The 191,303-nt window shown below is 72.4% G+C and carries 180 protein-coding genes and 1 tRNA gene; 110 read left to right on the top strand and 71 right to left on the bottom strand.

What is annotated here, in order from left to right; genetic code table 11:
• Positions 1–107: 107 nt before the first annotated feature.
• Positions 108–398: a hypothetical protein gene (locus tag ACFW47_RS20180; protein WP_386287270.1), complete on the bottom strand. Its 291-nt coding sequence runs from the start codon at positions 396–398 to the stop codon at positions 108–110.
• Positions 399–474: 76 nt separating this feature from the next.
• The gene (locus ACFW47_RS20175) at positions 475–1,293 is read right to left on the bottom strand and encodes a hypothetical protein (RefSeq protein ID WP_386287271.1); all 819 of its coding nucleotides are present in this window, start codon (positions 1,291–1,293) and stop codon (positions 475–477) included.
• A 391-nt stretch (positions 1,294–1,684) separates the two neighbouring features.
• Between ACFW47_RS20175 and ACFW47_RS20170 the strand changes: the two genes are divergently transcribed.
• The gene (locus ACFW47_RS20170) at positions 1,685–2,503 is read left to right on the top strand and encodes a hypothetical protein (RefSeq protein ID WP_386287273.1); all 819 of its coding nucleotides are present in this window, start codon (positions 1,685–1,687) and stop codon (positions 2,501–2,503) included.
• 331 nt (positions 2,504–2,834) lie between these two features.
• The gene (locus ACFW47_RS20165) at positions 2,835–3,050 is read left to right on the top strand and encodes an I78 family peptidase inhibitor (protein WP_386287275.1); all 216 of its coding nucleotides are present in this window, start codon (positions 2,835–2,837) and stop codon (positions 3,048–3,050) included.
• Between the two features lie 6 nt (positions 3,051–3,056).
• Here ACFW47_RS20165 and ACFW47_RS20160 read toward each other — a convergent pair whose 3' ends face one another.
• Positions 3,057–4,073 (bottom strand): phosphatase PAP2 family protein, encoded by a 1,017-nt coding sequence (locus ACFW47_RS20160; protein WP_386287277.1) that lies wholly within the window; start codon positions 4,071–4,073, stop codon positions 3,057–3,059.
• Between the two features lie 237 nt (positions 4,074–4,310).
• Positions 4,311–5,480, bottom strand: coding sequence for a mannosyltransferase family protein (locus ACFW47_RS20155; RefSeq protein ID WP_386306479.1), 1,170 nt, complete (start codon positions 5,478–5,480; stop codon positions 4,311–4,313).
• Between the two features lie 258 nt (positions 5,481–5,738).
• Here ACFW47_RS20155 and ACFW47_RS20150 point away from each other — a divergent pair, with 258 nt between their 5' ends.
• Together ACFW47_RS20150 and ACFW47_RS20145 are read left to right on the top strand one after the other, a co-directional pair.
• Positions 5,739–7,337 carry an MFS transporter gene (locus tag ACFW47_RS20150; RefSeq protein ID WP_386287281.1) on the top strand — a complete coding sequence of 533 codons (1,599 nt, stop codon included), beginning with the start codon at positions 5,739–5,741 and terminating at the stop codon, positions 7,335–7,337.
• Positions 7,338–7,446: 109 nt separating this feature from the next.
• Positions 7,447–8,640, top strand: a complete 1,194-nt coding sequence (locus tag ACFW47_RS20145; RefSeq protein ID WP_386287283.1) for an acyl-CoA dehydrogenase family protein — start codon at positions 7,447–7,449, stop codon at positions 8,638–8,640.
• A 42-nt stretch (positions 8,641–8,682) separates the two neighbouring features.
• Here the strand turns inward: ACFW47_RS20145 and ACFW47_RS20140 are convergent, their stop codons facing one another.
• Entirely contained in the window at positions 8,683–9,120 is a 438-nt protein-coding gene (locus tag ACFW47_RS20140; RefSeq protein ID WP_043374667.1) for a cell division protein SepF, read from the bottom strand.
• Between the two features lie 289 nt (positions 9,121–9,409).
• Between ACFW47_RS20140 and ACFW47_RS20135 the strand changes: the two genes are divergently transcribed.
• The 3 genes from ACFW47_RS20135 (at position 9,410) to ACFW47_RS20125 (ending at position 13,138) form a co-directional block, all read left to right on the top strand.
• Entirely contained in the window at positions 9,410–10,585 is a 1,176-nt protein-coding gene (locus tag ACFW47_RS20135; RefSeq protein WP_386306477.1) for a DUF5685 family protein, read from the top strand.
• A 205-nt stretch (positions 10,586–10,790) separates the two neighbouring features.
• Positions 10,791–11,699 carry a S1 family peptidase gene (locus ACFW47_RS20130; protein ID WP_386287287.1) on the top strand — a complete coding sequence of 303 codons (909 nt, stop codon included), beginning with the start codon at positions 10,791–10,793 and terminating at the stop codon, positions 11,697–11,699.
• A 356-nt stretch (positions 11,700–12,055) separates the two neighbouring features.
• Positions 12,056–13,138 (top strand): S1 family peptidase, encoded by a 1,083-nt coding sequence (locus ACFW47_RS20125; RefSeq protein WP_386306476.1) that lies wholly within the window; start codon positions 12,056–12,058, stop codon positions 13,136–13,138.
• 90 nt (positions 13,139–13,228) lie between these two features.
• Here ACFW47_RS20125 and ACFW47_RS20120 read toward each other — a convergent pair whose 3' ends face one another.
• On the bottom strand, positions 13,229–14,287 hold the full coding sequence (locus ACFW47_RS20120) for a DUF3533 domain-containing protein (RefSeq protein WP_386287290.1): 1,059 nt from the start codon (positions 14,285–14,287) through the stop codon (positions 13,229–13,231).
• Between the two features lie 152 nt (positions 14,288–14,439).
• On the opposite strand from ACFW47_RS20120, the gene ACFW47_RS20115 reads away from it, so the two are divergent.
• Positions 14,440–17,982, top strand: a complete 3,543-nt coding sequence (locus ACFW47_RS20115; RefSeq protein ID WP_386306475.1) for a DNA polymerase III subunit alpha — start codon at positions 14,440–14,442, stop codon at positions 17,980–17,982.
• On the top strand, positions 17,979–18,947 hold the full coding sequence (locus tag ACFW47_RS20110; RefSeq protein ID WP_386287293.1) for a hypothetical protein: 969 nt from the start codon (positions 17,979–17,981) through the stop codon (positions 18,945–18,947). The genes ACFW47_RS20115 and ACFW47_RS20110 overlap by 4 nt, the downstream gene beginning before the upstream one ends.
• A gap of 15 nt (positions 18,948–18,962) precedes the next feature.
• On the opposite strand, the gene ACFW47_RS20105 is transcribed toward ACFW47_RS20110, so the two are convergent.
• Entirely contained in the window at positions 18,963–19,337 is a 375-nt protein-coding gene (locus ACFW47_RS20105) for a cupin domain-containing protein (protein ID WP_386287294.1), read from the bottom strand.
• Between the two features lie 97 nt (positions 19,338–19,434).
• Between ACFW47_RS20105 and ACFW47_RS20100 the strand changes: the two genes are divergently transcribed.
• Entirely contained in the window at positions 19,435–19,881 is a 447-nt protein-coding gene (locus tag ACFW47_RS20100; protein ID WP_386287296.1) for a MarR family winged helix-turn-helix transcriptional regulator, read from the top strand.
• Positions 19,882–20,037: 156 nt separating this feature from the next.
• Positions 20,038–20,901, top strand: a complete 864-nt coding sequence (locus tag ACFW47_RS20095) for an esterase/lipase family protein (RefSeq protein ID WP_386287298.1) — start codon at positions 20,038–20,040, stop codon at positions 20,899–20,901.
• 77 nt (positions 20,902–20,978) lie between these two features.
• Here ACFW47_RS20095 and ACFW47_RS20090 read toward each other — a convergent pair whose 3' ends face one another.
• Positions 20,979–22,055: a lytic polysaccharide monooxygenase gene (locus ACFW47_RS20090; RefSeq protein WP_386287300.1), complete on the bottom strand. Its 1,077-nt coding sequence runs from the start codon at positions 22,053–22,055 to the stop codon at positions 20,979–20,981.
• Positions 22,056–22,232: 177 nt separating this feature from the next.
• Here ACFW47_RS20090 and ACFW47_RS20085 point away from each other — a divergent pair, with 177 nt between their 5' ends.
• Positions 22,233–22,691: a GNAT family N-acetyltransferase gene (locus ACFW47_RS20085; protein WP_386306474.1), complete on the top strand. Its 459-nt coding sequence runs from the start codon at positions 22,233–22,235 to the stop codon at positions 22,689–22,691.
• Between the two features lie 24 nt (positions 22,692–22,715).
• Here ACFW47_RS20085 and ACFW47_RS20080 read toward each other — a convergent pair whose 3' ends face one another.
• Positions 22,716–22,850, bottom strand: a complete 135-nt coding sequence (locus tag ACFW47_RS20080) for a hypothetical protein (protein WP_386287304.1) — start codon at positions 22,848–22,850, stop codon at positions 22,716–22,718.
• A gap of 151 nt (positions 22,851–23,001) precedes the next feature.
• On the opposite strand from ACFW47_RS20080, the gene ACFW47_RS20075 reads away from it, so the two are divergent.
• On the top strand, positions 23,002–23,631 hold the full coding sequence (locus ACFW47_RS20075; protein ID WP_386287306.1) for a class I SAM-dependent methyltransferase: 630 nt from the start codon (positions 23,002–23,004) through the stop codon (positions 23,629–23,631).
• Between the two features lie 11 nt (positions 23,632–23,642).
• Here ACFW47_RS20075 and ACFW47_RS20070 read toward each other — a convergent pair whose 3' ends face one another.
• Both ACFW47_RS20070 and ACFW47_RS20065 read right to left on the bottom strand, forming a co-directional pair.
• The gene (locus ACFW47_RS20070) at positions 23,643–24,143 is read right to left on the bottom strand and encodes a DUF402 domain-containing protein (RefSeq protein WP_386287308.1); all 501 of its coding nucleotides are present in this window, start codon (positions 24,141–24,143) and stop codon (positions 23,643–23,645) included.
• Positions 24,124–25,053, bottom strand: coding sequence for a GNAT family N-acetyltransferase (locus ACFW47_RS20065; RefSeq protein WP_386306473.1), 930 nt, complete (start codon positions 25,051–25,053; stop codon positions 24,124–24,126). The genes ACFW47_RS20070 and ACFW47_RS20065 overlap by 20 nt, the downstream gene beginning before the upstream one ends.
• A gap of 71 nt (positions 25,054–25,124) precedes the next feature.
• Here ACFW47_RS20065 and ACFW47_RS20060 point away from each other — a divergent pair, with 71 nt between their 5' ends.
• Positions 25,125–25,493: a GntR family transcriptional regulator gene (locus ACFW47_RS20060; RefSeq protein WP_386287311.1), complete on the top strand. Its 369-nt coding sequence runs from the start codon at positions 25,125–25,127 to the stop codon at positions 25,491–25,493.
• 81 nt (positions 25,494–25,574) lie between these two features.
• Here ACFW47_RS20060 and ACFW47_RS20055 read toward each other — a convergent pair whose 3' ends face one another.
• The 5 genes from ACFW47_RS20055 to ACFW47_RS20035 all read right to left on the bottom strand — a co-directional run bounded on the left by ACFW47_RS20055 (position 25,575) and on the right by ACFW47_RS20035 (position 30,238).
• On the bottom strand, positions 25,575–26,339 hold the full coding sequence (locus ACFW47_RS20055; RefSeq protein ID WP_386306471.1) for a DUF72 domain-containing protein: 765 nt from the start codon (positions 26,337–26,339) through the stop codon (positions 25,575–25,577).
• 16 nt (positions 26,340–26,355) lie between these two features.
• Positions 26,356–27,450 carry a DUF5925 domain-containing protein gene (locus ACFW47_RS20050; protein WP_386287315.1) on the bottom strand — a complete coding sequence of 365 codons (1,095 nt, stop codon included), beginning with the start codon at positions 27,448–27,450 and terminating at the stop codon, positions 26,356–26,358.
• A gap of 94 nt (positions 27,451–27,544) precedes the next feature.
• The gene (locus ACFW47_RS20045) at positions 27,545–28,330 is read right to left on the bottom strand and encodes a polysaccharide deacetylase family protein (RefSeq protein ID WP_386306511.1); all 786 of its coding nucleotides are present in this window, start codon (positions 28,328–28,330) and stop codon (positions 27,545–27,547) included.
• A gap of 34 nt (positions 28,331–28,364) precedes the next feature.
• A complete protein-coding gene (locus ACFW47_RS20040) occupies positions 28,365–29,384 on the bottom strand; it encodes a glycosyltransferase family 2 protein (RefSeq protein WP_386306469.1) in 1,020 nt (339 codons plus the stop codon).
• Positions 29,381–30,238, bottom strand: a complete 858-nt coding sequence (locus tag ACFW47_RS20035; RefSeq protein ID WP_386287319.1) for a glycosyltransferase family 2 protein — start codon at positions 30,236–30,238, stop codon at positions 29,381–29,383. The genes ACFW47_RS20040 and ACFW47_RS20035 overlap by 4 nt, the downstream gene beginning before the upstream one ends.
• Before the next feature lie 619 nt (positions 30,239–30,857).
• Here ACFW47_RS20035 and ACFW47_RS20030 point away from each other — a divergent pair.
• Positions 30,858–31,664 carry an SGNH/GDSL hydrolase family protein gene (locus ACFW47_RS20030; RefSeq protein ID WP_386306468.1) on the top strand — a complete coding sequence of 269 codons (807 nt, stop codon included), beginning with the start codon at positions 30,858–30,860 and terminating at the stop codon, positions 31,662–31,664.
• Between the two features lie 12 nt (positions 31,665–31,676).
• On the opposite strand, the gene ACFW47_RS20025 is transcribed toward ACFW47_RS20030, so the two are convergent.
• On the bottom strand, positions 31,677–33,362 hold the full coding sequence (locus tag ACFW47_RS20025; protein WP_386287323.1) for a protein kinase: 1,686 nt from the start codon (positions 33,360–33,362) through the stop codon (positions 31,677–31,679).
• A gap of 235 nt (positions 33,363–33,597) precedes the next feature.
• On the opposite strand from ACFW47_RS20025, the gene ACFW47_RS20020 reads away from it, so the two are divergent.
• From ACFW47_RS20020 to ACFW47_RS20010, 3 genes are all read left to right on the top strand, one after another.
• Complete coding sequence (locus tag ACFW47_RS20020; RefSeq protein ID WP_386287324.1) at positions 33,598–34,140, top strand: sigma-70 family RNA polymerase sigma factor; 543 nt, start codon at positions 33,598–33,600, stop codon at positions 34,138–34,140.
• A complete protein-coding gene (locus ACFW47_RS20015; protein WP_386287326.1) occupies positions 34,137–34,949 on the top strand; it encodes an anti-sigma factor domain-containing protein in 813 nt (270 codons plus the stop codon). The genes ACFW47_RS20020 and ACFW47_RS20015 overlap by 4 nt, the downstream gene beginning before the upstream one ends.
• A gap of 115 nt (positions 34,950–35,064) precedes the next feature.
• Positions 35,065–35,334 carry a hypothetical protein gene (locus tag ACFW47_RS20010; protein WP_052842055.1) on the top strand — a complete coding sequence of 90 codons (270 nt, stop codon included), beginning with the start codon at positions 35,065–35,067 and terminating at the stop codon, positions 35,332–35,334.
• A gap of 251 nt (positions 35,335–35,585) precedes the next feature.
• Here the strand turns inward: ACFW47_RS20010 and ACFW47_RS20005 are convergent, their stop codons facing one another.
• On the bottom strand, positions 35,586–36,380 hold the full coding sequence (locus ACFW47_RS20005; RefSeq protein WP_386287328.1) for an ABC transporter permease: 795 nt from the start codon (positions 36,378–36,380) through the stop codon (positions 35,586–35,588).
• Positions 36,377–37,324: an ATP-binding cassette domain-containing protein gene (locus tag ACFW47_RS20000; RefSeq protein ID WP_386287330.1), complete on the bottom strand. Its 948-nt coding sequence runs from the start codon at positions 37,322–37,324 to the stop codon at positions 36,377–36,379. The genes ACFW47_RS20005 and ACFW47_RS20000 overlap by 4 nt, the downstream gene beginning before the upstream one ends.
• A gap of 63 nt (positions 37,325–37,387) precedes the next feature.
• On the opposite strand from ACFW47_RS20000, the gene ACFW47_RS19995 reads away from it, so the two are divergent.
• Positions 37,388–38,092 carry a TetR/AcrR family transcriptional regulator C-terminal domain-containing protein gene (locus tag ACFW47_RS19995; RefSeq protein ID WP_386287332.1) on the top strand — a complete coding sequence of 235 codons (705 nt, stop codon included), beginning with the start codon at positions 37,388–37,390 and terminating at the stop codon, positions 38,090–38,092.
• A 213-nt stretch (positions 38,093–38,305) separates the two neighbouring features.
• Here the strand turns inward: ACFW47_RS19995 and ACFW47_RS19990 are convergent, their stop codons facing one another.
• Genes ACFW47_RS19990 through hmgA form a run of 3 tightly spaced genes read right to left on the bottom strand, consistent with a single transcriptional unit; the run spans position 38,306 to position 41,608 of the window.
• A complete protein-coding gene (locus ACFW47_RS19990; protein ID WP_386287334.1) occupies positions 38,306–39,493 on the bottom strand; it encodes a type ISP restriction/modification enzyme in 1,188 nt (395 codons plus the stop codon).
• A 22-nt stretch (positions 39,494–39,515) separates the two neighbouring features.
• Positions 39,516–40,265 (bottom strand): GntR family transcriptional regulator, encoded by a 750-nt coding sequence (locus ACFW47_RS19985; RefSeq protein ID WP_386287335.1) that lies wholly within the window; start codon positions 40,263–40,265, stop codon positions 39,516–39,518.
• A gap of 26 nt (positions 40,266–40,291) precedes the next feature.
• Positions 40,292–41,608 carry a homogentisate 1,2-dioxygenase gene (gene hmgA / locus ACFW47_RS19980; RefSeq protein WP_386287339.1) on the bottom strand — a complete coding sequence of 439 codons (1,317 nt, stop codon included), beginning with the start codon at positions 41,606–41,608 and terminating at the stop codon, positions 40,292–40,294.
• A 201-nt stretch (positions 41,609–41,809) separates the two neighbouring features.
• Between hmgA and ACFW47_RS19975 the strand changes: the two genes are divergently transcribed.
• The 10 genes from ACFW47_RS19975 (at position 41,810) to ACFW47_RS19930 (ending at position 54,220) form a co-directional block, all read left to right on the top strand.
• The gene (locus ACFW47_RS19975; protein ID WP_386287341.1) at positions 41,810–42,391 is read left to right on the top strand and encodes a hypothetical protein; all 582 of its coding nucleotides are present in this window, start codon (positions 41,810–41,812) and stop codon (positions 42,389–42,391) included.
• Between the two features lie 64 nt (positions 42,392–42,455).
• Positions 42,456–43,073 carry a TetR family transcriptional regulator gene (locus ACFW47_RS19970; protein ID WP_386287343.1) on the top strand — a complete coding sequence of 206 codons (618 nt, stop codon included), beginning with the start codon at positions 42,456–42,458 and terminating at the stop codon, positions 43,071–43,073.
• A gap of 125 nt (positions 43,074–43,198) precedes the next feature.
• On the top strand, positions 43,199–45,442 hold the full coding sequence (locus ACFW47_RS19965; protein ID WP_386287345.1) for a molybdopterin oxidoreductase family protein: 2,244 nt from the start codon (positions 43,199–43,201) through the stop codon (positions 45,440–45,442).
• Between the two features lie 123 nt (positions 45,443–45,565).
• On the top strand, positions 45,566–46,990 hold the full coding sequence (locus ACFW47_RS19960) for a CitMHS family transporter (RefSeq protein ID WP_386287347.1): 1,425 nt from the start codon (positions 45,566–45,568) through the stop codon (positions 46,988–46,990).
• 92 nt (positions 46,991–47,082) lie between these two features.
• On the top strand, positions 47,083–48,327 hold the full coding sequence (locus ACFW47_RS19955; protein ID WP_386287349.1) for an MFS transporter: 1,245 nt from the start codon (positions 47,083–47,085) through the stop codon (positions 48,325–48,327).
• Positions 48,324–48,515: a hypothetical protein gene (locus tag ACFW47_RS19950; RefSeq protein ID WP_386306466.1), complete on the top strand. Its 192-nt coding sequence runs from the start codon at positions 48,324–48,326 to the stop codon at positions 48,513–48,515. Before ACFW47_RS19955 ends, ACFW47_RS19950 begins: the two co-directional genes overlap by 4 nt.
• A 198-nt stretch (positions 48,516–48,713) precedes the next feature.
• Positions 48,714–50,060 carry an ABC transporter ATP-binding protein gene (locus ACFW47_RS19945; protein WP_386306464.1) on the top strand — a complete coding sequence of 449 codons (1,347 nt, stop codon included), beginning with the start codon at positions 48,714–48,716 and terminating at the stop codon, positions 50,058–50,060.
• A 125-nt stretch (positions 50,061–50,185) separates the two neighbouring features.
• Positions 50,186–51,574, top strand: a complete 1,389-nt coding sequence (locus tag ACFW47_RS19940; RefSeq protein ID WP_386306462.1) for an aldehyde dehydrogenase family protein — start codon at positions 50,186–50,188, stop codon at positions 51,572–51,574.
• A 20-nt stretch (positions 51,575–51,594) separates the two neighbouring features.
• Positions 51,595–52,692, top strand: a complete 1,098-nt coding sequence (locus tag ACFW47_RS19935) for a Zn-dependent alcohol dehydrogenase (RefSeq protein ID WP_386287357.1) — start codon at positions 51,595–51,597, stop codon at positions 52,690–52,692.
• 202 nt (positions 52,693–52,894) lie between these two features.
• Positions 52,895–54,220 (top strand): MFS transporter, encoded by a 1,326-nt coding sequence (locus tag ACFW47_RS19930; RefSeq protein ID WP_386287359.1) that lies wholly within the window; start codon positions 52,895–52,897, stop codon positions 54,218–54,220.
• On the opposite strand, the gene ACFW47_RS19925 is transcribed toward ACFW47_RS19930, so the two are convergent.
• From ACFW47_RS19925 to ACFW47_RS19915, 3 genes are all read right to left on the bottom strand, one after another.
• Entirely contained in the window at positions 54,212–55,159 is a 948-nt protein-coding gene (locus ACFW47_RS19925) for a DMT family transporter (protein ID WP_386306510.1), read from the bottom strand. The genes ACFW47_RS19930 and ACFW47_RS19925 overlap by 9 nt on opposite strands.
• Before the next feature lie 65 nt (positions 55,160–55,224).
• The gene (locus tag ACFW47_RS19920) at positions 55,225–55,932 is read right to left on the bottom strand and encodes an ArsR/SmtB family transcription factor (protein WP_386287361.1); all 708 of its coding nucleotides are present in this window, start codon (positions 55,930–55,932) and stop codon (positions 55,225–55,227) included.
• Between the two features lie 47 nt (positions 55,933–55,979).
• Positions 55,980–56,621, bottom strand: a complete 642-nt coding sequence (locus ACFW47_RS19915) for a TetR/AcrR family transcriptional regulator (RefSeq protein WP_386287363.1) — start codon at positions 56,619–56,621, stop codon at positions 55,980–55,982.
• Between the two features lie 112 nt (positions 56,622–56,733).
• Between ACFW47_RS19915 and ACFW47_RS19910 the strand changes: the two genes are divergently transcribed.
• The 3 genes from ACFW47_RS19910 (at position 56,734) to ACFW47_RS19900 (ending at position 58,992) form a co-directional block, all read left to right on the top strand.
• Positions 56,734–57,885 (top strand): acyl-CoA dehydrogenase family protein, encoded by a 1,152-nt coding sequence (locus ACFW47_RS19910; protein WP_386306460.1) that lies wholly within the window; start codon positions 56,734–56,736, stop codon positions 57,883–57,885.
• Positions 57,886–57,968: 83 nt separating this feature from the next.
• The gene (locus ACFW47_RS19905; protein ID WP_386306459.1) at positions 57,969–58,259 is read left to right on the top strand and encodes a YiaA/YiaB family inner membrane protein; all 291 of its coding nucleotides are present in this window, start codon (positions 57,969–57,971) and stop codon (positions 58,257–58,259) included.
• An 85-nt stretch (positions 58,260–58,344) separates the two neighbouring features.
• On the top strand, positions 58,345–58,992 hold the full coding sequence (locus ACFW47_RS19900; protein WP_386306458.1) for a TetR family transcriptional regulator: 648 nt from the start codon (positions 58,345–58,347) through the stop codon (positions 58,990–58,992).
• A gap of 1 nt (position 58,993) precedes the next feature.
• On the opposite strand, the gene ACFW47_RS19895 is transcribed toward ACFW47_RS19900, so the two are convergent.
• The gene (locus ACFW47_RS19895; RefSeq protein WP_386287371.1) at positions 58,994–59,455 is read right to left on the bottom strand and encodes a MaoC family dehydratase; all 462 of its coding nucleotides are present in this window, start codon (positions 59,453–59,455) and stop codon (positions 58,994–58,996) included.
• Between the two features lie 169 nt (positions 59,456–59,624).
• Between ACFW47_RS19895 and soxR the strand changes: the two genes are divergently transcribed.
• The gene (soxR, locus tag ACFW47_RS19890; RefSeq protein ID WP_386287373.1) at positions 59,625–60,143 is read left to right on the top strand and encodes a redox-sensitive transcriptional activator SoxR; all 519 of its coding nucleotides are present in this window, start codon (positions 59,625–59,627) and stop codon (positions 60,141–60,143) included.
• 75 nt (positions 60,144–60,218) lie between these two features.
• Here soxR and ACFW47_RS19885 read toward each other — a convergent pair whose 3' ends face one another.
• Positions 60,219–60,821, bottom strand: coding sequence for a hypothetical protein (locus ACFW47_RS19885; protein WP_073730985.1), 603 nt, complete (start codon positions 60,819–60,821; stop codon positions 60,219–60,221).
• 221 nt (positions 60,822–61,042) lie between these two features.
• Here ACFW47_RS19885 and ACFW47_RS19880 point away from each other — a divergent pair, with 221 nt between their 5' ends.
• A complete protein-coding gene (locus tag ACFW47_RS19880) occupies positions 61,043–63,850 on the top strand; it encodes a penicillin acylase family protein (protein WP_386306457.1) in 2,808 nt (935 codons plus the stop codon).
• Positions 63,851–63,866: 16 nt separating this feature from the next.
• On the opposite strand, the gene ACFW47_RS19875 is transcribed toward ACFW47_RS19880, so the two are convergent.
• Positions 63,867–65,132: an exo-beta-N-acetylmuramidase NamZ domain-containing protein gene (locus tag ACFW47_RS19875; RefSeq protein WP_386287377.1), complete on the bottom strand. Its 1,266-nt coding sequence runs from the start codon at positions 65,130–65,132 to the stop codon at positions 63,867–63,869.
• Between the two features lie 175 nt (positions 65,133–65,307).
• Here ACFW47_RS19875 and ACFW47_RS19870 point away from each other — a divergent pair, with 175 nt between their 5' ends.
• From ACFW47_RS19870 to ACFW47_RS19860, 3 genes are read left to right on the top strand one after another with little or no spacing between them, the layout of a single operon-like run.
• Positions 65,308–66,078: an SDR family oxidoreductase gene (locus ACFW47_RS19870; RefSeq protein WP_386306456.1), complete on the top strand. Its 771-nt coding sequence runs from the start codon at positions 65,308–65,310 to the stop codon at positions 66,076–66,078.
• The gene (locus tag ACFW47_RS19865) at positions 66,075–67,766 is read left to right on the top strand and encodes a class I adenylate-forming enzyme family protein (protein WP_386306455.1); all 1,692 of its coding nucleotides are present in this window, start codon (positions 66,075–66,077) and stop codon (positions 67,764–67,766) included. Before ACFW47_RS19870 ends, ACFW47_RS19865 begins: the two co-directional genes overlap by 4 nt.
• Before the next feature lie 22 nt (positions 67,767–67,788).
• Complete coding sequence (locus ACFW47_RS19860; protein WP_386287382.1) at positions 67,789–68,382, top strand: TetR/AcrR family transcriptional regulator; 594 nt, start codon at positions 67,789–67,791, stop codon at positions 68,380–68,382.
• On the opposite strand, the gene ACFW47_RS19855 is transcribed toward ACFW47_RS19860, so the two are convergent.
• The 8 genes from ACFW47_RS19855 to ACFW47_RS19820 all read right to left on the bottom strand — a co-directional run bounded on the left by ACFW47_RS19855 (position 68,321) and on the right by ACFW47_RS19820 (position 74,759).
• On the bottom strand, positions 68,321–69,253 hold the full coding sequence (locus ACFW47_RS19855; protein ID WP_386306454.1) for a LysR family transcriptional regulator: 933 nt from the start codon (positions 69,251–69,253) through the stop codon (positions 68,321–68,323). The two genes, ACFW47_RS19860 and ACFW47_RS19855, sit on opposite strands and share 62 nt — an antisense overlap.
• Before the next feature lie 176 nt (positions 69,254–69,429).
• Positions 69,430–70,644, bottom strand: a complete 1,215-nt coding sequence (locus ACFW47_RS19850) for an acyl-CoA dehydrogenase (RefSeq protein WP_386287386.1) — start codon at positions 70,642–70,644, stop codon at positions 69,430–69,432.
• A gap of 6 nt (positions 70,645–70,650) precedes the next feature.
• Positions 70,651–71,676, bottom strand: a complete 1,026-nt coding sequence (locus ACFW47_RS19845) for a phosphotransferase family protein (protein ID WP_386287388.1) — start codon at positions 71,674–71,676, stop codon at positions 70,651–70,653.
• 131 nt (positions 71,677–71,807) lie between these two features.
• Positions 71,808–72,104: a hypothetical protein gene (locus ACFW47_RS19840; RefSeq protein WP_386287389.1), complete on the bottom strand. Its 297-nt coding sequence runs from the start codon at positions 72,102–72,104 to the stop codon at positions 71,808–71,810.
• Between the two features lie 72 nt (positions 72,105–72,176).
• Positions 72,177–72,488 (bottom strand): DUF202 domain-containing protein, encoded by a 312-nt coding sequence (locus ACFW47_RS19835; protein WP_386287391.1) that lies wholly within the window; start codon positions 72,486–72,488, stop codon positions 72,177–72,179.
• Positions 72,489–72,490: 2 nt separating this feature from the next.
• The gene (locus ACFW47_RS19830) at positions 72,491–72,883 is read right to left on the bottom strand and encodes a YidH family protein (protein ID WP_386306453.1); all 393 of its coding nucleotides are present in this window, start codon (positions 72,881–72,883) and stop codon (positions 72,491–72,493) included.
• A 440-nt stretch (positions 72,884–73,323) separates the two neighbouring features.
• A complete protein-coding gene (locus ACFW47_RS19825) occupies positions 73,324–73,836 on the bottom strand; it encodes an NUDIX hydrolase (RefSeq protein ID WP_386287395.1) in 513 nt (170 codons plus the stop codon).
• Between the two features lie 26 nt (positions 73,837–73,862).
• Positions 73,863–74,759, bottom strand: coding sequence for a DMT family transporter (locus ACFW47_RS19820; protein WP_386306451.1), 897 nt, complete (start codon positions 74,757–74,759; stop codon positions 73,863–73,865).
• A gap of 253 nt (positions 74,760–75,012) precedes the next feature.
• Between ACFW47_RS19820 and ACFW47_RS19815 the strand changes: the two genes are divergently transcribed.
• Complete coding sequence (locus ACFW47_RS19815) at positions 75,013–75,963, top strand: hypothetical protein (RefSeq protein WP_386306450.1); 951 nt, start codon at positions 75,013–75,015, stop codon at positions 75,961–75,963.
• A 35-nt stretch (positions 75,964–75,998) separates the two neighbouring features.
• Complete coding sequence (locus tag ACFW47_RS19810; protein ID WP_386306449.1) at positions 75,999–77,543, top strand: APC family permease; 1,545 nt, start codon at positions 75,999–76,001, stop codon at positions 77,541–77,543.
• A 10-nt stretch (positions 77,544–77,553) separates the two neighbouring features.
• Here the strand turns inward: ACFW47_RS19810 and ACFW47_RS19805 are convergent, their stop codons facing one another.
• From ACFW47_RS19805 to ACFW47_RS19785, 5 genes are all read right to left on the bottom strand, one after another.
• Entirely contained in the window at positions 77,554–78,603 is a 1,050-nt protein-coding gene (locus ACFW47_RS19805; protein WP_386306448.1) for a hypothetical protein, read from the bottom strand.
• Positions 78,604–78,684: 81 nt separating this feature from the next.
• A complete protein-coding gene (locus ACFW47_RS19800) occupies positions 78,685–79,713 on the bottom strand; it encodes an L-idonate 5-dehydrogenase (RefSeq protein ID WP_386306447.1) in 1,029 nt (342 codons plus the stop codon).
• A gap of 47 nt (positions 79,714–79,760) precedes the next feature.
• Positions 79,761–80,522: an SDR family oxidoreductase gene (locus ACFW47_RS19795; RefSeq protein ID WP_386306446.1), complete on the bottom strand. Its 762-nt coding sequence runs from the start codon at positions 80,520–80,522 to the stop codon at positions 79,761–79,763.
• Positions 80,523–80,532: 10 nt separating this feature from the next.
• On the bottom strand, positions 80,533–81,930 hold the full coding sequence (locus ACFW47_RS19790; protein WP_073730971.1) for a GntP family permease: 1,398 nt from the start codon (positions 81,928–81,930) through the stop codon (positions 80,533–80,535).
• A gap of 120 nt (positions 81,931–82,050) precedes the next feature.
• On the bottom strand, positions 82,051–82,578 hold the full coding sequence (locus ACFW47_RS19785; protein ID WP_386287408.1) for a gluconokinase: 528 nt from the start codon (positions 82,576–82,578) through the stop codon (positions 82,051–82,053).
• A 137-nt stretch (positions 82,579–82,715) separates the two neighbouring features.
• On the opposite strand from ACFW47_RS19785, the gene ACFW47_RS19780 reads away from it, so the two are divergent.
• Complete coding sequence (locus ACFW47_RS19780) at positions 82,716–83,417, top strand: FadR/GntR family transcriptional regulator (RefSeq protein ID WP_386287410.1); 702 nt, start codon at positions 82,716–82,718, stop codon at positions 83,415–83,417.
• Positions 83,418–83,429: 12 nt separating this feature from the next.
• On the opposite strand, the gene ACFW47_RS19775 is transcribed toward ACFW47_RS19780, so the two are convergent.
• Both ACFW47_RS19775 and ACFW47_RS19770 read right to left on the bottom strand, forming a co-directional pair.
• Positions 83,430–83,804 (bottom strand): YchJ family protein, encoded by a 375-nt coding sequence (locus ACFW47_RS19775; RefSeq protein WP_386306444.1) that lies wholly within the window; start codon positions 83,802–83,804, stop codon positions 83,430–83,432.
• 70 nt (positions 83,805–83,874) lie between these two features.
• Positions 83,875–83,962 (bottom strand) — tRNA-Leu (locus tag ACFW47_RS19770).
• 173 nt (positions 83,963–84,135) lie between these two features.
• Between ACFW47_RS19770 and ACFW47_RS19765 the strand changes: the two genes are divergently transcribed.
• From ACFW47_RS19765 to ACFW47_RS19755, 3 genes are all read left to right on the top strand, one after another.
• A complete protein-coding gene (locus ACFW47_RS19765) occupies positions 84,136–85,461 on the top strand; it encodes a M20/M25/M40 family metallo-hydrolase (RefSeq protein ID WP_386287414.1) in 1,326 nt (441 codons plus the stop codon).
• A 156-nt stretch (positions 85,462–85,617) separates the two neighbouring features.
• A complete protein-coding gene (gene chpH, locus ACFW47_RS19760; RefSeq protein WP_055416097.1) occupies positions 85,618–85,851 on the top strand; it encodes a chaplin ChpH in 234 nt (77 codons plus the stop codon).
• 168 nt (positions 85,852–86,019) lie between these two features.
• Positions 86,020–86,829 (top strand): chaplin, encoded by an 810-nt coding sequence (locus ACFW47_RS19755; protein ID WP_386287416.1) that lies wholly within the window; start codon positions 86,020–86,022, stop codon positions 86,827–86,829.
• A gap of 108 nt (positions 86,830–86,937) precedes the next feature.
• Here ACFW47_RS19755 and ACFW47_RS19750 read toward each other — a convergent pair whose 3' ends face one another.
• The gene (locus tag ACFW47_RS19750; protein ID WP_030244084.1) at positions 86,938–87,126 is read right to left on the bottom strand and encodes a DUF5703 family protein; all 189 of its coding nucleotides are present in this window, start codon (positions 87,124–87,126) and stop codon (positions 86,938–86,940) included.
• Positions 87,127–87,173: 47 nt separating this feature from the next.
• Here ACFW47_RS19750 and ACFW47_RS19745 point away from each other — a divergent pair, with 47 nt between their 5' ends.
• A complete protein-coding gene (locus ACFW47_RS19745; RefSeq protein ID WP_386306442.1) occupies positions 87,174–87,893 on the top strand; it encodes a hypothetical protein in 720 nt (239 codons plus the stop codon).
• Between the two features lie 75 nt (positions 87,894–87,968).
• Here ACFW47_RS19745 and ACFW47_RS19740 read toward each other — a convergent pair whose 3' ends face one another.
• Positions 87,969–90,395, bottom strand: a complete 2,427-nt coding sequence (locus ACFW47_RS19740) for a helix-hairpin-helix domain-containing protein (protein WP_386286127.1) — start codon at positions 90,393–90,395, stop codon at positions 87,969–87,971.
• Complete coding sequence (locus ACFW47_RS19735) at positions 90,392–91,378, bottom strand: aldo/keto reductase (RefSeq protein ID WP_386286128.1); 987 nt, start codon at positions 91,376–91,378, stop codon at positions 90,392–90,394. Before ACFW47_RS19735 ends, ACFW47_RS19740 begins: the two co-directional genes overlap by 4 nt.
• A 112-nt stretch (positions 91,379–91,490) precedes the next feature.
• On the opposite strand from ACFW47_RS19735, the gene ACFW47_RS19730 reads away from it, so the two are divergent.
• Together ACFW47_RS19730 and ACFW47_RS19725 are read left to right on the top strand one after the other, a co-directional pair.
• Positions 91,491–92,546, top strand: a complete 1,056-nt coding sequence (locus ACFW47_RS19730) for an LLM class F420-dependent oxidoreductase (protein WP_386306441.1) — start codon at positions 91,491–91,493, stop codon at positions 92,544–92,546.
• Between the two features lie 237 nt (positions 92,547–92,783).
• Positions 92,784–93,572, top strand: a complete 789-nt coding sequence (locus ACFW47_RS19725) for a ferritin-like domain-containing protein (RefSeq protein WP_386286130.1) — start codon at positions 92,784–92,786, stop codon at positions 93,570–93,572.
• 15 nt (positions 93,573–93,587) lie between these two features.
• On the opposite strand, the gene corA is transcribed toward ACFW47_RS19725, so the two are convergent.
• Entirely contained in the window at positions 93,588–94,583 is a 996-nt protein-coding gene (corA, locus tag ACFW47_RS19720) for a magnesium/cobalt transporter CorA (RefSeq protein ID WP_386306508.1), read from the bottom strand.
• Between the two features lie 61 nt (positions 94,584–94,644).
• Between corA and ACFW47_RS19715 the strand changes: the two genes are divergently transcribed.
• The 4 genes from ACFW47_RS19715 (at position 94,645) to mshC (ending at position 98,314) form a co-directional block, all read left to right on the top strand.
• Positions 94,645–95,331, top strand: coding sequence for a histidine phosphatase family protein (locus ACFW47_RS19715; RefSeq protein ID WP_386306440.1), 687 nt, complete (start codon positions 94,645–94,647; stop codon positions 95,329–95,331).
• Between the two features lie 84 nt (positions 95,332–95,415).
• Positions 95,416–96,006, top strand: coding sequence for a DUF3090 domain-containing protein (locus ACFW47_RS19710; protein ID WP_386286132.1), 591 nt, complete (start codon positions 95,416–95,418; stop codon positions 96,004–96,006).
• On the top strand, positions 95,970–96,800 hold the full coding sequence (locus ACFW47_RS19705) for an SCO1664 family protein (RefSeq protein WP_386306439.1): 831 nt from the start codon (positions 95,970–95,972) through the stop codon (positions 96,798–96,800). The genes ACFW47_RS19710 and ACFW47_RS19705 overlap by 37 nt, the downstream gene beginning before the upstream one ends.
• 284 nt (positions 96,801–97,084) lie before the next feature.
• Complete coding sequence (mshC, locus tag ACFW47_RS19700) at positions 97,085–98,314, top strand: cysteine--1-D-myo-inosityl 2-amino-2-deoxy-alpha-D-glucopyranoside ligase (protein ID WP_386306438.1); 1,230 nt, start codon at positions 97,085–97,087, stop codon at positions 98,312–98,314.
• Positions 98,315–98,375: 61 nt separating this feature from the next.
• Here the strand turns inward: mshC and parJ are convergent, their stop codons facing one another.
• The 5 genes from parJ to ACFW47_RS19675 all read right to left on the bottom strand — a co-directional run bounded on the left by parJ (position 98,376) and on the right by ACFW47_RS19675 (position 104,745).
• Positions 98,376–99,368 carry a filament polymerization regulator ParJ gene (gene parJ, locus ACFW47_RS19695; protein ID WP_386306436.1) on the bottom strand — a complete coding sequence of 331 codons (993 nt, stop codon included), beginning with the start codon at positions 99,366–99,368 and terminating at the stop codon, positions 98,376–98,378.
• Positions 99,369–99,618: 250 nt separating this feature from the next.
• The gene (locus ACFW47_RS19690; RefSeq protein ID WP_386286136.1) at positions 99,619–101,235 is read right to left on the bottom strand and encodes an FAD-dependent oxidoreductase; all 1,617 of its coding nucleotides are present in this window, start codon (positions 101,233–101,235) and stop codon (positions 99,619–99,621) included.
• Positions 101,236–101,243: 8 nt separating this feature from the next.
• Positions 101,244–102,782: a glycerol kinase GlpK gene (gene glpK / locus ACFW47_RS19685; RefSeq protein ID WP_386306434.1), complete on the bottom strand. Its 1,539-nt coding sequence runs from the start codon at positions 102,780–102,782 to the stop codon at positions 101,244–101,246.
• A gap of 85 nt (positions 102,783–102,867) precedes the next feature.
• A complete protein-coding gene (locus ACFW47_RS19680) occupies positions 102,868–103,662 on the bottom strand; it encodes an MIP/aquaporin family protein (protein WP_386286138.1) in 795 nt (264 codons plus the stop codon).
• A 318-nt stretch (positions 103,663–103,980) separates the two neighbouring features.
• Complete coding sequence (locus ACFW47_RS19675; protein ID WP_073730955.1) at positions 103,981–104,745, bottom strand: IclR family transcriptional regulator; 765 nt, start codon at positions 104,743–104,745, stop codon at positions 103,981–103,983.
• 387 nt (positions 104,746–105,132) lie between these two features.
• Between ACFW47_RS19675 and metH the strand changes: the two genes are divergently transcribed.
• From metH to ACFW47_RS19660, 3 genes are all read left to right on the top strand, one after another.
• Positions 105,133–108,645: a methionine synthase gene (gene metH, locus ACFW47_RS19670; RefSeq protein ID WP_386286139.1), complete on the top strand. Its 3,513-nt coding sequence runs from the start codon at positions 105,133–105,135 to the stop codon at positions 108,643–108,645.
• A gap of 138 nt (positions 108,646–108,783) precedes the next feature.
• Positions 108,784–109,485 (top strand): HAD family hydrolase, encoded by a 702-nt coding sequence (locus tag ACFW47_RS19665; protein WP_386286140.1) that lies wholly within the window; start codon positions 108,784–108,786, stop codon positions 109,483–109,485.
• A gap of 376 nt (positions 109,486–109,861) precedes the next feature.
• Positions 109,862–111,466, top strand: a complete 1,605-nt coding sequence (locus ACFW47_RS19660; RefSeq protein ID WP_386286141.1) for an ABC transporter substrate-binding protein — start codon at positions 109,862–109,864, stop codon at positions 111,464–111,466.
• A gap of 106 nt (positions 111,467–111,572) precedes the next feature.
• Here the strand turns inward: ACFW47_RS19660 and ACFW47_RS19655 are convergent, their stop codons facing one another.
• Complete coding sequence (locus tag ACFW47_RS19655) at positions 111,573–112,244, bottom strand: response regulator transcription factor (RefSeq protein WP_019325237.1); 672 nt, start codon at positions 112,242–112,244, stop codon at positions 111,573–111,575.
• Between the two features lie 14 nt (positions 112,245–112,258).
• Positions 112,259–113,239, bottom strand: coding sequence for a RecB family exonuclease (locus ACFW47_RS19650; RefSeq protein ID WP_386286142.1), 981 nt, complete (start codon positions 113,237–113,239; stop codon positions 112,259–112,261).
• Positions 113,240–113,415: 176 nt separating this feature from the next.
• Here ACFW47_RS19650 and ACFW47_RS19645 point away from each other — a divergent pair, with 176 nt between their 5' ends.
• The 3 genes from ACFW47_RS19645 (at position 113,416) to ACFW47_RS19635 (ending at position 117,175) form a co-directional block, all read left to right on the top strand.
• Positions 113,416–115,395, top strand: coding sequence for a site-2 protease family protein (locus ACFW47_RS19645; protein ID WP_386286143.1), 1,980 nt, complete (start codon positions 113,416–113,418; stop codon positions 115,393–115,395).
• Between the two features lie 60 nt (positions 115,396–115,455).
• Positions 115,456–116,358: a tRNA (adenine-N1)-methyltransferase gene (locus tag ACFW47_RS19640; RefSeq protein ID WP_043374834.1), complete on the top strand. Its 903-nt coding sequence runs from the start codon at positions 115,456–115,458 to the stop codon at positions 116,356–116,358.
• Between the two features lie 238 nt (positions 116,359–116,596).
• The gene (locus tag ACFW47_RS19635; protein WP_386286144.1) at positions 116,597–117,175 is read left to right on the top strand and encodes a hypothetical protein; all 579 of its coding nucleotides are present in this window, start codon (positions 116,597–116,599) and stop codon (positions 117,173–117,175) included.
• Positions 117,176–117,258: 83 nt separating this feature from the next.
• Here ACFW47_RS19635 and ACFW47_RS19630 read toward each other — a convergent pair whose 3' ends face one another.
• On the bottom strand, positions 117,259–117,564 hold the full coding sequence (locus ACFW47_RS19630; protein ID WP_386286145.1) for a ferredoxin: 306 nt from the start codon (positions 117,562–117,564) through the stop codon (positions 117,259–117,261).
• A 246-nt stretch (positions 117,565–117,810) separates the two neighbouring features.
• On the opposite strand from ACFW47_RS19630, the gene arc reads away from it, so the two are divergent.
• The 6 genes from arc to prcA all read left to right on the top strand — a co-directional run bounded on the left by arc (position 117,811) and on the right by prcA (position 123,942).
• Entirely contained in the window at positions 117,811–119,577 is a 1,767-nt protein-coding gene (arc, locus tag ACFW47_RS19625) for a proteasome ATPase (RefSeq protein ID WP_386286146.1), read from the top strand.
• Between the two features lie 232 nt (positions 119,578–119,809).
• Positions 119,810–121,321, top strand: coding sequence for a depupylase/deamidase Dop (gene dop / locus ACFW47_RS19620; protein WP_386286147.1), 1,512 nt, complete (start codon positions 119,810–119,812; stop codon positions 121,319–121,321).
• 177 nt (positions 121,322–121,498) lie between these two features.
• Positions 121,499–121,717, top strand: a complete 219-nt coding sequence (locus ACFW47_RS19615; protein WP_043374843.1) for a ubiquitin-like protein Pup — start codon at positions 121,499–121,501, stop codon at positions 121,715–121,717.
• A 6-nt stretch (positions 121,718–121,723) separates the two neighbouring features.
• A complete protein-coding gene (locus ACFW47_RS19610; RefSeq protein ID WP_386306432.1) occupies positions 121,724–122,314 on the top strand; it encodes an endonuclease VII domain-containing protein in 591 nt (196 codons plus the stop codon).
• The gene (gene prcB / locus ACFW47_RS19605; RefSeq protein ID WP_386286148.1) at positions 122,266–123,111 is read left to right on the top strand and encodes a proteasome subunit beta; all 846 of its coding nucleotides are present in this window, start codon (positions 122,266–122,268) and stop codon (positions 123,109–123,111) included. The genes ACFW47_RS19610 and prcB overlap by 49 nt, the downstream gene beginning before the upstream one ends.
• Before the next feature lie 63 nt (positions 123,112–123,174).
• Positions 123,175–123,942 (top strand): proteasome subunit alpha, encoded by a 768-nt coding sequence (gene prcA, locus ACFW47_RS19600; protein ID WP_386286149.1) that lies wholly within the window; start codon positions 123,175–123,177, stop codon positions 123,940–123,942.
• Positions 123,943–124,000: 58 nt separating this feature from the next.
• Here the strand turns inward: prcA and ACFW47_RS19595 are convergent, their stop codons facing one another.
• A complete protein-coding gene (locus ACFW47_RS19595; RefSeq protein WP_386286150.1) occupies positions 124,001–125,017 on the bottom strand; it encodes a LacI family DNA-binding transcriptional regulator in 1,017 nt (338 codons plus the stop codon).
• Positions 125,018–125,131: 114 nt separating this feature from the next.
• Between ACFW47_RS19595 and ACFW47_RS19590 the strand changes: the two genes are divergently transcribed.
• The 16 genes from ACFW47_RS19590 to ACFW47_RS19515 all read left to right on the top strand — a co-directional run bounded on the left by ACFW47_RS19590 (position 125,132) and on the right by ACFW47_RS19515 (position 141,386).
• Positions 125,132–126,391, top strand: a complete 1,260-nt coding sequence (locus tag ACFW47_RS19590; RefSeq protein WP_386306507.1) for an MFS transporter — start codon at positions 125,132–125,134, stop codon at positions 126,389–126,391.
• Between the two features lie 9 nt (positions 126,392–126,400).
• The gene (pafA, locus tag ACFW47_RS19585; protein ID WP_217254760.1) at positions 126,401–127,762 is read left to right on the top strand and encodes a Pup--protein ligase; all 1,362 of its coding nucleotides are present in this window, start codon (positions 126,401–126,403) and stop codon (positions 127,760–127,762) included.
• Positions 127,763–127,919: 157 nt separating this feature from the next.
• The gene (locus ACFW47_RS19580; protein WP_386286338.1) at positions 127,920–128,921 is read left to right on the top strand and encodes an FKBP-type peptidyl-prolyl cis-trans isomerase; all 1,002 of its coding nucleotides are present in this window, start codon (positions 127,920–127,922) and stop codon (positions 128,919–128,921) included.
• A 60-nt stretch (positions 128,922–128,981) separates the two neighbouring features.
• Positions 128,982–129,353 carry an FKBP-type peptidyl-prolyl cis-trans isomerase gene (locus ACFW47_RS19575; RefSeq protein WP_102932332.1) on the top strand — a complete coding sequence of 124 codons (372 nt, stop codon included), beginning with the start codon at positions 128,982–128,984 and terminating at the stop codon, positions 129,351–129,353.
• Between the two features lie 137 nt (positions 129,354–129,490).
• A complete protein-coding gene (locus ACFW47_RS19570; protein WP_382722067.1) occupies positions 129,491–130,444 on the top strand; it encodes a helix-turn-helix transcriptional regulator in 954 nt (317 codons plus the stop codon).
• Positions 130,445–130,462: 18 nt separating this feature from the next.
• Entirely contained in the window at positions 130,463–131,515 is a 1,053-nt protein-coding gene (locus ACFW47_RS19565; RefSeq protein ID WP_386306431.1) for a helix-turn-helix transcriptional regulator, read from the top strand.
• 56 nt (positions 131,516–131,571) lie between these two features.
• Positions 131,572–131,805, top strand: a complete 234-nt coding sequence (locus tag ACFW47_RS19560) for a hypothetical protein (RefSeq protein ID WP_386306505.1) — start codon at positions 131,572–131,574, stop codon at positions 131,803–131,805.
• Between the two features lie 10 nt (positions 131,806–131,815).
• The gene (locus ACFW47_RS19555; RefSeq protein WP_386286154.1) at positions 131,816–132,010 is read left to right on the top strand and encodes a hypothetical protein; all 195 of its coding nucleotides are present in this window, start codon (positions 131,816–131,818) and stop codon (positions 132,008–132,010) included.
• A gap of 226 nt (positions 132,011–132,236) precedes the next feature.
• A complete protein-coding gene (gene tatA, locus ACFW47_RS19550; protein WP_073730934.1) occupies positions 132,237–132,524 on the top strand; it encodes a Sec-independent protein translocase subunit TatA in 288 nt (95 codons plus the stop codon).
• A 47-nt stretch (positions 132,525–132,571) separates the two neighbouring features.
• On the top strand, positions 132,572–133,522 hold the full coding sequence (tatC, locus tag ACFW47_RS19545) for a twin-arginine translocase subunit TatC (RefSeq protein ID WP_386286155.1): 951 nt from the start codon (positions 132,572–132,574) through the stop codon (positions 133,520–133,522).
• 68 nt (positions 133,523–133,590) lie between these two features.
• Positions 133,591–136,443: a DEAD/DEAH box helicase gene (locus tag ACFW47_RS19540; RefSeq protein WP_386286156.1), complete on the top strand. Its 2,853-nt coding sequence runs from the start codon at positions 133,591–133,593 to the stop codon at positions 136,441–136,443.
• Positions 136,444–136,769: 326 nt separating this feature from the next.
• The gene (locus ACFW47_RS19535; protein WP_386286157.1) at positions 136,770–138,389 is read left to right on the top strand and encodes a sensor histidine kinase; all 1,620 of its coding nucleotides are present in this window, start codon (positions 136,770–136,772) and stop codon (positions 138,387–138,389) included.
• Positions 138,390–138,415: 26 nt separating this feature from the next.
• On the top strand, positions 138,416–138,793 hold the full coding sequence (locus ACFW47_RS19530) for a roadblock/LC7 domain-containing protein (protein ID WP_370466402.1): 378 nt from the start codon (positions 138,416–138,418) through the stop codon (positions 138,791–138,793).
• The gene (locus ACFW47_RS19525) at positions 138,790–139,203 is read left to right on the top strand and encodes a DUF742 domain-containing protein (RefSeq protein WP_386286158.1); all 414 of its coding nucleotides are present in this window, start codon (positions 138,790–138,792) and stop codon (positions 139,201–139,203) included. Before ACFW47_RS19530 ends, ACFW47_RS19525 begins: the two co-directional genes overlap by 4 nt.
• Positions 139,184–139,804 carry an ATP/GTP-binding protein gene (locus ACFW47_RS19520; protein ID WP_386286159.1) on the top strand — a complete coding sequence of 207 codons (621 nt, stop codon included), beginning with the start codon at positions 139,184–139,186 and terminating at the stop codon, positions 139,802–139,804. The genes ACFW47_RS19525 and ACFW47_RS19520 overlap by 20 nt, the downstream gene beginning before the upstream one ends.
• A gap of 55 nt (positions 139,805–139,859) precedes the next feature.
• Positions 139,860–141,386, top strand: coding sequence for a cytochrome P450 (locus ACFW47_RS19515; RefSeq protein WP_386286160.1), 1,527 nt, complete (start codon positions 139,860–139,862; stop codon positions 141,384–141,386).
• On the opposite strand, the gene ACFW47_RS19510 is transcribed toward ACFW47_RS19515, so the two are convergent.
• The gene (locus ACFW47_RS19510; protein ID WP_386286161.1) at positions 141,380–142,372 is read right to left on the bottom strand and encodes an RluA family pseudouridine synthase; all 993 of its coding nucleotides are present in this window, start codon (positions 142,370–142,372) and stop codon (positions 141,380–141,382) included. The genes ACFW47_RS19515 and ACFW47_RS19510 overlap by 7 nt on opposite strands.
• Positions 142,373–142,432: 60 nt before the next feature.
• On the opposite strand from ACFW47_RS19510, the gene ACFW47_RS19505 reads away from it, so the two are divergent.
• The gene (locus ACFW47_RS19505) at positions 142,433–143,014 is read left to right on the top strand and encodes a GNAT family N-acetyltransferase (RefSeq protein WP_386306430.1); all 582 of its coding nucleotides are present in this window, start codon (positions 142,433–142,435) and stop codon (positions 143,012–143,014) included.
• A 46-nt stretch (positions 143,015–143,060) separates the two neighbouring features.
• Here the strand turns inward: ACFW47_RS19505 and ACFW47_RS19500 are convergent, their stop codons facing one another.
• Both ACFW47_RS19500 and ACFW47_RS19495 read right to left on the bottom strand, forming a co-directional pair.
• Entirely contained in the window at positions 143,061–143,906 is an 846-nt protein-coding gene (locus tag ACFW47_RS19500; RefSeq protein WP_386286163.1) for a siderophore-interacting protein, read from the bottom strand.
• A gap of 181 nt (positions 143,907–144,087) precedes the next feature.
• Positions 144,088–144,993 carry a 5'-3' exonuclease H3TH domain-containing protein gene (locus ACFW47_RS19495; RefSeq protein ID WP_386286339.1) on the bottom strand — a complete coding sequence of 302 codons (906 nt, stop codon included), beginning with the start codon at positions 144,991–144,993 and terminating at the stop codon, positions 144,088–144,090.
• A gap of 241 nt (positions 144,994–145,234) precedes the next feature.
• Between ACFW47_RS19495 and ACFW47_RS19490 the strand changes: the two genes are divergently transcribed.
• From ACFW47_RS19490 to ACFW47_RS19475, 4 genes are all read left to right on the top strand, one after another.
• Complete coding sequence (locus ACFW47_RS19490; RefSeq protein WP_386286164.1) at positions 145,235–146,323, top strand: glycine betaine/L-proline ABC transporter ATP-binding protein; 1,089 nt, start codon at positions 145,235–145,237, stop codon at positions 146,321–146,323.
• Entirely contained in the window at positions 146,316–148,928 is a 2,613-nt protein-coding gene (locus tag ACFW47_RS19485) for an ABC transporter permease/substrate binding protein (RefSeq protein WP_386306429.1), read from the top strand. Before ACFW47_RS19490 ends, ACFW47_RS19485 begins: the two co-directional genes overlap by 8 nt.
• A 405-nt stretch (positions 148,929–149,333) precedes the next feature.
• Positions 149,334–149,903, top strand: coding sequence for a helix-turn-helix domain-containing protein (locus ACFW47_RS19480; protein WP_386286166.1), 570 nt, complete (start codon positions 149,334–149,336; stop codon positions 149,901–149,903).
• A complete protein-coding gene (locus ACFW47_RS19475; protein ID WP_386286167.1) occupies positions 149,900–150,619 on the top strand; it encodes a helical backbone metal receptor in 720 nt (239 codons plus the stop codon). The genes ACFW47_RS19480 and ACFW47_RS19475 overlap by 4 nt, the downstream gene beginning before the upstream one ends.
• Here ACFW47_RS19475 and ACFW47_RS19470 read toward each other — a convergent pair.
• The gene (locus ACFW47_RS19470) at positions 150,546–151,703 is read right to left on the bottom strand and encodes a TDT family transporter (RefSeq protein ID WP_386306428.1); all 1,158 of its coding nucleotides are present in this window, start codon (positions 151,701–151,703) and stop codon (positions 150,546–150,548) included. The two genes, ACFW47_RS19475 and ACFW47_RS19470, sit on opposite strands and share 74 nt — an antisense overlap.
• Before the next feature lie 70 nt (positions 151,704–151,773).
• On the opposite strand from ACFW47_RS19470, the gene ACFW47_RS19465 reads away from it, so the two are divergent.
• Positions 151,774–152,742 (top strand): LysR family transcriptional regulator, encoded by a 969-nt coding sequence (locus ACFW47_RS19465; RefSeq protein WP_386306427.1) that lies wholly within the window; start codon positions 151,774–151,776, stop codon positions 152,740–152,742.
• Positions 152,743–153,258: 516 nt separating this feature from the next.
• Here ACFW47_RS19465 and ACFW47_RS19460 read toward each other — a convergent pair.
• Positions 153,259–153,951 carry a gamma-glutamyl-gamma-aminobutyrate hydrolase family protein gene (locus tag ACFW47_RS19460; RefSeq protein ID WP_386306426.1) on the bottom strand — a complete coding sequence of 231 codons (693 nt, stop codon included), beginning with the start codon at positions 153,949–153,951 and terminating at the stop codon, positions 153,259–153,261.
• 86 nt (positions 153,952–154,037) lie between these two features.
• Complete coding sequence (locus tag ACFW47_RS19455) at positions 154,038–154,772, bottom strand: FadR/GntR family transcriptional regulator (RefSeq protein WP_386306425.1); 735 nt, start codon at positions 154,770–154,772, stop codon at positions 154,038–154,040.
• A gap of 73 nt (positions 154,773–154,845) precedes the next feature.
• Here ACFW47_RS19455 and glnA4 point away from each other — a divergent pair, with 73 nt between their 5' ends.
• Genes glnA4 through ACFW47_RS19435 form a run of 4 tightly spaced genes read left to right on the top strand, consistent with a single transcriptional unit; the run spans position 154,846 to position 159,417 of the window.
• Positions 154,846–156,213: a gamma-glutamylethanolamide synthetase GlnA4 gene (gene glnA4 / locus ACFW47_RS19450; RefSeq protein ID WP_386286172.1), complete on the top strand. Its 1,368-nt coding sequence runs from the start codon at positions 154,846–154,848 to the stop codon at positions 156,211–156,213.
• Between the two features lie 8 nt (positions 156,214–156,221).
• Entirely contained in the window at positions 156,222–157,616 is a 1,395-nt protein-coding gene (locus tag ACFW47_RS19445) for an aldehyde dehydrogenase family protein (protein ID WP_386306423.1), read from the top strand.
• Between the two features lie 6 nt (positions 157,617–157,622).
• Entirely contained in the window at positions 157,623–158,405 is a 783-nt protein-coding gene (locus ACFW47_RS19440) for a 3-oxoacyl-ACP reductase (protein ID WP_386306421.1), read from the top strand.
• Positions 158,406–158,442: 37 nt separating this feature from the next.
• A complete protein-coding gene (locus ACFW47_RS19435) occupies positions 158,443–159,417 on the top strand; it encodes a DUF2510 domain-containing protein (RefSeq protein WP_386306504.1) in 975 nt (324 codons plus the stop codon).
• Between the two features lie 16 nt (positions 159,418–159,433).
• Here the strand turns inward: ACFW47_RS19435 and ACFW47_RS19430 are convergent, their stop codons facing one another.
• On the bottom strand, positions 159,434–160,636 hold the full coding sequence (locus ACFW47_RS19430; protein WP_386286175.1) for an amino acid deaminase/aldolase: 1,203 nt from the start codon (positions 160,634–160,636) through the stop codon (positions 159,434–159,436).
• Between the two features lie 1,334 nt (positions 160,637–161,970).
• On the opposite strand from ACFW47_RS19430, the gene ACFW47_RS19425 reads away from it, so the two are divergent.
• The 3 genes from ACFW47_RS19425 to ACFW47_RS19415 all read left to right on the top strand — a co-directional run bounded on the left by ACFW47_RS19425 (position 161,971) and on the right by ACFW47_RS19415 (position 165,045).
• Entirely contained in the window at positions 161,971–163,065 is a 1,095-nt protein-coding gene (locus tag ACFW47_RS19425) for a hypothetical protein (RefSeq protein ID WP_386286176.1), read from the top strand.
• Positions 163,062–164,240: a type VII secretion-associated serine protease mycosin gene (mycP, locus tag ACFW47_RS19420; protein ID WP_386286177.1), complete on the top strand. Its 1,179-nt coding sequence runs from the start codon at positions 163,062–163,064 to the stop codon at positions 164,238–164,240. Before ACFW47_RS19425 ends, mycP begins: the two co-directional genes overlap by 4 nt.
• A 73-nt stretch (positions 164,241–164,313) precedes the next feature.
• A complete protein-coding gene (locus ACFW47_RS19415; RefSeq protein WP_386286178.1) occupies positions 164,314–165,045 on the top strand; it encodes an SseB family protein in 732 nt (243 codons plus the stop codon).
• Positions 165,046–165,066: 21 nt separating this feature from the next.
• On the opposite strand, the gene ACFW47_RS19410 is transcribed toward ACFW47_RS19415, so the two are convergent.
• A complete protein-coding gene (locus ACFW47_RS19410) occupies positions 165,067–165,432 on the bottom strand; it encodes a DUF1844 domain-containing protein (protein WP_191887359.1) in 366 nt (121 codons plus the stop codon).
• A 385-nt stretch (positions 165,433–165,817) separates the two neighbouring features.
• On the opposite strand from ACFW47_RS19410, the gene infC reads away from it, so the two are divergent.
• From infC to ACFW47_RS19365, 9 genes are all read left to right on the top strand, one after another.
• Positions 165,818–166,471: a translation initiation factor IF-3 gene (gene infC / locus ACFW47_RS19405; RefSeq protein ID WP_272591494.1), complete on the top strand. Its 654-nt coding sequence runs from the start codon at positions 165,818–165,820 to the stop codon at positions 166,469–166,471.
• A 110-nt stretch (positions 166,472–166,581) separates the two neighbouring features.
• Positions 166,582–166,776 carry a 50S ribosomal protein L35 gene (rpmI, locus tag ACFW47_RS19400; protein WP_003977225.1) on the top strand — a complete coding sequence of 65 codons (195 nt, stop codon included), beginning with the start codon at positions 166,582–166,584 and terminating at the stop codon, positions 166,774–166,776.
• A 97-nt stretch (positions 166,777–166,873) separates the two neighbouring features.
• Positions 166,874–167,257 carry a 50S ribosomal protein L20 gene (rplT, locus tag ACFW47_RS19395; RefSeq protein ID WP_016642495.1) on the top strand — a complete coding sequence of 128 codons (384 nt, stop codon included), beginning with the start codon at positions 166,874–166,876 and terminating at the stop codon, positions 167,255–167,257.
• Positions 167,258–167,435: 178 nt separating this feature from the next.
• A complete protein-coding gene (locus tag ACFW47_RS19390; protein ID WP_386286341.1) occupies positions 167,436–168,284 on the top strand; it encodes a TrmH family RNA methyltransferase in 849 nt (282 codons plus the stop codon).
• Positions 168,285–168,334: 50 nt separating this feature from the next.
• Complete coding sequence (locus tag ACFW47_RS19385) at positions 168,335–169,474, top strand: ATP-binding protein (RefSeq protein ID WP_386286179.1); 1,140 nt, start codon at positions 168,335–168,337, stop codon at positions 169,472–169,474.
• 181 nt (positions 169,475–169,655) lie between these two features.
• Positions 169,656–170,777 (top strand): phenylalanine--tRNA ligase subunit alpha, encoded by a 1,122-nt coding sequence (pheS, locus tag ACFW47_RS19380; RefSeq protein ID WP_073730902.1) that lies wholly within the window; start codon positions 169,656–169,658, stop codon positions 170,775–170,777.
• Positions 170,777–173,299: a phenylalanine--tRNA ligase subunit beta gene (gene pheT, locus ACFW47_RS19375; RefSeq protein ID WP_386306419.1), complete on the top strand. Its 2,523-nt coding sequence runs from the start codon at positions 170,777–170,779 to the stop codon at positions 173,297–173,299. Before pheS ends, pheT begins: the two co-directional genes overlap by 1 nt.
• Positions 173,300–173,726: 427 nt before the next feature.
• Positions 173,727–175,067 carry a transcriptional regulator gene (locus ACFW47_RS19370; RefSeq protein WP_386306418.1) on the top strand — a complete coding sequence of 447 codons (1,341 nt, stop codon included), beginning with the start codon at positions 173,727–173,729 and terminating at the stop codon, positions 175,065–175,067.
• A gap of 116 nt (positions 175,068–175,183) precedes the next feature.
• Positions 175,184–175,723, top strand: a complete 540-nt coding sequence (locus ACFW47_RS19365; RefSeq protein WP_383280179.1) for an NUDIX domain-containing protein — start codon at positions 175,184–175,186, stop codon at positions 175,721–175,723.
• On the opposite strand, the gene ACFW47_RS19360 is transcribed toward ACFW47_RS19365, so the two are convergent.
• Together ACFW47_RS19360 and ACFW47_RS19355 are read right to left on the bottom strand one after the other, a co-directional pair.
• Entirely contained in the window at positions 175,720–175,977 is a 258-nt protein-coding gene (locus ACFW47_RS19360; RefSeq protein ID WP_272590722.1) for a hypothetical protein, read from the bottom strand. The two genes, ACFW47_RS19365 and ACFW47_RS19360, sit on opposite strands and share 4 nt — an antisense overlap.
• Positions 175,978–176,174: 197 nt before the next feature.
• Positions 176,175–177,047, bottom strand: coding sequence for a 3-hydroxybutyryl-CoA dehydrogenase (locus ACFW47_RS19355; protein WP_306432590.1), 873 nt, complete (start codon positions 177,045–177,047; stop codon positions 176,175–176,177).
• 178 nt (positions 177,048–177,225) lie between these two features.
• On the opposite strand from ACFW47_RS19355, the gene ACFW47_RS19350 reads away from it, so the two are divergent.
• On the top strand, positions 177,226–178,500 hold the full coding sequence (locus ACFW47_RS19350) for a glycoside hydrolase family 10 protein (protein WP_386286182.1): 1,275 nt from the start codon (positions 177,226–177,228) through the stop codon (positions 178,498–178,500).
• 9 nt (positions 178,501–178,509) lie between these two features.
• Here the strand turns inward: ACFW47_RS19350 and ACFW47_RS19345 are convergent, their stop codons facing one another.
• Entirely contained in the window at positions 178,510–178,704 is a 195-nt protein-coding gene (locus ACFW47_RS19345; RefSeq protein ID WP_386286183.1) for a DUF1918 domain-containing protein, read from the bottom strand.
• 30 nt (positions 178,705–178,734) lie between these two features.
• A complete protein-coding gene (locus tag ACFW47_RS19340; RefSeq protein ID WP_386306417.1) occupies positions 178,735–179,661 on the bottom strand; it encodes a DMT family transporter in 927 nt (308 codons plus the stop codon).
• On the opposite strand from ACFW47_RS19340, the gene ACFW47_RS19335 reads away from it, so the two are divergent.
• The 3 genes from ACFW47_RS19335 (at position 179,660) to ACFW47_RS19325 (ending at position 182,263) form a co-directional block, all read left to right on the top strand.
• A complete protein-coding gene (locus tag ACFW47_RS19335; protein ID WP_386286185.1) occupies positions 179,660–181,105 on the top strand; it encodes a PLP-dependent aminotransferase family protein in 1,446 nt (481 codons plus the stop codon). The genes ACFW47_RS19340 and ACFW47_RS19335 overlap by 2 nt on opposite strands.
• A 47-nt stretch (positions 181,106–181,152) precedes the next feature.
• On the top strand, positions 181,153–181,593 hold the full coding sequence (locus ACFW47_RS19330; RefSeq protein WP_386306415.1) for a GNAT family N-acetyltransferase: 441 nt from the start codon (positions 181,153–181,155) through the stop codon (positions 181,591–181,593).
• A gap of 73 nt (positions 181,594–181,666) precedes the next feature.
• On the top strand, positions 181,667–182,263 hold the full coding sequence (locus tag ACFW47_RS19325) for a histidine phosphatase family protein (RefSeq protein WP_386286187.1): 597 nt from the start codon (positions 181,667–181,669) through the stop codon (positions 182,261–182,263).
• On the opposite strand, the gene ACFW47_RS19320 is transcribed toward ACFW47_RS19325, so the two are convergent.
• On the bottom strand, positions 182,242–182,688 hold the full coding sequence (locus ACFW47_RS19320; RefSeq protein WP_272590714.1) for a DUF6314 family protein: 447 nt from the start codon (positions 182,686–182,688) through the stop codon (positions 182,242–182,244). The two genes, ACFW47_RS19325 and ACFW47_RS19320, sit on opposite strands and share 22 nt — an antisense overlap.
• Before the next feature lie 135 nt (positions 182,689–182,823).
• Here ACFW47_RS19320 and ACFW47_RS19315 point away from each other — a divergent pair, with 135 nt between their 5' ends.
• Entirely contained in the window at positions 182,824–185,310 is a 2,487-nt protein-coding gene (locus tag ACFW47_RS19315; RefSeq protein WP_386306414.1) for an alpha-L-arabinofuranosidase C-terminal domain-containing protein, read from the top strand.
• On the opposite strand, the gene ACFW47_RS19310 is transcribed toward ACFW47_RS19315, so the two are convergent.
• The gene (locus ACFW47_RS19310) at positions 185,297–185,527 is read right to left on the bottom strand and encodes a hypothetical protein (protein ID WP_386306413.1); all 231 of its coding nucleotides are present in this window, start codon (positions 185,525–185,527) and stop codon (positions 185,297–185,299) included. The two genes, ACFW47_RS19315 and ACFW47_RS19310, sit on opposite strands and share 14 nt — an antisense overlap.
• 48 nt (positions 185,528–185,575) lie before the next feature.
• Here ACFW47_RS19310 and argC point away from each other — a divergent pair, with 48 nt between their 5' ends.
• The 5 genes from argC to ACFW47_RS19285 are packed head-to-tail and all read left to right on the top strand — an operon-like array spanning position 185,576 to position 190,400.
• Positions 185,576–186,604, top strand: coding sequence for an N-acetyl-gamma-glutamyl-phosphate reductase (argC, locus tag ACFW47_RS19305; RefSeq protein ID WP_386286191.1), 1,029 nt, complete (start codon positions 185,576–185,578; stop codon positions 186,602–186,604).
• Complete coding sequence (gene argJ / locus ACFW47_RS19300) at positions 186,601–187,752, top strand: bifunctional glutamate N-acetyltransferase/amino-acid acetyltransferase ArgJ (RefSeq protein ID WP_386286192.1); 1,152 nt, start codon at positions 186,601–186,603, stop codon at positions 187,750–187,752. The genes argC and argJ overlap by 4 nt, the downstream gene beginning before the upstream one ends.
• A complete protein-coding gene (argB, locus tag ACFW47_RS19295; RefSeq protein WP_386306412.1) occupies positions 187,749–188,651 on the top strand; it encodes an acetylglutamate kinase in 903 nt (300 codons plus the stop codon). The genes argJ and argB overlap by 4 nt, the downstream gene beginning before the upstream one ends.
• Entirely contained in the window at positions 188,648–189,853 is a 1,206-nt protein-coding gene (locus tag ACFW47_RS19290) for an acetylornithine transaminase (protein WP_386306411.1), read from the top strand. Before argB ends, ACFW47_RS19290 begins: the two co-directional genes overlap by 4 nt.
• Positions 189,854–189,860: 7 nt before the next feature.
• Positions 189,861–190,400, top strand: a complete 540-nt coding sequence (locus ACFW47_RS19285) for an arginine repressor (protein WP_073730882.1) — start codon at positions 189,861–189,863, stop codon at positions 190,398–190,400.
• A gap of 81 nt (positions 190,401–190,481) precedes the next feature.
• Here the strand turns inward: ACFW47_RS19285 and ACFW47_RS19280 are convergent, their stop codons facing one another.
• On the bottom strand, positions 190,482–191,219 hold the full coding sequence (locus ACFW47_RS19280; RefSeq protein WP_386286342.1) for an FAD:protein FMN transferase: 738 nt from the start codon (positions 191,217–191,219) through the stop codon (positions 190,482–190,484).
• Positions 191,220–191,303: the final 84 nt, after the last annotated feature.

Below are 191,303 nucleotides of genomic sequence, written 5' to 3'. Positions count from 1 at the left end.
GGGTGGCCCTCACGCGGGCCCCAAACAACAACAACCCCCCACAACCGCGCCCTGGGGGGCCCCCCCCCGGGGGGGGCCCCCCTCTCTCGTCGCTGTGGCGGCGGCCGTCAGGCACCCGCGCGCGGGGCCGGCGGCAGCGCGGCCGGGACGTGGTGCGTGCCGACCCGCTGCCACACCGACTGCTGGCCGACGCGGGCGCTCTGCGCCCCCGCGCTGTAGGCGCTGTAGGAGCTCCTGCTGCGCGGGATGCTCCTGAAGGACGTGAATCCCAGTTCCTCCTCGCCGCTGCGGTCACCCGGGAGCGATCGGAAGGACCTGACGTACTCGGCGTAGAGCGCGTCGTAGATCGGCGTGGCCGAGGGGCCGCCCTGGCGGTGGAAGGCGTCGTATGCGTACACGTATGTCCAAACGACACCGCGCTGGAAGGGATGCGGCCGGACGGTGACCGCCTGGTGCCACCCGCGCGGACGGGGATCAGGTTCCCGCCAGCGGCAGGGCCGCCGCGACCAGCTGGCCGCCCGCCGCCGCCTTGTCCAGCGCGTCCCGCAGCAGGTCCTCGCGCGGCTGCCGTCCGATCGAACCGACGGGCGCCGCGAACATCAGCACCTGCTGGTGCTTGTTGGCCGCCGTGCGCCAGCCCTCGGTGACCTGGAGGGGCTGGTGCGCCTGCCACCAGGCCACCGGCCGGCCGCCGTCCGTGCCCGGCTGGAGCACCGCGTGCAGCTGGCCCATCGCGAGCAGCACCGACCAGCCGTGCAGCACGGTCGGCGTGGTGGACAGCTCGGTGACCGGCAAGAAGCCCTGCTCGATGAGGAGCGGCAGGAAGTCGTCGCCGGCGCCGGCCGTGCCGGGGCGGGCGATGGGGGCGGTGGGCTCCACCACGAGGGCCGGGTGCAGCTCCCCGGCGATCAGGATCAGTCCGCTGGTGACGCCGAGCACCGCCTGCTCGGGGGCCACCTTGTCGGGGGCCGCCTGCTCGGGCCGGTGGCCGACTTGCTCCGGCTGGGGGCGGGCCTGGTCGGCGTTGATGGACCGTACGGCCCCCTGGAGCTGCTCCTCGGTGACCTTGACGACCTGCGAGGGCAGGCAGCCGGCGTGGGCGAAGGCGAGGACGGCCGTCTCGTCGCCGATGAAGAGAACGGTGCTGGTGCGCTCCTGTTCGCAGTCGCCCGGGGTGCGGCAGGACGTGCAGTCGTAGCTGCCCGGGGCCGACTCCCCGGCGAGCAGGCGGTCGGCTTCTTCGTCGCCGATCTCGGCGCGTACGTCGTCGCTGACGTCGAGCATGCGCGGCACGGGTGGCTCCCTCGGGATGCGGTACGTGGCTGGACCGGGTGGCTCCCGGGCCGTGATCCGGGCGGTCCCCGGCTCATGCAGAAGACAACGGGCGACCTGCGGCGGGAGTCACGCCCCATGGCCAACGGAATCGGAGCGAGCGACGCGTGTGGCCGACTGTCGGCCCGAAACGCCGGGTGGTGCCCAAGTGGGCGTCCCCGTATCGGTGTTGGGGCGGCCGGAGGGATTCCGGTCGCCGTGCCCGACGGTCGACAAATCGGGAAATCAGCGAATGAACCGGGTGACTGAAAGCGCGGCGGTCGTGACCACATCGCAATCGGACACGGACAACCAGAAGGCGGGGTTCCGGGTCTAACCGGACGATGGGACAGCCAGGGAGGAACCTCACCGCATGACGCCGCAGACCCCGCCGGCCGCCCCGTTGCGCGCCGACTGCATCGGCGACTCCGCGGGCGGTCTGACCTTCGACGTCGCCGCGCACGGGGACTTCGGGACGCCTCTGCTGATCCTGCGCCGCCGCGACGCCGAGTCCGAAGACACGGTGAGCCTCCCGCTCGCCCCGGCCGCCGAGGGCCGGCTGCGCGCCGCGCTGCCCAGCAGCGTCGCCCTGCCCGAGGGCCGCTGGGACGCCTACGCGCGGGTGTCCGACCAGGAACAGCCGCGTCGCCTGGTGCCCGGCGTCACCGACCTGCGCTCCCTGGCCGACCGCACCCCCAGCGGACTGCTCGGCCACGTCGCCGTCCGCATCCCGTACGCCACCCGGCAGGGCAACCTCACCGTCCGCAGCTGGCTGCGCGCCCCGCACGCCGAGTCCCGGGAGCTGCGCCTCGCGGACGACGGACTGACCGTGCGCGGGCGGGTCTACGGCACTCAGCTCGCCCACGGAGCCCACGCCGAGGCACGGGCCCGGCCCGGCACCGGTGAGGGCGGCGTGCGCCGGCTGGAGCTCACGGCCGACCGGACGGAGTTCGGCTTCACCGTGCCCTACGGCGAGCTCGTGCCGGGCGACTGGGACCTGTGGCTGCGGCCCGCCGGCACCCTCGGCCCGGCCGTCCGGGTCGCGCGGCTGCTGGACGACGTCGCCGACAAGCAACCCGTCCTCACCTATCCGCGCACGCGTGTGCGGACGCGGTGCGGCCTCGTGGAGGCCGGGCCGTACTACACCCGGGACAACGACGTCTCGGTGTCCGTCACCGCTCTGGAGCCGTGAACCTGTGAGCGGACGATGTGTCCGCTGTGCGGATACCTGATATCCGCAAGCCAGTTCGGTGATGCTCGAACGCGGAATGCGGCCAGTCTCCCGGGGCTCTTCACGTGCCTTTTCCGACCGCCTTCCGACCGTCTATTCGATGAGTCGGTGAGACGCGCGGTAATTCACCTGACATGCCCGCGGAAGGTGCCGGAAACCATCCGTCCGGGTGTCGGGCCCGAACGAAACGCGGCCCATGATCCTGTGACAGAAATGTGACCGGACGGGCGTTGGTGAGTCCGCTTACCGGCCTGGGCTTCCCCGCTCGGGGAGCAGGGCATAGCGTGACGGCATGGCACCGATTCCGACACCCCCGGCCGAACCCCAGGACAGCCCGGACACCTACGTGGGCCTCGAATCCCAGGCGGCCGAACGGCTCGCCCGGGAACGCGGCTGGTCGACGGTGCGGTCATTGGCGCCGGGGACGGTCATCACCATGGAGTACCGCGTGGGACGCCTCAACTTCGAGGTGAAGGACGGCCGCGTGGCCCGCGCCTGGAAGGGCTGACGCGCGTCAGCTCCCCGACAGGGGGCGCGCGGCCGGGGCCGTGTTGCGCGGGTGGCGGTCGGCGTGCGGTGGCCGGCGGCTGCCGGCCGGGGTCACCGGAGTACGGTCCGAGCGGGTGGTGTGCGGGCCCGGCGCCAGGTGCACGGGCGTCCGGGTCCGGGGAGCGGCGACCGGCTCGAGCACCGGGGCCTCGTCCGGTCCGGGGGCGGCCGGAGCGGGGGCCACGGGCACACTGACCGGCTCCTTCGCCGGCTCCGGTCGGCGGAGGCGGGCGTACCAGCGGTCGCGCAGGCCGAGGATCCGGGCCTCGGCACGGGTGATCAGCGGCTCGAACCAGGGCAGCGCCAGCAGGATCAGCAGCCCCGCCGCCCAGCCGAGCAGCACGTCGCTGAGCCAGTGCGTGCCGAGGTAGACGGTGGACATGCCCACCCCGAGGGAGACGACCGCCGACAGGGCCGACAGCCATCGGCGCGCCCTCGGCGTCGAGGCCAGGTAGGCCAGGATTCCCCAGGTCACGACGGCGTTCGCGGTGTGACCGCTCGGAAATATATCGCCGCCGAGCCACATCTCGTTCGAGCCGATCGTGGTCGCGTAGTGCGGTCCGAGCCGGCCCATGCCGATCTTCGCGGCGCCGACCGTGACGTTCAGCAGGAGGAGGGACACCCCGAGCGCGAGCAGGGGGCGCAGGGTGTGCTGCCGCCAGGAGCGCCAGCCGAGCCAGGCCGCCACCATCACCGCGGTGGGGCCGCGCTGGCCGAGGACCACGTAGTAGTCGACGAACGCGTGGATCTCCGGCCACTGCTGGTACGGCCGGAAGAACATGACCTGCCAGTCGAGCCGGACCAGCCACGAGGTGATGAGCACCGCCCACACGATCGCGAGGTAGAACGCGAGGGTTCCGGCGAACAGCGCGATCCGGTGCCGGCTCATCTCCGGCACATCAAGGTGGACCGGCCGTTCCGGCTCCCGGTCGAGTCTCGCGAACACCCGGTCCAGACGGGTGTGGCTCCGTTCGGTACGCACCCAATCGACGTTACAGCGAGTGAGGAGTGATCCCCGCCGAATCAACGGCTTTGTGATGACGATGTGATGTGGGATTCCTCTCAGGTGGTGGCCTATTTCCGAGGAATCCGCAATCCGGTCCGGCTGCGGACTTCAATTCCTTTGATCGGTCCGGTCGGCGGTTTTATCGTGCTTATGAATTCGTTCACCGAATGCTGGTGCGGAATTGACCCGGTGGTCACCGTGCGTTTCGGCAGGTCAGGGCGGTCCGGAGCCGTTCAGCCAGAATGCCCCGTACACCGCCGACGCCGCCGCCGCACCGCTCACGACCAGCGCCGACCTGGAGGTTCGCAGCCGGGCCAGGGCCAGCGCGAGCGGCAGCAGCAGCGGGAAGGCGGGCAGCAGCAGCCGCGGTTTCGAGCCGAAGTAGCTCGACGCGCACAGGGCGAGGGTGACGACGACGCCCGTGTACACCAGCAGCGGGAGCGGCTGGCGCTGCCGTACGCAGACGACGTACAGCCAGAGCAGGAGCGCGACCCCGGCGACCAGGGCGACGCCCGCCAGGGCCGCCGGGAACGACGTGAACTTGTCGCCGACGAAGCGGGCGAAGGCCGCGCCCCCGTCGAAGCCGTTGCGCCAGCCGGCCTGGACGTCGAGATAGCCGAGGGGGCCCTTGCCGGTGCGGTGGCCCACCCACAGCACGTATCCGGCGGCGCCCAGGGGCGCGAGGGCCATGCCGAGCACCCGCCGCGCGCCGTCGCCGAGGGCGCCTTCCGGGCCGCCGTCGTTCCGGCCGCGCGCGAACGCCACGACCGCGGCCGCCCACACCGCCGCCGCCACCGCGAGCCCCACCGGCCGGGTCAGCCCGGCCAGCGCGGCCAGCAGCCCCGCCGTCACCCAGCGCCCGGTCAGCACCGCGTACAGCGACCAGGCGGCCAGCGCGGTGAACAGCGACTCGCTGTACGCCATCGACTGCACGACCCCGACCGGCAGCACGGCCCACAGCAGCACCGCGCAAGCGGCGGCCCGGCGTCCGTACACGTGCTCCGCGACCGCGAAGATCCCCCAGGCCGCGGCGAGCGAGGCGATGAGGCTCACCACGAAGCCCGCGTCCGCGTACGACAGGGGCGACACCGCCGCGCCGAGCCGCTCCAGCCAGGGCAGCAGCGGGAAGAACGCCAGGTTGGAGTGCACGTCGCCGTTGGGCAGGCGTACCTCGTACCCGTAGCCCAGCTCGGCGACCCTGGTGTACCAGAGGGAGTCCCAGCGGGCGGTCAGCAGCGTGTACGCGCTCTTGTCGCGCGCGGCGCTCCACAGGGCCAGGGCGAGCAGGCCCAGGGCGCGTACGGCCGCGTAGCCGAGGAGCGCCGGGGCGGCCCGGCGCAGGGCACCCGGGCGGCCCGCCGTGCGCGTTTCAAGATCGGTCACGGGCTCGATTATCCGCCGGGCGCCGGAGCGGCCGGACGGCCGGGGCGGACGGGTCCGCGGGCGCAGTGGCGCATGCCACACGGGTCACGCGGAATGTGTGAGGCCCACCACGTGTGCGGTGCTCGCTCTCGCGTACCCTGACGAGTCACTCGCGTTCCGTCGCGCGGCCCGGAGACCCCGCTCCTCTCCGGCCGAGCCGCCGGGGAGTCCCCACCCCGCGGCCCGCCGGACGCGAGGGAAAATCTTGGAGGTACGTACATGTCCGGGACGACCACGGCTGCCGCCGCGCTGCGCCGTCGGGCGGCCGGGGCCGGTGCCAACCGCTGGGTGGTTTTGGTCGTCCTCTGCGCCAGCCTGCTGCTCGTCGCCGTCGACGCCACCGTGCTGCACGTGGCGGTCCCCGCCGTCACCGAGGACCTCAGGCCCGGCGCGATCGAGCTGCTCTGGATCGTCGACGTCTACCCGCTCGTCTGCGCCTCGCTGCTGATCCTCTTCGGCACGCTGGGCGACCGGGTGGGCCGCAGACGGGTTCTCCTCCTCGGCTACGCCCTCTTCGGCGTCGCCTCCGCCCTCGCCGCCCTCGCGGACAACGCCCAGGTCCTCATCCTGGCCCGTGCGCTGCTCGGCGTCGGCGGCGCGATGATCATGCCGGCGACGCTCTCCATCCTGCGGCAGGTCTTCCCCGACCGGCGGGAGCGGGCGCTGGCCATCGGCGTCTGGAGCGCCGTGGCCGCGGTCGGCGCGGCGGTCGGGCCGCTGCTCGGCGGCTTCCTGCTGGAGCACTTCTGGTGGGGCTCGGTCTTCCTCGTCAACATCCCGCTGATGCTGATCAGCCTCCCGGTGGGGCGGCTGCTGCTGCCCGAGTCGAAGGGCGACGGCGCCGGCCCCTGGGACGTGGTCGGCGCGCTGATGGCGGCGGCCGGGCTCTTCGGGCTGGTGCTGGGCGTGAAGCGGCTGGGCGGTGGCGAACCGGTGGCCAGCGCGTTCACCGTGCTGCCACTGGTGGTGGGCGCGGGCCTGCTGGCCGCGTTCGTACGGCGGCAGCGGCGGCGCGCGCATCCGCTGGTGGACCTAGCGATGTTCCGGCGGCCGGCGTTCAGCACGTCGGTGGGGTGCATCGTGCTGGCGATGCTGGCGCTGGTGGGCCTGGAACTGATCGCGGCGCAGTACCTGCAACTGGTGCTCGGGCTGTCCCCGCTGGAGACCGGGCTGAGGCTGCTGCCGCTGACCTTCGCGGCGATGGCGGCGGGGCTGGCGGGCGCGCGGATGCTGCGGCGGTTCGGGCCGCGGCGGATGGTGTGCGCGGGGTTCTGCCTGACGGCCTTCGCGGTGCTGCTGCTGACCGCGATGGGCCGGGCCGACAACTGCGCTCTGCTGGTCTGCGGGTTCGTGCTGCTGGGCTTCGGGCTGGAGACCACTCTCTTCGGGGCGTACGAGTCGATGCTGAGCGAGTCGCCGCAGGAGCAGGCCGGCGGGGCGGCGGCGATCGGCGAGACGTCGTACCAGCTGGGCGCCGGGATCGGGATCGCGCTGCTGGGCAGCGTCATGAACGCGGCGTACGCGCCCGGGCTGACCGGGGGCGTGCCCGGGGTGCCGGCGTCGGCGTCGGCGTCCGCGGGGCATTCGCTGGGGGAGGCGTACGAGGTCGCCGCGCAGCTTGGCGGGCCCGCGGGGGCCGCGCTGCGGCGGGCCGCGGGGGACGCGTTCGTGCACGGGCTGCATGTGACGTTGGTGGTGAGTGCGGGGTTGTTGTTGCTGGGGGCGGTGATGGCGTTGCGGCTGCCGCGGGTGATGCAGTGCGAGGCGGTTGCCGTGCCGGCGCCGCGGGACGCGGTGGAGTCGCGCGTCTCGGTGTGACCGCCGGGTGGGAGACGGGCATGGTGGACGCGCGGCACCGTGCGTCGTAACGTCGGCACGAGAACCGTGACTAGCAGCGCTAGTTTTGAACAGCTCCGGAGGGTGTTCCATGGCCGCGTCCCCCAAGTTGCCCGCCTTCGACCCCGCCGACCCCCTCGGCGTCGACGACCTCCTGGAGCCGGAGGACCTGGCCGTCCGGGACACCGTGCGGGACTGGGCCGCCGACCGCGTGCTGCCGCACATCGCGGACTGGTACGAGAAGGGCGAGTTGCCCGGTATCAGGGAGCTCGCGCGCGAACTCGGCTCCATCGGCGCGCTCGGCATGTCGCTAGACGGCTACGGCTGCGCCGGCGCCAGCGCCGTCCAGTACGGACTGGCCTGCCTGGAGCTGGAGGCGGCCGACTCCGGCATCCGCTCCCTCGTCTCCGTGCAGGGCTCCCTCGCCATGTACGCCATCCACCGCTTCGGCAGCGAGGAGCAGAAGCAGGCGTGGCTGCCGCGCATGGCCGCCGGCGAGGTCATCGGGTGCTTCGGGCTCACCGAGCCCGACCACGGCTCCGACCCCGCCCACATGGGCACCCGCGCCAAGCGCGACGCAGGCGGGGACTGGGTGCTCAACGGGCGCAAGATGTGGATCACCAACGGGTCGGTCGCAGGTGTCGCCGTCGTCTGGGCGCAGACCGAGGAGGGGATCCGCGGTTTCGTCGTGCCCACCGACAGCCCCGGATTCTCCGCGCCCGAGATCAAGCACAAGTGGTCGCTGCGGGCCAGCGTCACCAGCGAGCTGGTCCTGGACGACGTACGGCTGCCCGCCGACGCCGTACTGCCGGAGGTCACCGGACTGCGCGGACCGCTCAGCTGCCTCACGCACGCCCGCTACGGGATCGTGTGGGGGTCCATGGGCGCGGCCCGCAGCTCCTTCGAGGCGGCCGTCGAGTACGCGAAGTCGCGGGAACAGTTCGGGCGGCCCATCGGTGGCTTCCAGCTCACCCAGGCCAAGCTCGCCGACATGGCGGTCGAACTGCACAAGGGGATTCTGCTCGCCCACCACCTGGGGCGGCGCATGGACGCCGGCCGCCTGCGTCCCGAGCAGGTCAGCTTCGGCAAGCTCAACAACGTGCGCGAGGCCATCGACATCTGCCGGACGGCGCGGACGATCCTCGGCGCCAACGGGATCTCCCTGGAGTACCCCGTGATGCGGCACGCGACGAACCTGGAGTCGGTGCTCACCTACGAGGGCACCGTCGAGATGCACCAGCTGGTGCTGGGCAAGGCGCTCACCGGACTCGACGCCTTCCGCTGAGAGCCCGGCCGGGGGGGCGGGGCCGTGGTGTGCGGCCCCGCCTCAGCTCTGGTTGAAGAAGCCGTCGGAACGGTGCGCGGCGGGCTCACCGCTGATGACCTGGGTGTCGGCCGGGCTCAGCAGGAACACCCGGGTGGAGACCCGCTCGATCGAACCGCGCAGGCCGAAGATCAGCCCGGCCGCGAAGTCGACCACGCGCTTGGCGTCGGCCCCCTCCATGGCCGTCAGGTTCATGATGACCGGGACCCCGTCCCGGAACAGCTCGCCGATCGACCGCGCGTCCCGGAAGCTGTCCGGGGTGACGGTCGCGATGCGGCGGCCCCTCTCCTCGGCCACGTCCGAGGCCACCTTGACGCGCGGGTCGGTGACCCAGGCGTCGCCGGGCTCGTTGCCCTCGGAGTAGTCGTCGTCGTAGTAGCGCTCGTCATCGTTGTCGTCGACGAGGCCGAGCCACGCACTCGCCTTGCGTACCGATCCCATGGACGCCTCCTCTCACAGCGGTCTTTCGTGCTTCCGCATCCCTATGGTCATCCATGATGCGGACGTCGCGCCAAGTGGATAGACGCCGCGCGGGGGGTTTGTGACGGTACTGGTGCACAGCGATTCCGTCGAGAGTCCTTGTGTCCCAAGGGTCGTTTCCCAAACGGATGCTGACTGTGAGTGAAATATGATTCTTCTCGGCGTACGGGTGAGAGGGGGTGCGTACGGGTGAACGCGGCGGTCGGTACGATGCCGCAGCTCAGCGTCGTACGCACCACGGGGGAACGTCGTGTTCGGAATCGTCAGGCCGTGCAGGCACCGGCTCGGAGAGAGCCTCACGAGTCAGTGGATGGCGCATTTGTGCGGTCTGTGTCTCGCCCTGCGCAAAGATCATGGGCAGTTCGCGCGGATAGTGACGAACTATGACGGGCTGCTCATATCGGTTTTGACGGAGGCTCAGGCCGAGCGGGGCGGCGCGGGCGCCGGCCGGCGTACGGCGGGCCCCTGCCCGTTGCGCGGGATGCGCACCGCCTCCGTCGCGCACGGCGAGGGCGCCCGGCTGGCGGCGGCCGTCTCCCTGGTGCTGGCCTCGGCCAAGGTCCGCGACCACGTCGCCGACCGGGACGGGATGCTGGCGCGGCGGCCGGTGGCCCTCGCCGCCCGCCGGATCGCCACCGGCTGGGACGCGGCCGGAGCGCGTGGCGGCAGCGCCGTCGGGTTCGACACCGCCCTACTGGTCGACGCCGTGGACCGGCAGGCCGGCATCGAGGCGCTCGCCGGGCCCGGCACGCCCCTGCTCACCGTCACCGAGCCGACCGAGACCGCTACCGCCGCCGCGTTCGCGCACACCGCGCACCTCGCCGGGCGTCCGCACAACGCCGAACCGCTCGCCGAGGCCGGGCGCCTCTTCGGCCGGCTCGCCCACCTCCTCGACGCCGTGGAGGACAAGCAGGCCGACGCCGCGTCGGGTGCCTGGAACCCGCTCACCGCCACCGGCACCCTGCTCACCGAGGCCCGGCGGCTCGCGGACGACGCCGTGCACGGCGTGCGCCTCGCGCTGCGCGAGGCCGAGTTCACCGACGGCCGGCTGGTGCACCGGCTGCTCGTGCACGAGCTGGGCAACTCCGTCGACCGCGCCTTCGGCACCGTCTCCTGCGCGCACGGCAGTCACCCGTACGCCCCTCCCGGGACTCCGGGCGCCCCCCGGGGCCCCGGTGCGCCGGTGCCCCCGGAGCCGCCGCGTGGCAATCGGCGCGGACTGCTCGCCGGGTGCGCGGTGTGGGCGGGGCTGGCCTGTACGTGCCAGCTGTGCTGCGGCACGTACCACGACCCCTGGAGCGGGGAGCGCAAGGAAGGCACGTGCGCCAACTGCGACTGCAGCGGGTGCGGCGACTGCTGCAGTTGCTGCGAGTGCTGCGGCAACTGCTGCGGCTGCGACGGCTGCGACTGCGGCTGCAGTTGCTGAGGCGCCCGGGGAGATCGAAGGTCGTTCAAAGATTGACGGCCGAAAGTGCACTCTTGCGCCGACCGGTCGTTCGGCCGAATACTCCAACCTCAGCGCTTGTCAGGGGCACGACGCGTTCGGAACCCGGACGTCCGTCCCTGACTGCGCCTCACGGGCCCTCAACCCCACGAGAGGGCCCCCGACTTCCTTTGTGGAGGAACGAAAAGTGAGGATCAAGCGCACCACCCCCCGCAGCGGCATCACGAGACGGACTCGGCTGATCGCCGTATCCACCGGCGTCGTGGCCGCAGCCGCGATCGCGATCCCCAGCGCGAACGCGTCCGAGGCTCCCGTCGCCTTCAGCGCCGCCGAGCTGAGCAGCGCCAGCGCCGCGGTGCTCGAGGCCGACGTCCCGGGCACGGCCTGGGCCGTCGACGGCAAGACCGGCCAAGTGCTGCTCACGGTCGACAGCACGGTCTCCCAGGCCGAGATCGCGAAGATCAAGAAGGAGGCCGGAGACAAGGCCGGCGCCCTCAAGATCGAGCGCACCCCCGGCACGTTCAACAAGCTCATCCAGGGCGGCGACGCCATCTACGCGAGCAGCTGGCGCTGCTCCCTCGGCTTCAACGTCCGCAGCAGCAGCGGCGCCGAGTACTTCCTGACCGCCGGTCACTGCACCGACGGTGCCGGTACCTGGTACTCCAACTCCGGACGCTCCACGGTCCTCGGCTCGACGGCCGGGTCCAGCTTCCCGGGCAACGACTACGGCATCGTCCGGTACACCAACAGCTCGGTCAGCAAGCCCGGTACCGCGAACGGCGTGGACATCACCCGCGCGGCCACCCCGAGCGTGGGCACCACCGTCATCCGCGACGGTTCCACCACCGGCACCCACAGCGGCCGGGTCACCGCCCTGAACGCGACCGTCAACTACGGCGGCGGCGACGTCGTCGGCGGGCTGATCCAGACCACGGTCTGCGCCGAGCCCGGCGACTCCGGTGGCCCGCTCTACGGCAGCAACGGCACCGCGTACGGTCTGACCTCCGGCGGCAGCGGCAACTGCCGCACCGGCGGCACGACGTTCTTCCAGCCGGTCACGGAGGCCCTGAACGCCTACGGCGTCAGCGTCTACTAGACCGTCGGTCCGTCGGCGCAAGCGCAGCCAGCAGCACGACGAGTCCCCGCACACCGACCGGTGTGCGGGGACTCGGCCTTTGCGCAAGAGGTGAATTCCGGCCAGCCGTTGGTCTGTTCTGCCGTTCCCCGGTTACTGGCTCGTAGCGTTTGCTGGAGCATTCGTCGCGCGAATCCTGCTGGAAGGGACATGAATGGTGAAGGTCGTGTGTGCGCGCTGGACTTGTCGTGCGCACGTCCTGAAGTCGACCTTGTGTGCCCTCTGTGAGGTTGGAAGAGTTAGCGCTCGTCAACCAGCCTTCCGGCCCGTGAGGTCCCCACAACCTCCCGGGCCGACCCCCCACAGGAGGACGTGAGTTGAAGCACCGACGCATACCCAGGCGGCGGGCCGCCGTGGTTGGTGCGGGTATCACCGCACTGGTCGCCGCGGGAGTCACCTTCCAGAGTGCGAACGCCAGCGAGGCCCCGAAGGCTTCCGCGCCCGAGACCCTGTCGGTCACGGCGGCCGGAAAGCTCGCCTCCACGCTGCTCGGCGACCTCGGCGCCGACGCGGCGGGCACGTACTACGACGCGCAGGCGAAGAGCCTCGTCGTCAACGTGCTCGACGAGGGCGCCGCGCAGACCGTCGAGGAGGCCGGCGCCGAGGCGAGAATCGTCGAGAACTCGCTCGCCGAACTGAAGAGCGCGCGCACCACCCTCGCCGAGGACGCCACCATCCCGGGCACCTCCTGGGCGACCGACCCGACCACCAACAAGGTCGTCGTCACCGCCGACCGCACGGTCTCGAAGGCCGAGTGGGCCAAGCTGGCCAAGGTGGTCGACGGGCTGGGCGCCAAGGCGGAGCTCAAGCGGACGAAGGGCGAGTACAAGCCCTTCGTCGCGGGCGGCGACGCCATCACCGGCAACGGCGGGCGCTGCTCGCTCGGCTTCAACGTGACCAAGGGCGGGGAGCCGTACTTCCTCACCGCGGGTCACTGCACCGAGGGCATCACCACGTGGTCGGACTCCTCCGGGAACGTCATCGGCGAGAACGCGGCCTCCAGCTTCCCGGACGACGACTACGGCCTGGTCAAGTACACCGCCGAGGTGGACCACCCGAGCGAGGTGAACCTCTACGACGGCTCCTCCCAGGCCATCTCCGGTGCCGCCGAGGCCACCGTCGGCATGGAGGTGACCCGCAGCGGCTCCACCACCCAGGTGCACTCCGGCACGGTCACCGGCCTGGACGCCACCGTGAACTACGGCAACGGCGACATCGTCAACGGCCTGATCCAGACCGACGTCTGCGCCGAGCCCGGCGACAGCGGCGGCTCGCTCTTCTCGGGCGACCAGGCCATCGGCCTCACCTCCGGCGGCAGCGGCGACTGCGCCTCGGGCGGCGAGACCTTCTTCCAGCCGGTGACGGAGGCCCTGTCGGCCACCGGTACGCAGATCGGCTGAGCATCACCCGCACCTGAGAAGTACCTCCGAGGCACCGCTGAAGTCCCGTCCCGCGCGCGAGGGGCGGGACTTCCGCGTGCGTACGTGCGGTCAGCCGGCCTGCGTGGGCAGCTCCGGCTCCTGTCGCCGGACGCGCAGCACGGCGGCCAGCAGCGTGATCAACGTCCCCGCGACCGCCCACGCCCACAGCACCAGCAGGGGGACGGTCTCGGCGTTGCCCTTGAAGTAGGCGATCGAGCGGGCCGTCCAGGTGCCCGCGCCCGGCGGCAGCCAGGGGCCGATCTCCTTCCAGAACGGCGGCAGCATCGGCAGCGGGAAGGCGCCGCCCGCGCTCGGGTTGCCCGCGATCACCACCAGCAGGATCGCCAGCCCGATGCCGACGATCCCGAAGACGCCCTGGAGGGCGAGCGTGGCGGCGCCCACCGCGAAGGTGATCAGGGCGCCGAGTCCCCACAGGTCCACCACGCTGCCGGGCAGCGCGCCCAGGATCGGCCCCACGATCACCGCACCGCCCAGCCCGCCGACGATCGCGACCAGCGCCATCACGATCAGCCGGATCGCCGCGCGGAGCGGGTTGGCCGGCCGGGCCCCGGTGCTGATCGCCAGGATCGAGGCGCACAGGTAGCCGCCGACGCACCAGCCCACGACCAGGTAGAAGGACGACAGCCCGTCGAAGTCCCGGGGCGAGGCCGGGGCCACGTCGACGGTCCGCACCGTGCGGCCCTCGGCCCGCTCCACCTTGGAGACCAGTCCCTCCAAGGCGGTGGCGAGGACGGTGCCGCCGCCGGAGGCGACCAGCAGGGTGTCCCTGGTGCCGCCCTGGTTCACGATCAGGGCGCCGTCGATCTCCCGGTCCATGATCTGCCGCCGGGCGCTCTTCTCGTCGGCCACCGTGCGCGGGTCCAGCGGCGACCCGGGCAGCCGCTCCAGCCTGTCCACCGTCCGCTCGGCCGCCGCCCCGGGTGCGACCACCCCGAAGGGCACGTCCTTCGGCTTCGGGTCGTGCAGCGCCCCCACGTAGGAGGCGATGAACAGCAGCTGGAGCGCGAGCACGCCGAGCACGAGCAGGGTGGCCCGCGGGGTGACGGCGTCCTTCACCTCGCTGAGGAAGGAGCCTCTGCGGCGGTCGGCGACCGGGGTGTGCGACATGTCCCCACGGTCCGGGCCTGCGGGCGTTTGCGCAGGTGGGACGGGGCCGAACGGATGTCGCACACGCATTCGAAATTTGGTCTATGGTGGGGGTGAGGTAGTTGGGAACAGGTGTTCGACAGGGCATCGGTTCATGAGATCGGGAGGTGCGTGTGCCGGGTTTCACGCATCTGCACACCGTCTCCGGGTTCTCCGCCCGCTACGGCGCCTCCCACCCGGAGCGGCTGGCCGAGCGTGCCTTCGAACGGGGCATGGACGCCCTCGCCCTCACCGACCGCGACACCCTCGCGGGCACGGTCCGCTTCGCCAAGGCCTGCGCGAAGGCGGGCGTCCGTCCGCTGTTCGGCGCGGAGCTGGCGGTGGCCGCCCCCGAGTCCGGGGCCGCGGGCCGCACGGAGACCTCCGTACGCCGGGACCGGCGCCGCGCCCCCGTGCGCGGAGGCGCCTTCGTCGACGAGTCGACCCCGCGGGTGACCTTTCTCGCCCGCGACGGCGCCCGCGGCTGGGCCGACCTGTGCCGCCTGGTGTCCGCCGCCCACACCACCCCCGACACGCCTCTGCTGACCTGGGCCGACAATCACGCCGACGGCCTGACCGTGCTGCTCGGCCCCGACTCCGACGTCGGCCGCGCCCTTGCCGCCGGCCGTCCCGACCGCGCGGCGAGGCTCCTCGCCCCCTGGCGGGAGGTGTACGGCGACGCCCTGCGCCTGGAAGCCGTCTGGCACGGCCGCAAGGGCACCGGCCCCGGCTCCCTGCGGCTGGCCGCCCGCACCGTCGGTTTCGCTGCCGAGCATGGCGTCCGCCCGGTGCTCTCCAACGCCGTCCGCTATGCCGACCCCGGCCAGGGGGAGGTCGCCGACGTCCTGGACGCCGCCCGCCGCCTGGTCCCCATCGACGCCACCAAGGAACTGGACTCCGGCGAGGCCTGGCTGAAGGACGCCGGTGCTATGCGGCACGCCGCCGAGCGGATCGTCGAGTCCGCCGGCTTCCGGCGCGACACAGCCCACCGCCTGCTGGAACAGACGCAGGCGACGGCCGCCGAGTGCCTGGTCGACCCCGAGGACGACCTCGGCATGGGCGCCGTCCACTTCCCCGAGCCGCACCTCGTGGGTGCCGGCCGCCGCACCGCCCAGCGCGCGCTCGCCTCCCGGGCGGCGGCGGGCATGGTGCTGCGCGGCTACGACCGGCGGCGCGATCACCGGACCTACTGGGAGCGGATGCACCACGAGCTGGACATCATCGCCCACCACGGCTTCGCCTCGTACTTCCTCACCGTCGCCCAGGTCGTGGACGACGTGCGGCACATGGGCATCCGGGTCGCCGCGCGCGGCTCCGGCGCGGGCTCGCTCGTCAACCACCTGCTCGGCATCGCGCACGCCGACCCGGTCGAGCACGGGCTGCTGATGGAGCGCTTCCTGTCCAAGGAGCGGGTGGTGCTGCCCGACATCGACATCGACGTGGAGTCCGCCCGCCGCCTGGAGGTCTACCGCGCGATCATCGGCCGGTTCGGCACCGAGCGGGTCGCCACGGTCGCCATGCCGGAGACGTACCGGGTGCGCCACGCCGTCCGTGACGTCGGTGCCGCCCTGTCCATGGACCCGGCCGAGATCGACCGCGTCGCCAAGTCCTTCCCGCACATCCGCGCCCGCGACGCCCGCGCGGCGCTGGAGGAGCTGCCCGAACTGAGGGAGCTGGCGGGGGAGAAGGAACGGTACGGCAGGCTCTGGGAGCTGGTCGAGGGCCTGGACGCCCTCCCGCGCGGCGTCGCCATGCACCCCTGCGGCGTCCTCCTGTCCGACGCCTCCCTGCTCTCCCGCACGCCGGTCATGCCGACCAGCGGCGAGGGCTTCCCGATGGCCCAGTTCGACAAGGACGACGTGGAGGACCTCGGGCTGCTCAAGCTGGACGTGCTCGGCGTGCGGATGCAGTCGGCGATGGCGCACGCGGTCGCCGAGGTGAAGCGGGCGACCGGTGCCGAGGTCGACCTGGACGCCGTACCCGAGGGCGACCCGGCGACGTACCGGATGATCCGGTCCGCCGAGACGCTGGGCTGCTTCCAGATCGAGTCGCCGGGCCAGCGGGACCTGGTCGGACGGCTCCAGCCGTCGACCTTCCACGACCTCGTGGTCGACATCTCGCTCTTCCGGCCGGGGCCGGTCGCCGCCGACATGGTGCGGCCGTTCATCGAGGCCCGGCACGGGCGGGCACCGGTCCGCTACCCGCACGAGGATCTGGCGGAGCCGCTGGAGGGCACCTACGGGGTCGTCGTCTTCCACGAGCAGATCATCGACATCGTCGACATCATGACCGGCTGCGGACGCGGCGAGGCGGACCGGGTGCGGCGCGGTCTTTCCGACCCGGAGTCGCAGGGGCGGATCAAAGTGTGGTTCGCCCAGCACGCGGCGGCGAACGGATACGACGCGGAAACGATTCAGCGGACGTGGGAGATCGTCGAGGCCTTCGGGTCGTACGGCTTCTGCAAGGCGCACGCCGTCGCCTTCGCCGTGCCGACCTACCAGTCGGCGTGGCTGAAGGCCCACCACCCGGCCGCCTTCTACGCCGGGTTGCTCACGCACGACCCCGGCATGTACCCGAAGCGGCTGCTGCTCGCGGACGCGCGGCGGCGCGGGGTGCCGATCCTGCCGTTGGACGTGAACAAGTCGGGGGTCGCACACAGGATCGAACTGGTGTCTGAATCGCGGTCCCGGAAGGCCGCCGTGTGGGGCCTGCGTCTCGCCCTCTCCGACGTGCACGGCATCAGCGAGGCCGAGGCGGAACGCGTCGCCGAGGGGCAGCCGTACGCCTCCCTGCTCGACTTCTGGGAACGAGCCCGCCCCAGCAGGCCGCTGGCCGGACGGCTCGCCCAGGTCGGCGCGCTGGACGCGTTCGGCGCCAACCGCCGCGACCTGCAACTGCACCTGACCGAGCTGCACCGCGGCGCCCGGGGCGGACGCGGTGACCAGCTCCCCCTGTCGGGCGGCCGCAGGACCGCCTCCGCCGGACTGCCCGACCTCACCTCCGCGGAGAGGCTCAGCGCCGAACTGGGCGTGCTCTCCATGGACGCCTCGCGCAACCTGATGGACGACCACCGCACCTTCCTGCGCGAGCTGGGCGTGGTGCCGGCCAAGCGGCTGCGCGAGGCCCGGCACGGGGAGACGGTGCTGGTCGCGGGCGCCAAGGCGGCCACCCAGACCCCGCCGGTCCGCTCCGGCCGCCGGGTCATCTTCTCCACCCTCGACGACGGCTCCGGCCTGGTCGACCTCGCCTTCTTCGACGACTCGCACGACGCCTGCGCGCACACCGTCTTCCACTCCTGGCTGCTGCTGGTGCGCGGGGTGGTGCAGCGGCGCGGCCCGCGCAGCCTCAGCGTGGTCGGCTCCGCCGCCTGGAACCTCGCCGACCTGCTGGAGGTCCGCCGGGAGGAGGGACTGGAGGGCGTCGCGGCCCGGCTGGCCGGAGCGGACGGAAGCCGGGAGGGCGACGATTCCGAGGGCGGCCCGGCGCGCAGTCGTCTCGCCGGTTCGGACGGGCGGCCCGCGCCGGCCGGGTCCGCGGCCCAGGACCCGATGGAGCAGCGGAGGATCCGCATGTCCACCGGGTACGAGATGCACCCCTGGGCCGATCTGCGCCCCGCGGGCGAAGGGCCCGCGGTCGGAAGGAAGTTGTGGCACCAGAGTCCGGGGAGTGCGGGATGACCATCCTCTGCGTACGTTTCCAGCTGCCGCCGATGTACGAGGCGGCCCTGCCCCGGCTGCTCGGGTTGCTGGAGGAGTTCACGCCGGTCGTCGAGGCGCTGCCCCCCGACGGCGCGCTGGCCGACCTGCGGGGCGCCGAGCGGTACTTCGGGCGGAACGCCGTGGAACTGGCCTCGGTGATCCGCGTCCGCGCCCTCGCGCTGTACGGCGTCGACTGCGTGACCGGCGCCGGTCCGGGCCCGATGCTGGCCCGCATGGCCCTGCGGGACGCCCGGCCGGGACTGACCCGCGCGGTGCCCGAGGGCGCCGAGCGGGAGTTCCTCTCCGGCAAGCCGGTCGCCGCGCTGCCCGGCGTCGGCACCGCGACCGCCCGCACTCTGTGCGAGTACGGCCTCGACACCCTCGGCCGGGTCGCCGCCGCGCCCCTGTCCACGCTCCAGCGGCTGGTCGGCGCGAAGGCCGGCCGCGAGCTGCACGAGAAGGCGCAGGGCGTCGACCGCGGCCGGGTGGTCCCCAACGGCGTCTCCCGGTCGCTGGCCGCGGACCGCCCCTTCGACCGCGACGAACTCGACCCCGGCCGCCACCGCCGCGCCCTGCTGTCGGCCGCCGAGGAACTGGGCGCCCGGCTGCGCGCCGTGGACAAGGTCTGCCGCACCCTGACCCTCACCGTGCGCTACGCCGGCAGGTCGGCCACCACCCGCAGCCGTACCCTGTCCGAACCGACCGCGCACTCGGCGGCCCTGACCCGGACCGCGTACGACATGTACGAGGCGCTCGGCCTCCAGCGCGCCCGGGTCCGCTCGATCGCCCTGCGCGCCGAGGGTCTGGCCCCCGCCGAACAGGCCTCCCACCAGCTCACCTTCGACCCCGTGGACGAGAAGGTCCGCCGGATCGAGGAGGTCGCGGACCGCGCGCGGGCGAAGTTCGGGCCGCGGGCGGTGATGCCGGGGTCGCTGGCGGCGTGAGGCGGCCGGTGCGGGTCAGTTGGCCCACGGGGGAGTGAGCACCGTGCCGTCGGCCAGCTCCGCCGTCAGGCCGACGGAGGTGGTGACCCAGGAGGTCGCGGTCCGGTCGGTGGGGTTCTCGACGGCGAAGGCGGCACCGGCGTTGACGATCACCGTGTCCCCCGCGGTGACGCGCTCGGTGCGGCCGTCGAGGGTGATCAGCAGCTCGCCGGTGAGCAGGTGGAAGACCTCCTCCCGGCTGACGGTGTGCGCGGGTGCCTTCGTGCCCGCCGGGATCTCGCCCCGCCAGGCGCAGAGTTCCTCGCTGCCGGTGCGGGGGCCGGCGTACGAGACGAAGCGGGTGCCGTGGATCTCGTGGGTGACGCCTTCGGACGAGCGGACGACGGGCATGTATGTCCTCCAATATCCATGGTCAAGTAGCTTGACTAAATTTCCCGTCCATAGTCAAGCTGCTTGACCAAAACGTCAAGGGTGTTTCAATGCCACCGTGCAGAACACCGACGCCATGGCCCTGACCGCCGGCCTGCTCGCCGCGGCCGGCGGTCTCACGCAGCGCATCCACGAGGGTGTCGTCGCCCGCGGCTTCGAGGGGGTGCGTCCCGCGCACGGTTTCGCCTTCGCCCGGCTCGCCCCGGACGGTGCGACGGTCACCGATCTCGCCGTGCACCTCGGGATGACCAAGCAGGCCGCGAGTCAGCTGGTCGAGGAGCTGGACCGCAAGGGATACGTCGAACGCCGGCCGCATCCCGCCGACGCGCGCGCCCGGCTGGTCGTGCTGACCGAGGCGGGGTGGGCCTGTACGCGGGCCGCCGGGGAGGCGGCGGCGGAGGCCGTGGGCGCCTGGGTCGACGTGCTCGGCGAGGACGGGGTGCGTGCGCTGGCCGACGGGCTGCTGCGGGTGGCGCCAGGCGGGCCGGTCCGGCCCGCCTGGTGACGCCGTCGGTGCTGGTTAGCGCTGGAAGTTTTTACTGACGCGTAACTTCACACTTGCACTACTCGCCCGTAACTTGACGGGTGAACAGCATCCCGTGATCCGGATCACAGGGCGTCCCGCCATCGAAACTCCCCTGCCCCGCAAGGAGATCACCCGATGCTGCCCTGGAGACGCGCGCTCAGACCCCTGACCGCCCTGCTGCTGACCGCCGCGGCCGCCCTGCTCCCCGCCGCCACCGCCCACGCCGCGGACGCGCGCCCCAGCTCCGGCTGGAACGACTACTCCTGCAAGCCCTCCGCCGCCCATCCCCGCCCCGTCGTCCTGGTCCACGGCACCTTCGGGAACTCCGTCGACAACTGGCTGGGCCTCGCGCCCTACCTGAAGAACCGCGGCTACTGCGTCTTCTCCCTCGACTACGGCCAACTGCCCGGCGTCCCGTTCTTCCACGGACTCGGCCCGGTCGACAAGTCGGCGCAGCAGCTCGCCGCCCACGTCGACAAGGTGCTCGCCGCCACCGGCGCGGCCGAGACCGACATCGTCGGCCACTCGCAGGGCGGCATGATGCCCCGGTACTACCTCAAGTTCCTCGGCGGCGCCGCCGAGGTGAACGCCCTGGTGGGGATCGCGCCCAGCAACCACGGCACCACACTGTCCGGCCTCACCAGCCTGCTGCCGTACTTCCCCGGCGTCGGGGACCTGCTGAACGAGCACACCCCGGCCCTCGCCGACCAGGTCGCCGGCTCCGGCCTCCTCACCAAGCTCAACGAGGGCGGCGACACCGTCCCCGGCGTCCGCTACACCGTCCTCGCCACCCGGTACGACCAGGTGGTCACGCCGTACCGCAGCCAGTTCCTGGACGGGCCGGGGGTCCGCAACGTCCTGCTGCAGGACCTGTGTCCCGTCGACCTGTCCGGGCACCTGGCGATCGGGCTCTTCGACCGGATCGCCTTCCACGAAGTGGCGAACGCCCTGGACCCGGCGCACGCCACGCCCACCACCTGCGCCTCGGTCTTCGACTGACGGCACACCCGGCACACCACGCGGGGCTCGCCCGGCCTGAGCCGCCGGACGAGCCCCGCGTCCCCCGTCGCCCGGGGTCAGCCGCTGTGCCTGCCCCCGGCGGCCCGCCGGCGCACCGACGCGAACATCACGGCCGCGCCGACGGCCAGGGCGGCGGCGCCGCCGACCGCGAGGTAGGGGGTGGTGCTGTCCCCGCCGGTCTCGGCGAGGTTCTCGGTGCCCGCGCCGGCGGCCTTGACCTCATTGGGCGCACCGGCCGCGGCGGCCTCGGGAGCCGCGTCGGAGGCCTCGTCCCCGGGGGCCGGGGAGGCGGGGTCGGCCGGGTCCGTCGTCGTCTCGGCGTCCTGGTCACCGTGGCCGTGGTGCTCGATCGTCGACTTGTCGGCGGCGGCCGCGATCTGTTCCTCGGACGGAGCGGACGCCTCGGGGGCCGGAACGGCGGCGTCCGCGGAGTCACCGGACGCGGAGTCGCCGGCCGCCGTGCCGTTGTCGCCCCCGCTCCCGCCCGCTCCGCCGAAGGAGATGTCGGAGCAGGAGTAGAACGCCTCCGGGCTGTCAGAGCGCTGCCACACCGCGTACAGCAGGTGCTTGCCGGAACGCTCGGGCAGCTTCCCGGCGAAGGTGTAGAAGCCGCCCGAGGCCGCCGGGTCGGTGGCCGTCGCCACCGGTGCGGACAGGTCCAGGTCGCCCCAGCCCAGCGGCTTGGCGGGGTCGTAGCCGGGCTTGGTGATGTACACCTTGAAAGTGCCCTTGTGGGGGGCCGTCACGCGGTACTTGAAGGTGTACGAGCCGCTGCTCACGCTGGTCGCGGGCCAGTCGGCGCGGGCCAGGTCCATGCCCTTGAACGCCGGGTCGTTGGCGCTGCACAGCTTGCCGTCCGGGATCAGTTCCTGGTGCTTGCCGGCGGCGTTGCCGATGCGGATGCCGTTCCAGTCGTACAGCGCCTGGGTGCCGCCGGCCGCGACGGCCGCCTTGCACGCGTCGGACTTCGGGTTCTCAGGTCCCTCGGCGTGGCACTGCGACACCCGGCTGACCGGGTCGCCCATCGAACCGTGCGCGGACGCCGGAGCGGCGGCCAGGGTGGTCAGGGCGAGCGGGGCGAGGCCGGCGACGGCGACGGCGGCGACCCTGCGGGGCGCGGACGGTGCGGGCATGGGGAACTCCTCGAAACGGTCACTGGGGATGCGGAACTCGGGCCGGAACCCGTGGGGTTGATCAGCAAGCTAGCCCCAAGAAACCGTGAATTCGCCTGCTGGAGGCGGGTGACGGAGATCCTTATGGTCGCGTTAAGGGAGTGCTCAGGCTGGGCTGAGGTAGCTACCGTTCGCGGCATGGGAGAAGAGCAGATCCGGCAGGCGGTCGTCGAGGACGTACCGGCGGTGAGGGCCGTGACCGACGCCGCCTACCGCCCCTACATCGAGCGCATCGGCCTGGTGCCGCAGCCCATGGAGGCGGACCACGCGGCGAACGTGGCCGCGGGCAAGGTGTTCGTCATGGGCGGACCCGGCACGGACGTCGCGGGCCTCGTCGTCGTGGAGGCGTACGCGGACCACCTGTTCCTCGACAGCATCGCCGTCCACCCCGACGCGCACGGCAGGGGCGTGGGGCGGCGGCTGCTGCGGTTCGTGGACGCGCACGCGCGTGCGCTGGGCCTGCCCGGGGTCAGGCTCTACACCAACGCCCTGATGTGGGAGAACCAGCAGATCTACCCGAAGTACGGGTACGAGGTCGCGGAGCGCCGGGTGGACGGGCCCTACGACCGCGTCCACTACCGCAAGCGGCTGCTCTGACGCGTCTCATCGCGACCGGCCCGGTCAGCTGTCCGGCCACCAGGTGCGCGCGATGTCCTTGCGGACCTCCGGGCGCCCCGAGGGACGCTCGTCCGCCTCCTCGCGGACACGGCGGGCGTCGGTCTTCTTCAGGGGCTTCTGCACGGTCAGACGGCGCATGGCTGCCTCCTTACGGATCCACCGGGTTCCGCGTTCTCACGGAGGTAGACCCTTTCCCCGAGACTTGCTCATCGATGCGTCCCTGTCAGTGGCGGTTGTCACGTTCCCGCGCCCCGGCCGCGTTGTCAGTGCCGGGTGTCACCCTGGGCGCATGGACAACGACAGTGACGGCGCGAGCGCGTTGAGTAGCACGCGGGACATCGACTGGGACGCACGGGCCGCCGACTTCGACCACGAGCCGGACCACGGCCTGCGGGACCCGGGCGTGCGCCGGGCCTGGGCCGCGCGGTTGAGGTCCTGGCTGCCCGAGCGGCCCGGCGAACTCCTCGACCTGGGCTGCGGGACCGGCAGCCTGTCGCTCCTCGCGGCCGAGCAGGGACACCGCGTCACCGGTGTCGACCTGTCACCGGCCATGGTGGAGCGGGCCAGGGCCAAACTCGCCGGACGTGACGCGGTGTTCCTCACCGGTGACGCCGGGGCGCCCCCGGTGGGCGAGCAGCGCTTCGACGCCGTGCTCGTCCGGCACGTGCTGTGGACGCTGCCCGACCCCGGCCGGGCCCTGCGGCACTGGCGGGAGTTGCTGCGTCCGGGAGGCCGGCTGGTCCTCGTCGAGGGGGTGTGGGGGACCGTCACCCCGGTCGGCATACCCGCCGACCGGCTCACCGCCCTCCTGGCCCCGCTCGGCGGGCGGGTCCGCCTGGAGCGGCTGTCGGACGACCCGGCGCTGTGGGGGAGAGAGGCGGCGGACGAGCGGTACGCGGTGGTGGCGACACCCGGTTGAGCCGACGCAGGTCACGCCAGCAGGCCGGTGAAGTCCTCCCCGCGGGCCAGCCGCTCCAGTTCGTCCAGTGCGGCCACGGCGGCGGCAGCGGACGCGGGGTCGCGCTCCGGCAGGCCGCTCTGAGCGAACTCGTCCTCGTCGAGGCGCCGTACGTCCGTGCCGTCCGCGGAACGCCACAGGTCCAGGTCGAGGTCCTCGACGACCAGTTCGGTGCCGTGGAGCACGGCGGGGCGGGTGATGTCGCAGTACCAGCCCTTCAGCGCCCCGGCCGCCGTCCGGACCTCCTTCACCGAGTACCACCGGTCGCGCCAGTAGTACTCGGTGAAGACGTCGCCGGCCTCGAAGCGCACGAAGCCGAAGTCGCGGACGCCGGCACCGGCCCAGGGGGCGCGGACGGCGAGACGGACGCCGTCGTCGTGCAGCAGCACGCCCGCGTACCGGATCTTCGTACGGCCCGCCTTGACCAGGACGACGTCCACCTCCGCCGGTGCCTCAGCCGAGTTCGCGGACATGGCGCACCTCCGTTCCGCAGACCTCGTACCCGAGCCACTTGTTGACGGCGAGCATCGGGCCGTTGTCCGTGTCGTTTCCGGTGAGCGCCTCCGTGTACCCGGCGGCGCGGGCGCGGCGCAGGGAGTCGGTCTTGGTGAGCTTGGCCAGGCCCCGGCCGCGGTGGGCCCGGACCGTGCCGGTCATGGCGGTCGAATACCGAACGCCGCCGTCCGTGTGGGCCACGCTGAAGGCGACGGGGCGGCCGTCGACGACCGCGACCGTGGTCAGCTCGCGGTTCAGCAGCGGGTGCCGCCAGGTCTCCGCGAGCCACGCCTCGTAGTCCGTGAACTCGACGGCGACGTCGCTCGGCTCGTCCGCCACCAGCTCCGCGTCCAGTTCGAAAATCGGGCGGGGATCGTCGGCGAAGTCGGCGGCGGTGCGGAGTTCGACGCCGGGCGGAGCGGCCGGTGCGTCCGGCAGGGCGGCGTTCGCCAGGTCCAGCCGGAGGAAGTGGGCGGAGCGCCGCCGCTCATAGCCGTGCCGTTCGGCGAAGGCGAGGCTCGCGGGCTCGTCCAGCACCCACGCGAACAGGTTCGTCGCCCCCTCCGTGGCGAGGTACTCCTCGGACGTGCGCACCAGCAGCCCGCCGGCACCGCGGCGGACCCGGTCCGGGCGGACGTAGACGTTGAGGTACGCCTGCCCCGGCTCCGGACTGTCGTGGGCCAGCCCGAGCTGCGCCGTGCCGATCGTCTCCCCGTCCTCCTCCGCGACGAGGGACCGGCTCCGGGCCTTTGGGGGCGTGTGGACGAGGCGGTGGACGACGGCCTCGGGCGTCCACAGGATGTACGGCAGGGCGAGGTGCCGGACATGGGCGAAGGCGCCGACGTCGGCCGGATCGTCGGGACGCAGGTCGCGTACGAGTACGGTCATGTGGGCGCACGCTACGGCGGGAGGGCCGCCGGGTGCCTCTCATTTTTCCGGGGATACGGGACAATCGCCGGGTGACCTTGCAGATCCACATCGATGACGGCACCCCGCCCTACGAGCAGGTGCGGGCGCAGATCTCCGAACAGGCGCGGTCGGGGGCGCTGCCGGTCGGCTACCGGCTGCCGACCGTGCGCGGACTGGCCGAGTCCCTCGGCCTCGCCGCGAACACGGTCGCCAAGGCGTACCGGGCGCTGGAGGGGGACGGGGTGATCGAGACGCGGGGGCGCAACGGAACGTTCGTCGCTGCCGCGGGGGCGGCGGCGGAGCGGGAGTTGGCCTCCGCGGCCCAGGACTATGCCGAGCGGGCCCGGCGGCTCGGAGCGGGGGAGGGGGACGCGGTGGCGGCGGTGCGGGATGCGGTGCGGGCGGTTTACGGGGATTGAGTGCCGTTTTGGCGGGGGGCCGGTGGTCGGCTGCGGGCGCGTTGTGGCTTGTCGCGCGCACGCGGCGGAGCCGCACATGTCTCAGCCCCGCGCCCCCAGCTGTGTTCGGGTGACCGTGAGACCAGAAGTACGCGCCAGCCGGGCGAAAGTCTGCGCGTCGCTCACCGCCGCACCGTTCGGGTCGTTGTTGAAGTACGCGTAGACGTCCTGCCGGGGCCAGGTGTCCTGGACGCGCCGTACCCACGTGGTGAGCGACCGGCGGCCGTAGTGCGGCCAGGCTGCCGCCCGGCCCTGGTGGAAGCGGGCGTAGCCCCAGTCGGTGGTGCGCCACAGGGGGGTGACCGGGCGGGACAGGACGTCCGCCCAGCACAGGGCCGCGCCCCGGGAGACCAGGACCTCCCGGACCTCGGGCGTCCACCAGGAATCGTGCCGGGGTTCCACCGCGACCCGCGTGCCGGGCGGGAAGCAGGCCAGACAGGTTTCCAGGAGGGCCGGGTCGGCCCGCAGGGTCGGGGGCAGTTGCAGCAGGACCGGACCGAGGCGGTCGCCGAGGCCCGCCGCGTGGGTCATCAGGCGGTCGACGGGCTCCTCGGGTTCCCGCAGGCGCTTGATGTGGGTGAGGTAGCGGCTGGCCTTCACCGCGACCGTGAAGTCCGCCGGCAGCCGGTCCCGCCACGCCTCGAACGTCTCCCGGGACGGCAGCCGGTAGAAGGCGTTGTTGATCTCGACCGTGGCGAAAGCCGCCGCGTACCGCTCCAGCCACAGCCGCACGGGCAGACCGGGCGGGTAGAGCACGTCCCGCCAGTCCCGGTACTGCCAGCCCGACGTGCCGACGAACAGGGTCATACCCCTATCAAAGCAGCTACAGGTAGAGCCCGGCCTCCGCGCCGTCCCGCGGCTCCGGCAGCGTCGTCGGCGAGGTGCCCCGGCGCAGCGCGTACAGCTCCGCCAGCGTGGCGCCCTCGCGGCCGATCCCCTCCTCGGTGCCGAGCCAGTTCACCGCCTCCCGGCGGGTCAGCGGACCGACCTCGATGCGGGCCAGGCAGCGGCCCGGGCGGACGACGGCGGGGTGGAGGCGTTCCAGGTCCTCGTTGGTCGTGACGCCGACCAGGACGTTGCGGCCCTGGCCCAGGAGTCCGTCCGTCAGGTTCAGCAGCCGGGAGAGGGCCTGGCCGGCCGTGTGCTTGGCCTCGCCGCGGATCAGCTCGTCGCAGTCCTCCAGCAGCAGCAGCCGCCAGCGGCCCTTGCCGGTCGTGTCGTCCTCACCGATCGCGATGTCCATCAGGTAGCCGACGTCGGAGAAGAGCCGCTCCGGGTCCAGTACGCAGTCGACCTGGCACCAGTCCCGCCAGGAGCGGGCGAGGGTGCGCAGGGCCGAGGTCTTGCCGGTGCCCGGCGGGCCGTGCAGGAGCAGCAGGCGGCCCGCGATGTCCTCCGGCGTCGTCTTCATCAGCCCGTCCATCGCGTCCGCGACCGGCGCCGTGTAGTTGGCCCGGACCTCGTCCCAGGTGCCCGCGGAGATCTGCCGGGTGGTGCGGTGCGGGCCGCGGCGCGGGGAGACGTACCAGAAGCCCATCGTCACGTTCTCCGGCTGCGGTTCGGGTTCGTCCGCCGCGCCGTCCGTCGCGTCGGCGAGCACCTTCTCGGCGAGGCCGGCGGTGGTCGCCGTCACCGTGACGTCGGCGCCCCGGTTCCAGCGTGAGACCAGCAGCGTCCAGCCGTCGCCCTCGGCCAGGGTCGCGCTGCGGTCGTCGTCGCGGGCGATCCGCAGCACGCGCGCACCGGGCGGCAGCAGCGTCGCCCCGGACCGCACGCGGTCGATGTTCGCCGCGTGCGCGAAGGGCTGCTCGCCCGTCGCGAAACGGCCGAGGAACAGCGCGTCGACGACGTCGGACGGGGAGTCGCTGTCGTCGACGTTGAGCCGGATCGGCAGGGCGTCGTGCGGGTTCACGGACATGCCGCCATGATCCGGCACCCGGCCGCCGTGTGCACCCGGTTTCCCGGGCGCACACGGCACGCGGTGCGGTGCGCGGGGCTGGGCGGCCGGCGGTTCAGGCACCGGCCCCCGGCATCCGCTCGCGCAGCCGCCCCCGCACCCGCCGCGCCCGGCGGATTACGGCGTACCCCGTGGTCAGGGCCCGGTCCCGCGCGAACGTGCGGGCGATCGCGCGGCCGTCGAGCAGCCGGGCGAACTCCTCCGTCCCCGTCGAGCGGCGCACGGTGAGCCGGCGCAGGGCGTACGGCCCCTGCGTCCGGCGCGCCAGGCCGTTGCCGACGGCGAGCGCCTGCGCGTACCCCGTCTCGCGCACCGCCCGCCGCACCCGGCGGTCGGAGTAGCCGTACGGGTAGGCGAAGGAGGCGGGCACGGTGCCCAGCTGGTCGGCGACGATCTCCTTGCAGTGGATCAGCTCGAAGCGCAGCCGTTCCTCGTCGAGCTGGTCGAGCTGCGGATGGGTGTGGCTGTGCCCGCCGATCTCCACGCCGGAGGCGGCCAGTTCGCGGACCTGGTCCCAGTCGAGCATGGTGTCCAGGGCGCCCCCGGTGTCGTACGGACCGCGCAGCCAGCCGGTGGAGACGAACAGCGTGGCCGTGAAGTCGTGCTTGGCGAGGGCGGGCAGGGCGTGCCGGTGCACGCCTTCGTAGCCGTCGTCGAAGGTGATGAGGACCGGCCGCTTCGGCAGCGGACGTCCCAGGCGCCAGGCGGCGGCCAGCTCCGCCGTGCCGACCGGGGTGAGGCCCCGCTCGGCGATCGCCGCCATCTGCTCGGCGAACGCCCGCGGGGTCACCGACAGGACGCGGGTCGCCTCGTCCGGGTCGTCCGCGACCGCGTGGTACATGAGGACCGGCACCCGCGCGTCCGCGGCGTACGTGTCAGCCACGCGCGGCCCCCTCGGCCGGCCCGGCCGGCGCCACGGTGAAGGAAGCCCCGCCCCGCCGCGCCCGTACGCTCCCCACCACGTAGCCGCCCGCCGCGGTGAGCACGCCGGCGACGATCGCGCCCGCCCGGCCCGCACCGCCCGGCCGGGCCAGCACGGCGTCGCGCAGCCCGCGCACCACACCGGCGGGCAGCACCCGGGTGGCGTACCGGCGTTCGGACTCCAGGCCCTTGTCCGCGCCGACGCTGCGGGCCACCAGGGCCTTGGACAGACCCTCGGCGTAGGTGCGGGTGCGGAAGTAGGCGAAGTGCTCGCGGACCTCGGGCACCCGGTGGTGGATCACCGCCCGGTCGTCGATCAGCAGCACGGCGTCGGGCCGGGCGCGGGTGAGCCGGATGCACAGCTCGGTCTCCTCGCAGCCCAGCGGGCGTTTGTCGCCGTCGCGCCCGATGCCGGTGGCGAAACCGCCCGCCGCGTCGAACGCCTCCCGCCGGAAGGAGGCGTTGCCGCCGAGGACGTTGCGCACCCGGATCCGGCCGGGCGGCAGACCGCGGTACGTGCAGCCCACCACCCAGTCGAACTCCTCCGGGAACCAGACCGGCCGGCGCCCCGACGCCCAGACCGGCACCGTGCGCCCGCCGACGGCGACGACCGCCGGATCGGCGTAGCCCTCGGCGAAGTGCCGCAGCCAGTCCCGTTCGGCCACGGCGTCGTCGTCGAGGAAGGCGATCACCTCGCCGCGCGAGGCGGCGATCCCGGTGTTGCGGCCGGCGGACAGCCCGCGGGGGCCCGCGTTGGCGAGCACCCGCACGTCCTGCCCGTCCGGGCTCTCCCCGTACTCCTTCAGCAGCCGTTCCCGCAGCGTCTCGTTGTGGTCGACGACCAGCAGCGTCTCCCGCGCCGGGTGGGACTGCGCCCGCACCGAGGAGACCGCCGCGAGGATGTCCTCCCAGCGGTCCTCGGTGTAGACGCAGATCACGACGGAGATGGTGAGGGGGGCGTCGGTACCGCTCAAGACGCCTTCCTCCGGACCGGGACGACCGGGGCGACCGGGGTGGCCGAGGCGAGCGTCGGCGCGTGCGTACGGCCGCGCAGCGCACGCCGGTTGGAACGCTCGTCGAGGATCACTCTGAGCACCCGCAGCCCGTCCCGTACGGCGCGCAGGTTGCTGACTCCGTGGATGCGCAGGTACTCGTGGCTGGGTATCTCCTGCACCTTGAGCCCCGCCTTGACGACCCGGATGTTCATCAGGGTCTCCACCTCGAAGCCGGTGCAGTCGAGGTCGATCTTGTCCAGGCAGTGCCGCCAGAACGCGTTGTAGCCGTAGCAGAGGTCGGTGTAGCGGGCGCCGAACTTCCGGTTGACCACCGCGCACAGGGCGCGGTTGCCGAGCTTGCGGATGAAGGTCATGTCGTCGGTGCCGCCGCCGTTGGCGAAGCGGGAGCCCTTGGCGAAGTCGGCGCCGGAGACCAGCGCGGAGACGTACGACACGATCTCCTGGCCGTCGGCCGAGCCGTCGGCGTCGACCATCACGATGATGTCCCCGGTGCACGCCTTGAATCCGGTGATCAGCGCGTCCCCCTTGCCCTTGCCGCGCTGCTCGACGACCTTGACGTCCGGCCACAGCTCCCGGGCCACCCGCACGGTGTCGTCGGTGGAGTTGCCGTCCACGAGGACCACCTCGTGGATCCAGTCGGGCAGTGTCTTGAAGACGTAGGGGAGGTTCTCCGCCTCGTTCATCGCCGGTATCACCACGCTCACCGGCGGTGCTATCGCAAGGTGCGAGGAGACGGGCCGGTACTTCTCGGCGGGAGACGGATCGGACGACGGATCGTTGCCCGTCGACGCCGGCTGCAGAACTGAGCTCATGAGTCTGGTCCCTCTCGTCCGGCGGACCGCCCGCCCCAGGGACGGTCCGGCTCTGTATCCGGTTCGAAAGGGGGGTTCTCACCCACGGCGCGACGGGACGGATCTCCGTGCGTGCCAGGTGAGCTGGCAAAGCCTGTCGGCGCCGCGATGAAACGGCGGTCGACCGCGCGGCACGGCCCGGTCACCGGTGCGGTCACCGAGCACGGCACCCCCCTACCGCGCGTCCCGTCCCGGTCCGCCGCGGCCTCGAGCCCTCCCCTGGGCCGCTTGCCGACGTACCGATGCGGGAGATGTATGACGGTATTGACGATTGAACCCGTATGGCAAGACCTGGAACCAGGTCTCACGTTTTTGTTGGTTTGCCGTCATCCGTTCTTCTTGCGGGGCGGTTTCCCGCGGCACGGGTCTCCCTGACCGTTCCGCTTTGCCCCCCGAAGCCCAAGATGCCGGGCCTCAATGTGGCCCAGCCCTCGGGAGACCGTCAAGACGGCACTGGTGTTCCCGCCGGTTTTCGTCCGATTTTGAACGACCGTCAGCCATTTTTTGGCATGGACACTTCCTGTCAACACGCGTAGCTGCTACCACGGTTGACGGCAGAGATCCTGCTAAAGGAGGTTCCATGAGACGTTCCCGACTTGTCGGCTTCCTGAGTTCGCTCCTCCTCGCCGCCGGCGCGGCCCTCACCGGGGCCGCGACCGCCGAGGCGGCCCAACACGCCGCAGCCGAGGGCTATGTGGCGCTCGGCGACTCCTACTCCTCCGGTGTCGGAGCGGGCAGCTACATCGGCTCCAGCGGCGACTGCAAGCGCAGCACCAAGGCCCATCCCTACCTCTGGGCGGCCGCCAACTCACCCTCGAGCTTCGACTTCACCGCCTGCTCCGGCGCCCGTACGGGTGATGTTCTCGCCGGACAACTCGGCCCGCTCAGCTCCACCACCGGTCTGGTGTCGATCAGCGTGGGCGGCAACGACGCCGGCTTCGCCGACGTCATGATCGCCTGCGTCCTCCAGTCCGACAGCTCCTGCCTGTCCCGGATCGCCACCGCGAAGGCGTACGTCGACTCGACGCTCCCCGGCAACCTCGACAACGTCTACTCCGCGATCCGCGACCGGGCCCCCAACGCCCGCGTGATCGTCATCGGCTACCCGCGCTTCTACCAGCTCGGTACCTCCTGCATCGGCCTCTCCGAGACCAAGCGGAAGGCGATCAACGACGCCGCGGACCACCTCAACACCGCGATCGCCAAGCGCGCCGCCGACCACGGCTTCACCTTCGGCGACGTACGGTCCACCTTCACCGGACACGAGATCTGCTCCGGCAGCTCCTGGCTGCACAGCGTGAACTGGCTGAACATCGGCGAGTCGTACCACCCGACCGCGGCCGGTCAGTCCGGCGGCTACCTTCCCGTCCTCAACGGCGCCGCCTGATCCGCCGGCCCCTCACGGGCCGTCCTGAGCGGAAGGAGACGGAGAAGAAGGGGAAGAGGAGGAGGCCCCGCCCGTCGGGGTCTCCGTCCCGGGCTCCGTCTCCGCCGCGCACGTCACGGAGAACGCCACCGCGTTCGACGTCACCCCCACCGGCTCCCGCACCTCCACACGGACCGCGCCCTCGAACGCGCCGCTCGCCTCGTCCGTCGTCACGACGACCGTGTCCTGCCGCGAGCGTTCACCGCCCGCCGGGAACGACAGCGTCCGCCACCCGGGATCGGAGACCGACCCGTCCTCGGTCACCCAGCGGTAGCCCACCTGTGCCGGCAGCCGCCCCACCGTGAACGTCGCCGTGAAGGCGGGCGCCCGGTCGTGCGGCGGCGGGCAGGTCCCCTCGTACTCGGTGTGCGCGCCGGCCACGGACACCCGCACCGACTGGGGCGGCGGACTGCCGCGCCGGCTGTGACTCGCGGAGGAGGCAGGCGGAGTCGGCTCCGTACCGCTCTCGGCCGTGCTCGGCGCGAGCGTGCTCGCCCCCGGTTCCGGACTCCCGCCCGAACCCTCGGTTCCGCCACCGCCGCCGGACCGGTCGAGCAGCGCGTACGTCAGTCCGGCCAGCGCCAGCACGAGCACGGCGAGCCCCAGGACCAGCACGGCCCGCGCCCGCCGGTCCCGGCCGCCCGCCCCGGCGGGTACGGCCCCTGCCGCGTCCGGCGTCGTCGAGGACACCGGCGTCCGGGGAGCCGGCGCCGGCCCCGGCTCGGGGAAGGCCGCGACCGTCGGGGCGTACGCGCCGGCCGGCACCGCGCCCGTCCTGGGCGTGCCCGCCCCGTCGACGGCACCCCCGGCGGCCACCAGGCGCAGGTCCCGCTCGGCCCGTTCGGCGGGGAGCCGCTCGGCCGGGTCCTTGCGCAGCAGGCCCTCGATGACGGGCGCGAGCGCCCCGGCCCGGTGCGGCGGCGGCAACTCCTCATCGACGACGGCCCGCAGAGTGCTCAGCGGGGTGTCCTGGCGGAACGGCGAGGCTCCCTCGACCGCCGCGTACAGCAGCACGCCCAGGGACCAGAGGTCGGACTCGGGGCCGGGCGTGCGGCCCAGGGCCCGTTCGGGAGCCAGGAACTCGGGGGAGCCGACGACCTCGCCGGTCATGGTCAGCGCGGAACTGCCCTCGACCATGGCGATCCCGAAGTCGGTGAGCACCACCCGGCCGTCGTTCGCCAGCAGCACGTTGGCCGGCTTCACGTCCCGGTGCAGCACCCCCGCCGCGTGCGCGGTCCGCAGCGCGGCCAGCACCTCGGCCCCGACGGCCGCCGCGCGCCGCGGCTCCAGCGGGCCCTCGGCCTCCAGTTGGTCGGCCAGTGACAGCCCGCGCACCAGCTCCATCACGATCCAGGGACGGCCGCCGTCGGTGGCCACGTCGTACACCGTGACCACGTTGTGGTGGGCCACCCGGGCGGCGGCCCACGCCTCCCGCTCCAGCCGTGCGTACATCCGCCGCACGTCGGATTCGGGCAGCCCGGCCGGGGCGCGCACCTCCTTGACGGCGACCTCGCGGTGCAGCACCTCGTCGCGGGCGCGCCACACCGTGCCCATCCCGCCCTCGCCGAGGGGGGACAGGAGGCGGTAGCGGCCGGCGATCACGCGCTCACTGCCGGGTTCCTGGGACACCGGCGCCCCCTCGAAGTCTCGCGCGGACATTCCGGGAACGGGCCCGTCGTTCTCCCGCGTTCACCCCAAAAGTAGCTCAGCCGAGTGCGGATGCGGCCCCCTGAACACCGATCCGGTCCCCGAGGAGGAGGACGTATCGCTTCGAGTGCGCGGCCGACCCGCGTTTTCGGCCCGCCGATTCGTAACTCCAGCCGTAGGGCGCGCCGTCGCGAGCCCGGTGGTGACGCCGACGGGCCGGTGCGGCCCGCGGAGAGAGGGGGACGGGGTGGAGGCGGACGAGCTGCTGATGCTCGTGGCGGACGGCGACCAGAAGGCCTTCGAGGACCTGTACGGGCTGGTCTCCGGCCCGGTGTTCGGACTCGTACGGCGCGTGGTGCGCGACCCCGCCCAGACCGAGGAGGTGACGCAGGAGGTGCTGCTCGAACTGTGGCGGTCCGCCGCGCGGTTCGACCCGAGCCGGGGGAGCGCCCTGTCCTGGGTCCTCACCGTCGCCCACCGCCGCGCCGTCGACCGGGTGCGCAGCGCCCGCGCGGCCGGCGAACGCGAGCGGCGCGAGGCCCGGCGCGCCCACCACCCCGCCTTCGACCAGGTCGCGGAGGAGGTCGAGGCCGGCCTCGAACGCGAGTGGGTACGCCGCTGCCTGGACCGCCTGACCGCCCTGCAGCGCCAGTCCGTCACCCTCGCCTACTACGACGGCTACACCTACCGGGAGGTCGCCGAGCGCCTCTCCCTCCCCCTGGGCACGGTGAAGACCAGGATGAGGGACGGACTGGGCCGCCTGCGCGACTGCCTGGGAGGCGCCGCATGAGTCTCTTCGGCCGGCGGCCGCGCCGAGGCGGCCTCCACTCGCTCGCCGCCCCCTACGCCCTGGACGCCCTGGAAGGCGCCGAACGGATCCGGTTCGAACGGCACCTGGAGGGCTGCGACCGCTGCGCCGCCGAGGTCAGGGTGCTGTCCGAGGACGCCGTCCGGCTGGCCTGGTCCACGGCCGCACCGGCCCCGGCCGCCCTGCGCGACCGGGTCCTGGCCGCCGTACGCACCACCGCGCAGGAGCCCGCGCCCGGACGCGGGCCCGTCCGCCGGCCGCCGTCCAACGTGCGGGGAGGCGGGCCGTCGCCGGAGCGTTCCCGCACACCCCGGCCGCGTCCCCTGTTGGTGCCCTTCGCCACGGTGACGGCCGCCGCCGCGCTCGTGGTCGCCGCGCTCTTCGCCGTGCAGGCGGACCGGACGCGGGGCGAACTCGACACCGCGCGGGACCGGGCACGTGAGATCGCCCACGTTCTCGCCGCTCCGGACGCCCGCGTGACCGGAGGGGAGGACGGCCGCGGGCGCAGTATCGGAGTGGTCGCTTCCGTGTCCGAGGGGCGCGCGGTCGTCACCCTGAGCGGATACGGCGAGCCGTCCGGCGGTCGCGTGCACCAGCTCTGGCTCGTGCGCCCCGGCGCACAGCCGCGCTCCTTGGGGCTCCTCGACGACGACACGCCCCTGGTCGCCTCCGGCCTGGACCGGTCGGCCACATCACTCGCGGTGACGGTCGAACCAGGCGGGGGCTCGGACCGGCCCACGAGCAGGCAGGTCGCCCAACTCGCCCTGGAACCTGTCGGATTCGGAGAGTAATCGTCAACCCCCTTACGGGGAAGGTGAATCCTGTGACCGCGATACACGCATGCCGTACCGGGGCGATAGGGTTACCCTGCCCGGGCCGGGTGGACTCGTACGGGTGGGGAGTGACATGGAACAGATAACAGTGCGCAGCAGGGCCAGGGTCCCTGCGATCACCTGCGGCAGCAGCGCGACCAGCTCGCGCCTCGACCGCCATCTCGCGGTGCTCGGAGGGCCTGCCCTCCCGCAGCGGGAGACGGTGGAGGCGACGTCGCTGATGCGTGAGCTGACCGCGCGTGAGCCCGCGCACAAGCGCAGCAACCGGGGCGCCAGGGTGCGCCGGGTCTCGCTGTTCGCGCCACTGCGCCGACTGCGCCGTTCGCTGTTCGGCGGCAACTGAGGCCCCGCGCTCCGGCGGTCACACCGTCCCGGCGCGGCGCCGCGCACAAGCCCGTCATCCCCACGGCACGCAGCGGCGCCCCGGTGTGGCCCCGGCGCGGGTGCCATCCGTACGTCCGGCTCCTCGTCGTCACGCCCGTTCCGTACGTCTGTCTCCTCCGTGCGTCCGCGTTGTCGCGGTGTCACCACGTCGGCCGCTTCCGTACTCCGTCCCGCCGTGTCCCCGCCCGGCGGTGACGCCCGTCGGCCCGCTCAGCCCTCCCCGCGCGCGTAGCGGCGTACGGCGAGCGGAACGAAGACCGCCAGCAGGACCGCGCACCAGGCCAGCGACCCGGCGACGGGATGCGCCACCGGCCAGGCGGCTCCCTCCGGCACCGGTGCGTTGCCGAACAGGTCACGCAGCGCCGTGGTCACCGCGCTGATCGGATTCCACTCGGCGACCGTGCGCAGCCAGTCCGGCAGCCCTTCGGTCGGGATGTACGCGTTGGACAGCAGCGGCAGGATGAAGGTCGCGCCGCCCAGCTGGCCGGCGGCCTCCTCGTTGCGGGTGAGCAGGCCCAGGAAGACGCCGATCCACGTCGTCGCGAACCGGAACAGCAGCAACAGCCCCACGGCGCCCGCCGCGCCGAGCGCGCTGCCCTCCATCCGCCAGCCCACCGCCAGCCCGACCAGCAGGAAGGGCACCATGCCGGCGGCGGTGACGAGCAGGTCCGCGACCGCCTGTCCCAGCGGCACCGCCGCCCGGCTCACGGGGAGCGTCCGCAGGCGGTCCGTCACGCCCCGGTGAGTGTCCTGGGCGGCCTGGAACATGCCCGTCATCAGGCCGTTCGCGGCCGTCGCGACCAGCAGGCCGGGCACCAGGAAGGCCCGGTACTCCTCGCCCGGCATCGCCAGCGCGCTGCCGAAGACGTAACCGAAGAACAGCAGCATCGTCACCGGCATGGTCTGGGTGAGGATCAGCAGGCCCGGGTTGTTCCGCAGCCGCCGGAGCTGGCGGCCCAGCATCGCGGTGCCGTCGTGGGCCAGGTCGTACGCCACGGTGCTCATGCCGTCAGCTCCTCGTTCTCGCCGGTGAGGCGGAGGAAGACGTCGTCGAGGGTCGGCGGGCGCAGGCTCGCGTCCAGCAGGGGTACGCCCGCCGCGTCCAGCTCGCGCACCAGGCGCGGCAGGGTCAGCGTCGGGTCGGTGCTGACCGCGCCCACCGTGCGCCGGTCGGGGTCGAGGGCCGGCTCCGCCCCCGTGAGCCGGTCGAGGACCCCGGCCGCCCGCGCCATGGAGTCCGCGTCCGCGACGACGGCCTCCGCGTACGCCCCCACCAGCGCCTTGAGTCCGGCCGGGGACCCGGTGTGGGCGACCCGGCCCCGGTCCACCAGGGCGATGTCGTCGGCGAGGCGGTCGGCCTCCTCCAGGTACTGCGTGGTGAGCAGCACGGTCGTGCCCTCCTCCTTCAGGGCGCGCACGGCGTCCCAGATCTGGTTGCGGCTGGCCGGGTCGAGCCCCGTCGTCGGCTCGTCCAGGAACAGCACCTCCGGGCGGCGCACCAGGCTCGCGGCGAGGTCGAGACGGCGTCGCATGCCGCCGGAGAGGGTGGACGCGGGACGGTCGGCGGCCTCGGTCAGCCGGAAGCGGCCGAGCAGCTCGTCCACCCGCGCCGACGCGTTCCGCAGCCGGTGCAGCCGGGCGAACAGTCGCAGGTTCTGCCGGCCGGTGAGGTCCCCGTCGACCGACGCGTACTGCCCGGTGACGCCGATCCGGCGCCGGACGGCGGCGGACTCGCGCACCAGGTCGTGCCCGGCGATCCGCGCACTGCCCGCGTCCGGCCGCAGCAGCGTGGTCAGCAGGCGCACGGCCGTCGTCTTGCCCGCCCCGTTCGGCCCGAGCAGCCCGCACACGGTCCCCTCGGCCACCGCCAGATCCAGGCCGCGCAACGCGCGCACCTCACCGAATCGCTTCTCCAGTCCCTCACTAAGTACGGCGTACGTAGTAGTCATGGTGTGACCATAGCGCACTACGTACGCCGTACGTAACTAGGATGGTGGCCGAGGTGATGCACCATGGCGGGCCGACCGGCCGTACCCGAAGTGATCTGGGCGCGCCCCGAGCGCACCGGCCGGGGGCCGAGACCGGCCTACACCCGCGCCGACATCGCCGCCGCCGCGGTGCGGATCGCCGACGCGGAGGGGCTCGACGCGGTCTCGATGCGCCGCGTCGCCGCCGAGCTGGGCTGCGGCACCATGTCGCTCTACAACTACGTCCCCCGCAAGGAGGACCTGTACGAGCTGATGATGGACGCCGCCAGCGCCGAGCACGAGCTGTGGGAGCCGAGCGGCGACTGGCGCGCCGACATGCTCCGGGTGGCCCACCAGACCCGGGCGCTGATGCACCGACACACCTGGCTGACCCGCCTGATGTCACCCGTGTACGGCTTCAGCCCCCATGCCCTGCGCTACCTGGAGCACTGCCTCGCCTGCCTCGACCCCCTCGACGCGCCCTGCGGGACGAAGATGGAACTGGTCGCGATGGTGAACGGCGTCGTGACGACGTACGTCACCAACGAGCTCGCCACCGCCGAGCGCACCCGCTCGCTGCCCTGGTCCGAGGAGCAGGAGAACGCGGTGCGCATCGCCTACCTGGGCGCACAGCTGGCGAGCGGCACCTACCCGCGGCTGGCGGCGTCCTTCGGCGAGGACGCCGGGCCCGTCGACCTGGAGGCCGTCTTCGAGCGGGCGCTGACGCGGGTGCTGGACGGGTTCGCCTGAGCGGGGCGGCCCGTGGGCCACGGGGTGGTGCCTGAGCGACTGGGGGCCGGGGCGTCCGAGCGCCGGGGGCCGGGGTCGCCCAGGCGTCGGAGCACCGGGGGCCGCCCGGGTGTCGGCGCGCCTGCGTGTCAGGTGAGCGCCGGGGGCGGGGCGTTCGGCCGCCGGAGGGCCGGGGCGTCCGGGCGTCAGGGGTGCCGCGGGGCGTCCGGCGGTCTACAGCAGGGCCAACTGGCCCTCCGGCCCCTCCTCCTGCCCGTCCAGCACGGACGCGGGTCGACGGGCCGCCGCGGGCACCGGCAGGACGCCCGCCTCACGAAGCTCCGACGCGGTGATGCGGGACGTCACCTCCAGCTCACCGCAGCGCGGGCGCACCTCGGCGAGCAGCGCGAGGACCGTGACCAGTTCCAGCAGCTCCGACGTCCAGGTCTGCGGCCAGGCCGCCGGGCGGACCGCCTCCAGCGTGCCCGGTTCGCCCTCGGCGGTGCGGGCCGCGAACCACTGCTCCACTACCCGGACCCCGCCCGCTTCGAAGTCCCAGGCGCCGGGCGGCACGGGGGAGACGCGCCCCTCGTCCAGGTACAAGGCTTCCTCGTCCCGGTCGTAGCGCAGCGTCAGCGGGCGCGCGGGCAGCGGGGCGCGGACGTACGGGCGGCGGCCGCCGGGCAGCTTGGGTCGTTCGCCGTCGCGGCGCATCAGCCACAGGGCACGCCGGCCCAGCTCCACCCCGCGCTCCCACAGCGCCGGGTCCGCGGTGAGCGGTACGCGGGAGTCCGCCCCCGCCGCCGCCACCGTCCACGCCAGGACGTCCGGCGGTTCGGGGCGCCGGCCGAGGCGGGCGCCCAGGTGGTCGAGGAGGCCGGGCGCCAGGTTCGGTTCCGCCCCGCCGGGGCGACGGTACAGCGGGCGGACGCGGGCGGGGCCGAAAAGCGGCAGCCGGGAGGTCGCCAGGAGCGGAGGGGGGCCCGGGGCGTCGGGGGTGCCGGATGCGCCTGGGGTGCCGGTGGCCGCTACGACGAACACCTGCCGCTCGTCCGCCACCCGCCACAGCTCCGGGCGGGCCGCGTCGATCAGCCGCTGGTCCGGGATCAGCCACTGCTCGTCGAAGGGCGCGCGCAGCACCCGGACCGGTTCCGGACACGGTCCCGAGGCGCGCAGCAGCCTCTCCGTGCCGCCGGACGTGCCCGGCAGCCGCCCGACCGCCGTGTGCAGCGTGCGGGAGCGCGTCGGTTCGAACAGGGCCTCGCGGTCGGGGCCCTCGGCCTTCACCAGGGCCTCCCAGCGGGCCTTCAGGGATGCCGCGTCGGGAGCGGCCGGCCACCCCCGGCCGAGCCGCGGCGGTGCGACGGACCACGGCATGAGGTCCGCCAGCGGCGGGGCGTCGTCGTGCGTCACGCTGGGCATCGTACGACGGGGCACCGCACCCTCACGTGGCGTCCAGGGTGACCGTGAAGGAGAAGCGGTCGCCCCGGTAGTGGATGACCGCCACGTCCAGAACCCGGCCCGCCGTGTCGTACGTGATGCCGGTGTAGTGCAGGATCGGGCTGAGCAGCGGTACTTCGAGCAGCCGCGCCGTCTCCGGGTCGGCGAGCCGGGCCTCCACGGTGTCCGTGATCCGGCTGATGTCCACCCCCACCACGTCCCGCAGCACCTTGGTCATCGGCCAGCGGACCAGGTCGTCGGGGTCGATGCGGGAGGCCAGCTCGGGACGGACGTAGTTGCGGGCGTGGTTGGTGGGCTCTCCCGTCTGCTCGTCGCAGCGCAGCCGGTGGTACGTCCCCACCTGCGCCAACTCCGGGAAGTGCTCCAAGGCTTCGGGCGGCACGGGTCCGGTCCCGTGGTCCAGCAGCTCGGCCTTCATGCCGGACTGCTGGGCCACGATCGCGTCCACCGAGCCCAGCAGCCGCACCGGTGCGCCCCGCCTCACGTCCGGCTCGATGAACGTGCCGCGTCGCCGGTGGCGGGTGATCAGCCCTTCGTCCTCCAGCTCCTTCAGTGCCTGCCGCATGGTCAGCACGCTCACCCCGTAGTGGCCGGCCAGCTGCTCCTCCGTGGGCAGGCGCAGCGGGTCCCGGGGCGAGCGGCCCAGTATCGAGGCGCGCAGCGACTGCGACACCTGGTACCAGAGCGGCAGCTTGCGGTTCAGGACGATGGAGTCCGGGGCGAAGGAGGTCACGGGCCATCCGTACCGGTAGGGAATCCTCAGTGCAAGGGGCGGAAGTGACGCTCCAGGCCCCGCCAGACGTCGTCGTAACCCTGCTGCAGGTGCTCGGCGCGCGCCGCCTGGGGCGTGAGCGTCACGGGCCAGCGCGTCTCGAACATGAACGCCAGCCCGTCGTCGATCCGCTGCGGCTTCAGCTCGGCGGCGCTCGCCCGGTCGAAGGTCTCCCGGTCCGGGCCGTGCGCCGACATCATGTTGTGCAGCGAGCCGCCGCCCGGAACGAAGCCCTCCGCCTTGGCGTCGTAGGCCCCTTCGATCAGGCCCATGTACTCGCTCATCACGTTCCGGTGGAAGTACGGCGGCCGGAAGGTGTCCTCGCCCACCAGCCAGCGCGGCGCGAACACCACGAAGTCGACGCCCGCGAGGCCCGGGGTGTCCGAGGGGGAGGTGAGCACCGTGAAGATCGACGGGTCCGGGTGGTCGTACGAGATGGTGCCGATGACGTTGAAACGGCGCAGGTCGTAGACGTACGGCACGTGGTTGCCGTGCCAGGCGACCACGTCGAGCGGGGAGTGGCCGTAGGTGGCGGTCCAGAGGTTGCCGCAGAACTTGTTGACCACCTCCACCGGACCCTCGACGTCCTCATGAGCGGCGACCGGCGCCATGAAGTCCCGGGCGTTGGCCAGCCCGTTGGCGCCGATCGGGCCGAGGTCGGGGAGCTGGAAGGGGGCGCCGTAGTTCTCGCAGACGTAGCCCCGGGCGTCGGCGTCCAGCAGCTCCACGCGGAAACGGACCCCGCGCGGGATCAGCGCCACGTGACCGGGCTCGGCGTGCAGCAGCCCGAACTCGGTGCGCAGCAGCAGCCCGCCGCGCTCCGGGACGATCAGCAGCTCGCCGTCGGCGTCGCTGAAGACCCGCTCCATGGACGACGTGGCGTGGTAGAGGTGCACGGCCATGCCGGTGCGCTGCGTCGCGTCGCCGTTGCCGCCCAGCGTCCACAGGCCCGCGAGGAAGTCGGTGCCGGCCTCGGGCTCGGGCAGCGGGTTCCACCGCAGCCTGTTCGGGTCCGGCACCGCCTGGGTGAAGGGGGCGGTGCGGATCGCGCCGTTGCCCGTGCGGGTGAACGCCGGGTGGGCGGCCGACGGGCGGATCCGGTACAGCCACGAGCGGCGGTTGTGCGCCCTCGGCTCGGTGAACGCCGTGCCGCTCAGCTGCTCCGCGTAGAGCCCGAGCGGGGCCCGCTGCGGCGAGTTCCGGCCCTCGGGCAGCGCGCCCGGAACCGCCTCCGAGCTGTGCTCGTTGCCGAAGCCGGACAGGTAGGCCAGCCCCTCCGCGGTCTTCCGCGCGTCCCCACTCATCGATCGCTCCCTCGCAACCCTTGTCCCACCCGATTCCTATGGGACACCGTAGGATTGCGGTTTCCCGGGCGCAAGAGGTCGGACGGGCTTCCGGCGCACACCCGCCCTCATGGGTGTCATACCTGTCCCTCCGCAGGATGATGACCGGAACCAGACCTCCGGGCGATTCGCACGGTCGGACCGGTGTTCTAGTCTCTCGTCATGTCGTGGACGCGGAGAGTGCTCGCCGTGCTCGCGGTCTGTGTCCTGCTGCTGACCGGATCCGTGGGCTGCGGCTCCAGTGACGCTGGTGAACCGGAGGGCGGTGATTCGGCCACGCCGGTGGGCAGGCTGCTCGACGCCACCGACGAGGAGGGCCGGCGCTACCGGGAGGTGGACGCCGAGCACGCGCCCAAGGTCGGCATCGAGGTGCAGCCGGCCGGCGACGACAGCTGGGACGTACGGCTGACCGTGCGCGACTTCAGATTCTCGCCGGCGGGCACGGAGAGCAGAGCGGTGCCCGGCCGCGGCCTAGCCCACCTCTTCCTCGACGGCGACCTCATCGCGCGCCTGCGCGGCCCGGACCACCGCCTCGACGCGGCCCTCGTCCCACGCGGCACGCACCAGCTCACGGTCCGTCTCCACGCCGACGACGGCACCGTCTGGGCCGTCGACGGCAAGCCCGTCGAGAGCACGGCGGACGTCACGGCGACGGACGCGGAGCCGACCGAGGCGACGCGGCCGGAGGAGATACCGGAGGGTGCGGAGAGCCGGACGCCGGCCGACCCGGTGGCGGCCCGATGAGTACGGACCCCGCTCCCTTCCGTACGGGAGGCCGCAGTTCACCCGAGCGCGGCGGGAGGGCATCATGAGGACCGTGTCCCAAGCGACCCCGCTCCGCCGTGCCCCCGTGCAGCGGCGCAGCGCCGAACGGCTGACCAGGATCCTCGACGCCTGCGCCGACCTCCTCGACGAGGTCGGCTACGACGCGCTGAGCACCCGGGCCGTGGCGCTGCGCGCGGACGTCCCCATCGGCTCGGTGTACCGCTTCTTCGGCAACAAGCGGCAGATGGCCGACGCGCTGGCCCAGCGCAACCTGGAGCGCTACGCGGAGCGTGTCACCGAACGGCTGACGGAGTCGGCCGACGGCAGCTGGCGCGGGGCGCTCGACGTGGTGCTCGACGAGTACCTGGCGATGAAGCGGACCGCGCCCGGCTTCTCCCTGATCGACTTCGGCAACCAGATCCCGGTCGGCGACCGCCACGCCGTCCCCAACCACCGCGTCGCCGACCGGCTCACCGAGCTGCTCTCCGGCTACGTCGGCCGCCGCCCCGACGACGATCTGCGGCGCGCCTTCCTGGTCGCCGTGGAGACCGCCGACGCCCTCGTGCAGCTCGCCTTCCGGGTCGCGCCGGACGGGGACGAGAAGATCATCGAGGAGGCCAGGGAGCTGCTCCGGGCGTATCTGGGGCGGGTTCTGGACTGACCGTCCGGCGTCCATCGCCTCTCAGCTGTTCACTCGCTGGCCGGTCCAAGCCCTCCCCAACATGCCTACCGGTCGGTATGCTCGCGCCCCAACAGGTCAACGCCGCCGCCCTCCCGGGAGGACCCGTGTCCCGCACCGCCCTGCGTATCTGCCCCCTGTGCGAGGCCACCTGCGGGCTGGCCCTCACCGTCGACGGCACCACCGTCACCGCCGCCCGCGGCGACCGCGACGACGTCTTCAGCCGCGGTTTCATCTGCCCCAAGGGAGCCTCCTTCGGGGCCGTCGACTCCGACCCCGACCGGCTGCGCACGCCCCTGGTGCGCAGGGACGGCGAACTGCGCGAGGCCACCTGGGAGGAGGCGTTCGACGCGGTCGCCGCCGGTGTCCAGCCCGTCGTCGAGAGGTGCGGACCGCACTCGGTCGGCGTGGTCCTCGGCAACCCCAACGTGCACACCATGGCCGGAGCCCTCTACCCGAACCTCCTGCTCGGCGCCCTCGGCACCCGCAGCCTGTTCACCGCCTCCACGCTGGACCAGATGCCCAAGCACGTCTCCAGCGGGCTGCTCTTCGGCGACGCGAACGCCATCCCGGTCCCCGACCTCGACCGCACCGACCACCTGCTCCTCATCGGCGCCAACCCGCTGGAGTCCAACGGCAGCCTGTGCACCGCGCCCGACTTCCCCGGCCGGCTCAAGGCGCTCAGGGCCCGCGGCGGCACCCTCACCGTCGTCGACCCGCGCCGCACCCGGACCGCGAAGCTCGCCGACCGGCACGTGGCGATCCGCCCCGGCACCGACGCGCTGCTGCTGGCCGCGATGGTTCACGTCCTGTACGAGGAGGACCTGGTCGGCCTCGGCGCCCTCGGCCCGCACGTCGAGGGCACCGACGAAGTCAGGGCCGCCGTGAGCGACTTCACGCCGGAGTCCGTCGCCGCCGCCTGCGACGTGGACGCCGGAGTGACCCGCGCCCTCGCCCGCGAACTCGCCGCCGCCCCCACCGCCGCCGTCTACGGCCGCATCGGCAGCTGCACCGTCCCGCACGGCACGCTCGCCAGCTGGCTCGTGGACGTCCTCAACATCCTCACCGGGAACCTCGACCGCCCCGGCGGCGCCCTCTTTCCGCAGTCCGCCACCGACCGGACACCTCGCCCCGCCGGGCCCGGCCGCGGCTTCGCGCTCGGCCGCTGGCACTCCCGGGTGAGCGCTCACCCCGAGGCCAAGGGCGAGCTTCCGCTGTCCGCCCTCGCCGAGGAGATCGACACCGCCACCGACGAGGGTGAGCCGGTCCGCGCGCTGGTCACCATCGCCGCCAACCCCGTCCTGTCCGCACCCGACGGCGACCGCCTCGACAAGGCGCTGGCCTCGCTCGACTTCATGGTGAGCGTCGACCCGTACCTGAACGAGACCTCGCGTCACGCCCACGTCGTCCTGCCCCCGCCCCCGCCGGCGCAGAGCCCGCACCACGACTTCGCCTTCAACACCCTGGCCGTGCGCAACCAGGTCCGCTACACCCGCCCCGCCGTCCCGCTGGAGCCGGGCCGGATGGCCGAGACCGAGATCCTGGCCCGCCTCACCCTGGCCGTCACCGGCGGGCACGGCACCGACCCGGCCGCCGTCGACGCCATGGTCGTCCGGCAGACCCTCGACAAGGCCGCAGGGGACCCGCACTCACCCGTCCACGGCCGCGACCCCGGAGAGCTGGCGGGCCTGCTCACCGGGGAGAACGGCCCCGAGCGGCGGCTCGACCTGATGCTGCGCCTCGGCCCCTACGGCGACGGCTTCGGCGCCCGCCCGGACGGGCTGACCCTCCAGCGGCTGCTCGCCCACCCCCACGGCATCGACCTCGGCCCCCTGCGCCCGCGCCTCCCGCAGCCCCTGAAGACCCGCAGCGGCAGGATCGAACTGCTCCCGGAGCCGGTCGCCGCCGACCTGCCGCGCCTCAGGCTGGCCCTGGCCGAGCGCCCCGCCGGGCTCGTCCTCGTCGGCCGCCGCCACCTGAGGTCCAACAACAGCTGGATGCACAACGTCCCGGCCCTCACCGGCGGCTCCAACCGCTGCACCCTGCACCTCCATCCCGACGACGCCGAACGCCTCGGCGTGGGCGACGGGCAGCCCGTGCGCGTCAGGGGCACCGGGGGAGAGGTGACCGCGCCCGCCGAAGTCACCGACACCGTCCGGCCCGGCGTGGTGAGTCTCCCGCACGGCTGGGGCCACGACCGCCCCGGCACCCGCCTCACCCACGCCGCCACCGACCCCGGCGTCAACGTCAACCAGCTCCTCGACGGCAGCCTGCTCGACCCGCTCTCCGGCAACGCGGTCCTCAACGGCGTACCCGTAACGCTCACACCGCTGACCGGCGCAAAGCTGTGACCTGGAGTTTTGCGCTTATTGCTCGCATGTCAACGTCTTGTTAACGCCACTTCACGGCCCCTAACGTCACTCGCACCGCCTGCCCCGGTGGGATGTTCAAGGGCGAACGTTAGGTACTCACTCATGCTGACCATCCTCGGCTTCGCCATGATCGCGACCTTCCTGGTCCTGATCATGATGAAGAAGATGTCGCCGATCGCGGCGCTCGTGCTGATCCCCGCGCTGTTCTGCGTGTTCGTCGGCAAGGGCGCCCACCTCGGTGACTACGTCATCGACGGCGTGTCCAGCCTCGCCCCCACCGCGGCGATGCTCATGTTCGCGATCGTCTACTTCGGGGTGATGATCGACGTCGGGCTCTTCGACCCGATCGTCCGGGCCATCCTGAGGTTCTGCAAGGCCGACCCGATGCGGATCGTCGTCGGGACCGCCCTGCTCGCCGCCATCGTCTCGCTGGACGGCGACGGCTCCACCACCTTCATGATCACGGTCTCGGCGATGTACCCGCTGTACAAGCGGCTGAAGATGAGCCTGGTCGTGATGACCGGTGTCGCCGCGATGGCCAACGGCGTGATGAACACCCTGCCGTGGGGCGGCCCGACCGCCCGGGCCGCCACCGCGCTGAAGGTCGACGCCACCGACATCTTCGTCCCGATGATCCCGGCCCTGGCCGTCGGTCTGCTGGCGGTCGTCGTCCTGGCGTACGTGCTCGGTCTGCGTGAGCGCAGGCGGCTGGGCACGCTGACGCTGGACGAGGCGCTGGTGCGGGAGCCGGAGAGCGAGACGGTGCTGGTCGGGGCGGGTTCGGGCGCGAAGGCCGGGGCCGGTGCGGGCACGGGTGCCGACGCGGCCTCCGGCCACGACGGGTCCGGTGGCGACGCCGCCGCGGACGCCGAGCCGGACGACGGCTTCCAGGGCCTCGACCCCGACCGCGCCACCCTGCGCCCCAAGCTGTACTGGTTCAACGCGCTGCTCACGGTCGCGCTGCTCAGCGCCATGATCATGGAGCTGCTGCCGATCCCGGTGCTCTTTCTGATCGGCGCCGCGCTCGCGCTCACCGTCAACTTCCCGCACATCCCCGACCAGAAGGCCCGGATCGCGGCCCACGCCGACAACGTCCTCAACGTCTCCGGCATGGTCTTCGCCGCCGCCGTCTTCACCGGAGTCCTCACCGGCACCGGCATGGTCGACCACATGGCCAACTGGCTCGTGGACACCATCCCCGACGGCATGGGCCCGCACATGGGCCTGGTCACCGGCCTGCTCAGCCTGCCGCTGACGTACTTCATGTCGAACGACGGCTTCTACTTCGGCGTCCTCCCGGTGCTCGCCGAGGCCGGTCAGGCGCACGGCGTGTCGACGATCGAGATCGCCCGCGCCTCGATCGTCGGCCAGCCGCTGCACATGTCCAGCCCGCTCGTACCGGCCGTCTACGTCCTGGTCGGCATGGCCAGGGTCGAGTTCGGCGACCACACCAGGTTCGTCGTGAAGTGGGCGGTCCTGACGAGCCTGGTCATTCTCGCGGCGGGCATCCTGTTCGGCATCATCTGATCACTCGTCACCATCTGATCACCGACCCGATTCCCCGGACCGCTCCGTGGCGGAGGCGCCCGGGGAACCGGCGGTCCGGGAAGGGAACGACCATGGCGCCCGGTGCGAACCGCGGCTGGCTGCTCCGCCTCGTCATCGCCTTCGGCTTCGCACAGGGGGCGGTGTCGATGGCCCGGCCCGCCGTCTCCTACCGGGCCCTCGCACTGGGCGCCGACGAGCGGGCGGTCGGCGTCATCGCGGGTGTCTACGCGCTGCTGCCGCTGTTCGCCGCCGTCCCGCTCGGCCGTCGCACCGACCACGGCCGCTGCGCGCCGCTGCTGCCCGTCGGCGTGGTCCTCATCGCCTGCGGCTGCGCGCTGAGCGGCGTCGCCGGCTCCCTGTGGGCGATGGCCCTGTGGAGCGGCGTCATGGGCCTCGGCCACCTGTGCTTCGTCATCGGCGCCCAGTCGCTGGTCGCCCGCCAGTCCGCGCCGCACGAACAGGACCGCAACTTCGGCCACTTCACCATCGGCGCCTCGCTCGGCCAGCTGGTCGGCCCCATCGCCGCGGGCGCGCTGATCGGCGGCCCCGACATGGCGGGCAGCAGCGCGCTGGCCCTGGTGGTGGCGGGCGCGGGTGCGGCGATCGCGTTCACGTCGCTGTGGCGCACAGAGCACCCGGGAGCCGCCAAGTCCCGTACGGAAGCGGGCGCGCGGGTGCCCGTGGGGAGCATCCTGCTCGCCCGTGGCGTACCCGCGGGCATCCTGATCAGCCTGTCCGTGCTCTCCGCCACCGACATCCTCACCGCCTACCTGCCGGTGGTCGGCGAGCACCGGGGCATCTCCCCGGCCGTGATCGGCGTCCTGCTCAGCCTCCGCGCGGCGGCCACCATCGCCTGCCGGCTGGTGCTGACGCCCCTGCTGCGGCTGCTCGGCCGCACGGCGCTGCTCACCGTCACCTGCCTGCTGGCCGCCCTGCTGTGCGCGGGCGTCGCACTGCCGGTGCCGGTGTGGGCGCTCGCGCTGATGCTGGCCGTCCTCGGCTTCTGCCTCGGCGTCGGCCAGCCGCTGTCCATGACAACGGTCGTCCAGGCGGCCCCCGACGGCGCCCGCTCCACCGCCCTCGCCCTGCGCCTGACCGGCAACCGCCTCGGTCAGGTCGCCGCGCCCGCCGCGGCCGGCCTCGTCGCGGGCGTCGCGGGCGTCGCCGCGCCGTTCGTGATGCTGGGCGCCCTGCTGCTCCTGTCCTCGGGCGTCGCCCTGCGCTCCCCGTCCGGCGAGCCGGCCGCCGACACTGACGTCCGGCGGCGGACTGGCAGGATGAAGCGGAACGCGCCGGAAAGCAGGGAGCGAGCATGATCCTGGTCCTCTTGTCCGCAGTACTACTCCTGGCCGTGGGCGGCTGCGTCTGCGTGGTGTGGGCGGCCCGGGGCGGCCCCCGCTGGACACGGGTCGTGGCCAAGGGGACGCTCCTGGCGGGCGAAGTGGTGCGCGCGTCCGGCCGCGGCGGGAACGGCCGGAGGAACGGCGGCGGCTCGGACGACTGAGGCGCCGCCGCCCGCCCCACCCTGAATCCGGGCGTCCGCTTTCTCACCAGCTGGACACCCGCACCGAGATTGGGTCCGGCGTCTTCCCCCGGCCGCGCACATTCCGTTAACTTCCGTGACTCACACGCCCCGTACGACCCGCACGAGGGCGTCCGACCGCGGAGCACCAGCGCTCAGTGAGCCCTCGGGGGACCTCTCATGACACGCGCCATCTCCCTGCACGACGTGAGCAAGACCTACGCGCGAGGCGTCCGCGTGGTGGACCGGCTGTCGCTGGACATCGCGCCCGGCGAGTTCCTCGTCCTGCTGGGCCCCTCCGGCTGCGGCAAGTCCACCGTGCTGCGCATGATCGCCGGTCTGGAGGAGATCACCGAGGGCAGGCTGCTGCTGGACGGGACGTACGCCAACGACCTGCTCCCCTCCGAGCGGAGCATGGCGATGGTCTTCCAGAACTTCGCCCTCTACCCCAACATGACGACCCGCGGGAACATCGGCTTCCCGCTGCGCGTGGAGGATCCGCAGGCCGACCACGGCCCCCGCGTGGACGCCACCGCCCGGATGCTGGGCATCGAGGACCTCCTCGACCGCTTCCCCGCGCAGCTCTCCGGCGGTGAACGCCAGCGCGTCGCCATGGGCCGCGCCATCGCCCGCCACCCCAGCGTCTTCCTGATGGACGAGCCCCTGTCCAACCTCGACGCCAAGCTCCGCAACCACCTGCGCGCCGAGATCACCAAGCTGACCCGGGAACTGGGCGTCACCACCGTCTACGTCACCCACGACCAGTCGGAGGCGATGTCCCTCGGCGACCGCGTCGCCGTCCTGCGCGGGGGAGTGCTGCAGCAGGTGGACAGCCCCCGCGCGGTGTACGCGCTGCCGCGCAACGTCTTCGTCGCCGCCTTCATCGGCACCCCGCGCATCAACCTGCTGCGCGGCCTGGTCCGGGCCCCGCTGGACGGCGCGATGACCATCAGTCTCGGCAAGCAGTACCTGCGCCTGCCCGAACCGCTCTCCCTCGACCACCAGCTGCTCCGGGTGCAGCAGGGCCGCGAGGTCATCGTCGGCCTGCGCTCGGAGGCCGTGCGGATCGCCAAGCCCTCCTCCGCCCGGCCCGGCGAGGTGCTGCTCACCGGCCTCGTGGAGCACGTCGAGTTCCAGGGCCACGAGGTTCTCGTCCACTTCGACACCGGTTCGCACCCGGCCGTCGTTCCCGACCTGGAGGCCCCCCGCCCCGCCGCCCGTCCGGCCCGGCGCCGTCGCGGCGACGGCACGGTCCTGGAGCGGCTGAAGGAACGGGCCGGTGCCCTGCGCGCCGGACCGGTCGTCGTCATGGACGAGCCCCTGCCGGACCCCGGCTCCGAACCTGCGGTCGCCGCCCCGGACGGCCGCCTCCCCGGCGACCTGATCGTCCGCACCACCCCCGACATCGACCTGCGCCACGGCATGCAGGTCCCCCTCCTGGTCGACCTCGCCCACCTGTTCGTCTTCGACCAGCACGGCGACCGGATCTGCCCCGCCCCGGCCCGGCTGCCCGACCTGGAGGAGTGACACCGCCGGGGATACCGGCCCTCCGGGAAGGTGACCCGCGCCACCATGGTGGCCGCCCCTGGTGCCGTAAAACTATCGGCGCTAGTTTGGAGCGCGGACGACGAGGCCCGCCCGGAAGGAACCCGATGAAGGCACACGACGGCATGTACATCGACGGCGCCTGGCGAGACGCCGACGGACGGGACACGATCGACGTCGTGAACCCGGCCGACGAACAGGTCATCGGCCGGGTCCCCGCCGGCACCGCCCTGGACGTCGACACCGCCGTACGGGCCGCCCGCGCCGCCCTGCCCGGCTGGTCCGCCACCCCGCCCGCCGAGCGCGCCGCGCGCCTGGCCGCGCTGCGGGACGTGCTGGTGGCCCGCAAGGACGAGATTGCCGAGACCGTCACCGCCGAGCTGGGCTCGCCCCTGAAGTTCTCGCAGGCCGTGCACGCCGCCGCCCCCATCGCGGTGGCCGGTTCCTACGCCGAGCTGGCGGCGACGTACGCCTTCGAGGAGAAGGTCGGCAACTCCGTCGTCCACCACGAGCCGGTCGGCGTCGTCGGCGCCATCACGCCGTGGAACTACCCCCTCCACCAGATCGTCGCCAAGGTCGCCCCGGCGCTCGCGGCCGGCTGCACGATCGTGCTCAAGCCCGCCGAGGACACACCGCTCACCGCCCAGCTCTTCGCCGAGGCGGTGCACGAGGCCGGCGTCCCCGCCGGCGTCTTCAACCTGGTGACCGGCCGGGGCCCGGTCGCCGGGCAGGCCCTCGCCGAACACCCCGGCGTCGACCTGGTCTCCTTCACCGGCTCGACCGCCGTGGGCCGCCGGATCGGCGCCACCGCGGGCGCCGCGGTCAAGAGGGTCGCCCTGGAACTCGGCGGCAAGTCCGCCAACGTCATCCTCCCCAGCGCCGACCTCGCCAGGGCCGTGGGCGTCGGCGTCGCCAACGTGATGTCCAACTCCGGCCAGACGTGCAGCGCCTGGACCCGGATGCTGGTCCACCGCGACCAGTACGACCAGGCCGTGGAGCTGGCGGCCGAGGCCGCCGCCAAGTACGGCGACCGGATCGGCCCCCTGGTCAACGCCAAGCAGCGGGAACGCGTGCGCGGCTACATCGAGAAGGGCGTCGCCGAGGGCGCGCGCCTGGTGGCCGGCGGCCCCGAAGCGCCGCGCGAGGAGGGCTACTTCGTGAGCCCGACGGTCTTCGCCGACGTGACCGAGGACATGACCATCGCCCAGGAGGAGATCTTCGGCCCCGTCCTGTCCGTCCTCCGCTACGACGACGAGGACGACGCCCTGCGCATCGCCAACGGCACGGTCTACGGACTCGCCGGCGCGGTCTGGGCCGGCGACGAGGCCGAGGCGGTCGCCTTCGCCCGCCGCATGGACACCGGCCAGGTCGACATCAACGGCGGACGCTTCAACCCGCTGGCCCCCTTCGGCGGCTACAAGCAGTCCGGCGTGGGCCGCGAGCTGGGCCTGCACGGCCTGACCGAGTACCTCCAGACCAAGTCCCTCCAGTTCTAGCCACGGGAGCACTCCACGTCATGGCCGTCCGTACCGCTGTCCGTGCCGCCGTCGTCCCCGCCGTGGGCGCCCCCCTGGAGGTCACCGGGATAGAGCTGCCCGAGCCCGGCCCGGGACAGATCCGGGTGAAGCTCGCCGCCGCCGGCGTCTGTCACTCCGACCTGTCCCTGTCCAACGGCACCATGCGCGTGCCGCTGCCCGCCGTCCTCGGTCACGAGGGCGCCGGCACGGTCCTCTCCGTCGGCGAGGGCGTCACCCACGTCGCCCCCGGCGACGACGTGGTCCTCAACTGGGCCCCGTCCTGCGGCGCCTGTCACGCCTGTTCCCTCGGCGAGGTCTGGCTGTGCGCGAACGCCCTGACCGGCGCCGCGAACACGCACGCCCGCCGCGCCGACGACGGCACCGACCTCCACCCCGGCCTCAATGTGGCCGCGTTCGCCGAGGAGACCGTGGTGGACGCCGGGTGCGTGCTGCCCTGCCCCGACGGCATCCCGCTCAACGACGCCGCGCTGCTCGGCTGCGCCGTCCTCACCGGCTACGGTGCCGTCCACCACTCGGCGAAGGTCCGCGAGGGCGAGACGGTCGCCGTGTTCGGCGTCGGGGGAGTGGGCCTCGCGACCCTCCAGGCGGCCCGGATCGCGGGCGCCGCGAAGATCGTCGCCGTCGACGTGTCCCCGGAGAAGGAGGAGCTGGCCCGCGCCGCCGGCGCCACCGACTACCTCGTCGCCTCCGACACCACCGCCCGCGAGATCCGCGCCCTCACCGGCAAGCAGGGCGTCGACGCCGCCGTCGAGTGCGTCGGCCGCGCGGTCACCATCCGCACCGCCTGGGAGTCCACCCGGCGCGGCGGCCGCACCACGGTCGTCGGCATCGGCGGCAAGGACCAGCAGGTGACCTTCAACGCCCTGGAGATCTTCCACTGGGGCCGCACCCTGTCCGGCTGCGTCTACGGCAACGCCGACCCGGCCCGCGACCTCCCGGTGCTGGCCGAGCACGTCCGCGCCGGCCGGCTGGACCTCGGCGCCCTGGTGACCGAACGCATCGCCCTGGACGGCATCCCCGCCGCCTTCGAGAACATGCTGGCGGGCAAGGGCGGGCGGGCGCTGGTGGTGTTCTAGCGACCCGCGCCGACGCACCCGGGGCCAGGGGGGTGCCGGGCAGCCCCGGCACCCCCCGCCCCCCGTGCCCGCGCCCCCCTGACGGCCGCCCTTCGATAAACATCCCGCACAACCGTTGACCACATACCGTCCGGTCAGTACGTTCCCGGGAACGTCCCACACGTCCCCGACGTCCCCCCCCGTACCACCGGAGCGTGCACGTATGGACACCACCCCCTCCGCTCAGCCCCTCCCCACCACCGCCCCGCCCGCGGCCCCCAACCGCCGCCGCGTCGCCACCGCCGCGGCCCTCGCGTCGGCCGTCGAGTGGTACGACTACTTCGTCTTCGGCATCGCCGCCGCCCTCGTCCTCGGCGACCTGTACTTCCCGGCGGGCAGCCCCACCGCCGGGGTCCTGGCCGCCTTCGCCACCTTCGCCGTCGGCTTCCTCGCCCGGCCCATCGGCGGCGTCGTCGCCGGCCAGCTCGGTGACAAGAGGGGCCGCAAGCCGATGCTGGTCCTCGCGCTCACCCTGATGGGCGTGGCCACCACGGGCATCGGCCTGCTGCCCACGTACGAGACCATCGGCGTCGCCGCCCCGATCCTGCTGGTCCTGCTCCGCATCGCGCAGGGCGTCGCCGTAGGTGCCCAGTGGGGCGGCGCGATGCTGCTGGCCACCGAGTACGCCCCCGAGGGCAAGCGCGGCATCTACGGCAGCGTCGTCCAGCTCGGTGTCCCCATCGGGGTGGTCACCGCCAACACCGTCTTCCTGCTGGCCGGTGCGTTCACCTCCGAGTCCGCCTTCGAGGCCTGGGGCTGGCGGGTGCCGTTCGTGGTAGGCCTGCTCGTCCTCGGTCTCGCCTGGTACATCCACACCCGCGTCGAGGAGACCCCCGAGTTCCGCGCGGCCGAGCGGGCGCTGGCCGAGAAGGAGCAGGGCGAGCAGTCCTCGCCGCTGCGCACGATCGTGCGCGAGCACCTCGGCACCGTGCTGCTGGCCGGCGGCTCCTTCGCCGTGAACACCGCGACGTTCTACATCCTCATCACCGGCGTCCTCGACTACACCACCCGCGAACTGGACATGGACCACGGCGCGGTGCTCGCCGTCTCGCTGTGCGTCAGCCTCACCCAGCTCGTGCTGATCCCGGCCGCCGCCGCGCTGTCCGACAGGTTCGGCCGCATCCGGGTCTACACCGCCGGCGCGGTCGGCATCGCCGTGTGGGCCGTCCCGATGTTCCTGCTCATCGACACCGGCTCGCTGGTGTGGCTCGCGGTCGGCACCTTCGTCGCCAGCTGCTTCCTCAGCATCATGTACGGGCCCCAGGCCGCCCTGTTCGCCGAGCTGTTCACGCCGGAGATGCGCTACACCGGCGCCTCGCTCGGCTACCAGATCGCGGCCGTCGGCGGGGGCGGCCTCGCGCCCTTCGTCATGGTGCTGCTCCTGGAGGCCACGGGTACCTCGATGGCCGTCTCCGGCTACATCGTCGCCCTCTCGGTGATCGCCCTGGTGTCCATCAAGGTGCTGGCCGACCGGGCGCGTTCACGCTGACCCAGTGACGTTCTCGGGCCGCGACTCCAGGGCTTCGGCCGGGGCCGCGGCCCGCGGCCGCCTCCGGGACCGCGACACCGCCACGCCCGCCAGGCACAGCACGCCGCCGGCGAGGGTGAGCAGCCCCGGCACCTCGCCGAGGGCCAGCCACGACATCAGGACCACGAGCGCGGGCACGGCGTACGTGGTCGCGCCCATGCGGCCGGCGGTCGTACGGGCCAGGGCGTAGGCCCACGTCGTGAACGCCAGCGCGGTCGGGAACACGCCCAGGTAGACCATGTTCAGCGTCGCGGAGAGCGGCGCGTCGGCCGCCTCCGACACCAGCTGCCCGGTGAACGGCAGGCAGAGAACCGCTCCGACCAGGCATCCGTACGTCGTCACCTGGAGCGCGCCGGCGTGGCCCAGCGCGGGCTTCTGGGTCACCACCCCGCCCGCGTAGGCAACGGCGGCCAGCAGGCACAGCACCACCCCGAACAGCGAGGAACCGCCCTCGCCGGACATCGACAGCCCCACGGTCACCGCACCGGCGAACGACACCGCCATTCCCGCCAGCAGCCTCGGCGGCAGCGCGTCTCCGAGCAGCCGGGCGCCGAGCAGGGCGATGAGGATCGGCCCGACGTTCACCACGAGGGCGGCCGTACCGGCGTCCACCTGCTGCTCGCCCCAGTTCAGGACGACCATGTAGAAGCCGAACCAGAGCAGGCCCGACACCGCGATCCCGCGCCAGGCGGGGCGCGGCGGCAGCCCCTCCCGGCGCAGCAGGCAGATCACGCCGAGCGTCAGAACCCCCGACAGCAGCCGGCCGAGCGCCAGCGCGCCCGGGGAGTAGGCCTCGCCCGCGCTGCGGATGGAGACGAAGGCCGAGGCCCACAGCACGACGGTGACCGCGGCCGCGCAGGCGGCGAGGAGGTCCGGACGGCGGGACGGGGTGGTGCGCATCATGCTCCCGAGGCTAGGAAGGAAGGGCGGAGGCGACCGGCGGAATTCGGACGGGGACGCGCGGCTCAGCGCAGCGAGACCGGATCGATGCCCAGCAAGCCGGACAGTGCCTCCTCGCCCGCCGGCGTCACCTTCACCGCCCGCCCGGAGCCGATGCGCACGCACCAGCCCGAGTCCAGGGCGTGCCGGCACAGGGCCGCACCCGCGACGCCCGCGAGGTGGGGGCGGCGTTCGGTCCAGTCGAGGCAGGCCCGGGCCAGCGGTCGGCGACCGGTGCGCCTCAGGGCGATCCCGGCGGTCTCGAACCAGCCGAGCCCCGCGTCCGTGAGCGCGAAGCCGGTGTCCTGGCGCAGCAGCCCGCGACCGGTCAGCGCGTCGGTGACCGCGATCCCGAGCCGCCCGGCGAGATGGTCGTAGCAGGTGCGTCCCCGGGCCATCGCCGACCCGGCGCTCGACGCCCGCAAGGTGCGCGGACGCCGCGCCTCGGGCGCCACCCGCGCGGCCAGGTCCTCCACCAGCTGCGCGACCCGCTCGTCGGCCAGGCGCACGTACCGGTGCCGCCCCTGCCGCTCCTCGGCCAGCAGCCCGCCCGCGACGAGCTTGCCCAGGTGCTCGCTCAGCGTGGAGGCGGCCACCCCGGCGTGCCGGGCCAGCTCACCGGCGGTCCACGCCCGCCCGTCGAGCAGGGCCAGCAGGCAGGCGGCCCTGGTCTCGTCGGCGATCAGCCCGGCCAGCCGCGCGAGTCCCGGGGCTCCGGCGTCCTTCTCGGTCATGCGTTCCAGGATGAGGGACGCACGGTTCGGCGCCGGCCGAAGTGTCCTCAGGTGCCCCGAGCCACCTGCGCGTACTGCTGTGCCAGCCCGTCCAGCAGCGCGGTCAGCCCGGTCTCGAAGGCCCGCTCGTCGATCTTCTCCTGCTGCTCGGCCAGGAGGTGGGCCTTTCCCAGGTGCGGATAGTCGGCCGGGTCGTAGGCGCTCGCGTCGTCCGGGAAGCCCCGGGCGAAGGAGCCGAGCGCGGAACCCATGACGAAGTACCGCATCAGCGCGCCGATGGAGGTGGCCTGGGCCGGCGGCCAGCCCGCCCGGACCATCGCGCCGTAGACGGCGTCCGCGAGGTGCAGCGCGGCCGGCCGGCGGCCGGGGCCGTGGGCCAGGACCGGGACGATGTTCGGATGGTCGCGCAGGGCCGCCCGGTAGGAGACGGCCCAGTCGTGCAGCGCGGTCCGCCAGTCCCGGCCGTCCTCGAACATCGACAGGTCGACCTGGGCGCTCACCGAGTCGGCGACGGCCTCCAGGATCTCGTCCTTGGTGCGGAAGTGGTTGTACAGCGAGGGGCCGCTGACCCCCAGCTCCGCCGCGAGCCGGCGGGTGGAGACGGCCGCGAGGCCCTCCGCGTCCACCAGCGCGCGGGCCGTCTCGACGATCCGGTCGGTGCTGAGCAGGGGCTTGCGCGGTCGGGCCATGGCGCACATAGTAGGGCTGCGAGCAGAAACTAGCAGTGCTAATTTAAATGTACGGCTTTCAAGAACGATGCAAGCTACGACGCAAGCCTTCTTTCCTGTGGGGTGACTCGGCATGAACCTGGAGCTCAGCGAGGAGCAGGCCGCCGTACGGCAGCTCGCCCGGGACTTCGTGGAGCGCGAGATCGCCCCCAACGTCGTCGCCTGGGACCGGGCCGAGGAGGTCGACCGGGCGATCGTGAAGAAGCTCGGCGAGGTCGGCTTCCTCGGGCTCACCGTCGACGAGGAGTACGGCGGCTCCGGTGGCGACCACCTCGCCTACTGCCTGGTGACGGAGGAGCTGGGCCGCGGCGACAGCTCCGTGCGCGGCATCGTCTCGGTCTCCCTCGGTCTGGTCGCCAAGACCATCGCCGCCTGGGGCGACGAGGAGCAGAAGCGGCGCTGGCTGCCGGGGCTCACCTCCGGCGAGTACGTCGGCTGCTTCGGCCTGACCGAGCCCGGCACGGGGTCGGACGCCGGGAACCTGACCACCCGCGCGGTGCGCGACGGCGACGACTACGTCGTCAACGGCACCAAGATGTTCATCACCAACGGCACCTGGGCCGACGTCGTGCTGCTCTTCGCCCGTTCCACCGACGCGCCCGGCCACAAGGGCGTCTCCGCCTTCCTGGTGCCCACCGACACGCCCGGCCTGTCCCGCCGTACCGTCCACGGCAAGCTCGGACTGCGCGGCCAGGCCACCGCCGAACTCGTCCTGGAGGACGTCCGCGTCCCCGCCTCGGCGATGCTCGCCCCGGAGGGCAAGGGCTTCTCGGTCGCCATGTCGGCCCTGGCCAAGGGGCGGATGTCGGTCGCGGCGGGCTGCGTCGGCATAGCCCAGGCAGCCCTGGACGCGGCCGTGAGGTACGCGGGCGAGCGCGAGCAGTTCGGGAAGACCATCGCCCATCACCAGCTCGTCCAGGAGCTGATCAGCGACATCGCCCTCGACGTGGACGCGGCCCGGCTGCTGACCTGGCGCGTCGCCGACCTGATCGACCGCGGACAGCCCTTCACGGTCGAGTCCTCCAAGGCCAAGCTGTTCGCCTCGGAGGCCGCCGTCCGTGCCGCCAACAACGCCCTCCAGGTCTTCGGCGGGTACGGCTACATCGACGAGTACCCGGCCGGAAAGCTGCTGCGCGACGCGCGCGTGATGACCCTCTACGAGGGCACCAGTCAGATCCAGAAGCTGGTCATCGGGCGGGCGCTGACCGGGGTCTCGGCCTTCTGAGCGCCCGGTGGGAGCTGCCTGAGTACGAGAACTGAGTACGTCGGCGGATGTGGCCCGGACCACATCCGCCGATCCTTTTCCCCATGAGTGACACACCGGTCAAGCAGCAGAGCACGGCGGCCTTCTACGGCCAGGCCGTGGCCTCGTTCGCGGTCGCGATGATCGCCACCGCCGTCGGCATCTACAACCTCCAGGCCGACGCGTGGGTGCGCGCCTTCCTCGCCGTCGCCGTCCTGTACCTCGTCACCTCGGCCTTCACGCTGGCCAAGATCATCCGTGACCGCCAGGAGGCCGTCCAGATCGTCAGCCGGGTCGACCAGGCCCGGCTGGACAAGCTCCTCGCCGAGCACGACCCCTTCGAGAAGCTGAGCTGACGCCCGCCGTACGCCGCCGCGCTAAGCGACCGCTCATACTCGGCGGTATGGTGGTGCTCCTGTCACCGAGAGGGGCGAACAAGCGATGAGTACGGCGGCCGAGACGACGGGCGGCGACATCGAGCCGTGGGAAGAGGTCACCCCGGACGCGGCCCGGCGGCTCCTGGTCGCCGCGGTGGAGGCCTTCGCCGAGCGCGGGTACCACGCGACCACGACCCGCGACATCGCCGGGCGGGCCGGCATGAGCCCGGCCGCGCTCTACATCCACTACAAGACGAAGGAAGAACTGCTCCACCGCATCAGCAGGATCGGTCACGACCGGGCGGTCGCCATCCTGCGGACCGCGGCCCAGGGCGAGGGCAGCGCCACCGAACGGCTCGCCGACGCCGTGAGCTCCTTCGTGCGCTGGCACGCCGGGCGCCGCACGACCGCGCGGGTGGTGCAGTACGAGCTGGACGCGCTCGGCCCCGAGGCCCGCGACGAGATCCTCGCCCTGCGCCGGCAGTGCGACGCCGCGGTGCGCGGCATCATCGAGGACGGCGTGGCGGCGGGCGAGTTCGACGTGCCGGACGTCAAGGGCACGACGCTGGCCGTGCTGTCGCTCTGCATCGACGTCGCCCGCTGGTTCAACGTGAACGGTCCGCGCACGCCCGACGAGGTCGGCGCCCTCTACGCCGACCTCGTGCTGCGCATGGTGGGCGCCGAACCGGCCGGCGCCGCTCAGGGGCGGTAGGTCAGAGGTAGTAGCGGGAGACCGACTCGGCGACGCACACCGGCTTGTCGCCGCCCTCGCGCTCCACGGTGAAGGCGACGGCCACCTGGATGCCGCCCTTGACGTCCTCGACCCCGGTGATCGTCGCCGTGGCGCGCAGGCGCGAGCCGACGGGGACGGGGGAGGGGAAACGGACCTTGTTGGTGCCGTAGTTGACGCCCATCTTCACGCCCTCGACCCTGATCAGCTGCGGCCCGAAGAGCGGGAGGAGCGACAGGGTCAGATAGCCGTGCGCGATGGTGGTGCCGAACGGTCCGGCGGCCGCCTTCTCCGGGTCCACGTGGATCCACTGGTGGTCGCCGGTCGCCTCGGCGAACAGGTCGATCCGCTTCTGGTCGACGTCCAGCCAGTCGGTGTACCCCAGCTGCTCGCCCACCGCCGCCTTCACCTCGTCGGCGGATGTGAAGATCCTCGGCTCTGCCATGTCCCGGCCTCTCTGCTCGCTCGACCTGTGTGATCGACCCGGGTGCTCGACACGTGTGCCCGACCCGTGTGCTCGACTCTAAGCGACTGCTTAGCATGGTCGCCCGCGAAGCCCCTGTCAACGGACCGGGGGCGTCCAGGCGGGTGACCGGGTCGGTAGGGTCTGAGGAGTGCCTCAGATTCCCGAGAAGATCCACGAGCTCACGGTCGGCCAGCTCGCCGCGCGCAGCGGCGCCGCCGTCTCCGCCCTGCACTTCTACGAGTCCAAGGGCCTGATCACCAGTCGCCGCACCTCCGGCAACCAGCGCCGCTTCAGCCGTGACGCGCTGCGCCGGGTCGCCTTCGTGCGCGCGGCCCAGCGTGTGGGCATCCCGCTCGCCACGATCCGCGAGGCGCTCGCCGAACTGCCGGAGGAGCGCACGCCCACCGAGGAGGACTGGGCCCGGCTCTCCGCGTCCTGGCGCTCAGAACTGGACGAACGCATCAAGCAGCTGAACCGCCTGCGCGACCACCTCACCGACTGCATCGGCTGCGGCTGCCTGTCCCTGGACACCTGCGTCCTGTCCAACCCCGACGACGTCTTCGGTGAACGCCTCACCGGGTCCCGTCTGCTGGTGGAGCGGCGGGACACCGCGGCCCCCAAGTCCGCGAGCCGCGCCCGGGAGCGGGAGGCGGAGTGCTGCGACTGACCGCGAGGCGACGTCCGCACGGCCACGGACGCGTCCCGTCGGGGGCGCGGCATCCCCTGCGCGCCCCCGGGCCGGCTACGCCGACATCAGCAACCGTCCCCGCCGGGCGTCCGCCAGCGCGTCGGGGGTGAGGACGGGCCGCGGAACCAGGATTCCGCAGTCCGTGCAGACGGGGCCCGTGGAGGGCTCGTGGTCGAGGTCGTACTTCCAGACGAGGCGCTCCCCGTCGCAGACCGGGCACACCGAGCCCGGTTCGCGCTCCAGCGCGGAGATCAGCCCGCGCAGCACCTCCGCCAGCGGCCCGTCGGGGTGGACCCGGGGGTCGTCGCACCAGGCGACCCCGAAACCGCCCCAGGTCAGCCGGTGCCAGTCGTCCACGCTGCCCGGCCTGCGCAGCCCGTCGTGCTTCTCCTTCCTGCGCCGCTCGGCGAACTCGACCTCGTAGGCCAGCCACACCGACCGCGCCTCCTCCAGCTCCTCCAGTGCGGCCACGAGCCGCGCTGGGTCCGGGGAGCGGTCCTCCGGGCCGAACCCGGCCCGCGAGCACAGATGGTCCCAGGTCGCCCTGTGCCCGTAAGGGGCGAACCGTTCAAGGCACTTGCGCAGCGAGTAGCGCCGTAGCGCCAGGTCGCACCGTGGATCTCGGACCTGTCTCGCGAGACTCCGGAAACCGGCCATCGCCCTGCACCTCCGTCACACCTGCACCTGTACTTCGGTCACTTCGGCGTCGTCCAGCGGACGTCGCCGAATAGACGTATCGACAGGCGATTCGGCTCCATCCGCTTTCCGATGCCCCTCATAAGCCGATCCACCCGCTCCGAAAAGTGACGCATGTTCATCTTCCAACTCGGGGATACCGGCGGTAACGTCCGGCCAACCCCCAGTCGGGAGGAGCTGCCATGCCACGGCGCACCCCACGCAACGCCCTCGACAGACTGAGAACTCCCCGCGGCTTCCACGGGTTCCTGAAGGGCGCGTCCGTATGCGCCCTCGTTGCCGGCCTTTTGTCACCGCTTTCCCCGGCGATGGCCGCCGACGCCGGAATCCCGGCCGCACCCGCCGCACCCGCGGCCGCGAACGACCACTGCGGCGGCCAGTGTTCGGACATCCTGCCGCCCGGCCAGAACGGCAACGCCACCCTCGCCCAGATCCTGCTCAACCAGGCTTTCGGCACCCAGCCCGCCCACGCCGAGGACCAGCTCGGGCCCTACGCGAACCTCGCCACCGGCTACACCGGCCTGACCAACGACAAGATCAACACCTTCTTCAACGACGCCTCCTTCGGCGTCCCCGACGGCCAGGTCGCCTCCACGGTCCGCCCCGCCGGACGCGACGACGTGACGATCGTCCGGGACAAGAGGACCGGTGTGCCGCACATCACCGGCACCACCCGCTACGGCACCGAGTTCGGCGCGGGCTACGCCGCCGCCCAGGACCGGCTGTGGCTGATGGACCTCTTCCGGCACGTCGGGCGCGGCCAGTTGACCCCCTTCGCCGGCGGGGCCCCCGCCAACCAGGGACTGGAGCAGCAGTTCTGGCGCAGCGCCCCCTACACCGAGGCCGACCTGGAGGCGCAGATCGAGAGCGCCGCCGCCAAGGCCGGGGAGCGCGGCAAGCTGGCCCTCGCGGACGTGGATGCCTACCTCGCCGGCATCAACGCCTACATCGACGCCTCCGACAAGGGCCGCTACTTCCCCGGCGAGTACGTCCTGACCGGCCACAAGAACGCCATCACCAACGCCGGTACCATCGAGCACTTCGAGCGCGCCGACCTGGTCGCGCTGGCCTCCGTCATCGGCTCCCTCTTCGGCTCCGGAGGCGGCGGCGAGGTCACCAACGCGCTCTCGCTGCTCGCCGCCCAGGAGAAGTACGGGGTCGAAGAGGGCACGAAGGTCTGGGAGTCCTTCCGGCAGCGCAACGACCCCGAGGCCGTCCTCACCCAGCAGGACGGCAGCTTCCCGTACCTGACCCCGCCCGGGAACCCGCGGGGCCGCGCCCTGCCCGACCCCGGCTCGGTCGAGGCGGAGCCCCTGGTGCACGACCGTACGGGCAGCGCGGCCGCGTCGAGCGCGACCGGTGCCTCCGCCGGCGCGGCGGACGCGGCCCTCTTCTCGGCCCGGCGCGGCATGTCCAACGCGCTCGTCGTCAGCGGCGAGCACACCGCGAGCGGCCACCCGGTCGCCGTCTTCGGCCCGCAGACCGGATACTTCGCGCCCCAGCTCCTCATGCTCCAGGAGATACAGGGCCCCGGCATCAGCGCCCGCGGCGCCTCGTTCGCGGGTCTGAGCATGTACGTCGAACTCGGCCGCGGCCAGGACTACGCGTGGAGCGCGACCACCTCGGGTCAGGACATCATCGACACCTACGCGGTCGAACTGTGCCAGGACGACCACCACTACCTCTACCGCGGCGAATGCACGCCGATGGAGAAGGTCGAGCGGAAGAACGCCTGGAAGCCCACCGTCGCCGACGGCACCAAGGCCGGCTCCTACACGATGCGGGTCTGGCGCACCGAGTACGGCCCGGTCCAGTACCGGGCCACGGTCGACGGCAAGAAGGTCGCCTACACCTCCCTGCGCTCCTCGTTCATGCACGAGGCCGACTCGATCATCGGCTTCCAGATGCTCAACGACCCGGAATACCTGAACAGCCCCGAGCGCTTCCAGAGCGCGGTGCAGCACATCAACTACACCTTCAACTGGTTCTACGCCGACTCCGAGCACACCGCGTACTACAACAGCGGCGACAACCCGGTACGGGCGGACGGCGTCGACGCCGACTTCCCGGTCTGGGCCGGCCCGGCGTACGAATGGCGGGACTGGGACCCGGCCGCCAACACCGCCCGCTACACTCCGCCCTCCGCCCACCCGCAGTCCCTGGACCAGGACTACTACGTCTCCTGGAACAACAAGCAGGCCAGGGACTACACCACCGCACCCTGGGGCAACGGCTCCGTCCACCGCGGCAACCTGCTCGACGACCGCGTCCAGAAGCTGGTCGCCGAGGGCGGCGTCACCCGGGCCGCGCTGGTGAAGGCGATGGCCGAGGCGGGCCTCGCCGACCTGCGGGCCGAGGACGTGGTGCCCGGCCTGCTGAAGGTGATCGAGTCGGCCCCGGTCACCGACCCCGCGGCGAAGACGGCCGTGGACCGGCTCAAGGCGTGGACCGCGGCGGGCTCCCTGCGCACGGAGACGTCGGCCGGCTCGAAGAAGTACGCGCACGCCGACGCCGTCCGCACCCTGGACGCCTGGTGGCCGCTGCTGGTGAAGGCCGAGTTCGAACCGGGCCTCGGCACCGGCCTGTACACCGCCTTCACCCGCAACCTGCCCGTCGACGAGTCACCGTCCGCCGCCCACGGCCCGACCGGCGCCCACGCCGGCAGCGCCTTCCAGTACGGCTGGTGGAGCTATGTCGACAAGGACATCCGGTCCGTGCTCGGTGAACCCGTCAAGGGTCCCCTGGCGCGCGAGTACTGCGGCGGCGGCGACCTGGCCGCCTGCCGGGACACCCTGGTCGCCACCCTGAAGGAGGCGGCGGCCCGGACGCCCGCCCAGGTCTACCCCGGCGACGAGAACTGTTCGGCGGGCGACCAGTGGTGTGCCGACTCGGTGATCCACCGCACCCTCGGCGGCATCAAGCACGGCGGCATCAGCTGGCAGAACCGGCCGACCTACCAGCAGGTCGTGGAGTTCACGTCCCACCGGTGACCGGCCGGTCCGGCGGTCACCTGTAGAGGAGGTACTGGCGGCGCGTCCGGCGGAACGCCGCCAGTTCCTCCTGCCAGGCGCCCACCACCTCGTCGGCGTCCGCGTCCGCGTCGATCATCGTGCGCACCCGGGTGGACCCGGTGAGCTTGTCGATCCAGTTGTCCGGCCGCCAGGCGAAGCCGTCCCAGCTCCGCCTGGCGGTCACCAGGAGCGCGATCCCGGTGCGCACCGGGTCGAAGGCGGCCCGGTCGTGCACGTGGAGCTGCACGCCGCCGACGGTCTTCCCCTGGAACTTGGAGAAGGTGGGCGCGAAGTACGCCTCCCTGAACCGCACACCGGGCAGGCCGAGCTCGTTCGCGGCGGCGGCCCAGCTCCCGTCGATGCCCTCTGCCCCGATCAACTCGAACGGACGGGTGGTGCCGCGCCCCTCCGACAGGTTCGTGCCCTCGAACAGGCACGTCCCCGAGTACACCAGCGCGCACTCCGGCGTCGGCATGTTCGGGCTCGGCGGCACCCAGGGCAGCCCGGAGGTGTCGAAGAACTCCGAGCGCTTCCAGCCGGACATCGTCACGGTCTCCAGCGGCACCGGCGACTGGAGGAACTCGCCGTTGAAGAGCCGGGCCAGCTCGGCGACCGTCATGCCGTGCGCCTGCGCGACGGGTTTGCGGCCGACGAAGGTCGCGAACTCCTCGTGCAGGACCGGACCGAGGGCCGCCCGCCCGGTCACCGGGTTCGGCCGGTCCAGGACCACGAACCGCTTGCCCGCGAGCCGGGCCGCCTCCATGCAGTCGAACAGCGTCCAGATGTACGTGTAGAAGCGCGCGCCCACGTCCTGGATGTCGAAGACGACGGTGTCCACGCCGGACGCCGTGAAGATGTCCGCGAGCGGCTGCCCGCTCTTCAGGTACGTGTCGTAGACCGGCAGGCCGGTCGCCGGGTCGTCGTACCGCCCTTCGGAACCGCCCGCCTGCGCGGTGCCCCGGAAACCGTGCTCGGGGCCGAAGACGGCGATCAGGTCCACGCGGTCGTCGGCGTGCATGACGTCGACGATGTGGCGTACGTCCCTGGTGACGCCGGTCGGGTTGGTCACGACGCCGACCCGCTGCCCGTCGAGCGGGGCGTAGCCGTCGTCGGCGAGGCGCTCGAAGCCGGTGCGCAGCCGGCGGCCGCCGTGGCCCTCCGGCGCCGCCTGTGCCGTGCCGGTCGCGGCGGCCGTGGTGGCCGCCGTGGTGGCCGCGACCGCGGCCGTCGTGGCGAGCAGGGACCGTCTGGACAGCGTCATGCGGTGACCTCCGTGATCGCGGCGGGTGTCATGCGCACGCACGCTAACCCGCGCTCCCGGCCGTACGGAATGGAGTAGACCGCGTTTCGCCCCTTCCGTCGTACATACCGACTGGTTAGTCTGACGTTGCACCGGGCCCACGCAGGTGGCGCCGCAGCCGTGTCGAAGGAGACCGATGGTGGAAGCCGTGCAGGATGCCTCAGTCGTGGTCACCGGAGCGGGGGGCGGCATAGGCGCCGCCCTGGCCCGCCGCTTCGCCGCCGAGGGCGCCCGCGTCGTCGTCAACGACCTGGACGCCGACCGGGCGAAGGCCGTCGCCGAGGAGATCGGCGGCATCGCGGTCCCGGGGGACGCCTCCGCGGTCGTCGGCGAGGCCCGCGAGGCGCTGGGCGGCACGGTCGACGTGTACTGCGCCAACGCGGGCGTCGGCTCCGGAGGTTCACAGGCGGCGGACGAGGCGGTCTGGGCGCTCGCCTGGGACGTCAACGTCATGGCCCACGTGCGCGCGGCCCACGAGCTGATCCCCGACTGGCTGGAGCGCGGCAGCGGCCGCTTCGTCTCCACCGTCTCCGCCGCCGGTCTGCTCACCATGATCGGCGCCGCCCCCTACAGCGTCACCAAGCACGGCGCCTACGCCTTCGCCGAGTGGCTGTCCCTGACGTACCGCCACCGCGGCGTCAAGGTGCACGCCATCTGCCCGCAGGGCGTGCGCACCGACATGCTCACCGCGAGCGGCAGCGCGGGCGAACTGGTCCTCCAGCCCACCGCGATCGAACCCCAGGACGTCGCGGACGCCCTTTTCAAGGGCATCGAGGAGGACCGCTTCCTCATCCTCCCGCACCCCGAGGTCGCCGCGTACTACCAGGCCCGCGCCGCCGAGCCCGACCGGTGGCTGCACGGCATGAACCGGCTCCAGCGGCAGTGGGAGGAGGCGACGGCCCGATGACCGGCTCCCCTTACGCGTCCAGGCCCTGGCTGGACCTGCTGACCGACGCCCAGAAGGCGCCGCTCGACCCGGACGCCTCCCTGGTGCACGCCCTGCGCCGGGCCGCGGCCGAGGCGCCCGACCGCGCCTTCCTCGCCTACTTCGACGGCCGCCTCACCTACCGCGAGGTCGACGACCTCAGCGACTCCGTCGCCGGGCACCTCGCCGCGCGCGGGCTGGAGCGCGGGGACCGGGTCGCGGTCCTGCTGCAGAACTCGCCGCACTTCGTGCTCGCGGTGCTGGGGGCCTGGAAGGCCGGCGCGGTGGTCGTGCCGGTCAACCCGATGTACAAGGCGGGGGAGGTCGGCCACGTCCTGCGGGACGGCGAGGTGGCCGCCCTGATCTGCTCCGACCGGGCCTGGGAGTCGTACCTGCGCGAGACGGCGGCCGAGTCGCCGGTGCGGATCGTGCTCACCGGGTGCGAGCTGGACTTCCAGAGCCGCCAGGACGCGCGCGTGCTCACCTTCGAGCGGCTGCCGGCCGCCCCCGACGCCGAGGACCTCACCGAGGCGGCCCGCGCGGGGCACGAGGCCCCGGCCGGACGCGACCCGGAGCCGGGTGACACCGCGCTGATCAGCTACACCTCCGGCACCAGCGGCACCCCCAAGGGCGCGACCAACACGCACCGCAACATCATGTACAACGCCGAACGCCAGCGCACCGGCCTCGGCCTGCCCGAGGCACCGGTCTACTTCGCGCTGGCGCCGCTGTTCCACATCACCGGCATGGTCTGCGAGCTGGGCGCCTGCCTGAACAGCACGGGCACGCTCGTCCTGGCGTACCGCTTCGAGGCCGGCGTGGTGCTGGACGCGTTCGCCGAGCACCGGCCGCACTACACGGTCGGCCCGTCCACCGCCTTCATGGCGCTGGCCGCCCACCCGTCCGTCACCCGGGAGCACTTCGCCTCCTTCGCGAACATCTCCTCGGGCGGCGCGCCGCTGCCGCCCGCCCTGGTGGAGAAGTTCCGCGCGGGTTTCGGGCCGTACATCCGCAACGGCTACGGGCTCACCGAGTGCACGGCGCCCTGTGCCTCGGTCCCGCCGCACCTGGAGGCGCCCGTCGACCCGGTCTCCGGGACCCTCGCCGTCGGCGTGCCCGGCCCCGACACGGTCGTCCGCGTCGTCGACGACCAGGGCGCGGAAGTGCCCTTCGGGGAGCAGGGCGAGATCGTCGTCAGCGGGCCGCAGGTCGTCCCCGGCTACTGGCGCCGCCCCGACGCCACCGCCGAGACCTTCCCCGGCGGAGAGCTGCGCACCGGCGACATCGGTTTCATGGACGCCCAGGGCTGGCTCTACGTCGTCGACCGCAAGAAGGACATGATCAACGCCTCCGGCTTCAAGGTCTGGCCCCGCGAGGTCGAGGACGTCCTCTACACCCACCCGGCCGTGCGCGAGGCCGCGGTCGTCGGGGTGCCCGACGGGTACCGCGGGGAGACCGTCAAGGCGTACATCAGCCTCCGTCCGGGCGCCGACACGGACCCGGACGCCCTCGCCGCGTACTGCGAGGAGAGACTGGCCGCCTACAAATACCCGCGTCAGGTGGAGATCCTGCCCGAACTGCCGAAGACGGCGAGTGGGAAGATCCTCCGTCGGGAACTGCGTTCCCGTACGCGACAGGACGAACAGGAACGGCCACTGAACGGCCGCTGAACAGGAAAGGCAGGTGACGGCAGTGCCCAGGACCACGGACGGGGACGGCACTCCGGTGCCGCAGCGGCTCCTGGCCGCCGCCACCCGGCTCTTCGCGGAGCAGGGCTACGACCGCACCTCGGTCCAGGAGATCGTGGAGGCGGCCGGCGTCACCAAGGGCGCCCTCTACCACTACTTCGGCTCCAAGGACGACCTCCTGCACGAGGTCTACGCGCGCGTGCTGCGCCTCCAGCAGGAACGCCTGGACGCCTACGCGGACTCCGACGAGCCGGTCGAGAAGCGGGTGCGCGAGGCGGCGGCCGACGTCGTCGTCACCACCATCGACAACCTCGACGACGCGTCGATCTTCTTCCGCTCCATGCACCAGCTGAGTCCGGAGAAGAACAAGCAGGTGCGCGCCGAGCGCCGGCGCTACCACGAACGCTTCCGCGCGCTCATCGAGGAGGGCCAGCGGGCCGGCGTCTTCACCAAGGAGGCCCCGGCCGACCTGGTGGTGGACTACCACTTCGGCTCCGTGCACCACCTGTCCACCTGGTACCGCCCCGACGGCCCGCTCAGCCCGCAGGAGGTCGCCGACCACCTGGCGGACCTGCTGCTGCGGGCGCTGCGTCCGTGAGGCGTCCCGTGAGGTGATCGGCGAGGGCCGCCGCCGCGGGGTTGCGCGGCCGCGGCCCGCGGCCGGCCAGTACGACGGTCCGGCCCGGCTCCGGCTGCCGGATCTCCACGCACGGCAGCCCGGCCCGCTCACCGATCCGGCGCGGCACGAACGCCACACCGATCCCGGCCCGCACCAGGTCGACCAGCAGCCCGATCTGGGTCACGTCACAGGTGATCCGGCGCTCCAGGCCGCAGTGCGCGGCCAGGCGCCGTACCGCCGTCTCCAGACCCGTGCCCGCGCGGAAGTCGACGAACGGCTCGTCGGCCAGATCCTTGATGAGTGTCCGCCCCGCGCCGGCGAGCGGGTGGCCCGGTGCCGTGATCAGTACCAGTTCCTCCTGCCAGGCCGCGTACGGGGAGAGGCCCTCGGGCAACGCGCCCCCGTCCGGTACGAGATAGGCGAGGTCCAGCTCGCCCGCGCGCAGCGCATCGGTCAGCTCACCGACCGGCGCGTCCCGCACCGACACCTGCACGCCGGGGAAGCGGCGGTGGAAGGTGGCCAGTTCGGCCGGGAGGTCCACGCAGGTCAGCGTCTGGATCGTGCCGATCGCCACCCGGCCGGTGGCCAGCCCCGCGACGTCGGCGACCGCGTGCCGCGCCTCCTCCGCGCCGGCCAGCAGCGCGCGGGCCCGCGGCAGCAGGGCCCGGCCGGCCTCCGTGAGCACGACCCGGCGGCCCGTCCGGTCGAACAGGTCGGCGCCCAGCTCCCGTTCCAGGTTGCGGACCGAGGTGCTCAGCGCCGACTGCACGATCAGTTCGCGGCGGGCCGCGGCGGTGAAGCCGCCTTCGGTGACGACCGCCATGAAGTGGCGGAGCTGGCGGATCTCCATCCATCTATTCTAGAGATGGGCGGCAGCGACACGATCTGTTGGACCGCTGCCCGGTCCGCGAGCCAGCCTGAAGACATGACTCGCAGACCGTCACTGTGGCTCCGCCTCGTCTCGTTCGCCCGCGCGCTCGCGCACGCGGACCACCACTACAGCGGCGGCTACTAGCCCGCCGGCCGCTAGAGGTACTTCTTGATCTCCCGCCGCGCCAGCGAGCGCTGGTGCACCTCGTCCGGACCGTCGGCGATCATCAGCGTCCGCGCGCCCGCGTACAGCTCGGCCAGCGGGAAGTCCTGGCTCACGCCGCCCGCGCCGTGCAGCTGGATCGCCCGGTCGATGATGTCCACCACCGCGCGGGGCGTGGCGATCTTGATGGCCTGGATCTCGGTGTGGGCGCCCTTGTTGCCGACCGTGTCCATCAGCCAGGCGGTCTTGAGCACGAGGAGCCGCAGCTGCTCGACGGTGACCCGGGCGTCCGCGATCCAGTTGTGGACCACGCCCTGCTGGGCCAGGGCCTTGCCGAAGGCCTCGCGGGACACCGCGCGGCGGCACATCAGCTCGATCGCGCGCTCGGCCATGCCGATCAGCCGCATGCAGTGGTGGATGCGGCCCGGGCCCAGGCGCGCCTGGGCGATGGCGAAACCGCCGCCCTCCTCGCCGATCAGGTTCGACACCGGCACCCGCGCGTGGTCGAAGGTCACTTCGGCGTGGCCGCCGTGGTAGTGGTCCTCGTAGCCGAAGACCTGCATGGCCCGGTTGACGGTCACGCCGGGCGTGTCGCGCGGAACCAGCACCATGGACTGCTGGCGGCGGATGTCCGCCCCGTCCGGGTCCGTCTTGCCCATCACGATGAAGATCTTGCAGTCCGGGTTCATCGCCCCGGAGATGTACCACTTGCGGCCGGTGATGACGTACTCGTCGCCGTCGCGCTCGATGTGCGTGGTGATGTTCGTGGCGTCGGAGGAGGCCACGTCCGGCTCGGTCATCGCGAAGGCCGAGCGGATCTCACCGGCGAGCAGCGGCTCCAGCCACTGCTTGCGCTGCGCCTCGTCGGCGAACTGGGCCAGCACCTCCATGTTCCCGGTGTCCGGGGCGGCGCAGTTCGTCGCCGTGGGTGCCAGCTGCGGGCTGCGGCCGGTGATCTCGGCGAGCGGGGCGTACTGGAGGTTGGTGAGGCCGGCGCCGTGCTCGGCGTCGGGGAGGAAGAGGTTCCACAGGCCCTGGCGGCGCGCCTCGGCCTTGAGGTCCTCGACGACCTGCGGGGTGTCCCAGGGGGAGGCGAGCCGGGCGCGCTGCTCGTGGGCCACCTGCTCGGCCGGGTAGACGTACTCGTCCATGAAGGCGAGCAGCTTGGCGCGGAGTTCCTCGGTGCGTGCGTCGAACGCGAAGTCCATGGCGGGTCAGCCCTCCTGAAGGGTGGTCAGGCCGTGCTCGATGAAGACGGGGACGAGGTCGCCGATGCGGTCGAAGCCGCGGCCGACCGTCTGGCCCAGCGTGTAGCGGTAGTGGATGCCCTCCAGGATCACGGCGAGCTTGAACCAGGCGAACGCCGTGTACCAGGCGACGGCGGACACGTCGCGTCCCGAGCGCGCGGCGTACCGCTCGATCAGCTCGGCGGGGGCGGGGTGGCCGGGGGCCTGGGCCGTGGTGGAGACGGGGGAGTCGGGCATGCCGAGCGGGCTGCTGTACATCGCCAGCAGGCCGAGGTCGGTGAGCGGGTCGCCGAGGGTGGACATCTCCCAGTCGAGGATCGCCCGGATCTCGTCGTCCTCCCCGCCGATCAGGACGTTGTCGAGGCGGTAGTCGCCGTGCACGACGGTCGGGGCGGGTGAGCGGGGCAGTTCCCGGCCGAGGGTGGCGTGCAGCTCGTCGATGCCGGCCAGGTCGCGGTCGCGGGAGGCGTCCAGCTGCTTGGCCCAGCGTCGGAGCTGGCGGTCCAGGAAGCCCTCGGGGCGGCCGAAGTCCGCGAGGCCCGCCTCGGCGGGGTCCACCGCGTGCAGGCCGACGAGCGTGTCGACGAGGTTCAGCACGGCGGCCCGGGTGCGCTCCGGGCCGAGCGGGGCGAGCTGTTCCGCGGTGCGGTACGGGGTGCCCTCCACGAACTCCATGACGTAGAAGGGCGACCCGAGGACGTCCTCGTCCTCGCAGAGCAGGACCGGACGCGGCACCGGTACGTCGGTGGGGTGCAGGGCGCTGATCACGCGGTGTTCGCGCTTCATGTCGTGGGCGGTGGCCAGGACATGGCCCAGCGGGGGTCGTCTCACGACCCAGCGCGCGGTACCGTCCGTAACCGCGTACGTGAGGTTCGACCGTCCGCCCTCGATCAGCCGGCCGGACAGCGGGCCGGTCACCAGCCCGGGACGCTCGCGGTCGAGCAGGCCGCGCAACCGGTCGAGATCGAGTCCGGGCGGGTGGTCGGGGCTCATGCGTCGCTCCTACTGGCTGGTGACAGTACCCGACTCATGATGCCGACCGGTCGGTATGGCGTCCAGAGGGGGAGCGGAACGTGATCGGGGCCACGGGGGTCCGGGGCCCCGAAGTGCGGGCGCCGGTGCCTCTAGTGGTCGTCCCAGTGGCCCTCGTGGGCGGCGTGGCGGTGACCGTCGTGGAGGTAGTCGACGTGGTCGCCGTGGGCCACGCGCGCGTGCCCGCAGTTCTCGTCGTGCCGGTGCTCGTGGCTCTCGTGCGCGGTGTGGCCGGCGGGCTCGCACTCGTCCCAGTGGCCGCCGTGCGCGCGGTGCAGGTGCCCGTCGTGGGCGTAGTCGACGTGGTCGCCGTGCGGGACCTCGGTGTGTCCGCAGTCCGGGCCGTGGGTGTGGACGTGGGCGGTGTGTTCCTGGTGGAGAGTGGTCATGGAGCTCACCTTAGAGGTTCATATCGGGATATTCCGCTCGTGTTCGTGTCCAGGTACCCCGGGCTGGAGGTACTAGAGGACGAGGAGCGCGCCGCACAGCGCGAGCGCCATGGTGCACAGGGTCGCCGCCGTGGCGTGCGGCGGGGGCAGGGGGCGCGGCCTGGGCGTCGCGGAGAGGGTGCGGATGCGGTTGTGGGCGGTGCGCAGGAATGCCAGCCAGAGGGCGGCGCACAGGGCGGTGGCGACGACCGAGGCGGGGGTCACGCCGCCGTGCAGCGCGGTCTTCGCGGCGAGTACGGCGACGACGGTGGCGGAGAGGGTGGTGCGGCGCCAGGCGAGGCGGGTGCGTTCGGGCTGGAGACCGGGGTCGCGGTCGACGCTCACGGTCAGCCTTCCCAGCCGGCGAGGACCACGACGACCATCGCGACCGCGACGACGGCGACGACCATGCTGAGCAGGGCAGGGAAGCGGGAGACGGGGAGGTCCTCGCCGCGGCGCATGGCGCGTTCGCAGCGCACCCAGTGGTTCACGGCGCGCAGCGAGCACAGGACGCCGGCGGCGAGCAGGGCGAGGGCGAGACTCACGCGCCAGCCCCAGCGCAGGTCGGGCAGGAACTGGTCGACGGCGAACCCGCCGCCGATGAGGGCGAGGGCGGTGCGCAACCAGGCGAGGAAGGTGCGTTCGTTGGCGAGCGAGAACCGGTAGTCGGGGGTGCCGCCGTCCTGCCGGACCTCCCCGGGCGCGAACCAGAGCCGGATGTTCCGCACGAAATCGATCACGCGGGGACCCTATCGGGAGGGTCGCCTCCGGTGATGGGTCGGGGCGCGCCGGGGGGTGTCCGTCCTCGGAACGGCGCGAATCGGCCGGCCACAGAAGTGAACGGCGCGGACGCGCCAACCGCTGCGGGCGGCCCCCCCCGACACGTCCCCTTCCCGCCGTACGCGGCCAACCGCCCGCGCGGGCTGCGCCGCCTCCGCGCCAGCGTGCGCGGCTGCGGGCCGCCGCCGTCCCGCGTAGCTGCGGGCAGACGTGCCTCCCCCAGTGCCTGAACGGCCGGGGAGGTACCCCCCGGGGCGGCACGGGTGGGCGGTGGGGGCACCTCCCGTTCGAGCGAAGCCGAGAGCGGGGGAGGCACCCCGCCGCGCCGGGCTGCGCGACCCACCCCCGACGCCCACACCAACGCCGGGTAAGGAGGAAACGCCGGGCCGAGTCCCCCCGCTCACCCGGTCGGAAGGCCCCGCAGCCGCGAATACGCCGCCAACCCGTCCGGCACCCACTCCCACTCCCCGAGCCGCCCCTCCACCTCCGCCTCCGTGAGGAATCCGTGCCACGCCACCTCCTCCACCTGCGGAGCGACCGGCCCTTCGCAGCGCACCTCGTACACCGCCGACCACCAGGTCCGCCCGGCGCCGTCGTCGTACAGGAACTTGAAGAGGAACGACGGGCGCGGCAACCCGGTCACCCCCAGTTCCTCCTGCGCCTCCCGCAGCGCCGCGTCGTCGTAGGACTCGCCGGCGCCCACCACCCCGCCGACGAACATGTCGTACAGGGAGGGGAAGACCAGCTTCGTCGCCGTGCGGCGGTGGACGAAGACGCGGCCCTGGGGGTCGCGGGCCAGCACGAAGGCGCAGCGGTGGCGCAGCCCCTGCGCGTAGGCGTCGCCCCGGCGGGCTTGTCCCACGATCCGGTCGTTCTCGTCGACGATGTCCAGGATCTCGTCAGCAGCGCTCATGGCGCCCATCCAAGCAGGACGGGCCGTCAGCGCCGTTCCAGGGCGGCCCGTTGGTGGCCGCTCTCGCCCGTGCCCTGCGGCATCGCGGGGTGGAGACCGAGCAGGACGATGCCCGTCACCACCGCCGTGAGGCCACCCGCCTCCCAGGCCAGCGCGGCGGTGTCGGTGCGCAGCCGGTCGCCGAGGAAACCGACGCCGCAGACGATGCCCGCGAGCGGCTGGGCCGCCGTCAGGGCCGGCAACGACCTGCGCAGCGGTGCCGTCTCGAAGGCGCTCTGGACCAGGATCAGGCCGGTGACACCGAGCACCACGACCGCGTACGGCTGCCAGCCGGTCAGCAGTTCCGCCAGGCCGCCCGAGGTGAAGCGCCGGCCGCTGATCCGGGTCAGCGCGTCCTGTACCCCGTAGACCAGGCCGGCGGCCAGCGCGAGCAGGGTCGGGCCCCAGCTCAGGCGGGCGCGTCCGGCGCATGCCGTCAGGAGGACCGCCAGGCCCAGCATGACGCCGATGAGCAGCCAGTGCCGCAGTGGCGAGGTCACCGCGCTGCCGCCCCGCGGCTCCCCCGCGACGATGAATGCCGTGACCCCGCCGGCCAGCAGAGTGAGGCCGGCCCAGCCCTGGCGGCCCAACGGCCGGCGGGTCTGGGCGCGGGACAGGGCGAGGGCGAAGAGCAGGTTCGTCGCCAGGAGGGGTTCGACGAGGGTCAGTTCGCCGCCGCCGAGCGCGACCGCGCCCAGCGCCATGCCGGCCACCATCAGGCCCATGCCGGCCAGCCAGCGGGGAACGCGCACCAGGTCCAGCAGGAGGCGGGGGGAGAGGAAGTCGCCCAGTGGGGCGCGCTGGGCCGCGTTCTGCTGGAGGACGAAACCGAAGCCGAGGCAGCAGGCGGCGCCCACGGCGAGGACGAGAACCAGAACCGACACGCTGCGTACCTCGATCGTCGCCGGGTCACGGGTGCGTCGGGGCCGACTCTAGCGCCGGGGGTCCGGGCGTGCCGGTCGGGTGACGCACATGGGGGGCCGCGCCAATCAAGTTGCTTTTTGTACAAGCGAGTTGACGCGTGTAACGCGGAATCCGGCCTTGACGTCAAGCCTTGGCTGCCGGTTTGCTGTGCGTGATCAGTTCATGGCAAACCGGCTACGACGACCCAGCGCGTCGCGTGAGGAAGATCCCGCGGTGTCCCCACCTCCGCCTCCCCTCGGCCGCGGCCGCAGACGCGCCGCCCAGGCCTTCGACGAGGCTCTCGACGACGCCGAACTCGTCACCGCCCGCGCGGCCCTGGCCCAGGGCCGGTGGCAGTCCGCCCGCTCCCTCCTGGTCCACACGGGTGACGACTGGGACCGGCGAGGGCACCGGGTGACGGTCCTCGCCAAGGAGCCCTACTGCGCCGCCTGGGCCCGCGAGTGGCTGCTCGCCGAACCCGACTCCGCCGACGCCTCGGTGCTGCTCGCCCTGGCCCTGGTCCACCGCGTCCTGCGCGGCAAGGAGAAGCCGGCCCGGGGGCGGGAGGCCTGCCAGGATGCCGCACGGCTGCTGCCGGACGACCCCACGCCCTGGCTCGGGCTCCTCATGCTGGAGCGGTCGCTGGGCGCCGACGACGACGTCGTCCGGGTGTTCGACGCGCTGCGCGGACGGTACGCGGACCACCACCACGCCCACCATCTGGTCGTGGCCCGGCTCGCCGAGCGGGACGGTGGCCGGGGATCCGATCCGCTGCACGAGGTGTACGACTTCGCCGCCTGGGCGGCGGAACAGGCCCCCGCCGACTCCCCGCTCGCCATCCTCCCGGTGGTCGCGCACGCCGAGCGCTACCGCGTGCTCGCCGCGGCCGGGCACGAGTCCGCCGACCCGAACGCCTCCGGGCACTGGGTCGGCCGCCGGGCCCGGCTGGTGATGAAGGCCGCCTTCGACTGGTGGCTGGAGTGGGAGCAGGACGGCCATCCGCGGCGGCTGATCGACCTCAACTTCCTCGCCCACGCCAAGTCCTGCGAGGGCCGGGGAGCCGAGGCCGCCGCCCTGTTCCACCGCATCGGCGAGCACGCCACGCCCGCCCCCTGGTCCTACCCGGACCGCGATCCGTACTCCGCCTTCCGTGCCGCGCGCGCGAACGCGCTCGGCACGGCCTGACATCCGCCACGAAGACGAGAGAAGGTCGGCCCCCGATGACCACGGGCAGTTCGAGGACCACGGGCAGTTCCAGCACGAGCGGCGGCTCCATCAGCACCTTCAAGGGGCAGGAGCGGGCGCTGCGCGCCGACCGGCTGGGCACGGGCGGTCTGCTGCTCTCCGTACTGGCCTCCACCGCGCCGCTGATGGTGGTCGCCGGGGTGATGCCCACGACGTTCGCCGTGATGGGCATCGTCGGGCAGCCGCTGCTCTTCGTGGTGCTGGGCGTGGTGCTCGTCCTCTTCAGCGTCGGGTACGCCGAGATGAGCCGGCACGTGCACAACGCCGGTGCCTTCTACGCGTACATCTCCCGCGGACTCGGCGGCACCGCGGGCGCGGGCGCCGCCCTGGTCGCGCTGGTCGCCTACAACGCCCTCCAGGTCGGCATCTACGGCATCCTCGGCTTCGAGGTGTCCGGCCTCCTCGCCACCTACGCCGACCTGGACGTCGCCTGGTGGATACCGGCGCTGCTGGCCCTGCTCGCGGTGGGCACGCTGGGCTGGCTGAAGATCGACGTCAACGCGCGCGTGCTGGGTGTACTGCTGCTCATCGAGGTCGTGCTGGTCGTCGTCTTCGACATCGCCGCCGTCGCCGACCCCGGCGCGCAGGGGCTGTCCCTGCACGCCTTCGACCCGGACACCCTGACGGGGGCGGGCGTGGGGACCGCGCTGTGCTTCTGCATCGCCGCCTTCCTCGGCTTCGAGCAGGCGCCCGTGTACGCCGAGGAGACCAGCCGGCCGCACGTGCTCGTTCCGCGTGTCATGTTCCTGGCGGTGGGCGGGGTCGCGGTCTTCTTCGCGCTCAGCAGCTGGGCCCTGACCGTCGCCACCGGTCCGGACGAGATCGTCGGGACGGCTCAGGAGCAGAGCGCCGGGCTGCTGTTCTTCCTCACCGAGTCACGGCTCGGCGGTGCCTTCACCGACGTGCTGCACGTGCTGTTCGTCACCGGTATGTTCGCCGCGCTGCTCAGCTTCCACAACGTCGTCGCCCGGTACGCCTTCGCCATGGGGCGCGAAGGGCTGCTGCCCGCCGCCTTCGGGCGTACCAGCGGCTCCAGCGGCGCCCCGGGCACCGGGTCGCTGCTGCAGACCGCCGTGTCCGCCGTCGTCGTCATCGGCTTCGCCGTCGCCGACGACAAGCCGAACGGCGACGCGACCCAGCCCGTGCTGCACCTGTTCACCTGGGGCGGCAACATCGGGGCCCTCGGCGTGATCGTGCTCATGGCCGCCGCCTCGTTCTCCGTCGTCGCCTTCTTCGTCCGGCGCGGCGCAGCCGGCACCCAGGGCGTGCGGATCGCGACGTCCACCGTCGCGGGCGTGGCCCTCCTGGTCATCGCCGGCTACACGGTCAAGGACTTCGACGTCCTCGTCGGCGCCGGCCCCGGCTCCGCGCTGAGCTGGGCGCTGCCCGGCATCATCGCCCTCGCCGCGGCCGGCGGGCTGGTACAGGGCCTGCTGCTGCGCGCGCGGGCACCCGAGCGGCACGCCCGTATCGGCCAGGGCAACGAGGCGTTCCAGCTGGACAAGGCGGCTTCCTCCTGAGCCCCGAGCCTCACGGCGACGCGGAGGGCGTGGGCGGGGCCGGGGCGGCGAACACGAAGGCGTCCGGACGGACCACCTCCGTACCGCCGTACCGGACGCGCACGTCGAGCGGCGTGCCCGGGGCGGCGGACACGGCCGGGACCGTGACGGTCAGGCGGAGACGGTCACCGCCGTCCGCGGCCAGGGCGGTGAGCGGGCCCGGCGCGTCCACCCCGCCGACGGACACCGTGCCGTCGGCCAGCAACTCGGCGTGGTCGAAGTAGGTGCCGCTCAGCTCGACCGCGACCGGTTCGCCGGGGTGTGCGGTCCCGTCGGGCCCCGCGTCCACCGCGGCGATCGCGTAGGAGCAAGCCGGGGCGGAGGCGGGCGCCGGTTCCAGCCGCACGGTGGCTCCGGGATGGCGGCGGTGGAAGTCCAGCAGGCCGGACAGTACGGCGTGGGCGGCCCGGCCCTTGCAGTCGTCCGGCCGTTGCGCGGGCGACGTGGTGCTCAGGACCGCCGCCTCCCAGCTGCCGCCCCGGCCCTGCACCGCCAGGCAGGCGTCGGCGAGCCCCTGCAGCAGGCGCCGCTCCTCGGACGGCGGGAGGGAGGGGAGGGCGCGCTGGACGTCCGCGCAGCCGGTGGCGGGTGTGCGGAGCCGGTCGTAGAGGCTCTCGGGGTCCGGCACCGCGTCCGTGTCGGGGGAGACGGGGCCGGGCGGGAGCCAGGCCGGCGCGGTGAGGGGCGCCGGGCCGGGTTGCTTCGCCGGGGCGTCGGTGCTCCGTGGTACGGGCGTGGGGGAGGGGACGGCACGGGGAGGCGCGGTGGGCGGGCCTGCGGCGGGCGGGCCGCCGACCGGGCCGCCGCTGCCGTCCGGGTGCCATGAAGGGGCGGGCGCGGAGGACCCGCCCGCCGCGTGCGGTGTGCCGTCCCGGCCGTCCTCCGGGAGCCCGCCCGTCGGGCTCACGTCCACGCCGCGGTCCGGCGGTCCGGCCTCACCGGCGGCACAGGAGGCGGCGATCACCGCCACGGTCCCGGCGAGGCACAGCCCCGCGATCCGCGTGCCGAGCGATACCCCCATGCCGCCCCCCGACGTGGCCGCCCCGGACGCGTGCCGGGGAGTCCTCCATCATCCGGGCGCACGCCCCGCCGGGGAAGTGGCTCAGGCTCCGAAGTCCAGCAGCACCTTGCAGGACCGGGCGCGGTCCGCGGCCAGCGCGAACGCCGACTCCGCCTCCCGCACCGGCACCACCGCGCTGACCAGCGCGTCGAACGCGGGCTCGGTGGCGAGCAGGGCCAGCGCACCGTCGAACTCGTCGTCGAAGCGGAACGCCCCGCGCAGTTCGATCTCCCGGCTCACCACCAGGTTCCCGGCGAACGGACTCTGCCCCGGGGGCAGCATCCCGAGCTGGACGACGACCCCGCCGCGCCGGACCAGCCGCAGACAGGTGTCCAGCCCCGCCGCCACTCCGGACGCCTCGATCGCCGCGTCCGCCTCCACCGGCCACCCGGCGTCGTCCGGGTCGTCGGCCCGTACGACGGTGCCGGCGCCGGCGGCACAGGCGTACTCCAGGGCCGCGGGAAGCAGGTCCGTCACGGTCACGTGTGCCGCGCCCGCCGCCTTCGCCGCCGCGACCACCAGACAGCCGATCGGGCCGGCGCCGGTCACCAGGAGGTGCCGGCCGGTCAGGTCCCCGGCCCGGCGCACGGCGTGCAGGGCGACGGAGAGGGGCTCGGCGAGCGCCGCGCGGCGCGGGCCGAGACCGGCGGGCAGGGCGCGCAGCTGGGTGGCGGGGACGACGATCCGGGCCGCGAAACCGCCCTGGACGTGCGGGAAGCGGGCCGCGCTGCCCAGGTAACGGGTGTCCCGGCACACGTTGCGCCGCCCGTCCGCGCACTCCGGGCACACCCCGCACGGGGTCGCCGGGTGCACGGCGACGGCGGTACCGGCGGCGGGGCCCGCGGTGTCCGGGGAACCGTACGCCACAACCGTGCCGACCACCTCGTGCCCGAGCAGCATCGGCTCGCGCAGGCGGAAGTCGCCGACCCCGCCGTGCCGCCAGTAGTGCAGGTCGGAGCCGCAGACGCCGCCGTAGCGGACGGCGACCAGCGCCTCGCCGGGGCCGGGGCGCACGGCGGGCAGTTCCTCGACGCGCAGGTCGCCCGCGCCGTGGATCACACAACCGAGCATCGAAGCCGCCTCCCCGGGGCCGGGTGCGGGGTTCACGAGTACGGGTCTCACAGGACGCTCGTCATGCCGCCGTCGACGTACAGGATCTGTCCGCCGACGAAGTCCGCGGCCGGCGAGGCGAGGAACAGCAGCCCGCCCACCAGGTCCTCCGTACGGCCCCAGCGGCCGGCCGGGGTCCGTCGGCGCACCCAGGCGCTGAACTCCTCGTCCTCGACCAGGGGCCGGGTCAGTTCGGTCTCGATGTACCCCGGGCCGAGGCCGTTGACCTGGACGCCGAGCGGGCCCCAGTCGGCGCACATGCCCTTGGTGAGCATCTTCAGGGCGCCCTTGGTGGCCGCGTAGGGCGCGATGCCCGGGCGGACCACCTCGCTCTGCAGCGAGCAGATGTTGACGATCTTGCCGCGGCCGCGTTCCGTCATCCGGCGTGCCGCCTCCCGGCCCACCAGGAAGGCGCTGGTGAGATTGGTGTCCAGGACGCGTTGCCAGTCGGCGTCGGCGAACTCCAGCAGGGGCGCCCGCAGCTGCATGCCCGCGTTGTTGACCAGGATGTCGAGCGGGCCCACCCGCTCCTCGACGTCCGCGATCCCGGCCGCCACGGACGGACCGTCGGTCACGTCGAACACGGCCGTGTGGACGTCTCCCGGCAGCTCCGCGGCGGCCTTGGCGAGGCGGTCGGCGTCGCGTCCGTTGAGGACCACCCGGCAGCCGGCCTCCGCCAGGCCCCGGGCCAGCGCCAGCCCGATGCCCCGGCTGGAACCGGTCACCAGGGCGGTGCGCCCGCCGATGTCGAAGAGAGGGTGAGCCGTCATCGTCGTGCCCCTAAATGACCAGTGAGAGGAGCAGGACCAGGGCGCCGGCGACCACCGAGATGATCGTCTCCATGACGGACCAGGTCTTGATGGTCTGGCCGACGTTCAGGCCGAAGTACTCCTTCACCAGCCAGAAGCCGGCGTCGTTGACGTGGCTGAAGAACAGCGAGCCGGCGCCGATCGCCAGGACCAGCAGGGCCGCGTGGGTCGTCGACATGTCGGCCGCCAGCGGCGCCACCAGACCGGCCGCCGAGACGGTCGCCACGGTCGCCGAACCGGTCGCCAGCCGGATCGCCACCGCGATCAGCCAGGCCAGCAGGAGCGCCGGGATCGACCAGTCCTCGGAGATCTCCAGGATCATCTGGCCGACGCCGGAGTCGATCAGCGTCTGCTTGAAGCCGCCGCCCGCTCCGACGATCAGCAGGATGCCCGCGATGGGTGCCAGACCCTTCTCGACGAGGCCGGAGAGGCGGTCCTTGCCGAAGCCGGCCGGGCGCAGCAGCGTGAAGATGCCGACGATCACGGCGGCGAGCAGGGCGATCAGCGGGTTGCCGATGACGTCGAAGGTGCGCTGCACCACGTTGTCCGGGTCGTCGATGACGATGTCGACGAGCGCCTTGGCCAGCATCAGCACGACCGGCAGCAGGATCGTCGCCAGGGTGGCGCCGAAGCCGGGACGCTTCTCCAGTTCCTCGGACGCGCGCTGCGGGATCATGCGGTCGGGGGCGGGGACGTCCACCCAGCGGGCCGCGTACTTCGAGAACAGCGGACCGGCGATGATCACCGTCGGGATGGCGATCAGGACGCCCAGCGCGAGCGTCACGCCGAGGTTGGCGCCGAGCGCGTCGATCGCGACCAGCGGACCGGGGTGCGGCGGGACCAGACCGTGCATCACGGACAGACCAGCGAGGGCCGGGATGCCGATGCGCATCAGGGAGTAGTTGCCGCGCTTGGCGACCATCAGGACGACCGGGATCAGCAGCACGATGCCGACCTCGAAGAAGAGCGGCAGACCGATCACGGAGGCGATCAGCACCATCGTCCACGGCATCGACCGGGGGGTCGCCTTGGCGAGGATGGTGTCCACGATCTGGTCGGCGCCGCCGGAGTCGGCGAGCATCTTGCCGAGGATCGCACCGAGGGCGATCAGGACGCCGACGCCCGCGACGGTGGAGCCGAGCCCGGCGGTGAAGCTGGTGATGACCTTGTCGAGCGGCGCTCCGGCGAACGCGCCGAGCGCCAGTGACCCGATGGTCAGCGACAGGAAGGCGTGCAGCTTGAACTTGGTGATGAGCAGAACGATGACGGCGATGCCCAGGAGCACGGCGATGCCCAACTGGGCGTGGCCGGCCGAGGTGATGGGCTCGACGGTGTCCGCTGCCAGCATCTCGACGCTGAGTCTGGTCACGGTGGTTCCCTTGCGGTGATGGGGATTCGGGGGAAGGTTCCGGGGCCGTGTCCGCGGGTGGCGGCACGGCCCCGGGGGAGGGTGGGGGGTTACGCACTGCGGGAGTACGGGAGAACCGGACTACCGGGTCGGCTCGGGGAGGCCCTTCAGGGCGGCGGCCGCCCGCTCGGTGATCTCCTCCGGGGTGCCGGCGACGTCCACGGCGACTCCCGCCTCGTCCGGCTCCAGGGGCTGGAGCGTGGCGAACTGGGAGTCGAGCAGGGCCGTCGGCATGAAGTGCCCCTGCCGGTGCGACATCCGGTCCTCGATCAGCTCGCGGCTGCCCGTGAGGTGCACGAAGACGACACCGGGAGCTGCAGCGCGCAGCCGGTCGCGGTACGACCGCTTCAGCGCCGAACTGCTCACCACCCCGCCGAGGCCCGCCCGCCCGTGCGCCCAGCCGCCGATGGCGTCCAGCCACGGCCACCGGTCCTCGTCGGTGAGCGGGGTGCCGGCCGTCATCTTGGCGATGTTGGCCGGCGGGTGGAAGTCGTCACCCTCGGCGTAGGGAACGCCGAGCCGGGCCGCGAGCAGGGGACCGATGGTGGTCTTCCCGGTGCCCGCCACGCCCATGACCACGACTACGTGGGGGGTGTGCAGTTGCTGCATCGCACTCTCGCTGTCTGCTGTCTTCGTCGACACGTGATGTCGACGTAACTGAAACCCATTAGGTACGACGAATTCAAGAGGCTGTGACATATAAGTCTGACTTTTTGTCCCCGTGACCTGCCCCGTACTCTGAGTGCATGAGCACACCGGGCCGGGGGCTGCACGGCCGCGTACTGGACACCCTCGGCCCCGCGATCACAGCGGGCGAGTACCCTGCGGGCAGCGTTCTGCGCACGGACGAACTCGCACAGCGTTTCGAGGTGTCGCGCTCGGTGATGCGAGAGGCCGTGCGGGTGCTGGAGTCCATGCACCTGGTCGAGTCGCGCCGCCGCGTGGGCGTGACCGTCCTGCCCGAGTGCGAGTGGAACGTCTACGACCCGCAGGTCATCCGCTGGCGCCTGGCCGGCTCCGAGCGCCCGCGGCAGCTGCGCTCCCTGACCGTGCTGCGGTCGGCGGTCGAACCGGTGGCCGCGGGCCTCGCGGCGCGGCTCGCCACGCCGGAGCAGTGCGCCGAGCTGACCGAGTGCGCGCTGGGCATGGTCGCCAACTCACGAGGTCACCGCCTCGAGGAGTACCTCTTCCACGACGTGGCCTTCCACCGCGTCATCCTGACCGCGTCCGGCAACGAGATGTTCGCCCGCCTCGGCGGCGTCGTCGCCGAGGTACTGGCCGGCCGCACGCACCACGACGTGATGTTCGAGGACCCCGACCCCGCCGCCGTCACCCTGCACGTCCAGGTCGCCGAGGCCGTCCGCGCCCGGGACGCCGAGCGTGCCGAGCGGCTGACCCGGGAGATCACGGTGGGGGCGCTGCACGAGCTGGACATCCTGGCGCCCTGACCCGCGAGCCGGTCAGTCGAGGAACTCCCCGTCCACGTACACCCACGCCCCGTCGACGCGCTCGAAGCGGCTCCGCTCGTGCAGCGAGCCGCCGCGGTAGGAGGCGCGGAAGGTGACCGTCCCGGTGGCGTGGAAGGCGGAGCCGCCGGTCGTCTCCCGGATCTCCAGCCCGGTCCAGCGCATCCCCGGGTCGAGGTCCAGGCGGGCCGGCCGGGTCCTCGGGTGCCAGGTCCGCAGGAGGTATCCCGCGTCGCCTTTCACGAAGGCGCTGTAGCGCGAGCGCATCAGGGCCTCGGCGGTCGGCGCGGACGCCGCTCCGGCGTGGAAGCGGCCGCAGCACTTCTCGTAGGGCTCGGACAGCCCGCACGGGCAGGAAGGCGTGGTCATGGCGGCCATTGTGCCGGTTGCGCGCACCGCCGGGAAAAGCAGAAGACCCCTGCTCGGCAGGGGTCTCGCCTGGTGTCCGAGGGGGGACTTGAACCCCCACGCCCGATAAAGGGCACTAGCACCTCAAGCTAGCGCGTCTGCCATTCCGCCACCCGGACAAGGTGTCTGTCGTGCGGGGCGTTGCCCGCGGCGACGACGTAAACATTACCAGGCTTTCCGGGGTGGCCGATCACCCCCTCCTTGGGCGCGGACGGCGTGAGGGGGAGGATGAGGGGGACCGACCAGCACTGACACCAGCAGTGACTTCAGCAGCGACCGCGGGAGGAAGCACGTGAGCGACTCGGGCACGGCCAGGAGCGTCACCGGCGAGGACGAGGTCGTCGACCTCTGCCGCGAGCTGATCCGGATCGACACCAGCAACTACGGCGACCACTCGGGTCCCGGCGAGCGCAAGGCGGCCGAGTACGTCGCCGAGAAGCTCGCCGAGGTGGGGCTCGAACCGCAGATCTTCGAGTCCCACCCGGGGCGCGCCTCGACGGTGGCCCGCATCGAGGGCGAGGACCCGTCCCGGCCCGCGCTGCTCATCCACGGCCACACCGACGTCGTGCCGGCCAACGCGGACGACTGGACCCACCACCCGTTCTCCGGCGAGATCGCCGACGGGTGCGTGTGGGGGCGCGGGGCCGTCGACATGAAGGACATGGACGCGATGACCCTCGCGGTCGTCCGCGACCGGCTGCGCACCGGACGCAAGCCCCCGCGCGACATCGTGCTCGCCTTCCTCGCCGACGAGGAGGCGGGCGGGACCTACGGCGCCAAGCACCTGGTGCGCGAGCACCCGGAGCTGTTCGAGGGCGTCAGCGAGGCGATCGGCGAGGTCGGCGGGTTCTCGTTCACCGTGAACGAGAAGCTGCGGCTCTACCTCGTCGAGACCGCCGAGAAGGGCATGCACTGGATGCGGCTCACCGTCGACGGCACGGCCGGCCACGGCTCGATGACCAACGACGACAACGCGATCACCGAGCTCTGCGAGGCCGTGGCGCGGCTCGGCCGGCACAAGTGGCCGGTCAGGGTGACCAAGACCGTACGGGCCTTCCTCGACGAACTGTCCGACGCGCTCGGCACCGAACTCGACCCCGAGAACATGGAGGAGACCCTCGCCAAGCTCGGCGGCATCGCCCGGATGATCGGCACGACCCTGCGCAACTCGGCGGCGCCCACCCAGCTCGGCGCCGGCTACAAGGTCAACGTCATCCCCGGCCAGGCCACCGCGCACGTCGACGGCCGCTTCCTGCCCGGCTACGAGGAGGAGTTCCTCGCCGACCTCGACCGCATCCTCGGCCCGCGCGTGCGGCGCGAGGACGTGCACGCCGACAAGGCGCTGGAGACCGACTTCGACGGCCGGCTCGTCGACGCCATGCAGACCGCCCTGCGCGCCGAGGACCCGATCGCGCGCGCGGTGCCCTACATGCTCTCCGGCGGTACCGACGCCAAGTCGTTCGACGACCTCGGCATCCGCTGCTTCGGCTTCGCGCCGCTCAGGCTGCCGCCCGAGCTGGACTTCGCCGGCATGTTCCACGGGGTGGACGAGCGGGTGCCGGTGGAGGGACTGCAGTTCGGCGTGCGGGTGCTCGACCGCTTCATCGACGCGTCCTGAACGATGTGCGCGGATGTTCGCGGCCAATTCGGTCGCGCGTGCGGAATGAGACCGGGAAGGGTGAATACGCTCATAGGCTCGTAGCCTCATTACTCCCTCCTCGTTACAGGTGATGCGATCAGCAACCTGGATCGCTTTTGCCAACTAGGAGGAATAATGCTCAAGAAGGTCGTCGCCGCCGCTGCCGCCACCGGTGGTCTGGTTCTCGCGGGTGCCGGCATGGCCGTCGCCGACTCCGGTGCCCAGGGTGCCGCCGTGCACTCGCCCGGCGTCCTCTCCGGCAACGTCGTTCAGGTGCCCGTTCACGTCCCGGTGAACGTCTGCGGCAACACGGTCTCCGTGATCGGCCTGCTGAACCCCGCCTTCGGCAACGTCTGCATCAACAAGTGACGTCGTGCCTCTCCCCATGAGGGTCTGAGTCCGTCGGCCCCGGAGCGCGCGCCATGCGCTCCGGGGCCGACGGACTTTGAGAGATTCTCGGGGACGGGAACCACGGCAACGGCGGAATTCTCGGCATTCTCGGTGTCACGGGACTAGGGCAAGGCAGGGATTCAGGAAATGCGACAGGTCACCCGCAAGGGCCTGATGACTATGGCGGCGGCCACCGGTGTGATCGCCGCCGCGGGCGGCACCGCCCACGCGGACTCGGGGGCGCACGGCTCGAGTTCGGGTTCGCCCGGCGTGCTGTCCGGCAACACGGTGCAGGCACCCGTGCACGTGCCGGTGAACGTGTGCGGCAACACGGTCGACGTCGTCGGCGTCCTCAACCCGGCGATGGGCAACTCGTGCGCCAACCAGGGCGGCGGGGCCTCCGGCGGACACGGCGACTCCAAGGACCAGCCGGGCGCGCACGGAGGCTCGCACGCCGACGGGCACGCCACCGACTCGCCGGGCGTCGGCTCCGGCAACACCGTGCAGGTGCCGGTGCACGTGCCGGTGAACGTGTGCGGCAACAGCGTCGACGTCGTCGGCGCCCTCAACCCGGCCACCGGCAACGACTGCGGCAACGGGGGTGGCGGAGATCACTCCACGCCGCCCGGCGGGGGCGATGAGACACCGCCCGGGGAGCCGGGTGACCCCGGGGAGCCGGGCAACCCGGGCGAACCTGGAGACCCGAGTGACCCCGGGGACCCCGGAGACCCGGGTGATCCCGGAGACCCGGGTGATCCCGGCGGCCCGGGCGATGACGCCCCCGGCGGATCCTCGGACGGCAACCAGCCGGACACCCAGACCGTCACCCAGCCGCAGGGCGGCGCGCAGCTCGCCGAGACCGGCAGTGACCTGCCGCTCGGCCTGGCCCTCCCGGTCGGCGCGGGCGCGCTGCTCGCGGGCACGGTGCTGTACCGCAAGGCGCGCGCCTCGGCGTGACGCGGACCGTGACCGCGGGGCCGGGTGGCCCGCACGCACGGCGGGCCCCGCACGGCGGGGCCCGCTCCGTCTTCGTCACCCGGGACCGGTCGAGCCCGGTCACCCGGCTCACCAGGTGGCGCGTACCTGGCGGATGATCCGCCGCCGCAGCCGCACCCTGCGGCTGCCGTCGCGCAGCAGGCTCAGGCGGTACAACTCCCAGTGTCCGTACTCGGCGTGGTCGGTCAGCAGACGCGCAGTCTCCTTGCGGGAGACCCCGCGCGGCACGTACACGTCGACAAATTCGTATTCCGGCATCGAATCTATTGTGCGGGCTGGGGCCCGGTACGGATAGCGTCTGCACTATGTCTGATGCTGCGCAGCCCACCGCTGCCGAGGTACGCGCCGCCGCCGAGGCGGTCAAGACCGCGCTCGACCGCCACCTGGCCGCGGTCGAACGCCGGTCGGGGGAGGACGACCCGGCCGTCTACGACGCGTTCAACCAACTGGCCGCGGCCGCGGAGGCGTACGACGAACTGCTCTACGACCGTTACGACGAGGTCACCCCCTTCGAGATCCCCGGCGACGACTCCCTGCCGCCGTACGACGGACCCGAGGAACCGAACGCGCTGAGCGTCCTGATCCGCCGTGACTACGCCGTGGCCGAGCCGCAGCGGCTGATGGCCCAGGCACGGCGGGTCGAAGCGGCGGACGAGGAGGGGGAGGGCGTGGCGGCCTCCGGCACGGTGCACGGGGCGCTGGGCCTCCTGTTCGGCGAGTTCGAGCCGGACGAGATCGCCTCCCGGCACAAGGAGTTCGGCTTGGAGGAGGGTGACTCCACGCTCTGGGTGACGGCCTCGGACGAGACGGCGGAACCGGGAGAGTGGCTGGAAGCCCCGTTCGAACAGGTCGACCCGCAACGGGTGGTCTGCCGCTTCGACGTCAGCGCGGTCTTCGACGACGAGTTCGACGACGACCTGGAGGAAGATCTCGACACCGATCTGGACGGGGACCTCGACGGCGGCCTCGACACGGACGAGGACGGGGAGACCGAGCTGCTGGAGGTGGATCGCCGAGGGTCGTGAGCCGCCAGTGGGCGGCCCGGGACGGCGGCGGCCGACGGGGATGTCCGTCGGCCGCCGCCGTCCTGCTCGACCGGGTCAGCCGGCCACCGGAACCTGCGGCGCGAGCAGCACCGGCAGCCGGGTCGTGCGCGGCTTGGCCGGGACCTCGGCCACGGCACGCGGCAGCGCCTGCTCCACGCCCTGCACCACGGACAGATGACGGCCGGCCCGGCCGAAGGCCGTGTAGATCCAGGGCCGGCTGAGTGCCTGCACGGCGTCGCCCGGCAGGACCACGACCACCGCGGGCCACCGCCCGCCCGCCGCCTGGTGCGCGGTCAGCGCCCAACCGTGCCGTACGGACCGCTCCACCCGCTCCTGCGGTACGACCACGGACTCACCCGCGCACGACAGGTGCAGTCCGTCGGTGTCGGCCTTCACCACCCGGCCCGGCAGCGTACGGCCCGGCACGGGGGAGTAGACGACGCGGTCGCCGGGGTCGAAGCCGCCGAAGCGGCCGGGGCCGGGATTCAGCCGCTGTTTCAGTGCCGCGTTGAGCGCCCGGGTGCCCGCCGCGCCGCCGTGGCCCGGCGTGATCACCTGCGTGTCCTCGGCGGGCACGCCGATCGCACGCGGTACGGAGTCCGCGACGAGCTGGACGGTGCGGTGCACGGCCTCGCCCGCGTCCCGCACCGGCACGATCACGACCTCTTTGCCGGGCGCCTCCACCTGGCCCAGTTCACCGATGCCGATGCCGGAGACCAGTTCGCCGAGCGGACCGGGGTCCGGGCGCCGGGAGGCGATCTGCGGGCAGGCCCGCGCCGCCAGCAGGTCCGCGAAGATCCGTCCCGGTCCCACGGACCACAGCACCGCGGGGTCGCCTGCCAGCACCAGCCGCGCCCCGTCCGGCAGGGACTCCACCAGCAGGGCGCCGGCCTCGACGTCCAGCTGCGGGGCGTCGAGCACGACGAGCAGATCGAGGTCCAGCGCGCCGTCGGCGTCCCGCCCCGGTCCCTCGGTGCCGGCCAGCAGCCCGGCGACCGTGACGGCGCGGGCGGGGCCGGTGGGGGCGGAGCTCTCCTGGGCGGGCGCGGCCGGGTCCGGGCCGTGGGGTGCGGACGCGGTGCCGTCGCCCAGGTGGGCGGCGAAGCGGTCGCGGCCGAGCGGACCGGGCGCGGCGGCCCAGGCACGCAGGCCGAGCGCGTGGGCGGCGCGCAGCAGGGCGGCCGGCTCGGCCAAGGACGCCTCGCCGCCGGTGTGCAGGACCAGTCCGTGCCCCGCGACGGCGCGGATCAGGTCGGAGGCGGCACCCTGCGCCGAGTCCGCGGCCCGCTCCCAGTCCGCGGCGGAACCGTCCTCCTTGGGCGCGGAGTTGACCAGCCGTGCCAGGCCGTCCGCGAGGCTCTCCTCGGCGAGCGCGAACCGCTCGAGACCGATCAGCACCCGGACCGGACGCTCCGCGTCCTCGTCCGGTGCCTCCGCCTCACCGGGCCCGTCGGCCCCGGCCCCGCCCGGTGCGGTCCCCGGGCGGGCGCCGGGCTCGTCCAGCGGGTCCTGGAACGCCAGCGCCTCGCCCTCGGCGAGCGTGCTCTGCACGGCGGCGTCCGGGTCCGGCACGCCGCGCTGGGCCAGCGTGGCCGTCAGCCGCGGCAGCTCCAGGGCCGTGTGCCCGGCCAGGGCCGCCTGCTCGAGCAGCCACACGGTGACCGCACGGCCGCGGCGCTCGTCGTCCGGGCCGCACGCCGCGCCGAGCAGCGACCGGGCGAACCCGTCGGCCTGCTCCGGCCGCACCCCGCCGACCCGCAGCAACTGCCAGGGGTCCGCGCGCAGCGCGTCCTCCGCGCCCTCGCCGAGCAGTGCCGCGGTCTGGGGTGCGAGCGCCTCGGGGGCGCCGCCCTCGGCCAGCACCCGCCGCACGGCCTGGACGGCCTCCGGGGCGGGGGCAGCGGGCCCGGTGACCTGCTCGGCCTCCACCGGCCGGGGCCGTGGCGCCGGCTCCGGCGCGGGCCGGCGCGGCGCGGGAGCGGGCTCGCCGAAGACCGTGGCCGCGGGCTTCTCGCCGCTCTCCACGGCCCGTACGGCGGCGAGCAGGTCGGCCGCCGTGCCGCTGAGCTTGGCCCCGGCGTCGATCGGCGCCTGCTTCTCGGCCTTCCGCCGCTCGATCCGTTCCCGCTCGATCCGCTGGGCCGCCAGCTCGGCCTCGGCCTCGGAGGCCCGAGCGGCCGCACCGTCCTCGCCATCGGCGGCGTCCGGCACCCCCGAGGCGTCCGCGCCACTGGCGTCGTCGGACCCCGACGGCCGCCCGGCCGCCCCCGTGTCCGCCGGTCCGGTGGCGTCCTCGCCGTCCGTCCCGCCCGTCTCGGCTGCCCGCGCGTCGGCGGTGGTCCCGCTCCGGTCACCCGGACCGGCGTCACCGGCCCTCTCGCCGCCGGCCTGCCCGGCCTCTTCCGTCGTGCCCGGCGTCTCCGGTCCGGCGTCCACGGTGGCCGTGGGATCCTCGGAGGTGGGCTCGGGCTCCGTGCTCACAGCGTGCTCCAGTCGTGATCGGGATAGCGGTGCACGGGCGCCGACACGTCGTCGAGCGCCCGGCAGATCTCGTCAGGAAGACTAAGGGTCTCCACTGACAACGCCGCCGTGAGCTGCTGCGCGTTGCGCGCGCCGACGATCGGGGCGACCACACCGGGCCGGTCCCGCACCCACGCCAGCGCCACCTGCAGCGGCGTCACGGCGAGCCCGTCCGCCGCCGTCGCCACCGCGTCCACGATGTGGCCGGCCGTGTCGTCGAGGTAGGGGGCGACGAAGGGGGCCAGGTGTTCCGAGGCACCCCGCGAGTCCGTTGGCGTCGCGTCCTTGCGGTACTTGCCCGTGAGGACCCCGCGGCCCAGCGGGGAGGAGGGCAGCAGCCCGATGCCCAGGTCCAGGGCGGCCGGCAGCACCTCGCGCTCGATGCCGCGCTGGAGCAGCGAGTACTCCATCTGCGTGCTCGCGAGCCGGTTCCGCACGCCCGGCGCCGCCAGCTGCCAGGTCGCCGCCTTGGCCAGCTGCCAGCCGCAGAAGTTCGACACGCCCGCGTACCGGGCGCGGCCGCTGCTCACCGCCACGTCCAGCGCGTGCAGCGTCTCCTCCAGGGGCGTGTTGGGGTCGAAGGCGTGCAGGTGCCACACGTCGACGTGGTCCGTGCCCAGGCGGGCCAGCGAGGCGTCCAGCGCGGAGAGCAGGTGGGCGCGCGAACCGTCGAAGCGGCGGTCGGGATCGGGCACGCTGCCCGCCTTGGTCGAGATCACCAGGTCCCGGCGCGGCACCAGGCCCTCCATGAGTCGTCCGAGCAGGTACTCGGCCTCCCCGTCCCCGTACACGTCCGCCGTGTCGACGAGGGTCCCGCCCGCTTCCCAGAAGGTCTTCAAGAGGTCCGCGGCGTCATGCTCGTCCGTGTCCCGGCCCCAGGTCAGGGTGCCGAGACCGATGCGGGACACGCGCAGGCCGGTGCGGCCGAGATGCCTCTGCTCCATGAACGCCGACATTACTGGCCACGGCTTGCGCTGTGGGGGCCTGTGGACAACCGAATTCGCGCGCTAAGGTCGGGGCACAGAACACGTTACTGATGGGTAAGGGGAATCGGCCATGCAGCTCGGGATCAACCTCGGCTACTGGGGTGCCGGAATGGACGCGGACAACCTGGCCGTCGCCCAGGAGGCCGACCGGCTCGGCTACGCCGTCTGCTGGGCCGCCGAGGCCTACGGCTCCGACGCCGCCACCGTGCTCACCTGGGTCGCCGCCCAGACCGAGCGCATCGACGTGGGCTCGGCCATCTTCCAGATCCCTGCGCGCCAGCCCGCGATGACCGCGATGACGGCCGCCACCCTGGACTCCCTCTCCAAGGGCCGCTTCCGCCTCGGCCTCGGCGTCTCCGGGCCGCAGGTCTCCGAGGGCTGGTACGGCGTCAAGTTCGACAAGCCGCTCGCCCGCACCCGCGAGTACGTCGAGATCGTGCGCAAGGCGATGACCAGGGAACGGCTCTCCTACGAGGGACAGCACTGGACGCTGCCGCTGCCCGGCGGCCCCGGCAAGCCGATCAAGCTCACGGTGCACCCGCAGCGCGAGCACATCCCGCTGTACATCGCCGCGATCGGCCCGAAGAACCTGGAGCAGACCGGCGAGATCGCCGACGGCGCCCTGCTGATCTTCCCCTCCGCCGACCACCTGGAGGAGACCGCGGTCAAGCACCTGCGTGCCGGGCGCGAGAAGGCCGGCAAGACCCTCGACGGCTTCGACATCTGCCCGACGCTGCCGCTCGCCCTGGGCGCCGACAAGGACGTCACCACGCTCGCCGACACCTTCCGCCCCTACACCGCGCTCTACGTCGGCGGCATGGGCAGCCGCAAGCAGAACTTCTACAACCAGCTCGCCCAGCGCATGGGCTACGAGCGCGAGGCCGCCGAGATCCAGGACAAGTACCTGTCCGGCGACAAGGAGGGCGCCGCCGCGGCCGTACCGCACGAGCTGATCGACCAGACCACCCTGCTCGGCTCCGTGGACCGCATCGCGGACCGGATGAAGGCCTACGCCGCCGCCGGTGTCACCACCCTGACGCTCGCCCCCGCGGGCTTCACCCTGGACGAGCGGATCGCCGCGCTCCGCGCCGGTACCGAGGCCCTGGAGCGGGCCGGACTGGCGTAGGTCCGTCGCTAGGTTCTGCGGCCGTGGTGGGGGCTCGGGGGTCTTCCCCGCCACGGCCGTCACGGAGAACAACGCGCCCACGCGCGTGTGGTTACGCCTCCTCGCGTTCCCGGCCGTCCTCCTTTTGGCTGAGTTGCCCGCCGCACCTGTTGCCGCCCCTCATCTCCCGCACTTGACTCGGTCTTCGCGGAGTAGGCGGAACCTGCGCAACCTTGCAGAGGCAGAGAGGTGCCACCGATGCTTTCGGCCAAGAGTCTGTTCCAGGAGATCCTCGACAACGACGAGTCGTTCCGTCTCTTCTGCTCCATCGCGGCCAGCGGTGAGTCGCAGGGCGGCTGGGAGAACGCGCGCATCGCGGCGCTGGTGCCGGAGAGCGAGCGCGCCCTCGCACCCAAGATCACTCGGCACGGCGCCGACGAGGACAAGCACGGGCGGATCTTCAACGCCCTGCTGAAGAAGCGCGGCCTCGAACCCGTCGAGGTGCCCCCCGAAACCGACTACACCATGCTCCTGGAACGGCACGGCATCGGCCTCGCCCACGAGAAGCTCAAGGCCGACCAGCCGCTGACGGTCCGCGACATCATCACCTACCTGGCGCACAGCAGGGTCACCGAGCAGCGCGCGGCCGAGCAGATGGCGATGCTGCTCAAGCACTTCGGCGACCACCCGGACCTGGGCCGGGCCGTCCGGATGATCTCCGCCGACGAGGACAACCACCTCGCCTACTCCCACGAGGAACTGCTGCGCTACGCCGCCGCCGGACACGGCCGCCACATCCACGCGACACTGCGCGAGTGCGCACTCGCCGAGATCCGAGTCCACCGGGACGTCAGCCTCGGCGTGATGGCCCGCATGGGGCGCATCCTCGGCTGGTCCCGCGCCAGGTCCGCGCTGCTCGCGGCGGGCATCCACGCGGTGTACGCCTACGAGCGACTGGCCGGCTGGCGCCGCATGGTGACCCTGCGCGCGCCCGAGCGGCGCGACGCGCTCGGCGGACCGGCCACCGCCGCCCCCGAGGTCGCCTGACGGCCGGCCCGCCGCCTACAGCCAGCCCCGCCGCTTGAACAGCCGGAACAACAGCACCTCCAGCCCGGCCATCAGCACGATCACCGCCGGATAGCCCCACTCCCAGCGCAGCTCCGGCATGTGCTCGAAGTTCATGCCGTAGACCCCCGCGACCATCGTGGGGACCGCCGCCATGGCCGCCCAGGCGGAGATCTTCCGCATGTCGTCGTTCTGCCGGACGCTCGTCTGCGCCAGGTGCGCCGACAGGATGTCGGAGACCAGCCGGTCCAGGCTCTCCACCGACTCGTTGACGCGTGAAAGGTGGTCGCTGACGTCCCGGAAGAAGGGCCGCGCCTTGTCGTTCACGTACGGCACCCCGGCGCCGAACGCCCCCGTCCCGGCCAGCCGGGCCAGCGGCGGCGCCAGTGGACCCGTCGCCCGGCGGAACTCCAGGATCTGCCGCTTGAAGGTGTAGATCCGCGACGCGGTGTGCCGCGAGCCGCCGCCGTCCGGCGAGAACACCTCCGCCTCCAGCTCCTCCAGGTCGTTCTGCAGCTCCACCGCCACGTCCAGGTAGTGGTCGACGGCGGCGTCCGCTATCGCGTACAGCACCGAGGTGGGGCCCTTGCCGAGCAGCTCGGGCTCGTGCTCCAGACGCTGCCGCACGTCCTTCAGCGGGGAGCCCTCGCCGTGCCGGACGACGACCACGAACGCGTCGCCCAGGAAAATCATGAGCTCGCCGGTGGACACGGCGTCGCTCTCCGGCTCGTACACCACCGGCTTCAGGACGGCGAAGAGCGAGTCCTCGTAGATCTCCAGCTTCGGCCGCTGGTGCGCCTTGAGGGCGTCCTCCACCGCCAGCGGATGCAGCCCGAACTCCTCGGTGACCAGGTCGAACTCGTCCTCGGACGGTTCGTGCAGCCCGATCCAGACGAAGCCGCCGGCGGACCGCGCCTCACCGAGCGCGTCGGAGAAGTCCTCGGGCCCGTCCGTGCGGTGCCCGTCCCGGTAGATGGCGCAGTCGACGATCACCGAACGCATTCTCCCTCCGTCCCGGCGCCCGCGCACCGGGTCCTGTGCCTACCCTGTCCGCATGCCCACGCTGATCCTGGTCAGGCACGGACGTTCCACCGCCAACACCGAGGGGCTGCTCGCCGGCTGGACACCCGGCGTCGCCCTCGACGAACGCGGGGCCGCGCAGGCCGCCGCGCTGCCCGGCCGCCTCGCCGGCCTGCCCCTGTCCGAGGTCGTCACCAGTCCCCTGCAGCGCTGCCAGGAGACGATCCGGCCGCTGCTCGACGCCCGGCCCGGACTGCGGGCGCACACCGACGAACGGATCGGGGAGTGCCACTACGGCGACTGGTCCGGCCGCAAGCTCGCCGAGCTCAAGGACGAGCCGCTGATGGAGGTGGTCCAGGCGCACCCCTCCGCCGCCGCGTTCCCCGGCGGCGAGTCGATGCCCGCCATGCAGACCCGCGCCGCCGAGGCGGTCCGCGAGTGGAACGCGCGCGTGGAGCGCGACCACGGCGCCGACGCCGTCTACCTCATGTGCTCCCACGGCGACATCATCAAGTCCCTCGTCGCGGAGGCGCTGGGCCTGCACCTCGACCTCTTCCAGCGGATCTCCGTCGAGCCCTGCTCCGTCACCGCGATCCGCTACACCCGGCTGCGCCCGTTCCTCGTCCGCCTCGGCGACACCGGTGACTTCGCCTCGCTGGCCCCGCGTGAGGAGCCGCCCGGCGACGAAGCCACCGTCGGTGGCGGTGCGGGCGCACCGTGATCGTCGGCCGCAGTAGGGTGAAGCGACCGCAGCAGTGACCGACCCCGCCCTTCCCGCTCTTACGACTTCTCATGGAGACAGGACGTGTCCCGTCAGGTGTTCCTCTACGACCAACCGGAACGTTTCGTGGCCGGCACGGTCGGACTGCCCGGGCGCCGTACCTTCTTCCTCCAGGCCACCGCCGGCTCCCGGGTGACCAGCGTGGCCCTGGAGAAGACCCAGGTGGCCGCGCTCGCCGAACGCATGGACGAACTCCTCGACGAGGTCGTACGGCGCAGCGGCGGCAGTACCGAGGTCCCCGCCATGGCCCCCGCCGGGCCCGCCGACACGGCCCCGCTGGAGACCCCCGTCGAGGAGGAGTTCCGGGTCGGCACCATGGCGCTCGCCTGGGACGGCGAGGACCAGCGCATGATCGTCGAGGCGCAGGCCCTCGTGGAGCTGGACGCCGAGTCCGAGGAGGACCTGGCGGAGGCCGAGGAGCGGCTCCTCCAGGACGAGGAGAACGGCCCCCCGATGCTCCGGGTACGCCTCACCGGCGCGCAGGCCAGGGCCTTCGCCAAGCGCGCCCTCGACGTCGTCAACGCCGGGCGGCCGCCGTGCCCGCTGTGCAGCCTCCCGCTCGACCCGGAAGGACACGTATGTCCGCGCCAGAACGGATACCGCCGCGGAGCGTGACGACCGACACGGCGGCCGCCGGCCTGCTCGCCCTGGGCGAACTGACCGTGCGCGGACGCATCCGTGACGCCTCCAACGCGGCGCTGTACTGCACGGTGACGCACGAGGGACGCGAGGCGGCCTGCGTCTACAAGCCGGTGGCGGGGGAGCGGCCCCTGTGGGACTTCCCCGACGGCACCCTCGCCCAGCGCGAGGTCGCCGCCTACGAGGTCTCCGAGGCGACCGGCTGGGGCCTGGTCCCGCCCACCGTGCTGCGCGACGGGCCCTACGGCGAGGGCATGGTCCAGCTGTGGATCGAGGCCGTCCCGGAGACGGAACTGCTCGCCCTGGTGGACGCCGAGGAGCCCGGCCCCGGCTGGAAGGCGGTCGCCCTGGCGGAGGTCGGCGACGGCCGCACCGCCCTCCTCGTGCACGCCGACGACGAGCGGCTGCGCCGGCTCGCCGTCCTGGACGCCGTGATCAACAACGCCGACCGCAAGGGCGGCCACCTGCTGCCCGCCGCCGGGGAGCGGCTGTACGGCATCGACCACGGCGTCACCTTCCACGCCGAGGACAAGCTGCGCACCCTGCTGTGGGGCTGGGCGGGCGACCCGCTCACCGGGGATGCCCTGACGGTCCTCGACGGTCTCAGGGAGGCCCTCGAGGACGGCGCGACCCTGGCGACCCGTCTCGGCGCCCTCATCACCCCTGCCGAACTCGCCGCCACCCGCGCGCGGGTCGACGCCCTGCTCACGTCCGGCAGGCACCCGGAACCGGGCGGTGAGTGGCCGGCCATCCCGTGGCCACCGGTGTAGGAGCCGCCGCTTTTCCCCTCGCCCGCCGCGTCCCGGCACCTCGGCCGGTGCGCCCCCAGCGTCTCGGCCGGGTCTTCGCGCGTCGCCCGGGGTCGGGCGCCGTATGCCGGCCGTCACGGTGCCGCACGGGTGTCGGTCGGGTCCCGGGGCACATCGGCCGGTGTGTCCCGCGCTTCCGCCGGTGAGGTCGTGGCACACCGATCGGCGTCGCGCAAGAGTGCGCTACCGGCCATCCGGCCCGGTCCGGTTCGTGTACGGAACATCCGTCCGGTTAGGCTCATGACATGCATGCCTGGCCCGCTTCCGAGGTCCCCGCCCTGCCTGGTCAGGGCCGCGACCTGAGGATCCACGACACCGCGACCGGAGGCCTGGTCACCCTCGACCCCGGTCCCGTCGCCCGCATCTATGTCTGCGGCATCACGCCGTACGACGCCACCCACATGGGGCACGCGGCGACCTATAACGCGTTCGACCTCGTGCAGCGCGTGTGGCTCGACACCAAGCGGCAGGTCCACTACGTCCAGAACGTCACCGACGTCGACGATCCGCTTTTGGAGCGGGCCGTGCGCGACGGCGTCGACTGGACCGCCCTCGCCGAGAAGGAGACCGCCCTCTTCCGCGAGGACATGACGGCGCTGCGGATGCTGCCGCCCCGGCACTACATAGGCGCCGTCGAGGCCATACCCGGGATCGTGCCGCTCGTCGAGCGGCTGCGGGAGTCGGGCGCGGCCTACGAGCTCGAGGGGGACACCTACTTCTCGGTCGAGTCCGACCCGCACTTCGGTCAGGTGTCGCACCTGGACGCCGCCGCCATGCGGCTGCTCTCCGCCGAGCGGGGCGGCGACCCCGACCGGCCCGGCAAGAAGGACCCGCTCGACCCGATGCTGTGGATGGCGGCCCGCGAGGGCGAGCCCAGCTGGGACGGCGGCTCGCTGGGCCGCGGGCGCCCCGGCTGGCACATCGAGTGCGTGGCCATCGCCCTCGACCACCTCGGCATGGGCTTCGACGTCCAGGGCGGCGGCTCCGACCTCGCCTTCCCGCACCACGAGATGGGCGCCTCGCACGCCCAGGCCCTCACCGGCGAGTTCCCCATGGCCAAGGCGTACGTCCACGCCGGCATGGTCGGACTGGACGGCGAGAAGATGTCCAAGTCCAAGGGCAACCTGGTCTTCGTGTCGCAGCTGCGCCGCGAGGGCGTCGACCCCGCCGCCATCCGGCTCACGCTGCTCGCCCACCACTACCGTTCCGACTGGGAGTGGACCGACCAGGTCCTCCAGGACGCCCTCGCCCGGCTGGACCGCTGGCGCGCCGCCGTCTCCCGGCCCGACGGTCCGCCCGCCGAGGCGCTGGTCGAGGAGATCCGCGACGCTCTCGCGAACGACCTGGACTCGCCGGCCGCGCTCGAGGCCGTCGACCGCTGGGCCGTCCTCCAGCAGGAGACCGGCGGCACGGACACCGGCGCGCCCGGCGTGGTGTCCCGCGCCGTCGACGCGCTGCTCGGCGTCGCCCTGTAGGCACCGACCGCGCACGCGAAGGGGGCGCTTCCCGCCGGGAAGCGCCCCCTGTCCCGTCCGTTCAGTCCTCCGACGACTCCTCGTCGTCCCCGCTCGCCTTCGGCGGCCTCGGCGGGCGGGTCCGCCCGCTCGGATTGTCCCGGAGATACGGCGTGCCGGGCACCGCGTCACCGCCGTCCGCCGTGGCGTGCCCGCCCGGCTGGCCCGGTCCGGAGCCGTCCCGGCGGCGCAGGTACCGCTCGAACTCGCGGGCGATCGCCTCGCCCGACGCCTCCGGCAGCTCCGCGGTGTCCCGGGCCTCCTCCAGCGACTGGACGTACTCGGCGACCTCGCTGTCCTCGGCCGCCAGCTGGTCCACACCCACCTGCCAGGCACGCGCGTCCTCGGGCAGCTCGCCCAGCGGGACGCGCACGTCGATCAGGTCCTCCAGCCGGTTCAGCAGGGCGAGCGTGGCCTTCGGGTTGGGCGGCTGCGAGACGTAGTGCGGCACCGCCGCCCACAGCGACACGGCCGGTACGCCCGCGTGCGTGCACGCCTCCTGGAGGACGCCGACGATGCCCGTGGGCCCCTCGTACTTGGTCTCCTCCAGGTCCATGCGCCGGGCCAGGTCGGCGTCGGACGTGGTCCCGCTGACCGGCACCGGACGGGTGTGCGGGGTGTCGCCCAGCAGGGCGCCCAGGACGACCACCAGCTCGACACCCAGCTCGTGGGCGAAGCCCAGCAGTTCGTTGCAGAACGAGCGCCAGCGCATGGACGGTTCGATGCCGCGGACCAGGACCAGGTCGCGCGGTTTGTCGCCGCCGACCCGGACCACCGACAGTCTGGTCGTCGGCCAGGTGATCTTTCGGACGCCGTCCTCCATGAACACCGTGGGCCGGTTGACCTGGAAGTCGTAGTAGTCCTCCGCGTCCAGCGCCGCGAACACCTCGCCCTTCCACTCCCGGTCGAGATGCGCGACCGCGGTGGAGGCGGCGTCGCCGGCGTCGTTCCAGCCCTCGAACGCGGCCACCATGACCGGGTCGACCAGCTCGGGAACCCCCTCGAGCTCGATCACCCAGCGCCTCCTTCCGACGTGCCCTCGCGTACCCCCCAACCTTACGGCGTGCCGAGGGGCCGCCCGCAGCCCCCGTGCACGGGGGAGTGAACGGATGACTGCCCCGTTCCGGCGGGCCGGACACCCCCGCGCAACCGCGCTCGCGGCGGGCCCGGTTCGCGGCCGTCCGGACGCCTCACCGGCGTCACGGAAAGGATCGCGCCCGGCCCCGGACGACCGGGACCGGGCGGGAACGGGACGGCGGGGCCGCCTACTTCTTGTCGAGCAGGTCCTGGACCTTCGCACGCACGTCGTCCGTGGCCAGGCCGCGGATCGTCAGCGTGGTGCGGCGGCGCAGCACGTCGTCGGGCGTCTCGGCCCACTCGTGGTCCCGCGCCCACACGACCTGCGCCCAGATCTCCGGGGCGTCCGGGTGGACGCGCTCCGCCAGCTCCGGGGACTCGTTGGCGAGCCGGGCGATGTCGAAGGCCAGCGAACCGTAGTGGGTGGCCAGGTGGCGGGCGGTGTCCGCCGCCATGCGCGGGCCGGGCGCCGGGCCGTCCACCAGCAGCCGGTGGGCGACGGCGCGCGGGTTGGCGACGCCGGGCAGCGGCAGCTTCTTCGGCAGCGTGGAGACCGGTTCGAAGTCGTCACCGAGGGGGTGGCCCGGCAGCGCCTCCAGCTTCTTCATCACCGTACGGCCGATGTGGCGGAAGGTGGTCCACTTGCCGCCCGCGACGGACAGCATGCCGCCCCGGCCCTCGGTCACGACCGTCTCGCGCTTGGCCTTCGCGGTGTCGCCGGGGCCGCCCGGCAGCACACGCAGTCCCGCGAAGGAGTACGTGATCAGGTCCCGGTCGAGCTGCTGGTCGCGAATGGAGAACGCGGCCTCGTCGAGGATCTGCGCGGTGTCCTTCTCGTTGACCGCGACGTCCGCCGGGTCGCCCTCGAACTCCTCGTCGGTCGTGCCGAGGAGCAGCATGTCCTCCCAGGGGAGGGCGAAGGTGATGCGGTACTTGTCGATGGGGGTCGCGAGCGCGGCCTTCCAGGGCGCGGTGCGCTTGAGCACCAGGTGCGCGCCCTTGGACAGGCGGATGGAGGGGGCCGCGTTCGGGTCCTCCATGCGGCGCAGGTGGTCGACCCAGGGGCCGGTGGCGTTGAGCACCAGGCGCGCGTTCACGCCGAACTCGTCACCGGTCAGCCGGTCCTTCAGCTCGGCGCCGGTCACCCGGCCCTTGGTGAAGCGCAGACCGGTGACCTCGGCGTGGTTGAGGACGACCGCGCCCGAGTCGACCGCCGCGCGGACGGTCATCAGCGCCATGCGGGCGTCGTTCATCTGGTCGTCGCCGTACACGGCCACGGCCTTCAGGTTGTCGGTGCGCAGCTCCGGCACGTCCTGCGCGGCCTTGGCCGGGGAGAGCAGGTGGCCGACGCCGTCACCGAAGGCGGACAGCGCCGAGTACGCGAAGACACCCGCGCCCAGCTTCGCCGCGCCGTGCGGCCCGCCCTTGTACACGGGGAGGTAGAAGGTGAGCGGGTTCGCCAGGTGGGGGGCGACCTGGCGGGAGACCGCACGGCGCTCGAAGTGGTTCTCCGCCACCAGCTTCACCGCGCCGGTCTGCAGGTAGCGCAGACCGCCGTGGAGCAGCTTGGAGGAGGCGGAGGAGGTGGCGCCGGCGAAGTCGCCGGCGTCGACCACGGCCACCCTGAGGCCGGACTGCGCGGCGTGCCAGGCGGTGGAGATGCCCAGGATGCCGCCGCCGATCACGAGGAGGTCGTACGACGCCTTGGAGAGCTGCTCCCGGGTCTCGGCCCGGCCCGGGTTCGAGCCGGAGGCCGGGTGCGTCCCCAGGGCAGGCACGGACTGCAGGGTGGACTGCGTGGTCATGGTGGTTCTTACTCCTCGTCCTCGAGCCAGCCCATGGTCCGCTCGACGGCCTTGAGCCAGCTCTTGTACTCACGGTCGCGGGTCTCCGCGTCCATGCGGGGGGTCCACTCGGCGGCCCGGCGCCAGTTGGCGCGCAGGTCGTCGGTGCTGTTCCAGAAGCCGACGGCGAGGCCGGCGGCGTAGGCGGCGCCGAGGCAGGTGGTCTCGGCGACCATCGGGCGCACCACGGGGGCGTCCACGAAGTCGGCGAGGGTCTGCATCAGCAGGTTGTTGGAGGTCATGCCGCCGTCGACCTTGAGGGCGGTCAGCTCCACGCCGGAGTCCTTCGTCATGGCGTCCGCGATCTCCCGCGTCTGCCAGGCGGTGGCCTCCAGGACGGCGCGCGCGAGGTGCGCCTTGGTGACGTACCGGGTCAGGCCGGCGATCACACCGCGGGCGTCGGAGCGCCAGTAGGGGGCGAACAGGCCGGAGAAGGCCGGCACGAAGTAGGCGCCGCCGTTGTCCTCGACCTGCATCGCCAGGGTCTCGATCTCGGCGGCCGTGGAGATCAGACCCATCTGGTCGCGCATCCACTGCACCAGCGAACCGGTGACGGCGATCGAGCCCTCCAGGGCGTAGACCGTGTCCTGGTCGCCGATCTTGTAGCCGACCGTGGTCAGCAGCCCGGAGTAGGAGTTGATGAGCTTGTCACCGGTGTTCATCACCATGAAGGTGCCGGTGCCGTACGTCGACTTGGTCTCGCCCTCGGAGAAGCAGGTCTGGCCGAAGAGGGCCGCCTGCTGGTCGCCGAGAGCGGAGGCGACGGGGATGCCGCCGAGCAGTTCGCCGAGCCTGCCGCCCTTGATCTCGCCGTAGACCTCGGCGGAGGAGCGGATCTCGGGGAGCATCTGCGTCGGCACGCCGATGGACTCGGCGATCTTCGCGTCCCACTGCATGGTGTGCAGGTTCATCAGCATGGTGCGGGAGGCGTTGGTGACGTCGGTGACGTGCCTGCCGCCGTCCACCCCGCCGGTCAGGTTCCAGATGACCCAGGTGTCCATGGTGCCGAAGAGCAGGTCGCCCGCCTCGGCCCGCTCGCGCAGACCGTCGACGTTGTCGAGCAGCCAGCGGGCCTTGGGACCGGCGAAGTAGGAGGCGAGGGGAAGGCCGGTCTCGCGGCGGAAGCGGTCCTGCCCCACGTTGCGGCCGAGTTCGCGGCACAGGGCGTCGGTGCGGGTGTCCTGCCAGACGATGGCGTTGTGGACGGGCTCACCGGTGTTCTTGTCCCAGACGAGGGTGGTCTCGCGCTGGTTGGTGATGCCGATGGCCTTGATGTCGTCGCGGGTGATGCCGGCCTTCTCGACCGCCCCGGCGACGACCTCCTGGACGTTGGTCCAGATCTCGGTGGCGTCGTGCTCGACCCAGCCCGGCTTCGGGAAGATCTGCTCGTGCTCCTTCTGGTCGACGGAGACGATGCGCCCGTCGCGGTCGAAGACGATGCAGCGGGAGGAGGTCGTGCCCTGGTCGATGGCGGCGATGAAGGGGCCTGCGGTGTGGGCGTCGGTCACTGTGTGCTCCTGGGTTTCCGTGGTGTGGCGGCCGGTGCGTACGGCGCGTGTGCTGCGGCTCGATGATGGCCGAGCGGAGGCCCGCTCAGGCGAACGCGACGTTGTAGACACCTCCGGCGAGCGCACCGCCGATCAGCGGACCGACGACCGGGATCCAGGCGTAGGCCCAGTCGGAGCCGCCCTTGTTGGGCAGCGGCAGCAGGGCGTGCACGATGCGCGGGCCGAGGTCGCGGACCGGGTTGATCGCGTAGCCCGTCGGGCCACCGAGCGACAGACCGATCGAGACCACGACGAGCGCGGTGATCAGGGCGCCCAGGACGCCGAGGCCGTTGCCCGCGTCGTTCAGGCCCTGGGTCAGGATGGCGAGCAGCAGGACGAAGGTGCCGATGATCTCGGTGGCGAGGTTCTGGACCGTGTGCCGGATCTCCGGGCCGGTGGAGAAGATGCCCAGGACGGGGCCGGCGCCCTTCTCCTGTGCCTCGACGGACTTGGCCGCCGTGTCCTGCGCGCCGGGACCGCCGACGATCTCGCGGTCGGTGAGGTGGGCCTGGAACTGGCCGTAGTAGGCGATCCAGACCAGGACCGCGCCGATCATGGCGCCGAGGAGCTGACCCGCGAGGTAGGTCGGCGTGTTGCTCCAGTCGCCGTCCTTGACCGCGATGCCGACCGTGACGGCGGGGTTGAGGTGGGCGCCGGAGAGCGGACCCGATATGTACGCCGCCGTCATGACCGCGAAGCCCCACCCGAAGGCGATGGCGAGCCAGCCGGCGTTGCGGGCCTTGGAGGCCTTGAGCGTCACGGCGGCACAGACGCCGCCGCCGAGCAGGATGAGTATGGCGGTACCGATGGTCTCGCCGATGAAGATGTCGGAGCTGGACACCCGCGACTCCTTTGTCCTTCGTCCAGGGGAAGCCGAACCCCCGGGTCCCTCCGGGTGTTCCGGCGCCCTCGGTGTGAGAGCGATGGCGGCCCTTGGCGTTGTCACACTCTAACGCGTATTGCCGGTAGGTGTTCGACAATGCCGACCGATGGACGCGAGTCTCGCCGTGGCGTCACGCGTGCGTCAAGAGCTGTGTTATCGAAAGCACGATCGTTATTGATCGTCGTGGGCTATCGACCACGCCGCGCGACGGGCACCGGGAAACGCCAGGGGCCGGAACGCACTGCGGCGTCCCGGCCCCTGCTCGTGCCGTCCGTCCTAGAACCGCCCGGCGCCCAGGTCCCGCGACACCGCGCGGGCGCAGTCCCGCACCGCCGCGACCAGCTCGGGACGCAGCTCGCCCTCCCGGCACAGCCGTTCCACGGCGCCCGTGATGCCGACCGCGCCGACCGGCATGCGCCTGCGGTCGTGGATGGGGGCGGCGATGGACGCGACGCCCTCCCAGGTCTCCTCGACGTCCGCCGCGTAGCCCCGCGCGCGCGTGATGTCGAGGATGTGCTCGAACCCGTCCGGCTCGCACACGGTCCGGTCGGTGTACGCCTTGCGGTCGGCCTCCAGCGCCTCGCTGTGCGCGACCGGGTCGTACGCCGAGAGCACCTTGCCCAGTGCCGTGGAGTGCAGCGGCTGCATGGCGCCGATCTCCAGGACCTGCCGGCTGTCGTCGGGGCGGAAGACGTGGTGCACGATCAGTACGCCCTGCTGGTGCAGGACCCCGAGGTGGACGCTCTCCCCGCTGGAACGCGCCAGGTCGTCCGTCCACACCAGGGCGCGCGCCCGCAGCTCGTGCACGTCGAGATAGGTCGTCCCCAGGCGGAGCAGCTCGGCGCCCAGCTGATAGCGGCCGGAAGCCCCGTCCTGTTCCACGAAGCCCTCCTGCTGGAGGGTGCGCAGGATGCCGTGCGCGGTGCCCTTGGCCAGACCCAGCGACGAGGCGATGTCCGACAGGCCGAGCCGCCGCTCGCCGCCCGCGAGCAGGCGCAGCATCGCGGCCGCCCGTTCGAGCGACTGGATGTTCCGTGCCATCGACGTACTGCCTCCGTCCCCTTCGACTGCCGACCTCGGCGTCGCTGACGTCGTTCGGCAATGCCGAACACTACCGGTCCATGCCGACCTCCCGCTAATGGTCGGCGGGCAACTGTTGCACTCCGGCCGGATCCGGTCGTCCAGCACCACGCACCCGGGCCGTTCCCAAACGGCCGCCGGGTCGTCGGCCTGCGGATTCCCCCGACCGGAAAGTCACCCCTTCGGCGGGCGCGTGACCCGCAATCCTCGTCCGTCTCGTGGACGCCTCGACCACCGGCCTCCGGTCCCGGCTACCCTGGCGGCGTGCGTTCTCTCCCGGGGACGTTCCCCATGGACGGAACCGGGCAGCGCAAAGCCGACAGCCGTCGCATCCTAGGGAGCCCTTTCATGGCCTCGTCGCCATCCACCCCGCCCGCCGACACCCGGACCCGCGTGTCCGCCCTCCGAGAGGCCCTCGCCACCCGCGTGGTGGTCGCCGACGGCGCGATGGGCACCATGCTCCAGGCGCAGAACCCGACGCTGGACGACTTCCAGCAGCTGGAGGGCTGCAACGAGGTCCTCAACGTCACCCGCCCGGACATCGTCCGCTCGGTGCACGAGGAGTACTTCGCGGCCGGCGTGGACTGCGTGGGCACCAACACCTTCGGCGCGAACCACTCCGCCCTCGGCGAGTACGACATCCCCGAGCGCGTCCACGAGCTGTCCGAGGCCGGCGCCCGGGTCGCCCGCGAGGTCGCCGACGCGTTCGCCGCCCGGGACGGACGGCAGCGCTGGGTCCTCGGCTCCATCGGCCCCGGCACCAAGCTGCCCACACTCGGCCACGCCCCGTACACCGTCCTGCGCGACGCCTACCAGCGCAACGCCGAGGGCCTCGTCGCCGGCGGCGCCGACGCGCTGCTGGTGGAGACCACCCAGGACCTCCTGCAGACCAAGGCGTCCGTGCTCGGCGCCCGGCGCGCCCTGGACGCACTCGGGCTCGACCTGCCCGTCATCGTCTCCGTGACCGTCGAGACCACCGGCACCATGCTGCTCGGGTCGGAGATCGGCGCCGCGCTCACCGCGCTGGAGCCGCTCGGCATCGACATGATCGGCATGAACTGCGCGACCGGCCCGGCCGAGATGAGCGAGCACCTGCGCTACCTCGCCCGCCACTCCCGCATCCCGCTGTCCTGCATGCCCAACGCCGGTCTGCCCGTCCTCGGCAAGGACGGCGCGCACTACCCGCTGACCGCGCCGGAGCTGGCGGACGCGCAGGAGACGTTCGTCCGGGAGTACGGGCTGTCGCTGGTGGGCGGCTGCTGCGGCACCACCCCCGAGCACCTGCGGCAGGTCGTCGAGCGGGTCCGCGGCACCGCCCCCACCGAGCGGCACCCGCGTCCCGAGCCCGGCGCCGCCTCGCTCTACCAGACCGTGCCGTTCCGGCAGGACACGTCCTACCTCGCGATCGGTGAGCGGACGAACGCGAACGGGTCGAAGAAGTTCCGTGAGGCGATGCTGGACGGCCGCTGGGACGACTGCGTGGAGATGGCCCGGGACCAGATCCGCGAGGGCGCGCACATGCTGGACCTGTGCGTGGACTACGTCGGCCGGGACGGCGTGGCGGACATGGAGGAGCTGGCGGGCCGGTTCGCGACTGCCTCGACGCTGCCCATCGTGCTGGACTCCACCGAGGTCGACGTCATCCAGGCCGGTCTGGAGAAGCTCGGCGGCCGCGCGGTGATCAACTCGGTGAACTACGAGGACGGAGCGGGCCCGGAGTCCCGGTTCGCCCGCGTCACCAAGCTGGCGCGGGAGCACGGTGCGGCGCTGATCGCGCTGACCATCGACGAGGAGGGCCAGGCCCGTACGGCGGAGAAGAAGGTCGAGATTGCCGAGCGGCTGATCGCCGACCTGACCGGGAACTGGGGCATCCACGAGTCGGACATCCTCGTCGACTGCCTGACCTTCACCATCTGCACCGGCCAGGAGGAGTCCCGCAAGGACGGCCTGGCCACCATCGAGGGCATCCGCGAGCTGAAGAAGCGGCACCCGGACGTGCAGACCACGCTGGGCCTGTCGAACATCTCCTTCGGCCTGAACCCGGCCGCCCGCATCCTGCTCAACAGCGTGTTCCTGGACGAGTGCGTGAAGGCGGGCCTGGACTCGGCGATCGTGCATGCGAGCAAGATCCTGCCGATCGCCCGGTTCGACGAGGAGCAGGTCACCACTGCCCTGGACCTCATCTACGACCGCCGCCGTGAGGGCTACGACCCCCTCCAGAAGCTGATGCAGCTCTTCGAGGGCGCCACCGCCAAGTCCCTGAAGGCCTCCAAGGCCGAGGAACTGGCCGGCCTCCCGCTGGAGGAGCGCCTCAAGCGGCGCATCATCGACGGCGAGAAGAACGGCCTCGAACAGGATCTCGACGAAGCCCTCCAGAGCCGCCCCGCCCTCGACATCGTCAACGACACGCTGCTGGACGGCATGAAGGTCGTCGGGGAGCTGTTCGGCTCCGGGCAGATGCAGCTGCCGTTCGTGCTCCAGTCCGCCGAGGTGATGAAGACCGCGGTGGCCCATCTGGAGCCGCACATGGAGAAGACCGACGACGAGGGCAAGGGCACCATCGTGCTGGCCACCGTCCGCGGCGACGTCCACGACATCGGCAAGAACCTCGTCGACATCATCCTGTCCAACAACGGCTACAACGTCGTCAACCTCGGTATCAAGCAGCCGGTCTCCGCGATCCTGGAGGCGGCCGGCGAGCACAAGGCCGACGTGATCGGCATGTCCGGGCTCCTGGTCAAATCCACGGTGATCATGAAGGAGAACCTGGAGGAGCTCAACCAGCGCGGCCTGGCCGCCGACTACCCCGTCATCCTCGGCGGCGCCGCCCTCACCCGCGCCTACGTCGAACAGGACCTCCACGAGGTCTACGACGGCGAGGTCCGCTACGCCCGCGACGCCTTCGAGGGCCTGCGCCTGATGGACGCCCTGATCGGCATCAAGCGCGGCGTCCCCGGCGCCAGACTCCCCGAGCTGAAGCAGCGCCGGGTCAAGGCGGCCACCGTCGAGATCGAGGAGCGGCCCGAGGAAGGACACGTCCGCTCGGACGTCGCCACCGACAACCCCGTCCCCGAGCCGCCCTTCTGGGGCACGCGTGTGGTCAAGGGAATCCAGCTCAAGGAGTACGCCTCCTGGCTCGACGAGGGCGCCCTCTTCAAGGGCCAGTGGGGCCTCAAGCAGGCCCGCACCGGCGAGGGTCCCTCGTACGAGGAACTGGTCGAGACCGAGGGACGGCCGCGGCTGCGCGGGCTCCTGGACCGCCTCCAGACGGAGAACCTGCTGGAAGCGGCCGTGGTCCACGGCTACTTCCCCTGCGTCTCCAAGGACGACGACCTGATCGTCCTCGACGACGACGGCAACGAGCGCACCCGCTTCACCTTCCCGCGTCAGCGCCGCGGCCGGCGGCTGTGCCTGGCCGACTTCTTCCGCCCGGAGGAGTCGGGGGAGACCGACGTCGTGGGCTTCCAGGTCGTCACCGTCGGCTCCCGCATCGGCGAGGAGACCGCGCGCATGTTCCAGGCCAACGCCTACCGCGACTACCTCGAGCTGCACGGCCTGTCCGTCCAGCTCGCCGAGGCCCTCGCCGAGTACTGGCACGCCCGCGTCCGCGCCGAACTCGGCTTCGGCGGTGAGGACCCGGCCCAGATGGAGGACATGTTCGCCCTGAAGTACCGGGGCGCCCGCTTCTCCCTCGGCTACGGCGCCTGCCCGGACCTGGAGGACCGCGCCAAGATCGCCGACCTGCTCCAGCCGGAGCGCATCGGCGTCCACCTGTCGGAGGAGTTCCAGCTCCACCCCGAGCAGTCCACCGACGCCATCGTGATCCACCACCCGGAGGCCAAGTACTTCAACGCCCGCTAGGAGCCGGGCGCAGCCTCGGGGCAGCTCCACGGGCCGCACCAGGCGTTCCCGTCCCGCACGACGTACACTGGTCGGTCCACTGCAGGCCGGTTCCCTTCGTGGGAACCGGCCTGATCGTCCCTTCAAGGAGGTACGTGGATGACCAGTACGGTCCCCGCGCTCGGAACCCGTACGGCCGAAGGCTCCGCCCTGCAGGCCGTGCTCCTCGACATGGACGGCACCCTGGTGGACACCGAGGGCTTCTGGTGGGACGTCGAGGTCGAGGTCTTCGCCTCCCTCGGCCACACCCTCGACGACTCCTGGCGGCACGTGGTCGTCGGCGGCCCCATGAGCCGCAGTGCCGGATTCCTGATCGAGGCCACCGGGGCCGACATCACACTCGCCGAACTCAGCGTGCTGCTCAACGACGGCTTCGAGGAACGCATCGGCCGCACCCTGCCGCTCATGCCGGGAGCCGCCCGGCTGCTCGGGGAGCTGTCCGCGCACGAGATCCCCACGGCCCTGGTCTCCGCGTCCCACCGGCGCATCATCGACCGCGTGCTGGCCTCGCTGGGCCCCCAGCACTTCGGCCTGACCGTGGCCGGCGACGAGGTGCCGCGGACCAAGCCCCACCCGGACCCGTACCTGGCCGCCGCGGCCGGCCTCGGCGTGGACCCGGCCCGGTGCGCCGTCGTCGAGGACACCGCGACGGGCGTCGCCGCCGCGGAGGCCGCGGGCTGCCACGTCGTTGCCGTGCCCTCGGTCGCCCCCATCACCCCGGGCGTCCGGCGCACGGTGGTCGGCTCCCTGGAAGAAGTCGACCTGACATTTCTGCGCGGTCTGATGACACAAATGCGCTAGGCGTTCAAGGGGAAATGCCATCGCTTCCGGACGGCCGAATTAAGGCCCTCGTCGGCCATCCGGCACCTGTGACGTTCGCCACGCTGTCAGGGGTCGACAGGAAGGCTTCACTGTGCTGCCCGACGCTTGGCGAACGTTGTCGAGGCGCCCTTGTGTCCCGATTGGTGAAACCCTGCACTAATCCTTCCACTGTCGGGTTTTCGGTGCGTCCACACCCGGTTTCGCTCCGTGATGAGCCCCCAACTCCGGTGGCTGCGAACCCCCGTGCGGGCGCGGACTAATCTCGTCGCGAGAACATCGGCCACTACCCCCGTGATCCGCCGCGACACCCCTGCATGCCGGATACACGGACCGACAGCTCTGGAGAAACTCGAGCATGAACCGCAAGACTTTGGTGCTGCCGGCCGCCGTCGGCCTGCTCGCGCCGGTACTCGCCGCCTGTGGCGGGTCCGACAGCGGCAGCGGCGGCGGGGACGCGATCGTCGTCGGCACCACGGACCGGTTCACCGCCTCGAAGGACGCGCCCGCGCCCCTCGATCCGGCGTTCGCCTACGATGTCGGCACCTGGAACGTCCTGCGTCAGACCACGCAGACCCTGATGATCCAGCCCCGGGGCGACGGCGAACCCGTGCCCGAAGCCGCCGAGGAGTGCGGATTCACCGACACCGGCAACGAGCGTTACGCCTGCACCCTGCGTGACGGCCTGAAGTTCGCCAACGGCGACGCCATCACCGCGGAGGACGTGAAGTACTCCATCGAGCGCGCCCTGTCCCTCAAGGCCGACAGCCAGGTGTACGGCCTGCTGTCGACCGTCGACACCGTCGAGACGCAGGGCGACCGCGAGGTCATCTTCCACCTCAACACCGCGGACGCCACCTTCCCGTACAAGCTGTCGACGCCGGTCGCCGGCATCGTCAACAAGGACGTCTACGAGAAGGACAAGCTGCGCGAGGGCTTCGAACTGGACGGCTCCGGGCCGTACACGATGAAGGCCGAGGTCGACGGCGACGTGATGACCAAGGCCGTGTTCACCAAGAACCCCAATTACAAGGGGAGCCTCAAGGTGAACAACGACAAGGTCGAGATCGTCTCCTTCGAGGACGCCGAGTCCATGGGCACCGCGATCGACAAGGGCGACATCGACGTGATGGCCCGCACGATGACGCCGGACCAGATCCGGAAGCTCTCCACCTCCACGGACAGCAAGGTCGACCTCATCGAGGTCGCCGGTCTGGAGATCCGCTACCTGGGCTTCAACACGGACGCGCCGACGGTGAAGGACAAGGCCGTCCGCCAGGCGATGGCCCAGCTCATCGACCGCAGCGCACTCGTCTCCGAGGTCTACGGCTCCCAGGCCGAGCCGCTGTACTCGATGGTTCCGGCCACCGTCACCGGTCACTCCAACTCGTTCTTCAACAAGTACGGCGACCCGAGCGTGCCCAAGGCCAAGGCGGTGCTGGAGGACGCGGGCATCGAGACGCCGGTGAAGCTGACGATGCACTACACGACGGACCACTACGGAGCCGCGACCAAGCAGGAGTTCGAGGTGCTGCAGAAGCAGCTCAACGACAGCGGTCTCTTCGACGTCGGCATCGAGGGCCTGCCCTGGGACAAGTTCCGCCCGGCGGAACTGAAGGGCGAGTACGACGTCTTCGGCATGGGCTGGTTCCCCGACTTCCCGGACGCCGACAACTTCATCGCACCGTTCCTCGACAAGGACAACACCCTCAACTCGCCGTACGCGAACGCGGAGATCCGCAACACGCTGATCCCCGAGTCCCGTCGCGAGGCCGACCGGCTCTCCGCCGTGGACAGCCTCACCGAGATCCAGGACATCACCGCGATCGACGCGCCGGTGATCCCGCTGTGGCAGGGCAAGCAGTACGTCGCGGCCCGGGACGACATCACGGGCACCGCCTACCTCCTCAACTCCTCTTCCACCCTCCAGGTGTGGGAGCTGGGCCGGGGTGTGAGCGGCTGACCCCGCCGGACCGAACCACGAAGGGCGCCCCTCCCGGCCGGAGGGGCGCCCTTCGGGTTCTCGTCGTGAGCACTTGCCCGTGATCCCACGCCGCGAGCGTGGCGGGCTACTGTGCGCCTGGGCGCACCAGGCCGCTCTCGTAGGCGTACACGGCGGCCTGCACCCGGTCGCGCAGACCCAGCTTGGTCAGCACATGACCCACGTGCGTCTTGACGGTGGTCTCGCTGACGAAGAGGTCGGCGGCGATCTCCGCGTTGGACAGGCCCCGGGCCACCAGCTTCAGCACCTCCACCTCACGCTCGGTCAGCGTGTGCAGGGTGTCCGGAACCGGCTCCTCCCCGGAGGGCAGATGCGTGGCGTACTTGTCGAGCAGCCGCCTGGTGATGCTCGGCGCGAGCATCGCCTCGCCGTTCGCCACCACGCGGATCGCCTGCACCAGTTCGCCCGCCGGGGCGTCCTTCAGCAGGAAGCCGCTGGCGCCCGCCTTCAACGCCTCCACCACGTACTCGTCGAGGTCGAAGGTGGTCAGCACCAGGACCTTCGCCGGCCCGTCCCGCTCGGGGCCGGTGATCTGCCGGGTCGCCTCCACACCGTCCATCCGCGGCATGCGGATGTCCATCAATACGACATCGGGCTGCAGCGCCCGTACCTGGTCGAGCGCCTGGAGGCCGTCTCCGGCCTCGCCGACGACCGCGAGGTCCTGCTCCGCCTCCAGGATCATGCGGAAGCCCGTGCGCAGCAGCGGCTGGTCGTCGACCAGTAGGACGCGGATGGCCACGTAAGTCTCCTTCGCTAGTCCGGCCCCATTCTGCCCTGCTCGGTGCCGCCGGACTCGGCCGCCCTCACCGGCAGCGGGTAGGGCGGGGGAGTGCCGCCGAACTCCGGGCAATGCGCCTGGTGGTCGCACCAGCCGCACAGCTTGGTCGGACGCGGCCGCCAGTCGCCGGTCTCGGTCGCCAGCCGGATGGCCTCCCACAGCGCCAGCAGCTTGCGCTCGACCCGCTCCAGGTCGGCCGGGACCGGGTCGTAGGTGAGCACGTCACCACTGCCGAGGTAGACGAGCTGCAGCCGCCGCGGGACCACCTTCTTCAACCGCCAGACGACCAGCGCGTAGAACTTCATCTGGAACAGCGCGCCCTCGGCGTACTGGGGGCGGGGCGCCTTGCCCGTCTTGTAGTCGACGATGCGCACCTCGCCGGTGGGGGCGACGTCGACCCGGTCGATGATGCCGCGCAGCCGCAGCCCGGACTCCAGCTCGGCCTCGACGAACAGCTCCCGCTCCGCGGGCTCCAGCCGGCTCGGGTCCTCGAGGGTGAACCACCGCTCGACGAGCCGCTCCGCCTCGCTCAGCCACTGAGCCAGACGCTCGCCCTCCGGGTCGTCCGCGAACAGCACACCGAGCTCCGGCCTGCTCTCCCGCAGCCGGTCCCACTGGCCCGGGACCAGCGACTTCGCCCGCGGCGCGGTGCGCTCGCCCGCCGGGGCGTCGAAGAGCCGCTCCAGCACCGCGTGCACCAGCGTGCCCCGCGTCGCCGCCTCACTCGGCTTCTCCGGGAGCCGGTCGATGACCCGGAACCGGTACAACAGCGGGCACTGCATGAAATCGCCGGCCCGGGACGGGGAGAGCGAGGCGGGCGCCGTGTGCACGCGCGCCTGGGCCGTGGCCGGCGCCGGCGTGTCCGTCACCGCGTCCGTGTGCTCCGCCGCCGCCGTCACCGCCGGTCGGGCGGGTGCGCCGGCGTCCTCGGCGACATCCTCGATGCTCGTCTCCATGCCCACAGACCTTACGGCCCGCCACTGACAGTGACCCACCCCGCGGTCGTGAACCCGTGCGACGGAAGGGAACCAGAGGGGTGCCGGGGCGGAACGGGCCGCGGCGGACGCATACCATCGACACGAGTACCCTCCCGCCCGGCAGGCGCGGGAGACGCTTCGAACGAGGGGACACCGTGGACGTGAGCGGCGGGAGCGGGCAGCCGCGCCCCGGCAACGACGAGTCGGCCGAGCCCCAGGCAGGTCCCACTGCCCCGGCCACCGGCTCCGCCCGGCCGGAGCCCGCGGATTCCGGCCAGCCCGGGGACCGGCCCGCGGACGGGCCCCGGACGCCGGGGGAGTCCCACGGCGACCCCGCCCCGACGGCCGCCGACCGCTCGCCGGCGGCGGGCGCGGACGACACCCCTGCTGCGCCGAGTGCGAGCACACCCGTTTCCGGCAGACCGGCCTCCGCGACCCCCGCCTCCGGTACGCGCTCCCAGGAGACCGGCCCCGAGCCGGTACGGCCCGAGCCGTCCGGTGCCGGTGCGCCGGGTCCGGAGTCGTCGTCCGGTTCCGCAGGTCCGGCTCCGGAGCCCGCGGGTGCAGCTCCGGCTCCGGAGCCCGCGGGCGCCGGGACACCGACTCGCGGAGCCACAACTCCCGAGACGCCCGCTCGCGAAACGCCGCTCCTGAAGGCGCCGGGCCCCGACGCCGAGGGGGAACCCCCGACCGGAGCCGCCCCCTCCCACGGCGAGCCCGGGCGAAGGACCCCCGAGGACGTCACCCCGGAACGGACCGCGCACCCGAAACCGGCCCCGGCCGCCGACCCGGATCCGACCCCGGCCCCGCAGGCCTCGCAGCCCTCGGCCGACGACCGCTCGGCCCGTCCGCCCGCGCACCACGGACACGGTGACCGCGACGCCCACCCCGGCCATCCCCGCGCCGGTTCCCACCCCGGCCGCATCACCGCCCGGCACGCCCACCGCGACGGCGGTGCCGGCCCGGCCAAGCCCCCGCAGCGCAAGCCCGAACCCGGCGGCGGCCTGCTCATGGGCCGGCCCTTCGGCGTACCCGTGTACGTCGCGCCCAGCTGGTTCCTGGTCGCCGCCCTGATCACCTGGGTCTTCGGCGGACAGCTCGACCGCGTGCTGCCCGAGCTCGGCGCCGCCCGCTACCTGGTCTCCCTCTTCTTCGCCGTCGCCTTCTACGCCTCCGTCCTCGTCCACGAGCTCGCCCACACCGTCGCCGCCCTCCGTTTCAAGCTCCCGGTGCGCCGCATCCAGCTCCAGTTCTTCGGCGGCGTCTCCGAGATCGAGAAGGAGGCCGAGACCCCCGGCCGGGAGTTCGTGCTGGCCTTCGTCGGCCCCCTGCTCTCCCTCGTCCTCGCCGGCGTCTTCTACGCCGCACTCCTGCCCGTAGAACCCGACTCGGTCCCCGGCGTCCTGCTGGCCGGCCTGATGTTCTCCAACCTCCTCGTGGCCGCCTTCAACCTGCTGCCCGGCCTCCCGCTCGACGGCGGCCGGATGCTCCGCGCCGTCGTCTGGAAGATCACCGGCAAGCCGATGAGCGGCACGATCGCCGCCGCCTGGGTCGGCCGGGCGCTCGCCATCGCCGTCCTGATCGGCCTGCCCCTGCTCACCCAGTCCCTCGGGTCCGACGCCGCCGACGACGTCGGCATGGACACCGTCATGGACGCCCTGCTCGCCGCGATCCTCGCCGCGATCATCTGGACCGGCGCCGGAAACAGCCTCCGCATGGCCCGCCTGCGCGAGCACCTGCCCGAGCTGCGCGCCCGCGCCCTCACCCGGCGCGCCGTCCCCGTCCCGGCCGACACCCCGCTCTCCGAGGCGCTGCGCCGGGCCAACGCCTCCGGGGCCCGCGCCCTGGTCGTCGTCGACGCCGACGGCGTCCCCGTCTCACTGGTCCGCGAGGCCGCCATCGTCGGCGTACCCGAGCACCGCCGGCCCTGGGTCCCGGTGAGCACCCTCGCCCAGGACCTCACCGACGGCATGCGCGTCTCGGCCGAGCTGTCCGGCGAGGAACTGCTGGACGCCCTGCGCGCCAACCCGGCGACCGAGTACCTGGTGGTCGAGGAGACCGGCGAGATCTACGGCGTCCTCTCCGCCGCCGACGTCGAGCGCGCCTTCGTCAAGGCGATGGCCCGCCCCTCCTGATCACCGGCCCCGGCCACCGGTGTGGTCGGCGGCCCCGCCGCGGACCGGTAGGCTGGTCACATGTCCGAACCGACCGGTGCCGCCCGCAGGCGCGGGCCCTTCAAGGTCGGGGACCAGGTTCAGCTGACCGACCCCAAGGGCCGCCACTACACGTTCACGCTCGAGGCCGGGAAGAACTTCCACACCCACAAGGGTTCCTTCCCCCACGACGAACTGATCGGCGCTCCCGAGGGCAGCGTTGTCCGCACCACCGGGAACGTCGCCTACCTCGCGCTGCGCCCCCTGCTCCCCGACTACGTCCTGTCCATGCCCCGCGGGGCAGCCGTCGTCTACCCGAAGGACGCGGGGCAGATCCTCGCCTTCGCCGACATCTTCCCCGGCGCACGCGTCGTGGAGGCCGGCGTCGGCTCCGGATCCCTCAGCAGCTTCCTGCTGCGCGCCATCGGCGATCAGGGCATGCTGCACTCCTACGAGCGCCGCGAGGACTTCGCCGACATCGCGAAGCAGAACGTCGAACGCTACTTCGGCGGCCCGCACCCCGCCTGGCAGCTCACCGTCGGCGACCTCCAGGACAACCTGTCCGACACCGACGTCGACCGCGTCATCCTCGACATGCTCGCCCCCTGGGAGTGCCTGGACGTCGTCAAGAAGGCGCTCGTGCCCGGCGGCATCCTGTGCTGCTACGTGGCCACCACCACCCAGCTCGCCCGGACCGTCGAGTCCATCCGCGAGATCGGCTGCTTCAACGAGCCGACCTCCTGGGAGACCATGATCCGCAACTGGCACGTCGAGGGCCTCGCCGTCCGTCCCGACCACCGCATGATCGGCCACACCGGCTTCCTGCTCACCGCCCGACGCCTCGCCGACGGTGTCGAGCCGCCCATGCGCCGCCGCCGCCCGGCCAAGGGCGCCTACGGCGAGGACTACGACGGCCCCAACGCCGGCGGAGGCTCCGGCCGCTGAGACGGCCCCGCGCCGCGTACAACGCACCGACGCCGTGGTGGAGTTCCCAGGCCGCACCGGGAACTCCACCACGGCGTCGCCGTATTGACCCACGCGGCGGCGGACGAACGGGCCACGGAAAAGACCGGGCCGCGGAAATCGACCCGAGTACCCACCCCGCCGTTCCCCCGCACTGTGACGTGTGGCACGATGCTGGCCACCCCCCCCGCCGGCACAGCCCTCACAGGAGACACTCCTCGTGCAGCACCCCGCCGTTCCGGACCTGTCCCACACGCACACCCGCCCGATCCACTGGGTCGCCACCGCCACAGCCCTGGCCGCGGTGGTCGCCCTCTCCTCGGTCCTGCAGCCCGAGGCCGCGACCGCGGCACAGACCCCCGGCGCCGAACCGAAGAACGCCCCCGCGCACCTCGCGCCGCCCGACCCGGCCGCCGTGGCGTTCCCCCTGGAATGCGGCCCGGTCAAGGCAGTGGTGCAGAAGAAGGCGACCGGCGACCTGGACGGCGACGGCCGGCCCGAGACGGTGGCGGTGGTGCACTGCGACGCCCCCATGGGCACCCCGCCCGACGGCGTCTACGTCCTCACGCGCGGCACCGACGACGCCGAGCCCCGCGTCGTGGCCACCCTCGTGGACCCGGCGGACCGCCGGACGGCCACCGCCCTCGCCGTGCGCGGCGGCGAAGTCCACGCCACGCTGCTCGGCTACTCGTCGGCCGACGTGCCCAGTTGCTGCCCCGACGTCACCGACGACGTGAAGTGGCAGTGGAAGAGCGGCGCGTTCGTCCGCGACACGCCGTCCCAGGCACGCACCGTATGACCGGTGACCCCGGTGACCCCGGGGCGGATGATGTGACCCATCAAACGACGGTCACTCAGCGTACGGATTGAGTTACATTTTGGTCACTCTGCGTCTGGGCCGTAGACCTCGGCCCTGTCCGAAACGCGACGCACATGAATGCACTCACCCGGACACTCCTTCGCGGAGTCGACCACGTCCGTGAGGAGCGGCAACGGCACGGGCGTTGCCGCCCCCGGGCTCTGCAGCAGCTCGTCGCCGGCGCCCTTCACATAGGCCAGACCGTCGATGTCCAGCTCGAACACCTCGGGCGCGTACTGCGCACAGATGCCGTCACCGGTACACAGGTCCTGGTCGATCCAGACCTCCAGGGCCTCGCCGTCGACTCCGGCCTCCTGCTGCACGCTCATCTCTCCTGCCGTTTCCTGCGCCCCAGCTGTTCGGGAATCCGGCCAGCTCTGACGGGTGTTGAACGCTTCGACCCTACCTCCGCCTGGGTTCCATCCACGTTCCGTGGGTATTCCCCTGGCGTGAGGGAGAGCGCAAGGGTGAAGATCGGACACACCCCGACAGTCTTTGTGATCTAGGGGTTTCAATCGACACCCACCCAGGTAGGGTCTGGAAGCGTCCAGCTCCCCTTGGAGGAGGTGAGGACCGTGGCAGCCCACGACGACGACATGAACCGCGGCATCCGCCCGGGACGCGGGTCCGACGACCCGGCCGGGCAGGTGGCCTACCTTGAGCAGGAGATCGCCGTCCTGCGACGCAAGCTCGCCGAATCTCCGCGACACACGAGAATTCTCGAAGAGCGGATCGTCGAACTGCAGACCAACCTGGCCGGCGTGTCCGCCCAGAACGAGCGACTCGCCAGCACCCTCCGCGAGGCCCGCGACCAGATCGTGGCCCTCAAGGAGGAGGTCGACCGGCTGGCCCAGCCACCGGCAGGCTTCGGCGTCTTCCTGCAAGCGAACGACGACGACACCGCCGACATCTTCACCGGCGGCCGTAAGCTCCGGGTGAACGTCAGCCCGAGCGTCGAGCTCGGCGAGCTACGGCGCGGCCAGGAAGTGATGCTCAACGAAGCGCTCAACGTGGTCGAGGCCATGGAGTACGAGAGCGTCGGCGACATCGTCACCCTCAAGGAGATCCTCGAGGACGGCGAGCGGGCCCTGGTGCTCGGGCACACCGACGAGGAGCGCGTGGTGCGGCTCGCCGAGCCGCTGCGGGGCGTCACCATCCGCCCCGGCGACGCCCTCCTGCTCGAACCCCGCTCCGGCTACGTCTACGAGGTCGTCCCCAAGAGCGAGGTCGAAGAACTCGTCCTCGAAGAGGTCCCCGACATCGGCTACGAGCAGATCGGTGGCCTCGGCGGACAGATCGAGATGATCCGCGACGCGGTCGAGCTCCCCTATCTCTACCCGGACCTCTTCAAGGAGCACGAGCTGCGTCCTCCCAAGGGCGTCCTGCTCTACGGACCCCCCGGATGCGGCAAGACGCTCATCGCCAAGGCGGTCGCCAACTCACTGGCCAAGAAGGTCGCCGAAGTGACCGGCCAGGCCGCCGGCAAGAGCTTCTTCCTCAACATCAAGGGCCCCGAGCTCCTCAACAAGTACGTCGGCGAGACCGAGCGGCAGATCCGCCTCGTCTTCCAGCGAGCCCGTGAGAAGGCCAGCGAGGGCACCCCCGTCATCGTCTTCTTCGACGAGATGGAATCCCTCTTCCGCACCCGCGGCTCCGGCGTCAGCTCGGACGTGGAGAACACCATCGTCCCGCAGCTGCTCGCCGAGATCGACGGCGTGGAAGGCCTGCAGAACGTGGTCGTGATCGGCGCCTCCAACCGCGAGGACATGATCGACCCCGCCATCCTGCGGCCCGGCCGGCTCGACGTGAAGATCAAGATCGAGCGTCCGGACGCCGAAGCGGCCAAGGACATCTTCGGCAAGTACCTCACCGAGCGCCTCCCGCTCCACGTGGACGACCTGGCGGAGCACGAGAAGGACAAGGCGGCCACCGTCCAGAGCATGATCCAGACGGCGGTGGAACAGATGTACGCCGAATCCGAGGAGAACCGCTTCCTCGAGGTCACCTACGCCAACGGCGACAAGGAAGTCCTCTACTTCAAGGACTTCAACTCCGGCGCCATGATCGAGAACATCGTGGGCCGCGCCAAGAAAATGGCGATCAAGGACTTCCTCGAAAAGAACCAGAAAGGCCTTCGCGTCTCCCACCTCCTCCAGGCCTGCGTGGACGAGTTCAAGGAGAACGAGGACCTGCCCAACACCACCAACCCGGACGACTGGGCCCGCATCTCCGGAAAGAAGGGCGAGCGGATCGTGTACATCCGTACGCTCGTCACCGGAAAGCAGGGCGCGGACACCGGACGCTCCATCGACACGGTGGCGAACACCGGTCAGTACCTGTAAAAGGCGGGGCGGCTGCGGGTGCCCTTAGCGGGTACCCGCAGCCGACTGTTTTCCGGAGCCCCGACTGGAGCAAGGCAATGCCGCAAATGATCTCCCCACCAGCGCAAAGGCGTTCTAGGCTCTTCCATACCGCCGAGTCGCGCAGTGCGGGGACGGGCACCGCACACGCATCGGAGCGCCAGCGGTACTTGAGCGGCGCCCACCACGGGCGCCGCCGGGCAAGGAGGGCCGCATGACCGTACGGCGAGTAATGGGCATCGAGACGGAGTACGGAATCTCCGTCCCCGGCCACCCCAACGCCAATGCCATGCTCACCTCGTCCCAGATCGTCAACGCCTACGCGGCGGCGATGCACCGGGCCCGCCGGGCCCGCTGGGACTTCGAGGAGGAGAACCCGCTGCGGGACGCGCGAGGCTTCGACCTCGCCCGGGAGGCCGCCGACTCCAGTCAGCTCACCGACGAGGACATCGGCCTCGCCAACGTCATCCTCACCAACGGAGCACGGCTCTACGTCGACCACGCCCACCCCGAGTACAGCGCCCCGGAGGTCACCAACCCCCGCGACGCCGTCCTGTGGGACAAGGCCGGCGAACGCATCATGGCCGAGGCCGCCGAGCGGGCCGCCCAGCTGCCCGGCGCCCAGCCCATCCACCTCTACAAGAACAACACCGACAACAAGGGCGCCTCCTACGGCACACACGAGAACTACCTGATGAAGCGGGAGACCGCCTTCTCGGACATCGTGCGCCACCTGACGCCCTTCTTCGTCTCCCGCCAGGTCTTCACCGGCGCGGGCCGCGTCGGCATCGGCCAGGACGGCCACGAGCACGGCTTCCAGATCAGCCAGCGCGCCGACTACTTCGAGGTCGAGGTCGGCCTGGAGACGACGCTGAAGCGGCCCATCATCAACACCCGCGACGAGCCGCACGCGGACGCCGAGAAGTACCGGCGCCTCCACGTGATCATCGGCGACGCGAACCTCTCCGAGATCTCGACCTACCTGAAACTGGGCACGACCGCCCTGGTCCTGTCCATGATCGAGGACGGCTTCGTCGCCGTCGACCTGGCCGTCGACCAGCCCGTCCGCACCCTCCACCAGGTCTCGCACGACCCGTCCCTGAAGCGCCTGGTCACCCTCCGCAGCGGCCGCACACTCACCGCGGTCCAGCTCCAGATGGAGTACTACGAGCTGGCCCGCAAATACGTGGAGGAACGCTACGGCGCCGACGCCGACGACCAGACCAAGGACGTCCTCGGCCGCTGGGAGGACACCCTCAACCGGCTCGAGAACGACCCGATGAGCCTCGCCGGCGAACTGGACTGGGTCGCCAAGCGGGAACTCATGGAGGGCTACCGGCGCCGCGACGACCTCGACTGGGACGCCGCCCGGCTCCACCTCGTGGACCTCCAGTACGCCGACGTACGGCCCGACAAGGGCCTCTACAACCGCCTGGTCGACCGCGGCCGCATCAAGCGGCTCCTGGACGAGAACGAGGTCGAGCGGGCCCGCACCAAGCCGCCGGAGGACACCCGCGCCTACTTCCGCGGACGCTGCCTGGAGCAGTACGCGGACGACGTCGCGGCGGCCTCCTGGGACTCCGTGATCTTCGATCTGCCGGGCCGGGACTCCCTCCAGCGGGTGCCAACCCTGGAACCGCTTCGCGGAACGCGTAATCACGTCAAGGAGCTCCTGGACCGCTGCCGCACCGCGGAGGACCTGGTCAGGGTCCTCACCGGCGGGTGAGCGGACGGAACGGGTACACGAACGAGACCGCCGGACGGGGTGGAAACCCACCCCGGCCGGGAACCATCGAGATGGCCCCCGTTCGTTGGAGAAACGCGGGGCCGATGTCGGACCCGGCTTGTAGGGTCTGATCTTGACCGAGCAACTGTGTCGGGCGAACCGAGCGGGGTGAGGGTTATGGCGACCAAGGACACCGGCGGCGGGCAGCAGAAGGCCACGCGGTCCACCGAGGAGGTCGAGGAGCAGGCGCAGGACGCGCAGGCCTCCGAGGACCTCAAGGAGCGCCAGGAGAAGCTGAACGACGACGTGGACTCCGTCCTGGACGAGATCGACGATGTGCTCGAAGAGAATGCCGAGGATTTCGTGCGGTCATTTGTCCAAAAGGGTGGGGAATAGGCCTGAATGTCCAATTTGGATGCCGGGAAGAAGTGCTCGGCATGCAAGCGGACTCTGCCTACCAGCGCATTCGCGGCCAACAGGTCCGAGCTCGACAGGCTTCAGGACCGTTGCCGCGAATGTGGGGCCGAGGCATACCGCCGTCGTCGGGAGGCCCAGGGCAAGAACGTTCGTCGAGCGGACGTGCCCGAGGGGTGCAAGCACTGCCTGGGCTGTGACGAGGTCGAGCCGTGGAGCGAGTGGCATCGCAACGCGACGGCCTCGGACGGGCTGTCGACGCGTTGCAAGGCGTGCCCGGCCGTTGCGGGGCGGGCACGTCCCCTGCAGCGCCGTTACGGTCTCACCGAGGACGAGCGTGACGCGATGGTCGCCTCTCAGAAGGGCCTCTGCGTGATCTGTCTGAAGGCTCCGGCCGTACATGTGGATCACTGTCACGAGACGGGTAAGGTCCGTGGCGTACTGTGCTTCAACTGCAATTCGGCCATCGGCAAGTTGGGAGACGATCCCGACGCTTTTCGTCGGGCTGCCGCCTACCTGGAGGGAACTTCGTGGAAGCCAACACTCGTAGCACCGGGCGTCTACCAGCTGCCTTCCTGACGCCTGGCTCGTCCTCCTTCATGGACTTCCTCGGCGAGCACCAGCCGGAGATGCTCCCGGGCAACCGGCAGCTGCCCCCGGTGCAGGGTGTCGTCGAGGCGCCGCACGGCACGACGATCGTGGCGGTGACGTTCCCCGGTGGTGTGGTCCTCGCCGGTGACCGGCGGGCCACGATGGGCAACATGATCGCCCAGCGGGACATCGAGAAGGTCTTCCCGGCCGACGAGTACTCGGCGGTGGGCATCGCCGGTACGGCGGGTCTGGCCGTGGAGATGGTGAAGCTGTTCCAGCTGGAGCTGGAGCACTTCGAGAAGGTCGAGGGCGCGCAGCTGTCCCTGGAGGGCAAGGCGAACCGCCTGTCCACGATGATCCGCTCGAACCTGGGCATGGCGATGCAGGGACTGGCCGTGGTGCCCCTGTTCGCCGGTTACGACGTGGATCGCGGCCGGGGGCGGATCTTCTCGTACGACGTGACGGGCGGGCGGTCGGAGGAGCAGAGCTACGCGACCACCGGGTCGGGGTCGATCTTCGCCCGTGGTGCGATGAAGAAGCTCTTCCGTGAGGACCTGACCGAGGAGCAGGCCACGACGCTCGTGGTGCAGGCGCTGTACGACGCGGCGGACGACGACTCGGCGACCGGTGGTCCCGATGTCGCGCGCCGGATCTACCCGATCATCACTGTGATCACCGAGGACGGCTTCCGCCGGCTGAGTGACGACGAGGCTTCCGGGCTCGCCCGCTCGGTGCTGGAGCGGCGGCTGGAGCAGCCCGACGGTCCGCGGGCCGCGTTGCTGTAGCGGGCGCGGTCGGTCGTGTTGTCAGGTGGTTCAGTGACTTCTCCAGAAAGGGACGGATAACCGGTGTCGACGCCGTTCTATGTCTCACCCCAGCAGGCGATGGCGGACCGGGCGGAGTACGCCCGCAAGGGCATCGCGCGTGGCCGCAGCCTGGTCGTGCTGCAGTATGCCGACGGCATCGTGTTCGTCGGTGAGAACCCGTCCCGTGCGCTGCACAAGTTCAGCGAGATCTACGACCGGATCGGCTTCGCGGCCGCCGGCAAGTACAACGAGTACGAGAATCTGCGGATCGGCGGGGTGCGCTACGCCGACCTGCGTGGTTACACCTATGACCGGGACGACGTGACGGCTCGCGGTCTGGCCAACGTCTACGCGCAGACGCTGGGCACGATCTTCTCCAGTCAGGCCGAGAAGCCGTACGAGGTGGAACTGGTCGTCGCCGAGGTCGGTGAGAGTGCCGACGGGGACCAGATCTACCGGTTGCCGCACGACGGTTCGATCGTGGACGAGCACGGTTCGGTCGCGGTCGGGGGCAATGCCGAGCAGATCAGCGGTTACCTGGATCAGCGGCACCGGGACGACATGACGCTGGCCGAGGCGCTGAAGCTGGCCGTGCAGGCGCTGTCCCGGGACACGAACGGCAGTGAGCGGGAGATTCCGGCGGAGCGGCTGGAGGTCGCGGTGCTGGACCGTACGCGGCCGCAGAAGCGGAAGTTCAAGCGGATCGTGGGGGCTCAGCTGTCGCGGTTGCTGGACTCGGGCGCGGGAGCCGGGGCCGGGGCCGATGCCGAGGACCTGGCCCTGCCGGACGAGGACGAGGGCGACAAGTAGCGGGCAGCCGCTGCGCGAGAACCTCCGAGCGGCGCCGGGCCATGTGCTCCGGCGCCGCTCAGTCTTTCTGCGGCGGTGCCGTGGAGCCCCGTACGACCAGGTGCACCGGGATGTCGCCCTCCTCGGGGGTCTGTCCCTCCATGACGGCGAGCAGTGCCCGCATGCCGCGTTCGCCGAAGAGTTCCGCGTCGAGGCGTACGGTCGTCAGCTCGGGGTCGATGGCGGTGGCGAGGCCGAGGTCGTCCAGGCCGGTGACCGACAAGTCGTCCGGGACGCGCAGCCCTGCCCGCCTCGCCGCCTTGTAGGCGCCGGCCGCGAGTTTGTCGTCGTCGCAGACGAGTGCGGTGGGCCGGGGTCCGGGAGCGGCGAGGGCGGCCTCGGTGGCGGTCAGGGCGCCCTCGATGGAGATGGGGGCGCGGGCGGTGCGCAGGTCGGTGCCGGGGGTGTCCGCCAGCCGTGCGGCCAGTTCCCGGGCGCGGATCTCGAAGGTCCACGAGGGGACGTCCGCGGCGAGGTGCAGGAAGCGGCGGTGGCCGAGGGTCAGGAGGTGTTCGGCGACCTGGCGGATGCCGTCGGTGATGTCGAGGTTGACGGTGGCGGCGCCCAGGCTGCCTTCGGGGTCGCTGTCGAGCATGACGAGGGGGAGCTGGTCGCCCCGGATGGCGGTGAGTGCGTCGGCGGCCATGGAGGAGGCGATGACGCCGTCCAGGGCGGCCTGGGCGGAGGCGAAGGGGTCTCTGGCCGGGCCGACGCCTTCGGGGGAGGGGTAGAGGACGACTCCGAAGCCGTGCTCGGCGGCGACTCGTGCGGCGCCGGTGTAGACCTCCGCGAAGAACTCGGTGGTGAGTGCGGGGACGACCAGCAGGACCGTGCGGGTGCGGCCGAGGCGGAGGTTGCGGGCGGCGAGGTTGGGGCGGTAGCCGAGCCGGTGTGCGGCGTCGCGGACGCGTTGTGCGGTGGGTTCCGAGACCCGGCCGCGCCATTTGTCGCCGAGGACCAGGGAGACGGCGGCCTGGGAGACGCCCGCGGCCTGGGCGACGTCGCGGCTGGTGGGGCGGGTGCTGCCTCGTGCCACCGTTCGGCCTGCGCTTTCGTCTGGTCGTCTGGACTCCGGAACAGCCGCCATGGTACGTATGACGGGACACGTTATACGTAAAACTTCATGAGGCTCGTTCGGAAGGGACTGGTCGTGGTCGCCGGGTACCTGGACATTCTTCGGGCGCGGCACGCCGTCCGGCTGCTCGTCGGCACGCTCGTGGGGCGGCTGCCGAACGCGACGGCGGCGATCGCGATCGTGCTGTTCGTGCGGGCGGAGGGCGGTTCGTACAGCCTCGCGGGTGCGCTGGCCGCGGTGTACGGCGTCGCCAACGCGGTGGGCCAGCCCGTGCTGGGGCGGCTGGTGGACCTGCACGGGCAGCCGCGGGTGCAGTTGCCGGCCGCGGTGCTGTCGGCGCTGGCCATGGGCGTCTTCGCCTTCGCGGGGACCGGGCAGGTCGCCGTCGCGTACCTCGCCGTGGGCGCGGCCGGGCTGTTCACGCCGCCGCTGGAGGGCGGCCTGCGGGCGCTGTGGCCCAGCGTGCTGCGCAAGGAGGACCAGGTGCACACGGCGTACGCGATGGACGCCGTGGCCCAGGAGGTCATGTTCACGGTGGGGCCACTGCTGGTGACGGTGTGCGTGTCGCTGTGGTCACCGCAGGTGGCGCTGCTCGTGCTGAACGCGGTGGGTGTCCTCGGGGCGCTGTCCGTGGTGGTGTCGCCGCCTTCGCGCTCGTGGCGGTCGGCGCCGCGCGAGGCGCACTGGCTGGGTGCCCTGCGTTCGTCGGGGCTGCTGGCGCTGCTGGGCGCCTTCCTGTTCATCGGGATGGCGCTCGGGTCGATCACCGTGGCGTCCGTGCCGTACGCGGACGAGCACGGCGGTGACGCCGTCTACGGCTGGCTGATGGCCGCGCTCGGGCTCGGTGCGCTGGTGGGCGGGGCCGTGTACGGGGCGCGGCGGTGGACCGGTGATCCGGCGCGGCGGCTGCGGCTGCTGGTGGCCCTGCTGGCGGTGTGTTACCTGCCGTTGACGCTGATGCCGGGCGTGCTGGCCATGGTGCTGCTCACGGTGATCGCGGGTGTCTTCCTGGCCCCGTGCATCGCCTGCGCGTTCGTCCTCGTCGACGTGCACGCGCCGCGGGGGACGGTGACGGAGGCGTTCTCGTGGCTGGTGACGACCTTCACGGTGGGCGCCTCGGTGGGGACGGGCCTCGCGGGGCCCGTGGTGGAGCACGGCGGGGCGCTGTGGGGGTTCGCGGTGCCGGCGGCGGCCGGCGGTGTGTCGCTGCTCGTCCTCCTGTGCACCGGGCGGGTCCTCGCAGCTCCCGTGCGGGCGGCGGTGGTTGCGGCTTCATCGGAAAATGATCCAAACCGTGCCGTCGAACCCCGTTTCAGTTCGGGTCATCAGGCGTAATGTTCAGTCATGGACCGCCGCATTTTCGGGCTGGAGAACGAGTACGGCGTCACGTGCACGTTCAGGGGACAGCGCCGCCTGTCGCCTGACGAGGTGGCGCGGTACCTCTTCCGCCGTGTCGTGTCATGGGGCCGCAGCAGCAATGTCTTTCTGCGCAACGGGGCCCGCCTCTATCTCGACGTGGGATCGCATCCGGAATACGCCACACCCGAATGCGACAACGTGATCGAACTCGTCACCCACGACAAGGCGGGCGAGCGCATTCTCGAAGGACTCCTGGTGGACGCCGAACGACGCCTGCACGAGGAGGGAATCGCGGGCGACGTCTACCTCTTCAAGAACAACACCGACTCCGCCGGCAACTCCTACGGCTGTCACGAGAATTACCTCGTGGCCCGGCACGGGGAGTTCTCGCGGCTCGCGGACATCCTCATCCCGTTCCTGGTGACGAGGCAGTTGCTGTGCGGTGCGGGCAAGGTGCTGCAGACGCCGCGTGGTGCCGTGTACTGCGTCAGCCAGCGGGCCGAGCACATCTGGGAGGGCGTCTCCTCGGCGACGACCCGCTCCCGGCCCATCATCAACACCCGCGACGAGCCGCACGCGGACGCCGAGCGCTACCGGCGTCTGCACGTCATCGTGGGCGACTCGAACATGTCCGAGACGACGATGCTGCTCAAGGTCGGTGCCACCGACCTGGTGCTGCGGATGATCGAGGCGGGCACCGTGATGCGTGACCTGACCCTGGAGAACCCGATCCGGGCGATCCGCGAGGTCAGCCACGACATCACCGGCCGCCGCAAGGTGCGCCTGGCCAGCGGCCGGGAGGCGTCCGCCCTGGAGGTGCAGCGGGAGTACTACGAGAAGGCCGTGGACTTCTGCGAGCGCCGCGGTATCCGTACCGGCACCGTCGAGCGGGTGCTGGAGCTGTGGGGGCGCACGCTGGAGGCCATCGAGACCGAGGACCTCGACCGCATCGACACCGAGATCGACTGGGTCATGAAGTACAAGCTCCTGGAGCGGTACCGGGCCAAGCACAACATGACCATGTCGCATCCGCGGGTCGCGCAGATAGACCTCGCCTACCACGACATCCACCGCCGTCGTGGTCTCTACTACCTGCTGGAGAAGAAGGGGCAGGCCGCCCGGGTCGCCAACGACCTGAAGATCTTCGAGGGCAAGTCGGTGCCGCCGCAGACCACTCGGGCGCGGCTGCGTGGTGACTTCATCCGGCGTGCTCAGGAGCAGCGCCGGGACTTCACCGTCGACTGGGTTCACCTCAAGCTCAACGACCAGGCGCAGCGCACCGTGTTGTGCAAGGACCCGTTCCGTTCGGTGGACGACCGGGTGGAGAAGCTGATCGCCGGGATGTGAGCCGGCGGAAGGGTGAGAGGGGCGTTTCCCCCGTGAAAGGGCGGAACGTCACACGGGCACCGTACGTTAGCCGTACGGTGCCCTTCTCACGCCGTAGAGTTGCGCGCACGCCATTCCTGACATGAACACCGACCGACACCGATACGAGGCCCCCACCGTGCGCCGACGCTCACTCCTCATCGCCGTCCCCGCCGGACTGGTCACGCTCGCCGCCTGCGGTGACGAAGACTCCGGCTCGAGCAACGCGGGCGACAGCGCGACGCCGGAGGCGTCGGGCACGTCGGCACCGCCGCCCCCGAAGATCGTCGACGGCCCGCTGCCGGCGATCACCGCGGGGACGAAGTTCGACGAGAAGCCGACCGTCGCCAAGGGCAGCGGGGACCCCTCGAAGGACCTCGCGGTGAAGACGGTCATCGCCGGGGGAGGCAAGGCCGTCGCGGAGAACGACTTCGTGTCGGCGAACTACCTGGGCCAGGTCTGGGCGAGCGCCAAGGTCTTCGACAACTCCTACGACCGCAAGACGCCCCTGGTCATCCAGCTGGCCCAGGGCAGCATCATCGACGGCTGGCGGTACGCGCTCACGGGCAAGAAGACCGGCAGCCGCGTCCAGTTCTCCGTGCCGCCCGCCTACGGGTACGGCGAGCAGGGCAACGAGCAGGCGGGCATCAAGGGCGACGACACGCTGGTCTTCGTCGTGGACGTGCAGGACACGTTCAACGCCAAGAGCTCCGCCAAGGGCAAGGAGACCCCGCAGGACGACGCCGCGCTGCCCAGGGTCGGCACCAACACCGACGGCAAGGCGCCCTCCATCGAGGTGCCGAAGACCGACGCGCCGAAGAAGCTCGTCGCCGAGTACGTCCTGGAGGGCGACGGCACGGAGGTCGGCGCCGAGGACAGCGTGCTCGTGCAGTACAAGGGCGTGGTCTGGGACGGCGGCAAGGAGTTCGACTCGACGTACGGCAGGAAGCAGCTGACGTCGTTCTCGCTCCAGCAGGTCGTCAAGGGCTGGGCGCAGGGCCTGACCGGCAAGAAGGTCGGCAGCCGCGTCCTCATCGTCATCCCGCCGGACCTGGGCTACGGCGACAACCCGCCGCAGGGCAGCGGCATCGAGAAGGACTCCACACTGGTGTTCTCCGTGGACATCCTCGCGAAGATGTGACGTGCCGGGATGTAAGACTTGGGGACGTTGCCTTTCCGCAGACAAGCAGGAGCTGAACACGTGAGCATCGACAAGCCCGAGGTCGACTTCCCGGGCGGCGAGCCCCCGGCGGACCTCGAGATCAAGGACATCTGGGAGGGCGACGGCCCGGTTGCCGAGGCCGGTCAGACCGTGACCGTCCACTACGTGGGCGTGACCTTCAGCACGGGCGAGGAGTTCGACGCCAGCTGGAACCGCGGTACGCCGTTCCGCTTCCCGCTCGGCGGTGGCCGGGTCATCGCGGGCTGGGACCGGGGCGTGCAGGGCATGAAGGTCGGCGGCCGTCGCCAGCTGACCATCCCGGCCCACCTCGCCTACGGGGACCAGAGCCCGACCCCGGCGATCCCGCCCGGCTCGACGCTGATCTTCGTGGTCGATCTGCTCGGAGTCTGATCGAAGTCCCGGCGGACAGCGATCAGAGCCGGTCACCTGGGGTCCATGCCTGTCCGGGCATGGGCCCTCGGCTTTTGCGGGGCCGCCGCGGGGCGGTACGGTCATCCGTCGTAAGCACCATAGGGAGAAGGGCGTCGATGGCCATTGCCAAGGCCGAGCGGCTGATGAACCTGGCGCTGTGTCTGCTGGGGACGCGGCGGCCACTCAGCAAGCGTGAGCTGCGCCAGTCCATCGAGGCCTACCTGGAGGCGGGCTCCGACGACTCCTTCAACCGGATGTTCGAGCGGGACAAGGACGACCTCAGGGAACTCGGGCTGGTCATCGAGACCGTCGAGAGCCTCGACGGCGAGGTCGGCTACCTGGCCCGCCGCGACAGCAACCGCCTGCCGCCGATCACCCTGGACGCCGAGGAGGCCGCCGCGCTGGGGCTCGCCGCCAAGGTGTGGCAGCAGGCCCGGCTCGCCGGCGCCGCCAGCGGCGCCCTGCAGAAGCTGCGCGCGGCCGGTCTGCCCGAGGACGTCGACCCGTACGAGGCGCACAGCGCGCTGGAGCCCCGTATCCCGGTGCACGAGGCGGCCTTCGAGCCGCTGATGCTGGCCTGCCGCGACCGCAGGCCGGTCGTCTTCGACTACCGCAAGGCCAACGCCGCCCAGCCCGAGTCCCGGCACGTGGAGCCGTGGGCCCTGGAGTGCTGGCGCGGCCACTGGTACCTGGCCGGTTTCGACCGGGACCGCGGGGCGGAGCGGGTCTTCAGGCTGTCCCGGATCACGGGGAAGGTGCGCTCGCGCGGGGCGCGGTTCACCGCCCCCGTGCCCGACGTCGTCACCGTCCGCGAGACGGTCGCGAGCTGGGCGGGGGAGACCGCGGACCGTTCCGCGCTGATCCGGCTGCGCACGGGCGCCGGCTACCCCCTTCGGGCGAAGGCGACCGTGGTGCGGGAACTCGGTGACGGCTGGGACGAGTTGCAGATTCCGTACGGGCACGGCCTGGACGCCTGGCTGGTGGAGTTCGGGCCGGACGTGGTGGTGCTGGAGCCGGCGGAGCTGCGCGCGGACGTGGTGGACCGGCTGCGTGCCGTGGCCAAGGGCTGAGGGGGAGCGGACAACACAGTGGCAGGCAAACCGGTCAGGCCCGTGAACGCCATCGACCAGACCCGGCGGATGCTGTCCTTGGTGACGTATCTGCGCGAGCGCCCCGGCGCCCGGGTCGAGGACGTGGCGCGCGCCTTCGGCATCACCGAGGACGAGCTGGTCTCCGACCTCGACGTGCTGCCGATGTGCGGCACCAGCTTCCGCGGCGGCGACCTCCTCGACATCGACACCGACGGCGAGCGGATCTGGTGGCACAATCCGGCCGCCCTGGGCGCGGACGCCGCCGAGCCGCTGCGGCTGGCCGCCGACGAGGCGACCGCGCTGCTGGTGGCCGCCCGGGCCGTGGCGACCCTGCCGGGGCTGCGGGAGAGCGACCGGCAGGCGCTGCTGCGGGCGACCGCCAAGGTGGAGACCTCGGCCGGCGAGGCCGCCGGCGCCAGCTCGCGCCTGTCCGTCACCTTCGAGTCCGAGGGCGGCGTCTTCGCCGACGTCGACCGGGCGATCTCCGAACGCCGCCGCCTGTGGATCCGCTACTACTCGCCGGCCCGCGACGAGGTCACCGAGCGCGAGATCGACCCGATCCGCCTGGTCAGCGTCGGCCACACCTACGTGGAGGCCTGGTGCCGCCGCTCCGAGGCGCGGCGCACCTTCCGGCTCGACCGGGTCGCCGAGATCCGCATCCTGGACGAGCCGTCCGCGCCGCCCGAGGTGGAGCTGCGGGACCTCTCGGAGGGACTGGTGCAGCCCGCCGCCGAGGACCCGGAGGTCGTGATCGAGGTCGGTCCCGGCGGACGCTGGGTCGCCGAGTACTACCCGCACGACAGCGCCGATGAACTCCCCGACGGCGGACTGCGTATCACCCTGCGCACGCCCGACCCGGCCTCGCTGCGGCGGCTGGCGCTGCGGCTGGGGCGCGACGGCCGGATCGTCTCGCCGCCGGAGCTCGCCGACAGCGCCCGGCAGGCGGCCCGCGAGGCGCTGGCGGCGTACGACGGGATCGAGGCGGCCGGAGGGGCCCGCGGTACGGGCGAGGAACGGCACGAGCGCGAGGGGCAGGAGCGAGGACTGTGAGCGACTCCGTGGGGCCGGGTGCGGCGGGCGTGACGGCGGCGACCGCGTTCGCCGGCATGAGACGCGTCCCGCCGGTCGTGTTCAAGGCCGGCTGCCCGGACTGCCGCGGCCGGTTCGAGCTCGCCGCGAGCGCCCTGCGTCTGGCGATCGGCGCCACGAGCCGTACCACCTTCTACTCGTTCACGTGCCCCGAGTGCGGTTCCGCCGTCCGCAAGCCTGCGGGGGAGCGGGTCGTGGAGCTGCTCACGGGCGGCGGGGTCAGGACCCTCCGGCTGCACTCCACGGTCTAGGCTCGACGTCATGTTCTGGCCGATGTTCGCGGTTGCCGTGGGTTTTGTGGGTCTCGCCGTGCTCGCGGTGCTCGCCGTGAAGGTGTTCGTGGAGGCCCAGCGCCTGGGGCGGCAGGTGACGGACTCGGCCCGCCGGATCAGCCGGGCCGCGGAGGACCTGGAACGCGCGACCGAGAGCGCCGCCCGCGCCGTGGACGCGCTGTGACCCGCGTTTCGGGACACTTCGCCCTGTCACGTCACAGGTCGCTGAAGGTACGCTGCTCGTCGCGGACCGGAAAACGAGGCCCGGCCGCGGACGGGAGTACGCACGGGGATTGCCTCACGTTTACCCCTGAGCGTTACGATCGCTGCACAAGACGATCGATCGGACACATGTCCGACCGGTCGGACAGCACCCCCACCCAGCCGCCTCGGTGAGAAGGTAAAGACTTATGTTCGGAAGGCTCGGCGCCCCCGAGATCATTCTCATCCTCGTCGTCATCATCCTGCTGTTCGGCGCGAAGAAGCTTCCGGACATGGCGCGCTCGCTGGGCAAGTCCGCCCGCATCCTCAAGAGCGAGGCCAAGGCGATGAAGAGCGAGAGCAAGTCCGACGACTCCGCTCCCGCCGACCCGCCGAACCCGGAGCAGTCCGCGGCGAAGCGCACCATCCAGGCCGCCCCCGGCGACGTGACCAGCTCCCGGCCGGTCACCGAGCCGACGGACACGACCAAGCGCTGACGCAGGGCCGGTGACCTCCGGCCCGCCGCACGAGATGGGAACGTGGGTTGCTGAAGTCTGCCCGCAACAAGGAGAGGGACCCCGAAGGGCGGATGCCCCTCGCGGAGCACCTTCGTGAGCTCCGCAACCGGCTCGCGAAGGCCCTGCTGGCCATCGTCGCCGTCACCGTCGTCGCCGCCTTCTTCTACGAGGAGATCATCAACGTCCTCACGGAGCCGATCCTCGAGTCGGTCGGCTGTGAGAAGTCGTTCGCGGAGCTGGCCCAGTCGGAGGCCGGCTCGGAGCCGTGCGCGCAGATCACCCTCAACGGTCTGCTCGGCCCCTTCACCCTGGCCCTGAAGGTGTCCCTGACGGCCGGCGTCGTGCTGGCCTCCCCGGTCTGGCTCTACCAGCTGTGGGCGTTCGTCGCCCCGGGCCTGCACAAGAGCGAGAAGAAGTACGCCTACGCGTTCGTCGCCACCGGCGCGCCGCTCTTCCTCATCGGCGCCTACTTCGCCTACGCGGTGCTGCCCACCTCGGCGAAGGTGCTGATCGAGTTCACGCCGAGCAACGTCGACAACCTGCTGCCGCTGGACGAGCTGCTCGACCTCGTCACCCGCATGGTGATCGTCTTCGGTCTCTCCTTCGAGCTGCCCCTGCTGCTGGTCATGCTCAATCTCACCGGAGTGCTGAGCGGCAAGCGGATGCTCGGCTGGTGGCGCGCCATGATCATGGGCATCACGCTGTTCGCGGCCATCGCCACGCCGAGCACCGACCCCCTGACGATGGTCATGCTGGCCGGACCGATCTGGGTGCTGTACTTCGCCGCGGTCAGCATCTCCCTGCTGAACGACCGGCGCAGGGCCCGTCGCCAGGCCATGGAGCCCGACGACGACGAGGCGTCCGAGCTGGACCTCACGCCCGAGGACATCGGCGAGATCGAACCCGTGACCACCGCCCGCGCCCTGCCCGAGCAGGCCACGAAGGACCGGGTCAACGGCTACGACGACGTGACCTGAGGCACACCGGGGCGGTGACGACACGCGTCGCCGCTCCCGGGAAAGGCCTCACGGAGCCGATCCCGACAATGATCGTCCTGTTGTCAGTGCGGCCCGGTACGCTCGAAAGCACGATGACAGAGGATCTCTCCCCGGCCGAGCGGTATGCGGCAGCGCGGCGACGCGCTGCCGAGCAGGCCACCGCGCTCGCCTCGTTCCGCGAGATGTACGACTTCGGCCTCGACCCCTTCCAGATCGAGGCCTGCCAGGCACTCGAGACCGGCAAGGGCGTGCTGGTGGCCGCGCCCACCGGTTCGGGCAAGACGATCGTCGGCGAGTTCGCCGTCCACCTGGCCCTCCGGCAGGGCAAGAAGTGCTTCTACACGACACCCATCAAGGCGCTGTCGAACCAGAAGTACGCCGACCTGTGCCGCCGCTACGGCGCGGACAAGGTGGGCCTGCTCACCGGCGACAACAGCGTGAACTCCGACGCCCCCGTGGTCGTGATGACCACCGAGGTCCTGCGGAACATGCTGTACGCGGGCTCGCAGACCCTCCTCGGTCTCGGGTACGTGGTGATGGACGAGGTGCACTACCTCTCCGACCGCTTCCGCGGCGCCGTCTGGGAGGAAGTGATCATCCACCTCCCCGAGTCCGTGACCCTGGTATCACTCTCGGCCACCGTGTCGAACGCGGAGGAGTTCGGCGACTGGCTCGACACCGTGCGCGGCGACACCCAGGTGATCGTCTCCGAGCACCGGCCCGTGCCGCTGTTCCAGCACGTGCTGGCCGGACGCCGGATGTACGACCTGTTCGAGGAGGGCGAGGGCCACAAGAAGGCCGTCAACCCCGACCTCATGCGCATGGCCCGCCTGGAGGCCACCCGTCCCTCGTTCCAGGACCGGCGGCGTGGCCGGCACATGCGGGAGGCCGACCGCGAGCGGGAGCGCCGGCAGCGCTCGCGCATGTGGACGCCCGGCCGGCCCGAGGTCATAGAGCGGCTCGACGCCGAGGGGCTGCTGCCCGCGATCACCTTCATCTTCAGCCGGGCCGCCTGCGAGGCCGCCGTGCAGCAGTGCCTGTACGCCGGGCTGCGGCTCAACGACGAGGAGGCGCGGCACAAGGTCCGCGCCCTGGTCGAGGAGCGCACCGCCTCCATCCCCACCGAGGACCTGCACGTCCTGGGGTACTACGAGTGGCTGGAGGGCCTGGAGCGGGGCATCGCCGCCCATCACGCGGGCATGCTGCCGACCTTCAAGGAGGTCGTCGAGGAGCTGTTCGTCCGTGGACTGGTCAAGGCCGTCTTCGCGACCGAGACCCTCGCCCTCGGCATCAACATGCCCGCCCGCTCGGTGGTGCTGGAGAAGCTCGTCAAGTGGAACGGCGAGCAGCACGCCGACATCACCCCCGGCGAGTACACCCAGCTCACCGGCCGGGCCGGCCGGCGCGGCATCGACGTCGAGGGCCACGCGGTGGTGCTGTGGCAGCGCGGTATGAACCCCGAGCACCTCGCGGGGCTCGCCGGCACGCGCACGTACCCGCTGCGCTCCAGCTTCCGGCCGTCGTACAACATGGCGGTCAACCTGGTCGAGCAGTTCGGCCGCCACCGCTCGCGGGAGCTGCTGGAGACCTCCTTCGCGCAGTTCCAGGCGGACAAGTCGGTCGTCGGCATCTCCCGGCAGGTGCAGCGCAACGAGGAGGGCCTGGAGGGCTACAAGGCCTCCATGACCTGCCACCTCGGGGACTTCGACGAGTACGCGCGGCTGCGCCGCGAGCTGAAGGACCGGGAGAACGAACTGGCCCGGCAGGGCGCCAACCAGCGGCGTGCCGAGGCCGCCGTGGCGCTGGAGAAGCTGAAGCCGGGCGACGTCATCCACGTGCCGACGGGCAAGTACGCGGGCCTCGCCCTGGTCCTGGACCCGGGCCTGCCCGCCGGGCGGTCCAACGGCCACCGCGGCTTCGAGCACCACGACGGGCCCCGCCCGCTGGTGCTGACCGCCGAGCGGCAGGTCAAGCGGCTCGCGTCGATGGACTTCCCGGTGCCGGTCGAGGCCCTGGAGCGGATGCGCATCCCGAAGTCCTTCAACCCGCGCTCGCCCCAGTCCCGACGCGACCTCGCCTCCGCGCTGCGCACCAAGGCCGGGCACATCCCGCCGGAGCGGGCCCGCAAGAAGCGCGCCCAGGCCGCCGACGACCGGGAGATCGCGCGGCTGCGCAAGGCGCTGCGCGCGCACCCCTGCCACGGCTGCGAGGACCGCGAGGACCACGCCCGCTGGGCCGAGCGCTACCACCGGCTGCTGCGCGACACCTCGCAGCTGGAGCGGCGCATCGAGGGCCGGACGAACACCATCGCCCGCACCTTCGACCGGATCGTGGCGCTGCTGACGGAGATGGACTACCTGCGCGGCGACGAGGTCACCGAGCACGGCAAGCGCCTCGCGCGCCTCTACGGCGAACTGGACCTGCTGGCCAGCGAGTGCCTGCGCGAGGGGGTCTGGGAGGGCCTGTCCCCGGCCGAGCTCGCCGCCTGCGTCTCGGCGCTGGTCTACGAGTCCCGGGTCGCCGACGACGCGATGGCCCCCAAGGTGCCCTCGGGCAAGGCCAAGGCCGCGCTCGGCGAGACCGTCCGCATCTGGGGCCGGCTCGACGCCCTGGAGGAGGAGTTCCGGATCCGCCAGACCGAGGGCGTCGGCCAGCGCGAGCCCGACCTCGGCTTCGCCTGGGCCGCGTACATGTGGGCCTCCGGCAAGGGCCTCGACGAGGTGCTGCGCGAGGCGGAGATGCCGGCCGGTGACTTCGTGCGCTGGTGCAAGCAGGTCATCGACGTCCTCGGCCAGGTCGCGGCCGCGGCGCCGGGTGAGGGATCGACGGTCCCGAAGAACGCGCGCAAGGCGGTCGACGGGCTGCTGCGCGGAGTGGTCGCCTACTCGTCGGTGGGCTAGCCCACGCGGTCAAGGAGGCCCGGCGGTTCCCCCGCCGGGCCTCCCTGCGTTTCGTGGATTCGAACGCCCGCATCCAATTACGCTGCGTGTTCGAACGCTGTCTCGCTGTGTAAATGGGTCCGAGGTTACTCCAGCTCCCGCGCCCGTTTCAGGTGCTTGCTGAATATGACACGGCGATGATCCGCTCGGACTAAGCTCGCCCGCAGCGCACCGAGTTGGGGTGAAATCGCGCGTTTGTTCCCAACGCGCCGAAGATCCCGACAACTCCCAGAGATACCCCATTGCAAGCTCCCCCATCCCCGCCGATTCGTTCTCAGAGGGCCTACATGGTGAGTGTTGATTCCCCTCCAGGGCGCCGCGAACTTCCCTACGCGCGCACGCTGTTGCTGCCGGCCATACTGATGGCCGCGGCCACCGGGGCCGCCGTCGCCCTCGTGACGGAACCGGCCCGGCTCGCCGTCGGCCTGTGCGGCGCCCTCGCCACGCTGCTGGTGAGCCTCGCGGGCGCCGAAGTGGTGCGCCGCGGCCGTGAGATGCGGGTGATGCGCGAGGAGCACGCCCGTAACAGCGCGTACCTGGAACGCCGGGCCGCGAGCCACTACGACGAGATGGTCCGGCTCGGCAGCGAAGTCATCCCCAACGCGCTGGACTTCATGCGCCGGGGGCACACGCCCGCCGAGGTGATGCGCCGCATCGGCGAGCTGGACCCCTCCTACGCCGAACTCGGCGAGCCCCAGCGCAAGCTGATCCGCATGGTGTGCCAGATGATCGACCACGAGGACTCCATGCGTGAGTCCGCCGAGCGCTCGTTCGTCGACATCGCCCGCCGCGTCCAGGCCATCGTCCACCAGCAGAACAAGGAACTCCGCGAGATGGAGGAGGACCACGGGCGCAACCCCGAGGTCTTCGACGACCTGCTGCGCATCGACCACGGCACCGCGCTGATCGGCCGCCTCGCCGACTCGATCTCCGTCATCGGCGGCGGTCGGCCCGGCCGCCAGTGGCCCGAGCCGGTCGCCCTCTACAGCGTGCTGCGCGGCGCGATGTCCCGGATCCTGCAGTACGGCCGGATCAACCTGGCCTCGATCGCCAAGGTCAACATCAAGGGAACCGCCGTCGAGCCGGTCATCCACGCCGCGGCGGAACTCCTCGACAACGCCACCCGCTACTCGCCGCCCGGCGCCAAGGTGCACGTCACCGCGACCGAGGTGCAGAGCGGCGTCTGCATCGAGATCGAGGACGCCGGCGTCAGCCTCAGCGAGGAGTCCCGCGCCCGCATCGAGGGCCTGCTGGAGGACGCCAAGCGCGGCACCGACGTGCAGGACCTCGCCCAGCACCCGCGTCTGGGCCTGTCCGTCGTCGGCCGGCTGTGCACCCAGTTCGGCATGGACGTCGCGCTGCGCGCCTCGGCGTACGGCGGGGTCCGGGCCATCCTCATCGTGCCCAGCAAGATGATGACCACCGAGCCCGGCGTCGGCCTCGCCCACGGCATCGGCGCCACCTCCATCCCCACCCCCGGCCCGGACGCCCTCCCCGGCCCCGAGCGCAAGCCCAAGAAGCGCCGCCCCACCAGCCCCCGCATCCCGGCGGGTGTCTCCTTCGAGGACGACGTGCCGGAGGTCACCGAGTGGACGGCGGGCGGCCTCCCGCAGCGCCGCAGCCGGGTCAAGATGCCGCTCAGCCAGCGGCTGGCCGAGCAGGCGAAGTGGGAGCGGGAGGACGCCGAGCGCGAGGCCCGCCTCGCCGCCGAGCGCGCCCGCAACGGCATCCCGGCGCCCGCCCCGGAACCCGAACCGGAGAAGACCGAGGAACTCCCGCCGGGCCACTGGATCGGCGCCTTCTGGGAGGGCCTCAAGCAGTACCCGGGCATCACCCAGGCCCACCAGCAGTCCAGCAGCAGTGAGCCGGCCCACGCCCCGGCCGACGACGAGGGGAACCTCAAGTGATCGAGCAGCAAGGCAAGTTCGACTGGATGCTCAAGGATCTCTACGACGGTGTTCCGGGCATCGAGATGATCGTGGTGCTGTCCGCCGACGGCCTGCGCATCGCCCGCTACTCCGGAGATCCGGACGCCGCCGACCGGGTCGCCGCCGCCTGCGCGGGCCTGCAGAGCCTGGCGGGCGCGGTCGCCCAGGAGATCCCGACCAGCGACGGCGACATGAAGATGGTCCTGATCGAGATGAACGGCGGTTACTTCTACCTGATGGCCGCCGGCCCCAACGCCTACCTCGCCGTGCTCTCCGACGTCCGCTGCGAGCCCGGCCGGATGGGCCTGAGCATGGCGGACCTGGTGGCCCGGATCGGGCCCCACCTGACGAGTCCCGCCAGGCGCAACGGGCAGACCGTATGACTCCTCCCCAGCGCCAGCGGCGATCCCCCGGGCAGCAGCCCTCCGCCCCGTTACCCGCGTCCGGCCCGGCCAAGGAGGGCGAGAGCCACAACCCCGAGCGGTTGTTCGTCATCGGCGGCGACGAAGCCGGCGAGCGCGCCGACATCGACCTGGTGACGCTGATCGTGGCCCGCGCCGAGCCGCCGGTGTCCGCCACCCCGGAACAGGCGGCCGTGCTGCGGCTGTGCGTCGCGCCCCTGTCCGCGGCCGAGCTGTCGGCCTACCTGAGCCTGCCGTTCAGCGTGCTGACCGTGCTGCTCACCGACCTGCTGGCGAAGGAACTGGTGCAGGCCCGCGCCCCGATCGTCCGCCAGAAGGTCGCCGACCGAAACCTCCTCGAAGCGGTGATGCATGGACTTCAAAGACTCTGACACGATCCCGGGCCCACGGACGGAGGACCGGCTGCCGCACACGGCCGAGGCCGCCGTGAAGATCGTCATCGTGGGCGGCTTCGGGGTCGGCAAGACCACCATGGTCGGCTCGGTCAGCGAGATCAGACCGCTGACCACCGAGGAGACGATGACCCAGGCCGGCATCGGCGTCGACGACAACTACGGCTCCGCCTCCAAGACCGCCACCACGGTGGCCATGGACTTCGGCCGCATCAGCATCACCGACGAACTGGTGCTGTACCTCTTCGGCACACCCGGCCAGGAGCGCTTCTGGTTCCTGTGGAACGGGCTGTTCGAGGGCGCCCTCGGCGCGGTCGTCCTCGTCGACACCCGGCGCCTGGAGGTCAGCTTCGACGTCATGGGCCGACTGGAGGAGCGCGGCGTGCCCTTCGTGGTCGCCGTCAACTCCTTCCCGGACGCTCCCCGCTACCCCATGGCGGAGCTGCGGACCGCGCTCGACCTGTCCGAGGAGATCCCCATCCTCGACTGCGACGTACGGCGCCGCGCCTCCAGCCGGGACGTCCTGCTGACCCTGATGCGCTTCCTGCACTCCCTCGCCATGAAGGGCGCGCTCACCTGACCCGTCGAGGCCGGCGACCCCCGGCCCCACATCCCTTTCCCCGCGGAGCGACACTGTGACGCCTGAACGCCACGCCCCCACCTCAACGGGCGACCCCCTGCTCGAACCACCGCCCGGCTGCCCCGCGCACGGCCTCGGACCGGGGAGCCTCGGACCGGGCAGCCTCGGACCGGGCGGACTGCACCGGCTGCACGAGGCGGAGGACCTGGAGGAGCTGTACGAGAAGCTGCGCGAGCAGTACGGGCCGGTGGCCCCGGCGCTGCTCCACGACGACGTACCCGTGTGGGTGGTCCTCGGACACGCCGAGAACCTGCACATGGTGAGCACGCCCGCCCAGTTCTGCCGTGACAGCCGCATCTGGACCCCGCTCAACGAGGGCATGGTCAAGCCCGACCATCCGCTCATGCCGCACATCGCCTGGCAGCCCATCTGCTCGCACGCCGAGGGCGAGGAGCACAAGCGGCTGCGCGGCGCGGTCACCAGCGCCATGTCCGACATCAACTACCGGGAGCTGCGCCGCCACATCAAGCGGTACACCCAGCGCCTCGTCAACAGGTTCTGCGAGGAGGGCCGCGCCGACCTGGTCGGCCAGTTCGCCGAGCACCTGCCGATGGGCGTGATGTGCCACCTCCTCGGCATGCCGGAGGCGTACAACGACCGGATGGTCGAGGCGGCGCGGGACGCCCTCAAGGGCACCGAGACCGCGCTCGCCAGCCACGCCTACCTCATGGACGTCCTGGGCCGGCTCGCCGCCGAGCGCCGGGCCCGGCCCGGGGACGACATCGCCGGCCGGCTCGTCGGCCACCCGGCGGGCCTCACCGACGACGAGGTGAGGGAGCACCTGCGGCTGGTGCTCCTCGCGGCGTACGAGGCGACCGTCAACCTCATCAGCAACGTACTGCGCGTGGTTCTCACCCACCCGGGCTTCCGCGCTCAGCTCAGCGGTGGCCAGATGCCGGTGTTCGAGGCGGTCGAGCAGTCCCTGTGGGACGAGCCGCCGTTCAGCACCGTCTTCGCCTACTTCGCCAAGCAGGACACCGAGCTGGGCGGGCAGCGCATCCGCGCGGGCGACGGACTGCTGCTGGGCATCGCGCCCGGCAACGTCGACCCGCGCATCCGCCCCGACCTGGAGGCGAGCATGCAGGGCAACCGCGCCCACCTCGCCTTCGGCGGCGGACCGCACGAATGCCCCGGCCAGGACATCGGGCGGGCCATCGCCGACGCCGGAATCGACGCGCTGCTCATGCGGCTGCCCGACGTCCAGCTCGCCTGCGACGAGGACGACCTGAGGTGGCGGTCGTCCATCGCGTCACGGCATCTGGTGGAGCTGCCGGTGCGGTTCGAGCCCAAGGCGCAGCAGGACATCAGGTCGCAGCCGAGCCACGCCCCGGGCGCGGCGGAGCGGACCGACTGGCACGTCGGCATGCCCCGCCGGGAGGAACGGCCCGAACCCGAGGTCCCCGTGCTGCCGCCGGAGCCCGCGTCGTTCACGGTCGCGCCGCCCCAGCCGGTGCCCGCACCGGAACCGCCCCGTCCGCGCGGTGCCTGGCAGCGCTTCCTGCTCTGGTGGCGCGGCTACTGACGTCCTGGCCCGTCGGCGTACGCCGCCCAGTCGTCGTACGCCGTCCAGGCACCCAGGGAGCGGGCGCTGCGGAACAGGTGCTCCCGCCCGGTGACCGGATCGGTGAACGCCAGCTCCCGTGCCAGCAGTTGCAGCGGGCGCCGGAAGTCGCCGGGCGGTGCGGGCGGCGCGACCTCGGGGTAGAGGGGGTCGCCGAGGATCGGCAGGCCGAGCGCGTTCATGTGGACGCGCAGCTGGTGGGTCTGGCCGGTGCGGGGCACCAGCCGGTACCTGCCCAGCCCGCGGTCCCGGCCGGGGCCGCCGGCCGGCCGGTGCTCGAGCAGCTCGACGCGGCTCACCGCGTTCGGTTCGCCCTCGACCTCCCGGGCGGCCAGGACACCGCGTTCCTTCAGGATCCGGCTGCGTACGGTCCGGGGCAGGGCGAGCGCGGGTTCGTACGGGGCGACGGCCTCGTACTCCTTGCGCACCATGCGGTCACGGAACAGGCACTGGTACGCGCCGCGCTCCTCGGGGCGCACCGTGAACATCACCAGTCCCGCGGTGAGCCGGTCCAGGCGGTGCGCGGCGCCGAGGGACGGGATGTCCAGCTCGCGGCGGAGCCGGGCGAGCGCGGTCTCGGTGACGTGGCCGCCGCGCGGGGTGGTGGCCAGGAAGTGCGGCTTGTCGGCGACCACGATGTGCTCGTCGCGGTACACGGTCTCCAGCGGGAAGGGCACCGGCACCTCGGCGGGCGGCTCCCGGTGGAACCACACGTACATCCCGGGCTCGTACGGGGCGTCGTCCGGCACCGGCCGCCCGTCCGCGCCCACGAACAGCCCACCCTCGAACATGCCGTCCACGACGCCAGGGCCGGCGCCGGACAGCCGCTCCCGCAGATGGTCCCGAACCGTGGCCCACGGCCCTCCCGCGGGCAGCCGCACCCGCACCGCGTCGACCCCGTGGCGCTGGGGAAGGGGTGAGGGCGGGGGAGCGGTGCGGCGTCTCATCGCCTGCCAGCGTACGAAATCCGCTGGGCCGCCGGGCGTCCCGGTTGGCAGGATGCGGCCATGCCCTACCTGACGAGCCCGGTCCTGCCCCCGGGCACCCTGTCCCGCACCCCGCAGCCCGCCCTCCCCACCGGCGACGGGCTGCTGCTGCGCCCGTGGCGCGCGGCGGACGCGGCCGCCGTCCACGCGGCCTTCCAGGACCCGGTGATGCACCGGTGGCACATCCGGGCCGCCCACTCCGAGGAGGAGGTGCGCGGCTGGATCGCCGAGTGGCAGCGGGGGTGGGAGCAGGAGCGGAACGTCCAGTGGGCCGTCGCCGACGCGGCCGACGACCGGCTGCTCGGCCGGGTGGCGCTGCGGCAGGTGGAGCTGGGTGACGGGGTGGCCGAGGTCGCCTACTGGACCACGGCGGCGGCCCGCGGCCGGGGCGTCGCCGCCCGGGCCACGCGGACGCTGGCCCGCTGGGCCCTGGACGACATCGGCTTCCAGCGTCTGGAACTGTCCCACGCCGTCGCCAACGAGGCCTCCTGCCGGGTGGCCGCCAAGGCGGGCTTCGCCCTGGAGGGCACCAAGCGCAGCGCTCTGCTGCACGCCGACGGCTGGCACGACATGCACCTGCACGCGCGGATACGCGGCGACTGAGCGGAGCCCCGGAACCCCGCGTACTCGCGGTCCGCAGCCCGGAGCGCTACGCCGCCGAAGCGGTGCCCTCCTGCTCGGCCTCGATGCGGGCGTTCCACTCCGGCTTCGACGCCTGCCAGCCGTCCTCGTTGTGGCCGAGGCGCCAGTACCCGGAGATGGAGAGGTCCTCGCGGGCGATCCCGCGCTCCACCCGCAGGAGCTTGCGCAGTTCCTTCACGCAGGCCGCCTCGCCGTGCACGAAGGCGTGCACCCGGCCCTCGGGGAAGTCCAGGGCGCGCACGGCCTCGACCAGGGCCTGGCCCACCGGACGACCGCCGCGGTGCAGCCAGACCACCTCCACGTCGGAGTCGATCTTCTGCTCCTCCTGGGGGCCGTCGACCTCGACGAAGGCGAAGGCGCGGGCACCGTCGGGCAGCGCCTCCAGGGACCGGGCGATCGCGGGCAGCGCGCTCTCGTCACCGGCGAGCAGGTGCCAGTCGGCGGCGGGGTCGGGGGCGTAGGCACCGCCGGGGCCCAAGAAGCGCACGGTCTCGCCCGGCCGGACGCGCCTGGCCCAGGGCCCGGCCAGTCCCTCGTCGCCGTGGATGACGAAGTCCAGCGTCAGCTCGCGGTGCTCGGCGTCCCACTGGCGCACCGTGTAGGTCCGGGTCACCGGCCAGTGCTCGCGCGAGAACTCCTCGCGGATGCGTTCCATGTCGAAGGGCTCCGGGTAGGTCACGCCCTCGGCCGGGAACAGCAGCTTCACGTAGTGGTCGGTGCAGGTGTCCGCCGAGAAGGCGGACAGTTCCCCGACGCCGAGCACCACGCGCTGCATGTGCGGGGTGAGCCGCTCGGTGCGCACCACCTGCGCGGTGTGCGGCTTGCGCGGTTTGCGTACCGGACGGTCTGCCATGACGGCCTCCCTGCTCCCTGCGTGGGGGTCCCTGAGTTAGGTTTACCTAAGTTAGCATCCCTGCCTCGCTCGCCGCCTCGTGGGCGAACAGCTCCACGACGCCCCCGCGCGCAGAGTACGGCTTCCCCTCCTCGGAACTCCGATGCACCGTGCGAGCCCCGCCCCGCCCGTACGGCACGGCTCAGGCGGAGAGGGTCGTCAGCAGCCGCCGCAGCGAGCCGCCCAGCCCCCAGCGCGCCGCCAGCTCGTCCAGTGCCGCGGCGTCACGCGGCGTGCGCGGCAGCGCGGTGTCGACGTCCGGGAGCGGCACGTCGTCGGCGACCCGGACGACCTTCGGGGCGACCGCGAGATACGGCTTCGCCTCGGTCAGGCGCTTGCGCTGCGAGGGCGTGAGCTTCGCCCGGGGGTCGTCGACCGCGGCCTGGATCCCGGCCAGGTCCCCGAACTCGGCGAGCAGCTTGGCCGCCGTCTTCTCGCCGATGCCCGCCACGCCCGGCAGCCCGTCGCTCGGGTCGCCCCGCAGCAGCGCCAGATCGGCGTAGCCGCGCCCGTCGACGCCGTACTTCTCCCGCAGCGCGGCCTCGTCGGTGAGCGCGAGGGTGCCGACGCCCTTGAGGGGGTACAGCACGCGCACGCCCCGCGCGTCGTCCACGAGCTGGTAGAGGTCCCGGTCACCGGTGACGATGTCGACCGGGCCCGTCGCCCGCGCGGTGTAGGTGCCGATGACGTCGTCCGCCTCGTACTCCGCCACGCCGACGCGGGCGATGCCGAGCGCGTCGAGGACGTCCTCGATGACCGGGACCTGCGGCGAGAGCGTGTCGGGGACCTCCTCGGTGTCGGGGCCCGACGGCTGTTCCTCGGCGACGCGGTGCGCCTTGTAGGTGGGGATCAGTTCCACCCGCCACTCCGGTCGCCAGTCGGCGTCCATGCAGGCGACCAGGTGGTCGGGCCGGTGGTCCTTCACCAGGCGGTCGATGAAGTCGAGGAGTCCGCGCACGGCGTTCACGGGTGTGCCGTCGGGTGCCTTCACGGAGTCCGGCACGCCGAAGTAGGCGCGGAAGTAGAGGGAGGCGGTGTCGAGGAGCATCAGTCGTCCGGTCACGCCTCGCATCATGCCGCAGGCGGTGTGGATGCGCGGTGGAGGCCGTGTGAACTGGGTCACTCGTATGTTTGGGTCGGGAGTTCGGGGGCAGGCGCGCAGCCGGGCCGAAGCTGGTTGATGCTTTCAACTGTTAGCGAGTCTTCGTATCGACGATCCCTCGCTCGACGAGTCTGCGCATGAGCGAGTCTTCACGACCCTGTCCCTGCCCCCGATCCAAGAGGTAAGCGTGTCAGCCAGGCTAGAGGCCGAGAACCTGTACAAGGTCTTCGGCAGAAAACCGGACCAGGCAGTCGAACGACTGCGCCAGGGAACCGACCGGGAGGAACTGCGCGCCGGCGGCACCACGGCCGCCGTCATCGACGCGTCCTTCACCGTGGAGCCCGGCGAGATCTTCGTGGTCATGGGGCTGTCCGGGTCCGGCAAGTCCACGCTGCTGCGCATGCTCAACGGTCTGCTGGAGCCGACCGCCGGGCACGTCCGTTTCGGTGGCGAGGACCTCACCGAGATCAGTGGGCGCCAGCTGCGCGAGGTCCGCTCCAAGAAGATCAGCATGGTCTTCCAGCACTTCGCGCTCTTCCCGCACCGCAGCGTCCGTGACAACGCTGCCTACGGTCTTGAAGTGCAGGGCGTGCCCCGCGCCGAGCGCGAACGCCGCGCCGACGAGGCGCTCGCCCTGTGCGGCCTGGCCGGCTGGGAGAAGTCCTGGCCGGACGAGCTGTCCGGCGGCATGCAGCAGCGCGTGGGCCTGGCCCGCGCGCTCGCCACGGACGCCGACCTGCTGCTGATGGACGAGTCCTTCAGCGCCCTCGACCCGCTGATCCGCCGCGACATGCAGGACCAGCTGATCGAGCTGCAGAAGACCCTGAAGAAGACCATCGTCTTCATCACCCACGACCTCAACGAGGCCATGCGCCTGGGCGACCGCATCGCCGTCATGCGGGACGGCCGGATCGTGCAGATAGGCACCGCGCAGGACATCCTCATACGTCCCGCCAACGACTACGTCGCCTCCTTCACCCAGGACGTCGACCGCTCCCGCGTGCTCACCGCCGGTGCCGTCATGGAGAAGGACGTGCGCGGCGACGAGGCCGACTGCACCTGCGAGACGGCGAAGCCCGAGACGCCGTTCACCGAGCTGTGCGCGATCAGCGCGCGGGTGTCGCACCCCGTCGCGGTCGTCGACGCCGACGACCGCCTCGTGGGCGTCGTCCCCACGCGCCGTCTCATCGGCTTCCTGGGCGACGAGCAGGCCGAGGCCGGCACCTGCGACTCCCCGCGCGACAAGGGCCCCGAGAAGGTGATGGCCCGTGCCTAGGATTCCGCTCGGCGACTGGGTCAACAGCGCCGTCGACTGGCTGCTCGACCACGTCGCGTGGCTCTTCGACTTCCTCAAGACCGTCTTCACCGGCACCTACGACGGCATCAACGCCGTCCTCCAGGCGCCGGAACCGCTGCTCCTCGTCGGCATCTTCGCTGTCATCGCCTTCTGGCTGCGCGGCACGCTCGCCGGTGTCCTCACCTTCCTCGGATTCGCGTTCATCGTCTCCATGGAGTTGTGGGAGAACGCGATGATCACCCTGGCGCTGGTGCTCGTCGCGACCATCATCGCGCTGATCGTCGCGGTGCCCGTGGGCATCTGGGCGGCCCGCTCCGACCGGGTCAGCGGCATCGTCCGGCCCGTGCTGGACTTCATGCAGACACTGCCCGCGATGATCTACCTCATCCCGGCGATCCTGTTCTTCGGCACCGGCGCCTCGGCGGGCATCGTCGCCACCCTGATCTTCGCGCTCGCCCCCGGCGTGCGCATGACCGAGCTGGGCATCCGCCAGGTCGACAAGGAACTGGTCGAGGCCGCCGAGGCCTTCGGCACCACCCCCCGCAACACCCTGCTGCGCGTCCAGCTCCCGCTGGCCCTGCCCACGGTGATGGCGGGCGTCAACCAGGTGATCATGCTCGGCCTGTCCATGGCCGCGATCGCCGGCATGGTCGGCACCGGCGGCCTGGGCGGCGACGTCAACGAGGCCATCGGCCAGCTCAACGTCGGCCTCGGCTCCGAGTCCGGCGTCGCCATCGTGATCCTCGCGATCTACCTGGACCGCATGACCAGCTCCCTGGGCACCCAGGTCTCGCCGCTCGGCCGCCGCGCCGCGGCCAAGGCCCGCAGCCTGGGCGGCATGAAGATCTGGTCCTACCGGCCCCGCCCGCAGGTCGCCGTCATCGGCGTCGTCATCCTCGGCCTCGTGGCCGGCGGCATGGGCATGTTCGGCGGCTCCGACACCGAGACAGTCGCCAACGGCAAGAACGTCGGCCAGGGCAAGAAGATCACCCTCGGCTACGTCCCGTGGGACGAGGGCGTCGCCTCCACGTTCCTGTGGAAGGAGATCCTCGAGCAGCGCGGCTACGAGGCGGAGGCCAAGCAGTTCGACGCCGGCCCGCTCTACACCTCCCTGGCGCAGGGCGACATCGACATCGTCACCAACGCCTGGCTGCCGACCACGCACGCGCAGTACTGGAAGAAGTACGGCGACCGGCTCGACGACCTCGGCTCCTGGTACGACGAGACGTCGCTGGAGCTGACCGTCCCCGCCTACATGAAGGACGTCAACACGCTGGCGGACCTCAAGGGCAGGGCGGACCTCTTCAAGGGCAGGATCACCGGCATCGAGTCCAGCGCCGGCGAGATGGCCCTGCTGAAGGACAAGGTCATGGGCGCCTACGGCCTGGAGGGCGAGTACAAGGTCGTCGACAGCTCCACCCCGGCGATGCTGGCCGAGCTGAAGCGGGCGATGAGCAAGAAGGAACCCATCGTCGTCACGCTCTGGTCGCCGCACTGGGCGTACAACGACTACGACCTGAAGAAGCTGAAGGACCCGAAGGGCGCCTGGGGCAAGGGCGACGGCGTGCACACACTCTCCCGCAAGGGCTTCGCCGCCGACGATCCCACCGCCGCCCAGTGGATGAAGGACTTCAAGCTCACCGAGAAGCAGCTCACCAGCCTCGAGGCCGAGATCAACAAGTCCGGCAAGGGCAAGCAGCAGGAGGCCGTGCGCACCTGGCTGAAGTCCAACCCGGGCCTCGTCGACAAGCTCGCCCCGGTCCAGGGCGGCTCCGGCGCCACCCCGGCCGAGGCCAAGCGTCCGCTGGACGTCGCCTGGTTCCCGTGGGAAGAGGACGTCGCCGTCACCTACCTGTGGAAGAACGTCCTGGAGCGGCGCGGCTACAAGCTGAACCTGAAGCAGATGGACGTCGGCCCGGTCTACACCGGCCTGGCCACCGGCGACCTGGACCTCAACTTCGACGCCTGGCTGCCTCACGCCCAGAAGAACTACTGGGACAAGCACAAGAACAACCTCACCGACCTGGGCACCTGGTACGAGCCGACCTCCCTGGAGATCGCCGTCCCCTCGTACGTGAAGGACGTCAAGTCCCTCGCGGACCTCAAGGGCAAGGCCGACCTCTTCAACGGGAGGATCATCGGTATCGAGCCCGGCACCGGGCAGATGCAGCTGGTCAAGAACGACGTCCTGCCGGCCTACGGGCTCCAGGACGAGTACGAGGTCGTCGACGGCTCCACCCCGGCGATGCTCGCCGAGCTCAAGCGCGCGCTGGCCAAGAAGGAGCCGGTCGCGGTGACGCTCTGGTCCCCGCACTGGGCGTACAGCGAGTACGAGCTGACCAAGCTGAAGGACCCGAAGAAGTCCTTCGGTGAGAACAACACGATCCACACGATCTCCAGCAAGGCGTTCCCCGAGCAGTACCCGCAGCTCACCGAGTGGATCAAGAACTTCCGCATGAGCGAGGACGAGCTCGGCACCCTGGAGGCGGAGATCAAGGACCGCGGCCAGGGGCACGAGGAGGAGGCCGTGGCCGCGTGGCTCGAGGAGCACCCGGACATGGTCGGCCGGATGACCCCGCAGTAGTACGACCGTGACGGCCCGGTACGGCGGAGACGCCGTACCGGACGCCCCGAGGGTGGGCCCGGGACACGCTTCGTTTCGAAGACGCTTCCCGGGCCCACCCCTTTGACGTGTGCGGTCGGCACACGGTAAGGATTCGGTCAACCACGGAGCGCCAACCCACCGCCCGAGCATCGCTCGTCCGGGACGTGAGGGGCTGGCGGGAACACCCGGGACCGTCCGGACCTTGAACCGGTAAGGCGTCCCGCACCGCGGCCGGCAGACCCGTGGGATGGCGAGAAACGTGAGGTCGCGGCCACCGCACCGTGACGCCGATGTGACGGCCGCGTGAAACGGTTTGCCGAACATGCGTAGGGTGCAGAGAACTCATCAGGGAAACGGCGACGGGTGAAGGAGGGAGCCGGAGCGATGGGCGACCACAAAGATCAGCAGCTCCGGGTGGGCGCGGCCGTGCGGCGGCGGCGCCGGACCCTCGAACTCACCCTCGCCGTCGTCTCCGAGCGCAGCGGCCTGTCCGTGCCCTTCCTGAGCCAGATCGAGAACGACCGGGCGCGGCCCAGCCAGAGCTCCCTGGAGAAGGTGGCCGACGCCCTGCGCACCACCGCCGTCGAACTGCTCGCCGCCGCCGACCCCGCCTGCAGCGTGGACGTGGTCCGCGCCGAGGACCCCGACCCCGAGCTGGCACCCAGGGTGCGCTCGCTGGTGCGCGGGCACCACCAGATGCACGCCTCGGAGTTCACCGGCGACCACGACGCGGGCCGGGAACTGCAGTACCGCAACGACCAGTTGATGTTCGTCGCCGAGGGTGCCGTGGAGATCGAGGCCGAGGGCCGCGCCTACCGGCTCGGGCGCGGCGACACGCTGTACCTGACCGGCGGGGTGCGGCACCGCTGGCGGGCCACGGTGCCCGACACCCGGCTGATCGTGGTCGCCGTCGCCGAGCACATCGAGGCGGTACGGGAGGGTCCCCGCCGGTGAGGGTGGTCTCGCTGGTGCCGTCGCTGACCGAGGCGGTGGCCCGTACGGTTCCGGGTGCCCTGGTCGGAGCCACCGACTGGTGCACCCACCCGGCCGGTCTCGACGTCGACCGCGTCGGCGGCACCAAGAACCCGAAGACCGACCGTGTCCTCGCCCTCGCCCCCGACCTGGTGATCGCCAACGAGGAGGAGAACCGCGCCCCCGACCTGGACACCCTGCGCGCGGCGGGCGTCGAAGTGCTGGTGACCGAGGTGCGCACGCTTCCGCAGGCCTTCACCGAACTGGCCCGCGTGCTGACCGCCTGCGGGGCGCCGTCCCGTCCCCGGTGGCTGGACGAGGCGGAGGCCGCCTGGACCGCCCTGCCCCGCCCCGAGCGGCGTACCACGGCCGTCGTACCGGTCTGGCGCAGGCCCTGGATGGTGCTGGGCAGCGACACCTTCGCGGGCGACGTACTGGCCCGCCTCGGCGTCGACCACCTGTACGCCTCCCGTCCCGAGCGCTACCCGAAGGTCCCGGTCGAGGAACTGCGGGCGGCCCGCCCGGACCTGGTGGTCCTGCCGGACGAGCCCTACCGCTTCACCGCCGACGACGGCCCGGAGGCCTTCCCCGGCCTGCCCTGCGCCCTCGTCGACGGGCGGTGCCTCACGTGGTACGGGCCGTCGCTGGCGAAGGCGCCGCGGGTGCTGGGCGCGGCCCTGCGAGCAGCACGCCGCTGAACAGGCCGCGCGCGGTGTGCACGGCGGCGACGGCCCAGGCGGTGACGAGCGCGCCGTACAGGACTGCGGCGAGCGCGTCGTAGGCGGCGAGCCCCGTGTGCCGGGCCAGTGCCTCGGCGCCGGTGACACAGGTGCCCACCGGGAAGGTGAAGGACCACCAGGTCATAGAGAAGCCCATGCCCTCCCGACGCGCCCGCGCGACGTGTGCGACGGCGAGACACAGCCACATCAGCGCGAAGCCCATCACCGGCACGCCGTACAGGACGGCGAGTACCTCGAATCCCCCGGCGTACGGACCCGGGACGACCCCCGGGGCCACGTCCGCGAACTCGCCCACGGCGGTCGTCGACTGCCCGAGCGGTCCCAGCACCAGGAACAGCGACGGCGTGAGCGCGAGCGGCAGCGGGCCGCCGGTGAGCAGCCTGCCGAAGATCACCGGCAGGGTCACCAGGGTCGCGAGCAGGCTCACCCCGAACATCGCGACACAGGCGAGCAGCAGCGTCTCGCGGGGCTGTCCAGGCGGGAGGTGCGGCACGAGCAGCGGCCCCACGGCCGCGGACACCATCGGCGCGACCAACGGCAGCAGCCACACGGGACTGGCCTGCCCCGGGTCTGTCCGGTGCCGTACGGCCATCAGGTAGGGCACGGCGACCGCCGCCGCCAGGCCGACGACCGTACCGGCGGTGAACAGCACGGTGTCCATGGCCAGCGCGGCCGGGGTTCCGATCCAGTCCCGGCCGACGGTCACGGCGCCCCCGCCGACGGCCAGCAGCGCCATCGACAGACAGCCGTAGAAGGGGGCCGCCGCCGGGTCGAGGAGATGGGCGCGGGCCTGGTCGCGGTGGTGCAGCCAGTGCAGGGACCGGGCGACCAGCAGGACCGCCAGCAGCGCGAGCGACAGGGCCCAGACGGCGGTGCAGACGGCCCGCAGCCCGGGCACCTGCCAGGGAAGCGCGGTTCCCGCGGTGCCGACGACGGCGGTGCCCATGACGCAGGCGTACCAGTTGGGCCCGAGGTGACGGACGGCCGGGACCCGCCGGGGCGGGACGGGGGTGGGGGACAAGGGCTGGGCTGCGGTGACCATGCGTCCACGGTCCCGGGGGCAGAAGCCGCTGACCAGGGACCATGTCCCTATGAGGGCATAAGCTGGGGTTATGGGCAGCAGTGCGGGCGGTACGAACGGTACGGGCGACACGGAGGGCGGGCACGACGTACGGGGACGGCACGTGGCGGGCTCACTGGCGCACCGGGTGCCGGATCTCGGGGCGCTGGAGCTGCTCCTGGCCGTGGCGCGGCTGGGCAGTCTCGGCGGGGCGGCGCGGGAGCTGGGCATCACCCAGCCGGCCGCCAGCAGCCGGGTCCGCTCGATGGAACGGCAGCTGGGCGTCGCCCTGGTGGACCGCTCGCCCCGCGGCTCCCGGCTCACCGACGCCGGCGCACTGGTCACGGACTGGGCGCGCCGGATCGTGGAGGCGGCCGAGGCGTTCGACGCGGGCGCGCAGGCCCTGCGGGACCGGCGGGACTCGCGGCTGCGGGTCGCGGCGAGCATGACGATCGCCGAGTACCTGCTGCCGGGCTGGCTGGTCGCGCTGCGCACCCAGCTGCCGGACACCGCGGTGTCGCTGCTCGCCGGCAACTCGACGGCGGTGGCGGAGCGACTGCTGGCCGGCGAGGCCGATCTGGGCTTCGTGGAGGGGGTGAGCGTCCCGGCGGGCCTCGACTCCGCGGTCATCGCCCACGACCGGCTGATCGTCGTGGCGGCACCGGGCCACCCGTGGACCCGGCGCCGGCGTCCGCTCCAGGCGGCGGAACTGGCGGCGACCCCGCTGATCCTGAGGGAGAAGGGCTCGGGTACCCGGCAGGTCCTGGACGCGGCCCTGGGCGGCCTGGCCCGCCCCCTGATCGAACTCTCGTCGACCACCGCGGTGAAGGCCGCCGCCGTGAGCGGCGCCGGCCCCTCCGTCCTGAGCGAACTCGCCGTCGGCGAGGAACTGAGCACCCGGCGCCTGGTGAGTGTCCCGGTCGCGGACGTCGCCCTGGCCCGCGACCTGCGCGCGGTGTGGCCCACCGGCCACCGCCCGACCGGCCCGGCCCGGCAGCTCCTGTCCCTGACCCGGGCATAGGGGGGCGCGGGCCGCGGCTGCGACGGACCAGAGGTGACCGGGCCCCGCACGTCGCCTCACCGCCGGGCCGGCCGGCGTGGGGCGGAGCGACGGACGGATCGCGTGCGCTCGGTTTGCGCCCGGTCCCGGTTCGACGGCGGTTGCCGGGGTGGGGCGCGGGTTGCGGCGGTGATGGGTCGACGGGTCGCCGTTGGTGTCGTATCGCCGATTGGGCGGACGGGGCGGGTGCGCCAGGCCGGGGGCCGACCGGCCCGGGACGCCCGGCGTCGGCCCGTGCGACGGGGCTGGAGTCGCGGCCGTCGCGAGGGGCAGCAGGCTGCGGTGCGGGGTCGGTGCGGTGTGCTTCGCCTGCGTGTGTCGTGCGTGCCGGTGGGTGTCAGGCACGAGTGCCGGGGCCTGCCGCCCGCAGGCGGCGGCGCGTCGCCCCTCCGGGCGGTCCGGCTGACCCTCCGGCCGGGCGGGGCAGCGACGCGGGCGCCCGGACGGCCGGTCCGCAGGGTGCCGGGGGCGCGCGGGTCAGGCCGGCCCCGCCGCCTCCACCAAGGCCCGCATCACCCGTACGTCCTCGCCCATCTCCGGATGCCACTGCACCCCGAGGACCCAGCCGGGGGCCGACGGCAGTTCCAGGGCCTCCACCGTGCCGTCCGCCGCGTGGGCCGAGGGGACCAGGCCCGCGCCCAGGCGGTCCACCGCCTGGTGGTGGTAGGTCGGGACGAACATCTCCTCGGGCACCACACCCGCGTACAGCGTCCCCGGCACCGGCTTGACCGGGTGGCCGCCGAAGACGCCCACCACCTCGGCGTGGCCCTCGATGTGCTGGACGAGGGTGCCGCCGAGCGCGACGTTGAGCAGCTGCATGCCCCGGCAGACGCCCAGCAGCGGGACGCGCGCGGCCAGGGCCGCCTCGATGAGCGCCAGTTCCCAGGTGTCCCGGGCCCGGGCGGGAGGGCCGGTGCGCGGGCCGGGCTCGGCGCCGTAGCGGGCCGGGTCCACGTCCGGGCCGCCCGCGATCACCAGCCCGTCCAGGCGGGCGACGGCGGCGGCGGCGTGCTCCGGCGCGTCCGGCGGGAGCATCGCGGCCAGTCCGCCCGCCCGCTGCACGAGCCGCGGATACCCGGCCGGCAGCAGTGCCGCCTCCAGCTCCCACACGCCCCAGCGCGCCCCGTGTTCCAGATACGTGCTGACGCCGATCAGCGGCCTGCCCGCCATCGTCCGACCTCCCGCGGCCTACCCGCAATGGACCGTACGCATACCTTTGCCGGAGCGGGCGCCCGAGGCAAGACGCCCGCCCGCGCTCACGCCAGGAACCCCCGCAGCAGCGCCGCCGTCCCCGCGCAGTGCTCCCGCGTGATCTCCCGCGCCCCGCCCGCGTCCCCGTCGAGCACCGCCTCCACCAGCGCGGTGTGCTGGTGCTGGGAGTGCTCCAGGTTGCGCACCAGCAGCGGGATGCAGTCCAGCAGGTCGTTGAGGGTGGCCCGGACGGCCGCGTACCGGGCGGCGAGGGAGGGCGAGCCGCACAGTTCCGCCAGGGTGAGGTGCAGCCTCGTGTCCAGCCGCCGGTACTCCGCCAGCGGCGCCTCCCGCGTCCCCGCCAGCGCCGCCCGCAGCCGCGCCGCCCGCGCGCCGGTCAGCCCGTGCGCCGCGCACAGCCCGGCCGCGCCGACCTCCAGCACCTCCCGGAAGCGCAGCACGTCCTCGATGTCGACCCCGGCGACCCGGCGCCGCAGTTCGTCCTCGCCGCCCGCGTCCGTCCGCGGCAGCACGAACGTGCCGCCGTACCGCCCCCGCCGCGCCTGAACCAGCCCCTGGTCCTGGAGCACCCGCAGCACCTCGCGCAGCGTCACCCGGCTGATCCCCAGCCGCTCCGCCAGCTCCCGCTCGGCCGGCAGCCGCTCGCCCCCGGCCACCAGCCCCAGCCTGACGACCTGGAGGATCTGCTCCAGCGCCTCCTCGAACCCGTTGCCGGCCCGCACCGGCCGCAGCACCGGCGCGAGCCGGTCCGTCACGCTCCCCGGGGTTTCCTCGGGCATGCGGCCGCGCCCCCTTTCCAAGCAATGGTCCCCGGCAATACCTTATGGCTCCCGGCCAAAGGAGGCTCCCCCCGTGGCAGCAGACCGCACACCCCCGCTCGGGGTCGAGGAACTGCACGCCCTCGTCGCCGCCGGTGACCTCGACACCGTCGTCCTGGCCTTTCCCGACATGCAGGGACGCCTCCAGGGCAAGCGTTTCGCCGCCCGCTTCTTCCTCGACGAGGTCCTGAGGCACGGCACCGAGGGCTGCAACTACCTCCTCGCCGTCGACGCGGACATGAACACCGTCGACGGCTACGCGATGTCCTCCTGGGACCGCGGCTACGGCGACTTCGCCATGCACGCGGACCTGGCCACCCTGCGCCGCCTGCCGTGGCACGAGGGCACCGCGCTGGCCGTCGCCGACCTGGCCTGGGAGGACGGCTCCCCGGTGCTCGCCGCGCCCCGCCAGATCCTGCGCCGCCAGCTCGAACGCCTCGCCGGGGACGGCCTCACCGCGCAGGTCGGCACCGAGCTGGAGTTCATCGTCTTCCGCGACACCTACGAACAGGCCTGGGACGCCGGATACCGCGGCCTGACCCCGGCCAACCAGTACAACGTCGACTACTCGGTCCTCGGCACCGGCCGCGTCGAACCCCTGCTGCGCCGCATCCGCAACGAGATGGCCGGCGCCGGCCTCACCGTCGAGTCCGCCAAGGGCGAGTGCAACCCCGGCCAGCACGAGATCGCCTTCCGCTACGACGAGGCCCTGGTCACCTGCGACCAGCACGCGGTCTACAAGACCGGCGCCAAGGAGATCGCCGCCCAGGAGGGCATGTCCCTCACCTTCATGGCCAAGTACAACGAACGCGAGGGCAACTCCTGCCACATCCACCTCTCCCTGGCCGACGCCGACGGACACAGCGTGATGGCCGGCGACGGGGAAGGCGGCATGTCCGCGATGATGCGGCACTTCCTCGCCGGACAGCTCGTGGCCCTGCGCGAGTTCTCCCTCCTGTACGCCCCGCACATCAACTCCTACAAGCGCTTCCAGCCCGGCTCCTTCGCCCCCACCGCCGTCGCCTGGGGACACGACAACCGCACCTGCGCCCTGCGCGTCGTCGGCCACGGCCGCTCCCTGCGCTTCGAGAACCGGCTCCCCGGCGGCGACGTCAACCCGTACCTCGCGGTGGCGGGAATGGTGGCGGCGGGCCTGCACGGCGTCGAACAGCGCCTGGAGCTGCCCGAACCCTGCCCGGGCAACGCCTACGCCGCCGACTTCGAGCACGTCCCGACGACCCTGCGCGAGGCCGCCGAGCTGTGGGAGAACAGCACCCTCGCCAAGGCCGCCTTCGGGGACGAGGTCGTCGCCCACTACCGCAACATGGCGCGTGTCGAACTCGACGCCTACGACGCCGCCGTCACGGACTGGGAACTGCGCCGCTCCTTCGAACGCATGTGAGGCACCGATTGTCCGAGGCACAGGAACTCCCCGACGGGCCACGCGCCCTGCGCGTACTGAACCCCGCCACCGAAGAGGTCGTCGCCACCGTCCCCGCCGCATCGGTGTCCGACGTCGACGCCGCCGTCGTACGGGCCGCGCGGGCGCAGGCCGGCTGGGCCGCCCTCGCCCTCGGCGACCGCGCCCGGCTGCTGCGCCGCTTCGCCGCCGCCGTCGACGACCACCTGGAGGAACTGGCCCGGCTGGAGGTCATGGAGGCCGGGCACACCGTCGGCAACGCCCGCTGGGAGGCCGGCAACGTCCGCGACCTGCTCGACTACGCCGCCGGGGGAGTGGAGCGGCTCACCGGACGGCAGATCCCGGTCGCCGGCGGCCTCGACGTGACGATCCTCGAACCGCTCGGCGTGGTCGGCGTCATCGCCCCCTGGAACTTCCCTATGCCGATCGCCGCCTGGGGCACCGCACCGGCGCTGGCGGCGGGCAACGCGGTCCTCCTCAAGCCCGCCGAGACCACCCCGCTGACCGCGCTCCGCCTGGCCGGACTGGCCCTGGAGGCAGGCCTTCCCGAAGGACTGTTCCAGGTCCTGCCGGGGCACGGGCCGGTCGCGGGCGACGCCCTCGTCCGGCACCCGGGCGTCGCGAAGATCGTCTTCACCGGCTCGACGGCCGTGGGCCGGCGGGTGGCCGCCGAGGGCGCCGCCCTCCTCAAGCCCGTCACCCTCGAACTCGGCGGCAAGAGCCCCAACGTCGTCTTCGCCGACGCCGACCTGGAGGCCGCCGCGGCCGCCACGCCCATGTCCTTCCTGGACAACTCCGGCCAGGACTGCTGCGCCCGCACCCGCATCCTCGTCCAGCGCTCCGTCTACGACCGCTTCCTCGCCCTCCTGGCCCCCGCGATCGAGTCCGTCCGGGTCGGCGACCCGGCCGACGAGAGCACCGACATGGGCCCGCTGATCTCCCGTGCCCAACTGGACCGCGTCCGCTCCTACGTCCCCGACGACATCGACGGGATCCGCGGCAAGGCCCCCGAGGGCGGCCCCGGCTACTGGTTCCCGCCGACCGTCCTCACCGGCGTGGACGCGCACGCGCGCGTGGCCGTCGAGGAGGTCTTCGGGCCCGTCGCCGTCGTCCTGCCCTTCGAGGACGAGGCCGACGCGGTCCGCCTGGCCAACGCCACCGACTACGGCCTCTCCGGCTCGCTGTGGACCCGGGACGTCGGCCGCGCCCTGCGGGTGTCGAGCGCGGTGCGCGCCGGGAACCTGTCGGTCAACTCCCACTCCAGCGTGCGCTACTGGACCCCGTTCGGCGGCTTCAAGCAGTCCGGTCTCGGACGTGAACTCGGCCCGGACGCGCTCGCCGCCTTCACCGAGACCAAGAACGTCTTCATCAGTACGGAGGCCTGACCACTCATGACCGAGGACATCATCTGCCGCCGCCTGCCCGGCCGTACCGCCGTCGTCACCGGGGCCGGCAGCGGCATCGGCCTCGCGTCCGCCCGCCGGCTCGCCTCCGAGGGCGCCCACGTCGTCTGCGGCGACGTGGACGAGACCCGGGGCAAGGCGGCGGCCGAGGAGACCGGCGGCACCTTCGTCAAGGCCGACGTGACCGACCCGGAGCAGGTGGAGGCGCTGTTCGAGGCGGCGTACGACACCTACGGCAGCGTCGACGTGGCGTTCAACAACGCCGGCATCTCGCCGCCGGACGACGACTCCATCCTGGAGACGGGACTGGAGGCCTGGAAGCGCGTCCAGGAGGTCAACCTCACCTCCGTCTACCTGTGCTGCAAGGCAGCCATCCCCTACATGCGGCGCCAGGGCCGGGGCTCCATCATCAACACCGCGTCGTTCGTCGCGCGGATGGGCGCCGCCACCAGCCAGATCTCGTACACCGCGTCCAAGGGCGGTGTCCTCGCCATGTCCCGGGAGCTGGGCGTGCAGTTCGCCCGCGAGGGCATCCGCGTCAACGCGCTGTGCCCCGGCCCGGTCAACACCCCGCTGCTGCGGGAGCTGTTCGCCAAGGACCCGGAGCGGGCCGCGCGCCGCCTCGTCCACATCCCGCTCGGACGGTTCGCCGAGGCCGAGGAGATCGCCGCCGCCGTCGCCTTCCTGGCCAGCGACGACTCCTCCTTCGTCAACGCCACCGACTTCCTCGTGGACGGCGGCATCTCCGGGGCGTACGTCACACCGCTGTAGACCGGGGCGGGCGGCGTCCTACAGTGCCGGAATGAGCATGACGCCGCCGCCCGGCTGGTACCCCGATCCGTCGGCCCCGCACCAGGAACGCTGGTGGGACGGCGCGGCCTGGACGGAGCACCGTCGCGTGCCCGGGGCCCCCGCCGGGTACGGGCCCTCGCAACCGCCGCCGTCGCCGTCGACCGTGCCGCTGCTGACCGGCGGCGGCCCCGGACGGCGCGGGCGGGCGGCGGGCGGCGGGCGCGCCAGGGCGATCACCCTCACCACCGCCGCGGCGGTCCTGGTCGCGGCGATCGTCACCGGCGTGTTCGTCCTGGGCGAGGACGACGGTGGCGCACCCGAGGCGCGGACCCCGCCGGTCACGGCCACCACCGCCGCCCCGGCGCCGACGAGCACGCCACCGACCTCGTCACCGGCCGCGTCCGAATCCTCCGCCGACGACCCGGCCGTGGTCGAGGACCCGCTGAACGGCATCACCTTCCCGCTGCCGGACGGCTGGGTGCGTCCCCGGTACATCGCCGAGGACGACGTCATGATGACCACGGACGGCACCTACGACTGCCCCGGTGACGGCGGCGTCTGCCGGCACGGCCTGGTCATCTCGCGCACCGTCACCGGCAGCACCGAGTCCTCCCCGAAGGCCCTCGCCGAGCAGGACATCGAGGACGCGGCCGAGGACGCCTACGACCGCGACCCGGTCGGCGGCGAACCCTTCGGCGGCATCGAGTCCCACGAGCAGGTCGGGGCCGGGCCGGTCGCGGTCGCCGGACGCGCCGGGTACTACGTGCGCTGGCGGGTGACGACGGTCAAGGGCCCCGGCGGCCACGTGCAGTCGCTGGTCTTCCCCTCCACCGTCGGCACCGAGTCCCCGATCCTCGTCCGCTACGTCTTCGACGCGGGCGAGGAGGGACCGCCGCTCGACCTGATGGACGAGATCACCGACGGCATCCGGCCCGTCGGCGACGCGGACACGGGCGGCGGCGTGGGCAGCGGCATCGGCCCGTCCGACTGAACCGCCGGGCGGCTGTTCAGAGGAAGGTGTGCCCCTCGCCCCGGTACGTCGGCACCGTCGCGGTCACCGCGTCCCCCTCCACCAGGTGCAGGGTGTCGAACCGTTCGCACAGCTCGCCGGCCTTGGCGTGCCGGAACCACACCTTGTCGCCGATCAGCAGGTCGTCGGCGGGCGTGCCGAGCAGCGGCGTCTGCACCTCGCCGGCGCCCTCCTGGGGGTCGTAGCGCAGCCCCTCGGGCAGGTAGGGCACGGGCAGCCGGTCCTTCCCGGCCGCACCGGAGGCCGGGTAGCCCCCGCCGAGGACGGTCACGACCCCGACCCCCGGGCGCCGCACGACGGGCTGGGCGAACAGGGCCGCCGGACGGCCCCGGAACGACGTGTAGTTGTCGAACAGCCGCGGCACGTAAAGACCCGACCCGGCGGCGATCTCGGTGACCGCGTCCTCCGCGGCGGTGTGCTGCACGCTGCCCGTGCCGCCGCCGTTGACGAACTCCAGGCCGGGGGCCAGGGCCCGGACCGCCCGCACCACCGCCGCGCGCCGCTCGGCCAGTTCCCGGCGGGCGGCGGCCTGCATCAGCCGCACGGCACGTGACCGCAGCGGCCGCCCCGCCACCGCGTCCCCGACACCGGCCACATGCCCCTCGTACGCCATGACGCCGACGACCTCGAAGCCGGGGCGGCGGGCCACCGCGCGGGCCAGGTCGGCGACCTCGGCGGGGGAGTGCAGCGGGGAGCGCCGGGCCCCGACGCGCACCCGCCCGCCGAGCAGCTTCAGCGAGGTGTCCAACTCCAGGCAGACCCGGACGACTTCCCGGCCGCCGTCGCGCGCCGCGTCGATGAGGTCCAGCTGCGCCGGGTCGTCGACCATCACGGTCACGGCGGAGGCGAGCTTGGGATCGGCGGTCAGCTCGGCGTACCGGGCGCGGTCCGCCGAGGGGTACGCGAGGAGCACGTCCTCGAAACCGGAGCGCGCCAGCCACAGGGACTCGGCCAGCGTGAACGACATGACGCCCGCGAAGCCGTCCCGGGCCAGGACCCGTTCCAGCAGCGCACGGCAGCGTACGGACTTGCTGGCGACCCGGACCGGCTTCCCGCCGGCCCGGCGGAGCAGGTCGTCGGCGTTCGCGTCGAAGGCCTCCAGGTCCACGATCGCCACGGGGGCGTCCAGATGGGCGGTGGCCCGGTCGTAGCGGGCCCGGTCGGCGGCGCGTGCGGTCATGACCGCAGCCTGCCAGACAGGATTACCGCAGGGTAGGGGGACGTTCCGGGCCAATGCCACGGGCGTGCGGACTGGTTCCCCGCCGGGCGGGGTCACGCCGTAGAGTGACGCGCACGCACGGTGGGCGACCCCGGCGGCCGGCCCCGCGGGAGCCCCGGCCCGGGATGGCGGTCCTCCCGTGCGGGTATGCGTGCCCGGGACGGAACGTTCCGCGCCGGGCCGGGGCAGGAGACGACATCACCGGCCCGCGCCGGAGAAACGGCCCGGGCCCGAGGAACGGGGGGTGCATGAGCACGGAAGCGCGCCGCGCCTCTCTCCCCCCACGCCCCGACACCCCACCCGGCCCGGCGACTCCGTCAGGCCCTGCGGCTCCGCCCGGCTCCACGGCTCCGACCCGCCCGGACGCGCCGCCGCGCCCCGTTGCGCCGCCCTCGGCGAGGACGGTGCCGTCACCCGGGGACCAACGCCCGCGCTCCGGCGGTGAACTGCGCGAGGACGCCTCGCCCCGGCCGGGAACGCCGTCTGCGCCGGGAGGTTCGTCCGGTGCGGATGAGCGCCCCGGGGGCGGACGCCGCCCGGACGCCCCGGCGCACCCAGCGGCGCCGCCCTCCATGGGAGTCCCGCCCCGCCCGGACGGGCACCCCCGGCCCTCCGGTGCGGGTGCCCCGGAGCGTCGGCGGGCACAGGGGCGCCCGGAGACCCCGCCCCGCCCGACGGCGACGCCGCGCGACGGTGTCGCGCACAGCGGGCGCCACGGATCCGCCACCCCGGGCAGCGGTCGCGTACCCGCACTCCCCGCCGACGGCAGGGAAGGCGACCGGGCGACGCCGCGCCGTACGGGCGAATCGACCCCAGCACACCGTGAAGCCGGCCCGACCGTGCCGCCCGGGGAGGACGGCCGCGCAGTGACGCGCCGGGACGGTGATCCGGACACCCCGGGCGGCGCCCAGCACCACTTCCCGCGTTTCCGGCCCGGCGGCCCCCGGGCCACCGGTCCCACGCCGCCGCCCCGGGCTTCCGCCCGCTTCCCGGACACCCCGCCGACCGTCGGCCGCGAAGCCCGGAAGGAAAGCGGCACGCCGCAGACACAACACCCGACGACGCCCGCCTCCCCGCCCGTCGGTCCCGGCGCCCGTGCCGAGGCCGTGCGGGCGGACGGCGGGTCCGAGCCGCCGCCGAGCCGTCCTGCCGGACCCGTGCCGCCCGCCTCCCCGCATGCGGGGGAGCCCCGCGGGAGCGGCAGCCCGCAGGCGCAGCGCCCGGCGACGCCCGCGTTCCCGGGTTCCGGCACGTCTCCGTCCGTCGGTCCAGGCGCCCGTGCCGAGGCCCCCCGGATGGGCGCCGGGTCCGAGTCGTCGCCGCTCCGCCCCGTCGCCACGCCAGCGGGGAACGCCTCCGCACCGGCGCCCCGCCGCCCCGCCGCGCCCGCGGAGCACGCGTCCGAGACGACCAGGCGCCTCCGCCCCGTCCCGGCGGAGGCGGAGCCGGACCGGGCACCCGCACCAGAGCCCGCAGCCGCGCCACGCCCCGCCTTCCGCCCGGCGGACGCGCCCACCGCCCCCGACCCCGCGCTGTCCTGGAGCGCCCCGGCGAGCCCGGGCGACGGGCGGCCCTGGGTGTCGTTCGGGGAACCCGAGGGGTACGACGGACTTGCCCGGCCGCGCTCGCTCGGCGGGCGTGGCAGGCCCCAGGCCGTCGCCGCGGCCGTCTGCCTCGTACTCGGCCTGGGACTGGTCACCGGTGCCGTCACCGGCAGCTGGCTCGCCGGGGACTCCGGGGACGGCGGCGCGCGTGACGCGTTCACCGCGGCCGGGGACCTGTGGCACAGCGTGCCGGTCGACCAGCTCTTCCCGCCCACCGTCCAGGGACAGGGCGCCGGCCCCGGTGGCGCCGACCGCACCTGGACCCGGGTCGCCGTCGCCCCGGACGGCGACTGCGCCGGCGCCTTCGACCCGCTGCTGGCCAAGGTCCTCGACCCCGTCGGCTGCACCCGCCTGCTGCGTGCCACCTACACCGACGCCACCCAGAGCCATGTCACGACCGTCGGCCTGCTCTTCGCCAAGGCCGACGCCGCCGCCATGACCGCGCTGGCCGGCCGGTTCGAGAAGGAGGACCTGGGCCGCCGCACCGACCTCATGCCGCTGCCGTACGCCGCCGAGGGCACCGTCGCCGCCGGGTTCGGCGCGCCGCAGCGGGCCTCGTGGACCGTCTCCGTCCTCACCGACGCCCCCGTGGTCGTCTACGCCGTCTCCGGCTGGGCCGACGACCGCACCGTGGACGAGCCCGAGCCCGCCGAGGAGGCCATGGAGTCCGGCGCCACCTCCGCCCCCGCCCAGGCCGGCCTCGGCCACGAGGCGCAGGGCCTCGCCGACCGCCTCGAACGCGCCGTGCGCAAGAACGTCGGCACGCCCACGGAGCACCCCTCGTGAACACCAACGGAACCCGGGCGACGGGAGCCCTGAGCCTCCTCCTCGCCGCCGCCCTCGTCCTGGTCCCCGCACCGGCCGCGCACGCCGACGGCATCCGCGCCCAGCAGTGGGCGCTGGACGCCATGCACACCGACGAGGCGTGGCAGACCACCAAGGGCGCCGGCGTCACCGTCGCCGTCCTGGACACCGGCGTCGAGGCCGACCACCCGGACCTGGCCGGCAACGTCCTCGCCGGCAAGGACCTGGTCGGCTTCGGCGCTGGCGAGGGCGACCGCGCCTGGGCCCGGCACGGCACCGCCATGGCCGGGATCATCGCCGGACACGGCCACGGGCCCGGCAACTCCGAGGGCGTCATGGGCGTCGCCCCCGAGGCGAAGATCCTGCCCCTCCGGGTGATCCTGGAGGACGGAGACCCCTCCCGCACCAAGGCCCGCAAGACCCGCGGCAACGCCCTCGCCGAAGGCATCCGCTGGGCCGCCGACCACGGCGCCGACATCATCAACCTCTCCCTCGGCGACGACTCCGCCTCCGCCCACCCCGAGCCCGCCGAGGACGAGGCCATCCAGTACGCCCTGGAGAAGGGCGTGGTCGTCGTCGCCTCGGCCGGCAACGGCGGCGAGAAGGGCGACCACATCTCCTACCCGGCCGCCTACCCGGGCGTCATCGCCGCCACCGCCGTCGACCGCTACGGCACCCGCGCCTCCTTCTCCACCCGCCGCTGGTACGCCACGGTCAGCGCCCCCGGCGTCGACGTGATCATCGCCGACCCCGACCACCGCTACTACGAGGGCTGGGGCACCAGCGCCGCCTCCGCCTTCGTCTCCGGCGCCGCCGCCCTGGTGAAGTCGGCCCACCCGGACCTCACCCCGGCCCAGGTCAAGAGCCTCCTGGAGGACACGGCCCGCAACGCCCCGGCCGGGGGCCGCGACGACTCCCGCGGGTACGGCTTCGTCGACCCCGCCGCCGCCATCGAGGCGGCCGGACGGCTGAAGCCGCAGGGCCTGAGGCCGGCGGCGTACGGCGACACGTACTTCGGCGCCGGGCCGGACGCCCCCGCCTCCGACGACGACACCTCGGCCTGGGCGGCGCCCCTGGCGGGCAGCGCGGGCGGCGTCATGATCGTCGCGGCCGTCGTCCTGTGGCGCGGCCGCCGCGCACGGTACGACGACTTCTGACCCTCTCCGTCCTCACCGGACTCCGCCGGAGGCCCCTGAGAACCGTCCCGCGACCCCCGATAGGCTCAGGACCGTGGCGAACAAGAACATCCCCGACTCCGCCTTCTCCGACGACGACGGCTCCGCCGACCCCCGGCTGAGCGCGGCGCTCGCCGCCTGGGCCGAGGACCGCACCGCCCTGGCGCCCGTGCTGGAGGCGCTCAGGGGCGCCCGGCTGCTGGTGCCCGTGGTGGCCGTCCTCGGCGAGGTGGAGGAGGACGAGAACGGGCTGCGCCGCGAGAAGACCAGTGACATGGCCGTGCCGACGCTGAAGGCCGGCGGCCGGACCGCGCTGCCCGCCTTCACGTCCACCGAATCGCTCGCCCGCTGGGACCCGGAGGCCCGCCCCGTCGCCGTACCCGTGCACCAGGCGCTCCAGGCCGCCGCGCACGAGAAGGCGGACACCGTCGTCCTGGACCTGGCCGGACCGGTGCCGTTCGAGCTGACCGGACGGGTGCTGCTCGCACTGGCCGAGGGACGTACGACGACCGACCCGCTCGCCGACCCGGCCGTCGCCGGCGCCGTACGCGCCGCCCTGGCCGCCGAGCCCGCCGTGCTGCGGGCGCACCTCGGGCCGGGCCGGGCCGACGGCACCCTCGCGCTGCTCCTGGACCCCGGGGCCGAACCGGCGCGGGCCGCCCGCGCCGTCGCCGAGCGGCTGGCCGCCGACGAGACACTGAGGGCCCGCCTGGTGCGCGGCCTCGACCTGGCACTGCTGCCGGCCGGGGCGACGCCGCCGGGCGAGCCCTTGTACGTGCGGGGATGACTCGGGGACGGCCGGAGCCGTTCAGCCGTAGACCGGGCCGGTGTACTTCTCGCCCGGACCCTGGCCCGGCTCGTCCGGGACGAGCGACGCCTCGCGGAAGGCCAGCTGGAGCGACTTCAGACCGTCGCGCAGCGGCGCCGCGTGGAACGAGCTGATCTCGGTCGCCGTCGCGTCCAGCAGACCGGCCAGCGCGTGCACCAGCTTGCGGGCCTCGTCCAGGTCCTTGTGCGCCTCGCCCTCCTCGGTCAGTCCGAGCTTCACGGCGGCGGCGCTCATCAGGTTGACGGCGACCGTCACGATCACCTCGACCGCCGGCACCTCGGCGATGTCGCGGGTCATGGCGTCGAAGTCGGGATTCGCCGAGGATTCGGCAGGGGTCTCACTCATGCCGCTCACGATAGGCGCAGGACGGCCCGCCGCCCCACTCGGTCTCGGTTAGCCGTTCCCCCGCCGAGCTGCTAACCTTGTGTAACGACCGGTCGGACACGCGCGCCTCACGGCAGCGAGCCCGGCCCACAAGTGGAGGCTCCGAACTCCCACCTGGCCGTCCTCAGGACGGCGGGTCACCGGTCAGGCGGTCCCGTCGCAGCGGCGGCGACCAGCCCGAAATCGCGCCCCGCGATCACATCGCGGCGGTGCTCCGGTAGTACTGAGGAGCCCCGCCTGTGATCGTCCGGGGCATTTTTGTTGCACCGGCGCGGTTAGGTCTATCGAACACAGACGTTACGCGGCTGTCCGCCAGACCGTCGCGTGGTGCTACCGAGGAGGATCCATCAGCGCCGAGCCCCGCATCAACGACCGGATTCGCGTTCCCGAGGTGCGACTTGTCGGTCCCAGCGGCGAGCAGGTCGGGATTGTCCCGCTTGCCAAGGCCCTGGAGCTTGCGCAGGAGTACGACCTCGACCTCGTCGAGGTCGCGGCGAACGCCCGTCCGCCCGTGTGCAAGCTCATGGACTACGGGAAGTTCAAGTACGAGTCGGCCATGAAGGCCCGTGAGGCGCGCAAGAACCAGGCGCACACGGTCATCAAGGAGATGAAGCTCCGGCCGAAGATCGACCCGCACGACTATGACACCAAGAAGGGTCACGTCGTCCGGTTCCTCAAGCAGGGCGACAAGGTCAAGATCACGATCATGTTCCGTGGTCGCGAGCAGTCCCGGCCGGAGCTCGGCTACCGACTGCTGCAGCGTCTCGCGGAGGACGTGGCCGATCTCGGGTTCGTGGAGTCGAACCCGAAGCAGGACGGCCGCAACATGATCATGGTCCTCGGTCCGCACAAGAAGAAGACCGAGGCGATGGCCGAGGCTCGCCAGGCGCAGGAAGCCCGCAAGGCGGAGGCGAAGGCCAACCCCGGCAAGTCGCAGAACGCCGCGGACACCGACGCCGTGGACGCCGAGGCCCCGGCCGAGGCTCCCGCCGAGGCGTGACCCCGGGGGGCTCCGGTCCCCAGGACGTAACCGATACAAGAGCGACGCTCCACCGTGCCCGGTTTCACGACCGGGCATCGGAGCGCCACCGACGAGGAGAGAACGGCGCTATGCCGAAGAACAAGTCGCACAGCGGTGCCAGCAAGCGCTTCAAGATCACCGGCTCCGGCAAGGTGCTCCGTGAGCGCGCCGGCAAGCGCCACCTGCTCGAGCACAAGTCGTCCCGCGTGACGCGTCGCCTCACCGGCAACGCCGAGATGGCCCCGGGCGACGCCGCGAAGATCAAGAAGCTTCTCGGCAAGTGACGTACGGGCGCCACTGAGCGCCGTACGGCAGGACCGGGACCCATTCGACACCGGGCCGCGTGAGGACCACCGCGGCCCCGCTACAAGGAGTTAAAAAGTGGCACGCGTCAAGCGGGCAGTCAACGCCCACAAGAAGCGCCGGGCGATCCTCGAGCAGGCCTCCGGCTACCGCGGTCAGCGTTCGCGCCTGTACCGCAAGGCCAAGGAGCAGGTCACCCACTCGCTGGTCTACAACTACAACGACCGCAAGAAGCGCAAGGGTGACTTCCGCCAGCTGTGGATCCAGCGCATCAACGCCGCTGCCCGCGCCAACGGCATCACCTACAACCGCTTCATCCAGGGTCTGAAGGCCGCCAACATCGAGGTGGACCGCAAGATCCTGGCCGAGCTGGCCGTCAACGACGCCAACGCGTTCGCCGCGCTGGTCGAGGTCGCGCAGAAGGCGCTGCCGAGCGACGTGAACGCCCCGAAGGCGGCGTGACGCTGCGCTGGCTTGAGCCGTAGTCGAAGGGACCCGCAGGCTTGAAGCCTGCGGGTCCCTTCGATTGCCGTTGTTCGGTTCGTTGTCTGCCGCGGGTCCGTTGGGCTGGTCGCGCAGTTCCCCGCGCCCCTGAAGGGGCGCGCCTCAGCCCGTCGATTTACTTGTGAAGGTGAGTAGAGTGCGCCCCGCCGCCCCCGAGCTGATCTCCCCCCGTTCCCCCCGGGTCCTCGCCGCGCGGCGGCTGGCCAAGCGGAACTTCCGGGGGAAGGAGCGGCTGTTCCTCGCCGAGGGGCCGCAGGCCGTGCGGGAGGCCGCCGGGTACGGGGAGACGCTGGTCGAGCTGTTCGCCACCGTAGAGGCGGCCGAGCGGTACGCGGACATCGTGGGGGCCGCACGGGACGCCGGGGCCCGGGTCCACCTCGCCGCCGAGGCGGTGATCGAGGACATCTCCACCACCGTCACCCCGCAGGGACTGGTCGGCGTCTGCCGGTTCCTGGACACGCCGTTCGAGGAGATCCTCGCCGCCCGGCCGAAGCTGGTCGCCGTCCTCGCCCACGTCCGCGACCCCGGCAACGCCGGGACCGTGCTGCGCTGTGCCGACGCCGCGGGCGCCGAGGCCGTCGTGCTCACCGACGCCTCCGTCGACCTGTACAACCCGAAGGCCGTACGCGCCTCCGTCGGCTCCCTGTTCCACCTGCCCGTCGCCGTCGGCGTCCCCGTCGAGCAGGCCGTGGCAGGGCTCAGGGGCGCCGGGGTGCGTGTCCTCGCCGCCGACGGGGCGGGCGAGGACGACATCGACGCGGAGCTGGACGCGGGCACCATGGGCGGCCCCACCGCCTGGGTCTTCGGCAACGAGGCCTGGGGCCTCCCGGAGGAGACCCGCGCCCTCACCGACGCCGTGCTGCGCGTCCCGATCCACGGCAAGGCGGAAAGTCTGAACCTCGCCACCGCCGCCGCCGTATGTCTCTACGCGTCGGCGCGTGCACAGCGCGCCGCCGGAGGGTGCCGCTCCGTCACCGAGGCCTAGTAGGGTGACCAGCTCAGGGCCCCCGCACGGCTGAGAGGTGGGGTACGGGGATGAGCGTCGGCACGAGCAGCGCACCGGGAGCACGTCAGGCGCCGCGTCCGCCCGCGCCACGCGCCCCCGGTGATCCCGACGCCCTCGGCATCGACCCGGACCAGCTGCCCGACGGGCTCGTCGTCGCGGACGAGCACGGCCGCGTCATCTGCTTCAACTCCGCCGCCGCGCGCATCACCGCCACCCCCGCCGACCGAGCCCTCGGACAGCGGCTGGAGCAGGCGCTGCCCTTGGAGGACCTGGAGGGCGGTCGCTGGTGGCGGCTGACCGACCCCTACGGCGGCCTCGCCATCCGCGTCCGCCAGCCCGAGCGCAACCTGCTGCTGCCCGGCGGCCGCGAAGTCCTCGTCTCCGCCCGCTACGTCCGCGCCCGGCGTCTCGGCCCCGTCCACCGCGTCGTCGTCACCCTCCGCGACACCGAGGCCCGGCGCCGCACCGAACGCAGCCACGCCGAACTGATCGCCACCGTCGCCCACGAGCTGCGCTCCCCGCTCACCTCCGTCAAGGGCTTCACGGCCACCCTGCTGGCCAAGTGGGAACGGTTCACCGACGACCAGAAGCGGCTGATGCTGGAGACCGTCGACGCCGACGCCGACCGGGTCACCCGCCTCATCGCCGAGCTGCTCGACATCTCCCGCATCGACTCGGGACGGCTGGAGGTCCGCCGCCAGCCCGTCGACATCGGCGCCGCCGTCGGCCGCCACATCCAGGCGTACGTCGCCGCCGGCCAGGAGGCCGACCGCTTCCTGCTCCGCATCGCGCAGCCGCTGCCCGACCTGTGGGCCGATCCCGACAAGATCGACCAGGTGCTCAGCAACCTGCTGGAAAATGCCGTGCGGCACGGCGAGGGAACCGTCACCATTGACGTCACGCCCACGGCGTCACCCCGGGAAGGGGAGGACACCGGTACGTCGGTCACGGTGAGCGACGAAGGGGCGGGCATCCCGGAGGAGTCCATGAACCGCGTCTTCACCCGCTTCTGGCGGGGCAGCAAGCGCGGTGGCACCGGCCTCGGGCTGTACATCGTCAAGGGCATCGTCGAGGCGCACGGCGGCACCATCACGGTCGGACGAGCCGCCGGCGGCGGCGCGGAGTTCCGATTTACGTTGCCCGTGGCGGCACCGGCGTACCTCACCTGAGAAGCACCAGAGGCGGCCCACGACCCCCACGGGCGTAATCAGCGTTCCACCGCCCCGTTAGACTCGGTCTTTGGCACCTTTGCGTCCAGATCCGCAGACGAAGCGTCGACGAAGCGTCTCCGCGCCGTCTCCGGACCGTAGACGGGGCGTCCCAGCCAGCCAATCGGAAGCACGGGAAGAGATGTCGGCACCGAATAAGTCGTACGACCCTGTCGAGGTCGAGGCGTTGAAACCGGAAGAGATCGAGCGCATGCGGGACGAGGCGCTCGCCGCCTTCGCCGCCGCGGACTCCCTCGACGCGCTCCAGGAGGCCAAGGTCGCCCACACCGGCGGCACCTCCCCGCTGTCGCTGGCCAACCGCGAGATCGGCGCCCTGCCCCCGCACGCCAAGGCCGAGGCCGGCAAGCGCGTCGGTCAGGCCCGCGGCGCCGTGAACAAGGGCCTCGCGGCCCGCCAGGCCGAGCTGGAGGCCGAGCGCGACGCGCGCGTCCTGGTCGAGGAGGCCGTGGACGTCACGCTGCCCCACGACCGCGTCCCGGCCGGCGCCCGGCACCCGCTCACCACGCTCTCCGAGCGCATCGAGGACGTCTTCGTGGCCATGGGCTACGAGGTCGCCGAGGGACCCGAGGCCGAGGCCGAGTGGTTCAACTTCGACGCCCTCAACATCGGCCCGGACCACCCGGCCCGCGGTGAGGCCGACACGTTCTTCGTGCGGGGCGAGCAGGGCGGCTCCGAGTCCGGCGTCGTGCTGCGCACCCACACCTCGCCCGTGCAGATCCGCTCCGCGCTCTCCCGCGAGCTGCCGGTCTATGTGATCTGCCCCGGCCGCGTGTACCGCACCGACGAGCTGGACGCCACGCACACTCCCGTCTTCCACCAGGTCGAGCTGCTCGCCATCGACGAGGGCCTGACCATGGCGGACCTCAAGGGCACTCTGGACCACATGGTCCAGTCGTTGTTCGGCGCGGAGATGAAGACCCGGCTGCGGCCGAACTTCTTCCCCTTCACCGAGCCGTCCGCCGAGATGGACATGCTCTGCTACGTCTGCAAGGGCGCGTCCGTCGGCAACCCCGACCGGCCCTGCCGCACCTGCTCCAGCGAGGGCTGGATCGAGCTGGGCGGCTGCGGCATGGTCAATCCGCGGGTGCTCACCGCCTGCGGCGTCGACCCCGAGAAGTACAGCGGCTTCGCCTTCGGGTTCGGCATCGAGCGGATGCTGATGTTCCGCCACAACGTCGAGGACATGCGAGACATGGTCGAGGGTGACGTCCGGTTCACCCGGCCGTTCGGGATGGAGATCTGATGCGGATCCCGCTTTCTTGGCTGCGGGAGTACGTCGACCTGCCGGCGACGGAGACCGGCCGTGACGTACAGGCCAAGCTCATTTCGGCCGGGCTGGAGGTCGAGACCGTCGAGCACCTCGGCGCCGACCTCAAGGGCCCCCTCGTCGTCGGCCAGGTGCTGACCATCGAGGAGCTGGAGGGCTTCAAGAAGCCGATCCGCTTCTGCACCGTCGACGTCGGCCAGGCCAACGGCACCGGTGAGCCCCAGGAGATCGTCTGCGGCGCCCGCAACTTCTCCGTCGGCGACAAGGTCGTCGTGGTCCTGCCCGGCGCCACCCTGCCCGGCGGCTTCTCGATCAGCGCCCGCAAGACCTACGGCAAGACGTCCCACGGCATGATCTGCTCCAGCGACGAGCTGGGCATGGGCGACGACGGGACCCACGGCATCATCGTGCTGCCGCCGGAGACCGAGGTCGGCAAGGACGCCATCGAGCTGCTGGAGCTGGTCGACGAGGTCCTGGACATCGCCGTCACCGCCAACCGCGGCGACTGCCTGTCCATCCGCGGTGTCGCCCGCGAGGCGGCCATCGCCTACGGCCTGCCGCTGCGCGACCCGGCCCTGCTGGACGTGCCCGCGCCGAACGCCTACGGCTACCCGGTGAAGATCGCCGACCCGAGCGGCTGCGACCGCTTCACCGCCCGCACGGTGACCGGCCTCAGCGCCGAGGCGCGCTCGCCGATCTGGCTCCAGCGCCGGCTGCAGAAGGTCGGCATGCGCCCGATCTCGCTCGCCGTCGACGTCACGAACTACGTGATGATGGAGCTGGGCCAGCCCCTGCACGCCTATGACCGCTCCCTGGTCCAGGGCACCATCGGCGTGCGCCGGGCCGAGGAGGGCGAGAAGATCGTCACCCTCGACGGAGTCGAGCGGAAGCTGCACGCCGAGGACCTGGTCATCACCGACGACCGGGGCCCGATCGGCCTCGCCGGTGTCATGGGCGGCGCCAACACGGAGATCGCCGACCACGACGCCGCCGAGAACGGCGGGAACGCGACGAGTGACGTGGTCATCGAGGCCGCCCACTTCGACCAGGTGGCCATCGCGCGCACCGCCCGCCGGCACAAGCTGTCCTCCGAGGCGTCCCGCCGCTTCGAGCGCGGCGTCGACCCGCAGGCCGCGGCCGCCGCCGCGCAGCGCACCGTCGACCTGCTGGTGCTGCTCGCGGGCGGCACCGCCGAGGCCGGCGTCACCGAGATCAGCGCTCCGCCCGTGCCGCACACCATCACCGTGGCGGCCGACCACCCGGACAAGGTCGCGGGCGTGGCCTACGGCCGCGAGACCGTCGTCCGCCGCCTCCAGGAGGTCGGCTGCGACGTGTACGGGCAGGACGAGCTGATCGTCACCGTGCCCTCCTGGCGGCCCGACCTCACCGACCCCAACGACCTGGCCGAAGAGGTCATCCGCCTGGAGGGCTACGAGAACCTGCCCTCCACGCTGCCCAGGCCCCCGGCGGGCCGTGGCCTGACCGCCCGCCAGCGGCTGCACCGCCGGGTCGGGCGCGCCCTGGCCGGTGCCGGTTACGTCGAGGCGCTGAACTACCCGTTCGTCAGCGAGCAGGTCTTCGACCAGCTCGGCCTGGACGCCGACGACCCGGCCCGCCGCGTCGTCAAGCTGGTCAACCCGCTCAGCGACGAGGAGCCCGCGCTGCGGACCTCGCTGCTGCCCGGCCTGCTCGGCGCCCTGCGCCGCAACGACGGCCGCGGCTCGCACGACCTGGCCCTCTTCGAGACCGGCCTGGTCTTCCACCCGCGCGACGAGCAGCGCATCGCCGCCAACCTGCCCGTGGACCGGCGCCCCAGCGAGGAGGACCTCGCCGCGCTGGACGCCGCGCTGCCCGACCAGCCGCGGCACGTGGCGGTCGTCCTGGCCGGCGCCCGCGAGCAGGCCGGCTGGTGGGGCAGGGGCCGTCCGGCCGACTGGGCCGACGCGGTCGAGTCCGCCCGGACCGTCGCTCGCGAGGCAGGCGCCGAACTGGGCGTCCGCAAGGGCCAGTACGGGCCGTGGCACCCGGGCCGCTGCGCCGAGCTGTTCGTCACCGTGGACGGTGAGGAGCGCGTCGTCGGACACGCCGGTGAGCTGCACCCGCGCGTCGTGAAGACGCTGGGTCTGCCCGCGCGCACCTGCGCGATGGAGCTGGACCTCGACGCGGTGGCGGGGGTCGGCGACGACACCCCGCAGGCGCCGGGCATCTCCACGTTCCCGGTCGCGACGCAGGATGTGGCCCTGGTCGTCGAGGAGTTCGTCCCGGCGTCGGAGGTCGAGGCGGCGCTGCGCGAGGGCGCGGGTGAACTGCTGGAGTCCATCCGGCTGTTCGACGTCTACGCCAACGCGGAGCAGCTGGGTGAGGGGCGCAAGTCCCTCGCGTACGCGCTGCGCTTCCGGGCGGAGGACCGGACGCTGACGGTCGACGAGGCGTCGGCCGCGCGGGACGCGGCGGTCGCCCTCGCGGGCGAGCGGGTCGGAGCGGTTCTGCGTAGTTAGGGGCTCGCGTTCGCCCGAGGGGCGGGGGCTTCTGCCGATTGGCGACTGCGGGTAGTCGGTGGCTGGTCGCGCTGTTCCCCGCGCCCCTTCAGGGGCGCGGGGAACAGCGCGAGCAACCCACGAGGTACCCGCACTCGGCAACGCGCCCGCACCCTGGACGGCGTTCACTCGCCCCGCACAGCCGGCGGAGCCGTCCGCCCCGCCACGGAGTGTCGGGCAGGCAGCTGGGCGGACGGCGTGCACTCGGGCCGCCGCACTGTACGAGGGGGAGCCGGCGGCCCGGCCGGCCTCTTTCGAGGCCCTTCAGTCAACCGGCCCGGAACTCTCCGCGACAGCGCGCGCACGCTGCGGATGCGCGTACTCCGTTCACACCCCGTGTGAAGTCCGACGCACTACGCTGTCGGCACCGAGTCACCGGGGGGCACCCATGCAGCCCAACACCCTGCTCGACGCGATCCTCGACGAGGCCGGGATCTCGCACGCGGGACTGGCCGCGCACGTCAACCAGGCGGGCCGGGCTCGTGGGATCGTACTGAGGTACGAACATACCGCCGTCGCACGGTGGTTGAAGGGGCAGCGGCCGCGCGGCCAGGTGCCCGACCTGATCTGCGAGGTCCTCGCGGCCCGGCTGCACCGGCCCGTCACCCTCGACGACATCGGCCTCGGTGTCCCCGGCGAACCGGCCGCCCCGCACACCGGTTCACTGTCCGGGTTCGTGGAGCGGGCCACCGCCCTGTGGCGCTCCGACCAGCAGCGGCGCCCGCACATCCTCGGGGCCCCCGCGCTCACGGGCACGCCCGCCGTGATGCCGGTGTGGGAGTGGGAGAACCCGCCCGAGGACGTCGACGTCTCACGCGGCGGCCGGCACCGGGTCACCCCGGCCGACCTGGAGTTGCTGCGCTGCGCCCGCGCCCACTACGAGCAGATGTACCGCAAGGCCGGCGGCATGGCGACCCGCTCCCGCATCGTCGGGTTCCTCAACTCCGAGGCCGCCCCGCTGCTGCGCGGCAGCTACACCGACGCCACCGGCCGCCAGCTCCACCGCGCCACCGGAGGCCTGGTGGCGGTCGCCGGCATCTGCGCGTACGACTCCGACGCGCACGGTCTCGCGCAGCGCTACTTCCACCAGGCCCTGCGTCTGGCGAAGGCCAGCGGAGACCGGGGCCTCGGCGCCTACGTCATCGCCCTGCTGGTCAACCAGGCGCTGTTCATGCGGGAGTACCGGCAGGCCGTCGCCTTCGCCGAGGCCGCGCTGCGCACCGCCGGCCGGCACACCACCCCGGCGCTCGCCTCCGACCTGTACGCGATGCAGGCGAAGGCGTACGCCCACCTCGGCGACGGCGCGAGCGCGCTGTCCTGCATCCGGCGGGCCGAGCAGGCCGCCGAACGCATCCGGCGGGGCTATGAACCCGACGAGACCGGCTATGTCCAGCCCGGCCTGGTCAACGTCCAGGTGGCGGAGGCACTGCTGAGCCTCGGCGAGCTGACGGCGGCCGCCGAGCACGCCACCGCGGCCGTCGGCAACCCGGCGCACGACCGCGGCCGGGTGCACCGGCTCGCCATGCTCAGCACCATCGAACTGCGCCAGGGCAACCCCGACAAGGCGGTGGCCGCCGCGGTGGAGATGACCGAACGGGCCCGGGGGATGGAGTCCCAGCGCCTGCGCGACAGACTGCGCGCGGTGCGCGAGCACCTGGTGCGCAGCGGCTGCGCCGGTACGGCCGAGGCCGCCGAACTCATCGACGGTGCGCTGCGCGTACCGCTCTGACGTCCCGGCCCGGGGCCCGCTGCGCCACCGCGGCGCCCCGAGCGGTCGCCGTGCGCCTGCTACGGGGCCGCTCCTGCTGCGATATTGCCACCTACCTCAGGAAAGGTGGCAGAACAGTGCAGTGGACGAAGCAGAACGAACAAACTGTGTACTCAAACCGCTGGTTCAGCGTCAACCTGGCCGATGTCGGGCTACCGGACGGCCGGCACCTCGACCACTTCCTCATACGCATGCGCCCCGTGGCCGTGGCCACGGTCGTGAACGAGGCCGACGAGGTCCTCCTGCTGTGGCGGCACCGCTTCATCACCGACAGCTGGGGCTGGGAACTCGCGGCCGGCGTCGTCGAGGACGGCGAGGACGTCGCGGCGGCGGCGGCCAGGGAACTGGAGGAGGAGACCGGCTGGCGGCCGGGACCGCTGCACCACCTGATGAGCGTGGAGCCGTCCAACGGACTCACCGACGCCCGGCACCACGTCTACTGGGCCGAGGAGGGCACGTACGTCGGACACCCCGTGGACGACTTCGAGTCGGACCGCCGGGAATGGGTCCCCCTCAAGGTCGTTCCCGACCTGGTCGCCCGCGGGGAGGTCCCGGCCGCCAACATGGCGGCCGCGTTACTCCTGCTGCACCACCTCAGGGCGCAGGACGGGGCCTAGTGCCCGAGGGCCTGCCACACGGCCACGGCCAGCGCGCCCAGTGCCGTGACGACCGCGACCGAGGGCAGCGGCCAGCGGGCGTGTTCCAGGGCGGTCAGCCGGGTGCTCAGGTCCTCCAGCTCCTTGGCGCCCTCCTCGGTGCGGTGCGAGAGCAGGGCCAGCCCGCCCTCGACGCGGGCGTGGGCCACATCGAGCCGGCGCCGTAACTCTGCGAGTTCTCCCAGATGGGCGGAACGCTCGGGATCGGCGGTCACGAAACCGCTCCTTTCCGTTGTCGTCTCACGTCCCTTGCATGTGCATGGTGAGTCAACCCGCCTGGTCGGCGCGTGGGGAGAGTGTGCGGTCGGCATATGCGAGCCCAACGTTCACACGCCGTGCGAACGCCGCGGGCCCGGCACCTCGGAAGGCGCCGGGCCCGCAGAACGGTCACTCTGCGTGTCAGCCGTGCTGGTCAGCCGTAGGTGTAGAACCCCGAGCCGCTCTTGCGGCCCAGCCGGCCCGCGTCGACCATGCGCTGGAGCAGCGGGGGAGCGGCGTACAGCGGCTCCTTGTACTCCTCGTACATCGAGTACGCGACCGAGGCGACCGTGTCCAGGCCGATGAGGTCGGACAGCTTCAGCGGGCCCATCGGGTGGGCGCAGCCCATCTCCATGCCGTTGTCGATGTCCTCGCGGCTGGCGATGCCCGACTCGAACATCCGGATCGCCGAGAGGAGGTAGGGGATCAGCAGCGCGTTGACCACGAAGCCGGAGCGGTCCTGGGCGCGGATGGAGTGCTTGCCGAGCACCTTCTCGGTGAACAGCTGAGCCCGGCTGAGCGTGCCCTCGGAGGTGGTGAGCGCCGGGATCAGCTCGACCAGCTGCTGCACGGGGGCCGGGTTGAAGAAGTGGATGCCGATGACGTGGTCGGGCCGCGAGGTGGCGACGGCCAGCTTCACCAGCGGGATCGAGGAGGTGTTGGAGGCCAGGATGGCGTCCGGCCGGGTCACGACCTGGTCCAGCACCTGGAAGATCTCGGTCTTGACCTGCTCGTTCTCGACCACGGCCTCGATCACCAGATCACGGTCGGCGAACTCGCCGAGATCGGTGGTGAAGCTCAGCCGCGCCTGCGTCGCGTCCCGCTCCTCCTCGGTGATCTTCCCGCGCTCGGCGGCCTTGGTGAGCGAGTTGTACAGCCGGGTCCGGCCGATCTCCAGCGCCTCGCCGGTGGTCTCGGCGACCATCACGTCCAGACCGGAGCGGGCGCACACCTCGGCGATGCCCGCTCCCATCTGACCGCAGCCCACCACGCCGACGCGTGCGATATCTCCCGAGATGCCGGTCACATCGTCCCTTTCGCTGACTTCACGGCTGTGGCAGCAGGCACGCCGGGGTCCCCGGTGCCTGCTCCGATCGAGCACGTTACCCCCGAATGGTCACGGATCCGTCTCCCGGGTCGGGCATGCTGAGTGCCCGTACACGATCCGTGACCGTGCGGATCCGCAGCGTTCAGGAGGTCTACCCATGGGCGGTGTCTCGCGTCGTGCCTTCGCGGTGGCGGCGTTGTCGGCGTTCACGATGGCGCCCCGGGCGTCTGCGGCGCCGGCCCCCTCGGCTCCACCGGCCGCTCCCGGCCCCGCCGAGGGGCCCCGCGCGGGCGGTGCCGCCACCGCCGGGATGCGAGGCATGTGGCTGGCGACCGTGACCGGCCGCGACTGGCCCAGCCGTGCGGGGCTGCGCGCGGCCGAACAGCGCGCGGAGCTGGTCGAGTACCTCGACACGGCGGTCCGGCACGGTCTCAACACGGTGATCTTCCAGGTGCGGCCCACGGCCGACGCGCTGTGGCCCTCGGCGTACGAGCCCTGGTCGGAGTACCTGTCCGGCAGCCAGGGCCGGGACCCGGGCTGGGACCCGCTGGGCACGGCCGTCACGGAGGCGCACGCCCGCGGCCTGGAGCTGCACGCCTGGTTCAACCCGTACCGCGTCGCCACGCACGACGTCCCCAGCCGCCTGGTGCCGTCCCACCCCGCGCGCAAGCACCCCGAGTGGGTGGTGCCGTACGGCGGGAAGCTCTACTACAACCCGGGGCTGCCCGAGGTCCGGGCCTTCGTCCAGGACGCGATGATGGACGCCGTCGAGAAGTACGCCGTGGACGGCGTCCACTTCGACGACTACTTCTACCCCTACCCGGTGGCGGGCCAGAGCTTCGACGACGGTGGGACGTTCAGCACCCACGGCGGGGGCTTCGCGGCCAAGGCCGCCTGGCGGCGGAACAACATCGACCTGCTGGTGCGCGAGACCGCGGACCGGGTCAAGAAGATCCGCCCCGCCGCCCGCTTCGGCGTCAGCCCCTTCGGCGTGTGGCGCAACGCCGCCACCGACCCCGAGGGTTCGGACACGAAGGCCGGCGTGCAGACCTATGACGACCTGCACGCGGACACCCGCAAGTGGGTGCGCGAGGGCTGGATCGACTACATCGTGCCCCAGCTGTACTGGAACATCGGTCTGGAGGCCGCCGACTACGCCAAACTCGTGCCGTGGTGGGCGGAGGTGGCCAAGGGGAGCCGGACCGAGCTGTACGTCGGCGAGGCGCTGTACAAGGCCGGTGACCCGGCGCAGGGCGCGGCCTGGCAGGACCCGGCGGAACTCTCCCGGCACCTCACCCTCGCCCAGCGGCACCCCGAGGTGCGCGGGCACGTCTACTTCTCGGCGAAGGACGTGGCCGACGACCGGATCGGCGCGATGGCACGGGTGAACGCCGACCACTACGCGCGGCCGGCCCGCGCCCCGCGCCGCTGAGAAGTACGGCTACAGCCGGACCTCCCTGTGCCGGATCTCCGAGTCGGGGCCGGGCGAGCACACCGCCTCGTGCCCGTCCTCGAACCGGACCCGGTACGGGGGTTCGCCCTGCTCGCCCATCACTTCGACGATCTCCGCGACCTTGTCGTGCTCACCCACCACCCGGCCGTGCTGGATCAGCTGGTCGCCCTTGGTTGCGTGCATCTGTGAGGCCTCCTCACGTGTGTGCCGCGCTCAGCCCCGGGCCCGCTGGGTGACCGCGATGCACACCAGTACCGCCGCGGCCGTCAGCGGAGCGGCCACCGTCAGGTGCTCGCCCAGGAGAAGTACCGACCACACCAGTGTGAGCAGCGGCTGGGCCAGCTGCAACTGGCTGGCCTTCGGGATCCCGATCGCCGCCATGCCCCGGTACCAGACGACCAGCCCGAGGAACTGCGAGCCCACCGCCACCCAGAGCAGCCCGGCCACCCCGTGCCCCGTCAGGTGCACCGGCTCGAACGACAGGGCCACGGCCGCCATCGGCACCGTCACCGGCAGGCACAGCACCAGCGCCCAGCCGATGACCTGCCAGCCCGGCATCACCCGGGCCAGCCGTCCGCCCTCGGTGTAACCGGCCGCGCACACCAGCAGCGCTCCGAAGAGGTAGGCGTCGGCCGCGGTCAGGGCGCCGCCGCTCTGCTGCACCGTGAAGGCGATGACGGCCGCCGCTCCCGCCAGGGCCGCGATCCAGAAGGTGCGCGAGGGGCGGGTGCCGATGCGCAGCGCGGACAGCAGCGCGGTGGTCAGCGGAAGCAGCCCGACCACGACGGCGGCGTGCGCGGTCGTCGAGGTCTGCAGGGCGAGCGTGGTCAGCAGCGGGAAGCCGAGGACGACGCCCGCGCCCACCACCGCCAGCCCGAACCAGTGCCGCCGCTCGGGAACGGGCACACGCAGTGCCAGCAGACAGCCCCCGGCGATCACCGCCGCGAGGATCGAGCGCACGGCGGTGAGGGACCAGGGGCCGAAGCCTTCCAGCCCCCAGGCGGTGGCGGGGAAGGTGAGGGAGAAGGCGACGACGCCCAGGGCGGCCTGGAGGGTGCCGAGGGAGCGGGTGCCGGGCGCGGAGTCCGGGCCGTCCACTGCTATCGCCGTAGGGGTGGTAGCGCTACTCTGTGCTCTCATGCAAGAGCGTAGCAGTGTCGCTGACCTGGCCAACCAGCTGAGGAGTGAGCTCGACCGCTACTCTCCCGGCGGAAAGCTCCCCTCCAGCCGGGCCCTGGTCGATCGCTTCCGGGTGAGTCCGGTGACCGTCTCCCGCGCCCTGGCGCAGCTGGCCGCCGAGGGACTGGTGGTCACCCGGCCCGGCGCCGGTGCCTTCCGCGCCCGGCCGCGCCCCTGCGCGACGTCCGGCGGGGACACCTCGTGGCAGGAGGTCGCGCTCAGCGCCGACGGTGCCGCCGACCTCGTACCGCGCTCGGTGGACGCCTCCGGCGTCCTGGTCTCGCTGGCCGCCCCGCCGCCCGGCGTCGTGGAGTTCAACGGCGGCTACCTGCACCCCTCGCTGCAGCCGGAGCGGGCGATGGCGGCGGCCCTGTCCCGGGCCGGGCGGCGGCCCGGTGCGTGGGGCCGGCCGCCGATGGAGGGGCTGGCGGAGTTGCGGGAGTGGTTCGCGCGCGGCATCGGCGGGGCCATCACGGCGGCGGAGGTGCTGGTCACCTCGGGCGGCCAGTCCGCGCTGACCACCGCCCTGCGCGCCCTCGCCCCGCCCGGCACCGCCGTCCTGGTCGAGTCCCCGACGTACCCCGGCATGCTGGCCATCGCCCGGGCGGCCGGCCTGCGCCCCGTGCCGGTCCCCGTGGACGCCGACGGCGTGCGCCCGGCGCTGCTCGCCGACGCCTTCCGGGCCACCGGCGCCCGGGTCTTCGTCTGCCAGCCCCTGTTCCAGAACCCGACCGGCGCCGTGCTCGCGCCCGAGCGGCGCGGCGAGGTGCTGAGCATCGCCCGCGCGGCCGGAGCCTTCGTCGTCGAGGACGACTTCGTGCGGCGGCTGGTGCACGAGGACGCGGGTCCGCTGCCCGCCCCGCTCGCCGCCGACGACCCGGACGGCGTCGTCGTGCACGTCTGCTCGCTGACCAAGGCGACCTCGCCGAGTTTCCGGGTGAGCGCCCTGGCCGCGCGCGGGCCGGTGCTGGAGCGGCTGCGGGCGATCCAGGTCGTCGACACCTTCTTCGTGCCCCGGCCCCTCCAGGAGGCGGCGCTGGAGCTGGTCGGCTCGCCCGCCTGGCCCCGCCATCTGCGCGCGGTCTCGGCGGAGCTGAAGGCCCGCCGGGACGCGATGACGTCCGCCCTGCGCCTGCACCTCCCCGAGGTCTTGCTGGCGCACATCCCCTCCGGCGGCTACCACCTGTGGCCCCGGCTGCCCGAGGGCACGGACGAGACCGCACTCACCACGGCCGCCCTGCGCGCGGGCGTCGCCGTCACCCCGGGCCGCCCGTACTTCAGCGCCGAGCCCCCGGCCCCCCACCTGAGGCTGAGCTTCGCGGCGGTGGCCGGCGCCGGGGAGATCGCGGAGGGGGTACGGCGCCTGCGCACGGCCTGCGCGGAGGTGTGGGGGCGGCGTCCGTGAACCCCGCGGACTCGACGCGCCCCGGCCACCCCTGCGAGCATCCCCGCATGATCCCCACACCGGGCCTCCCCGAGGGCTACGAGATCTCCACCGACCCGCACCGCATCGACGCCGCACGCGTGCACCGCTGGCTGTCCACCGACGCGTACTGGGCGCTCGGACGCTCCCGGGAGAAGCAGGACCGCGCCATCGAGGGCTCGCTCAACTTCGGCGTCCACGAGGAGCTGACCGCAAAGCAGGTGGCGTACGCCCGGGTGATCACCGACCGGGCCACCTTCGCCTGGCTGTGCGACGTGTACGTAGACCCCTCGGTGCGCGGCAAGGGCATCGGCACGGCACTGGTCGCGGCGGTGCGCGAGCACCTGCGGCCCTACGGGCTGCGGCGGATCCTGCTGGCCACGCACGACGCGCACGGTGTCTACGAGAAGCTCGGCTTCACGGCGCTGGACCGGCCGGACCAGTGGATGGCGCACACCTTCGGCCCGTGAACCCGGGCGCACCCTCGGTAACCCACGAGTAACACCCCTTGACCTGCGGACCCCCGCGCAGCACCATCACCGCATGGCGCTTCGGGTCACGTTCGTCGCGGCCGCACGCAGCTCACCGCTGCTCGCGGAGCGCTTCGACGACGACCGGCCGCTGGACCAGGCCGGCTGGGACGAGGTACTGCGCGTGGCGGGCGACCTGCTGCCGCTCGCGGCGGCCGAACTGCGCTACTGCTCGCCCACGCCCCGCAGTCGCGCCACCGGTGACGCGATCGGCTTCCGCCCCCTGGTGCAACTCGCGCTCAGGGACTGCGACATGGGCCGCTGGCGCGGACTGACCCTCGGCGAGGCGATGGCCCGGGAGCCCGCGGCCGTCGACGCCTGGCTCGCCGACCCGCGGACCGCGCCGCACGGCGGGGAGTCGCTGCTGGGCTTCATCACCCGGGTCGGCGGGTGGCTCGACACGCGCCCAGGCGAGGACGGCGACCGCATCGTCGCCGTGGCCGAGCCGTCCGTGATCCGGGCCGCCCTGGTCTACGTCCTGAAGGCGCCGCCCGCGACGTACTGGAACCTGGACGTGCGCCCCCTGTCGACCACGACCGTCACGGGTCGCGCGGGCCGCTGGAACCTCCGCTTCGAGGGCGCGCCCGCTCAAGGGCCCTCGCGGGTGTAGTCCGTGACGAGCAGCAGGTCCTTCGCGGGGCCGCCGACCCGCCACACGGTCCGCCAGTGGTCCGCGTCCCGGACGGTGAACTCGCCGCGGTAGAGGTCGGCGGCACACGGATGGTCCGCCACGTGCCGCCCCGACGTCAGGTCCAGGCCGTGGAAGGGCCGCCCGTCCGCGAAACGCACGTCGGCGGTGCCGGGCCGGGTGCCCGGTGCGTAGCGCAGCGTCCGTTCGGCGGGGCGGGACACGCCCTGCCAGGTGAAGGCCCCGGACTCCCGGCTCAGCAGCCCGCCGTCCGCGAGCGCGTCGAACGCCGTCGCGCCCTCGAAGCGGCCCTCCGCCCCGCTCGCCAGGTCCCGCACCGTCCGCTCGGTGCGCCACCGGCCCGCGAGAAACGCCAGCACGTCCGGCACCGGCCACAACTCGCCCATTTCCACCCGCTTTCCGCCTCCGGCCCCCTGGTTGCCGCGCGACCCATTGACGCGCCTCCACCCCCTCCCTATCTTGCCGTTCGAAGTGCTGACCAATGTCCGATATTTCGAACGACAGAGAGCCGCGGAGTATCCATGTCATCCCTGTCACGCACCCGCTGGAGAGCCGGTCTCGGCGCGACCGCCCTCCTGACGGCGTCCGCCCTGCTGCCGTCCCCCGCGCACGCGGAGGCCGCCGCCCCCGACTACACGATCACCGTCGACCCGTCCGCCGAGGGCGCCGCGATCGACGACACGATGTACGGCGTCTTCTACGAGGACATCAACCGGGCCGCCGACGGCGGCCTGTACGCCGAGCTGGTGCAGAACCGGTCCTTCGAGTACTCGACCGCCGACAACGCCTCGTACACGCCGCTCACTTCCTGGACGGCCGACGGCACCGCCGAGGTCCGCGACGACGCCGGCCGCCTCAACGAGCGCAACCGCAACTACCTCTCCCTGGGAGCCGGTTCCTCCGTCGCCAACAGCGGCTACAACACCGGAATCCACGTGGAGAAGGGCAAGAAGTACGACTTCTCCGTGTGGGTGCGCGCCGAGAGCGGCACGACCCTCACCGTCACCCTCCAGGACGCGGCGGGCACCCTCGCGAAACCGCGCACGGTGGCGGCCGAGGGGGAGTGGCGCAAGTACACCGCCACCTTCACCGCGACCCGCACCAGCAACCGCGGCCGCCTCGCCGTCGCCACCACCGCCCCCGCGGCCCTCGACATGGTGTCCCTCTTCCCCCGGGACACCTACAAGGGCCAGCCCAACGGACTGCGCAAGGACCTCGCCGAGAAGATCGAGGCACTGAACCCCGGCTTCCTGCGCTTCCCGGGCGGTTGCCTGGTCAACACCGGCTCCATGGAGGACTACAGCGCCGCCTCCGGCTGGGAACGTGAACGGTCCTACCAGTGGAAGGACACCATCGGACCCGTCGAGGAGCGCGCCACCAACGCGAACTTCTGGGGCTACAACCAGAGCTACGGCCTCGGCTACTACGAGTACTTCCGCTTCGCCGAGGACATCGGCGCCATGCCGCTGCCCGTCGTACCCGCCCTGGTCACCGGCTGCGGCCAGAACCAGGCCACCGACGACGACGCGCTGCTGAAGCGGCACATCCAGGACACCCTGGACCTGATCGAGTTCGCCAACGGCCCCCGTACCAGCCAATGGGGCGCCAAGCGCGCCGAGATGGGCCACCCGAAGCCCTTCGGCCTCACCCACATCGGCGTCGGCAACGAGGAGAACCTCCCCCGGGAGTTCATGGCCCGCTTCAAGGAATTCCGCGCCGCGATACAGGCGAAGTACCCGGACATCACCGTCATCTCCAACTCCGGCCCGGACGACTCCGGCACCACCTTCGACACCGCCTGGCAGCTGAACCGCGAGGCCGGCGTCGACATGGTCGACGAGCACTACTACAACAGCCCGCAGTGGTTCCTCCAGAACAACGACCGCTACGACTCCTACGACAGGAACGGCCCAGAGGTCTTCCTCGGCGAGTACGCCTCCCAGGGCAACGCCTGGAAGAACGCGCTGTCCGAGGCCGCCTTCATGACCGGCCTGGAGCGCAACGCGGACATCGTCAAGCTCGCCTCCTACGCGCCGCTGCTCGCCAACGAGGACTACGTGCAGTGGAGCCCGGACATGATCTGGTTCAACAACCACGCGTCCTGGGGCTCGGCGAACTACGAGGTCCAGAAGCTCTTCATGAACAACACCGGTGACCGGGTCGTCCCCTCCACGGCGACCGGCACCCCGAACGTCAGCGGCCCCATCACCGGCGCGGTCGGCCTCTCGACGTGGGCGACCAGCGCGGCGTACGACGACGTGCGGGTGACGTCGGCGGACGGGGAGACCCTCCTGTCCGACGACTTCTCCGGCGACGCGTCGCAGTGGACCCACACGGGCACCGGCGCCTGGACCGTCCAGGACGGCGCTTACGTCCAGACCGACACCGCGGCCGAGAACACCATGGTCACGGCCGGTGACCCGGCCTGGCAGAACTACGACCTGCACGTGAGGGCCACCAAGAAGTCCGGCAACGAGGGCTTCCTGATCGCCTTCGGCGTCAAGGACACCGGCAACTACTACTGGTGGAACCTGGGCGGCTGGAACAACACCCAGTCCGCCGTCGAACAGGCCTCGGACGGCGGCAAGTCGACGCTCCTGTCCAAGGCGGGCTCGATCGAGACGGGCCGCGCCTACGACATCGACGTCAAGGTGCGGGGCCGCCAGGTGACCCTCTACCTCGACGGCGAGGAGTGGGGCAGCTTCACCGACGACAAGCCCGCCGAGCCGTTCCGCCAGATCGTCACCGAGGACGACCGGACCGGCGAGCTGATCGTCAAGGTCGTCAACGCCCAGGACACGGCGGCCCGCACCGCGGTCGACCTCGGCGGCGCGAAGGTCGCCCGCAAGGCCCGCGTCACCACGCTGGCCGCCGACCAGGACGCCGTGAACACGGAGACGGACACCCCGGTCACCCCGGTGCGGTCCACCTTCTCCGGGGTGGCGAGCGAGTTCACCTACACGTTCCCGGCGAACTCGGTGACGTTCCTGCGGATCAGGCAGCGGTAGCGCCCGAGGTCCACCCGTGACAGGAGACGCACCCCTCCCAGTACGGCAGCGCGCTCAGCACCCGGTGCCGTACGCAGCAGGCGACGAGGGGTGCGTCCGGGAACTCGTCGCCGGGGTCGGCGCCGGCGGGGTCGAAGTCCGCGACGATCTCCCGGAACGCGTCGCCGGCGCCGAGTGAGGCTACGGGCGGCGCCGCGCTCCGGGAAACAGATTGCATAAACGTGCATCGCTACGTATAGTCATGCCATCACGGATGGAGGATGTCATGGCGGTACGTGCGGCGGTGGCCGGAGCGAGCGGGTACGCGGGCGGTGAGCTGCTGCGTCTGCTGCTCGCACACCCCGAGGTCGAGATCGGCGCCCTGACCGGCAACTCCAACGCGGGACAGAAGCTCGGCGCCCTGCAGCCGCACCTGCTGCCGCTGGCCGGCCGGGTGCTGGAGCCGACGACGCCCGAGGCGCTCGCCGGACACGACGTGGTGTTCCTCGCGCTGCCGCACGGGCAGTCCGCCGCCGTCGCCGAGCAGCTCGGGCCGGACGTGCTGGTGATCGACATGGGCGCCGACTTCCGGCTGAAGGACGCCGCCGACTGGGAGAGGTTCTACGGCTCCCCGCACGCCGGCACCTGGCCCTACGGCCTCCCCGAACTGCCGGGTGCCCGCGCCGCGCTGGAGGGGTCCAAGCGTGTCGCGGTGCCCGGTTGCTACCCGACCGCCGTGTCCCTGGCGCTCTTCCCGGCGTACGCCGCCGCCCTCGCCGAGCCCGAGGCCGTGATCGTCGCCGCCTCCGGCACCTCCGGCGCGGGCAAGGCGGCCAAGCCGCACCTGCTGGGCAGCGAGGTCATGGGCTCCATGTCGCCGTACGGCGTCGGGGGCCTGCACCGGCACACCCCCGAGATGATCCAGAACCTCGGCGCCGTGGCGGGGGAGCCGGTCACCGTCTCCTTCACGCCCACCCTCGCGCCGATGCCCCGCGGCATCCTCGCCACCTGCACCGCCAAGGCCAAGCCCGGCGTCACCGCCGAGTCCGTCCGCGCCGCCTACGAGAAGGCCTTCGCCGACGAACCCTTCGTGCACCTGCTGCCCGAGGGCCAGTGGCCCGCGACCGCGTCCGTCCACGGTTCCAACGCCGTATCGGTCCAGGTCGCGTACGACGCCGCCGCGGACCGCGTCATCGCGATCAGCGCCATCGACAACCTGGCCAAGGGCACCGCGGGCGGTGCCGTCCAGAGCATGAACCTCGCCCTCGGTCTCGACGAGACCACCGGACTGACGACGATCGGAGTCGCGCCGTGAGTGTGACGGCAGCAAAGGGATTCACGGCGGCGGGCATCGCCGCCGGGATCAAGGACAGCGGGAACCCGGACCTGGCCCTCGTGGTCAACAACGGCCCCCGACGCGCCGCCGCCGGTGTCTTCACCTCCAACCGCGTCAAGGCGGCACCGGTGCTGTGGTCCGAGCAGGTGCTGAAGAGCGGGCAGCTGACCGCGGTCGTCCTCAACTCCGGTGGCGCCAACGCCTGCACCGGACCCAAGGGCTTCCAGGACACCCACGCCACCGCCGAGAAGGCCGCCGAGGTGCTCGGGACGGGAGCGGGCGAGGTCGCCGTCTGCTCGACGGGACTCATCGGCGTACTGCTGCCCATGGACAAGCTGCTCCCCGGCGTCGAGACGGCCGCCGGTCAGCTCTCCGAGCACGGCGGGGAGAAGGCCGCCATCGCCATCAAGACCACCGACACCGTGCACAAGACGTCCGTCGTGACCAAGGACGGCTGGACGGTCGGCGGCATGGCCAAGGGCGCCGGCATGCTCGCCCCGGGCCTGGCCACCATGCTCGTCGTGATCACCACCGACGCCGACCTGGAGACCGAGGTCCTCGACCGCGCCCTGCGCGACGCCACCAAGGTCACCTTCGACCGCGTCGACTCCGACGGCTGCATGTCCACCAACGACACGGTGCTGCTCCTCGCCTCCGGCGCGTCCGGCCTCACCCCGGAGTACGCCGAGTTCGCCGAGGCCGTCCGCACCGTCTGCGACGACCTCGGACAGCAGCTCATCCGGGACGCCGAGGGCGCCAGCAAGGACATCAGGGTCGAGGTCGTGAACGCCGCGACCGAGGACGACGCCGTCCAGGTGGGCCGCACCATCGCCCGCAACAACCTCCTCAAGTGCGCCATCCACGGCGAGGACCCCAACTGGGGCCGCGTGCTCTCCGCCATCGGCACCACCTCCGCCGTCTTCGAGCCCGACCGCCTCAACGTCGCCATCAACGGCGTCTGGGTCTGCAAGAACGGCGGCGTCGGCGAGGACCGCGAGCTGGTCGACATGCGCTACCGCGAGGTCCACATCGTCGCCGACCTCGCAGCCGGCGACGCCACGGCCACGATCTGGACCAACGACCTCACCGCCGACTACGTCCACGAGAACAGCGCGTACAGCTCATGAGTACGACGAGGAAGCACACCGCGCTCCCCAAGGCCCAGATCCTCATCGAGGCACTGCCCTGGCTGACCCGGCACCACGGCAAGACCGTCGTCATCAAGTTCGGCGGCAACGCCATGGTCGACGAGGACCTCAAGGCCGCCTTCGCCCAGGACGTCGTCTTCCTGCGCCACGCCGGTCTCAAGCCCGTCGTCGTGCACGGCGGCGGCCCGCAGATCAGCAAGGCGCTCGACAAGGCCGGCATCGTCAGCGAGTTCAAGGCCGGCCTGCGCGTCACCACCGAGGACGCCATGGACGTCGTACGGATGGTGCTGGCCGGGCAGGTGCAGCGCGAGCTGGTCGGACTGCTCAACCAGCACGGACCCCTCGCCGTCGGTCTCACCGGCGAGGACGCGCACACCATCACCGCCACCAAGCACCGGCCCGAGATCGACGGCGAGTCCGTCGACATCGGACGGGTCGGCGAGATCACCGAGATCGACACCGGCGCCATCGAGGCGCTGCTGGCCGACGGCCGCATCCCGGTCGTCTCCTCGATCGCCCGTTCCCAGGACGACGGACATGTCTACAACGTCAATGCTGATACGGCGGCTGCGGCACTCGCTGCGGCGCTCGGTGCCGAGACGCTCATGGTCCTCACCGATGTCGAGGGCCTGTACGAGGACTGGCCGAACTCCGACGAGGTGATCAGCCGCCTCACCGCCGCGCAGCTCGAGAAACTGCTGCCCGAGCTGTCCAGCGGCATGGTGCCGAAGATGGAGGGCTGTCTGCACGCCGTACGCAACGGCGTCACCACCGCCCGCGTCATCGACGGCCGGGTCCAGCACTCGATCCTGCTGGAGATCTTCACCGACGAGGGCATCGGCACGATGGTCGTGCCGGACGGACAGGGGGAGCCGTGAGCAACGCGGAGCTGACCGAGCGGTGGCAGGGCACGCTCATGAACAACTACGGCACGCCGCGCCTGCCGCTCGTGCGCGGCGAGGGCGCCCGGCTCTGGGACGCCGACGGCAAGGAGTACCTGGACTTCGTCGGCGGCATCGCGGTCAACGCGCTCGGCCACGCCCACCCGGCCGTGGTCGAGGCGGTGAGCCGGCAGATCGCCTCCCTCGGCCACGTCTCCAACCTCTTTATCGCCGAGCCGCCCGTCGCGCTCGCCGAACGGCTGCTCCAGCGCTTCGGCCGCGACGGCAAGGTCTACTTCTGCAACTCCGGCGCGGAGGCCAACGAGGGCGCCTTCAAGATCGGCCGGCTGACCGGACGGCCGCACATGGTCGCCACCGACGGCGGCTTCCACGGCCGCACCATGGGCGCCCTCGCCCTCACCGGCCAGCCCGGCAAGCAGGCACCCTTCCTGCCGCTGCCCGGCGACGTCACCCACGTGCCGTACGGCGACGCGCAGGCGCTGGCCGCCGCGGTCACCGAGGAGACGGCCCTGGTGATCATCGAGCCGATCCAGGGCGAGAACGGCGTCGTGGTGCCGCCTCCGGGCTACCTCAAAGCGGCCCGGGCCATCACCGCCGCCACCGGCGCGCTGCTCGTCCTGGACGAGGTGCAGACCGGCGTCGGCCGGACCGGGCACTGGTTCGAGTACCAGGCCCACGAGGGCGTCCTGCCGGACGTCGTCACCCTCGCCAAGGGCCTGGGCGGCGGGCTCCCGCTCGGCGCGACGGTCGCCTTCGGCCGCGCCGCCGAACTCCTCCAGCCCGGCCAGCACGGCACCACCTTCGGCGGCAACCCCGTCGCCTGCGCCGCCGGACTCGCCGTCCTCGACACCATCGCGGACGAGGGACTGCTCGACAACGTCAAGCGGCAGAGCGAGAGGATCCGCGGCGGCGTCGAGGCGCTGGGCCACCCGTTGATCGCCCACGTCCGGGGCGCCGGCCTCCTCCTGGGTATCGTGCTCACCGAGCCGCTCGCACCCCAGGTGCAGCAGGCGGCTCAGGACGCCGGAATCCTGGTGAACGCGCCCGCACCCGAAGTCGTACGGCTGATGCCGCCGCTGAACCTCGGCGACGACGGGGTGGACGCGTTCCTCGGGGCGCTGCCCGGCATCCTTGACCAGGCCCACGCGGCCCACGGGGACGGACGATCCGGAGAATGAGACGACGATGAGCCAGGCGCAGGAGCACGAGCAGACCGGTGGGCCTGCCGTACCGCAGACCCGCACCGCACGCCACCGCCGGATCGTGGACATCCTCAACCGGCAGGCGGTGCGCTCGCAGAGCCAGCTCGCGAAGCTGCTCGCCGACGACGGGCTGACCGTCACGCAGGCGACGCTCTCCCGGGACCTGGACGAGCTGAACGCGGTCAAGATCCGCAACAACGACGGCGACCTCATCTACGCGGTGCCCAGCGAGGGCGGCTTCCGCACCCCGCGGGCGCCGCTCGGGGAGTCGGCGAAGGAGGAGAGGATGCGGCGGCTCTCCGCGGAGCTGCTGATCTCCGCGGAGGCTTCGGCGAACCTCGTGGTCCTGCGGACCCCTCCGGGGGCGGCGCAGTTCCTCGCGTCGGCGATCGACCAGGCGGAACTGCACGACATCCTGGGCACGATCGCGGGTGACGACACGTTGCTGCTGATCAGCAGGGAGCCGACGGGTGGGCAGGCGTTGGCGGACCATTTGCTGCGGCTGGCCCAGAACGGGGGGTGAGCGCCGCGGCGGCCGGTACCGGGGGCGGGTGCGGGTGGTCGGTGGCTGGTCGCGCAGTTCCCCGCGCCCCTGGGGGTGCAGTCACCCCAGCCATCCCGCCAAACCTCCCGTGCACCGCACCTCGTCCCCCGCCGTCACCAACAGCCCCTCCACCCCGTCCAGCGCCTCCAACCACCGCAACCCCTCCCGCGCCCCCATCGCGAACGCCGCCGTCGCCCAGCAGTCCGCCCACGTCAGCCGCGCCGCCACCACCGTCACCGACACCAGGTCGGTCACCGCGGGGCGCCCCGTGCGCGGGTCGACGATGTGCGCGCCCCGCTCCGCCGTGCCGGACGTCGCCACCGCCAGCTCGGCCGCGCCGGCCGCTGACACGACCGCCGCCAGCCCGCCCGGGCGCAACGGGTCCGACACGCCCACCCGCCACGGCCGCCCGGCCCCCGGCGTCCCGAGCAACTGCACGTCCCCGCCGCCGTTGACGCTCACCCCGCTCGCACCGGCCGCCGCGACCCGCCGGGCGGCGCACTCCACGGCCCAGCCCTTGACGATCCCCGTCGGATCGAGCCGCCCCCGGTACGAGGCGCTGAACCAGCCGTCGCTCACCCGCTCCGCCTCCGCGGCCAGCTCCAGCACCTCGGCGACCTCGGGCACGCACTCCGCGAGAGTCGTCTCACCGCGCGCCAGCCGGGAGACCTCGCTGTCCTCCCGATAGGTGCTGAACACCTCGTCGGCCCGGCGCAGTCCCGCCACCGCCTCGTCCAGTGCGGCCCGTACCGCCGTGGGTTCCCCGCCGCGGACGTCGAAGGAGAAGACGGTCCCCATCGTCTCCTCCACCCGGCGTACCGCGGCGGGAGCCTGTGCGGACTCGGCCACCGGATCAACCACCGGCCTTGTCCAGGGCGGACT

Source organism: Streptomyces sp. NPDC058796 (assembly GCF_042745235.1).
In the GTDB taxonomy this organism is placed as follows: Bacteria; Actinomycetota; Actinomycetes; order Streptomycetales; family Streptomycetaceae; genus Streptomyces.
The sequence above is the reverse complement of the archived record's forward strand: the minus strand, read 5'-3'. Positions and strand labels throughout refer to the sequence as shown.

What these genes read in the sequence shown, in the direction of transcription:
- ACFW47_RS20170 (WP_386287273.1), top strand. Translation starts at nt 1,685, where the DNA reads ATGACGCCGCAGACCCCGCCGGCCGCCCCGTTGCGCGCCGACTGCATC.
- ACFW47_RS20165 (WP_386287275.1), top strand. Translation starts at nt 2,835, where the DNA reads ATGGCACCGATTCCGACACCCCCGGCCGAACCCCAGGACAGCCCGGAC.
- ACFW47_RS20150 (WP_386287281.1), top strand. Translation starts at nt 5,739, where the DNA reads ATGTCCGGGACGACCACGGCTGCCGCCGCGCTGCGCCGTCGGGCGGCC.
- ACFW47_RS20145 (WP_386287283.1), top strand. Translation starts at nt 7,447, where the DNA reads ATGGCCGCGTCCCCCAAGTTGCCCGCCTTCGACCCCGCCGACCCCCTC.
- ACFW47_RS20140 (WP_043374667.1), bottom strand. Translation starts at nt 9,120, where the DNA reads ATGGGATCGGTACGCAAGGCGAGTGCGTGGCTCGGCCTCGTCGACGAC.
- ACFW47_RS20120 (WP_386287290.1), bottom strand. Translation starts at nt 14,287, where the DNA reads ATGTCGCACACCCCGGTCGCCGACCGCCGCAGAGGCTCCTTCCTCAGC.
- ACFW47_RS20110 (WP_386287293.1), top strand. Translation starts at nt 17,979, where the DNA reads ATGACCATCCTCTGCGTACGTTTCCAGCTGCCGCCGATGTACGAGGCG.
- ACFW47_RS20105 (WP_386287294.1), bottom strand. Translation starts at nt 19,337, where the DNA reads ATGCCCGTCGTCCGCTCGTCCGAAGGCGTCACCCACGAGATCCACGGC.
- ACFW47_RS20095 (WP_386287298.1), top strand. Translation starts at nt 20,038, where the DNA reads ATGCTGCCCTGGAGACGCGCGCTCAGACCCCTGACCGCCCTGCTGCTG.
- ACFW47_RS20090 (WP_386287300.1), bottom strand. Translation starts at nt 22,055, where the DNA reads ATGCCCGCACCGTCCGCGCCCCGCAGGGTCGCCGCCGTCGCCGTCGCC.
- ACFW47_RS20085 (WP_386306474.1), top strand. Translation starts at nt 22,233, where the DNA reads ATGGGAGAAGAGCAGATCCGGCAGGCGGTCGTCGAGGACGTACCGGCG.
- ACFW47_RS20080 (WP_386287304.1), bottom strand. Translation starts at nt 22,850, where the DNA reads ATGCGCCGTCTGACCGTGCAGAAGCCCCTGAAGAAGACCGACGCCCGC.
- ACFW47_RS20075 (WP_386287306.1), top strand. Translation starts at nt 23,002, where the DNA reads ATGGACAACGACAGTGACGGCGCGAGCGCGTTGAGTAGCACGCGGGAC.
- ACFW47_RS20070 (WP_386287308.1), bottom strand. Translation starts at nt 24,143, where the DNA reads ATGTCCGCGAACTCGGCTGAGGCACCGGCGGAGGTGGACGTCGTCCTG.
- ACFW47_RS20065 (WP_386306473.1), bottom strand. Translation starts at nt 25,053, where the DNA reads ATGACCGTACTCGTACGCGACCTGCGTCCCGACGATCCGGCCGACGTC.
- ACFW47_RS20055 (WP_386306471.1), bottom strand. Translation starts at nt 26,339, where the DNA reads ATGACCCTGTTCGTCGGCACGTCGGGCTGGCAGTACCGGGACTGGCGG.
- ACFW47_RS20050 (WP_386287315.1), bottom strand. Translation starts at nt 27,450, where the DNA reads ATGTCCGTGAACCCGCACGACGCCCTGCCGATCCGGCTCAACGTCGAC.
- ACFW47_RS20045 (WP_386306511.1), bottom strand. Translation starts at nt 28,330, where the DNA reads ATGTACCACGCGGTCGCGGACGACCCGGACGAGGCGACCCGCGTCCTG.
- ACFW47_RS20035 (WP_386287319.1), bottom strand. Translation starts at nt 30,238, where the DNA reads ATGAGCTCAGTTCTGCAGCCGGCGTCGACGGGCAACGATCCGTCGTCC.
- ACFW47_RS20030 (WP_386306468.1), top strand. Translation starts at nt 30,858, where the DNA reads ATGAGACGTTCCCGACTTGTCGGCTTCCTGAGTTCGCTCCTCCTCGCC.
- ACFW47_RS20025 (WP_386287323.1), bottom strand. Translation starts at nt 33,362, where the DNA reads ATGTCCGCGCGAGACTTCGAGGGGGCGCCGGTGTCCCAGGAACCCGGC.
- ACFW47_RS20015 (WP_386287326.1), top strand. Translation starts at nt 34,137, where the DNA reads ATGAGTCTCTTCGGCCGGCGGCCGCGCCGAGGCGGCCTCCACTCGCTC.
- ACFW47_RS20010 (WP_052842055.1), top strand. Translation starts at nt 35,065, where the DNA reads ATGGAACAGATAACAGTGCGCAGCAGGGCCAGGGTCCCTGCGATCACC.
- ACFW47_RS20005 (WP_386287328.1), bottom strand. Translation starts at nt 36,380, where the DNA reads ATGAGCACCGTGGCGTACGACCTGGCCCACGACGGCACCGCGATGCTG.
- ACFW47_RS20000 (WP_386287330.1), bottom strand. Translation starts at nt 37,324, where the DNA reads ATGACTACTACGTACGCCGTACTTAGTGAGGGACTGGAGAAGCGATTC.
- ACFW47_RS19995 (WP_386287332.1), top strand. Translation starts at nt 37,388, where the DNA reads ATGGCGGGCCGACCGGCCGTACCCGAAGTGATCTGGGCGCGCCCCGAG.
- ACFW47_RS19990 (WP_386287334.1), bottom strand. Translation starts at nt 39,493, where the DNA reads ATGCCCAGCGTGACGCACGACGACGCCCCGCCGCTGGCGGACCTCATG.
- hmgA (WP_386287339.1), bottom strand. Translation starts at nt 41,608, where the DNA reads ATGAGTGGGGACGCGCGGAAGACCGCGGAGGGGCTGGCCTACCTGTCC.
- ACFW47_RS19975 (WP_386287341.1), top strand. Translation starts at nt 41,810, where the DNA reads ATGTCGTGGACGCGGAGAGTGCTCGCCGTGCTCGCGGTCTGTGTCCTG.
- ACFW47_RS19970 (WP_386287343.1), top strand. Translation starts at nt 42,456, where the DNA reads ATGAGGACCGTGTCCCAAGCGACCCCGCTCCGCCGTGCCCCCGTGCAG.
- ACFW47_RS19960 (WP_386287347.1), top strand. Translation starts at nt 45,566, where the DNA reads ATGCTGACCATCCTCGGCTTCGCCATGATCGCGACCTTCCTGGTCCTG.
- ACFW47_RS19955 (WP_386287349.1), top strand. Translation starts at nt 47,083, where the DNA reads ATGGCGCCCGGTGCGAACCGCGGCTGGCTGCTCCGCCTCGTCATCGCC.
- ACFW47_RS19950 (WP_386306466.1), top strand. Translation starts at nt 48,324, where the DNA reads ATGATCCTGGTCCTCTTGTCCGCAGTACTACTCCTGGCCGTGGGCGGC.
- ACFW47_RS19945 (WP_386306464.1), top strand. Translation starts at nt 48,714, where the DNA reads ATGACACGCGCCATCTCCCTGCACGACGTGAGCAAGACCTACGCGCGA.
- ACFW47_RS19940 (WP_386306462.1), top strand. Translation starts at nt 50,186, where the DNA reads ATGAAGGCACACGACGGCATGTACATCGACGGCGCCTGGCGAGACGCC.
- ACFW47_RS19935 (WP_386287357.1), top strand. Translation starts at nt 51,595, where the DNA reads ATGGCCGTCCGTACCGCTGTCCGTGCCGCCGTCGTCCCCGCCGTGGGC.
- ACFW47_RS19930 (WP_386287359.1), top strand. Translation starts at nt 52,895, where the DNA reads ATGGACACCACCCCCTCCGCTCAGCCCCTCCCCACCACCGCCCCGCCC.
- ACFW47_RS19925 (WP_386306510.1), bottom strand. Translation starts at nt 55,159, where the DNA reads ATGCGCACCACCCCGTCCCGCCGTCCGGACCTCCTCGCCGCCTGCGCG.
- ACFW47_RS19920 (WP_386287361.1), bottom strand. Translation starts at nt 55,932, where the DNA reads ATGACCGAGAAGGACGCCGGAGCCCCGGGACTCGCGCGGCTGGCCGGG.
- ACFW47_RS19915 (WP_386287363.1), bottom strand. Translation starts at nt 56,621, where the DNA reads ATGGCCCGACCGCGCAAGCCCCTGCTCAGCACCGACCGGATCGTCGAG.
- ACFW47_RS19910 (WP_386306460.1), top strand. Translation starts at nt 56,734, where the DNA reads ATGAACCTGGAGCTCAGCGAGGAGCAGGCCGCCGTACGGCAGCTCGCC.
- ACFW47_RS19905 (WP_386306459.1), top strand. Translation starts at nt 57,969, where the DNA reads ATGAGTGACACACCGGTCAAGCAGCAGAGCACGGCGGCCTTCTACGGC.
- ACFW47_RS19900 (WP_386306458.1), top strand. Translation starts at nt 58,345, where the DNA reads ATGAGTACGGCGGCCGAGACGACGGGCGGCGACATCGAGCCGTGGGAA.
- ACFW47_RS19895 (WP_386287371.1), bottom strand. Translation starts at nt 59,455, where the DNA reads ATGGCAGAGCCGAGGATCTTCACATCCGCCGACGAGGTGAAGGCGGCG.
- ACFW47_RS19885 (WP_073730985.1), bottom strand. Translation starts at nt 60,821, where the DNA reads ATGGCCGGTTTCCGGAGTCTCGCGAGACAGGTCCGAGATCCACGGTGC.
- ACFW47_RS19880 (WP_386306457.1), top strand. Translation starts at nt 61,043, where the DNA reads ATGCCACGGCGCACCCCACGCAACGCCCTCGACAGACTGAGAACTCCC.
- ACFW47_RS19875 (WP_386287377.1), bottom strand. Translation starts at nt 65,132, where the DNA reads ATGACGCTGTCCAGACGGTCCCTGCTCGCCACGACGGCCGCGGTCGCG.
- ACFW47_RS19870 (WP_386306456.1), top strand. Translation starts at nt 65,308, where the DNA reads ATGGTGGAAGCCGTGCAGGATGCCTCAGTCGTGGTCACCGGAGCGGGG.
- ACFW47_RS19865 (WP_386306455.1), top strand. Translation starts at nt 66,075, where the DNA reads ATGACCGGCTCCCCTTACGCGTCCAGGCCCTGGCTGGACCTGCTGACC.
- ACFW47_RS19855 (WP_386306454.1), bottom strand. Translation starts at nt 69,253, where the DNA reads ATGGAGATCCGCCAGCTCCGCCACTTCATGGCGGTCGTCACCGAAGGC.
- ACFW47_RS19850 (WP_386287386.1), bottom strand. Translation starts at nt 70,644, where the DNA reads ATGGACTTCGCGTTCGACGCACGCACCGAGGAACTCCGCGCCAAGCTG.
- ACFW47_RS19845 (WP_386287388.1), bottom strand. Translation starts at nt 71,676, where the DNA reads ATGAGCCCCGACCACCCGCCCGGACTCGATCTCGACCGGTTGCGCGGC.
- ACFW47_RS19840 (WP_386287389.1), bottom strand. Translation starts at nt 72,104, where the DNA reads ATGACCACTCTCCACCAGGAACACACCGCCCACGTCCACACCCACGGC.
- ACFW47_RS19825 (WP_386287395.1), bottom strand. Translation starts at nt 73,836, where the DNA reads ATGAGCGCTGCTGACGAGATCCTGGACATCGTCGACGAGAACGACCGG.
- ACFW47_RS19810 (WP_386306449.1), top strand. Translation starts at nt 75,999, where the DNA reads ATGACCACGGGCAGTTCGAGGACCACGGGCAGTTCCAGCACGAGCGGC.
- ACFW47_RS19805 (WP_386306448.1), bottom strand. Translation starts at nt 78,603, where the DNA reads ATGGGGGTATCGCTCGGCACGCGGATCGCGGGGCTGTGCCTCGCCGGG.
- ACFW47_RS19800 (WP_386306447.1), bottom strand. Translation starts at nt 79,713, where the DNA reads ATGCTCGGTTGTGTGATCCACGGCGCGGGCGACCTGCGCGTCGAGGAA.
- ACFW47_RS19795 (WP_386306446.1), bottom strand. Translation starts at nt 80,522, where the DNA reads ATGACGGCTCACCCTCTCTTCGACATCGGCGGGCGCACCGCCCTGGTG.
- ACFW47_RS19785 (WP_386287408.1), bottom strand. Translation starts at nt 82,578, where the DNA reads ATGCAGCAACTGCACACCCCCCACGTAGTCGTGGTCATGGGCGTGGCG.
- ACFW47_RS19780 (WP_386287410.1), top strand. Translation starts at nt 82,716, where the DNA reads ATGAGCACACCGGGCCGGGGGCTGCACGGCCGCGTACTGGACACCCTC.
- ACFW47_RS19775 (WP_386306444.1), bottom strand. Translation starts at nt 83,804, where the DNA reads ATGACCACGCCTTCCTGCCCGTGCGGGCTGTCCGAGCCCTACGAGAAG.
- chpH (WP_055416097.1), top strand. Translation starts at nt 85,618, where the DNA reads ATGCTCAAGAAGGTCGTCGCCGCCGCTGCCGCCACCGGTGGTCTGGTT.
- ACFW47_RS19755 (WP_386287416.1), top strand. Translation starts at nt 86,020, where the DNA reads ATGCGACAGGTCACCCGCAAGGGCCTGATGACTATGGCGGCGGCCACC.
- ACFW47_RS19750 (WP_030244084.1), bottom strand. Translation starts at nt 87,126, where the DNA reads ATGCCGGAATACGAATTTGTCGACGTGTACGTGCCGCGCGGGGTCTCC.
- ACFW47_RS19745 (WP_386306442.1), top strand. Translation starts at nt 87,174, where the DNA reads ATGTCTGATGCTGCGCAGCCCACCGCTGCCGAGGTACGCGCCGCCGCC.
- ACFW47_RS19735 (WP_386286128.1), bottom strand. Translation starts at nt 91,378, where the DNA reads ATGGAGCAGAGGCATCTCGGCCGCACCGGCCTGCGCGTGTCCCGCATC.
- ACFW47_RS19730 (WP_386306441.1), top strand. Translation starts at nt 91,491, where the DNA reads ATGCAGCTCGGGATCAACCTCGGCTACTGGGGTGCCGGAATGGACGCG.
- ACFW47_RS19725 (WP_386286130.1), top strand. Translation starts at nt 92,784, where the DNA reads ATGCTTTCGGCCAAGAGTCTGTTCCAGGAGATCCTCGACAACGACGAG.
- ACFW47_RS19715 (WP_386306440.1), top strand. Translation starts at nt 94,645, where the DNA reads ATGCCCACGCTGATCCTGGTCAGGCACGGACGTTCCACCGCCAACACC.
- ACFW47_RS19705 (WP_386306439.1), top strand. Translation starts at nt 95,970, where the DNA reads ATGTCCGCGCCAGAACGGATACCGCCGCGGAGCGTGACGACCGACACG.
- mshC (WP_386306438.1), top strand. Translation starts at nt 97,085, where the DNA reads ATGCATGCCTGGCCCGCTTCCGAGGTCCCCGCCCTGCCTGGTCAGGGC.
- ACFW47_RS19690 (WP_386286136.1), bottom strand. Translation starts at nt 101,235, where the DNA reads ATGACCACGCAGTCCACCCTGCAGTCCGTGCCTGCCCTGGGGACGCAC.
- ACFW47_RS19675 (WP_073730955.1), bottom strand. Translation starts at nt 104,745, where the DNA reads ATGGCACGGAACATCCAGTCGCTCGAACGGGCGGCCGCGATGCTGCGC.
- metH (WP_386286139.1), top strand. Translation starts at nt 105,133, where the DNA reads ATGGCCTCGTCGCCATCCACCCCGCCCGCCGACACCCGGACCCGCGTG.
- ACFW47_RS19665 (WP_386286140.1), top strand. Translation starts at nt 108,784, where the DNA reads ATGACCAGTACGGTCCCCGCGCTCGGAACCCGTACGGCCGAAGGCTCC.
- ACFW47_RS19660 (WP_386286141.1), top strand. Translation starts at nt 109,862, where the DNA reads ATGAACCGCAAGACTTTGGTGCTGCCGGCCGCCGTCGGCCTGCTCGCG.
- ACFW47_RS19650 (WP_386286142.1), bottom strand. Translation starts at nt 113,239, where the DNA reads ATGGAGACGAGCATCGAGGATGTCGCCGAGGACGCCGGCGCACCCGCC.
- ACFW47_RS19640 (WP_043374834.1), top strand. Translation starts at nt 115,456, where the DNA reads ATGTCCGAACCGACCGGTGCCGCCCGCAGGCGCGGGCCCTTCAAGGTC.
- ACFW47_RS19630 (WP_386286145.1), bottom strand. Translation starts at nt 117,564, where the DNA reads ATGAGCGTGCAGCAGGAGGCCGGAGTCGACGGCGAGGCCCTGGAGGTC.
- dop (WP_386286147.1), top strand. Translation starts at nt 119,810, where the DNA reads ATGACCGTACGGCGAGTAATGGGCATCGAGACGGAGTACGGAATCTCC.
- ACFW47_RS19615 (WP_043374843.1), top strand. Translation starts at nt 121,499, where the DNA reads ATGGCGACCAAGGACACCGGCGGCGGGCAGCAGAAGGCCACGCGGTCC.
- ACFW47_RS19610 (WP_386306432.1), top strand. Translation starts at nt 121,724, where the DNA reads ATGTCCAATTTGGATGCCGGGAAGAAGTGCTCGGCATGCAAGCGGACT.
- pafA (WP_217254760.1), top strand. Translation starts at nt 126,401, where the DNA reads ATGGACCGCCGCATTTTCGGGCTGGAGAACGAGTACGGCGTCACGTGC.
- ACFW47_RS19570 (WP_382722067.1), top strand. Translation starts at nt 129,491, where the DNA reads ATGGCCATTGCCAAGGCCGAGCGGCTGATGAACCTGGCGCTGTGTCTG.
- ACFW47_RS19560 (WP_386306505.1), top strand. Translation starts at nt 131,572, where the DNA reads ATGAGACGCGTCCCGCCGGTCGTGTTCAAGGCCGGCTGCCCGGACTGC.
- ACFW47_RS19555 (WP_386286154.1), top strand. Translation starts at nt 131,816, where the DNA reads ATGTTCTGGCCGATGTTCGCGGTTGCCGTGGGTTTTGTGGGTCTCGCC.
- tatA (WP_073730934.1), top strand. Translation starts at nt 132,237, where the DNA reads ATGTTCGGAAGGCTCGGCGCCCCCGAGATCATTCTCATCCTCGTCGTC.
- ACFW47_RS19540 (WP_386286156.1), top strand. Translation starts at nt 133,591, where the DNA reads ATGATCGTCCTGTTGTCAGTGCGGCCCGGTACGCTCGAAAGCACGATG.
- ACFW47_RS19535 (WP_386286157.1), top strand. Translation starts at nt 136,770, where the DNA reads ATGGTGAGTGTTGATTCCCCTCCAGGGCGCCGCGAACTTCCCTACGCG.
- ACFW47_RS19530 (WP_370466402.1), top strand. Translation starts at nt 138,416, where the DNA reads ATGCTCAAGGATCTCTACGACGGTGTTCCGGGCATCGAGATGATCGTG.
- ACFW47_RS19525 (WP_386286158.1), top strand. Translation starts at nt 138,790, where the DNA reads ATGACTCCTCCCCAGCGCCAGCGGCGATCCCCCGGGCAGCAGCCCTCC.
- ACFW47_RS19520 (WP_386286159.1), top strand. Translation starts at nt 139,184, where the DNA reads ATGGACTTCAAAGACTCTGACACGATCCCGGGCCCACGGACGGAGGAC.
- ACFW47_RS19510 (WP_386286161.1), bottom strand. Translation starts at nt 142,372, where the DNA reads ATGAGACGCCGCACCGCTCCCCCGCCCTCACCCCTTCCCCAGCGCCAC.
- ACFW47_RS19505 (WP_386306430.1), top strand. Translation starts at nt 142,433, where the DNA reads ATGCCCTACCTGACGAGCCCGGTCCTGCCCCCGGGCACCCTGTCCCGC.
- ACFW47_RS19500 (WP_386286163.1), bottom strand. Translation starts at nt 143,906, where the DNA reads ATGGCAGACCGTCCGGTACGCAAACCGCGCAAGCCGCACACCGCGCAG.
- ACFW47_RS19495 (WP_386286339.1), bottom strand. Translation starts at nt 144,993, where the DNA reads ATGCTCCTCGACACCGCCTCCCTCTACTTCCGCGCCTACTTCGGCGTG.
- ACFW47_RS19480 (WP_386286166.1), top strand. Translation starts at nt 149,334, where the DNA reads ATGGGCGACCACAAAGATCAGCAGCTCCGGGTGGGCGCGGCCGTGCGG.
- ACFW47_RS19470 (WP_386306428.1), bottom strand. Translation starts at nt 151,703, where the DNA reads ATGGTCACCGCAGCCCAGCCCTTGTCCCCCACCCCCGTCCCGCCCCGG.
- ACFW47_RS19465 (WP_386306427.1), top strand. Translation starts at nt 151,774, where the DNA reads ATGGGCAGCAGTGCGGGCGGTACGAACGGTACGGGCGACACGGAGGGC.
- ACFW47_RS19460 (WP_386306426.1), bottom strand. Translation starts at nt 153,951, where the DNA reads ATGGCGGGCAGGCCGCTGATCGGCGTCAGCACGTATCTGGAACACGGG.
- ACFW47_RS19455 (WP_386306425.1), bottom strand. Translation starts at nt 154,772, where the DNA reads ATGCCCGAGGAAACCCCGGGGAGCGTGACGGACCGGCTCGCGCCGGTG.
- ACFW47_RS19440 (WP_386306421.1), top strand. Translation starts at nt 157,623, where the DNA reads ATGACCGAGGACATCATCTGCCGCCGCCTGCCCGGCCGTACCGCCGTC.
- ACFW47_RS19435 (WP_386306504.1), top strand. Translation starts at nt 158,443, where the DNA reads ATGACGCCGCCGCCCGGCTGGTACCCCGATCCGTCGGCCCCGCACCAG.
- ACFW47_RS19430 (WP_386286175.1), bottom strand. Translation starts at nt 160,636, where the DNA reads ATGACCGCACGCGCCGCCGACCGGGCCCGCTACGACCGGGCCACCGCC.
- ACFW47_RS19425 (WP_386286176.1), top strand. Translation starts at nt 161,971, where the DNA reads ATGGGCGCCGGGTCCGAGTCGTCGCCGCTCCGCCCCGTCGCCACGCCA.
- ACFW47_RS19410 (WP_191887359.1), bottom strand. Translation starts at nt 165,432, where the DNA reads ATGAGTGAGACCCCTGCCGAATCCTCGGCGAATCCCGACTTCGACGCC.
- rpmI (WP_003977225.1), top strand. Translation starts at nt 166,582, where the DNA reads ATGCCGAAGAACAAGTCGCACAGCGGTGCCAGCAAGCGCTTCAAGATC.
- ACFW47_RS19385 (WP_386286179.1), top strand. Translation starts at nt 168,335, where the DNA reads ATGAGCGTCGGCACGAGCAGCGCACCGGGAGCACGTCAGGCGCCGCGT.
- pheS (WP_073730902.1), top strand. Translation starts at nt 169,656, where the DNA reads ATGTCGGCACCGAATAAGTCGTACGACCCTGTCGAGGTCGAGGCGTTG.
- pheT (WP_386306419.1), top strand. Translation starts at nt 170,777, where the DNA reads ATGCGGATCCCGCTTTCTTGGCTGCGGGAGTACGTCGACCTGCCGGCG.
- ACFW47_RS19370 (WP_386306418.1), top strand. Translation starts at nt 173,727, where the DNA reads ATGCAGCCCAACACCCTGCTCGACGCGATCCTCGACGAGGCCGGGATC.
- ACFW47_RS19350 (WP_386286182.1), top strand. Translation starts at nt 177,226, where the DNA reads ATGGGCGGTGTCTCGCGTCGTGCCTTCGCGGTGGCGGCGTTGTCGGCG.
- ACFW47_RS19345 (WP_386286183.1), bottom strand. Translation starts at nt 178,704, where the DNA reads ATGCACGCAACCAAGGGCGACCAGCTGATCCAGCACGGCCGGGTGGTG.
- ACFW47_RS19335 (WP_386286185.1), top strand. Translation starts at nt 179,660, where the DNA reads ATGCAAGAGCGTAGCAGTGTCGCTGACCTGGCCAACCAGCTGAGGAGT.
- ACFW47_RS19340 (WP_386306417.1), bottom strand. Translation starts at nt 179,661, where the DNA reads ATGAGAGCACAGAGTAGCGCTACCACCCCTACGGCGATAGCAGTGGAC.
- ACFW47_RS19330 (WP_386306415.1), top strand. Translation starts at nt 181,153, where the DNA reads ATGATCCCCACACCGGGCCTCCCCGAGGGCTACGAGATCTCCACCGAC.
- ACFW47_RS19325 (WP_386286187.1), top strand. Translation starts at nt 181,667, where the DNA reads ATGGCGCTTCGGGTCACGTTCGTCGCGGCCGCACGCAGCTCACCGCTG.
- ACFW47_RS19320 (WP_272590714.1), bottom strand. Translation starts at nt 182,688, where the DNA reads ATGGGCGAGTTGTGGCCGGTGCCGGACGTGCTGGCGTTTCTCGCGGGC.
- ACFW47_RS19315 (WP_386306414.1), top strand. Translation starts at nt 182,824, where the DNA reads ATGTCATCCCTGTCACGCACCCGCTGGAGAGCCGGTCTCGGCGCGACC.
- ACFW47_RS19310 (WP_386306413.1), bottom strand. Translation starts at nt 185,527, where the DNA reads ATGCAATCTGTTTCCCGGAGCGCGGCGCCGCCCGTAGCCTCACTCGGC.
- argC (WP_386286191.1), top strand. Translation starts at nt 185,576, where the DNA reads ATGGCGGTACGTGCGGCGGTGGCCGGAGCGAGCGGGTACGCGGGCGGT.
- argB (WP_386306412.1), top strand. Translation starts at nt 187,749, where the DNA reads ATGAGTACGACGAGGAAGCACACCGCGCTCCCCAAGGCCCAGATCCTC.
- ACFW47_RS19285 (WP_073730882.1), top strand. Translation starts at nt 189,861, where the DNA reads ATGAGCCAGGCGCAGGAGCACGAGCAGACCGGTGGGCCTGCCGTACCG.
- ACFW47_RS19280 (WP_386286342.1), bottom strand. Translation starts at nt 191,219, where the DNA reads ATGGGGACCGTCTTCTCCTTCGACGTCCGCGGCGGGGAACCCACGGCG.